The 199,250-nt window shown below is 60.6% G+C and carries 154 protein-coding genes and 7 pseudogenes (1 of these 161 running past the window's edge); 89 read left to right on the top strand and 72 right to left on the bottom strand.

The window, feature by feature from the left end; genetic code table 11:
• On the top strand, positions 1-124 hold a 124-nt coding region (locus ABV518_RS05150), incomplete at its 5' end, for an integrase core domain-containing protein (RefSeq protein WP_367765755.1).
• 1,522 nt (positions 125-1,646) lie between these two features.
• Here ABV518_RS05150 and ABV518_RS05145 read toward each other — a convergent pair.
• Positions 1,647-2,015, bottom strand: a complete 369-nt coding sequence (locus tag ABV518_RS05145) for a type II toxin-antitoxin system death-on-curing family toxin (protein ID WP_108599903.1) — start codon at positions 2,013-2,015, stop codon at positions 1,647-1,649.
• Positions 2,012-2,218 (bottom strand): ribbon-helix-helix protein, CopG family, encoded by a 207-nt coding sequence (locus ABV518_RS05140; RefSeq protein WP_229666519.1) that lies wholly within the window; start codon positions 2,216-2,218, stop codon positions 2,012-2,014. Before ABV518_RS05140 ends, ABV518_RS05145 begins: the two co-directional genes overlap by 4 nt.
• A 539-nt stretch (positions 2,219-2,757) precedes the next feature.
• On the opposite strand from ABV518_RS05140, the gene ABV518_RS05135 reads away from it, so the two are divergent.
• The 3 genes from ABV518_RS05135 (at position 2,758) to ABV518_RS05125 (ending at position 5,121) form a co-directional block, all read left to right on the top strand.
• The gene (locus ABV518_RS05135; RefSeq protein WP_367765739.1) at positions 2,758-3,450 is read left to right on the top strand and encodes a hypothetical protein; all 693 of its coding nucleotides are present in this window, start codon (positions 2,758-2,760) and stop codon (positions 3,448-3,450) included.
• A gap of 577 nt (positions 3,451-4,027) precedes the next feature.
• Positions 4,028-4,318, top strand: a complete 291-nt coding sequence (locus tag ABV518_RS05130) for a hypothetical protein (protein WP_307484940.1) — start codon at positions 4,028-4,030, stop codon at positions 4,316-4,318.
• Between the two features lie 356 nt (positions 4,319-4,674).
• The gene (locus ABV518_RS05125) at positions 4,675-5,121 is read left to right on the top strand and encodes a hypothetical protein (RefSeq protein WP_367765738.1); all 447 of its coding nucleotides are present in this window, start codon (positions 4,675-4,677) and stop codon (positions 5,119-5,121) included.
• A gap of 1,242 nt (positions 5,122-6,363) precedes the next feature.
• Here ABV518_RS05125 and ABV518_RS05120 read toward each other — a convergent pair.
• Positions 6,364-6,639 carry a type II toxin-antitoxin system death-on-curing family toxin gene (locus ABV518_RS05120; RefSeq protein WP_367765737.1) on the bottom strand — a complete coding sequence of 92 codons (276 nt, stop codon included), beginning with the start codon at positions 6,637-6,639 and terminating at the stop codon, positions 6,364-6,366.
• On the opposite strand from ABV518_RS05120, the gene ABV518_RS05115 reads away from it, so the two are divergent.
• A complete protein-coding gene (locus ABV518_RS05115; protein WP_367765736.1) occupies positions 6,624-7,223 on the top strand; it encodes a hypothetical protein in 600 nt (199 codons plus the stop codon). The genes ABV518_RS05120 and ABV518_RS05115 overlap by 16 nt on opposite strands.
• A 4-nt stretch (positions 7,224-7,227) precedes the next feature.
• Here ABV518_RS05115 and ABV518_RS05110 read toward each other — a convergent pair whose 3' ends face one another.
• Complete coding sequence (locus tag ABV518_RS05110) at positions 7,228-7,611, bottom strand: winged helix-turn-helix transcriptional regulator (protein ID WP_367765734.1); 384 nt, start codon at positions 7,609-7,611, stop codon at positions 7,228-7,230.
• A gap of 83 nt (positions 7,612-7,694) precedes the next feature.
• Here ABV518_RS05110 and ABV518_RS05105 point away from each other — a divergent pair, with 83 nt between their 5' ends.
• Positions 7,695-8,096 (top strand): nuclear transport factor 2 family protein, encoded by a 402-nt coding sequence (locus ABV518_RS05105; RefSeq protein WP_367765733.1) that lies wholly within the window; start codon positions 7,695-7,697, stop codon positions 8,094-8,096.
• 52 nt (positions 8,097-8,148) lie between these two features.
• Here ABV518_RS05105 and ABV518_RS05100 read toward each other — a convergent pair whose 3' ends face one another.
• The 5 genes from ABV518_RS05100 to ABV518_RS05080 all read right to left on the bottom strand — a co-directional run bounded on the left by ABV518_RS05100 (position 8,149) and on the right by ABV518_RS05080 (position 13,028).
• Positions 8,149-8,484 (bottom strand): hypothetical protein, encoded by a 336-nt coding sequence (locus ABV518_RS05100; protein ID WP_367765732.1) that lies wholly within the window; start codon positions 8,482-8,484, stop codon positions 8,149-8,151.
• A gap of 504 nt (positions 8,485-8,988) precedes the next feature.
• Entirely contained in the window at positions 8,989-9,402 is a 414-nt protein-coding gene (locus ABV518_RS05095) for an MFS transporter (RefSeq protein WP_367765731.1), read from the bottom strand.
• A gap of 548 nt (positions 9,403-9,950) precedes the next feature.
• Positions 9,951-10,973 (bottom strand): LacI family DNA-binding transcriptional regulator, encoded by a 1,023-nt coding sequence (locus ABV518_RS05090; RefSeq protein WP_367765730.1) that lies wholly within the window; start codon positions 10,971-10,973, stop codon positions 9,951-9,953.
• 278 nt (positions 10,974-11,251) lie between these two features.
• The gene (locus ABV518_RS05085) at positions 11,252-12,106 is read right to left on the bottom strand and encodes a carbohydrate ABC transporter permease (protein WP_367765754.1); all 855 of its coding nucleotides are present in this window, start codon (positions 12,104-12,106) and stop codon (positions 11,252-11,254) included.
• A 40-nt stretch (positions 12,107-12,146) separates the two neighbouring features.
• Complete coding sequence (locus tag ABV518_RS05080; protein WP_367765729.1) at positions 12,147-13,028, bottom strand: carbohydrate ABC transporter permease; 882 nt, start codon at positions 13,026-13,028, stop codon at positions 12,147-12,149.
• 447 nt (positions 13,029-13,475) lie between these two features.
• On the opposite strand from ABV518_RS05080, the gene ABV518_RS05075 reads away from it, so the two are divergent.
• From ABV518_RS05075 to ABV518_RS05065, 3 genes and pseudogenes are all read left to right on the top strand, one after another.
• A complete protein-coding gene (locus ABV518_RS05075) occupies positions 13,476-14,780 on the top strand; it encodes an ABC transporter substrate-binding protein (RefSeq protein WP_367765728.1) in 1,305 nt (434 codons plus the stop codon).
• Between the two features lie 75 nt (positions 14,781-14,855).
• Positions 14,856-16,898 (top strand): beta-galactosidase, encoded by a 2,043-nt coding sequence (locus ABV518_RS05070; RefSeq protein ID WP_367765727.1) that lies wholly within the window; start codon positions 14,856-14,858, stop codon positions 16,896-16,898.
• 132 nt (positions 16,899-17,030) lie between these two features.
• Positions 17,031-17,201, top strand: a pseudogene (locus tag ABV518_RS05065) (helix-turn-helix domain-containing protein); the annotation flags it as partial.
• Positions 17,202-17,397: 196 nt separating this feature from the next.
• Here the strand turns inward: ABV518_RS05065 and ABV518_RS05060 are convergent.
• The 3 genes from ABV518_RS05060 to ABV518_RS05050 all read right to left on the bottom strand — a co-directional run bounded on the left by ABV518_RS05060 (position 17,398) and on the right by ABV518_RS05050 (position 22,945).
• Positions 17,398-18,294, bottom strand: coding sequence for an SDR family NAD(P)-dependent oxidoreductase (locus ABV518_RS05060; protein WP_367765726.1), 897 nt, complete (start codon positions 18,292-18,294; stop codon positions 17,398-17,400).
• Between the two features lie 118 nt (positions 18,295-18,412).
• Positions 18,413-19,933 carry a carboxylesterase/lipase family protein gene (locus ABV518_RS05055; RefSeq protein WP_367765724.1) on the bottom strand — a complete coding sequence of 507 codons (1,521 nt, stop codon included), beginning with the start codon at positions 19,931-19,933 and terminating at the stop codon, positions 18,413-18,415.
• 558 nt (positions 19,934-20,491) lie between these two features.
• Complete coding sequence (locus ABV518_RS05050; protein WP_367765723.1) at positions 20,492-22,945, bottom strand: beta-glucosidase; 2,454 nt, start codon at positions 22,943-22,945, stop codon at positions 20,492-20,494.
• A gap of 259 nt (positions 22,946-23,204) precedes the next feature.
• Between ABV518_RS05050 and ABV518_RS05045 the strand changes: the two genes are divergently transcribed.
• The 8 genes from ABV518_RS05045 to ABV518_RS05010 all read left to right on the top strand — a co-directional run bounded on the left by ABV518_RS05045 (position 23,205) and on the right by ABV518_RS05010 (position 32,319).
• Positions 23,205-24,749, top strand: a complete 1,545-nt coding sequence (locus ABV518_RS05045; RefSeq protein WP_367765721.1) for an ABC transporter substrate-binding protein — start codon at positions 23,205-23,207, stop codon at positions 24,747-24,749.
• 58 nt (positions 24,750-24,807) lie between these two features.
• Positions 24,808-25,749: an ABC transporter permease gene (locus ABV518_RS05040; protein ID WP_367765720.1), complete on the top strand. Its 942-nt coding sequence runs from the start codon at positions 24,808-24,810 to the stop codon at positions 25,747-25,749.
• Complete coding sequence (locus ABV518_RS05035; protein ID WP_367765719.1) at positions 25,746-27,554, top strand: dipeptide/oligopeptide/nickel ABC transporter permease/ATP-binding protein; 1,809 nt, start codon at positions 25,746-25,748, stop codon at positions 27,552-27,554. Before ABV518_RS05040 ends, ABV518_RS05035 begins: the two co-directional genes overlap by 4 nt.
• Entirely contained in the window at positions 27,547-28,410 is an 864-nt protein-coding gene (locus ABV518_RS05030; protein WP_367765718.1) for an ATP-binding cassette domain-containing protein, read from the top strand. Before ABV518_RS05035 ends, ABV518_RS05030 begins: the two co-directional genes overlap by 8 nt.
• A complete protein-coding gene (locus ABV518_RS05025; protein WP_367765717.1) occupies positions 28,410-30,182 on the top strand; it encodes a sulfatase in 1,773 nt (590 codons plus the stop codon). Before ABV518_RS05030 ends, ABV518_RS05025 begins: the two co-directional genes overlap by 1 nt.
• Before the next feature lie 125 nt (positions 30,183-30,307).
• Positions 30,308-30,907 (top strand): PadR family transcriptional regulator, encoded by a 600-nt coding sequence (locus ABV518_RS05020; protein ID WP_367765715.1) that lies wholly within the window; start codon positions 30,308-30,310, stop codon positions 30,905-30,907.
• A gap of 152 nt (positions 30,908-31,059) precedes the next feature.
• Positions 31,060-31,911, top strand: coding sequence for a formylglycine-generating enzyme family protein (locus tag ABV518_RS05015; RefSeq protein WP_367765753.1), 852 nt, complete (start codon positions 31,060-31,062; stop codon positions 31,909-31,911).
• A gap of 3 nt (positions 31,912-31,914) precedes the next feature.
• Complete coding sequence (locus ABV518_RS05010) at positions 31,915-32,319, top strand: YidH family protein (RefSeq protein WP_367765714.1); 405 nt, start codon at positions 31,915-31,917, stop codon at positions 32,317-32,319.
• A gap of 669 nt (positions 32,320-32,988) precedes the next feature.
• On the opposite strand, the gene gntH is transcribed toward ABV518_RS05010, so the two are convergent.
• Both gntH and ABV518_RS05000 read right to left on the bottom strand, forming a co-directional pair.
• Positions 32,989-34,062, bottom strand: a complete 1,074-nt coding sequence (gene gntH / locus ABV518_RS05005) for a guanitoxin biosynthesis MBL fold metallo-hydrolase GntH (RefSeq protein WP_367765713.1) — start codon at positions 34,060-34,062, stop codon at positions 32,989-32,991.
• A gap of 61 nt (positions 34,063-34,123) precedes the next feature.
• The gene (locus tag ABV518_RS05000; RefSeq protein WP_367765712.1) at positions 34,124-35,443 is read right to left on the bottom strand and encodes an MFS transporter; all 1,320 of its coding nucleotides are present in this window, start codon (positions 35,441-35,443) and stop codon (positions 34,124-34,126) included.
• 292 nt (positions 35,444-35,735) lie between these two features.
• On the opposite strand from ABV518_RS05000, the gene ABV518_RS04995 reads away from it, so the two are divergent.
• Entirely contained in the window at positions 35,736-36,653 is a 918-nt protein-coding gene (locus ABV518_RS04995) for a LysR family transcriptional regulator (protein ID WP_367765711.1), read from the top strand.
• Between the two features lie 349 nt (positions 36,654-37,002).
• Here ABV518_RS04995 and ABV518_RS04990 read toward each other — a convergent pair whose 3' ends face one another.
• Positions 37,003-37,677, bottom strand: a complete 675-nt coding sequence (locus ABV518_RS04990; RefSeq protein ID WP_367765710.1) for a GntR family transcriptional regulator — start codon at positions 37,675-37,677, stop codon at positions 37,003-37,005.
• Positions 37,678-38,226: 549 nt separating this feature from the next.
• On the opposite strand from ABV518_RS04990, the gene ABV518_RS04985 reads away from it, so the two are divergent.
• From ABV518_RS04985 to ABV518_RS04905, 17 genes and pseudogenes are all read left to right on the top strand, one after another.
• A complete protein-coding gene (locus ABV518_RS04985; RefSeq protein WP_367765709.1) occupies positions 38,227-38,478 on the top strand; it encodes a hypothetical protein in 252 nt (83 codons plus the stop codon).
• Positions 38,478-39,323, top strand: a complete 846-nt coding sequence (locus ABV518_RS04980) for a hypothetical protein (protein WP_367765708.1) — start codon at positions 38,478-38,480, stop codon at positions 39,321-39,323. The genes ABV518_RS04985 and ABV518_RS04980 overlap by 1 nt, the downstream gene beginning before the upstream one ends.
• A gap of 63 nt (positions 39,324-39,386) precedes the next feature.
• A complete protein-coding gene (locus ABV518_RS04975; RefSeq protein ID WP_367765707.1) occupies positions 39,387-40,412 on the top strand; it encodes a dihydrodipicolinate synthase family protein in 1,026 nt (341 codons plus the stop codon).
• Positions 40,413-40,452: 40 nt separating this feature from the next.
• Positions 40,453-41,769 carry an aromatic ring-hydroxylating dioxygenase subunit alpha gene (locus ABV518_RS04970; RefSeq protein ID WP_367765706.1) on the top strand — a complete coding sequence of 439 codons (1,317 nt, stop codon included), beginning with the start codon at positions 40,453-40,455 and terminating at the stop codon, positions 41,767-41,769.
• 2 nt (positions 41,770-41,771) lie between these two features.
• The gene (locus ABV518_RS04965; protein ID WP_367765705.1) at positions 41,772-42,290 is read left to right on the top strand and encodes a 3-phenylpropionate/cinnamic acid dioxygenase subunit beta; all 519 of its coding nucleotides are present in this window, start codon (positions 41,772-41,774) and stop codon (positions 42,288-42,290) included.
• A 12-nt stretch (positions 42,291-42,302) separates the two neighbouring features.
• A complete protein-coding gene (locus ABV518_RS04960; protein ID WP_367765703.1) occupies positions 42,303-42,581 on the top strand; it encodes a hypothetical protein in 279 nt (92 codons plus the stop codon).
• Positions 42,578-43,360 carry an SDR family NAD(P)-dependent oxidoreductase gene (locus ABV518_RS04955; protein ID WP_367765702.1) on the top strand — a complete coding sequence of 261 codons (783 nt, stop codon included), beginning with the start codon at positions 42,578-42,580 and terminating at the stop codon, positions 43,358-43,360. Before ABV518_RS04960 ends, ABV518_RS04955 begins: the two co-directional genes overlap by 4 nt.
• Positions 43,361-43,431: 71 nt before the next feature.
• Complete coding sequence (locus ABV518_RS04950; protein WP_367765701.1) at positions 43,432-44,016, top strand: amino acid synthesis family protein; 585 nt, start codon at positions 43,432-43,434, stop codon at positions 44,014-44,016.
• Complete coding sequence (locus ABV518_RS04945) at positions 44,013-45,215, top strand: amidohydrolase family protein (RefSeq protein ID WP_367765700.1); 1,203 nt, start codon at positions 44,013-44,015, stop codon at positions 45,213-45,215. Before ABV518_RS04950 ends, ABV518_RS04945 begins: the two co-directional genes overlap by 4 nt.
• A gap of 28 nt (positions 45,216-45,243) precedes the next feature.
• Positions 45,244-45,450: a ferredoxin gene (locus ABV518_RS04940; RefSeq protein WP_268002285.1), complete on the top strand. Its 207-nt coding sequence runs from the start codon at positions 45,244-45,246 to the stop codon at positions 45,448-45,450.
• Entirely contained in the window at positions 45,450-46,643 is a 1,194-nt protein-coding gene (locus tag ABV518_RS04935; protein ID WP_367765699.1) for an NAD(P)/FAD-dependent oxidoreductase, read from the top strand. Before ABV518_RS04940 ends, ABV518_RS04935 begins: the two co-directional genes overlap by 1 nt.
• A 39-nt stretch (positions 46,644-46,682) precedes the next feature.
• On the top strand, positions 46,683-47,819 hold the full coding sequence (locus tag ABV518_RS04930; protein ID WP_367765698.1) for an alpha/beta hydrolase family protein: 1,137 nt from the start codon (positions 46,683-46,685) through the stop codon (positions 47,817-47,819).
• Between the two features lie 194 nt (positions 47,820-48,013).
• Positions 48,014-48,328, top strand: a complete 315-nt coding sequence (locus ABV518_RS04925; RefSeq protein ID WP_367765697.1) for a hypothetical protein — start codon at positions 48,014-48,016, stop codon at positions 48,326-48,328.
• 53 nt (positions 48,329-48,381) lie between these two features.
• Positions 48,382-48,669, top strand: coding sequence for a hypothetical protein (locus ABV518_RS04920; protein ID WP_367765696.1), 288 nt, complete (start codon positions 48,382-48,384; stop codon positions 48,667-48,669).
• Between the two features lie 483 nt (positions 48,670-49,152).
• A complete protein-coding gene (locus tag ABV518_RS04915; RefSeq protein ID WP_367765695.1) occupies positions 49,153-50,658 on the top strand; it encodes an NAD-dependent succinate-semialdehyde dehydrogenase in 1,506 nt (501 codons plus the stop codon).
• 57 nt (positions 50,659-50,715) lie between these two features.
• Complete coding sequence (locus ABV518_RS04910; RefSeq protein ID WP_367765694.1) at positions 50,716-52,134, top strand: MFS transporter; 1,419 nt, start codon at positions 50,716-50,718, stop codon at positions 52,132-52,134.
• Between the two features lie 253 nt (positions 52,135-52,387).
• Positions 52,388-54,465, top strand: a pseudogene (locus tag ABV518_RS04905) (FdhF/YdeP family oxidoreductase).
• Positions 54,466-55,173: 708 nt separating this feature from the next.
• Here the strand turns inward: ABV518_RS04905 and ABV518_RS04900 are convergent.
• Both ABV518_RS04900 and ABV518_RS04895 read right to left on the bottom strand, forming a co-directional pair.
• Positions 55,174-55,968, bottom strand: coding sequence for a hypothetical protein (locus ABV518_RS04900; RefSeq protein ID WP_367765693.1), 795 nt, complete (start codon positions 55,966-55,968; stop codon positions 55,174-55,176).
• Positions 55,969-56,163: 195 nt separating this feature from the next.
• Positions 56,164-56,472: an amidohydrolase family protein gene (locus ABV518_RS04895; protein WP_367765692.1), complete on the bottom strand. Its 309-nt coding sequence runs from the start codon at positions 56,470-56,472 to the stop codon at positions 56,164-56,166.
• A gap of 405 nt (positions 56,473-56,877) precedes the next feature.
• On the opposite strand from ABV518_RS04895, the pseudogene ABV518_RS04890 reads away from it, so the two are divergent.
• The 5 genes and pseudogenes from ABV518_RS04890 to catA form a co-directional block, all read left to right on the top strand.
• Positions 56,878-57,737 (top strand): annotated as a pseudogene (locus ABV518_RS04890) (IS3 family transposase); the annotation flags it as partial.
• A 67-nt stretch (positions 57,738-57,804) separates the two neighbouring features.
• Positions 57,805-59,181 carry an IS30 family transposase gene (locus ABV518_RS04885; protein ID WP_367765691.1) on the top strand — a complete coding sequence of 459 codons (1,377 nt, stop codon included), beginning with the start codon at positions 57,805-57,807 and terminating at the stop codon, positions 59,179-59,181.
• A 7-nt stretch (positions 59,182-59,188) separates the two neighbouring features.
• Positions 59,189-59,476: pseudogene (locus ABV518_RS04880) on the top strand (integrase core domain-containing protein); the annotation flags it as partial.
• 29 nt (positions 59,477-59,505) lie between these two features.
• Positions 59,506-59,658: pseudogene (locus tag ABV518_RS04875) on the top strand (muconolactone Delta-isomerase); the annotation flags it as partial.
• 51 nt (positions 59,659-59,709) lie between these two features.
• Positions 59,710-60,558: a catechol 1,2-dioxygenase gene (catA, locus tag ABV518_RS04870; protein WP_367765690.1), complete on the top strand. Its 849-nt coding sequence runs from the start codon at positions 59,710-59,712 to the stop codon at positions 60,556-60,558.
• Positions 60,559-60,641: 83 nt separating this feature from the next.
• Here the strand turns inward: catA and ABV518_RS04865 are convergent, their stop codons facing one another.
• A complete protein-coding gene (locus tag ABV518_RS04865; protein ID WP_367765689.1) occupies positions 60,642-63,182 on the bottom strand; it encodes an excinuclease ABC subunit UvrA in 2,541 nt (846 codons plus the stop codon).
• A 56-nt stretch (positions 63,183-63,238) separates the two neighbouring features.
• Positions 63,239-63,688 (bottom strand): MarR family winged helix-turn-helix transcriptional regulator, encoded by a 450-nt coding sequence (locus ABV518_RS04860; protein WP_367765688.1) that lies wholly within the window; start codon positions 63,686-63,688, stop codon positions 63,239-63,241.
• 106 nt (positions 63,689-63,794) lie between these two features.
• On the opposite strand from ABV518_RS04860, the gene ABV518_RS04855 reads away from it, so the two are divergent.
• Positions 63,795-64,568 (top strand): MBL fold metallo-hydrolase, encoded by a 774-nt coding sequence (locus ABV518_RS04855; RefSeq protein WP_367765687.1) that lies wholly within the window; start codon positions 63,795-63,797, stop codon positions 64,566-64,568.
• Between the two features lie 150 nt (positions 64,569-64,718).
• The gene (locus ABV518_RS04850; protein WP_367765752.1) at positions 64,719-65,105 is read left to right on the top strand and encodes an amidohydrolase family protein; all 387 of its coding nucleotides are present in this window, start codon (positions 64,719-64,721) and stop codon (positions 65,103-65,105) included.
• An 849-nt stretch (positions 65,106-65,954) separates the two neighbouring features.
• Here the strand turns inward: ABV518_RS04850 and ABV518_RS04845 are convergent.
• From ABV518_RS04845 to ABV518_RS04830, 4 genes are all read right to left on the bottom strand, one after another.
• The gene (locus ABV518_RS04845) at positions 65,955-66,416 is read right to left on the bottom strand and encodes a hypothetical protein (protein WP_367765685.1); all 462 of its coding nucleotides are present in this window, start codon (positions 66,414-66,416) and stop codon (positions 65,955-65,957) included.
• A 298-nt stretch (positions 66,417-66,714) separates the two neighbouring features.
• Positions 66,715-67,344: a TetR/AcrR family transcriptional regulator gene (locus tag ABV518_RS04840; RefSeq protein WP_367765684.1), complete on the bottom strand. Its 630-nt coding sequence runs from the start codon at positions 67,342-67,344 to the stop codon at positions 66,715-66,717.
• Between the two features lie 10 nt (positions 67,345-67,354).
• Entirely contained in the window at positions 67,355-69,829 is a 2,475-nt protein-coding gene (locus ABV518_RS04835) for a glycoside hydrolase family 3 C-terminal domain-containing protein (RefSeq protein WP_367765683.1), read from the bottom strand.
• A gap of 20 nt (positions 69,830-69,849) precedes the next feature.
• Positions 69,850-71,130: an MFS transporter gene (locus ABV518_RS04830; RefSeq protein WP_367765682.1), complete on the bottom strand. Its 1,281-nt coding sequence runs from the start codon at positions 71,128-71,130 to the stop codon at positions 69,850-69,852.
• Between the two features lie 303 nt (positions 71,131-71,433).
• Between ABV518_RS04830 and ABV518_RS04825 the strand changes: the two genes are divergently transcribed.
• Positions 71,434-72,192, top strand: a complete 759-nt coding sequence (locus tag ABV518_RS04825) for a sulfite exporter TauE/SafE family protein (protein ID WP_367765681.1) — start codon at positions 71,434-71,436, stop codon at positions 72,190-72,192.
• A 1,519-nt stretch (positions 72,193-73,711) separates the two neighbouring features.
• Here ABV518_RS04825 and ABV518_RS04820 read toward each other — a convergent pair.
• The 12 genes from ABV518_RS04820 to ABV518_RS04765 form a co-directional block, all read right to left on the bottom strand.
• Positions 73,712-73,930 (bottom strand): hypothetical protein, encoded by a 219-nt coding sequence (locus tag ABV518_RS04820; protein WP_367765680.1) that lies wholly within the window; start codon positions 73,928-73,930, stop codon positions 73,712-73,714.
• A 123-nt stretch (positions 73,931-74,053) separates the two neighbouring features.
• Positions 74,054-75,091, bottom strand: a complete 1,038-nt coding sequence (locus ABV518_RS04815) for an NADPH:quinone reductase (protein ID WP_367765679.1) — start codon at positions 75,089-75,091, stop codon at positions 74,054-74,056.
• Between the two features lie 470 nt (positions 75,092-75,561).
• Positions 75,562-77,571 carry a glycoside hydrolase family 3 protein gene (locus tag ABV518_RS04810; protein WP_367765678.1) on the bottom strand — a complete coding sequence of 670 codons (2,010 nt, stop codon included), beginning with the start codon at positions 77,569-77,571 and terminating at the stop codon, positions 75,562-75,564.
• Between the two features lie 312 nt (positions 77,572-77,883).
• Positions 77,884-78,108, bottom strand: coding sequence for a hypothetical protein (locus tag ABV518_RS04805; protein WP_367765677.1), 225 nt, complete (start codon positions 78,106-78,108; stop codon positions 77,884-77,886).
• 283 nt (positions 78,109-78,391) lie between these two features.
• The gene (locus ABV518_RS04800) at positions 78,392-79,630 is read right to left on the bottom strand and encodes an MFS transporter (RefSeq protein WP_367765676.1); all 1,239 of its coding nucleotides are present in this window, start codon (positions 79,628-79,630) and stop codon (positions 78,392-78,394) included.
• A gap of 333 nt (positions 79,631-79,963) precedes the next feature.
• Positions 79,964-81,382: a mannitol dehydrogenase family protein gene (locus tag ABV518_RS04795; protein WP_367765675.1), complete on the bottom strand. Its 1,419-nt coding sequence runs from the start codon at positions 81,380-81,382 to the stop codon at positions 79,964-79,966.
• A gap of 332 nt (positions 81,383-81,714) precedes the next feature.
• Positions 81,715-83,484 (bottom strand): glycoside hydrolase family 3 protein, encoded by a 1,770-nt coding sequence (locus ABV518_RS04790; protein WP_367765674.1) that lies wholly within the window; start codon positions 83,482-83,484, stop codon positions 81,715-81,717.
• A gap of 530 nt (positions 83,485-84,014) precedes the next feature.
• Positions 84,015-84,734 carry a TetR/AcrR family transcriptional regulator gene (locus ABV518_RS04785; RefSeq protein ID WP_367765673.1) on the bottom strand — a complete coding sequence of 240 codons (720 nt, stop codon included), beginning with the start codon at positions 84,732-84,734 and terminating at the stop codon, positions 84,015-84,017.
• 99 nt (positions 84,735-84,833) lie between these two features.
• Complete coding sequence (locus ABV518_RS04780) at positions 84,834-86,471, bottom strand: ABC transporter ATP-binding protein (RefSeq protein WP_367765672.1); 1,638 nt, start codon at positions 86,469-86,471, stop codon at positions 84,834-84,836.
• A complete protein-coding gene (locus ABV518_RS04775) occupies positions 86,468-87,286 on the bottom strand; it encodes an ABC transporter permease (RefSeq protein ID WP_367765671.1) in 819 nt (272 codons plus the stop codon). The genes ABV518_RS04780 and ABV518_RS04775 overlap by 4 nt, the downstream gene beginning before the upstream one ends.
• 52 nt (positions 87,287-87,338) lie before the next feature.
• Positions 87,339-88,286: an ABC transporter permease gene (locus tag ABV518_RS04770; RefSeq protein ID WP_367765670.1), complete on the bottom strand. Its 948-nt coding sequence runs from the start codon at positions 88,284-88,286 to the stop codon at positions 87,339-87,341.
• Between the two features lie 2 nt (positions 88,287-88,288).
• A complete protein-coding gene (locus ABV518_RS04765; protein WP_367765669.1) occupies positions 88,289-89,848 on the bottom strand; it encodes an ABC transporter substrate-binding protein in 1,560 nt (519 codons plus the stop codon).
• A 212-nt stretch (positions 89,849-90,060) separates the two neighbouring features.
• Between ABV518_RS04765 and ABV518_RS04760 the strand changes: the two genes are divergently transcribed.
• The 5 genes from ABV518_RS04760 (at position 90,061) to ABV518_RS04740 (ending at position 94,746) form a co-directional block, all read left to right on the top strand.
• Entirely contained in the window at positions 90,061-91,911 is a 1,851-nt protein-coding gene (locus ABV518_RS04760) for a sulfatase-like hydrolase/transferase (protein WP_367765667.1), read from the top strand.
• Between the two features lie 212 nt (positions 91,912-92,123).
• Complete coding sequence (locus ABV518_RS04755; RefSeq protein ID WP_367765665.1) at positions 92,124-92,723, top strand: pyridoxamine 5'-phosphate oxidase family protein; 600 nt, start codon at positions 92,124-92,126, stop codon at positions 92,721-92,723.
• Positions 92,716-93,081: a YidH family protein gene (locus ABV518_RS04750; RefSeq protein WP_367765664.1), complete on the top strand. Its 366-nt coding sequence runs from the start codon at positions 92,716-92,718 to the stop codon at positions 93,079-93,081. The genes ABV518_RS04755 and ABV518_RS04750 overlap by 8 nt, the downstream gene beginning before the upstream one ends.
• Positions 93,078-93,416, top strand: coding sequence for a DUF202 domain-containing protein (locus ABV518_RS04745; protein ID WP_367765663.1), 339 nt, complete (start codon positions 93,078-93,080; stop codon positions 93,414-93,416). The genes ABV518_RS04750 and ABV518_RS04745 overlap by 4 nt, the downstream gene beginning before the upstream one ends.
• Before the next feature lie 454 nt (positions 93,417-93,870).
• On the top strand, positions 93,871-94,746 hold the full coding sequence (locus ABV518_RS04740) for a formylglycine-generating enzyme family protein (RefSeq protein WP_367765750.1): 876 nt from the start codon (positions 93,871-93,873) through the stop codon (positions 94,744-94,746).
• Between the two features lie 427 nt (positions 94,747-95,173).
• On the opposite strand, the pseudogene ABV518_RS04735 reads toward ABV518_RS04740, so the two are convergent.
• Positions 95,174-95,948 (bottom strand): annotated as a pseudogene (locus ABV518_RS04735) (IS256 family transposase); the annotation flags it as partial.
• A gap of 33 nt (positions 95,949-95,981) precedes the next feature.
• On the opposite strand from ABV518_RS04735, the gene ABV518_RS04730 reads away from it, so the two are divergent.
• On the top strand, positions 95,982-96,773 hold the full coding sequence (locus ABV518_RS04730) for a formylglycine-generating enzyme family protein (protein WP_367765662.1): 792 nt from the start codon (positions 95,982-95,984) through the stop codon (positions 96,771-96,773).
• A gap of 1,266 nt (positions 96,774-98,039) precedes the next feature.
• Here the strand turns inward: ABV518_RS04730 and ABV518_RS04725 are convergent.
• The 3 genes from ABV518_RS04725 to ABV518_RS04715 are packed head-to-tail and all read right to left on the bottom strand — an operon-like array spanning position 98,040 to position 100,451.
• The gene (locus tag ABV518_RS04725) at positions 98,040-98,681 is read right to left on the bottom strand and encodes an HAD family hydrolase (RefSeq protein ID WP_367765661.1); all 642 of its coding nucleotides are present in this window, start codon (positions 98,679-98,681) and stop codon (positions 98,040-98,042) included.
• A 14-nt stretch (positions 98,682-98,695) separates the two neighbouring features.
• On the bottom strand, positions 98,696-99,454 hold the full coding sequence (locus tag ABV518_RS04720) for a phytanoyl-CoA dioxygenase family protein (protein ID WP_367765659.1): 759 nt from the start codon (positions 99,452-99,454) through the stop codon (positions 98,696-98,698).
• A complete protein-coding gene (locus ABV518_RS04715; protein WP_367765658.1) occupies positions 99,441-100,451 on the bottom strand; it encodes a hypothetical protein in 1,011 nt (336 codons plus the stop codon). The genes ABV518_RS04720 and ABV518_RS04715 overlap by 14 nt, the downstream gene beginning before the upstream one ends.
• A gap of 1,751 nt (positions 100,452-102,202) precedes the next feature.
• Between ABV518_RS04715 and ABV518_RS04710 the strand changes: the two genes are divergently transcribed.
• Both ABV518_RS04710 and ABV518_RS04705 read left to right on the top strand, forming a co-directional pair.
• Positions 102,203-102,955, top strand: coding sequence for a hypothetical protein (locus ABV518_RS04710; RefSeq protein WP_367765657.1), 753 nt, complete (start codon positions 102,203-102,205; stop codon positions 102,953-102,955).
• Positions 102,952-104,499, top strand: a complete 1,548-nt coding sequence (locus ABV518_RS04705) for a hypothetical protein (protein WP_367765656.1) — start codon at positions 102,952-102,954, stop codon at positions 104,497-104,499. The genes ABV518_RS04710 and ABV518_RS04705 overlap by 4 nt, the downstream gene beginning before the upstream one ends.
• Before the next feature lie 282 nt (positions 104,500-104,781).
• Here the strand turns inward: ABV518_RS04705 and ABV518_RS04700 are convergent, their stop codons facing one another.
• On the bottom strand, positions 104,782-105,330 hold the full coding sequence (locus tag ABV518_RS04700) for a DUF5655 domain-containing protein (RefSeq protein WP_367765655.1): 549 nt from the start codon (positions 105,328-105,330) through the stop codon (positions 104,782-104,784).
• Positions 105,331-106,145: 815 nt separating this feature from the next.
• Here ABV518_RS04700 and ABV518_RS04695 point away from each other — a divergent pair.
• The gene (locus ABV518_RS04695) at positions 106,146-106,829 is read left to right on the top strand and encodes a nuclease-related domain-containing protein (protein WP_367765654.1); all 684 of its coding nucleotides are present in this window, start codon (positions 106,146-106,148) and stop codon (positions 106,827-106,829) included.
• 315 nt (positions 106,830-107,144) lie between these two features.
• Here ABV518_RS04695 and ABV518_RS04690 read toward each other — a convergent pair whose 3' ends face one another.
• Positions 107,145-108,167 carry a hypothetical protein gene (locus ABV518_RS04690; RefSeq protein WP_367765653.1) on the bottom strand — a complete coding sequence of 341 codons (1,023 nt, stop codon included), beginning with the start codon at positions 108,165-108,167 and terminating at the stop codon, positions 107,145-107,147.
• A gap of 404 nt (positions 108,168-108,571) precedes the next feature.
• Between ABV518_RS04690 and ABV518_RS04685 the strand changes: the two genes are divergently transcribed.
• The 3 genes from ABV518_RS04685 (at position 108,572) to ABV518_RS04675 (ending at position 111,634) form a co-directional block, all read left to right on the top strand.
• Positions 108,572-110,380: a zinc-ribbon domain-containing protein gene (locus ABV518_RS04685; protein ID WP_367765652.1), complete on the top strand. Its 1,809-nt coding sequence runs from the start codon at positions 108,572-108,574 to the stop codon at positions 110,378-110,380.
• Positions 110,381-110,501: 121 nt separating this feature from the next.
• Positions 110,502-110,624: a hypothetical protein gene (locus ABV518_RS04680; protein ID WP_367765651.1), complete on the top strand. Its 123-nt coding sequence runs from the start codon at positions 110,502-110,504 to the stop codon at positions 110,622-110,624.
• A gap of 53 nt (positions 110,625-110,677) precedes the next feature.
• The gene (locus tag ABV518_RS04675) at positions 110,678-111,634 is read left to right on the top strand and encodes a hypothetical protein (RefSeq protein WP_367765650.1); all 957 of its coding nucleotides are present in this window, start codon (positions 110,678-110,680) and stop codon (positions 111,632-111,634) included.
• Between the two features lie 3 nt (positions 111,635-111,637).
• On the opposite strand, the gene ABV518_RS04670 is transcribed toward ABV518_RS04675, so the two are convergent.
• Positions 111,638-112,402 (bottom strand): hypothetical protein, encoded by a 765-nt coding sequence (locus tag ABV518_RS04670; protein WP_367765649.1) that lies wholly within the window; start codon positions 112,400-112,402, stop codon positions 111,638-111,640.
• A gap of 1,124 nt (positions 112,403-113,526) precedes the next feature.
• Positions 113,527-114,156, bottom strand: coding sequence for an SHOCT domain-containing protein (locus ABV518_RS04665; protein ID WP_367765648.1), 630 nt, complete (start codon positions 114,154-114,156; stop codon positions 113,527-113,529).
• A 349-nt stretch (positions 114,157-114,505) separates the two neighbouring features.
• On the opposite strand from ABV518_RS04665, the gene ABV518_RS04660 reads away from it, so the two are divergent.
• Positions 114,506-115,546, top strand: a complete 1,041-nt coding sequence (locus tag ABV518_RS04660; RefSeq protein WP_367765647.1) for a DUF3800 domain-containing protein — start codon at positions 114,506-114,508, stop codon at positions 115,544-115,546.
• 12 nt (positions 115,547-115,558) lie between these two features.
• On the opposite strand, the gene ABV518_RS04655 is transcribed toward ABV518_RS04660, so the two are convergent.
• On the bottom strand, positions 115,559-116,506 hold the full coding sequence (locus tag ABV518_RS04655; protein WP_367765646.1) for a hypothetical protein: 948 nt from the start codon (positions 116,504-116,506) through the stop codon (positions 115,559-115,561).
• 266 nt (positions 116,507-116,772) lie between these two features.
• Here ABV518_RS04655 and ABV518_RS04650 point away from each other — a divergent pair, with 266 nt between their 5' ends.
• The 5 genes from ABV518_RS04650 (at position 116,773) to ABV518_RS04630 (ending at position 122,155) form a co-directional block, all read left to right on the top strand.
• A complete protein-coding gene (locus ABV518_RS04650; RefSeq protein ID WP_367765644.1) occupies positions 116,773-117,090 on the top strand; it encodes a type II toxin-antitoxin system RelE/ParE family toxin in 318 nt (105 codons plus the stop codon).
• 13 nt (positions 117,091-117,103) lie between these two features.
• Positions 117,104-118,201, top strand: coding sequence for a HigA family addiction module antitoxin (locus ABV518_RS04645; protein ID WP_367765643.1), 1,098 nt, complete (start codon positions 117,104-117,106; stop codon positions 118,199-118,201).
• A gap of 1,052 nt (positions 118,202-119,253) precedes the next feature.
• Entirely contained in the window at positions 119,254-119,997 is a 744-nt protein-coding gene (locus tag ABV518_RS04640) for a GAF and ANTAR domain-containing protein (protein ID WP_367765642.1), read from the top strand.
• 645 nt (positions 119,998-120,642) lie between these two features.
• On the top strand, positions 120,643-121,266 hold the full coding sequence (locus tag ABV518_RS04635; RefSeq protein ID WP_367765641.1) for a GDSL-type esterase/lipase family protein: 624 nt from the start codon (positions 120,643-120,645) through the stop codon (positions 121,264-121,266).
• 55 nt (positions 121,267-121,321) lie between these two features.
• On the top strand, positions 121,322-122,155 hold the full coding sequence (locus ABV518_RS04630) for an alpha/beta hydrolase (protein WP_367765640.1): 834 nt from the start codon (positions 121,322-121,324) through the stop codon (positions 122,153-122,155).
• Positions 122,156-122,852: 697 nt separating this feature from the next.
• Here the strand turns inward: ABV518_RS04630 and ABV518_RS04625 are convergent.
• The 5 genes from ABV518_RS04625 to ABV518_RS04605 form a co-directional block, all read right to left on the bottom strand.
• Positions 122,853-123,170, bottom strand: a complete 318-nt coding sequence (locus ABV518_RS04625; RefSeq protein WP_367765639.1) for a hypothetical protein — start codon at positions 123,168-123,170, stop codon at positions 122,853-122,855.
• Between the two features lie 597 nt (positions 123,171-123,767).
• Positions 123,768-124,559, bottom strand: coding sequence for an SDR family NAD(P)-dependent oxidoreductase (locus tag ABV518_RS04620; protein WP_367765637.1), 792 nt, complete (start codon positions 124,557-124,559; stop codon positions 123,768-123,770).
• Between the two features lie 211 nt (positions 124,560-124,770).
• Positions 124,771-125,787 (bottom strand): zinc-binding dehydrogenase, encoded by a 1,017-nt coding sequence (locus ABV518_RS04615; protein ID WP_367765636.1) that lies wholly within the window; start codon positions 125,785-125,787, stop codon positions 124,771-124,773.
• A 31-nt stretch (positions 125,788-125,818) separates the two neighbouring features.
• Positions 125,819-128,080, bottom strand: coding sequence for a glycoside hydrolase family 3 C-terminal domain-containing protein (locus ABV518_RS04610; RefSeq protein ID WP_367765635.1), 2,262 nt, complete (start codon positions 128,078-128,080; stop codon positions 125,819-125,821).
• A 33-nt stretch (positions 128,081-128,113) separates the two neighbouring features.
• Positions 128,114-130,777 (bottom strand): glycoside hydrolase family 2 TIM barrel-domain containing protein, encoded by a 2,664-nt coding sequence (locus tag ABV518_RS04605; protein ID WP_367765634.1) that lies wholly within the window; start codon positions 130,775-130,777, stop codon positions 128,114-128,116.
• Here ABV518_RS04605 and ABV518_RS04600 point away from each other — a divergent pair.
• The 3 genes from ABV518_RS04600 to ABV518_RS04590 all read left to right on the top strand — a co-directional run bounded on the left by ABV518_RS04600 (position 130,776) and on the right by ABV518_RS04590 (position 136,054).
• Positions 130,776-132,140 carry an MFS transporter gene (locus ABV518_RS04600; RefSeq protein WP_367765633.1) on the top strand — a complete coding sequence of 455 codons (1,365 nt, stop codon included), beginning with the start codon at positions 130,776-130,778 and terminating at the stop codon, positions 132,138-132,140. The two genes, ABV518_RS04605 and ABV518_RS04600, sit on opposite strands and share 2 nt — an antisense overlap.
• 63 nt (positions 132,141-132,203) lie before the next feature.
• The gene (locus ABV518_RS04595) at positions 132,204-133,376 is read left to right on the top strand and encodes a glycoside hydrolase family 1 protein (RefSeq protein WP_367765632.1); all 1,173 of its coding nucleotides are present in this window, start codon (positions 132,204-132,206) and stop codon (positions 133,374-133,376) included.
• Positions 133,377-133,414: 38 nt separating this feature from the next.
• A complete protein-coding gene (locus ABV518_RS04590) occupies positions 133,415-136,054 on the top strand; it encodes a glycoside hydrolase family 3 N-terminal domain-containing protein (protein ID WP_367765631.1) in 2,640 nt (879 codons plus the stop codon).
• 275 nt (positions 136,055-136,329) lie between these two features.
• Here ABV518_RS04590 and ABV518_RS04585 read toward each other — a convergent pair whose 3' ends face one another.
• The 5 genes and pseudogenes from ABV518_RS04585 to ABV518_RS04565 form a co-directional block, all read right to left on the bottom strand.
• The gene (locus ABV518_RS04585; protein ID WP_367765630.1) at positions 136,330-137,292 is read right to left on the bottom strand and encodes a LacI family DNA-binding transcriptional regulator; all 963 of its coding nucleotides are present in this window, start codon (positions 137,290-137,292) and stop codon (positions 136,330-136,332) included.
• A gap of 721 nt (positions 137,293-138,013) precedes the next feature.
• A pseudogene (locus tag ABV518_RS04580) lies at positions 138,014-138,152 on the bottom strand (IS5/IS1182 family transposase); the annotation flags it as partial.
• Positions 138,153-138,612: 460 nt separating this feature from the next.
• Positions 138,613-139,731 carry a Gfo/Idh/MocA family protein gene (locus ABV518_RS04575; RefSeq protein WP_367765629.1) on the bottom strand — a complete coding sequence of 373 codons (1,119 nt, stop codon included), beginning with the start codon at positions 139,729-139,731 and terminating at the stop codon, positions 138,613-138,615.
• Positions 139,728-140,471: a sugar phosphate isomerase/epimerase family protein gene (locus ABV518_RS04570; RefSeq protein WP_367765628.1), complete on the bottom strand. Its 744-nt coding sequence runs from the start codon at positions 140,469-140,471 to the stop codon at positions 139,728-139,730. The genes ABV518_RS04575 and ABV518_RS04570 overlap by 4 nt, the downstream gene beginning before the upstream one ends.
• 97 nt (positions 140,472-140,568) lie before the next feature.
• Complete coding sequence (locus ABV518_RS04565; RefSeq protein WP_367765627.1) at positions 140,569-142,146, bottom strand: cellulase family glycosylhydrolase; 1,578 nt, start codon at positions 142,144-142,146, stop codon at positions 140,569-140,571.
• A gap of 112 nt (positions 142,147-142,258) precedes the next feature.
• Between ABV518_RS04565 and ABV518_RS04560 the strand changes: the two genes are divergently transcribed.
• A complete protein-coding gene (locus tag ABV518_RS04560) occupies positions 142,259-142,543 on the top strand; it encodes a hypothetical protein (protein ID WP_367765626.1) in 285 nt (94 codons plus the stop codon).
• Positions 142,544-142,620: 77 nt separating this feature from the next.
• On the opposite strand, the gene ABV518_RS04555 is transcribed toward ABV518_RS04560, so the two are convergent.
• From ABV518_RS04555 to ABV518_RS04545, 3 genes are all read right to left on the bottom strand, one after another.
• Positions 142,621-143,514 carry a carbohydrate ABC transporter permease gene (locus ABV518_RS04555; RefSeq protein WP_367765625.1) on the bottom strand — a complete coding sequence of 298 codons (894 nt, stop codon included), beginning with the start codon at positions 143,512-143,514 and terminating at the stop codon, positions 142,621-142,623.
• On the bottom strand, positions 143,511-144,335 hold the full coding sequence (locus ABV518_RS04550; protein WP_367765624.1) for a carbohydrate ABC transporter permease: 825 nt from the start codon (positions 144,333-144,335) through the stop codon (positions 143,511-143,513). Before ABV518_RS04550 ends, ABV518_RS04555 begins: the two co-directional genes overlap by 4 nt.
• A 120-nt stretch (positions 144,336-144,455) precedes the next feature.
• Complete coding sequence (locus ABV518_RS04545; protein ID WP_367765623.1) at positions 144,456-145,799, bottom strand: sugar ABC transporter substrate-binding protein; 1,344 nt, start codon at positions 145,797-145,799, stop codon at positions 144,456-144,458.
• Positions 145,800-145,961: 162 nt separating this feature from the next.
• Here ABV518_RS04545 and ABV518_RS04540 point away from each other — a divergent pair, with 162 nt between their 5' ends.
• Positions 145,962-146,591, top strand: coding sequence for a TetR/AcrR family transcriptional regulator (locus tag ABV518_RS04540; RefSeq protein WP_367765622.1), 630 nt, complete (start codon positions 145,962-145,964; stop codon positions 146,589-146,591).
• Positions 146,592-146,992: 401 nt separating this feature from the next.
• Here ABV518_RS04540 and ABV518_RS04535 read toward each other — a convergent pair whose 3' ends face one another.
• Positions 146,993-148,003 (bottom strand): Gfo/Idh/MocA family protein, encoded by a 1,011-nt coding sequence (locus tag ABV518_RS04535; RefSeq protein ID WP_367765621.1) that lies wholly within the window; start codon positions 148,001-148,003, stop codon positions 146,993-146,995.
• A gap of 996 nt (positions 148,004-148,999) precedes the next feature.
• Here ABV518_RS04535 and ABV518_RS04530 point away from each other — a divergent pair.
• Positions 149,000-149,158: a hypothetical protein gene (locus ABV518_RS04530; RefSeq protein ID WP_367765620.1), complete on the top strand. Its 159-nt coding sequence runs from the start codon at positions 149,000-149,002 to the stop codon at positions 149,156-149,158.
• A 93-nt stretch (positions 149,159-149,251) separates the two neighbouring features.
• Here the strand turns inward: ABV518_RS04530 and ABV518_RS04525 are convergent, their stop codons facing one another.
• The gene (locus tag ABV518_RS04525) at positions 149,252-150,016 is read right to left on the bottom strand and encodes an IclR family transcriptional regulator (protein WP_367765619.1); all 765 of its coding nucleotides are present in this window, start codon (positions 150,014-150,016) and stop codon (positions 149,252-149,254) included.
• 150 nt (positions 150,017-150,166) lie between these two features.
• On the opposite strand from ABV518_RS04525, the gene ABV518_RS04520 reads away from it, so the two are divergent.
• The 5 genes from ABV518_RS04520 (at position 150,167) to ABV518_RS04500 (ending at position 156,998) form a co-directional block, all read left to right on the top strand.
• Complete coding sequence (locus ABV518_RS04520) at positions 150,167-150,874, top strand: CoA transferase subunit A (RefSeq protein WP_367765618.1); 708 nt, start codon at positions 150,167-150,169, stop codon at positions 150,872-150,874.
• 3 nt (positions 150,875-150,877) lie between these two features.
• Positions 150,878-151,594, top strand: coding sequence for a CoA transferase subunit B (locus tag ABV518_RS04515; RefSeq protein WP_367765617.1), 717 nt, complete (start codon positions 150,878-150,880; stop codon positions 151,592-151,594).
• On the top strand, positions 151,591-152,760 hold the full coding sequence (locus ABV518_RS04510) for an acetyl-CoA C-acyltransferase (RefSeq protein ID WP_367765616.1): 1,170 nt from the start codon (positions 151,591-151,593) through the stop codon (positions 152,758-152,760). The genes ABV518_RS04515 and ABV518_RS04510 overlap by 4 nt, the downstream gene beginning before the upstream one ends.
• 498 nt (positions 152,761-153,258) lie before the next feature.
• Positions 153,259-155,415 carry a glycogen debranching N-terminal domain-containing protein gene (locus ABV518_RS04505; protein WP_367765615.1) on the top strand — a complete coding sequence of 719 codons (2,157 nt, stop codon included), beginning with the start codon at positions 153,259-153,261 and terminating at the stop codon, positions 155,413-155,415.
• Between the two features lie 176 nt (positions 155,416-155,591).
• Entirely contained in the window at positions 155,592-156,998 is a 1,407-nt protein-coding gene (locus ABV518_RS04500) for an aldehyde dehydrogenase family protein (protein WP_367765614.1), read from the top strand.
• A gap of 283 nt (positions 156,999-157,281) precedes the next feature.
• Here the strand turns inward: ABV518_RS04500 and ABV518_RS04495 are convergent, their stop codons facing one another.
• Both ABV518_RS04495 and ABV518_RS04490 read right to left on the bottom strand, forming a co-directional pair.
• Positions 157,282-158,871, bottom strand: a complete 1,590-nt coding sequence (locus ABV518_RS04495) for a GMC family oxidoreductase (RefSeq protein ID WP_367765613.1) — start codon at positions 158,869-158,871, stop codon at positions 157,282-157,284.
• A gap of 183 nt (positions 158,872-159,054) precedes the next feature.
• Positions 159,055-160,008: a helix-turn-helix domain-containing protein gene (locus ABV518_RS04490; RefSeq protein WP_367765612.1), complete on the bottom strand. Its 954-nt coding sequence runs from the start codon at positions 160,006-160,008 to the stop codon at positions 159,055-159,057.
• Between the two features lie 383 nt (positions 160,009-160,391).
• On the opposite strand from ABV518_RS04490, the gene ABV518_RS04485 reads away from it, so the two are divergent.
• The 4 genes from ABV518_RS04485 to ABV518_RS04470 all read left to right on the top strand — a co-directional run bounded on the left by ABV518_RS04485 (position 160,392) and on the right by ABV518_RS04470 (position 164,947).
• Positions 160,392-161,576, top strand: a complete 1,185-nt coding sequence (locus tag ABV518_RS04485; protein ID WP_367765611.1) for an ABC transporter substrate-binding protein — start codon at positions 160,392-160,394, stop codon at positions 161,574-161,576.
• Positions 161,577-161,671: 95 nt separating this feature from the next.
• Entirely contained in the window at positions 161,672-162,529 is an 858-nt protein-coding gene (locus tag ABV518_RS04480) for a branched-chain amino acid ABC transporter permease (RefSeq protein ID WP_367765610.1), read from the top strand.
• Positions 162,516-164,261, top strand: a complete 1,746-nt coding sequence (locus tag ABV518_RS04475) for an ATP-binding cassette domain-containing protein (RefSeq protein ID WP_367765609.1) — start codon at positions 162,516-162,518, stop codon at positions 164,259-164,261. The genes ABV518_RS04480 and ABV518_RS04475 overlap by 14 nt, the downstream gene beginning before the upstream one ends.
• Positions 164,258-164,947, top strand: a complete 690-nt coding sequence (locus tag ABV518_RS04470) for an ABC transporter ATP-binding protein (RefSeq protein WP_367765607.1) — start codon at positions 164,258-164,260, stop codon at positions 164,945-164,947. Before ABV518_RS04475 ends, ABV518_RS04470 begins: the two co-directional genes overlap by 4 nt.
• On the opposite strand, the gene ABV518_RS04465 is transcribed toward ABV518_RS04470, so the two are convergent.
• A complete protein-coding gene (locus ABV518_RS04465; RefSeq protein ID WP_367765605.1) occupies positions 164,907-166,223 on the bottom strand; it encodes a PucR family transcriptional regulator in 1,317 nt (438 codons plus the stop codon). The two genes, ABV518_RS04470 and ABV518_RS04465, sit on opposite strands and share 41 nt — an antisense overlap.
• 290 nt (positions 166,224-166,513) lie before the next feature.
• On the opposite strand from ABV518_RS04465, the gene ABV518_RS04460 reads away from it, so the two are divergent.
• The 5 genes from ABV518_RS04460 to ABV518_RS04440 all read left to right on the top strand — a co-directional run bounded on the left by ABV518_RS04460 (position 166,514) and on the right by ABV518_RS04440 (position 170,808).
• A complete protein-coding gene (locus tag ABV518_RS04460) occupies positions 166,514-167,077 on the top strand; it encodes a cupin domain-containing protein (RefSeq protein WP_367765604.1) in 564 nt (187 codons plus the stop codon).
• Positions 167,074-167,505 (top strand): nuclear transport factor 2 family protein, encoded by a 432-nt coding sequence (locus tag ABV518_RS04455; protein ID WP_367765602.1) that lies wholly within the window; start codon positions 167,074-167,076, stop codon positions 167,503-167,505. Before ABV518_RS04460 ends, ABV518_RS04455 begins: the two co-directional genes overlap by 4 nt.
• A gap of 144 nt (positions 167,506-167,649) precedes the next feature.
• Positions 167,650-169,224 (top strand): long-chain fatty acid--CoA ligase, encoded by a 1,575-nt coding sequence (locus tag ABV518_RS04450; protein ID WP_367765601.1) that lies wholly within the window; start codon positions 167,650-167,652, stop codon positions 169,222-169,224.
• Complete coding sequence (locus tag ABV518_RS04445) at positions 169,221-169,682, top strand: carboxymuconolactone decarboxylase family protein (RefSeq protein ID WP_367765600.1); 462 nt, start codon at positions 169,221-169,223, stop codon at positions 169,680-169,682. The genes ABV518_RS04450 and ABV518_RS04445 overlap by 4 nt, the downstream gene beginning before the upstream one ends.
• Before the next feature lie 97 nt (positions 169,683-169,779).
• Positions 169,780-170,808: a LacI family DNA-binding transcriptional regulator gene (locus ABV518_RS04440; RefSeq protein WP_367765599.1), complete on the top strand. Its 1,029-nt coding sequence runs from the start codon at positions 169,780-169,782 to the stop codon at positions 170,806-170,808.
• A 71-nt stretch (positions 170,809-170,879) separates the two neighbouring features.
• On the opposite strand, the gene ABV518_RS04435 is transcribed toward ABV518_RS04440, so the two are convergent.
• The 7 genes from ABV518_RS04435 to ABV518_RS04405 form a co-directional block, all read right to left on the bottom strand.
• Complete coding sequence (locus tag ABV518_RS04435) at positions 170,880-172,853, bottom strand: alpha-galactosidase (protein ID WP_367765748.1); 1,974 nt, start codon at positions 172,851-172,853, stop codon at positions 170,880-170,882.
• 699 nt (positions 172,854-173,552) lie between these two features.
• The gene (locus ABV518_RS04430; RefSeq protein WP_367765598.1) at positions 173,553-174,557 is read right to left on the bottom strand and encodes a substrate-binding domain-containing protein; all 1,005 of its coding nucleotides are present in this window, start codon (positions 174,555-174,557) and stop codon (positions 173,553-173,555) included.
• A gap of 38 nt (positions 174,558-174,595) precedes the next feature.
• Positions 174,596-176,284, bottom strand: coding sequence for a family 43 glycosylhydrolase (locus ABV518_RS04425; protein ID WP_367765597.1), 1,689 nt, complete (start codon positions 176,282-176,284; stop codon positions 174,596-174,598).
• Positions 176,285-176,297: 13 nt separating this feature from the next.
• Positions 176,298-178,127 carry an alpha/beta fold hydrolase gene (locus ABV518_RS04420; protein ID WP_367765596.1) on the bottom strand — a complete coding sequence of 610 codons (1,830 nt, stop codon included), beginning with the start codon at positions 178,125-178,127 and terminating at the stop codon, positions 176,298-176,300.
• Positions 178,128-178,168: 41 nt separating this feature from the next.
• The gene (locus ABV518_RS04415) at positions 178,169-179,725 is read right to left on the bottom strand and encodes a DUF3502 domain-containing protein (protein ID WP_367765595.1); all 1,557 of its coding nucleotides are present in this window, start codon (positions 179,723-179,725) and stop codon (positions 178,169-178,171) included.
• Positions 179,726-179,819: 94 nt separating this feature from the next.
• The gene (locus ABV518_RS04410) at positions 179,820-180,821 is read right to left on the bottom strand and encodes a carbohydrate ABC transporter permease (protein WP_367765593.1); all 1,002 of its coding nucleotides are present in this window, start codon (positions 180,819-180,821) and stop codon (positions 179,820-179,822) included.
• Positions 180,818-181,813 carry an ABC transporter permease gene (locus tag ABV518_RS04405; protein ID WP_367765591.1) on the bottom strand — a complete coding sequence of 332 codons (996 nt, stop codon included), beginning with the start codon at positions 181,811-181,813 and terminating at the stop codon, positions 180,818-180,820. The genes ABV518_RS04410 and ABV518_RS04405 overlap by 4 nt, the downstream gene beginning before the upstream one ends.
• 552 nt (positions 181,814-182,365) lie before the next feature.
• On the opposite strand from ABV518_RS04405, the gene ABV518_RS04400 reads away from it, so the two are divergent.
• A complete protein-coding gene (locus ABV518_RS04400) occupies positions 182,366-185,824 on the top strand; it encodes a putative Ig domain-containing protein (RefSeq protein ID WP_367765590.1) in 3,459 nt (1,152 codons plus the stop codon).
• Here ABV518_RS04400 and ABV518_RS04395 read toward each other — a convergent pair.
• Entirely contained in the window at positions 185,743-186,318 is a 576-nt protein-coding gene (locus ABV518_RS04395; RefSeq protein WP_367765589.1) for a GH32 C-terminal domain-containing protein, read from the bottom strand. The genes ABV518_RS04400 and ABV518_RS04395 overlap by 82 nt on opposite strands.
• Positions 186,319-186,515: 197 nt before the next feature.
• Complete coding sequence (locus ABV518_RS04390) at positions 186,516-186,803, bottom strand: hypothetical protein (RefSeq protein ID WP_367765588.1); 288 nt, start codon at positions 186,801-186,803, stop codon at positions 186,516-186,518.
• 719 nt (positions 186,804-187,522) lie between these two features.
• On the opposite strand from ABV518_RS04390, the gene ABV518_RS04385 reads away from it, so the two are divergent.
• A complete protein-coding gene (locus ABV518_RS04385) occupies positions 187,523-187,960 on the top strand; it encodes an ACT domain-containing protein (RefSeq protein WP_367765587.1) in 438 nt (145 codons plus the stop codon).
• Positions 187,961-188,079: 119 nt separating this feature from the next.
• On the opposite strand, the gene ABV518_RS04380 is transcribed toward ABV518_RS04385, so the two are convergent.
• Entirely contained in the window at positions 188,080-189,093 is a 1,014-nt protein-coding gene (locus tag ABV518_RS04380) for a LacI family DNA-binding transcriptional regulator (protein WP_367765586.1), read from the bottom strand.
• Between the two features lie 174 nt (positions 189,094-189,267).
• Here ABV518_RS04380 and ABV518_RS04375 point away from each other — a divergent pair, with 174 nt between their 5' ends.
• The 6 genes from ABV518_RS04375 to ABV518_RS04350 all read left to right on the top strand — a co-directional run.
• Positions 189,268-191,271 carry an alpha-L-arabinofuranosidase C-terminal domain-containing protein gene (locus ABV518_RS04375; RefSeq protein WP_367765585.1) on the top strand — a complete coding sequence of 668 codons (2,004 nt, stop codon included), beginning with the start codon at positions 189,268-189,270 and terminating at the stop codon, positions 191,269-191,271.
• A gap of 134 nt (positions 191,272-191,405) precedes the next feature.
• Positions 191,406-192,752 (top strand): MFS transporter, encoded by a 1,347-nt coding sequence (locus ABV518_RS04370; RefSeq protein ID WP_367765584.1) that lies wholly within the window; start codon positions 191,406-191,408, stop codon positions 192,750-192,752.
• 23 nt (positions 192,753-192,775) lie between these two features.
• Positions 192,776-195,292: a glycoside hydrolase family 78 protein gene (locus ABV518_RS04365; RefSeq protein WP_367765583.1), complete on the top strand. Its 2,517-nt coding sequence runs from the start codon at positions 192,776-192,778 to the stop codon at positions 195,290-195,292.
• Entirely contained in the window at positions 195,289-197,574 is a 2,286-nt protein-coding gene (locus ABV518_RS04360) for a glycoside hydrolase family 3 C-terminal domain-containing protein (RefSeq protein ID WP_367765582.1), read from the top strand. Before ABV518_RS04365 ends, ABV518_RS04360 begins: the two co-directional genes overlap by 4 nt.
• Positions 197,575-197,585: 11 nt before the next feature.
• Positions 197,586-199,043 (top strand): NAD-dependent epimerase/dehydratase family protein, encoded by a 1,458-nt coding sequence (locus tag ABV518_RS04355; protein ID WP_367765580.1) that lies wholly within the window; start codon positions 197,586-197,588, stop codon positions 199,041-199,043.
• A 23-nt stretch (positions 199,044-199,066) separates the two neighbouring features.
• A protein-coding gene (locus tag ABV518_RS04350) for an alpha/beta hydrolase (RefSeq protein WP_367765578.1) crosses the window boundary here: on the top strand, positions 199,067-199,250 show its 5' portion. Its footprint extends 713 nt past the window's final position; 184 of the gene's 897 nt are visible here — the first part of the coding sequence; the start codon lies at positions 199,067-199,069; its stop codon lies off the right edge, out of view.

Genomic DNA, 199,250 nt, shown 5'->3' with positions numbered 1-199,250 from the left:
ATCAGTCCGCAGAAACGCCCTCCCGGCATGGCTGCACCACTACAATCACCACAGGCCCCACACCGCAATCGGAGGCCACCCGCCCATCAGTCGGTTAACCAACCTGCCTGGGCAGTACAGCTAACCGGCTGCCCCCAATAAGGTCCGCTTGCGCCTGACGCGTTCCACTCTTGCTTGATGCGTGAGCTATGGAGCCGGCAAGTCATACTGTCCGTTGAAACAGTCAAGCATCAGGCCTTTCGCGACCCTGAACCCGATGCCCAAGTGAGCTACACCCCAACCGGACGTCAGGCTTCCAGTCAAATACCACCCATGAGGGCGTTTCTACACTCCCTTGGCCAAGACTCTTAGATTCCACCTGACAGATGGTTCCGCGGCAACGCCCTCGCTGGCAGCCACTCACATACCGGATGCTATCGGGCCGCCTTGGACCGGTCGAGGGCCCGTTCTTTCCTGCTCCGCCCACCGGACACACGGCTGCACTGTCCGCTCCCGGCTTGCAAGTTTCCCCGCCCCAAAGCCTCATGGACGCTTGGCCTTCCCAAGTGGTCACGGTCCATTCCGGCCGACTGCCGGGCTGGTCTTAACGATGGAACTCCCCCGGCTCGTGGAATCCGGTACCGCACCGGACTGGGACCGGATCAAGCCGTCGAAGGCCTGCCCCCGGCAGGGCATGCCAGACGCGCCGTCACCTTGATCGTGCGCGTGCGTGTCCACACTTCATCGGAAGTTTGTCCACACGCTGGGCCTGATATGCCCTTGATCTGCGGAAACTCTGCACGGGTAGGCGGGCTCCAATCCCACACACCTCGCTCTGAGCCACCGGTCGCAGGCCGTTCATCTGGTGCTATTGCCAACTCCGGCGCCACGATAGGCGGCCGCACTCTGCAAAGTCATGTCGGAAACCACGCACCAGAGTATGAATAGACGTCATTCGAAACAGACGGCAACCCTATGGACTCAAGAGATGGCAACTGGGAAGTCGGCAACTCAGCAACGCAACAGACACTCGGATTTTCCCGGCAGGTCATGTCACACAGAACGCCAAGACGTATGAACTGGTAGCAGCCGAAAGGGTGCAGGAGGTGAGTCAAATGCAGATCGCCACGTGCCGTGGACAGGATGTTGACAATGTCAACACCTCTTTGGCCGGACAACCGCGCGTTGAGCCCACTGCCTGGTCCGCACGAGGCAGCTACGCAGGGACGATCCTGGAAACCAGCTTCGCCTTGGTCATGTCGTCAACACAACTTTTAGCCATGAATGAGTGATGGCCAACCACGGCCATCAGAACAAACCGTAAAGGAGGACGGATAGCCCCATCACAGCAGGCGGAGGGCCCACCAGCCAGAACCCTGATCCCGCCACCCACACACCTGAAAAGGCTCCGCGGCAGCCAGGCCACAGCCCGCGAACCTAGTGTCAGAGGGATGCCACCACAAGCTTTGTCAACACGTTAAAGCAGAAACCCCTCTGACGAGGGAAAACGTCGTGCCCGAGGTGGGACTCGAACTGGATTCCCAGCCTTGCAAAGACTGGGAACCCGCGAAAACATGCGGAATCCGAGGCAGTCCGAAGGCTGTTTGGCCCAGTACGAGACGAAAAGTGTGGACATTGTCCACACCCCCTTTCGGGGCGCTGGAGGACTACCGGGGCACCAGATGCCTGGAAATCTCGGCGGCAGCGTTCGGCAGGTCGGTAGTGCCCGCGGCGACTCCGACGACGAGGTCGAAGCCTTCATCCGTGGTGAAGTCATGCCCGTAACCGTTGATCCACAGCAGCAGCACCATGAGCGTCCACGCCGTCCGTTTGTTGCCATCAATGAGTGGATGGAACCGGGCGACCGACTCCAACAAGGCTGCCGCCTTCACTGCGAGTTCCGGATAGGCTTCCGCGCCCATGACAGTCGTAGCCGGCCTGGCCAATGCCGAGGCCAACAACCCAACATCACGGATATGGAAGCCGTACCGATCAACTACCTGAAGTGCATCCTCAATGTCCAGGTAAGCTGTCACGCGTCTTCAAGGCGCTTCAGCAGATCAGCGTCATGACTCATAACAAAATCAAGACCTGCGCTGATTTCACGTCGGCGCGCGTGGCGCTGCAGAACCAACTCTGCGCCCTGCAACAGAAGCGCGGACTTGGACGTATGTTCCTCGGCAGCCAGCTTCTCCAGCCGCCGATCGAGGTCTTCAGGGACACGGAGATTCATAGCCATGCCTTCATGGTACCAAACCGGTACCCGCCCTTGACTGGGCTGCACGCCTCGCTAATTGGACCAGACTCACCCCAGGGTCTCGGTGTTAGAGGGCTCAACTCCGCCGTTGTCAGAAGCTGATGTCGTTTTCAGAAGTCGCCTGCACAGGCACCCGCGGAATTCCGGGGTAGTGCAGACGGGTATGGACACAGACTCCAAGGGTGTCGGCGACCTCCCGGGGAGTTGTTCCCTGGTTGAGGAGCTTTCGGGCTGAACGAATCTTGGCATCCGTCATGATGTGTTTGCGTCCGCCGACCCGTCCTTGTTCGCGTGCGGCCTGCAGTCCGTGCCTAGCCCTTGTGGCCGTTGACGGCTGGGCGTAACGTGCCCAGCACAAAGGTTCGCCCTTGGAGGCCTTCATGTCCGTGCTGCTACGTCGCGCTATAGCCTCGGCATCGATCGTGTCAGTCGGACTACTCGGGCCCGTCGGCCTAGCGGCGTGCACCTACGAGGAGCCCTCCCCCGCACCATCTACGCAGGCGCCCTCCCCCGCACTAACTATGGAGGCGCCCTCCCCCGCACCAACTACGGAGGCTGGCACGGTCGCACCGCTGCCGTGCAGCGGCGACATCGTCCCCGGCGGTTGCGACATCGACGCCGGCACGTACCTCGTCACCAGCTTCACGGAGCCTTTCGAGATCACCGCCCCGGACGGCTGGTCTGGCGGTGACCTCGGCCTGGGCAAGTACGACCCGGATCACCTGGATGAAGGGGCGGTCTTCGTGGGTTGGTGGCCCGCCGACTACGTGCCGACGGACGCATGCGCGTGGCAGGACGCGCTCGTTAAGCTCGATCCGTCGGCTGAGGCCTTCGTCGAGGCGATGACGGCGCAGACGTCAACGGTCAGCACCCCTCCCGTCGAGGTCGTGGTGGGCGATTACTCCGGCTTCGAGTTCGACCACTCCGTCGAGGGCGACGTGGACATCACGGCCTGCGACGGCGGCAAGTTCTGCATCCACTCAGAATCCTTACACGAATGCTCACGCTGGTACTCGACTCAGAATGAACGCGAAACCTACCGGGTGGTCGACCTGAACGGCCAGCGCGCAGTGATCTGGGTGGTCCAATACCACCCACTCATCAATCCGGAGCTGGCGAGAGAGGCTTGGGCGGCCTTCCACCCACCCATCAATCCGGAGCTGACGAGAGAGGCACGCGCCGTCTTCGACTCGATCGTGTTCAAGTCCGACTAGTGACCGGCTGATGCGAAAGGCGATCCCGCACGCGGGCGTCGACCCCTTCTCTGAACCCACATGGGGTGTCTCATAGCCTCAGTGTCACGAAACGCATGCGATACAAGACGACTCAAGGCCAGGCTGAGCCATGTTTGAGCGTATAGACCCGCTCCGCGAGACGGGTGTACTTTGAGCTGTGGAAGGCTTCAGGCACTCTTCGGACGCCGACCGTGAGTTTTATGAGCTCCGCAGGCGGGCATACGGTCCGGATCCAGACATAAGTGTCGACCCTCCGGGCCTAGCGGGGTTGCGCGAACTTGAGGCGGCGGACCGCGCTGACGTCAATTCTCTGCCGGTTGCCCCCGAGAGCGAGAATGCGGTAGATTCGGAGGCCCCCGCGGACGCTGCCTCGATGGAACATCCGGTGCCAAGGTGGAGTCGCTTGTACTGGGCCGGTGCCGCACTGGTCCTCGCGGGAGGGATCGTTACGACGACCCTGCTGTTATCCCCGCCGCGTCCTGATGCCACTCTTCATCCGAGCGGGGCCGCGGTCGATAACCGGCTCCCCGGACTGCTGCTTAGGGGAGCACCCCGGTTGAAGATCGAGGATTCAACCCTCCGCGGATACGGGTCGTATCTCGGTCTCGAGATCTATTCCGGGGTGAACGCGTTCGACTCGCCGTGTCTCGTGGCACTGCACCGGGCGAGCGGTAATCTCTCGGATGTTCGCTGTGCTCCGGCTCCAGCAGATCTCATGATGGACGTCGCCTCATCCCGGGATGGGTTTGAAGGATTCGAAGGACGCGCTGGCGACGGCATCATCCGATTCGTACTTCGTGACGACACGGTGGATGCTTACGTCTACCTCATCCCGGAGGCGGGCTGATGGACCCATCCTCACCCCGGTCCGACGCTCAGCGGGAGCTGGACGAGCTCCGCAGGAGGGCATACGGTCCGCATCCGGATATCCAGTCCGACCCTGCAGCACAGGTAAGACTGGCGGAACTGGAAGCGGCACGCAGCGCGGGTCCCCGCGCCCTCACCGACACCGACGTCAGAACACCCGCTGCAGCCCCGGATTCCGGTTCAGTTGCTCACCCCACCAGGACCAGGTTCATTGACGAAGTGCCGGACCCGGCAGCCAGTATTGCGCCCGTGGCGGAGTCCAGGATTGGATCGATGTGGTCGACTTGGCGTCGTTTCACGGCGACACGAGTACGCCGTTACTCATTTATAGCCGGCGTGCTGGCAGTCTTGCTTGCCGCTGTGTTCACCGTGGCATCGATCCTCAGGCCGCATCCCGATGCCACATTGCATCCGATCGCAGACGAGGCAGACAGCGACGTTCTCACAATGCTGGAATTCCTCTCAACGCTGGAATTCCCTTGGGGGGAAGCTGCCGGCCAATCGAGCTTCCGCGGCTATCAACAGTATCGGGGATTCGAACCCTGGTTCTTCGTGGACGGACGGGGCTACCGGTGCTTCATGATCATCGATCGTTCCGGTCCTTTTGTAGACGGCGCCAATTGTGTGCCGCCCGGGGTCGATCTTTTTGCAGACGTCGGCGGGCAAACCCATTCGGGTGATGATGCCGTGATGGGCCTCCCGAAGGGGAGCGTCGTCCGGTTCCACTACCGCGGCGACTCCGTAGACGTCTTCCTCTACCCCGCATCGTCGGAGGCAGAATGAGGCCCTGGCCCGGAGAGACGGGCCGCCAGCTCAAATGCCCTGAACAGAAGAGCGCCCAAAATCTCCGAAGATCAGACCGGTTATCGCACCGTTTCCCGCGACTGGTGTGACCGACCCCGCGGTTCCGAAGGTTCCGGATTCCCACTAGATCGCCCGAAATATTGCCCGGTGATGGTGCCATAATGTCAGTTTCAGACGTCGTCTCTCACGAATGTCAGATGTCGTCTGCACAACCCGTTCCTCGTCCTAAGGGCATCCCCAGCTGACATGATGAGAAGCATGGCTGCTTCCCGTCCCGATCCTCAGGCGCGCCTTGAGGGTGCCGTCGTCGTTCTTCGCGAGCTGATCGAGAATGACCTCCCGGCTCTATTCACAGCTATCGGAAGACAACCGGGCAGCAGGCGAGAGCTGGCCTGGCCGCCTCTTACACGCGAGGAGGGGCATCCGAAGGCGACATATAAGCTGCTGAAGCAAGGCCATTCATCGGAGCAAACAACCCCGAATCGCAGTCACATTGCTATCCATGAATCACTTTCCAGGCACCATGATCGAAAGTTTTATGGCCCGACCTGACATCGGACGCAAGTCCTCAGGCCGTCCAATAAAGCAGACGTAAGTGTGGACACTGTCCACACCCTATTTGGCAGGACAAACGTCGGCAGGACTCTCGCGGGCAAGCCTAAGACCGCCTTTCAGGGGGCGTCCTATAGCGACATCGCCGAAGTCATGTAGTCCCCGCTCCCCCGGCCCATGAATAGGTGTACGCCACCACCGGCCTACTCAACATAACCGGAACGAGGAAACGCAAGAACCCACTCACAGCAGGCGGAGCGCCCACCAGCCAGGACACTGAGCCCGACACCCCACACACCTGCATAGGCTCCGCGGCAGCCAGGCCAAAGCCCGCACCAATAGCGTCAGAGGCGCCACAGCGCAAACTTTGTCAACACGTCAAAGCAAAAAAGCCCCTGACGAGGGGAAACACTGTGCCCGAGGTGGGACTCGAACTGTATTCCAGCCCTTGAAAACACTCGGAACCCGCAAAACATGCGGAATCCTAGCCAGTCCGAGTCATGTACGGCCCAGTCTGAGACCGAATGTGTGGACATTGTCCACACCCCAAATTCGCCCTTCTAAGCACTCCAAACGCCAGCCGCATCCCACATGAGGAACGCGGTTCGCCGAATACCGGGAAATGGTCGGTCCAAGATAACCCAGCAAGTGTCGACTGCAGTCTTATGGCTATCGCTTTACGAGGTGCGAGGCAATTACCCCTGCGCTGCCCTCCAACGAGATGCTGCCGGCGGCCACTCCCACGACGAGATCGAACGCCTCATCAGTGCTGAAGTCATGCCTGCAGCCGTTGATCCAGAGCATCAAAACCGACAGCATCCGCGCAGTGCGCTTGTTTTCGTCGATCAGCGGGTGGAATCTTGCTACAGACTCCATGAGGGCAGCCACCTTCATCGCTACGGCCGCTTCGACCAAGGTCTTTAGCCTGGTTGGCTGGTCTGGCATGGTTGTCCCCGTGCCCGTGGAGTGACCGCCCTCATGGAAGACGACGCGCCGCAATCGATGACTTTCCCGAGCAGATCGATGAATTGCTCGGGTTCCTTGGGAACGATTTTCCGGAGGATCATCCCTACCGGGGCGTGCCGGCCGTACCGGGCCCCTGGCAGCAAGAGCGGAACCGGGTCCCGCAGGCCAATTCACGCGCCGACATTTGGATTCCGGGATCCTCCATCTACTCGGCGCACCTGGCCGCCCGTCTCGGTCGGCCATACGCCTTTGCACTGCAGTTCGGCAGCGCAGACATTCTGAATGCCATGCGAATCTACCGCGAGAACTTCCGCTCTTCTCCATTCCTGGACAAGCCCTACAGTCTGGTCAGCGTGGGTGTGGTTCAGGCTACCTTCCGGGAGAGGCAGATCATTGAGGAGTACACCGACCGGGTGAATCATGGAACGACGGCCGGCGTGGCGCAGGGGCTGGAGGAGCTTGCCGGCCAGACTCGTGTCGACGAGGTATTGCTGGTTGTCCAGGGCACTCGCGGCGTGTGCAATCACGCACAGTGGAATTGCTGGCAGACCAGTACAACATGAGCGTCTAGGTCAGGGCACTTGGGACGGTGCGGTTGTCATAGGACTCCCGCGCTGACAGTACGTCTTCGATGTGTTGCTCGGCCCAATGGCCCAATGCCGTCAGCGGTACCCGCAGCGTTTGCCCGAGAGCGGTGAGGGCATACTCAACGCGAGGAGGCATCTCGTCGTAGGCGGTCCGGTCCACGATTCCGTCGCGTTCCAAATCCCGTAGCGTGTCAGCCAGGACCTTGCCGCTGATGCCGTCCACGGCCTCACGCAGTTCACCGAACCGCAGCGGACCGCCACTCAGGGCGATGATGATCATGGCAGTCCACTTGTTGGCGATCTTCGCCAGGGAAGTGCGCGACGGGCAGCTTGCCAGCATGACATTCCAAGCGGGCGCGTTCATGTGTCCAGTCTCCTCAGTTACGTTGATGTAACAGGTTACCGAATGTAACCATGGGACCGTAACCAACAAGCAAGGAGATCAACATGACTGACCAGATGCCTGCCGCCGTAGCCGGCTCGTACTTCGACGCCCTCGGCCGGGGCGATGTCCCCTCGGCGATGGCATTGCTCAGCCCCGACGTCGTCTGGCTCCAGCCGGGCGCGAACCGCTTCTCCGGTGATCACAGGGGCATCGACGGCGTGGGCGCGCTGCTCGGTGGGATGATGGAAGCGAGCCAGGGCACTTTCCAGCTCGCGGTTACCGGGCCCGCGATGGTTAATGGCGAACTCGTCGCCGTGCCGGTGCGTTTCTCCGGCAACCGCGCGGATGCGTCGATGGACATGTCCGGCGTCGATCTCCTTACAGTCCGCGATGGGAAAATCGTTGAGGTCCGGCTCTTCTCGTCCGACAGCCAGGCAGAGGACACCTTCTGGGGCCAGCCCTAGTTCCTTTGCTTCAACACGAGGCAGGCAGGGCCAGGAGCCATGCTGCCGGTTGTCAGCGCGCCGCCATCGCCGAATCGAACAACGGCCGCTCCAGTCGCACGGCCTCCTTGGAAGTGGCCACCCCTTTTGCGCGGATCACAGCCTCGGCGGGCTCGACGGCGTCGAACTCCTCCCGCAGCAAGTTCACCCAGTTGTTGTACTGCGGGTTGTTGTGCAGCCGGATCCGTTCGCTGTGCTTCGCCGTCGGCGGCCAGGACTCCGGTTCGCCGGCTCTGGCCGCCCAATCGACGTACAGCCACTCGGCCACCGGCAGCACCGCGACGACGTCCGCGTAGGAACGGGTGTCCAGGGCGCGGCGCATCAGTGCATCGAAGTCAGTGCCGAGCACGGAGTTGGGGAGACTGGCAGGCAGTGGATTCGGCTTTACCAGGGCGGGCAGCGGATCACATGTTCTGACCATCTCCAGACCTGGGGCCGCCGACAAGGAGTCCATGGAAGGTCCGAAGGCAACGCACTGCGGGAGCGACTCCGACGTCCAGCACTGGAGTGTTCCGGTGTACCGGATATTGGGACCGTCATGGCTGAGGCTGAGGTTATTTGGTGGTGCCGAAGGCAGTGCGCCCTGGCCGGCGCGTGCCAGCCTACCGTCCCTTGCGGAGTCAGTTCTTGCTGACTTCCGTCGGATTCTTCCGCGATAAGGCGCGCACCGCGAAGCAGGGCCGCCATCCTTTCGGGATCTGCGGCGGCGACCGTGTCAGGGAAACCGGCAAGCAGGTTTTCGAGGTAGTGCCGCGCCACGGCCAGTCGTGAATGGAACTCCATGTCCTGTTGGGCTGCCGCGAATATCATGGCGGCGGCTTCAGCCCGTGGCGCACAGCTGACGGTGGTCATGTCAGCTGGCCGGAGCCCGGCGACCCGTGAGCAAGCCCAAAAGGGTCCACACGGTGACTGTCCCGACCAAGGCCATGGCTCCTGTGCCGAGTCCGGAATAACCGACGGCGGTGAGGACGGGTCCTGCCAGGGCTCCGCAAGTTGCTCCGGTGGTGAGGTTCATGAGGAGGTCTGAAACGCCCTGCAGGGGGCCCCGTTCGGCTGCTGACACTGAGTCGCCCACCAGGGCGGAGCCGGAAACGATTGATGCCGACCATCCCAGGCCCAGGAGGATCAGACTTGGAGTCACCATGGTGTGCGGGGCGAGCCAGGCGAGCACCAAGGAAGCAAGCAGCATTGCCTGCCCCATCAGCAGCACGGGAATCCGGCCGACGCGGTCTGAGAGCCATCCGAACAGCGGCGAAAGGCCGAACATCAGTGCATAACTCCGATGAAATCGGGCCAACCGAGAGGCGGTTCTTGTGAAAGCGGTGAAGATCGCTGGCTATGCCTTCAACGGTGTCACGATGTTCCACCTCGGTTGCCCAGATAGTGTTCGGGGAGGGGGCGCGGCAGGGCCTGGCCGACTAGGAGACGGTCCTGTTTTCGGACAACGGAGAATCGGTCCGCACGGCCGCGGGCTACGGGATCGATGGACTGGCCGGCAATGAAGGAGAAGTGGTGCGCAGCTTCATCCGGTATTCCGGGCGGCCTGCGACGTCTATTCGGCGAGGCAGTTCAGTCTTGGCAGGCCGCATGCCGGGTCGCGCCACGTCGGCCATCGAACCATCCCTTGCCGCGCCTGCTCGCCGAGGAGCACCAACAGTCGCGCTCCAGGTCGGCGATGTGCTGAGTCTGGAGGTGGACGGTGACCCGCGGGATCAGGTTGTCGGCTTCGAGGACTTCGCGCGTAATCGTGATGAAGGTAGTTGCTGCCGATGGCTCCCCAACCGGAACCTGCAACGCGCGAAGAGAGCCCACTTCTTAGGCGGACTGGCGGACGGTCAGATGATGTTTCAGTATCATCTTCGACGTCGTGTCGCCCGGGGTCGTGTCACCCGAGAGGAGTCTTTCGATGAGTCCTACGGCCACAGCTCCGACTTCTCTGAAGTCGAGGGCGAGGGTGGTGAGTTCGGGGTTTAGGAGTTCTCCCAGTGCTATGCCGTCCATTCCGATGACTGCGCAGTCTTCGGGAACGGACTTTCCGGCTTCAGACAGGGCTTTTAGCGCCCCGGCTGCCATCACGTCGTTGAACGTCACCAGAGCGTCGGGCGTGACGCCTTGATCCAGTAGCGATGTGATCGCTTGCCGCGCACTCGGCGCAGAACCTTCGGAGTTGATGAACGTTATGGCTATGCCGAGTTCCCCGGCCCGCCGGGCAAAGGCCTGGCCGCGGACTGACAATCCGCCGTCCCGGACGTAGTCAAGGTAGGTGATGCGCGTGCGGCCTTTTCCGATCAAGTGCTCCAGGGCCAGTGTCGCGGCGTGGCCGTAGTCGAAGGAGACTTCCCCGGCTGATCGGCTGTTGGTCAGGTCCAACAGGACCAGCGGGCGTCTGCCTAGAATTTCCTGCGAAGCGCCGGTTTCGTTGCCGAGGTATCCGATGACGGCATCAACTTGGGGAGCGAGTTGTGTGACAGCGGAAACGGGGTCCACAGACCCGTCGGCGTAATCGTGGATGACAACATGCCAGTCGCGCTGGGTGGATTGCTCAACAACGCTGGATACAAAGGCCGGGAAGTAGGGGTTTGTCAGTCCGGGGATTGCGAGGCCGATCGAGGTGCGGGCACCTTGGGCGAGACCCTTCGCGAAACGGCTGGGGACGTACCCGAGCTCCCTGGCAAGGTTTTTGATGCGGTCCCGGGTTTCCGCTTTGATCCCCGGCATGTCGTTCATGGCGCGGGTGACAGTCTGTTTCGATACGCCGGCAGCAGAGGCCACGTCAACTATGGTCGCGCGGCGGCTGAGGGTTCCGACGGCTGTCGAGTCCTCTGGTGTCGGTTCCATAATTAAAGTCTATGGGTTTCTTGTCAGCGCGCTAACGGCCGTGGTTGCTGGAGGCCGGGATCGTTTGTACATGTCTTCCTTTTCGCGCCGTTGACGGTGTTGAGGCACCCCCACAGGTCTAACCTGCGTGTGCTGACGGTGATGTGGTGTGCGCGGGGGTAAGGCCAGCCGGCCAATGCTCGAGCGATTCCGGGCCGGCCTGTCGGCCGGTCCGGACCTGGGAGCTGATTGCGAAGGTTGATCCGTGGCGGAACTATCCAGGCGATATTCCTTGGCCGTTACTTTATGCCGGTGGTTGCAATGCCTTTGACGAGGTACTTCTGGCCTACCAGGAAGACGATGAATACCGGGATGAGCGTCACGATTGACATCGCGAAGAGGGAGCCCCAAGAGGCGCCGCTGGTTGCGTCAACGAAGTTCCGGAGGGCGACGGGGGCGGTCTGCAGCGCCGGTTTTGTCAGGTAGATGAGCTGTCCGAAAAAGTCATTCCAGGTCCAGATGAAGGTGAAGATCGCAGTGGTTGCCAGTGCCGGTACTGACAGAGGCAGGATGACCTGGAAGTACGTGCGCCAATAGCCGGCTCCGTCGAGCCGTGCCGCCTCATCGAGTTCCTTGGGTAGTCCGCGGAAGAACTGGACCATGAGGAAGACGAAAAACGCGTCAGTTGCCAGGAATTTGGGCACGATCAGCGGCAGGAAGGTGTTGACCCAGTCGAGGTTGGAAAAGAGCACGTATTGCGGAATGAGGATAACGTGCATCGGAAGCATGAGGGTGAGCAGAAGCGCACCGAAGAGGAAGCTTCGGCCACGAAAGTCGAGCTTGGCGAAGGCGTAGGCCGCCATCGAGCATGTCAGCAGGTTACCGATCAGGGAACCGGCGACGATGATGGCTGAATTGATGAGGAATACGTGGAACGGGTGGGCGAGTGCGTTCCACCCGTCCTCATAGTGGCCAAGATCCACTTCAGTCGGTATCAGGGACGGGTCCCTGAAGATCAGTGCTTCGGGCCGGAAAGAACTTGCCACCATCCACAGCAGCGGATACAGCATCAGTGCTGCTGCCAGGAGCAGCACTGCGTGTTTGCCCAGCGCACGAAGCTTTCGGTTGCGTCCGCGCCCCTTGCTGTAATCGATGTCGGAGTCGTAGGAAGTTTGAGTTTCTGCTTGTGCAGTATCAGTCGCGGTCACTGTAGAACACCCATCGTTTGCTGAAGTAAAAGTTGACGGCGGTGGCAACGCCGATGATGACCACCAGCAACCACGCCATTGCTGACGCGTAGCCCATGTTCAACTGGCCGAAACCCTGTTCGTAGAGGTAGAGCGAGTAGAACAGCGTCGAATCGGCAGGGCCGCCCGTTCCGCCGCTGACCACGAAAGCCTGAGTGAACGTCTGGAAAGAGTTGATGATCTGGAGAATGAGGTTGAAGAACAGGATGGGGGTAAGCAGGGGCATCGTGACGTTGCGGAACTGCATCCATCTCCCGGCGCCGTCGAGCGAGGCAGCCTCATAAAGATCCTCCGGAATCTGACGAAGGCCGGCCAGGAAAATGACCATGGACGAGCCGAAACTCCAGATGTGGAGCATGATCAGCGACGTCAGGGCCGTGCTTGGATTCGAGATCCAGCCCGGCCCGTCGATGCCGAAAAATGCCAGGAACTGATTGACAAGACCGTCCATTCCAAAGAGCTGCCGCCACAGAATGCCGATCGCGACTGAACCTCCCAGAAGAGAGGGGAGGTAGAAGACAGACCGGTAGATCGGCAGTCCGCGGATTCCCCTGTTTAACACCATCGCCAGGGACAGCGCCACAACAAGCAGCGCCGGAACACCGATCAGAACGTAGACGAAGGTAACACCGAGCGACTTCAGCAGCCGGGGGTCCTTCATCATCTGTTCGTAGTTTTCCAGCCCGATCCAGGACGGCGCACGCAGCAGGTTGTAGTCCGTGAAGGAGAAATACAACGAAGCGATCATCGGACCAATGGTGATGACGAGCATCCCGATGAACCACGGAAGAAGGAACGACCAAGCGGCACGCTCCTCCAGCCGCATCATCAGGGTCCGCCGCCTGGGTGGAACCTCAGGCTTCGACTCACCAACAGAGCCGCTGCTCCGAGGTAATGGCGTCAATGTTGACATAAGTACTCCAGGGTCAAAGGGAAGAAAATGAGAGGCTGGGACAATGCCGGCCGGCTAACAGGAGTCGAGTATGGCAGCGCGAAATCACTGCCGTCAATGCTATTGACGAAAATAGTGACCGGTCACTATTGTGTTTCTATGCCGTCCACCGATCGGCTTCCTGTAAGCCACAGTGGAAGTAGTGACCGGTCACAGAAGATCGCGTTGGTGGGTTCTCTTGACTCCCCTTGAGACACGCACGATGCAGCGCTTCTGCGTGATCCTTTCCCCGGATTCCCAGCGGCATCCAAACGCAGTAGAGCACTGACCTTGGTGGGTCAGGCGTTCAGGTCTGTGCCATTTTGTGAAGCAAAGGAGCTCTAAGTGCAAGCCACATCACCACGTCCGAAAAGGTTCAAGGCAGCGGCCGCGGTCGTCTCCGTCCTCGCATGCCTGGGAATGGTTTCCGGGTGCAGCAGCACTCCGGCGGCAGAGGACGAAAAGGTGTCCCTGCGTTTTAACTGGTGGGGCTCGGATGCGCGTCACGCCCAGACGCAGAAGGCCATCGACCTCTTTGAGGCAGCCCACCCCAATATCAGCGTTCAGCCGGAGTTCTCAAACTTCACTGACTACTTCAACAAGCTTTCCACCGGCGCCGCATCCAGGGATCTGCCCGACGTCATGCAGATGACCGACCCGTACATGTACTCGTACATCGACAACGGCCAGCTCGTGGATCTCAAGGAACACTCGGACGTCCTGCCGACCGGGGATTTCGCGGAGACATCCCTGGCAGGAACGCAGATTGACGGTGGACTCTATGGCATCCCCAGCGGGGAGTCGGGCTTTGGCATGGCAGTCAATCCGGCATTGTTCGAGAAGGCCGGAGTTCCGCTTCCGGATGACAGCACGTGGTCCTGGGATGACTTCAAGGAAACATCGGTAGCAATCTCCAATGCCCTTCCCGGGGTTGCCGGGACGTCCATCACGATGGATGAGCAGACGATGAACCTGTGGCTCCGCCAGCATGGGGAGGACTACTGGAATAACAACGGAAGCGAAATCGGCTTCACGGCAGAGACTGCTGCCAGCTGGTGGGAATTCGTCCGGGATTTGCGCGACAGCGGCGGAACACGGTCCGTCGAGGCAGAGCTTGAATCAGCCAGTGTGGCACTGGAGCAGTCCGACCTGGCCCTGGGAAAGAAGGCCATGACCATGATCTCCGTAAATCAGCTTGGCAACCTGGAGAAGGCCTCCGGGCAGGAATTCAAACTTTTCATGCTCCCTGGCGAAAAGCAGTTCAAGGCTGAGGGCGGATGGACCAAGCCGGGCATCTACTACTCCATCGCCTCCAACAGCGAACACCCCAAAGAAGCCGCAATGCTCATCGACTTCTTGACCAACTCGCCCGAGGCCGGAGAAGTGCTGAAGTTCGACCGGGGAATTCCCTCCAACACCAAGGTCCTCGAAGCACTCAAACCCTCCCTCACCTCCGTGGAGAGCCGGGTCGCCGAGTATGGAACGCGCGTCAACGAGCTGGACGCACCTCCCTACGCGATCCCTCACCCGAAAGCCGGCGCAGTCTTGATCAATGCCGTGAAGCGGCTTTCCCAAGAGGTCGTGTTCGACAGGCTCACACCGAAGCAGGCAGCCGACCAGCTCATCGCTGAAGTTAAAGCAGCGATGTAAACCGTGCGGGTCCCGGCTGCCGTCGGGGCCCGCACCTCCCCTTCCACCCTTCTTCGTTGCTGAGAGTGCCAAACCATGAGCGTTGCATCATTCGAGTCCTTCCGAAAGCGACTGCCGGGAATAATCTACGGCGGTGATTACAACCCGGAACAGTGGCCCCGCAGCACCTGGCACGAAGATGTGCGCCTCATGCGCGCAGCCAACGTTACGCTCGTCAGCCTGGGAGTCTTCTCCTGGTCCGCCCTGGAACCGGCAGACGGAGAATTCGACTTCGGCTGGCTCGATGAAGTCATGGACCTACTGGCCGTCAACGGGATCTTCGCCAACCTCGCAACCCCCAACGCTTCACCGCCGCCATGGCTGGCTACCGACTTCCCCGAAACGTTGATGGTCGAACGCTCCGGCACCCGGGTGGCCGTCGGAAGCCGAGGGCACTTTTGCCCCTCATCCGAGGTCTACCGTGACCGCAGCCACCGCATTGCCCGCAAACTGGCTGAACGCTACGCAGACCACCCCGCCCTGGCCATGTGGCACATCGGCAACGAATACCACTCGAACTGCTTCTGCGACCTCTGCGATGAACGATTCCGGCAGTGGCTGCAGAACAAATACGGCACTTTGGACGAACTGAACTCACGGTGGGGCACCACCCTGTGGGGCCAAATCTATAGCCAGTGGAACCAGGTACATTTGCCCAAACCGGTCAGAGGCTGGGTCAACACCGCCCGGGAACTGGACTTCGCACGTTTTAACACTGACATACAGGTCGAGCTGTACCGGCTCGAAAAAGACCTGCTCCAAAGCATCACCCCCGATATACCGGCGACCACCAACTTCATACAGTTCTTCCGGATCCAGGACTACCGGCGGTGGGCCCCGGAAACAGACGTCATCGCACTGGACATCTACCCGGATCCGGCCAAACCCAGTTCACTGACAGAAGCCGCCATGCAGTACGACCTCATGCGCCACCTCGGAGACGGCGCCCCCTGGATGATGATGGAACAAGCCGCCGGCGCCGTAAGCCAGTGGAAAGTCAACCTCACCAAGCAACCGGGCCGCATGCGTTTGGGGTCCCACCAAGCCATCGCTCACGGAGCCGACGCCGTAATGTTCTTCCAATGGCGGGCATCCCGGTTCGGGCAGGAGAAGTTCCACTCAGCCATGCTTCCCCACGGCGGCCAAGATACCCGGACATGGCAGGAAGTCCGTGATCTCGGCAACGAACTCCGTACCCTCGAAGCGGTCGTCGGCGCCCGCACCGAGGCCAAAGTCGCGCTCGTATGGGATTGGGAAAACTGGTGGGCCGTAGAAGGGGCAGCCCATCCGCTCAACAACTACGACTACCGTGAAGTCGTCGCCAGTCACTACCAGGCGCTATGGAAGACCAACGTCGCCGTGGACGTCGTCACCCTGTCCTCCGACCTTTCAAAATACCGTGCCCTGGTCATCCCCAACCAATACCTGATCAGCGAGCCGCAGCAGGAAGCCGTCCGAGAATTTATCCGCGCCGGCGGGCACGTCCTTATCTCCTACTTCTCCGGCATCGTGAACGATGACGAACAGATAATCGAGAACGGATACCCGGGGGGCCTGCGTGACGTCATTGGGGCACATATCCGGGACCTCTCCCCGCTGGCTAAAGACGCCACGGTAGAGATAGCCGCGGTCCCGGGGCAAGATCTTTTCCCCAGCCCGTTCACAGCAAAGGCCTCCCGCTGGCAGGACGACATCGCCCCCGAGGCTGCGAACATCGTGGCCGTCTTCACCGAAGGGCACCTGAAGGGCAAACCAGCTATCCTCGACCACCACACAGGTCAAGGCAGCGCGATCTACATAGGAACGCAGCTGCCCCAGGAATCACTGGAGCGGCTCGTCACCGCCTTCATCGAACGCTCTGCCGTAGAATCACCCCACGCCGCACCCCAAGACGTCGAAGTCACCGAACGCCACACCAGCGAAAACAGATTCCTCTTTTTCCTCAACCACTCCACAACACCCAAAACACTGGAACTGGAAATCAACGGAAAAGAACTACTGGGCAACCGTAAAGTCGCCAAGGGAGAGAAAATCACGCTCGAAGCCTCCGACGTCGCTGTCATCCAAGTAAAGCGGTGACCCATGACCATGAAGTACCAACAATGGCGGCATGCCCTCCCCATGAGCACCCGGTGTCAGGATGGGGAGCATTCCTCGAACCACACGTTCCCGGGGTAGTACTAAACCATGCGCTCGGCGGTCCTCGACTCGGCAAAACAGCGCGGCGCGTATAAGGGACGGAGAAAGACCCTCACACCGGAACGGGCCACCGAAGTGGTCCAGCGCGCCTGCAATGGCGTCCCAAAAGCCGTCCTCGCCCGTGACTACGGCATCAGCAGGGAGAGCGTCTACCAGTACCTACGCCACGCCAAGCTGGAGTGAGACCCTCCCCCGCCGGCGAGCCGCCACGAGTAGCCGAACGGCGACAGGTTTACGGAATCTTCATTATCGGCTCTTAAGGGAGGCGTCTGAAGTGGTAGGCGATCTGGTTTTCTCGGCTACCTAGCCGGAGTTCGACGAGCCACTCAGTAGGGAGGCCGCGGAGGAGTCCAGCTTTGCGTGAGTTCAGTTCACGCTTTCAGCTGTTGTCTTTCGCGTTCTGAAGGTACCCGGTTTCAGAAACTTGTTCTGAGCGTTCCAGGTCACTCATCAGAGCTTTGATTCTTTGCCTTGCCCGGGAAAGAACGTCATGACCGGGCGCGACGTGGACCAGGCCTTCCTCGATACCGACTATCGCCGCCTCTGCCACCTCTAAAGCTGTAAGGAGACCTCCCGAGGCAGCTGCCATGCTCCGCATCGATACTCTCCCCGCAGCACCGGGCAGGCGTATAAAGGCCCCCGGCGGCAGGACATCCTGTCCAGAGCCGGGATCGACCAGTCCCGGGCAAAGGACCGTTGCGCCCAGCGCCGGCCCCTCTTCGCCCAGCTCAATCGCGAGCGACTCGGTCAAACCCACGACGGCGTGCATGGCCGCGGCATAAGGAGTGCGGTGTGCCAGGGGGGCGAGCCCGCCCGAGGACGCAGTGTTAAGGATATGACCGCTGCCCTGTGTGATCATGATCGGAGCAAAGGACCGGACGCCGTGAATGACCCCCATCAGCTTCACTGCGAGCATCCGGTCCCAGGCTTGCGGGTTCTGTTTCCACAGCGGCGCATCAGGGCATAGGAGACTTGCGCTGTTGCAGAGCAGGTCGACCCGCCCGAACTGTTCCAGGGTCCGGACGGCCAGCCGCTCCACCGCGTCACCGTCGCTGACGTCGGTGCGGACGAAGATGACCTCAGCCCCCGATGACCAGAGAGCATCGGCAGCCGATTCGAGCGCCTCCTCGCGGATGTCCGCGAGAACCAGGCGGACACCCCTGGCCGCAAGGGCCTCCGCGAGACCAAAACCAATGCCGCCCGCACCCCCAGTAATTACGGCGACCTGCCCGGCAGCTATCTTCACAATCTTCTTCTTCCTCAAGAACGGGGTCATATCACCGCGGCCACAGGTCACAACATGCCTAAGCTACCCAGGCTTCGTGTTCACTGACGACCGCCGCGGGTCGGACCGGAGCGCGTTGCGATGGCCTGCGATACGCAACTGGTGGCATCTACGCCCAGAACTCGCGTAGTTCCCGGATAGGGTCTTCCTCGACTCGGGGCAGCTTGTCCAAAATCATCGTTGTGCGCAGTGGCCAATATACGGGCCAGCCTGGCAGTCCAGTGGCTGCCGGCTCGCCTGTGCGCGCAAAGGCGGCCCACGCACTGCTCATCTTGTCGGGCAGGCTCTGCGGCGCGCTTTCCTGCGTGAGGAACTCAGCCTCCGGAGAGGCTAGTTGCCTGAACACGAAAGGGATCTCCAACGTATGACAGGCGCCCAGCTTCCCGCCCATGGCAGGGCTGGGCCAGGTGAAGAGATAGGAAAAATTCTTCCCGGGAGAACCCTTCCGGGCTTCTAATAGTCGGTTGCTGGGCTGCCGGTACAGGCTGTCAGAAATGGTCGATTCCAGCAATTGCTCGCCGGTGGGATTTCCTGCCAAGGTCACGGCAAGAGCCTGGACATACTCCCCCTCACGTCCTGGGGCAACACCAGCTTCCGCCAGCACCATCGCGGCGCGATGCGCATAAGAGGGCTCAGGCGAAACAGCAGGGCGCATCTGCACAGCAAGTGACCCCTCGTTCAGATTGGTTCCTAGTAGCAGGTCAACGTCAGAGTTAGGGCCTTGTCGAACCGACTCCAGCGGGGGTGCCGGAAGGGACGGCGTACCGACTGTGGGCCGGAAGGGCAGCGGGACAGCAAACGTTTCTGCCCCCACTTGTTGAACGAGCTTCTCCTGTGCCTCGAGTAGTTGCCCTACCGGAACTGTGAGTAGTTCTTGAGCGTCAGCGTGGTCCAGCCCGCAAAGCGAAAGGTACTCAAGGCTGATTCGGGAGGAGTCCTCCGCGCTTCGATACCGTCCCGCAGTGCCGCTCTGCATGATTGCTCGATGGAAAAGTCCGCGGGAGACAGGCATCCCCAGCAGCGTGCCTACCGCCGCAGCACCGGCCGACTCGCCAAAAAGGGTCACATTGTCTGCGTCTCCGCCGAAGGCTGAGATGTTCCTCTGAACCCAGCGCAACGCCTCAACCTGGTCCAGCAGTGCAAGGTTGGATGAGTCCGAAAACTCTGGTCCCAGGAGCTCGGCCAAATGAAGGAAACCCAGCGCACCGAGGCAGTAATTGATGGTCACTACAACTGTGCCGGTCGTGGCCGCGAGGTTGGCGCCGTCGAACCTTCTGTCGCTGCCAGAGCCTGAAAGATATGCACCGCCATGGATCCACACCATCACCGGCAGCTTCGAGCCGCCCCTGTGCGGCGTCCAGACGTTTAGGTTGAGACAATCTTTTTCGCTCCATGTCCTCGGCTCGCGCCCAGGGGGAGCAAGGGCTTGGGGATTCTGCGGTGCTGCAGGGCCCGGCAACGTGCAATCCTTCACGCCGGTCCAGCCGCCAGCGGGGATTGGCGGGAGAAACCTCCGCTTTCCATCGACCGGACCCGCGTAGGGGATACCAGTGAAGCACCTTACATCACGGCCTTCAACTGTTGCTGCAAGGCCGCGGACGCTTCCTGCCGGGGTGATGGCGACGCTCATTTCGAGTGGTCTCCTTAAGGTGCAGTAACAAGAATGGCTCAGTTGTCAGAGACAGTGATGATGACGTCCATGTTGGCGCGGATGGGGTTGCTGGAGGGGCAGATCCGGTGGGCCTTTGGTGAGTCCTGTGCTTGATCAGTCGCAGGGTTGGGACGACGACTTCGAGGGTGACCCCTGTGATGTTCACATCCCGTGCGGCTCGGTCTGACCGGATGGGAACAGCCGCGATTCATTTGGCTTTGCCCACGGCCCGTCGCTCACCCATGCTGTTGCCGGATGAGGCCGTAGGGAACGGCCGGGTGTGCCCGGACAATATAACTGCCGTTACCAGTTCGCGTCACGAGTACGCCAACACGGTGGTGTGTCGCAGTTTTAGTAATAACGGCTATGGCTTCTTCCAAGGCCTTGTCCACCTCCTCAGCGGCTGTCACGTTCACTTCCAGCACGCCTGGGAGTAGCTCGTTTTCTCCCTGGGTTGGGCTGGCCGGACACTGGGTTGGCGCTTTTCTGTCTACGACGTCCATCGTTGCCATTCCTGTTTGCGGGTTTCTTGTACTTTCAGGCGAGGCGGACTTTCACGGCCTGAGGCAGTTCAATGACGGACGTGCCGATGCGGAGGGTGTAGTCGCCGGGTTCGTAGGTCCAGACGTTGTCCCAGTAGGCGAGCAGCCGGGTGGGGACGTTCAGGACGGTGGTGATAGTTTCGCCAGGTTCTGCCCACACGGGGGTGGAGGCGACGAGCCAGCGGACGGGGCGGTCGACGGCGGAGCCGGGTTTTTCGGCATAGACCTGCACCACGTTCTTCCCATGCCGGCTGCCGGTGTTCGTCAGCGTCACTGTGACCGGGATGGTGCTTCCGGGTGAGATTGTTCCAGGGGCGTCCGCGGTGTTCAGGGTCCAGTTGGTGTAGCCGAGGCCGTGGCCGAATCCGTAGGCCGGTGCGGTGCCGGCTTTGAGCCAGGCGCGGTAGCCGATGTGAATGCCTTCGTCATAGGTGAGCTTCCCGTCGGCGTCGGGGGTGACGTTGATGACGGGCACGTCTTCCTGGGTTGCGGGCCAGGTGGTGGGTAGCCTGCCGCCGGGCTCGGTGGCGCCGGTGAGGATGTCGGTGAGGGCGTGGCCAAATTCCTGTCCGCCGAAGTAGCCGATCAGCGTCGCGGCGACCTCGTTACGCCAGGGCAGCAGGACGGGGGATCCGGAGTTGACGATGACCACGGTGCGGGGCTTGGCGGCGGCGACGGCGTGGACCAGGCGGTCCTGCAGGCCGGGCAGTTCGAGGGTGGTCCGGTCGTAGCCTTCGGATTCGACGCGGGAGTTGGTGCCCACCACGACGACGGCGATATCGGCAGCCTGCGCGGCTTCGACGGCTTCCGCTATCAGGGAGTCCGGGTCAGAGTCATCCGGTTCAGTGCCGATGGTGATGCTGAGGGCGTTGGACAGTGGTCCGGTGCGGTCGCCGGTGTCCAGTTCCACTCGTACGTCCAAGGGGACCCCGGCAGTTGTCTGGATTTCTACAGACGCTGATGGCGGTGCAAGGAATGCGGCGCCCAGGTCCGTGCCGACGGGCACGATGTGTTCTTCATGGCGCAGCACATCGTCCACGAAAATCCTGCCGTTGCCGACGGTGGAGAAGCCCAGCCTGATGGTGCCGGTCTGTTCGGGGGTGAATATTGTGTGGAACTGAACCATGGAGGACGCTTCGATCGGGGCGTCGCCGCCGAACCAGACGAGGGCGGTGGCCCGGCGGTCCTCTGCGGAAAGCTCCGTTCCCTGGGCGTCAAGGAAGCGTACCCGCAGCCCGGGGTCTTTCGTCTCCGGGTTCTGCAGCTGCTCCAGGGGCAGTTCGGCGAGGCCTTCCTGTACTACCGCCCCCACGCTGTAGGTCACGTTGCCGGCGCCGAACGCCTCTTTGATGCCATCCAGAGGAGACACGATCTTCTCAGGGATAACGGTCGCTGACCCTCCTCCTTGGGTACGGGCGTAGCGGGCGTTATGTCCGATCACCGCGACTTTTTTTACCGTGGCCGGATCCACCGGCAGCACGCCGTCGTTCTTCACCATGACCGTGCCGGCGGCGGAGGCTTCACGGGCGAAAGCGATGGGGTCTTCCCGGTCGGCCCACTGAAGGCCAACGGCTTCGAAGCCTTCCAGCGCCCCGACACGGGCGGCAAGCTGAAGGATCCGCAGGACCTTCCGATCGATGATCGACTCCGCCACTTCACCGGACTTCACCGCAGCGACCAGGGCTTCGCCCCAAGGTCCGTCGGGGCCGGGCATGGCCAGGTCCTGGGAGGCGTTGGCGCTGTTGATGCTGCGCACGGCGGTCCAGTCACTGATGACGACACCGTCGAAGCCCCATTCGCTGTTCAGCGGGGTTTCGAGCAGGTCGTTTTCGGTTGCGGTGGTGCCGTTGATGGAGTTGTAGGCGCTCATCACCAGCCAAGCCTTCGATTCGACGATGGCTTTCTCGAACGCAAGCAGGTACAGCTCGCGAAGCGGCCGTTCTTCGACCTTTACGTCCACGGTGAAGCGGTCGGTTTCGGAGTCGTTGGCGATGTAGTGCTTGGGGGTGGCGCCAACACCGTTGCGCTGCACGCCGGAAACGTAGGCAGCGGCAAGCTCCGCCGTCAGGACGGGATCCTCGCTGAAGGCTTCGAAGTGCCGGCCGCCCAGCGGCGAACGGTGCAGGTTGATGGTGGGGCCGAGGACCACGTCCACGCCCTTGCGGCGGGCTTCAACCGCAGAGGCGACGCCGAGCCGGTCAGCGATGGCCGGGTCCCAGGACGAGCTGATGGCGGTCGCCGAGGGGAAATTCATGGACGGCTGGCGTTCATCCCAGACTTCACCTCGAACCCCCGACGGACCGTCTGAGACGACCATGTGGCGCAAACCGATGCTTTTAATTGGCCACGTAGTCCAGAAGTCCCGCCCCGTCAGGAGCTGCACCTTCTCCTCGAGGGTGAGTTCGGACAGGAGACTTTCGAGTCGAGCATCTACGGTGGGGTTTTCCATGACGTCCTTGTCTTAAGGGAATGACCTCGGGAGAGGTTTTGTGGGAGTTCAGGCGCACTGCTACCTATGGGACTATTCCTATAGTAACTCCGGTCGGTTGCCTGTCAAGGGTCCCCGTGGCCTGCCAAGAGGCGCAGCCCGCCGGAAGTCCGTCGCCGAGAAATATTGCCCCTTGACACCGACCGTGGCGGGTATCACTATAGGAATATTCCCATAGGGGCCCCGCAACAGGTGCCCGGAACATTCAAAGGAGAATGCAGTGCAACTACGTAAACGTGCGGCAACCGCTCTCGCAGCAGTAACGGTGGGCGGTCTGCTGCTCACGGGTTGCGGCGGCGGTGGCACATCCGGAGGCCAGACCGGCGGGGCAGCCGCGACCAGCGGTACGCTGACGCTGGCCAGCCCCTTCGACAACAATTCATTCGATCCGGCGGCCCTGGAGATCGGAAACCGAGTCCACTACTGGATGCCCGTCTATGACACGCTCCTGGTGCTCGATAAGGATGCAAAGCTCCAGCCGAACCTCGCCACCGAGTGGTCCTACAACGCTGACAACACCGTTCTGAACCTGAAACTGCGCGAAGGCGTGAAGTTCACAGACGGCACTCCCTTTGACGGCGCAGCAGTGAAGGCCAACCTTGAGCACCTGAAGGCCGGCAAGGGCCAGAACGCCTACATGGCAGCATCCATCGCCAATGTTGAAGTGGTAAGCCCGGCCGAAGTGAACCTGCAGCTTACCGCCCCGGACCCCGGCTTGATCTACTACCTGGGCGTTGTCGGCGGAGCTATGGCAAGCCCCACGGCGGAGGCGTCACCGGACATCGCCTCGACTCCCGTCGGCAGCGGCCCGTACACGCTGGACAAGTCCGCTACGACCCCGGGCAGCCAGTACACCTACACCCGGAACGCGGACTACTGGAACAAAGACGCCTTCCCCTACGACAAGATCGTCGTCAAGCCCATCGCGGACAACACCGCCCGGCTTAACGCCTTGAAGTCCGGACAGGTCGACGCCGGCATCATCGAAGCCAAGAGCGTGAAGGAAGCGGAGAGCAGCCGGTTGAAGGTCAGCACCGAGCCGGTGGACTGGCACGGTCTCTTCATCGCGGACCGGGAAGGCAAGACTGTTCCGGCCCTGGGCGATGTCCGCGTCCGTCGAGCCATTAACATGGCGATCGACGCCGATGCCATCCTGAAGAACCTCCAGCTGGGCCAGGGCGAGGTCACGGACCAGATCTTCAATACCAAGAGCCAGGCCTACGTGAAGGATCTGGACAACAAGTACACCTTCGACGTCGACGCAGCCAAGAAGCTGATGAGCGACGCCGGATACGCCAACGGATTCGAGGTCCTCATGCCAGAACTGGCCACGTTCCCGCAGATCACCCCGATTATCGAGCAGCAGCTGGGGGCCTTGAACATCAAGATCAAATGGCAGAAAGTGTCCGCTGACGCCACCATCTCCGAAGTCCTCTCCGGGAAGTTCCCGATGTTCTTCTTCTCCCTCGGCAGCCAGTCAGCCTGGCAGGACTTCCAGAAGGTCGCTCTCCCGACCTCCCCGTGGAACACAGCCAAGGTCAACAACCCGGAGCTGAACGCCCTCGTTCAGGCGGCCCGCGTCGCTAAGTCGGGCGAGGAACAGGACAGGGCGATGCAGGCAGTCAACACCTTTATGGTTGACAACGCCTGGTTCGCCCCCTGGTACCGCGTCGACAACATCATCGCAACCAGTGCCAAAACCCAGGTCACCCCGCAGCCGTGGAACGTTGCACCCTGGATCCGCAACTACCGGCCCGCCTCCTAACCAACCAAGGACGGTGGCCCGCCGCGGCGGGCCACCACCACTTCCAGACGGTGAAACCATGATCAACTTCCTGGCACGTCGCCTGCTCTCCGGCGTCGTTCTCATTCTCGTCATCACCACGATCGCGTATGCGCTCATCTACTCCAATGCCGGAAACGCGGCACGCAACATCCTCGGTGAAAGCGCAACGGCAGAAGATGTGGCCGCCAAAGCGCAGGAACTCGGCCTCGACCGGCCACTCCACCAGCAATACTTTGATTGGTTCTCCCGGGCAATCGGAGGCGACCTGGGAGTCTCCTGGTTCACCAACGAACCCGTCAGCGCCCTCCTCGCCAACCGCCTTCCGGTCACCCTGTCCATGGTGATCCTCGCCGTCCTGGTCACCGCAGTCATCAGTGCCATCCTCGGCGTCACGGCCGCTGTCCGCGGCGGCTGGCTCGACCGGCTCCTGCAGGTCGTCAGCGTCATCGGATTCTCCCTCCCTAACTTCTGGGTGGCACTGGTCCTCGTGGTTCTGTTCGCCGTAGCCGTCCCCATCTTCCCCGCCACCGGGTATGTGCCAGCATCGGAATCCCTGTCCGGCTGGTTCCTCGCCCTGATACTGCCGGTCACCGCTCTTGTCCTGGGCGGCATCGCCTCCGCCGCCCAGCAGATCCGCGGCGCCGTGATCGATGTCCTGGACATGGACTACGTCCGCACGCTCCGGGCCCGCGGCCTGAGCTCAAGCAGCGTGCTCCTGAAGCACGTCCTGCGAAACGCCGCTCCCCCGGCTCTGACCGTCTTGTCCCTGCAGTTCATTGCTCTCCTGGGCGGAGCCGTCGTCATTGAGCGGGTCTTCGCCATCCCCGGCATGGGCACCCTGACCATCAACTCCTCCTTCCAGGGCGACGTACCGGCCCTGATGGGCGTTGTGGTGGCCCTGGTGATCCTTGTCGTGATCGTCAACCTCGTCATCGACCTTGCCAATGGCTGGATCAACCCGAAAGCGCGACTGCAATGACCGAAGCAACCACAGCCCTGACCAACGCCCCCCTGCCCGCAGCGCCCGGACGCGTCTCCATCTCACGCACGGTCCTGCGCAACCCGCTGGGACTGACTGCCCTGATTATCCTGACACTCATCATCCTGATCAGTGTCGTCGCCCCGTTCTTTGCACCGCACAGCCCTACCGAGGTGAAGATCGACAAGATCCTCGCACCCCCCTCGTCCGACTACCTGCTCGGTGGTGACGGCGCCGGGCGGGACGTCTTCAGCCGCCTCATCTGGGCTGGCCAGAACACCCTGCTCGGCTCCCTGATCGCCGTATCAATCGCGCTCGTTCTCGGCTCCGTTGCAGGTCTCGTTGCCGGGTACTTCGGGAAGGCTTTTGACGCAACGTTCAGTTGGGCATCGAACATCCTGATGGCCCTGCCCGCGATGATCGTCCTGCTCGCCCTGTATCAGACACTGGGCGGTTCGGTGTATTCGACCATGGCCGTCTTCGGCGTCATGCTCTCGCCCGGGTTCTTCCGCCTCGTCCGCAACCAGGTCATCGCTGTAAAGAACGAACTGTACGTCGATGCGGCACGTGTTTCCGGGCTCAGTGACGCCCGCATCATCAGCCGGCACATCCTGCGCGTCGTGCGTTCCCCCATCATCATCCAGACAGCCGTCATCGCGGGCATCGCCATCATTATCCAGTCCGGCCTGGAGTTCCTCGGCCTCGGCGATCCCGGAACCCCAACCTGGGGCGGAATGCTACAGGATGCCTTCAGCAACATCTACATCAACCCTGCCGGCATCCTCTGGCCGGGCCTGATCATCGCAGCCACAGTGGCCTCGCTGGTCCTGTTGGGCAACGCCATCCGCGACGGACTGCAAGGCCCCCGCGCCGCCGCCGTCCGCCCGCGCGCTGTCAAGCAACACGGGCACGGTCCGGCCGGCAGTGCCGGCGTCGAGATCCTTGAAGCGGACACCCGGAAGGCTCCGCTCCTGCGGGTCCAGGACATCCAGGTCGGTTACGGCAGTGCGGAAAATCCTCTCACGGTCGTCAGGGGCGTCAGCTTTGACGTGGCAGCCGGTGAGATTGTGGGTATCGTCGGTGAATCCGGTTCCGGGAAGACGCAGACCGCGTTCTCGATCCTCGGGCTCCTGCCCAGGGGAGGCCGGGTCCTGTCCGGGTCCATCCAGTTCCGTGGACGGGACATCACCTTCGCCCCCGAGAGCGAGATGCAAAAGCTTCGCGGGCGGGAAATCTCCTACATTCCACAGGAGCCCATGAGCAACCTGGACCCGTCCTTCACCATCGGACACCAGCTGGTCGAGCCGATGCAGGCCGTCCTGAAGATCTCGAAAGAGGAAGCCCGGAAACGCGCCCTTGCTCTCCTGGCGAGGGTGGGCATTGCGGATCCGGAGCGGACTTTCCGGTCCTACCCGCACGAAATCTCCGGCGGCATGGCCCAGCGTGTCCTCATCGCCGGCGCTGTCTCCTGTGAGCCCAAGCTCCTGATCGCCGACGAACCAACCACCGCACTGGACGTCACAGTGCAGGCCGAGGTCCTTGACCTGCTGCGCGATCTGCAAAGCGAAATGGAGATGGGCATCGTCATGGTCACGCACAACTTCGGCGTCGTCGCCGACCTGTGTGACAGGGTCGTGGTGATGCAGAACGGGCGCGTCGTGGAAGCCAACGATGCAGAAACCCTCTTCTACACACCGGAGAACGCTTACACCAAGGCCCTGCTGGCCGCGACCCTCGATGACGCCCCGCCGCGGCCCCCGCTCGGACAGAAGTTCCTCACCAGCAAAGGACAGAACCATGCATGACACAGCTTCCTCAACCCCATTGCTGGTGGCCAAGGACGTGGTGGTCGAATACCCCCGAAAAGGGTTCCGCAAAACACCATTCCAAGTCCTGCACGGCGTCTCACTTGACATCCTTCCAGGTGAAACCGTAGGGCTAGTGGGCGAGTCCGGATCGGGTAAGACCACCCTGGGCCGGGCCATCCTGGGCCTCGTCCAACCGGTTTCCGGCACCATCACCTTTGATGGCCAGGACATCACGGCCTTGGACCGGCGGGAACGCCGGAAGTTAAGCGACTCAATCCAGGTAGTGTTCCAGGACCCTTACACGTCCTTGAACCCCACCATGACCGTCGGGGACATCCTCAGCGAGCCGTTGCTGGCGAAACCGGAGCTGAAAGGCTCCGCCCGCGCCCGCATCAGCGAGCTGCTCGAACAGGTGGGCCTGCCCTCCGGTGCCGTGGACAAGTTCCCCCGCGAATTCTCCGGGGGCCAGCGGCAGCGCGTCGCAATCGCCCGGGCGCTGGCACTGTCGCCGCGCCTGATTGTCTGCGATGAGCCGGTATCGGCACTCGACCTTTCCACCCAGGCGCGCGTCCTGGATCTCTTTATCGAAATCCAGGAACGCACGGGGGTCGCCTACCTCTTCGTCTCCCACGACCTGTCCGTGGTCCGGCACATCAGCCACCGCGTCGCGGTGATGTTCAAGGGCTACATCGTCGAATACGGCGATGGCGGCCAAGTCACCTCGAACCCAACCCACCCTTACACCCAAAAACTGCTCATGTCAGCCCCGGTGGCCGACCCACGGCGACAGCGTGAACGCCGGGCAGAACGCAGGTTGTTGCTGGCCGGGACCGGATCGGAAGGCCAGTCCTGATGAGAGCCATCGTCGTGATGTTCGACAGCCTGAACCGTCAGATGCTTCCCCCTTACGGCGCCGAAGGGATCCATGCGCCGAACTTTGAGCGCCTCGCCCGGCAAACGGCCATGTTCACCAACTGCTATGCCGGCAGCATGCCCTGCATGCCCGCCCGGCGGGAAATGCACACCGGCCGCTACAACTTCCTGCACAGGTCCTGGAGCCCCCTGGAACCCTTTGACGACTCGGTTCCCGAGATCCTCAAAGGACAAGGCGTCTACACCCACCTCGTGACCGACCACCAGCACTACTGGGAAGACGGCGGCGCGACCTACCACAACCGATTTAACACGTATGAGTTCTTCCGCGGCCAGGAAGGAGATGCCTGGAAGGGGCACGTTGCCAAGGCAACCCCGCCGACCACCCTGAACGCAGACAACCAGCTGACACGGCAGGACTGGATCAACCGCCAATACCTCACCAACGAAGCCGACCACCCGCAGACCCGAACCTTCGATGCCGGACTGGAATTTATGCAGACCAACGTCGACCAGGACCAGTGGATGCTGCAGATCGAATGCTTCGATCCGCACGAGCCTTTCTTCAGCTACGACGAGTACCGAAAGCGCTACGGACTGGAAGACGCCGAAGGCCCCGTCTTCGACTGGCCCTCCTACCGTCGCGTCATTGAAGAGGACGACGTGGTTGACCGGGCCCGCAACGAGTACCTGTCGCTGCTCACAATGTGCGACCAGTCCCTGGGACGGGTGATGGACTTCATGGACCGCAATGACATGTGGCAGGACACCATGCTGCTGGTCTGCACCGACCATGGATTCCTCCTGGGCGAACACGGCTGGTGGGGCAAAAGCGTACAGCCCTGGTACGACGAAACCATCCATACTCCCCTGTTCATCTGGGACCCCCGGGCCAAAGTAGCCGGCGAGACCCGGGACAGCCTGGTGCAGACCATCGACTTCGGTCCGACCCTGCTGGAATTCTTCGGAATTGAAAGGACCCCGGACATGCACGGCAAGCCGCTGGCGTCCGTCGTGGAAAATGATGAACCCGTCCGGGAAGCTGCCCTCTTTGGAATTTTCGGAGCACATGTGAACGTCACCGACGGGCGGTACGTCTACATGCGCTCCTGTGCAACCGCCGAGAACCAGCCCCTGTTCGACTACACGCTCATGCCTACCCACATGCGCAGCCGTTTCACGGTTGAGGAACTCCGCCAGGCCAAACTCGTGGACGGGTTTTCCTTTACCAAGGGTGTCCCGCTACTGCAGGTTCCGGGCTGGACCATGGGCAGCCCCTACGGATTCGGCACCCTCCTGTTCGACCTCGAAACGGACCCGCACCAACAAAATCCGCTAAATGATCCAGTGCTTGAGACGCGGATGGCAACACTGCTGGTGGAACTGATACGGACAAACGACGCCCCGCCTGAGCAGTACATCCGCCTGGGCCTGCCGGAAACGGGACCGGTGGAAGAACAACACCTGCTCGTCGATCAACAGTGGGCCCAGGTCCAGTCCTCCAGGGAACCGGCAGCACGCGTCCCGGACTTCCCCGCCGACTCCATCGTCACAACCGTCCCCATATCCGAATTGATCAAGGATCAGCGACGGCGCCAAACACTGGTGGAAGCCATCCCTACGCTGGGAAACGATGCAGCGATGGCAATGTTCGCCAGCCACACAATCGTGGAAGCGGCGGCTATGACTCCCAATCTCCGCTCCCCCCAGATCAGGAAACTGGAAGCGGAACTGGCCGAAACAATCAAATAGCGTGCCCTGCGCCCAGCCTTGTGGGGTGGGGCGCCGGGCCTGCTGCGGATGCCAGCGGTAAACTGGCCGTCAGCACACGCGCCCACGGTCTAGACCTTTGCGGCGCTCAAGATGGGAAGCAAGACATGAAGTTCGAAGAAATCCTGCTGGCACTGATCGCCCGGGCCCCCTGCAGCGGTTACGACCTGGGCCGGTGGCTCGCCACAGAAGGGCAATTCCTTCGAGCCAACGCTGATCAGTCCCAAATCTACAAAACTCTGAACCGGCTCCTGAAGAACGGCCACATCGAATTCACCGTTGAGGAACGCGAGGGCGCGCCCGACGCCAAAGTCTACCGGCTGACATCATCCGGCGCCGAGCACCTGACGCGGGTGACCGAGTCGCAGTACGTCCCCCCGGCACGATGGCAGGAACCCGACTTCACTGCCAGGCTGACCTGCCTCGTTCCGCTCAACCCGCCGACCGTCCTTTCCCTTATCGAAACAGAGGTCGCCTTCCGAAAGGACCAAATCAGGCGCTTCAGAAACCGCGACCGCGCTGTCCGCCCAGAGCCGGGCCGCTTCACCATCGACGTGGAATTTATGACGGAGCTCCTCAATAGCACGCACACCTTCAATGCGGCCGAGGCCGATACTTGGGTTGCCTGGTTGGAAGCCCAGCACCGGAAATGGACCGAGTACCTGGACGAAAAGGCCGGGCATTCCGCAGCACCAGCTACTGAATAGCCCGCAAAAAGATGGATTACCAACTCCCCGTGGATACACCCAATCATCATGCAGCAAGCTGCTGCTCGCCCGCCCGCACAACGACAACGGCCAAGGCGACGGCGACCACGCAGCTTGGCCAGGTTCCGCGATCCGCTGCAGATCATCCCCTACTGCACGAGGACGTCCTCATACCGGCCGGGACCTTCCAGATGGGCGACAGCTTCGGGGAGGGGTATCCCGCTGACGGCGAAGTCCCCGTCCACGCCGTGGAACTGAATGCCTTCAAAATTGATACCACCGCGGTGAAAAACGAACAGTTCGCAGCCTTTGTGGATGCCACGGGATACCGCACTGAAGCAGAAAAGTACGGCACGTCGGCAGTGTTCCACCTCGTCGTCCAAGCTGACAGGAAAAATATTCTCGGGGCAGCATCCGGTTCCCCCTGGTGGCTCACCATCAAGGGGGCTGACTGGGCGCACCCGGCCGGCCCGGGACAGCACTGGTCCGAAATCCCCGACCACCCGGTCGTGCAGGTCTCCCATGACGACGCCCTTGCTTACTGCCGGTGGGCCGGCCGGCGACTGCCAACCGAGGCCGAATGGGAGTACGCCGCCCGAGGAGGGCTCGACCAGCAGCGTTACCCCTGGGGCAACGAGCTTATCGCCCCTGACGGGACCCATAACTGCAATATCTGGCAAGGGACGTTCCCGGAAGTCAACACTCAGAAGGACGGACACCTGGCCACCGCGCCGGTCCGCAGCTTCCCGCCGAATGGCTACGGGCTGTTCGAGGTCAGCGGCAATGTCTGGGAATGGTGCGCAGACTGGTTCCTGCCCAAGTACTACCGCAACTCACCCACGGAAAACCCCCAAGGGCCCACCATCGGCAGAGGCCGGGTGATGCGCGGCGGTTCTTACCTGTGCCACGACTCCTATTGCAACCGCTACCGCGTCGCAGCCAGAAGCTCAAACACCCCTGACTCGTCCAGTAGCAACTGCGGATTCCGAACGGCTGCGGACTGAACCATGTTGGATGACACCCCGCCCGGCGCCGCCCCGGGCCCGCCGTCGCGCGGGAAGATCGCCGAACGGTTGCTGCCCGGTGGAACCGAACCGGACCCGCGCTTCACGCTCGCCAACGAGCGCACTTTCCTGGCGTGGATCCGCACCTCCCTAGCCCTCCTTGCCGGCGGCATCGCCATCGAGGCGTTTACGTCCGATCTGTTTCCTGAGCCGGTACGGAAGGGCCTCGCCGCTGTCCTGCTCGTCCTCGGCATGCTTCTCAGCGCCGGTTCTGCTGTGCGCTGGCTCCGTGTGGAGCGCAGCATGCGCAACAAGGTGCCGCTTCCGTTGCCGATGATAGTTCCGCTCCTGGCCGGAGCCGGCGCGCTGGCCGCCGGCGTCGTGGTGGTCGTCATCCTCTGGCAGTGAACTCATGGGACCCAACCGACCGCCCACCCACGTGCACGGGGATGCTGGTCTGCAGCCGGAACGAACCACCCTCGCGTCGGCTGCCAGCAGTTGTCGGGCGGTCGCGGCTCTTACGCCTGACGAGCTGCCCGCAACGACGACAGTGCGTCCGTTCATTTCCAACTCCATACGCTGACTCCTGAACTCATGCAGTAAGCTAGCGCCGCCCGGCGGCGCTAGCTTGCTCTAATTTCGTGGTGGTCCAGGCTTTACACAGAGGGTTTGCTTCGGCCCAAAAGGAACGCCGGGAGTGGCCAACCGTCCCGACCTCTCCAGAGCGACCTCGATGAGATATGCCCCATCCAGCTAGGTTCTAAGTGAATGAATTGGCCTAGAATCGACGCTCGTCGCGTGATCCCTGTTACTCACGAAGGCTCACTTATGGCTGCAGATAATTTCTGGATGGGTCTGCTAAGCATCCTGATTACGCAAGATCCATAGATGGCGAATGCCGCATTGACCCTCAGGTTCCCCTGATGCCGACCACTAGTCGTCGGTTCTTCCTTGGTTCGGTTCTCTGCAATGGCCTGGACTCCTGAGCCTAAATTGTCAGGCGCTTCCCGGTCATTACTGCTTGCTTCGTGCTACGTGGACCGGGGGCGTCCGGCTCTGCCGCCCCTATCCCGCGACTCAAACCAGCGGGGCCTGTGCCTGCTCAAAATCCAACCGCGCGTCCCGTAGCCACTCTGACATGACGGCACGCTCACCCCGCTCCGCGGTAGCGAAACCCTCATGCTGGGTCTTTTTCGGCCAGGTGTGGTGGGAAGCCACGGTGGCGCGGACCGTCAGCTTCGTCGGGCTGAGGTTAATGGCCATCAGATCGTGAGCAAGCGCCAGCCGGCCAGTGTAGGACTCACGAATTTCCGCGGCTACCTCGAGGCTGGTATCGAAATCGTTGTTGAAGTGGAAGGGAACGGCGAGTCGCGGTTCGACCAGTTGGAAGACTTGCCCGGCATCCACGGGCTGGGTGTGCGCCCATGTGCCGACGCCCTTGGCGGTGCGCTTGTCGTAACCGGACTTCTCCAACAACGTCTTGGTGGAGTCAAAGCATTCATGCACCAGGACATCCGCGCCCGCAGCCGCATCAATGAGGAACCGGTTCGGCGCCGTGTCGCCGGAGTACACAAATGAGTTTCCGTTCCAATCCAGTCGCAGACCGACTGCCCCATCCAGGATATGGACTGCTGGGAAACTCGAAATCTGGACCCCGTTGTGGTCGTAGATAACCTTGCTCTCGGCCCAGTCGAACTCGTGGATGTTCACGTATTCGGTGGACACCGGGAGCAGACCGCGCCGGCTGTCCGCGTCCCATCGGAACGAACTCAGTTGTTGCTCAGCAAAGTGGCGGAATCCGTGCTCGGGGACTCGTCCTGACGGCCCATAGAACTCGAGCGGATCAAGCCTGCCACCGGTCCGGGACCCTACCCAATATGCGCCAAAGTCCCCGACATGATCTGTATGGAGGTGGGTCGCAAATAGTGCTGTGATTTCTGCGGTCGGTACTTCCAGCGCGGTGAACCGCGAGAACGAGCCGAACCCAAAGTCAAAGATGAACTTCTCGCCGTTGCCGAGTTCGATAAGCCAGCCTGAGTTGGCTTGGGCCATTCGAAGGAATGGGCGGCCGGTTCCGAGTGCAACAATGCGCATCTCATCCGGTTCAAGTTCTTCGGTGCCGGGAAAATATGTGTCTCGTTGAGTATTCAATGCGTTTCCTTTAGGAGGAGTTGGTACCAGGAGGATTCTCTTTGCCAGAAGCGACTGCGGGCTAGGTTAGTTCGGCGAGGTTCCGTGATTTGCCTTCCTTCGTCAGAATGATTGCCCCGAGACTGACGAAGAGGACGAGGGTCCAGGTCACGGCTAGTATCGTGATGCTTCCGTCACCCGCCAGCACGAGAGCGGAGGCAACGGCTGGGGCAAAACCGATACCGATAGTGGACGCGGTCTGGAAGCACAATGACGCCCCCGTATACCTCACTCGGGTAGGGAACAATTCCGCAGCGAAGGCGGCAAAAGGGCCAACGACGACGCCTTGGAGGGCTTGTCCGACCATAACTGCTACAAGGAAGCCAACCACTGTACCTCCTTGGACAAGCAGCAGCAGCGGGTACGCGAAAAGGACCATGCCGATGACCCCCGACATCATCACGGGCTTCCGGCCATAGACGTCGCAGAGGCGCGCACTGATGATCGTGGTGATCAACATGACCGCCGCTGCCCCGGCCTTGGCGTTCAGGACTCCGGTTACGTCGGCACCGTTGGCCACGGAGAAGCTCACTGCCCAAACTGTGACAATTCCCGCCATCCCAAAAAGGCTCACCCCTGCCAACGTTCCCAAAAGAAGAGACTTGGAGTGCCGGGCAAATAGCTCAACGACCGGAAGTTTCCTTGACTCCGCTTGGGCTTCGAACTTCTTGAAGACAGGACTCTCGGAGACTTTGAGCCGTATGACCAGACCGATGGCGACGAGCACAATGCTGAAAAGGAATGGGAGGCGCCACCCCCAGGCCTGAAATTGGTCACCGGGCAGCACAGAGACTGCTGAAACGGCAAGGGTGGCAAGAATAGCGCCGGCAGGTGCGCCCATGTTCGCAAAGCTGGCCGCAAATCCCCGCTTACCGCCGGGAGCGTGCTCCAAGGCAATGAGCATCGCGCCTCCCCACTCACCGCCTTGGGAAATGCCCTGAACAATCCGGAGGAGGATGAGCAAGATGGGGGCCAGAACACCTATTTGTGCAGTGGTAGGCAGGAGACCAATCGAAACCGTAGCAGCGCCCATCATCATCATCGAGACAACGAGGACGGTCTTGCGGCCCACCCGGTCACCGAAGTGACCAAAAATGACGCCTCCTAGCGGTCTGGACACGTAGCCCACAGCCAGTGTGGCGAACGAGGCAAACGTTGCCATCTCTGGGCCAAGGTTTGTGAAAAAGACCTTATTGAAAACGACAGCGGCAGCAGTTGCATATAGGAGGAAGTCATAGTATTCGATGGTGCTACCTAGAAAGCTGGAGGCAAGGATTCGCCGCATATGCCGGCTGTTCAATGACACCTCGGTTGATACGTATTCAGTCGCGGATGAACTCATGAATGATCATCCTTCCGTCCAGTCCAATCGGCGGGGCGCCGGTTAGTTAGGCATTGCCCACTCGTGGCTGAGGCTGCGTACGAAGAATTACCTGTGAATCGCATAATTGGGGCTCCTTGGGCGGCTGGTTCACCGCAGTGATGAGAGGGAAGCACTGGGCGCCTGAGAGGTAAAGACCTTGGCGTCGTCTGGAAGGAAGGCGAACGCTGCACGAGCGTTGTCTTAAATATGGGGCGTCACACTCCTGCTGTAAATGACGAATACGTGCACATCTTATTTAGAATCACTGAACATGAGCACGTTTACACTTCGCCATCTGGAGTACTTCGTCGCTGTGGCGGAGGAGGGTTCTGTCACTGCGGCCGCCAGAAAATTGAACGTTTCGCCGGGTGGTGTGTCCGTGGCTATCAGCGAGCTTGAGACGAGTTTAGCCACGCAACTAACGCTCCGCCGGCGAGCTAAAGGGGTTACGCTTACCCCGGCTGGAAGGCATGCGCTGAGTCACGCACGCGCTGTGCTCCGGGAGTCAGGCGAGTTGCAGAACATCGCCCGGGTCATAGAAGGAGAGCTGGTGGGCACTATCCGCATCGGCTGCTTCAACACTCTTTCCCCCTGGCTGATGCCACGGATTGTCGAGTACTTCATGACGGAACATCCTGGCGTCTCGGTGGAGATGGTGGAAGATTCCTCCAACGCGTTACAGCAGCGACTGCTTGAGGGCGACCTGGATGCCTGCCTGATTTACCGGATACACGCTCGGCCTGGAGTGGATTGGGAAGACATCGTCCCTGTAAGATTGCAAATCTTGCTTCCGCCAACCCACAAGCTTGCGGATCGCAGTGAAATTTCGCTGGGCGAACTCAGTGGCGATAGGGCAATCTTGCTCTCTCTGCAACCAGCGTCAGATATAGCCAACGAGATGCTTAGCGCCACGGGCTTCACCGCAAGCACCCGCATGTTCAGCAATAACGTAGAAACTATCAGGTCTATGGTGGCCAGGGGCATCGGCTACTCAGTGTTGATGGGCAGACCCGCAGGCGATACCACCTACGATGGTCTTCCAGTTCTTTACAAGAGGATTGCTGATGACATGCCGGCGAACTCTGTGGTGTTGGCACGCCCCGGTGGCAGCGTCCCCAATGCCAAAGTACAGGCTCTTTCGACATTCTGTCGCATCAAATTCGGAAGTGAGCGTCACCCCGTACAGTAGTCCCAGCCCTTTAGCGTTGCCCGCTTCTGACGGAGACTCCGGCCGGCTCTCCTTGAGAGCGTGCAATGTGCCAAGGACAGGGCAGTATCCAACGGCAGCGGGGTTACACACCGCGTCGCATGGACCGAGTCTGAAGTCAACAACGTCAGTACAGGGTCCGTGATCCGTCGTTGCGTAAAGGTGCGCAGCGTCGGACGGGCCATCCTCATCCAGCTGGCAGGTGGATGAGAGCTCTAACGAGTGGCTCCTCGCCATCTCCCGCGCGGGAAGGCTTCAGGCCCTTCGTCTACTTGTGACGCACCCCGAGTGAAGGGCCGTCCAGCGCGCCCCAAGGGAGAACCGAGTTCATTCACCCCTTTAGCTCCTGCGCTGCCAGGACAGGCAAGGTTGCCGCGGCCGAAGTACGGACATGTTCGATGCATGCCAAACGCGCCTGGACTGGATCTCCTGAAAGGATTGCATCAACGACCCGTTGGAGGCCTTCAATGGTGGGCTGGGCGCGGTCCTTCATTGACAACGAGACCCGCCGAATCTGATGGATCCGAACGTGAAGTCGGTTGACAGCCTCTTGCAGTTCGACGTTACGGGCTCCGTCCAGAAGGTGCGCGTAGTAAACATCACTTGCGAGCAGGGCTGCGGTCGTGTCGAAGTCTTCGATGGCTTTCCGGAGTGGTCGAAGCGATTCGGCGAACAACTTTTTCTCCGACGCTGTTCCGCGCACTGCAAATAGCTCGCCAGCCAGGCCTTCCAGAACAGCACGTACAGCGTAAATATCAGCGGCCTCGGCATAATCAAGCTCCCGCACGCGAGCACCTCTGTTTTCGGTGAGAACTATGATTCGCTCGGCGGCAAGATGACGTAGAGCATCGCGCACCGCGGTGCGGCCGACGCCGTATTTTATGGCCAGCTCCCGTTCGACGAGTTTAAGGCCGGGTTCATACTCGCCGTCAGCAATGGCCCGCCTCAATATCTCTGGAAGACCCCGAGGATCTTCCAACGCCTCATTCGTCTTCACAAGCGACATGGCCCGGCACTCCCTCGTTCAGTGAATTGTGGTTCATGTTCGAGCATACAGATCAACTGATACCGCGAGCGATTTCAGCATATTTTTGTCGACAAAACTGAGTCTGACGGTCGATGAAATCTGAAAGTTCCCCGCCAGATGCACAAAGCCATCGGCCCGCCCGAGCACACTTGAAGATCCTGTGGCTCGCCGGGGAGGTCAACCCACGGGGCAGATCTCCCATCCAATTTTCCGCCATAATCCTTGCATTAGCTGGGATTAGAGCAGGCGTATCTCCTAACGCAGCCGGTTGAGTCTGAGGTCAGGGATGGTCGCGCCGCGGTTCCGAGGCGGAGGGACTCCCATTTGGATGGTCTCAAAAAAAGTTCTCAACACTCTAGTTTTTTGTCGACATATCTGTCTAAGCTGTCTTCACCGCTCGACGCCAATAAGGGATCCAATTCTGAATCTGCGCGTCATGAACGAAGGCGCTGATGGTCGACCAAGCCATTCAGAGAAAGAGATGACCGGCGCATTACACCGCTCGAATGAGGAATGAAGGAGCACCGGATGTACAACCTGCATAAGTTGCTGTGGGACATTCGCAGGGACCCTGCTCTTGCAGAGAGTTTTCGTAGCGACCCGGGTCCGATTCTCGATCAGTACGGGGTGGAAGGTGAGTCCCGGACGGCGATGTTGGAGCTGGATTTCAAGAAGCTCCACAAGATCGGGGCGAACCCGTATCTGATCTATTTCTGCGCCATCCAGCTGGCTGTTGATCGTGCCGCGTATTACACACAGATCCGTGAGGAGGAGAACTGATGGGAAAGATCGTAGGAGCATTCGCAGCATCGCATTCCCCTGGAGTGACGGGCTGGCCTGAACGGGCCGAGCCGCGTAAGAGGGAAGCTATCGAAGGAGCCTTCGCTGAGGCCCGCCGGCGGATCGAGGCTTTGGAGCCCGATGCAATCATCGCCATTTCCGTGGAACACTTCACCAACTTCAACTTCGGGAACCTGCCGGCTTTTGCTGTTGCCACGGCGGACTCGTATCTGGGGCCCGTAACCGCGGAGATGAGCAACTTCCTGCAGGTGGAGCAGCACCAGTATCCCGGGAACGGAAAACTCGGCCGCCACCTCTACGAGTTCGCGATTTCGAATGAGTTCGACCCCTCCCTGGTGGAGGGTGGGCTGGATTTCGATGAGAACTTCTGCGTTCCGTTCAAGCATCTCGATCCCACTTCCAAGTACCCGCTGGTTCCCATCATCGTGAACGGGGTGAACCCGCCGTGGCCCACTGCCAAGCGGTGCTACGAATTCGGAGAAATGCTTCGCCGCGCCGTTGAAGCCCAAGACGTGGTCGAACGCGTCGTTGTCGTCGCAACCGGCGGCCTTTCCCACTGGGTAGGGCTGCCCGAAGCGGGCCAAGTGAACGAGGAATTCGACCGCGACTTCATCACCCGAATCGAGAGCGGCGATCCCGAGCAGCTCAAAAGCTACTCACCGAAGGAAATCGACGCGGCAGGCAATGGGGCTCACGAAGTCCGCACATGGATTGCCGCTGCCGGCGCCATCGGCGCCCCGTTCGAAGTGCTCGCCTACGAACCGGTTCCTGAATGGCTGACCGGGACCGCCGTGGCAGCGGCAACGCCCGATTTGAAGCTCTAAGACCCCAACCCCAGACGGCTCCGCGCCCGCGGAAGCCGAGCACCACCAAGGAGAAACAAGAACATGAGCAAACTTCCCAAAGTCACAGGTCGCGATATGCGTGGCGTCATGTCCTACCCGCCCACGCCTGCTCTGCCCGGCGCGGACCAGGTGGAGGCACAGAACACCGTCGATCTCGCCGAGACCGAACGCATGATCCGCCAGCTGATCACCGACGGCGTGGACGCCATCGCACTGAACGGCACCCTCGGCGAAATGGCCACGCTGACCCTTGACGAATGGAAGGCCTACGCCGAATGCGCAGTACAGACAGCGCATTCAGTAAACCCTGACTTCCCGATCTTCGTCGGCTCAACCACCCTGAGCACCCGCGAGACCATCTCACGGATGCGGTTCCTTTCGGACCTCGGCGCTACCGGTACCCTCCTGGGCCGCCCGATGTGGGGCGAGATGGTGGCCCCTGTGATGGAGAAGTTCTACCGTGACGTCGCCGAAGCCGTTCCCGACCAGGCCATCGTGGTCTACGACAACACCGCAGCCTTTGGCGGCATCATCCCCCGCTCGGTGTACCGCACCCTGGTGGAACTGCCGCAGGTCGTTGCCGTGAAGTACGCCGGCGGCGCCTCGGTCGGCTTCCGCTACCACAACGACATGGCCCACACCGGGGACAAGTTCCCGCTCATGCCCATCGAGACCGACTGGTTCCCGGCCTGGGAGATGTACGGCGAGGAACTCGTTGGCATGGCCTGGTCCTCCACCACCGCCATGGGCCCGGACCCCGTCCTCCACCTGCGCGACGCGCTCCAGCAGGGCCGCACCGAGGACGCCCGCTGGCTCACCGAGCGGCTGCGCTGGGCACACGAGCCCTTCATCGTCGGCCAGGACTTCTTCGAGTTCGCCAAGTACAACATCCCGCTCGAGAAGATCCGCGTCAACCAGGCCGGCTACATCCACGTAGGCCAGAGCCGCGTTCCTTACACCGAGGACCTCGTACCCCAGAAACACTGGGACTCCACCGCAGAACACGTCGAGCGCTACAAGAAGATCAGCGCCGAGATCGAAACACGACTGGGCTCCCGCAAGAAGTAGCAGACCAGGAATATACAGAGGAATCAGCGAGGTCACCATAATGACAACGGAGTCGGTAAACCCGGACACGGATGCTCAACTGCGCCAGATCCGGGAAGGGATCAAGCAGGGGCGGTTTCCGGCCCATGTCTTCAACGATCAGCAGATCTTCGACCTGGAACAGGAACGGCTGTTCGGCCAGGCATGGACATTTTTGGCCCACGAATCGGAGATCCCGAAGCCGGGCGACTACGTCACCCGCTACATCGGGAACAACAATATGATCGTTGCCCGGGACGAGCACGGCGAGATCCACGCGAATCTCAACATGTGCCGGCATCGCGGCAACATGATGTGCAAGTCGGAAATGGGGAACGCCTCCCACTTCCGTTGCTCATACCACGGCTGGGTGTACAAGAACTCTGGTGAGCTCATCGGAGTTCCATACATGGCCGAGGGTTATGAAGGCCGGCTGAAGAGGAAGGACTGGAGCCTGGTGGGGGCCCGCGTGGACAGTTACGCGGGTCTGGTGTTCGGAACATTCAATCAGGATGCGCCCACACTGGACGAGTACCTCGGCGGGTTCCAGTTCTACCTCGACCTCTACCTCAAACAGGGCTTGGCCGGCAGTGAAGTGCACGGTCCACCCGATCACTGGATCACCGAAACTGACTGGAAAATTGCGGCCGAGAACTTCGCAGGCGATGGTTACCACACCCCGGTAGCCCACCAGTTCGGCTTCAACCTGGGGTACTTCCCCTCATCAGGCGCGACACACAGCCAGGGCTGGGCTGCCAGCATCCCCGGCAAGGGACACGGCATCGGACTCGGGCACACTCCCGGTTTCACCCCCTTCGCGGGATTCCCCGAGGACCTCACCGAGGAGATGCGGCGCAGCTTCACGCCCGAACAGGTGGAAGTGTTCAGCAACACCCGCACAGCGGTTGGCACAGTGTTTCCAAACTTGTCCTTCCTGATGCAGCCCTTCAGCCTGACACCCGGTGAAACGGGTGTGCGGTTCGTGACGATGCGGTTGTACCATCCGATCGGCCCGGGAAAGACGGAAATGTATTCCTGGTGTCTGGTCCCCAAGGACGCGTCCGAAGAGTACAAGGAAGCTGCCTACCAGGCATACACTCTCGCGTTCGCCCAGGCAGGTACGTTCGAGCAGGACGACTTGGAGAACTGGGCGCGCGTCACTCGCATGGCCAAGTCCTCGGCCGTGCGCGGCATTGAATTCCCGTACATGATGGGCATCGAGAGCAAACAGGACCCCGACTTCCCGGGTCCCGGCCATGTGGTCAAGCCCTACGTCAACGACTCCAACTTCCGGAACCTGTGGACCCGGTGGGCGGACTACCTGCTGGGTGAGGCCTGATCATGACCATACTCAGTGCCGTTGACCGGACCGTGCAACAAGACATTCAGGAATTTATGTTCCGCGAAGCACTCGCTCTGGATGAGCGCCGCTTCCGCGACTGGCTCGAATTTCTCTCCGAAGACATTACCTACGATGTGCCCCTCAGGGTGGTCCGGGAAGGACTGGCCGAATGGGAACTCTCCCCCAACGGCCGGATCTTCCAGGACAACAAACAGACCCTCGAAATCCGGGTACGTCGCCTCGAAACAGATTTCGCCTGGGCCGAACAACCGCCCTCACGCACACGCCACTACGTGACAAACGTGCTCGTGGACGCCGGTGAGCAGGACGGCGAATACGAAGTCAGCTCTTACTGCCTCATCTACCGCAGCCGCGGAGACAGCATCGAGCCGAACTTCGTCTCGGTCTTCCGAAAGGACCTCGTCCGCAAAACTTCGGACGGTTACGAGATCGCACGCCGCTGGGCAGCCATTGACCAAGCGGTCATCAATGCCCACAACCTGTCCATCTTCATCTAAAAGGAATGAATCATGTCCGAATCGACAGCAAGGCCTCAGGCGGAAAACCCGGACACCGGTGAAGTGCTTGAAGTCCCCAAGGACGGCGGCAACAGCGGCCCGATCGTGATTGCCAACGAGTTCGCGGATGTCGTTGTCCGCAAGGTCGACACACGCAACGGCATGCGGCTCGAAATATGGTCCCCCCGTCGTGGCACCTGCGTGCGCTACGACGCCGTGGCCCTTGATGTCTTGAGCTACCAGGAACCGGAGTTCATCACCAAGCTCCTGAGCAGGACCCCAGGAGCATGAGCGAAACACTATCCGGGCAGCACATCCTCGTCACCGGCGGAGGGTCAGGAATCGCCCGGGCGGCCGCCGAACGCTACCACCGTGAAGGGGCAAAAGTCACTGTCCTGAACCGGTCCGCAGGTGGAGCCCATGCCGTCGCAGAGTCCTCCGGCGGTGCCATTCGGGCCCTGGTCGGAGACGCGACCGACGCTGGTGTCCTCCGGGACGCCATCGCGGCCGCGGCCGACGCTGAGGGACGACTGCACAACATCACCTGCGGTGTCGGAGTGTTCGACAACTACGCCAAGGTCAGTGAACTCTCGTCCGAGGAGCTCTTGACCGCGGCCGAGGAGGTGTGGCGGGTCAACGTGCGCTCAACGTTGCTCGCGGTCAATCTCGCCGTGCCGGCACTGCGCGCAGCGGGGGGATCAGTCACCCTCACCCTCTCCGAATCCGCCTTCAACGCCATCGGAGGCGGCGTGCTTTACGGCAGCTCCAAGTGGGCACTGCGCGGAATTGTTGACCACCTCGCTGCCGAGCTGGCACCCGAAATCAGGGTCAACGGCGTGGCACCAGGCGGTACTGGGGGAACCCGGTTCGGCGGACTGTCGACGCTCGGGCAAACCATGACAGCTGACCGTGTGGAAGGCCGCGACGAGAGAATCGCCGCCCACACCCTGCTCGGCTTCACCGCCACACCTGAAGACCACAGCGGGGCCTACCGCTTCCTGGCCGACCCGGTCGACGCCCGCGTTGTCACCGGAGTGGTCATCCGCACTGACGGCGGACGACGCCTCTAGCAGAACCCATCCACCCAAAAACCAGGAAAACGGTACGTCGTTGTACCGATACCAGAACAAGGAACACACAAATGGTTGAGAAGTCCATCGAAATCCGTAAGACCTTTGCACAGGTCGAAGAAATCCGCACATCGGCCGGAAAGGGCGATGACGGCGGGCCGTTGCGTAAGGTTGCGGTCTGCGCCGTGATCACAAACCCTTACGCCGGGGAGGGCTTTGTCGAGGACCTCTCAGCACTGGTCGAGGCATCGCAGGAAATCGGTACCCTGCTGGGCAAAGAGGCACTGGGGCTGCTCGGCGCCCCGGTCGAAAGCTACGGCAAGGCAGGCCTCGTGGGGAGCGCAGGCGAGCAGGAACACATCAACGCCGCCCTCACCTCCGTCTTCGGAGACGCCTTCCGCGAGGCCATTGGCGGGGGCGCGGCCTGGATCACGTCGGTGACCAAGCCCGCCGCCGCCGGTTCCGTCATCGACGTGCCGACGGCTTTCAAGGACGAAGTCTGGGTCCGCTCGCACTACGACGCCATGGAAGTAAGGGTCCCCGACGCTCCCCACCCTGACGAACTGGTCGTCATCGCCGCCGTAACAAATCGTGGACGGCTGAACGCACGCGTCGGCGGCATGTCCATCGCAGAAGCGAAGGAGAAGGGGCTGTGACCGGATCGATCGCAGTCGTCGGAGCCGGCACGATCCTCTCCGGAGACTGGCAGTCACCCATCATCAAGGACGCCGATACCGTCATCACCAGGGACGGGATCATCACAGCCGTTGGCCGCAGGCAGGATCTGCTTGCCGAAATTGACGCCTCCTCCCATGTTGTCGACGCCAAGGGCACCACACTCGCACCCGGGCTCATCGACTCACACTGCCACGTGGTCATCGGCGACTACACACCCCGGCAGAAGACCGTGGACTTCCTCGCCAGCTACGTACACGGCGGCATCACCAGCGTGGTATCCCCCGGCGAAATCCACGCACCCGGCCGGCCAAGCACCGCCATAGGAGTCAAAGCTCTCGCCATTGCAGCGAAAGAGTGCTTCGATAATTTCCACCCCAACGGGATGACCGTCCACGCCGGTGCTGTTGTCCTTGAACCTACACTGCAGGAAAAGGACTTCGCCGACCTGCAGGAGGCCGGGGTTCACCTGGCAAAGTTCGGGTTCGGCCGCTACATGGACCCCGCCGACGGCGTAGACCAGGTCAGGTGGGCGAAAGAACACGGGATCACCGTGATGTGCCACTCGGGAGGGGCGAGCATCCCGGGCAGTAAGCCGATCACCCCGAAGCACCTCCTCCTGCTGGCCCCGCACGTCTGCGGCCACCTCAACGGTGGACCGACCTCACTAGATGAGGCCGGCGTGGACCTCATCATGGACGAGACCGACATGGCTTTGCAGCTCGTGCAGGCCGGCAACCTGCGCTCTGCAGTACGGATTATTAACCGTGCCGCTGACAAGGGCATGTTTGAACGTGTGGTGATAGGTTCGGACACCCCAACCGGCACCGGAGTCATGCCCCTGGGCGTGATGAAGACCGTAGCGGAGCTGTCATCGCTCTCCGACGTCGACCCGGCCCTCGTGTGGGCGGCTGCGACCGGTAACAACGCCCGCGTATGGGACCTGCCGGCAGGTTTCATCGCCCCCGGACGTGCCGCCGACCTCGTGGTTCTCGACGCCCCCTGGGGATCAACCCGCGACGACGCCCTCGGGGCGCTGTCAGTAGGAGACATCCCAGGTATTTCAGCAGTCATCACCGGCGGCGTTGTCCGTACTCTCCGCAGCCGGAACACCCCACAAGCCGCACGAGCGGCCGAGGTCACGCCACGCATCGAGCACCTCGAAGCCTCAGGCCACTGAGTAATCGAGCATCAAAGGAGACAAAGACATGGCATTCAAGATCACGGTGGATCTTCCGGCTTGCCAGGGTTACGCAAACTGCCTCATCGAAGGTCCTGCACTTTTCGACATCGATGATGACACCAATAAGGCGGTAGTGATCGGCTCTGACGAACACGACGAAGCTTTGCGGGCCCAGGCAGAAGCCGCCCGGCGCGGGTGCCCGGCACACGCCATCTTCATCGAGGACATCTGATGCAGCGGATCGTCGTGGTCGGAGGCTCGCTCGCGGGAGTGCACGCAGCTGAAGCGCTCCGCGAGCGTGGGTTTGACGGGGAACTGACGCTCGTGTCAGCCGAAGCAAGACTTCCGTATGACCGCCCACCCCTGTCCAAGGAACTCCTGCTTGACGGCATGACGCCCGAGCAACTTTTGCTCCGCCCGGCACCCTGGTACGAGGCACAAGGCATCGAGCTGCGGCTCAACACCGCCGCCCGCGGCATTGATGCCGACAAAGGGCTGCTCGCGCTCACCGACGGATCCGACCTTCCCTACGACGGGATGGTCATAGCCACAGGGTCCGCCGCCCGCCGCTTACCCGGTGTCACCACCCAGGCCCGTGTGCACGTGCTCCGGACCCTCGACGATGCCCTCGAACTCCGTCCCGAACTCATACCGGGCAGGCACCTCGTCATGATCGGTGGTGGATTCGTTGGCCTCGAAGTCGCGGCCGTAGCCCGCGGGCTCGGACTGGACGTCACCTTGATCGAAGGATCCCCGATGCCCTTGGCACGGGCCTTCGGCACCGAGATTGGCTCATGGTACCGGGAGCTTCACGAAGGCAACGGCGTCCGCCTGATCTGCGGCTCCTCCGTTCAAAGCTTGCAGGACTCTCCCGGCGGGGTCACTATCACCCTCAGCAGCGGTCAAAACCTCAGTGCTGACGTTGTAGCGGCAGGCATCGGTGCCACACCCGCTGTCGAGTGGATCGCCGGAAGCGCCGTCGAGGTTGCCAACGGTGTCACCTGCACACCGGAACTGCTGACCTCGGTACCGAACATCGTCGCTGCGGGAGACGTCGCCAGCTGGCGCAACCCGGTCTTTGACGAGGATATGCGCATCGAGCACTGGTCGAACGCAGTGGACCAAGGCCGCCACGCAGCAGCAACACTGCTTGGCGAGAGGGACCCGTTTGCCTCAGTGCCTTACTTCTGGACAGACCAGCACGACAAAAAGATGCGGTTCGTGGGGCGCACCTCAGGCGCCACCGACATCCGAATCGAAGAAATGTCGGACGACAAACTGGTCGCCACCCTCGGCCGCGACGGCCTGCTGATCGGTGCCCTCTGCGTCTGCGCTCCCCGGCAACTCGCCAAATACAAAGTTGCGATCCAAAACCGCACCCCATGGGAAGCAACCGACGCAACACGGCTGGCACCAGCCACCTGAATCTCCCATTCCCACCCGAATCCAACAAAGGAGACACCTATGAATACCGTCAAAACGGGCGACGCACTATCGCTCATCGAGCTCTTCCCCCAGGATGAAGACTGGTCTCTGCAGACCATGAGGTTGCTTTCCCAGGTCGCAGTCGGCGGGTCCGACCTGTTTGAATGCGCACGTACCGCAGCCCGCATCGGCCGGGAGACCACCGACGGCGAAACCTGGCACCGCGAGTGGAGCCAGACAGCAAAAGACATCGCAGCCGCTGGCTACGAAGCCCTTGAACGCGGTGAAATCACAACTGCCCGGCGGGCACTGTTCCGCTCCATGAGCTACTGGCGCCACTCCGAATTCTTCCTCGACTCCTTCGACGCCCGACGCACCGAAGCCTACGTCGAGGGCACCAAAAACTTCCAGAAGGCTGCCGAGCTGTCTGACGGACTGATCGAGCGGATCGCCGTACCGTTCGAGGGCAAGGAGATGGAGGGCTACATCGTCCGTCCCGACAACTCCGGTCAGGCCCGCCCGACGGTTCTGTTCCTTGGCGGCGCCGACTCCTGGGCCGAAGAACTCTACTTCCTGGGCGGAACCGAATTCCCGGCTCGCGGCATGAACGTCGTCATGGTCGACACCCCCGGCCGCGGCAGCTCGCTGCGTTTCAAGGAAATGTACAGCAGGCCCGACTATGAAGTACCCGTCGCAGCCATCTTCGACTTCCTTGAGAAGCGCAGCGATGTCGACGCGGACCGGTTCGGTCTCGCCGGCGTGAGCTTCGGTGGCTACTACGCCCCGCGTGCGGCCGCCTTCGAACCCCGCGTGAAGGCAGTAGCGGCCTGGTGTGGAACGTGGAGCATTCTCACGGACTTCTACGAGTTCTACCCGCCCCTGCAGAAGCAGCTCCAGTGGCTCAGCGGCTCAAAGGACGACGCTGAAGCCCGCGAGAAGCTGGCCAAATTCACTCTGGACGGTGTCGCTGACAAGCTCAAGATCCCCGTCTACGTTATGCACGGCACCGCCGACATCATCATGGACATCAAGGGCGCTGACCGCTTCGTTGAGGCGCTTACCTCCGAGGACGTCACTGTCGACATCTACGACGGCGCGGGATCGCTGCACTGCAGCTACGACTACATGTCAGTAGCGGGTGCACGGCTGAGCGACTGGTTCCTCCACCGTATCTAACTGCATCCCGGCTGGCTCCCCGCAGTCATTTTTTTCGAGGATGCATCTCGCCTCCCCTGCCACTCCAACGTTCCGCGTCGGGGTGGCAGGGGAAAACGCGAACCACAGCTGCGTACGTGATAAGGAACCGCGCAGCACTCACGCCCGGACCGGAGCGCTGAGGTAAATGACTGATTTCAAGGAAGAAGGACCCCGTGGCCGATCTCCTGGTCCAGCGCGAAATCGCCGAGATATTGCCCTCCCTCACCAAATACCCGCCCTTGAACACGAAGGACTGGGCTGGTCTTACTCCTGGGGACAGGATGTACGTTCAGAGGGAAACTCAAGTGCTCGTGCGTGGCACAGTCGACGACATGGTTCCGGATGGATCGATCTTCTGGATCTGGATCGACGGCGCTGGTGGCCGGATCGCCGTCCATAAGGACGATGACGTCCGTGTGTGGCTCGCGGAAGAACCTGCCGGTTCTCGCATCACAAAACGTTTCAACGGGGCTCAACTCACGCCCTAGGGAACGGCGCCTACATCACCCGGTTCCGTCGCTCGAGCCAAACAAGGAAACCCATGCACCCCGAACCGGTAATCCTCTTCCTGATGCGTCTGCTGACGCATCCCGGAGGGGCCTGGAGCAGTATCTTCGGCGAAGCTAGTGATCCCGTTGCCGGTATCACTCTTGCTGCTGTCACAGTGGTCGCTTTGGCGGTCCAGCTATGGCTGATCTATAGGACGGCCCGCCAAGGAGAACAGACCATGGAGGACTCTGAGGCAGCCGTACACGTCTACCTTCCCGTCTGCCTGCACGGCGACCCGCTTTTCTATCATCGGTCCCCTTCCGATGATGAACCCGGTTAAACGGTTCCAGAACTTCGCTACCGAAACCACCGCCCCAACCGCACTTCAAGAACCTGATTACTCGAAATGGTGAGCCAACGATGCCGACACATACCTCGATTACTGTCATCACCCAGGACCGGGCCTCACGAGACCAGCAACTCGATGAAACAACTCGTCTGCTCCATGAGAAGCAGCTCCATTGCGGCATCCTAAACCATCCCCGTTGCTTCACACCCAGAAATCGGGCACGGAACGATCCAAGAAAAGGACTTAGTCCGGTTGTAGGCAGTTTGCGTTGCCCCATCCAACGCCCCTACCGCTTTGCTGCCCTCGAAGCGCCCAACTTGGCCCCTAAACGCCTAAGCATTGGAAGCGGCAGAACCTTCGATTATTTCGACGCCGGATCCTCTCGCTGCCCTACGGACTATGTCCCACAACATCATCCTCGCGGCGCCGAAGTCTAAAACCCGGCACCGCACACTTATTGAGGAGACCTCCCGCATGACCACGTCACCCGTAATATCCCCTGCCATAAAATCCGAACGCGAACAGAAGCTCCTTGCTTCCGTGCCGACCGGCCTGTTGATCGGCGGTGAGTGGCGGGACGCGTCCGACGGCGGCACGTTCGACGTGCACGATCCCGCCACCGGGGAGAAGATTGCCACCGTCGCCTCGGCCACAAGCGAGGATGCGATCGCCGCGCTGGACGCCGCTGACGCAGCCCAAGCGTTCTGGACGCAGACCGCACCACGGGTGCGGGCAGAAATCCTCCGCCGCGCCTTTGACCTGGTCACCGGGAGGGCCGAGGACTTCGCGCTGCTGATGACCCTGGAAATGGGCAAACCGCTGGCCGAGGCCCGCGGCGAGGTCACCTACGGCGCGGAGTTCCTGCGCTGGTTCTCCGAGGAAACCGTCCGGGACTACGGCCGCTACCTCACCACCCCCGAGGGGAAAAACAAGATCCTCGTCCAGCACAAACCCGTCGGTCCTTGCCTGCTGATCACGCCGTGGAACTTCCCGCTGGCAATGGCCACCCGCAAGGTCGCCCCCGCCGTCGCGGCCGGCTGCACCATGGTCCTCAAACCCGCCAAACTCACCCCGCTCACAGCCCAGTACTTTGCGCAGACCATGCTCGACGCCGGCCTGCCCGCCGGCGTCCTGAACGTCGTCTCCTCCTCGTCCGCCTCCGGGATCTCCGGGCCCCTGCTGCAGGATTCCCGTTTGCGGAAGGTCTCCTTCACCGGTTCCACCCCGGTCGGCAAACGCCTGATGGCCGATGCCGCGCAGAACGTCCTGCGCACCTCGATGGAGCTTGGCGGAAACGCACCCTTCATCGTCTTCGAAGACGCCGACCTCGACAAAGCCGTCGAAGGTGCCATGGCGGCGAAGATGCGGAACATGGGCGAAGCCTGCACAGCAGCCAACCGCTTCCTCGTCCACGCCTCCCTCGCCCAGGAATTCACCCGGAAATTCGCCGCCACGATGCGCGCCCTGACCACCGGCCGCGGCACCGACCCCGCCAGTCAGGTAGGCCCACTCATCGACGCAAGCGCCCGCGCCGATGTCCACAACCTCGTCACCGCCGCAGTCGACTCTGGAGCAGTGATCGTCACCGGCGGGGCGCCCGTGGCCGGGCCGGGGTACTTTTACCATCCCACCGTCCTCGCGGACGTGCCAAACAATGCAGTGATCCTGAGACAGGAGATCTTCGGCCCAGTCGCACCTGTCACTACCTTCACCACCGAGCAGGAAGCCATCAAACTCGCCAATGCCTCCGAGTACGGCCTCGCGTCCTACCTCTACAGCCGGGACTTCAACAAGCTCCTGCGCGTAGCAGAACAGATCGAATGCGGCATGGTCGGATTCAACGCCGGCGTCATCTCCAACGCCGCAGCACCCTTCGGCGGCGTAAAGCACTCCGGCCTGGGACGTGAAGGCGGAACCGAAGGCATCGCCGAATACACCACCACCCAATACATCGGCATCACCGACCCCTACACCCGTTAACGAACTACGTGGAAAGCTGCCCTTAGCGGCCTTCCACGGTTGCAGAAAGGCCTGGCCATGGCACAAACTACGACTGGACAAGAAGACCCCAGCTCCCTGGCTTATGCACTCCGGAATGGAAAAATGAACCGGAGAGCGTGGACTATCACCGGCATGCTGGTAGTTCTCCAAATTATTGCATTTGCCGACCGGGCGGTACTCGGACTCGTAGCCCCCTCAGCAATAGCTGAACTTGGCATGACGACTACTCAGTTTGGCTTTATCGGAAGCTCCTTCTACTTCCTCTACGCGGTCATAGCCGTCGTAACAGGCGTCCTGGCCAGCAAATTCTCCGTCAAGTGGATCCTGTTCGTCCTTGGACTTACATGGGCTTTGATGCAATTTCCATTGCTGTTTGGCGGAGGCGCCGCCGCGCTTCTCGTCACCCGCATCATCTTGGGAGGTGCGGAGGGGCCTGCCACTCCGACGTCCCTGGCAGCAGTTCACTCCTGGTTCCCGGCATCGCGACGCGCCCTACCCTCAAACCTTGTGGCCATCGGGTCAACTCTCGGTCCGGTAATCGCCGCCCCCTTGCTGGGGTTTGTTATCGCCGCCTGGGGATGGCGCTGGGCTTTTGGCGTTCTGGGGATCCTCGGTCTGCTGTGGCTGGTCGCCTGGCTGGTCCTGGGTAAAGACGGCCCATACGCACCCAATGCACGCAAAGCTTCCCCGACAGAAAATGCAAACGTAAAAAGCACTGATACACCCGAAAGCAACGCGTACTCCTGGTTCGACGCACAAACCCAGGTGCCAATATTCAAGGTGCTCCTCAGCGGAACCTTCCTCATCACCGCTTTCGGTGTATTCACCAACTTCTGGACCATGGGCTTCTTGACAACCTGGCTGCCGCAGTATTTGAAAGTCTCTGCAAGCCTCACGATCGAGCAGGTCGGCATCATTACAGTGTTCCCTTGGCTTTTCGGCGCAACAGTCCTGCTGGTCCTGGGAATCATCAGCCGGCAACTCATGAAGAAGGAAAAAAGCGTACGTCAAGCGATGGGCGCACCATACAGTCTGACGCTCGTCATCGGCGGACTAGGTTTCGTACTGGCTACCCAAACGTCGGGAGTGCTAGCCATCGTGCTCCTTACCATTGCCGCCGGTTGCAGCATCATTTACCCAATGGGAGCAGCGATGGTTGCCTACATTGTCGGCATGAAACAGCGGCCCATAGTCATGAGCGTCCTGGGTGCGACCGGATCCATCGGTGCCATCGTCTCACCCGTTTTGGTCGGTTGGCTCATGGAAAATGCCGGATACCGAACTGCCCCCGCAGGAACGGTACAGACCGCAGACATGATCAGCCGCATGGTCACCGGAGTGAACCAATCCTTCCTAATTGCCGGGCTACTCCTACTGGTCTCCGGTCTGCTCGGGCTAGCATTTATTCGCCCCGACCGAACTGCCAAGAAGCTGCAGGGGTCCGTCACCCTTTAGCGTGCAACTCCTGCTGCGCCTATGCACACAATGCGAATGAGCGCCCCGACACTTCGCGGACACCGTGAGCTCGCGCAATTGATAGGAGCGCGCCACCCCACCATCGCGGCGGAGCGGGAAACGCTGGCCAAGGTAGCCCAGTAGGCGGCTTTTCGGAGTCACCAAACACCAGGTAAGGCGCGCCGGGAACCCCGGCGCGCCTTTACTGCCGCTCGAACGAAGCACGACATTTGCCCGTAAGGAAGTTGGAACGATGAAGTTCGGTAAGCAGCCCGCAGCCATTGGGGACATTAATGAGGACAACCTCGAAGTCCACAAGCCCAAGACCGAGGCCGCCGGCATCAAGGCCGTGATGGTGGCGCTGGAGCGCGCTGTGGCGCAGGCGGGCGTGACGCGGACAGCGCAGTCGTTGATGCGGTTGAACCAGCGGGGCGGGTTTGACTGCCCGGGGTGTGCGTGGCCGGAATCGGATAAGAAGCGCAAGGTGGCCGAGTTCTGCGAGAACGGCGCGAAGGCTGTGGCGGAGGAGGCCACCCTGCGGACGGTGGGGGCCGAGTTCTGGGCGAAGCACTCGATCAAGGAGCTGTCGGGGAAGACCGAGTACTGGCTGGGCAACCAGGGCAGGCTGAGTGAACCGGTGGTCATCCGCGAGGGTGAGACCCACTATTCGCCGATCTCCTGGGCGGACGCGTTTGAGCTGGTCGGCGAGCACGTCCGGGCTTCCACGCCGGACCGCTGCGTCTTCTACACCTCCGGGCGCACCGCGAACGAGACGGCGTTTATGTACCAGCTGTTCGCACGGGCCCTGGGGACGAACAACCTTCCGGACTGCTCGAACATGTGCCACGAGTCCTCAGGCTCGGCGCTGAATCCGACCATCGGCATCGGCAAGGGCACGGTGTCCCTGGAGGACATCCACGACTCGGAACTGATCTTCGTGGTCGGGCAGAACCCGGGCACCAACCATCCCCGGATGCTCTCGGCACTGAAGGAATGCAAGGACAAGGGCGGCAAAGTCGTCGCGGTGAACCCGCTGCCCGAGGCCGGGCTGTTCAACTTCAAGGACCCGCAGACCGTCTCCGGGGTCGTGGGCGGCGGCACGCCGCTGGCCGATGAGCACCTGCAGATCAAGGTCGGCGGTGACCTGGCACTGTTCCAGTCCCTCGGCCACCTCCTCCTGGCCGAGGAACAGCGGAACCCGGGCACCGTCGTCGACCATTCCTTTATTGCCGCCCAGACGGACGGTTTCGACGCCTACCGCGAAGCCCGGCGCACCTTGGGCTGGGATGAAACCGAGAAGGCCACCGGGCTAACCCGGGCGCGGATCGAAAAGGTCGCGGCGATGCTGGTGGCGTCCAAGGCCACGATCTTCTGCTGGGCACTGGGCGTCACGCAGCAGCCCCACTCGGTGGACACCATCAAGGAAATGGTCAACGTCCTGCTCCTGCAGGGCAACTTCGGCAAGCCCGGCGCCGGCGCGTGCCCCGTCCGCGGGCACTCCAACGTCCAGGGCGACCGGACTATGGGCATCTGGGAAAAACCCAAGGAATGGCTCCTCACAGCCCTCGACACCGAATTCGGCATCACCTCACCGCGGCACCACGTGCTACGACGCCGTCGAAGCCATGAAAGCGTTCGAACGCGACGAAGTGGATGTCTTTGTCTCTATGGGCGGGAACTTCTCCCTCGCCTGCTCCGACACCGAGACCCTGGAAGCGGGGATGCAGCGGATCGGGCTGACCGTGCACATCTCCACCAAACCCAACCGCTCCCACATCGTCCACGGACGCACCTCGCTGATCCTGCCCACCCTCGGCAGGACGGACAAAGATGACAAACACGCCAAAGGCGCCCGACATCGGCCGGGGCCGGTTCACGGTCAGCCCGCTGGAATACCTCACCCCGCCGGCCGGGCACCTGGTGCTGCAGACCATCCGCAGCCACGACCAGTACAACACCACCTTCTACGGCGTGGATGACCGGTACCGCGGCATCTCGGGCGGCCGCCGCGTGATTCTGGTGCACCCCGATGACCTCACAGAGCTTGGCTTCAAGGACCTAGACCTCGTGGACGTGGTCAGTACCTTCCGCGGCCACGACCGGACAGCGGACAAATTCCGGCTGGTGGCCTACCCCACAGCGAAGGGCTGCGCCGCGGCTTACTTCCCAGAAGCCAACGCCCTGGTCCACAAGGAAAACGTCGCCCGCGAGTCCAACACCCCCGGCTTCAAAGCCATGTTCGTCCGATTCGAACCACACAAGGGGGAGGCAGCGGCGGCAGAAGAAGCGCTGGAGCCGGCCACCGCGCAAGGGCGCTGGGTTGGAGTTTAGGACGTCGTGGTTGGCATTCCTCACCGTTAAGGCATGACTATAAGAAGTTCTCTCGGCCCGGGATTTCCTCCGGTGTCGCAACGGCCCTCAGTCAAAGAGCCCAGATAGAGCACACCCCAACCTGACGTCGGGGCGGCCTGGCCAGGGAGGATTCGGCCTATCGACGGAGCTCCGGACTTGTTTCTGGACACCGGAGAGTCGGAAGAGGCGTCATCGCCATCCTTTGCCCGAGGGTTTCCATCAAGTCCCGATTTTTTGGACGATTTCGATGATTCTCGGGCTACCGAACCCGGGTTTCCTGCCCCTCCGACAGTCGGGGTGGAATCTGAGAACATCATGATCCACTGTCAATAAACGGAATTTGGGCGCAATTCTGACACCGTCCACGGTCATCGCGTCGAGTTCCGCACGCAAGATGATGACGCAAGAGTGGCGCCCGCAAGTTGCCCCGCGCTGCCCGCCACGCCGTCCAACCCGGCTCTACGGCGAGGCGACCTCCGAGGAACCTTGACGGGTGCGGCGCGTAGCGGCCCGCAAGGGTTTCTGCTCCCTCGGGCATAAACCCGGTCACTACCTGACGGAATCACGGTTATCGACGTTGAAATTGACCGCGGGAGAGGCCCGAAAAGAGCCCTCCTTCGCCTAAGCAAAAGGTCATTCCTCCATCACCTATGGCTACACCTGGCCGCCTGCTTTAGAGGTGCGAGTTTAACCCGGGGTGGCTGTGCCGAAATCGAAGAGCTCATGAACCTCGCTCCATTCGCTGCCCAGCGGTTCTGTAAGGCTGTCAGGCATGGCTGTTCCAACGTCAGCAACGTAGGCGCCGGTAATTTGAGGGGCCCATTCGGTTGCCGTCACGCAAACAGGCTCAACAAACAGATCTTCAGCGAGGTCCAACGAGCCGCCGGCTACGAGCCGCTCGACCAAGTGCAGGGCTGCTACGGTCGCCAGCATCTCATCGCAGACTGTCTTTGTGGCATTCAGCAGCATTTCTTCGGCGCTGATGCCGGCGCCGTAGGAACGCCGCAGCTCATGCTCGTGCAACAGTTGACCGTAGAGCCAGGCGCCGGCGACCTCCTTGTTGGTCATGCCCGGTCCGCTTCGGGGCTCGGTCGGGCGTCCTTTCGGATAGTCAGGGTCCGCAGCTCGGAAATGTGCCCGCAATCCCTCGATCTCCTTCTTCAGGCCGGTGGAGGCCGTCGCTGCTTCTACCAGCGCATTGAGCAATTTGTCGTAATGGACGCCGTCGCTGAACAGAAAGACGGGGCGCACTCTGGCCGCCGCTGACTCAACCTGTTCGGTGGGGAGTAAAGGAGCCGGCACCATAGCCACTGCACGCTCCCCGGTGGCCAAGTTTTGGATGACACGAAAGGACATCGTCCAGGCAGCGTGCTTATCGGGCGTGACTGCTGCGTCGCAGACACCAGTGATCCCGTAGGATGCGGAAATTCGCATTCGCTTCTCGAGTAGACCTACGGTGGTTTGCCAATCTGCAGTGGCCATACCCCGCCAGGAGCGGGTCTGGATTGGGTTTAGCGCCGCCTCTTACGAGTGCCCCCGTTGGCCGTCCAGTTTTGTCCGCCCCACGGTTGTGGTGTAAACGCGTCAATACCCACGTCAGCCAGAGCTGCGGAGTTTACCCAGCCGCGGTGGCAGGATACGTCGATGAAGAAGAAGAAGGGGTTGTTGGGGATAGCTTCATCGAGTTCGTCCCGCGTAGGTCCACGTCCGTCGCTGATGGCCATTGGCGTGAACCCCGTAGCCGCGCATCCACTCCCCCGGCGCCAATGATTTTGCTGCCTTGTGAATCGTTGCGAGCACTTCGTCAAGTGATGTGTGTGGAGGGGTCGAACAATTGATGGACGCCGCCTCCAACATTGTGTCACTGAGGTGATTGTGCGGGTCAATGAATCCCGGCACGATCGTCATTCCGCTGGCATCAAAGACCTGGCATGCCGGATTTGCGTGCTTTAGGACGTGCCAATTGGTGCCGATGGCTACGATCATTTCGTCGAGGACAAGAATCGCCTCCGCCACCGTGTCGATAGGGTCGACGGTGTGGATTGTCGCATTAAGGTAGGCGTTTTTCTGGCCCCATGTTCCTCCTTGCAGGTGCGCACTCGTGCGGTCCTTCTTATTGAATGCGCTATGGATTGTGGATCGACTCTAGCGAACGAAGCCGGCCCTGATCGGGCTTTCGATGGGGTATGGCGATGACCCTCTTTTGGTTTCGTGCCAGTCAGGGCGTGGCTGAATGGCTTCCCCAATTACCTTTGCTTGGGTGATGTCGGTTGGCTCGAACCTAGAGCTGAGAAGAGGGTGCTCAGAGCACGCCGACCTGAGCGCGGGACTGCCCCCGGTTTTGTTGACTCCTTGACCTAGCGAGCTTGTGCTCGTGGAAGGATGTTGAGCATGCCCACGGCTTATGGGGCGGAGTTCCGCCAGGATGTTATTGATGTGGCCCGCAAGGGCGAGGCGCCGCTGGCGCAGATCGCGAAGGATTTCGGGCTTTCGGTCACGACGTTGAAGCGCTGGATTGCCATCGCCGAACGTAAGGAATCCGGCGCCGGCCCGGCGGCGACGGAGTCGGCCGAGCTGCGGGAGCTGAAGAAGCGGAACCGGCTGTTGGAGCAGGAGAATGAGATTCTGCGCCGGGCTGCTGCCTATCTGGCCAGGGACATCAACCCAAAATGATTTACCCGCTGGTCACGGATCTTGCCGCCGATGGTGTTCCCGTGGCGGTGACCTGCAGGGTGTTGGGATTCAGCAAGCAAGGCTATTACCGGTGGAGGGCCAGTCCGGTGACGGAACGCGATTGGATCGATGCGCACCTCGTCAACGCCGCCCGGGACATCCACGCCGACGACCCCGCATTCGGGTACCGGTTCATCGCCGACGAACTCCCGGAGAAGGGCATCACGGCGGGCGAGAACAGGGTCCAGCGCTTATGCAGGGACCACGGCATCTGGTCGGTGTTCTCGAAGAAGCGTGGCCTGAACCGCAGACCCGGCCCGCCGGTCCACGACGACCTGGTCGAGCGAGCTTTCACCGCCGCGGCGCCGAACGAGCTGTGGCTGACGGACATCACCGAGCACCCGACGGCCGAGGGCAAGCTCTACCTCTGCGCGGTGAAGGACGTCTATTCCGGAAGGATCGTCGGCTACTCAATGGACTCGCGAATGAAGTCCTCGCTTGCCGTCGCCGCACTGGAGAACGCGGTGCGGGCACGCCGGCCGGAAGGGACAGTGGTGCACTCGGACCGCGGCTCCCAGGATGGATTCAACCGGTCGTCGCAACACCTCGATTTCGGAGGTAGCTATGGGCAGGCCAGCAGGTTGGATGAAAGTGGCGACGGGCAGGCCTGTCATGAAATCGCCGGGGAAGCCGTCATTAAGGCGAGACACCGAGCGGGCGTTCTGGCGTGAGATCGCGACTGGGTGTACTAGCGAGCGGGCGGCGATATTGGCTGGCGTGTCGCAGGCGGCCGGAACGCGCTGGTTCCGGGATCGTGGCGGCATGCCGACGTTCCTGCTTGCCCCGCTCAAAGGCCGGTACCTTTCGTTCGAAGAACGTGAGGAGATCGCGCTATTGAATGCGCAAGGCACTGGCGTGAGGAAAATTGCCCAGGAACTGAAACGGAGCCCGTCAACGATTTCAAGGGAGCTGCGCCGGAACGCAGCTACTCGCGCTGGGAAGCTTGACTACCGTGCGTCGGTCGCGCAATGGAAGGCAGAACGGTTCGCCCAGCGGCCGAAGACCGCCAAGCTTGTCACGAATGAGCGGCTGCATCAGTACGTGCAGGACAAACTTGCCGGTGTTGTCCGGGCGCCTGACGGTCGTATCGTCGCCGGACCTGGTGCGCCGGAGTGGAAGGGCAGGAACAAGCCGCACCGGGGCGACCGCGAGTGGGTGACGGCGTGGAGCCCGGAGCAGATCTCGAACCGGCTCAAGGCCGATTTCCCGGATGATGAGTCCATGCGTATCTCCCATGAGGCGATTTACCAGGCGCTATACATTCAGGGCCGCGGAGCGCTCAAACGCGAACTCGTTCTGCACCTGCGCACGGGTCGTGCCCTGCGAGTACCAAGAGCCCGGTCGACGCGGCAGTCCTGGGCTCATGTCACCGAGGAGACGCTCATCAGTAAGCGCCCTCCCGAAGTCGCCGATCGCGCCGTTCCCGGGCACTGGGAAGGGGACTTGGTGATTGGTTTGCAGCGGTCGGCGATCGGCACGCTGGTCGAGCGGACGACACGGTTCACGATGCTGATTCACCTACCCCGCGGAGAAGGCTACGGCGTCATCCCACGGACAAAGAACGGACCCGCGCTGGCTGGCTACGGTGCCGTGACAATGGCAGACGCCCTCGCCAAGACGATAACGACGCTGCCCCATCAGCTGCGACAATCAGTGACTTGGGATCGCGGCAAGGAACTATCCGACCACGCCAGATTCACCGTCGACACCGGGGTTAGGGTCTACTTCGCCGACCCGAAGAGCCCGTGGCAGCGGGGCACGAACGAGAACACGAACGGTTTGCTGCGCCAATACTTCCCTAAGGGCACCGACCTGTCCCGATGGACTAACAATGATCTCGTAGCAATCGCGCACACCCTCAACACCAGGCCACGCAAAACACTCGGCTGGAAGACTCCCGCCGAAGCACTGGACGAACAGCTACGATCAGTTCAACAACCCGGTGTTGCGACGACCGGTTGAATCCGTCCAGTTCCGGTCACGCCGGTTCGTCGAATCACTCCGGCACCACGGGCTCACCGGTTCGATGGGCAGGGTCGGTGCGTGCGCGGACAACGCCGCGATGGAATCGTTCTTCTCGCTGCTGCAGAAGAACGTCCTGGACCGTCAGCGGTGGCTCACCAAGCAGGAACTCCGGCTCGCCATCACGACTTGGATCGAAAGGACCTACCACCGCCGGCGACGGCAAAGACGGCTGGGCAAACTCACGCCCATCGAATATGAAACAATCAACCGGACCGCGCTCACAGCGGCCTAAGACCCCGAGTCAACAGAAGCCGGGGCAGTCCCGGCCGGTATTCGAACTACTCAGTTTTCAACGTGGACAGCAACGATGAACTCCACGACATTCTGCAAACACTCCCCCTGTACCCCTACATGCACATCGAGGTCACTCCCCTCGCTCAGCACCCATCGGCCCTCACCGCCAGTAGCAAATAGAACGAACTGACAGGTTTCACCGAAGAAGCCTGACATTGAGAAAGGAAGACCATGTCCGTAGAAACCCAAGCAACAGCGGCCGATTCGGGAGCAAAGGCCACCGAACGCTTCCGGGCCAACAAAAGCTTCACCTCCGAAGTCACCACGGAACGCGTCAACAAGCTCGCCTCTCGCGCCATCAAGGCCCTGGTCGACACCGTTGTTGAAGAAAAAGTCACCTACGAGGAGTACAACGCCCTCAAAGCCTGGCTGATTCAGGTTGGAGAGACTGGCGAATGGCCCCTCTTCCTGGACGTATGGATCGAACACGCGGTTGAGGAAGTAGCCAACGAAAACCGAGAAAGTAGCAAGGGCACCATCGAAGGCCCGTACTACGTTCCGAACTCCCCGGTCCAGCAGACCCCCGGAACGCTCCCGATGCGCGAGGACGAACCCGGCACCCCGCTGGTGCTCCACGGCAAAGTCACCAGCGTCGACGGCAACCCCCTGACCGGTGCCAAGGTAGAGATCTGGCACGCTGATGACCTGGGCTTCTACTCCCAGTTCGCCCCCGGTATTCCGGAGTGGAACCTTCGAGGCACTATCCTCACGGATGATGAAGGACGCTACGAAATTCATACTGTCCAGCCCGCACCGTACCAGATTCCCACTGACGGGGCATGCGGCAAACTCATCGACGCAGCAGGCTGGCACGCCTGGCGACCCGCCCACCTGCACCTCAAGGTCAGCGCCGAAAACCATCAGCTAATCACCACCCAGCTGTACTTCCAGGCCGGAGAGCACCTCACCGATGACATCGCATCAGCAGTCAAACCTGAGCTCATTCTGGACCCGCAGGACGTGACCGACGGCTCCGGCCGCGAAGTCGGATACGACTTCGTCCTCGCAACAGTTAACTAGGGGACTGCCCGGGCTTTTGTTGAACTGCACGTGACTCCGATGGGTGTCGGCTGCGTTCCTCACAGGTGATGCCGCCCCGCGACTCAACTGTTTGAGCGGTACGAAAGGTGCTTCCGCAAGTAGCGCCCAGTGATGCTGGCGGGGTTATTGACGACCTCGTCGGGGGAACCCGCGGCGATGATGCGGCCGCCTGCGGTACCTCCGCCGGGCCCCATATCTATGATGTGGTCAGCGTTGGCGATTACGTCCAGGTCGTGTTCAATCACGACGACGGTTGCACCTTTGTCTATGAGTCGCTGCAGAACTCCCAGGAGGGTTCGAACATCGAGGGGGTGGAGGCCGACGCTGGGTTCGTCGAAAACGAAGATGGCTTTGTGTTGGTCTCGATGGAGCTCTGTAGCGAGCTTCAGCCGTTGTGATTCTCCTCCGGAGAGGGCAGGAGTACCCTGTCCAAGGGTGAGGTACCCCAGTCCCAGATCAATTAGTGCCTGGAGTCTTGTTCGGACCTTGCGGATATCGCGGAGATGGGTGACCGCTTCGGTGAGGGACATGCCCAGCAGTTCCGGAAGCGACACTCCGGCCCCTTTAGGTTTCTGCGGCGACGGGCGACGAATGTCGCCAGTCCCGGGTGCGTAGCGCGTTCCGTTGCATTCGGGGCAGTCAATATCCACGTCGGGTAGGAATTGCACGTCGAGGACGATCTGACTGGTCCCTTCGCAGAGGGGGCACCGCAGGGAGCCGGTGTTGTAGGAAAAATCTGCGGCTGTCAACGCACGGTCCTTGGCGGCATCGAGGGTTGCGAATGCCCGGCGCAGGTCGTCCATTATTCCGGTATAGGTGGCGATGGTGGAGCGAACGTTGACCCCGATGGGTGTTGCGTCGACGACGTGAACTTGCTCGGTCCCTGCGGCGTCGACGCTTTTGACGTGTGCGGGGGCCTTCGAGTCCTTCCCGGCCCGGAGGGCGGGGACGAGGCTTTCAAGGATGAGCGTTGTTTTGCCCGAGCCGGACATCCCGGTGACGGCGGTGAGCCGCCCTAGAGGAACGTCGGCAGATAATGCCTGGACGGTATGCAGAGGCATTGTTTCGAGGTGAAGGGTGCCTCGGTTGAAAACCGTAGCGGGCGACGCACGCTCGCGGACGATTATGGGCTCATGTCCGGTGAGGAATCCGCCTAGGAGTGATGCGGGATTCGTTCCGATGTCGCCGACAGTGCCAGCAGCCAGGATGGTTCCCCCCTGCGGACCAGAGCCCGGACCGATTTCAATAATAAAGTCTGCTTGCCGCAGGACTTGGACGTCGTGGTCGACAACCACGACTGAGTTGCCGTCGCGCAGCAGATCTCGCATTACGCCGGTGAGGCCCTCGACATTGGCCGGGTGCAACCCGATCGAGGGTTCGTCAAGGACGTACAGGACCCCGGTGGTCTCGTTGCGTACTGCCCGAGCCAATTGCACCCGCTGTCGCTCGCCGGTGGACAAAGTTGAGCTGGCCCTGTCAAGGCTTAGGTACCCCAGCCCGAGATCGATGAGACGCACGGCCATATTTTGCAGCGTAGCGACGAGGTTCCTGGCCATCTGCCGCATTGCCCCAGGCAAGCTGTCGGGAACGATAGACGCCCAAGCGATCACCTCTTCCAGGGTCATGGCTGTGACCTCAGCGAGATTCAAGCCCATAACCTGGCTGCCGCAGGCCTTCTCGCTGAGGCGGGCGCCGTGACAGCTTGCGCAGGTGGCGGCGGTGATGAATCGTTCGACTCGGTTCAAGCCCTTCTCAGTTGTAGCGTTGTCGAGTGCTTCCTGCACTGCCTGCCGGGCATTGCGGTACGTGAAGTTCAGTTCGAACAGTTTTCCGTTCTTCGATGGCACGGAAATATGCCTTTGTTCCGCCGGGCCGTGCATGACGATCCGGCGTTCATCTTCCGTAAGGTCGCGGTATGGGATGTCGGTACGGACGCCGAAGTCAGCGACAACACGGGGCATCACGGTCAGGCCGAACATGGACCACGGCGCCACCGCGCCTGCGTCGATGCTCTTGTCATGGTGAGGAACGAGTGAGGCCTCGTCGATTTCGCGTGCCACGCCAGTGCCGGAACATGCTTGGCAGGCCCCCTCCGAGTTAAAGGCAAGTACCTCAGCGCCTGGCGGGTAGAACACCGCTGCGCATTCCGGACATACGAGGTCCTTATCTTGTGCCACCTCGATTGTTGGCGACAGCCGGTGGCCGTTCGGGCACAGGTGCGAGCCGAGCCGGGAGAACATGAGGCGCAACACGTTCAGCAGCTCTGTCGATGTTCCGAAGGTGGACCTTACGCCCGGCACACTCGGACGTTGACGCAGTGCGAGTGCCGCGGGAACATGCCGGACGGAATCGACTGCCGGCCGAGGAGCATGTGACATGCGCCGGCGCGTATACGTGGATAAAGCTTCCATGTAACGGCGGGATCCTTCAGCGTAAAGAACTCCCATCGCCAATGAGGATTTTCCTGATCCCGACACTCCCCCGATCGCGACCAGTTGGCGGGCCGGTACTGCGATGTCGATATTCTTCAGGTTGTGAACCCTGGCGCCCCGAACATCTATTGCCAGCGGAGTCTTCGCGCTGACATCGGTAAACTTCTCCATCGGACTCCTGTCATAGCCACTCGGGCCGGTTTCCCTACCAACCCTTTCCAAGGAAACTAACTCAACGACGACGAGCTCCGGTCAGGAGCGCCGACCCTGAGCAACTTCAGGTTCAGCGACATCCGCTCCAGCTCCGCATGCCCAAGCACGGCGCTAAAGCGGCGCTCCAGTTCATCCTCAAATGCCGGCATCGCCGCACGAAGCTTCAACTCACCGGATTTTGTGAGCTCAAGCAGCGATGACCGCCGATCGTCTGGGTTCCTAACCCGATGGCAGTAGCCGGCCTCTTCGATCCGGTCGATGACCTTGCTCACGCCTCCAGCGGAAATCGCGAATTCCTTCGCTATGTCATGGACGCGTCGTCGAGGCTTCAGCGACAGGAACTGCATTACCTCGAACCACGTCAGCTGCAGCTCGCAGTCCCGGCGCAGCCTCGCATCCAGAGCCGCCCACAGTTCAGTTTCAAAACGCACGAGGTCGTGATACAGGTCTTTCAGCTCGGCCACAAGCCCACTCCATTCAGTTGCATCGACAGGTAATCGGACCACCTCTAGTATAGTTTCCTCGGAAGATTCTTCCAAGAAAAGATTCGATGCTTTGAAGGAGTAAGACGTGAATACCACCCCAGATGCTGCCGAGGTGCCGATTCGGGTGCTGAACGGTCCAACTGTGCTGATCGAGTACGCGGGATTGCGGTTCCTCACGGATCCAACCTTTGATGATCCCGGTGAGTACCCAACTCCGATACCTGGCTTTTCGCTGGTCAAGACAGCGCCCTCCCCCGTCATCCCCGCAAAGCTTGGTCATATTGATGCTGTGCTTCTCTCGCACGACGAACACGACGACAACCTCGACCACAGTGGTCGGGAATTTATCGGCCACGTCCCCCTGACGCTGACCACAGTCAGCGGCGCAGGACGCCTCGGTGGGACGTCCAGGGGGCTCGGGTTCTGGGACGAAGTCCACCTGACCGCACCCGACGGAACAGACGTTACGATCACTGGGTTACCCGCCCTCCATGGTCCAGAGGGCAGTGAATCAGTATCTGGTGACGTCATTGGCTTCCTGCTTACTGCTGCCGGCCACCCCAGCGTATACATCAGTGGAGACAACGCCTCGATGGAGTGCATCGAGCAGATAGCAGAACGGCATGGCCCCGTGGACATCGCAGTGCTCTTCATTGGCGGTGTAAGGCACAAGCCATTCTTCAATGGTGCGCTCGTTACCATCGACAATCCAATGGCGGCCAAAGCCGCGAGGGTCCTCGAGGCCCGTCGTGTGGTCCCGGCCCACTTTGAAGGATGGTCACACTTCAGCGGCGGACGCAAAGAGCTCGTTGACGCCTTCTCTACTGCCGGCCTGGCGGATCGCCTCAGCCTCGACTAAGCAGTCCAGCCGGTTGCTGGCTGCTCAAATGACAGCTGACTGAGTGGCAGCCTCTCAAGGAGGCGAAGTACCACCGCGGTGCAAATGGCCCAAAAAGAGGGGCCTGGTCCATCGGGGAAGCCCGCTGGCAAGTTTTGCTAACGGGCTTCCCTGGCACACGTCAGCACGCTTGGCAGCGCTTCGGAGCCGTGGCGACTCTGTGCGACAGGGACCGGGCGGCTGCTGCGTTTGGAGGCCCACCTTGGAACCCTTGAAACCAACAAATTGGCTGACCTGGTTATCACCGATGTTGATCCGCTGACAAACATTGCCTCGCTGGCAGATCCAGCTAACATAAGTGTCGTTGTCAAGGCGGGCACTGTGTTAAGGATCTCAAAGGCTGCCAGTAGAACCAGCAACATCTGCCCTCAGCACAGCACGTTGACGTCAGTGGATCTTCACACTTCACGATCCTCGTTCTTTGCTCTTGGATCCGCCGCGCCACCGACCGCTTTTGACTTTGCAACGAATGGTCTGGAGGCGACTCGATCCGTGTAGCAATTCAACTGGCAGGAAGATCAGCCCCAACGCTGTGCTGGGGCTGATTTCCTGGTTGCACTTGCGGGAGAGCCCACTTCTGCCGCACTCGGCGCCTACTGCAGACACTGCGCCGGACTTTCTGGCCTTAACACTGCCCGTCGTGACTGCCGCCCTGGGGTGTGTACCCTCGCTGCGTGCCGCAGTGAGTCGCCCATGGATCCGGGCTTCATTTGGCGCCAGTGTTTTCCAGGGACTCCGCGAATTTGCATGCTGTTCTGTTGAACCTGTCTGGCAGTTGATGCGGTTTCTGCTTTGAGTGCCTGGTCCTTAGGTTGGCTACTGTCGTTGCCTGTGACGCGGTTTTCGATTTCACGGCCGACGCCTTCAAGGGAGGCGCAGGCTTCTTTCCCGGCCCGTTCATACCGTTATTCCATTGAAGCAAATCGAGAGCCTGTGAATCCGCCTTCGGCCGGGGGCTTGGTTTCGTGCATCTCCTTCCCTAGCGCCGCAGCGATGATGCAAACCAGTTAGGTTCTCTGGTAGACGCACGGACGTTTCGATGGACATGTCCGGCGTAGATCTCCTCACCATCCGTGATGAAAGATCGTCGAAGTGCACTTGTTCTCGGCAGATGGTCCAGCGGAGGATGCCTTCTGGGGACAGCCCGAATACCCCGCCCAGCAGATTGGGCAGTCAACCAGCGCTGCGATTGGCGGCAGACCTCGGACAACACGGTGGTCTCAGTAACAGGACACGTCGGCTTGGGCCGCTCCCATCCGGACGCGCAGGTTCATATCCCTCGGCCTTCTCTGGGATGGTATCGACCTTCTATCCCCGGCGATCGGTACCAAGAGGAGATGCGTGGGCCTAGGGAAGATAATCAAACACGTGCTCGGACCATCTCCACACCTGCGGACCAGTGATCAGCCGTCCGTGAAAGGTGCCGAGGTTCAAACACCTGGGTGCTGGTTCTGTCTTCCAGCATTGGTATGTTCCCGTGTATCGAATGGCGGGGCCGTCGTGCCGAAGGCTGAGGTTGCTTGTTGTGATGAAGATGGTGATGCTGTCCTGGACGAATCGGTCGATTGTTTCTTCGGGAGTCAAGAGAAAGAGTTCGCCGTCAAAGTCTTCCGCTAACGTCCGCGCGCCCTGAAGCGCAGCAATTAGCCCTGCCCGATCTCTTCTGCTCAACGAACCAAAGAACGCGGCGAGCAGGTTCTCGACATAGTGCCGGGCAACGGGAAGGCTGGAATGGAACACCATCTCCTGATGGGCTCCAGCGAGAAGGGCAGTGGGCACTCCCCCTTCATCGAGGCAAGCGATGTTCATGTCAGTCGAGCGCAGCCGGGTGATGAGTCCATTGTTGCTACCGGGTCCATACGGTGAGGGCAGCAAGTAACCAGCCCAGGGAGCGCGCGTCCGGTACTGGCCCCGCCAAAATGCCTTCGATAAGAGCCGTGATAGTGAATCACCGGAAGTCGTGCCCCTTAGTTGTCCGCGGTCTTAACTCGTCCTATGGCGAGTGCTGCTCGTAGCGCTTTCACATCCTGCTCGACTTTCCCCATAGTTGCGCCCCTACAAAGAGGAAGTTCCACGTGTAGCCGGAACTTCCTCTTTGTAGGGCTTTCTAGCTCCAGGTCGTCTTGATGCTCTGGATGAAGTTTCTGAACTGCGCCACCATGGAGAAACTTCCTGGGGCGCACAGCCACTGCAGCTGAATGCCATCCAAGACGGCGATGGTGTTGTTCACAAGGAACGTCACGGGGGCGTCTTGTTTGACCTCGCCCCGGATCTTCCCTTGTTCGAGGGCTTCACTGAGCCACTGGCGCAGGCTGCTGTAATGATCCAGGAGCCATTGGTGTGCTGGGTGTCCAGGCTCTGTAGCCTCCGCCGATAGCCTGACAAAGAGTCCTACCCAGTCAGGACGTGTGGAGTTGCGGGCCACGAGCGAAACGAGTGCGTCGAATGCCTCCCACCCAAGAGGAGCCTGTTCCCCACCGAAAAGAAAATCTGTGTCCTCTTTGGAACGGTGCTCAAGGACGGCCGTCAACAAAGCCGTCTTAGAAGGGAAGTGGTGGAGCAATCCGGATTGAGAAAGTCCCGTTTTTGCGGCGACGTCGGCAATCGAAGTGCCGCCGTAACCGCCGACGGCGAAAAGTTCGATCGCGGCATGGATCGCCTTGAGTCGCGCGGCTTCACCGCTGCTTCGCCGTCGGGGCCGTTCCCGTTCGATCCGATATCCCGCTGGATACGACATGCTTACTCCTTTAAGTCCCAGCCGTCACGGCTGTGTTCTGAACGAGAGACAGCTCAAGTCTGACATCACCAAGGCCACGGGCGACCACGATCCGGCCACCTGTGATCTCCTCCCAATGGCATGGAGGAGTATGCCAAACCCGTTGTGCCCGACTGTCGCAGCTCACCTCAACGGTGGCTTCCTCGCCCGGCTCGAGACGCACCTGGCACCAGCCAATGAGCCGAGGCGAAACGGTCGGATCATCCGCGAAACGATAAACTTGGACGGTCTCCGTTCCTGGGTACCCTCCGGCATTCCCGAGGGTCACCTCAACGGCAGTCACATTTTCCTCTTGGATGGCAGTAATCTCTGCTTTCTTGTATTCCCACTCGGTGTAGCCGAGACCGTGGCCGAACCAGAACAGGGGCTTGTCCGTGGACCGGCTCCAGCCCCGATAACCGACGTTGGTGCCCTCGTTGTAGGGAAGCTTGCCGTCGCGTGGCGTGACGGACCATGCCGGTCCTTGGCCATCGCGTGCCGGGAAGGTCGTCACCAGACGGCCGGCGGGCTCGATGTCCCCGGTCAGCGCAGCAGCGATGGCGTCGCCCGCTTCCTGTCCGGGCAAACCAGCGAACAGTACGGCGTCCACATCCGCGATCCACGGCATAAGCACGGGCGTGGCAGCGTTGACAACGACGACTGTGCGCTTTGCCACCGCGGCTATTGCGGCGACCAGGGCATCCTGGTCACCCGGGAGTGCGAGGGTGTCCTTGTCCTGCCCTTCGGTTTCTTGTTCCTGGGTATTACCGACGACGACGATGGCTGTGTCCGCCCCTGCAGCAGCTGCCACGGCGTCACGGATTGCTGCGGCACTGTTCTTAAGTGCAGGCTCTGCCACCAGCCCGATGAGGCGGTTTTCGTCTTCGGCGTCCGTGACGGCTGTTATGCGGGCACCCGGTTCGACTTCCAACGGTACCGCGTGGCTTTTTGGACGGAAAAAGCCGCCGCCGGGACCATTGTGGAACGGCGTCCGTACCGATTCGCTGTGTCCGGGAGCAGAAATCGTCCAGTTGCCGGCTCCCCGGCTGCCGATCATCATCTTGGCGCGATTAGCAATTGCCAGATCCGCGGAGAGCTCAATGGACGCTGCCCCTGCAGCCCAGCTTTCCGCGCTGATTTCCAGCTCTGGGACGTCCAGGTGACGGGTCTCGAGCAGTTTTCCTTCCTTGTCGAACGTGCGTGCGCGTGCTCCCCGTGTTCCGCTCACCGGATCCCTCACAAGATCGGGATTCGCTGCCAACCATTGCGTTCGGGTCTGGACGCCGTCGACGACGGTTACGCGGTCCTCGCCAAGGGCTGCGATGATGCCCTTTGCGGCGCTGATAACGTGGGGCGGCCTCACGATAGCCGATCCGCCGCCTTGCGCAACCGTGTCAATGGCATGGCGGCCGATGACCACAATGCGATCGTCAGAATCTTTGCGGAGCGGGAGGGTTCTGTCACGATTGACCAGCACCGACATGCCGCCGGCGGCGAGACGGCGGAGCTGCTCCCGGCGTGTTGGACTGTCGGGGCTAGGCACATTCCGCGCCCAAGTGCGGGTGCCAGTGAAGGCGCCCACCCGGTGGGCGAGCCTCAGGAGCCTGCGAAGATGGTCGTTTATTGTCTCCTCAGTGACGTCGCCGGCTACCACAGCCGCCTCGAGGGATCGACTCCACGGGGTATCCGGGCCTGGCATGACCAGGTCAAGGCCGCCGTTAGCGCTCTCGGCGGCCGTCTTGGTGGCGAGCCAATCGGACATCACCAGCCCATCGAATCCCCACTCCTCCTTCAGGATCTTGTTAAGGAGCTGATCGTGTTCAGTGGCGGTGGTTCCGTTAATCCGGTTGTAGGAGGCCATGATCGTCCACGGTTGGGCATCCTCGACAATAATTTGGAAAGGCAGCAGATACAGTTCCCGGAGTGCAGAATCCGAAACCACCGAATCCACGGTTGTTCGTTCGGTTTCGGATTCATTGGCCAGGAAGTGTTTCGGCGTTGCGCCGATGCCACGCTTTTGGAGGGAGCGCACGTAAGCTGCCCCGAGATGGCCCGTGAGAACGGGATCCTCGCTGAAGCACTCAAAGAGGCGCCCACCCAGCGGAGTTCGATGGAGATTCACAGTTGGGCCAAGAACCACATGCGTCTGTTGGTCCTCGGCTTCATCGGCGAGGATCTGTCCCACTTCGTCCATGACGTCCACATTCCAGCTCTGGGCAATGAGGGTCGCGTTCGGCAACAGGCAGCTGACCCGTCCACCGACAACCAGTGGCCCTCGCACCCCTGTTGGCCCATCCGACATAACTATTTCCTCAAGCCCGATCGCAGGCTCGCTCCAGAGGCTGAACATCCGGGCCCCCGAGAGAAGCTTGACCTTTGAAGTCAGGTTCAGGGTTGCGATTGCATGTTCAATTGCCTTGTTGCTCGTGTCACTACTCATTCGTGGACTCCTGTCCCGTTTGTTCACTTGTGGAAAGATGCGGCCGCTTAGCGGATCTTCTTCACAGGGAGAATGGCCAACGCTCCCAGAAGGGCTATTATGGCCGCCACGGTAAGCAGGACGTCATAACCGCCTCCACCCAGTCCGAGCAGCGCTGCGGAGATCGCGGGGGCGATTGTCTGAGGACCTGCCATCGCGATGTTGAAAACACCGAGGTCCTTCGCTGCGTCATCCGGGCTAGGTAGAACGTCGATTACGAGGGCGAGGTCAACTGCGACGTAGATACCGAAACCAACTCCAATAACAAGTTCCGCCCAGTAGAAGCCGGATGCTGAGCCGGCCTGACTGAGCATCCACGTACCAATGCCAAAGATAATGGCTGAGGCCCAGATGAAAACCTTGCGACGTCCAAGCCGGTCCGAAAGCCAACCTGCGAGCTGGCCCGCGACCATGAGTGCGATGGTGTAAATGAGCACGCCGGTTGCCATAACGCTGGCGGCCTCAGCCTTCTCCAGCTGCAGATCCTGCTGCAGGTAGAGGAGCCGGAAGGTGACGAACATGAACATCGCCAGCACCACAAGGAAACGGGATATCCACGCGAAGGCGAAGTCCGGGTGCTTGGCAGGGTTAACCCAGAAGGTCTTCAGAACGGTGCGGAACCCGCCTTCCGATGCAGGACGACGGGACATTGGCTGGTCTGGCAGCACAAAGGCGAAGACAACCACGAGTAGCAGTCCTACGACTCCCGGCACAAGGAAGAGGAGAAGCATGTTTTGGCCCAGGAAGCTGGCAGAATAAGCTGCACCCAGACCGGCAGCTTGCTGAGCGATGCCGATCATCCCGCTGACCTTGCCGCGCTGCCACTGCGGAATCTGGTCCGCCAGAGAAGCAGTATGCGCGGCAACTGCAGCGTTGCCAAGTGCCTGAGCGAAGAACCATCCGAGGCCCAGGACCATGACGTTCGGCGCGAGAGCGATAACGACGAGGCTCGCCATCAACCCCAAAGAACCGAAGACCAGCCAAGGGCGCCGGCGCCCGAATCGACCAACCGTACGGTCGCTGAGCCGACCGAACACCGGATCAAAAAAGAGTGCCGCAAAGGCGCCCATCGAAATGACCGAGCCAAGGGTTACGGCCACGTCGCCAGGAGCGACAAGTGTCTGCACCTTGAGAGTCATCCCGGCCAGCGCCGGCGTGCTAAGAGCAAGCATGATGCCCAGTCGGGCGGCCACCATCGTGGCGATAACCCTGGCCTTGGCCTTTTCTTTCGGAACAGGGACAACAGGGGACGGCAACGTCGCTCCTGCCGCCGGATCAGACACAACCATGGGTCTCATCTTTCTATTTGTGGTGGGGGATCGTAAGACCAGATCCCGACGTGATGGAAACCACAATATCACTAACAGACCGTTCACTCGGTCTGTTAGTGGTAGATTCTTTTCCTGGAGGCTGGGGCCCGCGGTGTTCGGGGTCATGGGCACAGCTCTCATGAGTATTTACAGACCGACTACTCGGTCTGTACCCTTGAATATAGGAAGCCCTGCCGATATGCGGTCCCGGGACATCTTTGGCTATCAAACACGGCCGGAGTGGCGGCTTCGAAAATTCAACGAGTGATAGGAGTCAATGCGATGCTGATCAGCGTTGGACTGCTTGGTTTGGTCATCGGCGGACTGACAGGGTTATTGGGCGCAGGAGGCGGAATCCTGGCGGTCCCCGCACTGGTGTACCTAGTCGGGATTCCTCTTGGGACGGCTATCTCCACTTCATTGGTGATGGGCGCTGTCGGGCCGGTGGCTGCCCTCCTTCCACGCCTGCGCGCGGGCATTCAATGGCAGACTGTGCTTGCGGTCAGTGCCGCCGGAATCCCTGCAGCGTTCGTCGGCACACTAGCAGGGGCTTCCCTTCCGGAGAACGTCGTGTTGCTCGCCTTCGCAGTCCTCATGATTGCCGCCGGCATACAAATGCTCCGAAGTCGCCCCCGCGGCAAAGACACCGTCATTTGCCCGAAGCTTTGGCTGGTGCGTGGACTGGCTGTAGGTGTGCTCGTAGGTTTCCTCACCGGATTACTCGGAATCGGAGGCGGTTTCATCACCGTTCCGGCACTCATGCTGATCCTCGGTCTCCCGATTGGACTGGCTATTGGAAGCTCGCTCGTCATCGCCGTCATCAACTCTCTTGCCGGAATCATTGCGCACGCGGGAACCACAAGTCCTGACTGGGCAGTAGCAGTAGCATTCGTAGTGCCAGCCATGGCGGCGGCGCTGGTCTCGGCGCAACTATCCAAGCAGGTCAGCGGGCAGGTCCTTCAGAGATCATTCGCCATCCTTGTGCTAGTGGTCGCCGCAATCACCATCATTCGGGTAATCCTCACTGCAACGACCTCCTGACCGGAAGAGCACCACGTTCCACACGATCGTGTTCCACAGTCGATAGCCATTTACCGACCGCAATCTTCGCTCAACAGCAGCCCAATTCCACACCCACAAGAGCGATCCTGAGCGGGCCGTGCCCCACGATTCAGGAAATGCGTATGTCAGCAGTTGTTCAAACCCCAACCCGACGTCAGGCAGCCTCGCCCGAGATAGAAGGTTAGGGCCATTTTCACGTCTATGGACGCGTCGCTCCCCCACTCTTGTACTCCAACCTGACAGTCTGGGTCGAATGCCCGGGGACAACGCCCTGACTCCACCGCCAACGTCTAAACGGAAGCTCAGGCCACCGGAACCCAATAGTCGCCTCAGCGTGAGGGCTACGCCAGATGCGACCCTTGCTTCGACCAAACCACCACGGCATGCTTCGAGTCCAGGAGCCCGATTACAGCTCTCCCCCATCGCTCTGGATCCTCGTTCCACTCATGCGAATGCCCCGCAGTGTCGAACGGAACGACACTGAGGACGTCCGGGCGCAGTGTGCAACTAGATGGGTCCTGCAACCCCGTGACCCACCGCAGCGTCGGCGGCGAATGCAGCATTCGTAGACCGAGCGTTGCAAATATGGCACGGTAGTCCACTGCTTCGGCGTTCGCGGTTAGCGTCGTCTGTCAATCCAGACGGGCGCATCCAGGATTCCTCCCGCATTGGAATCTTGGGGAGGCTCTCAAGCGCTGCACGAGCGTTACTTCGGCACGCGAGCCAGAGACGGCAATATGGGCGGAGTGGGAACGCGATCCGTTCCCCTCGACTTCGTGCGGGCATAACCGCACTTCGATTACTGCCGGAAGTTACAGCGCTGACATGCAGGCACGACTCCAATTTTTAGGTCGAGCCTGCTAGTGCTGTTGAGGCCGTAGTTGCCGGTGGCTGGGTCCACCACGACGAAGGAGCGGACGTCACAGCCTGGGACTTCGTGCGCTCATGTCTGGTTCCGCGTAATTGGGAGTGACACGACCGCCCAATTCACGTCGATCGTCCGTGGCCCCCTGAGTGAAGAGGGCCCTGATGACCTCATCGGGTTCCCACCGCTGGGCGCAAGCGGGCTGGTCATGAAGCGCAGGCGCGGCATGAACCGATCTCACCAAAGGATCCCCAGAACCTTGACGTGATCCGCCGCTACATCCGCTGGCACCACCAACGACGAATGAACCTCATGGACGAAGTCACCCCCGGCACCTTCCTGCGCGCCATATAGAGAAGTCACCGTGGCCATCGAAAAAGCATGGCAGGAAGAACGGCCCACAACCCGTCGCATTACCGCGCGCTTCCCTCTCACATCCAATACCACGTGGGTATTCCGCGGCGCCTCTCCCAGGCGACACATCCCCCTACACCTCACAACGCGCCTCAGCAAACTGCTCAGCACACGGGCGGCGGGGCTCCGTACTCTCCACCAACTCACCAAACTCGCACCCGTGGCCATCATCGCCGAGGCATTGGGTTACTCGCCTACCACCATCGAACGCCACGAGGTTCAAGTTGTTATCCAATCCCCGTCGGTCGCCAGAGCCGCGCGACGGACCTGCTCCCAATCAGCTTCTTCCCGGGCATTATCGTCAACAACTTCCACGTAGGTACGGAAACCGTGTTCATTTTGAGTCAGGACAACGGACAGCGCATCGGCCCAAGCTCTAGCATCGGCGAAGCTCGTGCGGACCAAAAGTGAATTCGCTGTGCTTGAAAGAATCGGCATGTCGTTATCCAACCACGCGAATCAGGGTCGCTCCGAGAAACGATTAGATGTTGTTTGGGCCCGGGTGCTACTCCCGTCCGCGAATACCCGCGCACGCCAGCTAGAAACGGGCAGGGAATGGCGTCAAGAGTGGCTGCCTGGTGCGACGTCGATGAGCACCTTCCCGATGGTGCCTTGCTCCACGGCGTCATGTGCCGCACCGGTCGCTTCGAGCGGGAAGCGGGTCAGCGGCAGGCCATATTCTTCGCCTACGCGCAGCGCGCCGTCCTTCAGCGCCTCGGAGACGGCGTCGACGGCGTGCTGTTTCTGCTCATCGGTGACCGTATAGGTGAGGATGAATTGGTACCGGACGTTCTTTGTCATGCTTTCGCGGATGGGAACCGTCATTGATTCACCGGGATTCGCCCCCGAGTAGATGGCGATGGTCCCGTTTGGCTTGAGCACCTGCAAGTCGGAGTCAATGTTGGCCGGAGCGTTAACGTCTACGATGGTGTCGACACCGTCAGAGGCGGCTTGGCGGACGGCAGCCACGACGTTGTCGGTGCGGTAGTTGATGACGGCATGGGCTCCGGCGAGGCGCGCGAGTCCAGCTTTCCTCTCTCCGCTGACTGTGGTGATGACGGTTGCTCCGGCCCACTTTGCGAGCTGAATGGCAGCGTGCCCCACTGCCCCTGCTCCGCCGGTGATTAGTACCGCTTTTCCCTTCAGGGACCCGGGGGAGAGCCTGGCAGGTCCGTCCTCGTGCGAGGTTAGCGCCCGGTGTGCAGTCAGGGCGGGGATGCCGATGGATGCTCCTGTTTCGAAGGATTCAGTACCCGGAAGAGCAACGGCTTTGGCCGCTGGTACAACGGCATACTCTTGCGCGGTGCCCTCATTGCCGCCCCCGGCAACGTCCCACAGCCAGACGCGGTCGCCGATGCTGAATCCTGTCACTCCGGAGCCGATCTCATCGATCACGCCGGCTCCGTCCTGGTTAGGAACCTTCGGTGCCAGCGGTGTACCTCCTCGTCCTCCGCCTGCCCGGGACTTCCAGTCGGTAGGGTTCACCCCGGAGACGACCACTCGGACGCGGACCTCACCCGCGCCGGGAGCAGTCATCGGCTTGGCCTGAAGCTTCAGCACCGAGGACGAACATGTCTCTTCGTACACAATCGCTTTCACAAACTTCTCCAATATGTCGGTTTCGTTGATCCATAGGTGCCCGTACGGCGAAATGATCGGAAGGTCCTGAACCTGCTCGGGTAGCCTCGGGAAATGCGGCGGGTTCCGGAATCAGCGGGCAGGAGCCCGGCTCCGGTGATTAGCCCTGCTGTACCACCGAAGATGCCAGCCAGGATCCATGGGCGGCGCATGCCATCCTTGAGCCGGGGTCCGATCGCTCAGCTTTCCGAAGAAGGGTTTTCAAACATGGCCAGGAGAGCCCTCATACCGGTGACGAGAATGAGAGCACTCCGGGCTTTCCTGCGCGACGACGAAGCGGTTGCTTTTTTCGGTGGCAGGGATACCAGGATCGGGGCGAGCGGGAGGCCTGGATGCGCCAGTGTATAGAGTGTGACGAATCGGCCCCATGGGCTCGGTGTTTATAGCGGCCTGCGAGGTCAGTTGTGACATGGTCGTTGTTTTCTTCGGTTTTAGAGTGCCGCAAGGCGGCGGAAGAGATTATCCCTGGCTTCCGATGCCATGCCGCCAGCGACCATGGTCACGACAGAAGCGATGTCCATGCCGAGTGAAATGTTTACCATTGGGTGGGTGAGGAGCTGGGGCAGGTGTTCTTTGAGAAGAGCTTCGGCCTCTGGATCCTTCAAGAGGAGCCCGACACTGGTTCCTTTCAGCCGGTAGCGCCCACCTTTTGGACGCGCCAGGGAGGTGGATGCCTTCTCCTCTGCCGTGGGGTGAGGCCGCGGGGTCCAGCCCTGGTACCGTAGCCCGGCGCCGAATTCGAATGCCGGGTCGGCAGTGTCCGAGGGGACGTCGGGGCGGCTCGCTTCGATGGCCGCCATCGATGAGGGCAGCTCGAATGGCAGCTTGCCTTTGGGTTCGGCCTCGCCGAAGAGCACCTGCGCGAATGCTTCGTCACTTGCCCCGAAGTTTACAATGAGGGAGCTGGCGAGGGGAACAAGAGGGGTCAGGATTGCCGCCCGGTCCAGATATACGTCAACCACAGTGGGGACGACGTCGCTGACGGCCTTGACGTGGGCAATGTCGTCGTCGGCGAAATCGAGGGAACCTGCATGGAAGAACGATTCCAGGTCCCCAGGATGCCCACGCTGCTCAAAAGGCGCCGCCAGACGCAGTATGGCCACGTCGGCCTCCTCAGGCGTGGCCACGACATCAGCTCGACCGGCCAGCGCAGTGGGATCGAGGCCTTCGACATAGACGGAGATGCCCTTTGCGAGCGGCAGTTTGGCTGCGTTCGTTGCGTTTACCAGCAGGGTATGTGCGGAGGTCTGTGCCGCCATTCCTGCGGCGCGCGCTTCGGCTGTCCCCACGGTGCGTTCGGCTTTATCAACGTCGACCATGGGACAGTCGAATAATCCCAGAGCGAACTTCTCTTTCAGCAGGCGGCGCGCGGATGCATCGATCCGGTCCTCGCTGATCTTCCCTTCTTTGACGAGCCGAATAAGGACTTCCGGGCTGGATTCACCGCCAAACTGGTCAATGCCGGCGTCAAGGGCCCGGATCATCCGCTCTTCGAAGCTCAGGTGTTCCACGCCCCACGGGGTTGCACCTAATATGCCCCAGTCACTGCAGACGATTCCGTCAAATCCCAACTGCTTTCGGAGTAGATCAGTCACAATTTCCTTGTTGAAGCTGAAGCCGACTTCCTCATACTCAGTGCCCATGGGAACCCCGTAGTACGGCATGATTTGGGAGATCCCGGCTTCCAGGACATCCTTGAATGGCTGCAGGTGCATGTCCCACAGCCCTCCCGGGTAGACCTGCTCGCGTCCGTACTCGAAATGCGGATCCTCGCCGTCGAGCTGTGGACCTCCCCCGGGAAAGTGCTTGCCCATGGCAGCGACCCACTCTGCGCCGGCCTTGTCGCCCTGAAGGCCGCGAATGTAGGCGACCGCCAGGCGACTGGTGACCTCCATGCTTTGCCCGTACGTTCCGCCAGCACGCGACCAGCGGGGATCCGTGGCGAGGTCGATCTGCGGGTGCAGAGCCACGGAAATACCGACGGCCCGGTATTCGCGACGAACCGTGGCAGCGAATCGTTCAGTCAGCTCCGGATCATCGAGCGCGCCGAAACCCAGCTGCTCAGGCCACTGGGAGAACGGGCCGGCGGCCAAACCGGTACCGGGGTTGTTCCCGAATCCATGACGCGGGTCACTCGAAATCGTCACCGGGATGGCAAATGGCTGCTTTTTCGCCTCCAGTTGGACTGCGTTCGCCCATTGGGCCATGTCGCGTGCGCTGAGCGCCTGAAGAGTATTGAAGTGATTGATACGGCGCTCAAACAACGTACGCGTTGAGGGATATCCCCCCGGACCGGGGGCGTCGAAATCACCCATTCCGGCGAGGGGCTGGAACATCAGGCCTGCCTTATCCTCCAGAGGCAGGCGGTGGAGCAGATCCTCGGCACGCTGCGCCGGGCTCAGGATCGTATCTTGGTAGGGGTAAAGCTCAGAATTAGGCACGTCTAGACCTGCTTTCGGCTGTTGCTAACTATGGATCGGCACCCTCGTGTCCCTGCGGTGCGTCGGTATTTTGAAGCCATTTGCCGCCTCTTGACGAAACAGCAATCCAGCTCGGACTGTAGACGGCATTTTGGACTTCGACACGCTGGACTCCTGTGTAGGGCTGGCGGCTTCGCGACCATCCCTGTGGCATTCCGTGCCTGGCACTGTGGGGATCCGACAGGGCAAATCCCCGGGTGCAGACAGGTGCCGGCACCTGGCGGTGCGCGCAGTCCCTCTCGGCGATGCTCTTCATCGCCTTCCATCCGTGGGTCACTCCTGCGCCGGCGCGCAGTGCGGCGGCGACAATAACGGCTTCTGCAACATCGGTCTTGGTGGCTCCGGCGGCGATGGCACTTTGGCGTGATCTTCGATGCAGTAGGAGCAATGCGTGGTGACAGCTACGCTCACCGCAATCTGCTCGAACGCGCAGACCATTGGCGACTCGGCTTCCTTGAGATCGGTTATGTAGTGTGCGTCCGCCTGATGGTCGTGCATTTGATCATCCTTTCATCGTGTGCGCGGTTCCCGGCGCTGTTACTGAAGAGTTATTCCCCTCGTTGCTCGCAGGCGGGCAGTAAATGCTGCGACGCAACGGGGTGTGGGTGTCCCGTGAGGTCGTTTGCGGCCCAGATGCGCGGGTGGGAGATGCACAAGTGCTCACAGGCACTTCGCCGTGGAGTTTCATGTCCTGTTCTGTTGCTGCAGGTGCATGCTCCGCGTGTGTCTGTGCTGTGAGGGTGTGCGCGGAGGCGCCTGCAAGGGTGATCGGACCCATTGGCTAGCTCCCGCGCTTACGTAACGTGTTCAGCAGGGCCCAGGCCAGGACCACTGCCACGAGGGACATGGCAACCGTCCCGAGACCTGAATAGCCCACAGCCGCAAGAACGGGACCGGCAAGCGCGCCGCAACTGGCGCCGACGAGATTCATGATCAGGTCCGAGACACCTTGCAGCCCGGAACGCTCCTCCGCCGTCACAGCATCGGCCACCATCGCCGAGCCGGCGACGACGGCGGCGGACCATCCGAGGCCGAGCAGAATCAGGCTGGGGGTCACCATGGTCTGGGGTGCGAGCCAGGCGAACGTGAGGGATGCGAGCAGCATCCCTTGGCCGCCCAGAAGTATGGGAAGCCGTCCGAGCCGGTCGGCCAACCAGCCGAAGACGGGAGACAAGCCGAACATTCCGGCGATGTGGAGGCTAAGGGTGAAGCCGACGACGGAGGGTCCCGCGCCGTGCTCGTGGAGGTGGACAGGGGTCATGGACATGAGTGCGACCATGGTGCCCTGGGTCAGGGCCACTGCCGCTACGGCGAAGCGGAGAGCCGGTCGGCGGCGAAGGACAGTGAATCCGGATACGTTCTTGCGCCGACTGTCCTTCGGGGCGTAAAGCGAGGCTTTCAGGGGGTCCGGGCGCAGCGCCAGGGCGTAGACGGCGGCCGCGGCCAGCTGCGCGGCCACGGTAAAGGCGAAGGCTCCGGTAAGGGGTGGCAGGTGCAGCCAACGGCCAAAGACTTCGCCGGGCTCAAAGAGGTTGGGGCCGGAGACAGCGCCGATCGTCGTGGACCAGACGACGATTGAGAGATCGCGTGCGCGCGTGCTGGGGGCTGCCATGTCGGTGGCGGCGAAGCGCGCCTGGAAGTTTACCGCCGTCCCGGATCCAAGGAGTGCCAGGCCGACGAGCAACAGGGGGAAGGCTGATAAAGAGGCTGCGGTGATGGCAATTCCGGCTCCGAGTCCGGAGAGGATTGTGCCCAAGCTTAGGGAGACGCGGCGCCCTTTCTTGGCGGCGATCCGGGCGAGTGGAATCGCCAGGAGTGCTGCGCCGAGCGTGTTCATTGTTGCGGCCATTCCTGACCATGCCGTGGAACCGGAGACCTGCACTGCTAGGAGGGAGCCTATGGAGAGCGCCGCTCCCATGCCGATGCCGCCGAGCACCTGCCCTGCGACGAGGGCTGCGACGATGCGCCGTTGCGCCTGCTGCGGGTTACCGCTTTCAGTTTCGGCGCCGAGTGGGGCCATGCGTGAAGTGTCCACGGGTATTCTGTCCTTCTTTCGGGATAGGGCGAGACGCAGGCCGTCCCGCTCGGTGTGGCGACCAGCGGAACGGTATTGCTAGGCCCAGGCTGTCTTGGTGGTTTCTATGAAGGCCCTGAACTGAACGACCAAGGAGAAAGTGCCAAGCTCGAACATCCACTGCTGCTGGAGGCCGCCCATGACCGCGATGGTGTTATTCGCGATGAGGCTACAGGGCCGTCCTGCCGGAGCGTCACGAAGTTCCGGGAGGGACTTGTCACGAAGACATCGGCGGCAATGATATTCATGGTGCTGGTCCTTCCAGCGCGGTCCGCTGCATTAGCGGTCCAGGTGATCAGGAGCTGACATATCGGCAGGAGAAGCGGCGGCGAAAGCAGCTTGCAAAGCATCAAGCCTGGTGACAAGGCCGGCGTCGCCGGCGAGGTCAGGGGCCAGCAGCGCCAGTAGCGCCACCGTGCGTTCGCTGCCTTTGAGGGCGTTGGCGTTGTTGATTTCCGCGGCGAGCGGATCCTGGAATCGAGCCGCCGCGGACAGGTAAGCCAACCAGGCCGCGATCATCCGCGCGGCCCCGTCCCCGGAATGGCCTGCCGCGCGTTCGGCGGCCAGAACGGGCAGTGCGCGCATTCTCAGTTTGGTTGTCCCATCCATGGCTATCTGCGCCAAGTGGTGCGGGATCCTGCTGTTCCGGAACCGTTCCAGCAGCGCGGCCCGGTACTCCGGAATGCAAAGGTTGTCGGGCAGGTGCCGGGCGGCCTCATCCCAGAACTCCTCCACAGCGTCCCGGCACACGGAGTCAAACAGTGCCTCGGTCACGGTCTGGTGCCCGCGGAACAGTCCAGAGTAGGCCAAGATGGAGTGCGCGCCGTTCAGCAGCCAGAGCCTGCGGTTCTCGTACGGTTCGATGTCGTCTACAAAAACCGCACCTGCGTCCTCCCACCGCGGCCGACCGGCAGGAAAGTCGCCGCAGAGGATCCAATTATGGAGCGGCTCTGCGACAACGGCCCCGGCGTCCCGGGAACCGAAGGCCTCACCGAACAGTTTACGGTGCGCAGTCGTGGTCCTGGGTGTGATGCTGTCCACGGATGTGCTGACGAAGCTCACGTTCGCATCAATCCAGTCTGCCAACCCGGCGAAGGAACCGGTCTGGCCTGCAGGCCAGGCGGCGAGGGCGAGGAGCGCGTTCCGCGTCACTGCCCCGTTGTGTGCCAAGTTGTCGCAGCAGACGACTGCGAGTGGTCCCGCACCGGCCTCCCGCCGGGCGGCGAGTGCCAGAACCAGGCGGCCCAACGGTGTTGAAGACTCCAATCCTCCGCCGGTGGACTCGTCGACTGCATAAGCGGCCTCGGTGATGCTAAGGATGACAACTGCCGTCTGCGGGGATGCGACCAGTTCCTTCAGTCGCTGCAGGTCGGGACCGTCCACTGCTTCTGCGGTGCTGCCGAAACATTCGAAAACGTCGCCGTCGTCGGAGCGCTGCACAAATGTGAACAGACCATCCTGCGCAGCCACTGGGTCAACGACATCCGGCCGAGTCCCACAGAAAGCAGTTATCCTCCCGTCTCCCCCATCGCTGGTGTGTTTCGCATAAAAGGAGGACTGAGGGGATCTGTGAAAGGCGTCGAGACCCAAATGGACGATTCGCACGGGGGCCGGCCCCGGCGCTCCATGTGTGTGGCGATCAAGCAGCCGTGAGGGCAAACTTGCCTCAGTCTCTGGACGCACTCTGCCGGCGCTCATAATTTGAACACCCGCCCAGACGAGCCCTCTACCGTGTCCAGCATGTGTCGATTGGTTCGCTTGGCGTCAAGGAGCATGATCTTTCTCTTTAGATGGCGTTTTGCCCGCATCAACGATGGTTGAACCACCGTCCAGCTGGCCTCATGAGAAAACCAGAATGAACAGACTGCGCTCTACATTTGGGGACGTCAAGGTAGGCTGAAGCCCTTTCGGGGAGCGCCCTGCGTCCGCTTCCTTCTGAGCGTGAGAATACGCCCAGAAGGAAGCAGCGGCCTTTCCGAAAGAAACCTTGCTGACGGATCCCGTCAGGTCGCGTGGTTAGTAAGACCCGGTTAGTTTCGTGTATCAAGGGAATCGCAGAAAACATTCTCGTTGAATGTTCCCTGGAAGTCAGATTTGCCTTGGATCTTCGCTATGGTGGCTCGGATTGCTTCACGATTGCTGTTATGAGCATGAATTACAGTCTTGACTGCAGGTACATCGATGAGATGGTTCGGCTGGAATAGGGAAACGAAGACAGTAGGAACTTCAGTCGTATACCATGGGATCTCGGCGGCCATCGGCTGGGACCACTTAATTCGAACAGTCGCCTCCTGCCAGAAGCCCTTTACGCTGGCGAAGATGAACGCAGCATCGTACTTTTCGGAGTACTCAGCTGTAGCCTCCTCATAGAAAACCGATGAGAAGTTAAGTCCGGTTTCGCCTGCCGCTTTCCGCTCCTGCGCAGTTTTGAACACGTGGACTTCAAACCCGGCTTCTTCCAATTCCTCACGGACAATGTCCAAATACTCCAACGGATCTGATCGCGTGAAATCCGAGCCTCCGGCAATCCCATAGAGGCGAATACGTGGATGTGTTTTCGGCGTGATCGGAAGATTGTTCGCTGTGTCCTTAATCAGGGTGACAGTTTTGTTCGCTATTTCCGCAGCGACATCCTGGTGCGTCTCACAACCTATTATCGCAAGTGCTTCGGGCGGCGGTACCATCTCGTGCCGCGGTGCCTGGTGCAGGCCGAGTACGGCTTTCATACCCAGGATGCGGCGTAATGCATCATGGAGGCGTTCTTCCGTGATAACGCCAGACTCGTAACCGTCGAGCATAAATTGAAAATCTTCTGCCGGATTGCGGAAAAACAGGAACATATCGCATCCTGCAGCTATGGCGGCTGGTACTAGCTCACTGCGCTTCATAGCCTGTATGAGGCCGCCCATCTGGGAGGCATCCGTCAGGATCAGTCCGTTGAAGCCCAACTCACCCCGGAGAAGGTCCTGCAACAGTTCAGGCGAAAGTGTCGCGGGCAGTACATCCTTGTCAGTGAGGTCAGGACGGAAATGACGTGATAATTCAGGTGCCGCGATGTGACCAACCATTATGGATTGTGCGCCGCGACCGATCATTTCCCGGTACACATGCCCATACGTGCTATTCCACTTCTCATAGCCGAAGGTGTTCCGAGATGTCACGACATGTTGGTCACGCTCATCGACACCGTCGCCTGGAAAATGCTTGACTGCACAGATAATGTTGGATTCAGTTATCCCGTCGTAGTATTCCGAAGCGCGTTCTACAACAATCTCCGGAGTATTTCCGAATGCGCGTGTGGAGACTACTGTGTTTCGCCAATTGTAATGGATGTCGACAATGGGCGCAAATGCCCAATTGCAGCCGAGTGCTGCTATTTCAGCGCCTGCAATTAACCCCATTCTCCGGGCGATATCCTTATCCGGGTGAGATCCTGCTTGCAAGGGGGTGCAAACCAAAGTCCCGTCGCTGCAACTTCCGAAGCCGCCCATTTCAGGGTTTGAGGCGACCAGGAGAGGTACCTTGCTCTTTGATTGAGCATAACGAATGTGTTCCTGCACCGCAGCGGCCGGGCCCATGCGATACCGGATTCCTCCGACATGATATTTGTCCAGGACTTCGTCCAGGTAGTCCGGAGAATAGTCATCGTTGTGGTTGACGAATAGTTGCCCTATCTTCTCTTCGAGTGTCATCGCACTGATTGTCGATTCAACCCATTCAATCGCAGTGTGATTTAGATTGTAGGGCGGAGCCTTGAGGTCCACCAGAAAAGGCGGAGAAACCTTAGCAGCATCGATCATGCGTGCCTCCCTGAAATGAACTCCGATATTGATATTTCCAATATTTCCTACTCCTTCGAAAAGATCTGTGATGGGATTCTAGATTTGGAGGGGCGTTTTCCAAGTTTATTGCCGATTGCCAGCGGATTATCCGTAGGGAACTGAGTACGATGAAATCTCGCGGCTCGCTTGCGTCGAGGACCCTCGGCCTTGATTTAGGCTTTGTCTGCATTCTCGGGTATAGCGTGGAGGATGAACGGCCCCATTTCACCGCTGTCCTCCTACTGCTTCAGTTCTGGTCGTCGGCTGGGTCGTCCAGACGATATAGAAGGCTAACCTCCCGAATTAGGCCTTAACCGTCCCGGGCATTTCAATCACAATCGGCACATCTATCTCTGCGTTTGAGCTATCGAATGATGTAACCGCATCCGATGACTGCCGGTGTCCTCTTCCTATTCTCATGTGGTGGTGAGCACAGTGAGGAGCATTTAGGCCATTGGCATCTCAGATCCTGGACGCTTCTCCGGCCCCTTTTGGGGTTGGCGTGTCGTTCATGGCGTTGACTCCGGTTCCTCCTCGGCCTCAGAGCTTTGCCGGGCTTTGGTCTGCCTATTGGCCGAGCGGTATTCAGGCAACAGGTACGGGTCCAGCATTTCGATGAACTGCCGCAACAATTCGTGACGGCTGAGAGCGTCAGGATTGTAGAGCCACTGGATACGGAGGCCATCCGAGAGCCCGGCCAGCCACCGGGCCACAGTTTCAGCAGTTGCTCCGCTGGGAAGTGCGGACTCGTCGATCATGTGACGGATGTTGTTCGTCACTGCTGCCAGCCTCCGGTCGTAACGTTGGATGAACCAGTCATGCCCGGGGTGGTCGACGTCCAGGCTCTCTGTTGAGAGGACGGCGAAAAGCTTAACGAATTCTGGCGTCTTCTCGTTCTGCCTCATGTTTTCAATGAAGACACTGAAGTAGTCCGATCCGGCGGCCATTTCCATTTCTCCCTGCCGAACGTGCTTGCTCTCCCTGTCCTCCAAGAAGGCCAGCAGTAGTTCGGCTTTTGATGGGAAGTGGTGGAGCAGGCCGGCCTGGGTTATGCCCACGCGATCGGCGATGTCGGCAATGCTGACGGTCTTGTAGCCACGTTGGGCAAACAAGTCGCGTGCCGCGTCGAGGATCTGTCTCCTGCGGAGCAGGCCGCGGGGACTGTTGCGCCGCGTGCGCTCTACAGCGGCGAAGGTTTTTTCCGTCAGGAGCTCCTCGTTGAAGGTCATGGGGTCTCATTCTTTCCTCGGGAACGAAGCATCATCATGTGCGTGGTCGGCTGAGGGGCTGGCGGGCACCGGTGCTGTTCTGCTGTTGCACTGTCGTGATCATTCTCGCAGGGCCTTCGGCTGCAGGCTCGGCGTCGATGAGAGGAGCTTGATCGTGTAGGGGTGCTGCGGAGAGTCGAAGACTTCCGCGGCCGTACCCTCTTCGACGAGTTGTCCCTTGAACATCACAGCTACCCGGTGGCTGATATTTCTTACAACGGAAAGATCGTGGGAAATGAAGAGGTAGCCGAGGCCCAGTTCGTCCTGTAAACGTTCCAGGAGTTCGAGGATCTGGGCCTGGACGGAGACGTCCAGTGCGGAGACCGGCTCATCGAGGATCAGCAGTTCCGGTTCGGCGGCCAGTGCACGCGCGATGCCGACCCTTTGTCGCTGGCCTCCCGAGAAGGCGTGGGGGTACCGGTCAAGGAACTGCCGTCCAAGGCCGACCCGTTCCATGAGTTCTGCGCTGCGTTCGCGAACCTGCTCACGTGGAACACCTGCGATTCGCAGTGCCTCTTCCAGGGATTGTCCTGCCGTTCGCCGGGGATTGAGCGAGGAGAAGGGGTCCTGGAAGACGTACTGGATCGCCCGGGCCGTGTTCTTCCGGTCTTCGGCGTGCATTGCGGTGACGTCTTTCCCGTTTACCTGGATCATGCCCGAGTAGGGCTTGGTGATACCGACGATGGTCCTGGAGAGGGTGGATTTGCCGCAGCCTGATTCGCCGACGAGGCCGACGGTTTCTCCTCGAGAAACCGACAGGGAGACGCCGTTGACCGCGAAGAAGGGGGTGTGCTTCGCGAAGAGGCCCGACCGGCCGATATTGACGTCCGTCCTGAGGTCCTTGACGACGAGTGTTGGAGCCGGGGCTGCCGGGGGTGCCGGCCGCAGAGGCGAGTCAATCCGGGGTACGGCGTTCAGCAGGGAGATCGTATAGGGATCCTGGGGCCGGAGGAGGATCTCCTCGACCGGACCGCGTTCCACTGCTTTTCCGTGGTACATGACCAGAACGTCGTCACAGAGTTCGGCGACCACGCCCATGTCGTGCGTAATGAACAAGATGGCGATGCCGAGTTCATCCCTCAAGCGCCGGATAAGTTCCAGGATTTGGGCCTGGATGGTGACATCCAATGCCGTAGTGGGTTCATCAGCGATGAGAACGGAGGGGTTGTTTGCCAAAGCGATAGCGATGACAACGCGCTGGCGCATGCCTCCGGAGAATTGGTGGGGGTATCGTTCGGCGGAGTCTTCCGGGTCAGGGATTCCGACCTGTCCCAGAAGCTCGAGGGTCCTTGCCCGAGCCTCTTTTTGATTCTTTCCGTGAATCATCAGGGCTTCATCGATCTGGGTTCCGATGCGCATCATGGGGTTGAGCGCCGCTTGGGGGTCCTGGAAGATCATGGCGATCTCACGGCCCCTAACCTTCTGCATCTCATCTTCGGAGATATCCAGAAGGTTGCGTCCCTTCATTTCGATGGTGCCGCCGTCGATGTTTCCGGGGACGTGCACCATGCGCATGATCGAGCGGGACGTCACGGATTTGCCTGATCCGGATTCTCCGACGATGCCGAGGATCTGTCCAGGCTTCAGGTCGAACGAAACGTCATCGACCGCTTTGATGACCCCTGCCGGGGTGGGGAAGTTTACGACGAGATTCTTGACGCTGAGGATGGGCTTTGAATCTGTTGGTGTATAGGTCATTTGCGGTTCACGGTATCGTTCAGGGCGTCAGCGAGAAGGCTGAATGCGAGGGCGAGCAGGATCAGGACAATCGTTGGTCCGACAATGAATGTTGGCGCCTGGTTGATGTAGCGGGTACCCACATTCAGTAGCGCCCCCAGGGAGGGTTCCGGTGGTTGAATGCCAAGGCCCACGATGCTCAGCGCAGTTTCGATAAAAATGGCGTGTACTACGAAAATGGCTCCTTGGACCAGGATCACGTCGGCTGCGTTGGGAAGAATGTGCCTGATGAGAATGGTGCCCTTGCCCACCCCGAGGGTCCGGGCGGCAACGACGTATTCGCGGCCCATCTGCTCCACCAGGGCCGCACGTGCCAGCCGCCCGAAAGCGGGTAGACCAGCGATGCTGATAGCGGTAACGAGTGCGGGAAATCCTGGACCAAGCACCAATGCGATGCAGATACCCAGGACCATGCCGGGGAAGCCGAGAATGACGTCCAAAATGCGCTGAACGATCGTGCCGGCCAGCTTGTTGATCGCGCCGAGCAGGCCAAGGGCGGTTCCGACGACCATGCTGATGGGCACCGCTATGACGATGATGGTGAAGTCAGTCCGCAGGCCGAACAGTGAGCGGACGAAAATGTCACGGCCCAGTTCGTCGGTTCCAAACGGATGCGCGATGTCCGGTCCCTGCAAGGAAAACTCGGTTTGGACGTCGTAGCCTTGCGGGAACATCACCGGGGCGAGCAAAGCAAGTCCACCCAGTGCCACGACAATAGTGGAGGCGAAGATCCCGCGGGAGGTGCGGAACGCTGCTAGGTAACGTCTAAGGGACATGCTTACTTCGAAGCGTTGACGCTTTGCGGGGGCTGTTGACGTAGTGGTCATGTCAGGCTTCCAATCGGATGCGCGGGTCAAGGGCGGCGAGAACCAGTTCGGTAAGAATCTGGAAGAGAACCGCGATCGCGACCGCTCCCAGGATGAGAATCTGGATCACAAAGTAGTCGCGGTTGTTCACAGCTTGAACAGCCAGCTGGCCGAGACCATTGCGGGCAAAGATGGCTTCGATCACAACGGCGCCGCCAAGCAGCTCGCCCAGACGCAGACCGATTGCTACGACTGCGGATCCGAGACTGTTTCGCAGAACGTGCCGGTAGGTGACCCTCGTACTGGTTGCCCCTTTCGCTATCGCAAGATCGACGAAGTCTTCGCCACGGACTGTGAGCATTGACGTCTGCAGCAACCGACCGATGACTGCTGCCTGGGATAGGGCCAACGCCAGGGCCGGAAGGATCAGGTACTGGAGGCCCTGGCCGGGGTTCTTGAACACCGAAACCTCGCCGCTGACCGGCAGCAAATGCCATGCGATACCGAAAGCCAGAATGAGAATCAGGCCTGCAAGGAACGGTGGCGTGGCCAGCATAAGGGTGTTGGTGACGTCAAGGAATCCGCGGCCGGTCTTGGAGCGGAGTGACCCGCCAAGGACTCCCAGCGCTAAACCGAGTACGACCATGATGATCGCGGCAACAATAGCAAGCTCCACCGTGCTGGAGATGCGGCTGCCAATCAGTTCCCCGACCGGCATGTGGAAGAAGTACGACTCACCGAAATCACCCCGGAATACTCCGGTAATCCAGTTCACGTACTGGGTAGCGAGCGGTTCATCAAGTCCCGCGGACTTCCGAATGGCCTCCACTTGCTCGGGGAGGGCGTCCGCGCCGGCAAGGACAGTCGCAGGGTCGCCCGGGGCCATTCGCGGGAGAATGAAAGCAATGAGCGAGCTTGCAGCAAGCACGACTACCAGTGAGGGCAGCTTTCGAAGAAGGAAATGCCACATGGTTATTCCGCCAAATATGCTTGATCGAGACGAAGCCAACCACGTGTAGTGATCGATGCGCCGTGCAGCTTTTTTGAAACAATGAGCTGGTTAGGGGCTTGAACGATGGGGAGGCTGAAGGCTTGGTCGAGCATGTAGTTCGTCAGGTCTTTCAAGGCTGCCGGCGAACCGGCGGCATCAGCAGAAAGCAGGGCCTGTTGGAGCTTCGTGTATTCCGGGGTGTCGAAATGGGACGGGTTATTCTTGCTGCGAAGCGAAGGCAGCGAGCTGAGCAGAGTTGTTTCGCTTAGTCCCACCTGACCGTGCGCCACGAAGAACGCGGGCCCCAGCTTGTTTTGGTTCTGGAGTGAGTTGAACGTGGTTTCATCCACTATTACGGCCTGGGGTTTGAGCCCGATGGCGGTCAAATTGTTGGCGATAATTTCGTATTCGCTCCGGATTACCGGGTAGGTGACAACGGTGATCGGCACGGCGGCGCCGGTCGCTCCTGCCTCCTCGATCAGAGACTTGGCTTTGTCCAGGTTGTAGGCGTAGCGGTTCTTCTGGTCATCAGTGATGCCTTTGGCCTTGTCGCCCCAGAACACGTTCGTGACCGTGCCGGTCTTGGCGAAAATCTGCTGGTTGATGCGGTTGCGGTCGATGGCGTAGGCAACGGCCTGACGAACACGGACGTCATCGAACGGCTTGGCCGTGACGTCGAGACCTAGCGCGTAAATTACCCCGCCCCCGCTCAGGAGACCGAACTGGGGATCATTGGCGAAGCCTTGCGTATCTGTGGGGGTCAGGCCGTAAGCAACCTGGGCACGTGAACTGCGCACGGCCGAGAGCTGCGCGGTGCTGTCGCCTACAATCTCAACGCCAATGGAATCCAGGTACTGGCCATCGCCCTTGTCCCAGTATCCGTCGTAACGGGTCAGCTCCACAGAAACGCCCGGGCGGAAAGCACCCCACTTATAGGGGCCGGTACCAATGACCTTGGAACCGTCAGCAAGGCCGGAGTAGGTGTCTTTATCAACGATGTAGGACTGCTCGAAGAAGTCGTACACCGTCGCGGGATTCATCGCGCTGGCAAACGTGATCTTCAAGCTTGTCGGCGAAAGTACATCCATGGCCGTGAACTGTTTGGCGATGAACCCGACCGGTGAGCCACTTGCGGGATCCGTCGTCTTCTGGAAGGCCCAGACCACATCATCGGCAGTCATTTTCCGGCCCGAGTGGAAGGTGACGTTGTCCTGCAAGTCGATGGTCATCGACTTGCGGTCGTCCGCGAACTTCCAGTCCTTGGCCAGCACCGGCTGGGGCTCGCGTTCGTCATTAAGCCGGGTCAGCGGCTGAAAAACATTCTGGATCCACGGGGCGTTGCCACCGCGAAGGGCCAAGGGGAATCCGGGTTGGGGATCGCCTATCTGGGTGATAACAGCGGTGCCGCCCACTTTTGGGGTGGAACTTTCGCTGGATGCGGATCCCGCCGAGCAGCCGGTGGCTGCCAACGCGATGGTGGTGATGGTCAGAGCAAGTTTTGCTGCTGCCGGGCGACGTCGTCGCGGGCTGCGCACGTTCATGGTGCCTCCTCGTTGAGAGAAATCTCGGGGGTGTGCTGAATCACAACCTAGGGTCTAAGATACACAACTAACCGAGTACTCGCTAGGTTTAAGAAAAAAAGCCTTTCCTCCTTTGTTCGATTTCCGACTTCGAGAGCGGATGAAGGGCCAGGCAAACGACTCGCGTCCGCGCTGTTACGCACGCTGAACTACAGAAAGCAGGTGACGAAGCCATGAAGGCAATCGTTGTACTGTTCGACACACTGAACCGCAGGTACCTTCCGAGCTACGGTGCCGATTGGACCCACATGCCAAACTTCGAGCGGCTCGCGAAAGCCTCTACGACTTTCGATACCTGCTACGGAGGAAGCATGCCCTGCATGCCTGCGCGTCGGGAGTTGCACACGGGCCGGTATAACTTCCTGCACCGCTCGTGGGGACCACTTGAGCCGTTCGATGATTCCGCTCCTGAACTGCTGGGCCGCGCCGGCACCTACACGCACCTGGTGACCGACCACCAGCACTACTGGGAGGACGGCGGAGCAACGTATCACAACCGTTTCAGTACCTATGAGTTCTTCCGCGGACAGGAAGGAGACCGCTGGAAGGGAGTTGTATCCGATCCCGAAATCCCTGAGTCGATCACCTGGCGGACTCACTCGACCTGGCGTCAGGACTGGGTGAACCGGCAGTACATGCAACGGATCGAGGACCATCCCCAGACCAAGACCCTCGACGCGGGAATTGAGTTCATTGAAACCAACTCCCAGGACGACAACTGGCTTCTGCAGATCGAGTGCTTCGACCCCCATGAGCCCTTTATGAGCTACGAGGAGCACAAGCAGCATTACATCCACGACTACAACGGACCACATTTCGACTGGCCGGATTACCGCCGCACCCTCGAGGACGCATCCACAATCGAGCATGCCCGGATGGAGTACGCCGCCCTTCTGACCATGTGTGATGCATCGTTAGGCCGCGTCTTGGATGTCATGGATGAAAGGAATCTCTGGGACGAAACGATGCTCATCGTGATGACGGATCATGGCTTGCTGCTCGGTGAACATGGTTGGTGGGGCAAGATGGTCCAGCCTTGGTACGACGAGAACATCCACACTCCGCTGTTCGTCTGGGATCCCCGTAATCCAGCGCAGGGCCAGCGGCGCAAGGCTCTTGTTCAAACGATTGACATCGCACCGACGCTCCTTTCATTCTTCAATGTCCCAATCCCTGCGGACGTGCAAGGCAAGGACCTTAGTGAGGTTCTCCGTAACGACAGTCCGATCCGTGAAGCAGGGCTCTTTGGCAGCTTCGGTGCGCACGTTAACGTCACGGACGGCCGCTATGTCTATATGCGCAGTTGTGAAACGCCCCAAAACCAACCCCTGTTCGAGCACACGCTGATGCCTACTCACATGGACAGCCGCTTTCACCCGGCAGAGTTCAACGATATGGAACTTGTCGACCCCTTCGCGTTTACAAAGAGAACCCCTGTCCTGAGAATGCCCGGCAGGGCAATGGGCAGCGCCTACGCGTTTGGGTGCCTCCTCTTTGATCTGGAATCCGACCCGCAACAGCTCAACCCCCTGATCGATGATCAGTTGGAGCTTCGGATGATGACACTTCTGGTTGATCTAATGCGCGGCAATGACGCGCCGCCGTCCCAGTATGAGCGGCTCGGCCTGCCTTTCGAGGGACTGCCCAACGAATCACACTTGCAGATCAGGAAATCCTGGTCCCGGATAGCGGAATCAACCCTGCTCCCCGAGCCTGCAGAGGCCTTCGAATCATTGCAGCCGGGGGTCTTGTGGGAGCTGCGACGCCTTATGGCGTATCAAGCCACAGCGGAGGTCGTACTTGCCAGGCTTCCCTTCCTCAGCGATCCAAACGTCATGCATCGGTTTGAAGGGATGTCGCCGTGGCAGCTCTCCACCATCCTGCCGAGCATTACCCAGACCGATCTACGCCTACTTCACGAGGGACTCGGCGCCTGCCCCGCGGTAACAACGGACCCGCAGACCGCGGGCGGTGTCAAAGATGCGCGGGACGCCTGCGAAGAAGTCTCGAGAATCGGTGGGTGAGATCTCAGGGAAGCCCGAGGCAGGGCCAAGGGATCGCTCGTTTTGATCGCATTCGCGAGGAGCCGCCATGAGAGAACATGACGTACCCACCGACTGAGTGACGCCGGGCATTGTGGAAGTTAATCTCGCGATTGAGACCGGCACTCACGAAGCCCTCGACGCCGCCGTCGCAGTCCTTCCAGTGGCTGCAGCTTGCTGCAGCCACTGGAAGCATGACCAGCCCTCACCGGCCCACATCAATTTGTCGTACGAGCCGGTCATCGCGTCCCAGTGGGCTTGGTCCGGCACCCCGTCTTCAGCCCCCAAATTTGAGCACTAAGGAACCAAGAATGAACCATAAGGTTCACCAACCCGAAAGGCGTGTCCCTTTGCCCGCCCCCCCTAAGCACCTACACGACTTCACCTTCCAACCCGACCCTGCAGTCATGGCAACTGTCGACTCCGGTGGACGCCCTCTCAGCCTCCAGATCGTTTACCTGGATGAAGACGCCGAGCACATCCTTCTGAGCATTGCCACAGGCAACTCCCGCTGCGGTCGGCTGCAGCACCTCCGCGAGGACCCTCACGTTTCACTCACAGTCTCGAGGAACGACGGCTGGACAGAGGCTGTCAACGTGCTCGGAACCGCTGTTGAATTCTTCGGCGCCAAGGACCTCGAGACCATCGATGCCGCGACCACCCACTGCCTCAGCACGCCCTACGCGGTCCGCAACCCCCGCACAGCAGTCCGGGTCCGGGTCGACGAATGGACCGAACACTCCAACGCGGTGTTCCAGGCGGAGAAAGCCGGGGAAGGCGAAACAGTTGGCTGAGCCCAAGCGCTTCCCCAAAGCAGTTTTCAGCCAGGGAGAAGAACCCGATGCACGTTTCAGCCTCGCCAACGAACGCACCTTCTTGGCATGGATTCGAACCTCACTGGCTTTACTCGCCGGCGGGGTCGCTCTCGAAGCACTCGGCCTCGGCATTCATCCCGGGTACCGACTTGCCGCGTCAATCCTGCTGATCCTCAGCGGGACCGTGTCAGCCATTCAAGCTTGGAGCGGGTGGAAGAAGACAGAACAGGCCCTGCGGAAAAGTTCCCCTCTTCCCTCCGCACCATTCTCGCTCCCCCTCGCTGTTCTGCTGGTATCGGTTGCAGTCCTGATTCTGACAGGGATCCTTCTGGCATGACCCCACTTTTCGATCCCGGGCTCCAACCGGAGCGCACGGCTCTGGCCTGGCAGCGAACCTGTCTTGCGTTCCTGGCAGGCTCCCTTGTCGCTTTGAGAGTCCTTCCGCCCATCCTCGGGCCCTGGTCTCTGCTGTTGAGTATGGCGGGGGTTCTCGAGGCAGTCCTCTTACTGTCCGTGGTCCGCCGACGATACCTCCGGCATCATCAAATCCTCGCAACCCCAGACGGGCCACCTTCCCGGGTCGGAGACGGTCGCCTTCCGGCCGCTCTTGGCACCTCGGCCGTGTTTGCAGGGATTGTCTCGCTCGTTTCGGTCCTAAGTATTCGGACTTGAGGACGTCGTCAAAAGTAGGGAGTCACCTCTTGATGGTCCCCGTACTTCTAATTCGACTCCATACGAAGTGGGCAGCGGCCCGAAAGAATTCGCACGGGTCTTTCAAAAGGATCTAGGCTGATGACAGAAAGCCAATTGGCTCGTGAGGTCGCAGTCCGAAAGCAAGAAATCGTCTGCCCCTCGAGAACAAATACATCGTCACCAGAGTCCAAGGACCGGAACCTACGTGCCTGAGTGAGACACGATGACACACCAGTTATCTCATTCATATCTTGGGCAGCTGCGTCTCTCGCTAAATCATCGACTGGGTTGCAAATTTAAGAAGGACCAAACAGTGAACCCCTTGCCTATCAACGTGGCCGGTGCAGGCGCATCGACCAATCCCCCCAAAGGCTGTTGCAGCCCATCATGTGAGCCCAGTCTGGCAGCGCAAACAGGGCTCAGTTCCCCCGAGATTACGGGGCCAAGCCCGGCATCAGTCCATGAGGACGTGGAGATCCCGGATGGTCGGTTCAACATGGGTGACCACTTCGATGAAGGCTACCCATCAGATGGTGAGACGCCTGTCCATCAGGTGCGTCTTGACGCTTTTCGCATTGATGCAACTGCCGTTACCAACCAAATGTTCGCTGTTTTCGTGAACTCCACCGGGTACAGGACAGAAGCTGAGCAGTACGGATCGTCAGCGGTGTTCCACCTGCTCTCGACAGCAAAAAGACATGATGTTGTTGGCCCAGTGGCCGGAGCTCCCTGGTGGCTGAACGTTCGTGGTGCTGATTGGGCACATCCCACCGGTCCGTCCTCGAGCTGGCCGGAACTTGCCGATCACCCGGTCGTGCACGTTTCGCATAATGATGCTCTCGCCTACTGCGCCTGGGCTGGTCGTCGGCTACCTACCGAGGCGGAATGGGAATACGCGGCCCGGGGCGGTCTCGAAGGGAAACGCTATCCATGGGGAAATGACCTAGCCCCGGCCGGTCAGTACCGCTGCAACATCTGGCAGGGTACCTTTCCCGAACACAACACCCGCGACGACGGGCACCTCGGCACCGCAGCCGTGAAGACATTCCTTCCCAACGGCTACGGACTCTACGAGATGGCCGGCAACGTCTGGGAATGGTGCGCTGACTGGTTCTTACCCAAGTACTACCGCAACTCACCCACCGACAACCCCCAAGGACCTACGATCGGAAAGGGCCGAGTCATGCGGGGCGGTTCCTACCTCTGCCACGATTCCTACTGCAACCGCTACAGGGTCGCCGCCCGCACATCCAACACACGCGAATCCTCATCAGGTAATTGCGGCTTCCGGACCATCGCCCTGACGTGAGCAGTTGTCTCATGAGAGGCCACGAGCGCAGGAAAGGCACGAGCTTGCCCATAAATTCAGCCTCTAAAAAGAGAAACTCGGACCGACATTTTGGTCAGGGCCCTCAAGTGCGGGACGAACCGACCGCGCTTCACCTTGGTAAACCAACGAAATCCTCCCTCCCCTGGATCGGACCTCACCCGGCGATGTGGATTAGTCCACTTCCCTCGACTCGACGATGATCCGCGCCCACCAGCACGGCACGAACCTTCCCCGCACCTCATCGGGCCAACCGAATTCGATGAATGGACCAGCTGAAGATTTCATCGAGGGCAATCCGGCCCCATCTTCCCGATCGCGGGTCATATAGACGCTCCATGCTTTGGAGATTCGGGCTCAACGATTTCTGCGGGGAGTGTCCGTTTAACGGTTGATCCGAGGTTGGCATTTAGTTGATTCTTCCGTCGAAGGTGATAGCGAAGGCGTTCAGTGTCGGCTTCCACCGTGTGGCCCATCGTGCCCTGCCTTTGCGCTCCACGCGCTCTCCTACAGCCGGGTGATCGCCGGGTACTGCCTGCCCCACTTGCCCGAGAACTCGACGAAGCGTTCCTTGGCCGCGGCCTCGGACGGTATGGTGTAGACCGGGCGCAGATCCAGGGACATTTCGTCCCAGTATTGGCGGGCGGCATACCGGAACGTGTTGCGGATCAGGTGCACGATGCAGGTCTGGACCACGGCGAACTGCCACACCGTGTTGAGGCCTCGGGCAGGCCCTTGAGCCCGTCATAGACCGTGATGCAGACATCCTCGACGCCCCGGTTCTTGATCTCGGTCAGTACAGAAAGCCAGAACTTCGCCCCTTCCCCGCCATCCCCGGCCCACAGCCCGGGGATGTCCCGTTCGCTGTTGACTGTGACGCCAATCGCCACGTAGACGGGCCGGTTCGTGACCTGCCCGTCGCGGACCTTGACGTGGATCGCGTCGATCAATACCCCCGGGAACATACGGTCCAGGGGCCGGTTCTTCTGCCATTCGGTTATCTCCCCGATGACCTTCTCCGTGATCCGCGAAATCGTGTCCTTTGACACCCTGGCGCCGAACATCTCCGCGAAGTGGGCCGCGATATCACCGGTCGTGAGGCCCTTAGCGCTCAGAGACAGCACGATCTCATCCACGCCCGTCAGCCGCCGCTGCCGCTTCTTCACGATCTGCGGATCGAACGTCGAACCGGTGTCCCGGGATGGGGGACGCTTTCGGTGAGGCTACCCAGGCGACGGGAATCACCCACGCACCAGGTTCGCATCGATTCATTCAAGGTCGATGCCACCGCTGTCACCAACCAGATGTTCGCTGCCTTTATTGCCGACTCGGGTTACCGTTCAGAAGCCGAAATCTTTGGTTCCTCCGCGGTCTTCCACCTACTGTCAACAGCGAAGCCGGAGGACATCCTCGGCGTCGCGGCAGGAGCACCTTGGTGGCTGAACATCCGCGGGGCCGATTGGGCGCACCCCACGGGCCGGGATTCACACGGGGAGGACGTACCGGACCATACTGTTGTCCACGTATCCCACAATGACGCCCTTGCCTACTGCGAGTGGGCTGGGCTACGGCTGCCCCCCGAGGCGGAATGGGAGTACGCAGCACCCGGCGGCCTGGAAGGCATGCGCTATGCCTGGGGCAACGAGCTAACACCCGACGGCGAACACCGCTGCAACATCTGGCAAGGCACTTTCCTCCAGGAGAACACAACCGACGACGGTCACATGGGAACGGCGCCAGTGAAGGCTTTTCCACCCAACGGCTATGGCCTCTACGAGGTTGCAGGAAATGTCTGGGAATGGTGCTCCGACTGGTTCCTGCCCAAGTACTACCGCAACTCGCCGGCCGATGATCCTCAGGGACCGACAAACGGGGCGGGACGAGTTATGCGTGGGGGTTCCTACCTCTGTCATGATTCGTACTGCAACAGATACCGGGTGGCCGCCCGGACTTCGAATACGCCGGAATCCTCCAGCGGTAATTGCGGATTCCGCACCGTTTCGCTTTAAGCGCACCCCATATCCGCACTTGCAGGCACCGACAGCAGTGAGCAAAACCGCAAGCGAAGTGCAGGGCAGAGCAGCTCATTTGGCACATCATCTTGGGTACACCCAAACCTGACGTCAAGAAGGCGCCTAGGGGTAGTCAGACAGACATTCGCTTCATCTTCACTAACGAGGCCTCGGGAACAGTGAGACCGAAACCTGACACCTCTACCCGACTCAAGTGGCAGCGCACTTATGCTTCGTCGGCCCGGTCACTTATCGGTTCACACCAGTCCGTGGCCTGAGTCGACCAAGTAGACAATGCAGGTGAATCGACGCGATTTACTCGAGTGGCCGAGCGGCCAACCACTACCGTCGATCAAAGAAGCAAGCTTGTGCACGAGATCGGGTCCACTCGCACTCCTGAACCACCATCCTCCGCAGCCCCGGGGACCCGTCATAAAACAGATTTAAGTGTGGACACTGTCCACACCCCCTTTGGCAGGACAACCCACGCTCATTCGGCTCCCGTGACGTTCAGGAAAAGTGCCACAAGAGCAATTTCGGATCAAGGTCGGCGAGGTCATGTCGTCCCCGCTCCCCGGGACCATGAATAAGTGTTGGCCACCCCTCGACCAACTAGACGGAACCGAAAGGAGACCGGCCAGAACCTACCAGCAGCAAGCGGAAGGCCCACCAGCCAGGGACTTGAACCGCCACCCCACACACCTGAATAGGCCATCGCGGCAGCCAGGCCACAGCCCCCGCACCTCGCGTCAGAGGGACGCCACCACAAGCCATGTCAACACGTTAAAGCAAAAACCCCTCTGACGAGGGGATAAGCCGTGCCCGAGGTGGGACTCGAACTGCATTCCAGCCGCCATAAACACTGGGAACTCCAGAAAACATACGCAATCCGAGCCAGTCCGGCCGATGTACGACCCAGTCTGAGGCTAAATCTGTTGACACTGTCAACACCGCCGTTCTGACAGATTTTGTGAAACTCCAATCGACTGCCGCGTTCCCCAAAACCGGGGGCACGGCAGTTCCGTGTTCTGCGCCGGGAGCCTTCCGGAACGACTTTCCAGCCAGCCGGTTCTGGCGGCATTAGTTCGCAGCACATGTATGAACTCGAGATCCCGCATGCGGTTATGCCTTCCTTCAGGCCTCTCATGGGCTGAGGAGCGGAAACTTCCATGACCGAACGCCGGGCAGCAATACGTCCGCGATGGTCTTCTAGCCAGGTCCATCCAGTCAGCTGGGACGCGGCGCAAGCCACATGAGGGCTCCCTATGTGTGGGACAAAATATAGTTCACTGCATCCTTTAAGTCTGAAGTAGAGTACTCCGGATGGTGACCGTCGAACCGCCATGCTTTTCCTCTATCCAGCCATACGGTTCGAAGACCGGCTCTAATGCCTCCCAGGACATCGCCTTCCGGGTCGTCCCCGACCACCCAGCCATCCATTGAGGACCCGCACTTCCTGGCTGCTTCCCTAAATATCGCGGAGCCGGGCTTAGATACACCTACTTCATCGGCAGTGCACAAAACGTCCACAAATTGTGTTAGTCCGGAAGCTTCCAGCTTCTTTGATTGTCGAGACGCCGGACCATTCGAAACCACCGCTATGCAGTAGCCAGCCGCCCGCAGGCTTGTGAGTCCTTCGTGGGCTCCCGCAGTGGCCCTAAAAAATGAGATGTATTCGCGGCGAAAAAAGTCTGCGAGGTCATGCCTAGGAACCTTTGGATCTAGTGCCTCCGAGAGGATCTCTATGAATTTGACTCTAGATTGTCGCCCGTCAGCATCTGCCTCGACGATCAATTCCAATTGCGATTCACTAGCGCCAAACCTTGACAAAAGCGCCCTCCCCCAATCACGGACGGCGGCACTCCGGTCTACAAGGGTTTCATCCAAATCAAAGATCACCAGCATAAGGGGGACCGCTCCTAATTATCGCCTCGCCGCAGCGAACCGGACACTTCCAGTGCTTTGTTTCCAACAAAACGACGAGAGCCGCACAAGAGAACAGAATCGTCTCCCCCCTCACTGGCGATTTCGTCAATGGAACGGCAGGCAAACACGGCGCTCAACCGAGACCCACCCGACCGACGAGCTGCCCCTACGCTGTGGAAGCATAGGCTATTGAGAAGCAAAACGCCGCCCCTGGGCATCTCCAAGGGCAGTTCCTGGCCGATTAGGTGCCGGTACTCGTCGTGTTCATCGGCCCAATTGCCCCCTCCACCACCCGACTGCGGTCCAGCGTACGGTATACGGTGGCTTGCTGGAACGACAGTTGTACAGCCGTTGTCGACGGTTGCTGCTTCGAAGTAGAAGAAAACCGAAATTAGTGGCCTTGACCACTGTTGGATGTCACGATGAAGCCGAAAAGGAATATCTCCCGGCGCGTTCCTCGTGGCGTGGTTATGCCTGTGTCTCGTCACTTCCACATTCGGACCAAGAATTGCTATCAGAGCGTCTAAAACGAATGGCGTCCGCAAGGCATCGAGGAACACGCCATCACGCTCAAGTAGAGAATCTAGGCGACATGCCTCACCCGCACTATTCATGCGGAAGGGAGTGACCCGGTCTTCCAATCCCGCCGCTACAACTTTTTGCATCTGGGAAAGCAGCTCGTCTGGTAGCAAACCTGGGAGTTTCATATACCCGGCCGAATCAAAAAAGCGGGCTATGTCAGCGCTCGTCATTTAGAGTTACCTTTCCTGTGACAGTTTCATCTGACCAAAGTTCTTCGAACTGATCAAGAAAGCGTCCGTACCATAGCGGATCATCCTCTTGAGTAAGTCGAAACCCTGGACGCCACGCTGATGGCTGACGCCATGACCAGAACCATATGTATGCCTCGGCAGTCGGCTTTCCTGTATCGAAAAAATAGCCCGTGAAAGGGGGCAAAATGTCATAGGACCGCACCTCAAGATTAGTGCCAGTCGATTTCGAAGTGGCCAGAAGGGCACGAAGAGTGGCTAAACCGGCCTTATGCTGATGACGCACCGCTTCCTCGGAGGCTTTAGGCGTCGAGCTGCGTTGATTAGCATAGATCACCGCAACACCCTCAGGGTCTTGAAGCAGGACACGAACCCTTCCGCCACGGGTTAGCATGCTGCTCAGCTCACCAGAATATGAAATGAGCATCCGATTATGCCCAAATCCGCACATATCGACTGATCCTGCACTCCCCCAAATCTGGTTGAATGCATCACTATTTCTCACATAATTCTCATCAAAAAAGCGCTCCGACAACCCACGTTGAATGGAATTGAGGGCGCCCGATATCGGACCGGGATCCGGTACCGCTTCCGCGGCTTCAAGCGTTCGAGTAAGCAACTGGAGAATTGCCACATCTGATCGCTCCCTGACGGTCTTCTCAGATGAGTTGCACTCATGGGCGAAGTCGTCAGCGCGCTGCATCCAACTGCCTTTGCGCCCGTCAAAGTTGAAGCAAAGCACAAGTAGCTTTCGTTCATTCGGCGGGGCTTCACTGACCAACTTCTTGAGCTCGTCAAGACCCATGCATAAGTCTTCATCGGTATTGCCCGTGATCCGGAGGATGCGTTTAAGCGACGGAGGCAACGCAGCCAGGTCCGATGCGCTGGTAATTCCTCGGCCTTTCCTGAGGTTTTGGAGGGCATCAAATTCTTCGCCCAGACTTTGCGCTTTGGCCACGTCGTGGGGACTAATTCTCATACTCAGACTCTATATGGAGACGTAGCCGAAGTCGTGGTGTTCCACTGGGGCCCATTGAAGGATGCCGGGGTTCCAGTGGGGACCTGTTGGGGCCCTTTCGTCATCTGCCAGCCTATTGGCGGGACGATGACCCATTCGATCACATCACCGGAGGCGAGCATGAAAACAGTTGAAATGCATCGAGGAGTTCCTTGGTGGTCGTTCACTCTGCACGATCGAGTGACTGGCGACCACGTTGGAGGCGGGAAGGTCCTGGCTAGAGGACCCAACTCCGCCCGTGCTCACGCCGGTTTGATTGCGGGCAATCGTGAGGTTCGCCTAGTTGACCCTAAAGGTCCGAGCGACTCTGTGAGTGGCTAGAAAGCAATAGCCGGAAAAGGCCTTTGTGTAAACCAAAAAAGTTTGAAGGGGTGAAGGTGATGTTTGACCCGAAAAGCAGGGCGGTACGTCGGGGCGGTGCTTCCCGAACGGTCAGAAGCGGGCAGCCCAGGTTCCCGAACTCGGCCACTCCCAGAGGAGGAAGTGTCTCCCGCAGTAAGCCCAGGCCGTCACGACGCACGTCGGGCGTGGGGCGGCTCAAATTAGCGCTCCTCGCGACGGCGGGATTGATCGCATTCCTCCTCATTGGCCGCGCCATCACAGCCAATTCCTTGCACGGCGAAAGTGAGGCACGTATTTCCGCCGGTATCCAGGTTGACCAAAATACCGTCGCAGACACATCCGGGTTCGCCGAGACCGTAGGGCGACTTGCCGAACGACGCGCGGCAGAAGGCGGCGGAACCCTCACGCTTTATAAGGGTGCAGGCCAAAAACCCGTAGAGGTGGGGCACACAGATCTGTCCGTTGAGCGGGAAGGGAATCCGGAGCAGAACGCCGGACTGCGCGCTCGTGCAACTGAAAAAAAGGTGACTGACCTTCTCACAAGAAGTAAGGCAACCACCGTCACGGGGGACGGGCGAGACCTCCTTTCGCTCCTACAAGCCCTGGCAGCTGACAAACCGGATGACGGACTGGCCTGGGACGTCGTGGTGATGTCATTCGGATTACCGACTGCCGAGCCGAGTGACACTCGGATCTTGACGGCCGCCGAACCCGCTGCCGCGGTCTCATCCCTCCCCGCCGACGTCATCCCTGACCTGAACGGAGCCACCGTTCATTGGGTCTTCCCCGCGGCTACCGGCAATCAGCCCACATTGAATCCAAGGACCACCCTGTGGCGCAAGGCGTTCGTTCAACATCTGATCGAGAGGGCCGGGGGAAGCCTTGTCACATCCGAAGACCGGAACGTACCCGGGACCGCTGATCCCCAAAGTCCCTCGGCGCCCCCTGTGCCGAACATCCCTGATCCCACCCCGGTTCCCACGCAGCGGCTGCCAGTGCCGCCAGGGGCACCGGTGGTAACCGCCTTGGATGCTGGTGCGCTCTTTGCCCCTGATTCAACCGTGCTGATCGATGAAAGCGCAGCAAGAGCCCAACTCACACCTCTAATTGCCGAGTGGGCTTCCGGACGGTATGCCTCTGTCGAGTGCATAGGACGGGTTGCTGCATTCGGCTCCCCAGAAGCCGGGAAACATCTCAGCCTGGAGCGAGCGATCCGCATCGCGGAGGTACTCCAAAGTTCTGGTGTTCCTGCAACACCCATTGGCGTAGGCGTTGAGCGACCCCTCGCCGGAGACCCGCGGGGAGCACATCAGCGGTCCGTCATCTGCACTGCAACCCCTAAGTAGAACTAGCGAGCGAGGAACTGAGAAATGAAGAAGAATTCGAAACTGGACAACCGCGATCTCCACTCGCTCGCCACCCAGAACTCTCTGGCGTTCAATCATCCCCTCTATCAGGAGTACGAAGCGGTGGCCCGCTCACTCACGCCGTCCGCCGAACCGACCGCGGCGATGATGATAGAGGCAGCGCCGGGGGAAGGACTGAACCAGCTCCTCAACCAGGAGTTCTTTTCCACACTCCCCCTCGACCGGATGCTCAATCGCGCCAACAGCCGCGCCATCGCCGCAGCGAAACCCTCAATCGAAGCGGCACATGCACTCACGATGGAACAACAGGGCGTGCTGGACGACGTTGAGGGAAACGTCACCGCACTGGAAGAACTTGAGGCGGAAATCATCGAAATTTCAGGTCAGGAGATCACCCGGGCCGACGTCATTCCACTTCTGGACGCTGCGCAGGGTGCGGCGAGCAGATCCGAAGCACGTGGCGACTACGAACACACGCGTACCGGTAAGCCCGGAGCGGTGGGATGGTTCGTCGTAGGGCTCGTCTCCCTCCTTGAAACATTTGGCGTGTACGCCTTCATGGTCAATCTCGCGGACTACCTATCCCTCATCACTCTCATCGCCCTCGCCGGCATCCTGGTGCTGGTTAATCACCTCGGTGGCCGGCTGAGCGGCCGCGTGCTCAGAAGCCACGCAGAGAAGTACCGGTTGCGGCGCCAAGCGCATACAGCGGGTCATGCCATCATCCACACCGCAGTTAAGGAGCGAGCACAATGAACATCTCGGTAGAGCCCGCCACCGGCACGCAAACCAGATCACTCAACGATGAGCGCACCCGCGGCCACCGTCTCATCGCTTCATCGCCTGGGCCGGACGCTATTGGGCGCGCAAAGGTCGAGTTGACCGTCGTCGGCGTGCTTTTCGCGTTCTTCGTATTGGTCCTGGCAACCGTCATCGGAGTGCGAATCCATCACATGGCAAGCCAAACCGGGATTGGGGAACCCTTTGCCGTCCTGATGGCCACTCTCGTGTCTCTGGCAATCCTCATCGGGATGACCTGGCTCGTCTATACCTACTCCCGAGGGAACCACCTCGGAGACTGCCTCAAAACCCTTGGCGAAGCTGCGTCCGAGACCCAGGACATAGCCAAGGAACTGCAAGCAGGCGCCAGGTCAGGAATACAAACCATCGACGACATCAGGCAACAGGCACAGAAGTGTCTGCTGGAAGCAGATGCACACTACGGTCACGAGTTCGCTAATCACCTTGCAGGGCTTCAAGGAGCAGCACAGGTACTGGGCCTCAAACGAATGCCCGCTCCGAGCCATCACGACCTGTACAAGATACCTGAACCCCTCCGCGACGCAGTACAACCAAATCTCCAGGCGGCAGCGCTGCGAGCCGACGAACTAAAGGCCCGGCTGGAGGCAGTGACCCTCTCACTTCCCACCGGCCCTGACAGCCCCTTCGCCAATACATACCCCGAGCACCAAGCAAACGCGGACCCCGCATGGATTGATGAACCCGCACTACAGACCCTTGGATACGCTGGAACGGCCCCCTCCCCTCGCCGGCGACAAGGCCTGTTAGTTTTGGCTGCAGTTCTCGCCTTTTCACTACTAGCCGGACTAGCTCTATTGGCACTAACTGCAAGCGACGATGCCAACGCTGAGCCGCCCGCTCCTGCAGCCACGGTCGAAGGAAATACGCCGGCCCCAATACCTTCATCGATTCCGTCCCAAGGGGCGGTTGAGAAGGGGAACCTCGTCGAAGGTACGGATTACTCCTTCATGGCACAGTTCGAGGGAAACCCGGTGAGATGGACCTGCGGAGACAACATAACCGTCAGGCTAACCGGCCCCTCACCATCCGGAACTGATGCAGCCTTAAGCACGGCAGTCTCTGCACTTCGGGAGGCAAGTGGACTACCACTCGTAACCGCGGACGCCGCCCCCCACCCATTTGATAGACCGGAAACCGCTCCCCCAGGTGAGATAAGCGTGAAATACGCCCCTCAGAGCGAGGTCCTTGCCATATCAGGCTCACCAGATGCGGTTGGAGTCGGAGGCCCCCGCTGGACAAAGGGAACGGTCACCTCCGGTTTCGTGATTATCGATGCCGAACATTCATCAACAGATCCAAACACCCCCTTCGGCCAGCATGTTCTCGTCCACGAACTGGCGCATGCACTGGGAGTCGGACACTCCGCAGACGGCAGACCAGAACTCATGCGCCCAAAAGATGCTCCGCTGGAAGGCCAAAACAGCTTCGGCCACGGAGACCTGTACGCACTGCAAGAAGTCGGCTGCCCAAGGTCGTGACCGCGTGGCATGCTCTGGCCGAGTCGAGGACTCAGTTTTACAGATCGAAGACAGGAGGCGCCTGCGCGCGTGTGAGCACGCTGGACCAGAACGAGAAGCGCAACTCGAGGGGCAGGCCCGGTTCGCCTGCGAAGATTTCCTAGTCGCTTAGACTGTGCTCTAATAATTCAGCTTGCCTTGCATGTGCTAGGCATGAGCCTGGGCGCGCCAGCCCTGACCCCTCAAACTGACGCTGAACATCACATGGCGGTAATGCCATAAAGTCGAGGGGCGTCGAGCGGCCTACTCTCCACCCATCTGGAACTCGAAAGCCTGGCGGACCAAGCCGATGATGTAGCCGGAGTCGGTATCCTCGTCCAGGCTGACCTCGGTCGGGCCATTGCCCCAGTGCCCCTTGCCGCTGACGTCCCAGGCATCGCCCCGCTCGTCGCGGAGCGTCTCGATTGGGATGTTGAGGCTCAATCTCAGCCGAGCCTTCTGCGGAACGACGCCGACGAAGTTGGTCTCGGCTTTGAAAGCGACGTAGTGCTTGAGGAATTGCTGAGTGATCCCTGGGTCCAGGGCCAGAACCTCCGCGCTGAACCTCTCGAACAGGGCTCGGCGCGGCTGCCGGAGCAGATGGGGGTGGTGTTCGATGGAGAAGTCCGACTCTGCCCGCTTTCCCTCGAACTCCGTGATCGTTTGGGCTGACGGCTCCGGCAGGGACCAGATCTTGAGGGCATCGTCTGCCAGCCGCGCGGCCCGCTTTTGGATCTCGCTGGCGTTCCACGATTCGAGTTGCCCTAGTCCCTTGTTAAGCCCGATCGGGCTGTCATTGAACCCTCCCTCCATGTCGCGCTTCTTTGCGAACGCGTGGTCGGAGTACCCCAGGCTCTCAACAGACAGTCTATTAGGAGGTGACCGGAAGGTCTGGGCAGAGAAGCTCCAACCGAACTTTTGGAGCTATCGTCCAGCGGAAAAGGTCATCGGCCAAGCGTGTATGGAGTGTGGGGAAACCTGGCCGTGCCGAGCCTTTGCCTTCATTACGGCACCGGACTAGTAGCTGGCCTCGCGCCACTCCGTGGAAGACTTCGCGGCCGAGTGATGCGACAACGTTCCAGCCGCCATTCCGAGCGGGCACTCACAGCTGCAGGCCACCAGCGCCACGGTTCTCAATTCAAAGACGTCTTGGAGTCCTTCGTTAATGAGAAATATCGAGGTGAAGGATCCCTCCGGCCCGGCATCGCGCCTAAATGTCGCACGCTCGGACTATGCTCCGCTCATGACTATAGATTCAGTGACGGCACTAGTTCTCGCATGGTCTGCTTCTCCATTGGGCGTTGGCGTTCTCACGGGCGTCATCGTTGCCGGAGTACTTTCTCTGCCACGCCTCATCCGCTGGTTCATTCGGGGAATCATCAGCGCCCCCGAGAGGATACTCATCGGTGCCCTAAACTTCATCGATCGAAGAACCTCAGCCAAGCACCAGGGCTTACTCTAAGAAGGCTCGATCCCAAATGGCCCCGGTCCGTTCACTCTCCACAGGGCTGCAGACCCTGCAACTCCAAGGTGATCCAGTCGAGGGACCAAAGCGCAGTAGGCGGCCTAACTGCCGCCGTGACCTACAAGCAGATTCGGCCCGTGCCAATGATCCAAAGCGCATCCTCATGAAACAAATGAATATCCGATACGCCGGAGCCTGTCGGCTGTGCGGGGCCTCTCTTCCGGCCGGGACAAAAGCGATCTATGAGAGCGAGACGAAGACCATCCGCTGCCTGGACTGTGCCACCGAGGCCGCGGCGGAAGCCATGAGCCCCGACCTGGAACCAACTCACGATGCGTCGTTGTCCACTGAGTCCGGAGGAGCCGGGTCATCCGCCCGACGCGAATATGAGCGCCGCAAGGCGAAGGACAAGGAAAAGCTCCGAGAAAAGTGGGGTCACTTCGGCGGCCTCGCAGTCGCCCTTTCTGACGAGCGCCAGCCCACGAAGTCTTGGGATAGAGGCGCGATTGGGGAGGAGCGCCTCGGCGCTCGGCAAAACGCCATGGCCGCCGATGGCCTGGCCGTCCTCCACGACCGACGCATCCCCGGCTCGAAAGCCAACATCGACCACATCGCCATCACCCCCAGTGGAATCTGGGTGATCGATGCCAAAAGATACAAGGGCCGGCCCGAACTGAAGATTGAGGGTGGCATCCTTCGCCCACGCGTCGAGAAGCTCCTTGTTGGCCGGCGTGATTGCACGAAATTAGTCGATGGGGTGCTCAAACAGGTCGACGTCATGCGCGATCTCGTCGGGGATGTTCCAGTCACGGGGCACTGTGCTTCATCGAAGCAGACTGGCCGCTGATCGGGGGCGCGTTCTCGACTCAAGGCGTTCACGTGCTCTGGCCGAAACGCCTAGCAAAAGTGCTTACAGAGCAGACAGGCGGCGACGTTGATGTGGCCAGGACGCGTGAGTCCATAGCCTCGCGGTTCAAACCTGCATGACATCAGGAGCCGACGTTCGAAGCTGCTCGGGAAGCACCTTAGGGGATCCCCTTGGGGTCTGCACCAGGCACCCAATAGCGCCGCGAGACGCACCTGTGAGGAGCTGGACAGGCGATTTGGGATGTCCATGGAGTGTCCCGAGTACCGACCGGATTTCAGGACGCCAAATTGCCTCTCAGCGCATACGCGCGGCGAGCTGGTCGAAGAACTCGGCGACCATTTTCTCTGCACCGTCCTTCATCAATTCGGCCCCGCCAAACCGGTAGACCTCGTAGCCGGCGAGCCTGAGCCGTCGGTCCTCGGAGACCATCTCGCTATAGAGGGCTGGGCTTGCGGTATCGCCGTTCGAGTAGTGTTGCTTCCCGTCGACCTCGAGGACCACGCGATGTCTGCTGGAGAACAGGATGAGGAAGTCCATCCGCTGCCGTGCCAACGGGCTGCCGCTCTGGCCAGCAGATCGACGAGCCGACTGTGTCGCGGGGTCGAAGTGCAGGTAGACCTGTGGGATCAGAGCCGGTATGTCGAACTGGCCATCCTTGTAGCGTGCCGCGTAGGCGTCGAAGATGCGGAGCTCAACCATGTTGTTTCCCAGGGAAGCCCGCAGGCGATTGTGCAGATGCATTCCGACGTCCCGTGCTGGGATGGTGTATTCGAAGCCCTCATGCTCTCTCCACCACTCGATCAGATTGCTGAATGTCAGACCATCAGCAGGGATCGGCTGACCGTAGATGAGGCAGTACTCGCCGTTGCGGACGATCTCTATGTCGTTGTTGACGGCGTCGCGCAGCACAAGCTCAGGCTTAGGTCCGTTCGCAGCGAAGATCAAGTTCTTTGCCGGCGTGCCAACGCCTCCGCCACGGTCGTACTCTGCGAGTAGAGCATTCAAATCGGCGAGGAGCCCGCCGGTTACCTCAAGCTCAGCGACGATGCGTCGCGCAAGGGCCACGAGCTGGGGAAGACCCCAGCCCGCCGTGTACGTCTTGATGACATCACGTTTCGAGTAGTCGGCGTGGGTTGGCTGCTGCTCGGTCTCCGGCCATGGCAGCCTAAGCTCCTCGGCGAATACCATCTCGAGGTCGCTCCGCGTGTAGGTATGGATGAGCGCCTCCTCGATGGCGCTCCGAAAGGTGCGCGACGACACCTTGGTTGGTGCCTTGGGGAAGTCGGCGCGAATTGCCTCGAAGTTGAAATCGCTCACAGCACCATTGTCTCTGTCGCCGACGACAGCCGACTCTCCCCGTTACATTTATTGGCTCCCCGAGCGCCGGGGGCATGGTCTTTGGACCCCGTACGACTTTCTCGCCCCTGTTGCTGATGATCCGGGGTCTTGTCGCGGAGGCACTTATTGATCGCTGACAGGGACGAGGCCAGCCCAACAGGGTCCAGGCTGAACCGGCTCGATCGGGGATACCGGGAAGGCCGCGGACGCCGTGGCCGCCCGTAGTGCCTGGATCTGCCCCATAGGGTCCAAGCCCCGCCAATTGATGGGGTTGGAATCCATAACTGACTAGGCCGACGGTCTCCGGTCGTCGCATGCCAACACACTGTCAACCCTTATGGGAACGACACGACAAGCGCTTGAACTGATACCTGGCCAGAAGGATGGAGAATGTCTGGGCAGGAAAGGTTCAGGGAAAAGTGGCTCAAAAGGTTCAGGTGTGTTCCACCGAGGGGTGCGAACGACAATCGGCGTATAAGACGCGGAAAAAAGAGGCGTGGTGTGATGAATGCCTTGTCGACGTTCTTGGCGATGTCGACCTGGAACCGCTTGAAGCCTTCCCCGGCAGACCCGAGGACTGGTGGCTGACGCGCTGCCTCACCTGCAAGGCCGAATGCCACTACCGGCTCGAAACCCTGCTGGATAAACGCGCATTCAACGTGACCGGCTGCGGGCGCTGCGACTGGGCCGATTGGGCGAAGGACCATGGGGGTATCTCGGAACCCGTCAGTGTGGAGGCTCAACGACAGCTTCTGGATCAGCATGGCTTTGACCCGGTCGGTGAACTGCTTCCGTTGCAACCCGGACATGCGGTGGTGGCAAAGTGCCGGTCCTGCGGCATCCAGAAAGCAAAGCAGCTTAGCGACATCACAGGGTGGGGCTGCCATTGCATTCGAGTCACCCGGACCGGCGGTGTCGGCGCCCGGAAAGCAGACGGCGAGAAGCGGGGCGCGATAAACCTGTTCGTGGATTCGGACAACGCCGCACTCAGCTGGTGGGACCACGAATCCAACTCGGAATCTGAACTGAAGACGGCCACGGTGAAGGCCACGCGCAAGGCGCACTGGGTCTGTCCCGACTGCGACCACCGGTTCAAGGAACAGGTCTACATTATGGCCATCACCCCGATATGCCCGGCGTGCCATGCGCGCGACATGGTCGAGGCCGAGCGGCTGCGAAGTGTGGCGGTAGCCGACATTCCAGCGCTGCTGGCTGCCTGGGATGACGAAGAGGATCCCCGTGATGTGATGGTTGTTGGAAGCGGTCCGCTGCGCCGCTTCCAGTGCCCCGCCGGACACCATCCTCGGTTGGATCCCTATAGGTATTTGAGGGCCGGATGCTCAATCTGCCGTGCACAGGCGACTAGAAAACAGAGCGGACGGCAGACGCTGTCCAGCGTCCTTCCGGAGATTGCCGCCCAATGGCACCCCAGACGCAATGGCACTAAGTTCACTCCGGAAACCGTCAGCCCTGGTTCCACACGATCATTTTGGTGGAAGGCAGGCTGCTGCGGCTACGAATGGGAAGACTCGGTAAGGAACCGGGACAAATACCAGCGATGGCTTTGTCCGAAGTGCAAGACCATCCTGCACTCCTTTGGCTGGCAGGACCCGGGCCTTGCCGCTGAGTGGAGCCCGGAAAACCCCACCACGCCGTGGCACCTGCGCCCGTTTGCCAAGACGTCTTTCCTTCCCAAATGGAACTGTTCGGTGAACAACGAGCACCAGTGGGAGGCGTCCCTTGCCTCTCGATCATCCGGTGCGGAATGCCGGGAGTGCCAGGTCACCGGCAAATCAAAAATCGAGCTTGAGCACTTCGCCGCTGCCAAGAAGGTGTTCGATAAGGTCCGCTCCGGTGTCGCTGTGCGGGACAAGGCGTTTGAAACGCGGACAGTGTGGAGCGTGGACATTCTGATAGAGCGTGACGGGACGAAGATCGCCATCGAATACGACGGGGCGCACTGGCACATGCCTGAGGCAAAGATCCTGGCTGACAAGTCGAAGTCCCTGGACCTGCTCGCGGCCGGCTACCTAGTCATCAGGCTGCGTGAAGACAATCTGCCGTCCTTGGACATCAAGGATCCGCGGTACGTGGAGTTGCAGGTCTACTCCACGGCACCACAGCCGGAAAAAATGATGACCAGGGTGGACCAGTGGCGGCGGGACGTCGTGGCGGGAAGCGCGGTGGCCTGATGATCCCTACGTACGTTCTGGGTAACGAACCAGCAGCGACCCGTCGACTCCGCGCACTCGCCGATGCCATCGAACGTCGCGGCCATGATGCCTTGCCTGAGCTTTGAGCAAGGAGGCTGAGGTGTCTTCGGTCAAGGGAGGTGGGGGTATCTCCGGTTCGGGAGACATGAACAAGGTCATCATTCGGAAGGTGGAAGACTTCAAGCCAGTCCAGCAGCCGGTGGATGAACCAGAAGATGAGTGACTCAGCCTCACTGCATTTGTCCAACCACATCAACACTTAGATTAGGTGCTCAATTGCTCGCGCAGATTTTGCCTGGCTTCAGGGACTTCAAGACTCCGCTCATAACCGGCTACTTGTGGCTCGTCATTGCCTGGATCGGCTTCGGCATGACCATCCCTAGTAAGGACGAAACTACTGGGGCCATGGGCATGATCAACTGGCTCACCGGCTACACGTCTACCGCGACCATCCTGGCGGTTCTCAGCTTCGTTGCCTATGTCGTCGGCATCTTGGTGAGCATTGACGTGAAGCTGGCCACGCGCCTCGTGGCTCGGTACGGCTTCACCCTGGAACGTCAGCTGAATAAAAAACAAAAGTCCGTGTGGAAACGCCTTCCGCACCGGGACAACCTGTCGTATCGCCGCTCTCTAGCGAACGAGTCTGGATCAACTCTTCTAAAGCTGTTATGGGAGGCGTTCAGCCGAATCGAAGCCAGGAATGTCCCCTGGTATCCCCTGCACAAGGAATACAACCTCCCGGTGCTGGAAGAGGAAGAGTACGACGAACGAAAGCAAACGGAAGAGGGCGGTCAGGCTGAGGTAGACAGGCAGATCCGTAAGGAAGCCCTTCGGACTCTGTCCCCAAGGCTCAGCCAGGAGATGGACGAAGAGATCCCTGTGCTCGCGACAAAGCTGCAGGAGAAGAACAAGGACTTATTCGACTCCTACGACCGTGACAGGTCAGAGGCCGAGTTCCGTCTCAGCATCGCTCCCCCAATCGCGATTCTTTCTGTGCAGCTCTTTGTTCTGGGCCTTAGTGGAGATGTCTTGCTTGGGTCGATAGCTGCCATAGCTGGTTTGGTTGCCTCAGTCGTTTTGCTCCGCAAGGGGTGGCTCAAGGTACTTGACTCAACGAGCGTTGTGGTCACGGCCCTAGAGATCGGAACTATCAGTTCACATGTCATCGAGCGCCTGGACGCGCTAGAGGGTAAGAAGCCCTCAATGAAGATTCCGGACCCCATCATTGGTTAGAAGCTACGGAACAATGCCTAGCTCATTGTCCGAAGCGTACGTAAGCAACGACAGCTTGTTGAGAGTTTCCTTGGGGTCGTTCAAAACCGACGGGTTGTCTTCGATAGTCTTCATCGCTTTCCAACTCAGCTTGCGGACAACGGCGTTCACTTTGCCATCTGTCGTCGTCGTCTTGATGACAAGAAAATCGTCGACGTACATTGCGATGTTGTCGTAAGCATCGACCGCCGCGAGGAGCGCTGCCGTCGTTGACGCGTTCATAGCTGACACTTCCGCTTGAGCCTTGTTCGCAGTGGTGTCCATGGCCCACTGCTCCCCGGCCTCAGCGAGGTCCATCATCTTGTTACGGACGGCTTTGCTGTCTCCGCCGTTCCACCAAGCTTTGACGCTAGCGATAACCGAGCCACGTTCAACAGACTCTATGGCAACACGCTCGGCCCCTGCCCGATAAAAGAAGCGCTGGATGGCTTGCACTAACAGAAGCGCACTTACCGCATCGTTACCGTCTGCGTAAAAGCGGCTGCTTACTGGACCCGTCATCCGAACACCAGGCCAGTTGCGAAAACCTGCTGGGTACGGCTTGGCTTCAATGCCGCCTTGATTCCTCGCTTGAGCGTTGCCAGTACGCCATGGCTGAGCAGAACTGGAGTTGGTCTTGGCGGACTTGCTCGTAGTCGCTGCCCTAAGGCCCTTGCCAGATGTAGCGGCCTTACTGATGTAGAACTTCGCTACTTTGCCACTCTTGCTACTCTTCGGAGCCTTCGCCATTAAACGATCCTACAAGTTTGCAGTAACGTTGCTGGTCAGCGCGGCACTCCGTGGGTAAGGGGCTGCCGGCCGTCGCAATCGAACCGTTGTTCTGAAGTTTGGTTCGCGATAACGGACATTATGTCCTGCCCAGCATCGCCCGATCGATACAACAAGACCGCCCTCGAGCAGCAGACGCTCGGCTGGCTCTCTTTGCCCGATTCAGCGGCTATCGGCTCTCACCAAAGGGCACCATCTTTCAGCCCGACCAGAGCTACGATCCCGCCCACAATTCGACCCGCTCAGATCCGTCGTATCTACGAATGAGCAATCGCACGAACACGGAAAAGTCAAGGTTTGTCAACAGTAAAAAGACAAAAAGCCTCTGACCTGCGGAAACACTGTGCCCGAGGTGGGACTCGAACTGCATCCCGGCCCTTGGAAACACTGAGCTCCCGCGGAAACATGCGGAATCCAGAGCAGTCCGAAGGATATTCGGCCAGGTACGCCGCGAAAAGTGTTGACAATGTCAACAAGCGCAATCCGTCCATAACAGTCCCGACCAATCGCGACGCTTCGAAGCGAGGGCGACGTCCGCTTGTGGTCTTAGCAAGCCGGCGCCCGGATGACTTGGTTCAATGAGAGGCCCCGCCAATACACCTCAGGGTCGCCACCAGAGTCTTGCAGCTGGATGCCTTGCCTTGGGCCAATGATCCCGATGCGTTGCCGCATGTTGCCTTCCTCGTTCGGCAGCCATGCTGCTTGTTGCCTTGCGCGACGGCAAACGTATCGATGCCACGACGTTGTCCAGAGCGTCCTGGCTGCAGCTCCAGACTTCCGAGGAACGCAAGAGGCTGATATTGCCAGGCTGCGGCATCCGTGCCGTGGCTAACCCCGCGGAGAGTTGACCCAGTAACTCCCTACCTATGTATAGGGGTTGTTGAGGGGTGCGGGACTTCGGCCTGTTCTCAGAGATACTAGTGTTGGCTGTGATGGTCCGAATATGCCTTGTTGCGGACTTTTTGCGGACTGGCTAATACGCAGTCAAGAAGGACGAGATTAATACCCTCAAGCAAGGCAGGAAGTGTGCTCTGCCTTCCGCGCAACCGCTTCCAAGGGCAACTTTCGGGCCCTGGAGGGGCGGCCTAATCCCCCCCGAGAAGCCTGGCCTTCGCTTTGGTGAACTCTCCGTCGGTGAGTACGCCGTCTCGACGCAGCGCAGCCAACTTCGCGATCTCGTCGGCGGCGCTCGGTGCGTTCGTTGCAAGGGCCTGCGTAGGCTTCTTCTTCGCCTCAAAAGATTTCCGGGAGATGAGGTCGACCGCTTCGCGCACCTTGTCGGTGGTCTCCAAGTTGAACTCAAACGTGTGGGCGGCTCCGCCGACATTCAGCGTGATCGACTTCAGTTTCGGTGCCAAAAGGTTCATCCCACCGGACAAGAAAGTTGCGGTTACGCCGCCCGGTGGGGCGATCGAGCCGTGCATGCTTACAGAGTTAACTTCGCTGTACAGAATCCTTTGCACGTCGTCAGCAACTCCTATGCCTAGCTTCCATTCTATGAAGTGGGGGTACAGCCTCAAGAAGCCCTTGACGCTGGTCAACTCCAAGATGAGTGTCGCTCGTTTGGCTTTCTCCTCGGCTGCCTTCGCCTCTCGCTTGGCTTTATCCTCGGCTGCCTTCGCCTCTCGCATGGCTTTATCCTCAGCAGCCGCCTCCTTGTAGGTATTGACAATCGAATCTTTGGCAGCCGCCATGCGTTCCTTGAAAGAAGCCATGTCCTCCCTTTCGGAGTCACACCCTAGAGATCCGGCCTAACACCACCACCGCGCCCGCTGTATGGAAAGCCAGCATAGTATGGCGCGCCATACGACCGGAAGGGAGGCCCTTGATACCGGAAACCCGGGCTGTACCGTGGCGTGAAGACTACGACGAAGATTAAGGATGCAGAGCGAGTGCACACGTCTACGCAAGAAATCAGTGCGCAGCTTCCTCGCCTGATTATCGCCTGTTTGATTGCCTGCCATACGTGAGCCTATATGTGGCCCAAACCGTCGTATCTGAAAGGCCCCCGGCAGCCTCTGGCATGCTTACCAATGAACCACCCCGAGAAGGACGAACAAGTAGATGACCACACCCACAGACGTTGCCGAAATCTTTTGTGACGAGTCAGGCCACGACGGAGAGAACCTGATGGCGGGAACCACGCCTGTCCTGGCTCATAGTAGCCTCCACATGGATCTCGAGGAAGCGACCGATCTGGTGGCCTACCTCCGCACGAAGACTAAAGCACAAAGTCCCGAGCTAAAAGCCGGTGAAGTTGTACGCAAAAGCTACGCCATCGAAGAACTGTTTGGAGCGCAAGGCAAGCTGGTCGGCAAGGTCCAGGTCTACCTTGTCGAAAAAGCAGAAATGGCCGCGGGGAAGATGGTTGACCTGCTCATAGAGGAGCGTGCCTATGCCGCTGGCGACAACCTCTACGACGGCACCACGAGGCGAATGACTCGCGCACTCTACGAGCTCGGTCCGCAAGATCTCGGACAAGAGCAGTGGTTTAGCCTGGTGTCTGCGTTTACGTCTCTCATGAGGGAGAAACAGCGGAAGGGTGAGAAAGAGTCTGTCGAGGGCTTCTTCGAAAAAATAGAACAAGCGCGCCAGACCGCGACAAACCAGAAGCTGAAACTCGTACTGAACATACTAGCCGATACACGGAAGCAGGCGGAGGAGTTTCAGGCGGACGTAGCCAACGGCGACATCATGAAGAGCCTAGATCCGCTGCAGGCTTCCCTGATGGAGCTCGCGCATATATGGAACCAGAAACTAAAGCGCCCAATCAGGATTATGCACGACGCCCAAAATGCCCTCACTGACAAAGTAATGAAGGCAGTCTTGATGACGGCTACTGAGAAGATGCCCGAGGAATACAACTTGCCGGATAGTCGCTTCGACCTTCGCGAAATCAAACACATCGATTCAAAGTCAGACCCCCGCATTCAACTGGCAGACATCGCGGCAGGTTTCACCCGACAAGTAGCCGAAAGTGCTCTAAAGGGCACGGCTAACGAAGAGCGACTCGCCCAAGCACGACGCGTGGTTCACTTCAATTCGATCTGGGGTCACGCAGAGTCCCTGGATCAGATCCGCCCACAGGAAATGTTTGGGACCTAGGGTCGCGTAGCTTTAGCCGATCCCGTCGATAGCTGATTGAGCCATCGACGTAACAACCTGAACCGCACTTTGAGCTGTGCCTGTGGCCGCCACTTCGATGACCTTGAAGAGCAGGGTCTTCAGCCGCCCAACCTTCGGTTCGACAGAGGCTGTTTCTTCTTCCAGTTCCGCTATGACCTGATCAGCTTCTTCAAGTCGGTCGTCGGACAGGCCAAGAACCGGCTTCACGTCCCGCAGCAAGTTTCCAACCTTGCGGGCTTCGTCAATCTGCTCGGCTGTCAGCGCGTTGCTCTGCACGGCTCCAGGACTGTTCAAAGCGAAGTTCATCGAGTGCGAGTCTCGGATGTTGAAGTTGTTTACAGTCATTCCTTCAGGCTTCCTAGCTTCATCGGCCGACTCTGTCAGTTCGACTATGTCGATGCCATTTGCAGTGATCCTTGGCGAAGAAAGATTGCCGCTAACCGGAGACCAAACTTGGATGTAGCCTTTGTCCAGCAAGGACTTGGCAGCACGGCTGATCTCTTCATCGCGGTAACCCAAGCCTAGATATTTGCCTTCAGCGCTGGCTTTGAACGGCGCAAAGTCTTTGGGTTCTTCCCCGGACAAGTACTGGTCATAGAGCCAATTCAGAAGAGCGACTCGCAGTGCCGAGGCCCGCTGGCGTGGGTTGCTTCGCCCCTTTTGAAATTCTTCTGCTGCATCGATCCCCTCCTGAGTGATCAGGACTTCATCAATGCCACCAGCACTTGCTTCGAAGTAGATCCAGCCAGCAGACATCAGGGCGTTGAAGTCACTCCTCAAAGCTGACACGTCAAGACCCCAAGGGTGACCCTCGTTGTAGAGTCCAGCCGTGGGAACTTGGCGCCGGTCCCAGTCTTGGGACTCGCGGTAGATCTCGCCGAGCAGGCGAAGTTGCCGCAGCTTAGATGGCGATTTCGCCGCAGATTCCAGATCGAGCATTTACTTGTGACACCTATCGTCGGGACGGACCAGTGCTTAGAGAAAAGCCTACCTGTGAGGACTGACACTGGATGGGTACTGCGCAGCTGCGCACTACCGCATGAAAGCAGCGCCAGAAGGTTCTACGCCTACGTAGATTGAGGACTGGTGAACATTTGTCCGCAACCTGCACATCGCACGGCGAATCGCGGCACGGCACTTCACGTGCATCTAAGCCCGAAGGGGTATCATGCTCAAAGTAGATGCGATAAGCTGTAACGAGATCGGTGACACTTTTGGATGTTCTCTTCGACGATGCAAAGTTTGAAAAGCTTTGTACTGATGAACGTGAGATGCGGAAGAAGCGCGAAGATGTCGCCAAAAAACTGAAACTGCGAATCAATGCTCTCCGGACGGCTGAGTGCATTGGTGACCTTCCCACCATCGACCCACTGGGAAACTGGCATTCACTCACAGGTGATCTCGATGGCCTCTGGGCGGGCAAACTGAGTGCCAACTTCCGGCTCCTAATACGACCAGAAGACGCTGAAGATCCCAAGACCGCCGTCACCGCAACCGTCATCAAAATCGACGACTATCACTGAGAGAGGAGAAGCCATGACCGCTACCAACTACGCCGTTGCTCCGGGCGAGTACCTGGAGGAATGGATCGAAGAACAGGGCTTGTCTCAACAGCGAGTCGCCGAGCTCTTAGGATGCAGCCGCAAACAGGTCAACGAGATCGTCAACGGACGCGCGCCCATCACGAATGAAACCGCGATCCGTTTGGAACGAGTGGCAGGTATTCCTGCTGATGCATGGCTTCGATACGAAGCAATGTACCGCGCCGATCTTGCACGAATTGCGGATCAGGAAAAGCTGGCTGAACATGCCGACAAGATTGATCCGAACGCAGCCACTTATCTGCGGGCTCTGGGAGCAACCGCGGCAACTCGTCGTAAGCCAGGAGAACTGGTATCGGATTTTCTGGCGTTTCACAGATGCGGCACCTGGGAGGCCTACCTGCATTTGCACGAGTCAGCCAACAAAGGTGACTATGCCTTGGCTGCGCTCAAAGAGGCTGGGGCCACGATCGACCAGACAGTTCTGACATCGTGGCTGCGCGCCGCAGAACTGACCGAGGCCTTCGAACGCGGACGTCAGTTTGTCTATGACGCAGACAAACTTCGTGATGCGTTACCAAGCTTGCGTGAACGCGCGGCAACGCCGAACAGCACGATGCTTCGGGACATCGCCGAGATGTTGGCCGATGTAGGCGTGCTTTTCCTCGTTGTCGAATCACCCAAGAGTTTTCCGCTCCTAGGAATGACCCGCTGGATCGACAAGAGAGTCCCGGTTATTCAGCAGACAGGTCGATGGGGCAAAGATGGTTTCGTCATCTGGACTCTATTCCACGAAATCGGTCACGTCCTGAACGATCCAAGAGGAGAAATGCATCTCGAATACAGCAGCGAGAAGAAGCGAAACAGCGCCGCCGAAAAAGCAGCCAACAGCTTCGCGCTCGAAGTGCTTTTCGGGGAATCGGGCGTCGAGGAGTTCCGAGGACTGACTCGCGATAATGAGATAAAGCGAAAAGCAGCCGAAATCGGTATTTCGCCCGGCGTGGCTGTCCATCAGCTTCATCGGCGCCGGTGGTTGGACTATAGCTTCGGTAACCGACTCTGCGTCGACATCACAGGCACCTACACCGCTTAGTTACTCACAGGACAGTTGCCAACAACGAGTTGGCGGCTGTCCTGCGTTATGCGGCTAGTTGCCCAAGCGCTCAAATTACGTCCTCGAAACACTCTTCACTAACCCAGACCATCCAGGATTTGTCGCGTGCCGCATCGGAGTGTCGCATGCTGGACTCCCGCAGCCGATTACCACAAAGCAGGCCAACAGCAACGCCCCAAGAGTATGACCTATCCCCCGTGTTATGGCTTCACGATAGCTGCATGGGCACCGCAGCGGTTGCTTCATTCGAATTGCCGAGGTCGCGGTGGAGAGCTCTAAGTTGTACCACCATGCGGTCAACGAGAGATAGAAACATCAACCCGTCGCCCTGGCCATAACGCGCAGGTTCTGCCGCACGGCCATGTGACCTTCCTAGACGGCCTCACGGTTTCCCCGAAGAAGCCTGCACGAACTAGCGCCTGCTGCCACAGACGCGGTGAATCACAATTAGGACTTCCGAAAAGTCAAGCTTTGTCAACAGTAAAAAACCAAAAAGCCGCTGACCTGCGGAAACACTGTGCCCGAGGTGGGACTCGAACTGCATTCCAGCCCTTGCAAACCCTGGAACTCGAGAAAACATAAGCAATCCGAGCCAATCCGGCCCATACACGGCCCAGTCCGATGCAAAAAGTGTTGACACTGTCAACATCCCCAAATTCGCGGCTTCAGCTTTCCAACCACCGACCGCTCCCCGCAACGAAGGGCTGCGGTCCTTCTTTGCGCCGACATGGATTGGAGGGCGGTTTCCAACTAACGTCGCATCAGCCTCGATTTTGGTAAGAATTCCCCTTTTGCCTAGAGGGGGCAGCCATGCCCAAACTACGGACTTGCTCAGTATGCCCGGGGAGAGAAAGGCCCTTAACCATGCCATTCCTCGGACATATCTCTCGCGGGCAGACAGACCGTGGATTGATGGTCATTCCAGGAGAGGCAGAGGATACTGGAGATACAGCCGCGCGCTGCTCCGCCGTCCTCTCGTGCCACCCGACAAGGGTTGTTGTCAGGGCCCGATGAGGAAATGAGGCCAAGGCATGGCCGACGAACTACGTCCGCCGTCCCAGACGCTCCTGGTCGACCACCTGCAGGATCTTGTCCTGAAAACCGAGGACGTCAAAGACATGCTCGACGAACTTGCTCGGTTCTCCGCGGTCACCTTGGCCGACCCAGCCGTGGCCTTCTGCAGCATCACCCTGATTCAGCGAAAGAAACCGGTGACTGTGGCCCGCAGCGAAGACAGCGCGGTTCGCCTGGACGAAAGCCAATACAGTGCAGGCGATGGGCCCTGTCTGACAGCGATCCGCCAGCAGGTCGTAGTGCACGTACCTGATTTGGCAAACGAGAAACGGTGGCCCGCCTACACCGCGACCGCGCTGGAGGCGGGAATTGGATCCAGCCTATCCGTACCGCTCCTCCTTGAGGGGGAAGCGGAAGCGGGCCTTAACTTGTATTCCACGCGGTCCCATGGCTTCACCGGTGACGACATCAGCATGGTGGAAACGTATTCCTATCATGCGTCCAAGGCTCTTCGCCTGGCCGTGCGGATCAGCCAGCTGGCCGAGGCGAAAGCCCACCTAATAGCCGCCATGGAATCCCGGACCACCATCGACCTGGCCACGGGCATCATCATGGCGCAGAACCGCTGCAGCCAGGACACGGCTACGAAGATCCTGAAAATCGCTTCCAGCACTAGGAACCTAAAGCTCCGGGACATCGCGGCCTCAGTGGTCGCTTCCGTTTCCCACGACCCTAACGTCCGAACCCACTTCGATGCCTAAGGCACGGTCTCCTCTGTTAATGGATCAGCGAATTTGCATGGTTACGGCCGGACCCATGACCAGCTCGCCCAATGACAGGATGAGGTCATACCCGAATCGAAGCCCATCCTGGTGTTCGCCCTCGCCGCCGTCGCTGAAATAGGGAGTGCATCGTTGTTCTGGCGAGCCGTACGGGATTAAGGCCTGGTCTGCCGGAACTTTCCTGACCGCCGTTCCGGCAGTGAATAGCCTGATCGAGCTCAACGAGAAGCTCCGCGTCTCCGGCGAGGCCGGAGACCCGCGCCGGATCTCTCAACGCACGGGACCATTGGTCATGACTTCGCCGTCGAACAACCTTTGTTCTCTCACTTGCCCACATAGGACTTCGATCCCGGCTCGATCCTCATGCCCCGGGTGGACACGTCATCCCTGGTCACGATCCGCTCCACCAAGTATTTCGTCCCGGTACGATCCATCAACCGCAAAAGTCCGGGTCTCCCTGCGCGCCACCGACGTCTGGATACGGAAGCCGTTCAGGGCATGACCTGATCTCCCCGGCCCGCATATGACATCTGAAAAACCCGTCCGGCAAGGGTGTGCGAACTGAATCTACTCTCGACTTGTCATCTATTCTCCGATTGTCACGTGTCAATATATGCTCGAAGGATGAAGCAGCGTATATCGAAGTGGGTCGCAGATAGGCAGACCGGCATCAGTAAGCGGATGAGAGGATCACAGTTCAACGAACTGACGGTTCTTCCTGGTGATGTAGTGTTCCTCGGTGACAGCATCACCGAGGGCGGCGAGTGGCACGAGTGGTTTTCGGGTGTATCTGTCAGAAATCGAGGGATCGGTGGCGACACGACAGGTGAGGTGCTTGCGCGCTTAGGCTCGGCGACGACGTATGGTGCCGCGGCCATCTTCCTCCTAATAGGCACCAATGATGTGACGTTGTCCGTCCCGCGCGACGAAATCGTCGCCAATGTGCGGTCCATCCTGCGCGGCTTGCGTGCGGTCTCGGATGAGACTCCTGTGTTCCTCCAGAGCGTCATGCCCCGCCAGAAGCGACTTTGCGGGCGCGTTAGAGAGTTGAATCGCGACCTGGAACGCGTTGCGGCGGAGGAGGGCGCGGCCTGGATCGACCTGTGGCCGGCTCTCTCCACCAGTGACGGCGCGCTGAACCCCGATTTCTCGTGGGATGGGATCCACCTCAATGGGCTTGGATATGCCACTTGGGCGAGGGTCCTCCATCCGCAGATCGATTCCGTCACGCCTGGGTACGCGGGGTGAGCCGAGGGCTCGGGATGGACCCCCGCATGAAGAATCGCGGGAGTGGTGAGTGCCCATGCGTGATGTGACCGTCGAAGATGATGCGGCCTGGGGCAGGCATGGACCCGTTGTTGTCCGACGATATCGGTGTGCAGCAGAGGCTACCGCGCAGACGCTCGTGTGGGTACACGGTGGCGCGTTTGCATGGGGCAATTTGGACATGCCCGAATCCGACGCTGTCGCGCGGGCGTTGGCCGCCGCCGGCAGGCCGGTCATTGCGGTCGACTACCGCAGGGTGCCGCGGTGGAGCCGGTGGCGGGAACCAGGTTCGGGGTCGCTGCCTGGCGTGCGATACCCACTGCCGGTGGACGACGTCGTCGACGTCCTCGAATGGGTTCAGGCCGAGCGGGGATCCGCTGTGCTGGGTGGCGCGAGTGCCGGCGCGTGTCTGGCCGCGGCGGCGACGTTGCGGCAGGTGCGCGGTCGGCGCGCTACTCCCGCTGCGCTGGTGCTCGCGTACGGCATTTTTCATTCCGCCCTACCGGCGGCATCCTTGGAGCTTCGCGGGCGCATCCGGAGCGGGGAGCGCATTGAGCGGTCCAGGATCACGTCGGTCAACAGGATGAACCGAAACTACGCCGGTTCCCCCGAGGCGATGCATGATGCCTTTGCTTTCCCTGGCGGACACAACCTGGCCGGGATGCCGCCCACTCTTGTACTCGATGCCGACCGGGACTACCTGCGAGCATCCAGTGAGCGCTTTGCTCAGGAGCTTGCCGAGGCAGATGTCGACGTTTCCCGCCATGTCATCGCCAAAGCGCGCCATGGATTCCTCAACAAGCCCGCCTCTAGCCTTTTCACTGAGGGAATCAACTACATGGCTGGCTGGTTGGGCGGGGATCGGCCGTAGTGGTTTCGGCTCAAAGCGTGCTCATTCCAGACGTGCCACCCACGGCTCTTCGTCGAGAGACGGGATTTCCATGGCAACATTTTTACGACGGCGCTCAGCGGAGCATACTGGCTTCTAGGCCGGATGCCCCGATGAGAAATCCCGGGAGACGCTTGGTGAGCACGTCTCGGGATGATCGGCCGCCCGGACCACAGGTGTGTGTCGATCGTGAACGCGGGACGCTTCCCGTAGCCTCCTGGGGCCGCGCAAAGCCAAACGTACGTGCCAGACGTTACATCCTCATGGAGTCTTCGGCGTGCAAAGGCAGCGCTACTGCCGCAGTTGCGTTTTGCGGGATAGTCACCACGAGGGTGAGCTCACCGCCCAATTTGTCAGTCCATTTCAGGGTTGACCCCTGGTCGTATCCTGCACCGTGCGAGCCAGTGAATGTCTACCGCCGGATGGGGCGTAACGCACAGTTGTTCCCTACCTGGTGCGGCGCGCACCACCAACCAACGACACGTGAAGTCAGGTCGCGACGGCCCCGAGGGCGTAGCCCCTCAGTTCTCTGAACTGCGAAGTCCGGAACAGGCCGAAAAGATGAATACGGACCCTGCCGTCATGGAAGCAGGAGTGGACGAGCTGATCCGATACCTCAGCATCGTCCACAACGGCATTCTCCGAAAAGCCACTGTGGACGTAACCATCAACAACAAGCTCATGCGGCCGGCGAGCACGTCGCGCTGGTACTCGAATCAGCTAACCGGGGCTCGCGCTTCTTGATGATGCCGACACGCTGGGCCTCACACGAGGTCCACGGCCCATGTCGGATTCGGCTACGCCCCCACACCAGTGCTTGGGCCAGCACATTGCCCGCCTTGAACTGCGGATCGCACTGACTGAGCGGTTCCGCAGGGTCGAGGGTTTGCCCCAAAAAGCTGCCGGGCACCCAGGACGCGCGGACGCTGCGAACCTCACCGATGGCCCCGCTGTCAACGATCTCGAGAAGGCGGCGATGCAGCGGATTGATCGTCATCCACGTGGCCTCCATCAGGAACGTACCGGTCCGGCGCGATCGTCGCAAGCCGCCGCACCTCGTCAGAGTTGCGGCCAATCGGTTTCTCGCAAAAGCACATGACAGCCCTATTCGAGGACCGGTCGGGCTAACTCAAAATGCGTCACATGGGGCGTGCCTATGTAGATGGCGTCGACGTCCGAGTCGACATCGCTCCATCGTCGTCGAACCGATTGGGCATGCCGAGTGGATCGCCGAAGGCGTTCGCAGAGGACATATGTCGGAGGTGACCGCCACGGACGTGTGCGGCGGTAGTTTGCGCATTGGCTTGTTGCTTCTGTCCCAGTCGCTAATTGGCAAGTCATCAAGGCAACTTCTCGGACCCAGTAAGTTGGAACTACGAGGCAGGGGCAATGCTCTTTATGTGCCTGTCGACGGCCTTCTCAACTGCCCTTCGATGAGCGACTCCCTCCTGCTTTAACCAGAGGACTCCACCGTCACCAGTCACGGTTTCCACGATTCCTCTGTCCAAAAGCCGGTCGCGGTACCAGATTTCGACCTCCCGGCCAGTGAGTGAGGTCCAGTCCTCTACAGGCTGCCAGGGAACATACTGGGCCATTACAAAACGGACTTCATCTGCCGACCGATGAACTCCGTCGTGGTTCGTGAGGAAATACGTGTTGCGGCATCGAGCATCCTGGCGTCCGTCCCCACCAAAACGCGGAAGCTACCTTTCTCCAGTCCCTTGATGATCTTGGCCGCTGTGGCTTCGGGCGAAGTGGAGGGTGCTTTCCTGCCCTTTGGATCAATTGCTTTGACACCGGAGTTGCCGCTGATGTCGGTACTGATGTTCCCCGGAAAAACGGTGGTAACAGCTACGTTCGTGCCGCTTAATTCCTGATAAAGGCCCTCGCTGAATTGTTTGACAGCTGCCTTTGTTGCTCCATAAAACGTTTGCCCGGCGAACGGGAGCAACGCTGACAGGCTGGAGATGTTGACAATGGCTGCGGCGGGGCGATTGGCAAGAACGGGCAAAAACGTTGTGCACATAATGACCGTGCCCCAGAGGTTCACGTTCATGACACGCTCAAACTCTTCAAAGGACATGTCAGCCACCGGGACGAAGCGGTGGATCATACCCGCCACGTTGACGATACCGTCGACCTGACCGTGACACTTGGTCACCTCATCTAGGAGTACCGCGACAGCTTGTCGGTCGGTCACGTTCACGACATGAGTACTTAGTCCTCCACTGTCGCGGGGTGCAAGTGCCTCTGTACCGCTGAGAGCATCGGCGCTCAGGTCGACGGCGGCTACGGCTGCGCCCCTCCGGAGGAGGCCCAACACGACTTGACGGCCGATGCCGTTACCGCCCCCTGTAACTACGAAAGTTTTGCCTTGAATCTGCATGTCATCATTCCTTCAGTCGAAAATAGTCGGTGGTGGTGTCCGATTGGACTGCTAGCCAGCTTGCGACAGGACTCGCCGGCCGCCTCCATTGGTCGGCAAAGGCTCGCCTGCGCTGCCGTTGGAGAGGTTCACGGCTGCATGCCCGTCTTCCATCAGTTGTTATATTGGCGGGTAGCCGGCTGGTTCGGTCGGCTGCTGTGCGGGGGAACTGTTAGTCGAAAACGACAACGACCTTGTCTGTCGCCCCGGGGGTGGAAGCCAGTTTGACCGCGTGCTCGACCTCGGTGAAGGAAACGATGTCGCTAATGATGTGCCTGTATTTCTGCCAGTCACTGATCAAGGAATCTGTGACTTCGAAGATTTCCGTCGGGTATCCCATCGCCAGTCGGATGTCGGGCTCGCTGGGCAAGATGTCTTGCAGGTCGATCTCAACGGGCTTTTTGTGGACACCAACTATGGTCAGCACTCCCCCGTGCTTGATTCCACGCAGCGCAGTGGCAATCACGGGTGCCACCCCTGCGGCGTCGAGATACACATCGGTCGCTGGGCGGGGTGCCTGCCCGTAGATACCCGGGACTTCACCATGCAGTTCCTTCAGACGCGTGGTGACATCCTCTAGTGAGGAGTTGATCACGGCATCGGCTCCAACGAGGAGGGCCTTTTCCAACCGATTGGCGACGACGTCGACAACGACCACATGTTCAGCGCCTTTGGATTTGAATCCAATGGCTGCGCCGAGCCCCACAGGACCAGCACCAAATACAACCACCTTGGAGCCTTTGCCGGCTCCGGACCTGTTCACGCCGTGGTATGCAACAGCCATGGGTTCGTTTAGTGCTGCGACCTCCCACGGGATGTTGTCGGGAATGACACGGAAATGGACACCGGCCTGGGCGTTAGGGATCCGCACATATTCACTGAGTGCTCCTTGTTGTCCGCCGTTGCCGATGATGCCGTCTTCGTTTGCCATTGGGTTGATTACCACGTGGTCACCCACGGCAACTCCTGTTACGTTGGCACCAGCCTCGGTGACCTCGCCAGCGGCTTCATGTCCCAGGGACATGGGTTCCGTCAGGTGGGGCAGCCCTCCAATGCTGGTGTAGAAGGCGTCTGTACCGCAGATACCGCAGGCCTTGATGCGGATGATGAGGTCGTTGGGGCCAGCGGTGGGCGCTTCTGCTTCAAAGATCTCTAGGGTTGCCGGGGCGGTGATTTTGAGGCTCTTCATCAGGTAAGTTTCCGTTTCCTCGGTCTATATTTCAGGCGGGACGACTGTCGCGCATCAAGCGGGCGAGGGTTTCCGCTGGGACTGGTGCCCCTGAGATGTTGATGAACTGGGTCATGGTCATGGAGGACATCATTGCGAGGTGTTCGGGTGAGATCTCTACGCCTGTAAATCCCAGCGCATCGTTAACCTGTGCGCCGACCTGTGGGTGTTCAAACCAATCCCCCAAGGGCGTCTCCATTGTTAGTTCCGTGATGATCTTGTCGCCCACAAGCATTATCTGTTCCTCGTGCAGAACTGTCGCAGCATCTTGGCAAACTTGGATGCGGTATTCACCGGGTGCAACGACCCAGCGCGAGTACTGGATGTCCCAGTAAGCGAAGGCCCGACGTGGAAGATCTATGCTGACGGTGGTTGTTTCCCCAGGTTCGAGGTAGACCTTTTCGAATCCGCGCAGCTCCCGGGCAGGGCGCCGCACTGGACCGGCTTCCGTCGAGACGTACACCTGTACCACATGTTTCCCGGCGCTGTCCCCAGTATTGGTCACCTCAAGACCGACAGTGACGTCTTCGCTTGCCGTGATCTGCACGCGTGGTGCTGAACTGGTGAAGGCTGTGTAGGTAAGGCCGTGCCCAAAGGGGTAACGCACCGGGGAGTCGAAGGTGCTGAAGTACCGGTAGCCGACCATTACGCCTTCGCCGTAGCGCACGTGCCCCCGTTCGCCGGGGAAGTTGAGGCTGCTGGGGTGATCGTTTAGGCGCAGCGGGATGCTCTCGGCAAGGTGGCCTGAGGGGTTGGTGAGGCCGAAAAGGATGTTGGCGATCGCGTGTCCGCCGCCCTGTCCGAGAAGGAACGCTTCGAGTATGGCGTCGACGTCGTCGTGCCAGCCTTCCAGAGAGACCACTCCCCCGTTGGACAGGATCACAACTGTCCGTGGCGCGATGGCCGCTACGGCGTGGATCAGTTCTACCTGGTTCGCCGGGAGATCCAGGTTATTGCGGTCGATTCCCTCGGATTCGGCGCGTTCATCCAGGCCTGCAAAGATCACGGCGACATCGCATTGACGGGCGGCGTCCTGTGCTTCATCGATCAGGGCAGGGTTTCCGGTGCCATCGATTGCGAATCCTGGAGCGTAGGTCACCGATGCCCCCCGCTCGGCGGCGATGGTCTTGATGGCATCGATCGGCTGGTCGATGCGGGTTGCGTTGACGTGGGCGCTGCCCCCGCCTTGGTAGCGGGGCTTTTCGGCGAATTCTCCGATGACGGCCAGCCGCAGGCCCGCCTTCAGGGGAAGGGTCTGAAAGTCATTCTTGAGCAGCACAGCGCAATCGGCGGCAAGTTCACGGGCAATCTGGTGGTGGGCCTCGTAGTTGACGTCCGTCCGAGTTTCCGGGATGTATTTGGCGAGTGCGGCAAGGCGCGCCACGGTGGCATTGAGTTCGGATTCCTTCACCTCGCCGGACAGAAGCGCGGCACGCACATCCTCATCATGGCCTGCGCTGCCTCCTGGCATCTCGAGGTCCAGGCCGGCCCTTAAACTCGCGACGCGGTCTGTGATCGCATTCCAGTCGGAAACGACGGCACCCGAGAAGCCCCATTCGCCGCGCAGCACATCCGTGAGGAGCCACGGGTCTGAGGAGGCGAAGACTCCATTGACTTTGTTATAGGCCGCCATGACCGTGGCCGGTTGCGCTTCGGTGACAACTCGTTCAAAAGCCGGCAGATAGATTTCGCGAAGGGTGCGCTCGTCAACGTCCGCACTGATTGTCTGCCTATTCGTCTCCTGGTTGTTAGCAGCGAAGTGTTTGACGGAGACGCCGGGACCTTCCGCTTGCAGTCCGCGGGTGAAGGCAGTTCCCAGTGCACCGGTGAGGTAGGGATCTTCTGAATAGTATTCGAAGTTACGGCCGCACAATGGTGAGCGTTTGATGTTGATGCCGGGGCCGAGGACGATGTGCACGCCTTGCGCCAGCGCCTCTTTCCCGATTGCTGAACCCAGCTGCGCCGCTACCTTCGGATCCCAGCTCGAGCCAATCGCCACCCCAGGCGGGAAGCAGGTGGCTGGATCGCTATTGAACATGGCGAGGTGGTCGTGGCGTCCTGACTGGTGCCGCAGGCCATATGTTCCGTCCGCTAAGGTCACGGCAGGTAGGCCAAGCTCTTCAATGGGTTCGGTTTCCCAGAAGTTTTGACCCGACAGCAGGGAAGCCTTCCGTTCGGCAGGAATGCCGGCGATGCTTTCTTTCACACCGCCATCAGTGGTGATGTCCGTCGAAGTTTGCGTTTGATTAGTCATTGTTCGTGCTTTCCGGAGTCGAAGGTTTTGCGCCTAGCGCATGAGTGCGCCTGCGACGAGGTCAGTGGATTCAGCCATGTCGGTCGTTGGCAGTGCTTCGACGACCAGGTCTGCGGAGCCCATGTTTTGGGATTTGGCGGTGATAGTAATTCGCCCGGGTTTTCCCGTGGGACGTACGACTGCCAAAGCCCGGCCTCGGAACGTAGTGCGCGTCCCGGCGGTGAATTCCTCATGGGAGGCAGGTGCTGCGGTTCCGAAGCCTATAAGTTCCCCCGGGCCTGTGACGCTCAAAACCACTTTCTCATCGGCGAGCATCTCGACGACGCCATTGTGGTCGGTGATCGCGATCTCAGCGAATACGAGGTCGTCCCCGTTCGCGGCGATAGCGTGGGCGTCACTGACGATTCGCAGACCGAGCTCCCCTTCGGCGCTTCTTAGCACGGACCGGGACACCTCGGTGCCGTCGCGGTAACCGACGGCAGTCAGGATGCCAGGCTGGTACGGCACCCTGAATTTGGCAAGGTAGCCGCGCCGGCGACCTGCACGACGGCGGCCGATACGCCGGCCGTTCAAGAACAAGGCGACGTGATCGTCCGAGGAATACACCTCGACGTCCGCCTTGCGTCCTTCGCAGCCCTGCCAGGACCAGCTTTCCACCGCGTCCGTGGTGCGCCACGCCGATCTGACCATGGGGACACCGCTTATGTCCAGGGGCCGGACGCCAATGGCAGGGGCGTCAAGCCGGCCCCACGCGGCCTGGGCAAGCCGAAGCGTGATGTCCGGCTGTCCCGTGAGGTCGAACATTCCCGGACCGGCGATAAGGTGCGGAAACGGCTTCGACAGCCCGGCGCGCTTTCCTGGCACCCATACGGCAACACCTGCCTCGCCGAGGTACTCCCATCCGGCCCACACGAAATCACCGATGACGGCAGAGTGCTCCTGCACCAGGTGCCAGGCGCGGGCTACGTCGCCGGGCAGGGTTTCGGACCCGAGAATGACGCGGTCGGGATAAGCACGGACGTCCCGTTTGTAACGGCCCAGGCCGTAGTTATATCCGGCGACGTCAACGACTGCAAAGGCATCCCGGGAGGCCTTGTCCGCGCGGGGCAGCCGTGAGACGACATCCATCATGCGGCCAATCTGGTTGATCATCACGTTTGCCTCGGTGGAACCGGCCATTGACGTTTCACCGTCCGCGGAAGAAGTCTCCTTATATGGGGACTTGTCCATGGCGACCAGCGTGTTAAGAAACAGGTTGGTAGCCAAAGTGACAGGACGGTCGGGATCGATGCGGTGGAGATACTCCGTGATTTCGCGTGTCAACGCAACGCCCTCAGGTGTCGCAGTCTCCGGGATCTCGTTGCCTGCCGCGTACATGATCACGGACGGACGGTTGCGGTCCTTCTCGACCAGTCGGTCTGCGTCCTCCTGCCATGTTGCGCGGAAACGCCACGCGGAATCGTGTTTCGATTTTGAAACGACCCAGTAGTCCGCGAGCTCATCAAGGACATACATACCGATTTCGTCGCAGGCATCCAGCAGGTGCCGTGACATGGGATTATGGGCGCTGCGGATCGCGTTGAATCCTGCCTTTTTCAGCAGCCGGATGCGCCGGTACTCCGCGGCCCTATGGGTGGCAGCGCCGAGCACGCCATTGTCGTGATGAATGCACGCGCCACGGAGCAAGACCGAGGTGCCGTTGATTTGCAGCCCGTGATGGGCGTCGACGGAGATGGTCCGCAGGCCCACCCACTCGCGCCGTTCGTCAACGGCAATGCCCTGAACCTCGAGTCGCGCGGCCAGCTCATATAGATAGGGAGTATCAGCGGTCCAGGCCTGTGGCTTCTCAACACGTATAACCACCGATCCCGCACTGCCGATGCTGCTGCCGGTGGCAATGACGTCCTCGCCTTGCAGAAGGTCGACCACAACACGGATGTCAGGGATATCGACGTGCGCGAGCACGTAACCAATTTCCACAATGGCAGCGTCGGAGGCAATGGCGCGGGTCCGCACCCGCAAACCGTCCGCTGCGAAGTGGACCGCCGGCCGGAGAACAAGGGACACGGGACGGTACAAACCCGAGCCCGGGTACCACCTGCTGGCCGGTTGTTCAGAATGATCGACTTCGACAACTACTTCGTTGCTCGCGCCCCACCTGACATGGTCCTGTACCGGCAGCTCGAACTCGGTGTAACCACTGCGAACCGAGCCTACGGATGTGCCATTCACAGAGACAGTAGCCTCGCCCTGAATGCCTTCAAACCGCAGGGCCACGAAGGGAACAGGGTCCTCTTCCGCCACCCATGTAGCTCTGTAGACGTAATGCCCACCGGGGAAATAGGCGACCTCTGCACCTCCCGGTGCGTCCGGTTGGCGCTGTTCGTGAATCATCGCGTCGTGCGGCAACCTGATGGTGGACCAAATGTTGGAACCCCGGACGGAAAACTCCCAAACATCCAAATTTTTCGTCACGGTGGCGCGGGATACCACGGTCATCTTTGTCCTTCCGGTGCGCGCTTCATCGTCGCTGTGAGTTATGTGAATAGAATCCAGAGAACCACAACGTTTGACGCGCGTCAATCCCATGCAGGACAATCTGTTGACACGCGTCAAAGCCCCGAGTACGCTCAGCATGTTCGCCAGATCACACACGTTTTCTTTCATCTCTAACCCGGATGCCAATGGAGCCACCATGACAAGCCAACCTTCACTACCCGAGCTCTCCCCCGCACAGGCACTGCCTGATGCGTCCGAGGCCATCGCCGAGCATGCACTGCACAGGGACGCCGTTCCTGGTTCGTCCCCACTGACCCCCGGTCCGGATGAGGAGCAGGAGAATATCCCCCGCGTTGGTGCCGGGTTTATCGCGACGTACATGTTCGCGTACTTTGGACTGAACCTCGTGATGTTAATGCCGGCCCTGTTCAGCCTCGCTTACAAAGTCCAGCTCATCGACCCTGCGGGCAAAGACACCAGCCTGGGGCTGGTCATCGGTCTGGGCAGCATCATCGGTCTGGTGTTTGGACCCATTGCCGGCGTTTTGAGCGACGGTACCCGGCTGGCCTGGGGTCGGCGGCGGCCCTGGATTGTGGTGGGTCTTCTTCTAGCGGCGGCAGGAGCGCTGGTCGTCGCCGTTGTTCCCAACATTCCTCTGATGATCGCCGGGTGGTCGATCTGCCAGCTCGCCGTTTCGGTCATCAGCGCCGGATTCAACCCTGTCCTCGCGGAGCGTGTGCCCTCTGCCCAGCGGGGGAAGGTCGGGGCACTCGGCGGCGTGGCGGCCTCTTTCGCAGGTGTGGGGGCCAGCCTCATTGGAAGCTTCCTGACGGGCAATATCTTGCTGCTCTTCATGCTCCCCCCGGCCGTGTTCGCCGTCGGCGTGCTGCTCTTCATCTTTGTCGTCAAAGACAAACCTGCCCCTGCCGGTAGCACCCGGCCGTCGGTCGGCGATGTCTTCAAAAGCTTCTGGTTCAACCCCCGCCAGCACGCCGACTTCGCGCTGGTCTTCCTCGGAAAGTTCCTCCTCCAGTTCGGGTTCACCTTTTTCAGCACCTTTTCCTTCTACTTCTTGCTTGACCGGCTCGGTTTCACCCCGGAGCAGGCCGGGCAAAACCTCGCCGCGGCAGGTGGCATCAGTTTGCTCGCCATGATGGGCTTTGCCGTGCTCGGCGGTTTCCTCTCAGATCGTCTGAAGCGACGCAAGCCATTCATCTACCTGGCTGCGGCACTCATTGCCGGCGGCCTCATCACGGTCTCAGTTGCGCCGAGCATCACGCTCTTCATCCTCGGCGGCACCATGCTTGCTGCAGGCACCGGAGCTTTCACCTCGGTAGACCTCGCCATGGCAACGGACCTGCTGCCGGAACCTGAGAAGGCCGGCAAATACATGGGCATTTACTACCTCTCGTCCGGCATTCCCGGTGTCCTGGCCCCCATTGTCGCGCCGGTCATCATCGGCATTGGTGGTGGCGGCAACTACCCGGCACTCTTCATCGCCGGCGCCTTGCTGGCGGTGGGAACCGCTGTCACGACCTGGAGGATCCGCGGCGTCCGGTAATCCCTACCCGCCCGGCACTGGCACGCTGACAACAGATACAACTACCGGCAAGGAGCCACCTCAATGACACGCAAATTTCCTGACACCTTCCTCTGGGGTGCCGCTACGGCAGCCCACCAGGTGGAGGGCAACAACCTCAACAACGACTGGTGGAAGCTCGAGCATGATGCCGCGGATTACGGCGTGGAATTCAGCGGAGATGCACTCGACAGCTATCACCGCTACGCGGAGGACATGCAGCTCCTGGCGGATGCAGGTTTCAATACCTACCGGTTCAGCATCGAGTGGGCCCGGGTGGAGCCAAGCCCGGGGAAGTTCTCGCGGGCGGAGTTAGCTCACTACCGACGAATGATTGATACTTGCCTAAACCTGGGCCTCAAGCCCGTCGTGACGCTCCACCATTTCACGCATCCCTTATGGTTCGATACGGAACGATGGCTCGCGGAGAACGCGGTGGATCTCTTCGCCCGCTACGTTGAGCAGGTATGCACCATACTGGAGGGGGTCGAGTGGGTTTGCACCATCAATGAGCCGAACATCGTTGCGATTAACCACGGCATGCAGCGAAGTCTCGCCGCGGGCGAAGCGTTTGACCACAACCGCAGCTACCTTCCCGACCTCGAAGTTGGCCAAGCACTGATTGCAGCGCACCGCGTGGCCGCAAAAATCGTTCGCAGCAAGACAACAGCCAAGGTCGGCTGGACTGTGGCAAACCAAGCATTCACAGCTGCTCCGGGAGCCGAGGACAAGCACGCCGAAATCCAATACATCTTTGAGGACATGTACCTCGAAGCCGCCCGGAATGATGACTTTATCGGCGTTCAGTCGTACACAAGCCAGCCCATCGACACAGACGGAATCGTCCGTCATCCGGAGCACCCGGACAACACCATCATGGGATGGGCATACCGGCCGGACGCCCTGGGCATCGCCTTGCGCCACACCCGCGAGATGCTGCCCGACACTCCTATCGTTGTCACCGAGAATGGCATTGCCACTGCCGACGATGAACGGCGGATTGCCTACACGTCCGAGGCCCTGAATCACCTGCACGACGTGATCGAAGAAGGGGCAGACATCCGCGGCTACATCCACTGGAGCCTGCTCGACAACTTCGAATGGGGCCGCTGGGCTCCCACCTTCGGTCTTGTTTCCGTCAACCACGAAACCTTTGAACGCACGCCGAAGCCGAGCTTGGCTTACTTGGGATCTGTGGCAAAAGCGAACGCACTCTAACTTCCCAGCAATCACCAACACTCGTGAAAGAGAACGCAATGACTTCCGACGATCATCCCTACCGAAATCCTGCCCTGCCCGTCGAGGAACGGATCCAGGACCTCCTCGGCAGAATGACCCTCGAAGAGAAAGCTGCCCAGACGGCGTCCCCATTCGGGTCAGCGGTTGACGTGCACAATCCCCCGCCAACGGGGTGGGGAAGCGCAACTGCTGCCCTCTCGACACTGGGCCTTCCGCCCCGTGAAGCAGCAAAAAAAGGCAACGAGCTGCAGCGAAAGCACGTCGAGGACACCCGGTTGGGCATCCCCGTGCTGCTCGCCGAGGAAGCACTCATCGGGCTGAAAGTACAAGACGCAACAACCTACCCGGATGCGATTGCCCAAGCCGCTACCTGGGAGCCCGAGCTGATCGAAAAGATGTCCCGGGCCATCGGTACACAGATGGCCCGAATGGGCGTCCGACAAGCCCTCTCCCCTTTGGCGGATGTGGCGCGGGACCCGCGGTGGGGGCGTGTCGAAGAAACCTACGGGGAAGAACCCTACCTCGTAGGATCCATGGCGACGGCCTTCGTCCGCGGTCTTCAGGACTCGAACCATCACGCACCGGTTATCGCGACACTGAAACACTTCATCGGATACGGCGCCAGCGACGGCGGACGAAACACAGACCCGGCTCAAATCGGCCAGAACGAACTGCGGGAAGTCCACGGTGTCCCGTTCGAAATGGCCATCAGGACCGGCGGGGCAAAAGGGGTCATGCCTGCCTACAACACCCTCGATGGCGTCCCTGTAACAGGATCAAAAAAGTATCTGCAGGATCTGCTGCGCACCGACTACGGATTCGACGGACTCGTGACGTCCGACCTGAACGCCGTCTCCCAGCTATACACCAAACACGGCACGGCGGCCGACAGCGCCGAAGCCTTCGCTCAGGCCCTGCGGGCGGGGGTGGATCAGGACTTGGACAACGCCGTGAACTCTGACCACATTGCCGAGGCCGTGAAGGCCGGAGTACTGGCAGAAGCAGATCTCGACAGAGCGGTTGCCAGCGTACTGCGGGCAAAATTCCGGCTGGGACTGTTCGAGCAGCCGTACGTCAACCTAGAGGAAGTACCCGAAACACTTGATACGCACCAGGAGCGGGCACTTGCCCGCACGCTCGCCGAGAAAGCGGTCGTCCTGCTGCAGAATAAGCCCGTCAACGGAGCACCCCTGCTGCCCCTCGATCAAAAGGTAGGGACGATCGCCGTCATTGGGCCCAACGCTGACCGCCCCATGGGGCAGCTCGGGAATTACAGCTACCAGGTGCTCGACAGCATGACGAAGCGGTTCTCCTTGGCTGCCGACCCCCAAGCCCGCCTTCAGAACTCCGAGGCAGCTGCGGCCGGCGCGGACGACGCCGAACTCCTCGTCGAATCGGTACCGATCGTAACCTTTCTCGAAGGCATTAAGCGCCGCGCTGGCTCCGACACCACCGTCCTTTACGAACGGGGTTGCCCCGTCGCAGCAGAAGACCGGTCAGGGTTCGACGCTGCTCTCGCTGCAGCACAAGCAGCAGACGTAGCAGTGCTCGTTGTCGGCGACCAGGCAGGGATTGGGTCATACGGCACTGTGGGCGAAGGGATCGACAGTACCGATTGTGCCCTTCCCGGTGTTCAACGCGAATTGGTGGAAGCAGTTGCCGCGACCGGCACCCCAACGATTGTCGTACTCAGCCACGGCCGCCCCTACGCCCTGGGATGGATGACGGAATCGGCATCAGCGATTCTCACGTCATTTTTCGGCGGTGAGGAAGCCGGCAACGCTGTTGCATCCGTGATTTTCGGCGACGTGAATCCCGCCGGGCGATTGCCGATGGCGATGCTCCAGTCAGCTGCCGCCGCACCCCTCCCCTACTGGCGAACCCTCCAGCCCAGCTCCTACTTCGATCGTGCCACCGCGGCAGTGTTCCCCTTCGGACACGGGCTCAGCTACACAGAATTCCGTTACCGGGACCTCATGGTCTCGTCGCCGGAGGTAGCAACGGACTCAACGATGCGGCTCACGTTCACCGTGACGAACGTGGGTCAAATTGCCGGAGAAGAAGTCGTACAGGTTTATGGCCGCGACGTCATTGGACGCACTGCACGGCGCGGCCGGATCCTGGTGGGCTTCCGACGGATCGCCCTCCCCCCGGGCGCTGCCGCGAAGATCACTGTCGACGTTCCAGCGAGCATGTTCGCTCTCTGGGACTCCGAAGAAGGCTGGGTGGTCGAGCCAGGGATGATCCGCTTCTATGTCGGTGCGTCCTCAGCCAACACCCCCCTGCAGACCAGGGTCACCTTGACGGGCCACGACTATTTTCCGGGACCGGATCGCTCGCTCTTCAGCAGCGTGTCGGTGGAGACCGGCAAGTACGAGGAATTTGCAGGACAGATCGCCGCGACCCGAAGTTCAGAGCGCGGCCCGGTTCCTCCCGTGACTGCCGAAAGCACTATCCGTGACTGGCTAGACCACCCTGTGGGCGGGGAGTTATTGCGGGCCATGATGGGCGGGGTGGACGAGGACATGCTTGCGTCGGCGATGGGTCTGACCTTGAAGCAGGTGGCGTACTACAGCCAGGGCCAAATCCCGGATTCTGTCGTCGATGATCTCGTCGCTAAGGCCCGATGCGCGTCGGGCGCTGGCTCCACCGCCTGAAAACGGGGCGAACCGGGCGGGAGCCAGTCTGTGCACCTTTTTGCACGACCGGTTCCCGTCTTCGTCTCTCAGCCTGTTGGCGTTACGGAGCTGTGCATAGGTCTGATCGAACGCTTCTCTAGGCTCCTGGTGGCCGTAACGGCGGCGGTTGCCGGAGACCTATGGCCGCCGGCTGCCAAATGGACTGCTCCCGTCGGGCTTAGGCCCGAGGTAGTGCCGTGCGCCACCCTCCGCTGTGCTAGTAAAAGGCGTTGCCCGAGGCACTCCTCGGGCCTTTAGCTTCCGGTGGTCTCTCCAGGTACGACTTCAAGGCCCCTAAGATATTCATCCATAGCCTCCGCCGGAACCTGCAAGTCCTGCCCGGAAATGATGTGGCTTATCAGCTCACGCACGTTCAGCTCCAAGTTGATATTCACCGTCGTGATCGTTGGGGTGGAGGCGCGGGCAATGACGGAATTGTCGACACCCATAACTCCGACAGCGGCGGGAACGCTCAACCCTTCACGCTGGGCAGCCCCCAGCATGGCCAAGGCAACCTCATCGTTGTAGCATGCCAGTCCTACTCTTCCGGCCGGCAAAGCGCGCACCGCCTTCAGGGCTTCTGCGCTGCTCAAACCGACTTCCAGGGTAGGCAGAACTTCCATATTGTGAAGGCGGCAGTGTTCAATTACCCCAGCTTCGCGATGTGGGGCATTAGTCTGCTCCCGCTTGGAACGCGGCCTTACGGCGGCCACCCGAGTATACCCCTGGGACTGGAGATGCTCGGCCTGAAGGCGGCCAATGGCCCTATCAGCAGCGATCTGCACAGCTGTGGACTGCCCAATCACTTGAATTCCCTGATCCTTCAGACGGGATGCTTCTTCGGGGCTCAACTGAGCCATCGCCACGATCGCATGCGGACGAAGGCCCACGATCGCATCCTGGAGGGTGTGCTCTGATGATGAGAGCCGAAGCAGGTTCGTGAGACCGGACTTGGCAAGTCCTTCTGTGAGTAGGTCCACGAACTCCCGAACCGGCGGACCAAAGGTGATGTCAGGGATAAGCGTAATGACGATGTCACTTTTCCCGCGGGCTAGTGTCCTTCCGGCCAGGGACGGCCGGTAGCCCATGGTCTGGGCTGTTTCCCGCACCCGGGCGACAGTTTCCTCCGTGAACAGATGAGCTCGGCCATTCAGAATCTGACTCACGGTCGACCTGGAGACACCTGCACGCGATGCAACGTCGGCGCTGCTTGTCATCAAGGCGTCCTTTCCCGTTCTCCCGCCGCGTCCCACCCTTCGGCCGAAAGGTTGACGCGCAACAATAGCCTGTTCAGAATACATCAAAAGCCGTATGAGTAATGGCATTGACGCGTGACAATCACCCGTGTTTGACTGGTTGGGTCCCCGTCGCCGGGATTCCCCTATGGCGACAAGGTTTTCCATTCGGCTACTCCGGAGGGCACGTTGCCTAACTCTTATCCAACGCAACTAGAGATATGCGTCTATGACGCCAAAACAAGGGACGCCGCTCTCAATGACGCCGTTCAAGAACTTATACCTGAAGCCATCAGGAGACGGACCGGCATTTCCATTACGAGGCGCAGCGGCTCCGACTTCCACGTGGCGGTCGATCTGTCGGTCCCGTGCGGCGAGATCCACGAACGACACAGTTGAAGACATCACACCTCCAACCGCAACCATGCTGTCTCTCCAGGCGGTCGAGGCGAACCCACTCCGCCAAACATCAGCTAAAACTGCAGGCCCGGAAGGAGAGTTACGGGCTGCGCTCCGCGAACCTTCTAGAAGGGCGCGTCGCTGCGTAAATTAGCAGCTCAAAGACAAGCGATAACTTAGTTGAAAGCTTGCAGCTTGTAGGCAGTGTTTATACAGAGTCCAACCTTGCTCTCCACCTTGGCTGTATGCGAACCCATATGCGTTGGGCTACGTCATTCCCGGGTTGGCCTAGGGGCGTGTCTCCTTATTGGCCTAGCCAAATGACAACCGTAGAGGACGACGCCGGCTCGATAGGTCAGTGCGAGTTTGTCGTAACGGGTGGCGATGCAGCGCCATTGTTTGAAGAGACTGAAGGATCTCTCCGCAGGGTTGCGGCCTTTGTAGGTTTCGGCGTCGAAGTTCACGAGCGGATATGCACCCATGATCCATGCAATCAGCGAAGCCATAAACGAGGGAAGGCGCCATTGCACCGAGCATACGCCGGAGGACACGTTTGCCGTCATCGACCTCCTTGCACGACTGCGAACGAATCTACTCTGAGGCGCGCAGCCGCATCTCACAGAGTCGGGCATCGGCACCTACGACGATACGGACGCTGCCCTCCCCGGATAGGAACTGCCGCTCCCTCCGGATATGACTAGAGCCGCCCATGCACTGCCGCACACACGGAACAGGCGCGGGTCGGACTTCGAAGCCGAGGAGGGTGCGAGGCTCCGCTGTCCTCGGCTTCGAATCAGTCACCGTAAGACGGGGCACTGGGCTCGAATCTTTGACTATCGCTAAGTGCAAGACCACTTCTTTTGCCGGGTGTCATAGCAGCTGGATGTCGTGGGCCCTTTTTATCTAGAGGGTTGCGGTTTCGGGTGCCCAGTCCTCGGGGAGGGCCGGGGACGCGGGGGCGGAACTTTCGACGTTCACGAACGTGCCGGTTTCCATGGATTCGGAGATCGAGACCATGCTGTCCAGAACGTGGTAGGCCAGATTTCCCGTGGCGCGGTGCGGGACGCCGGCCCGGATGGACCTAGCCATGTCCAGGACGCCCATGCCGCGGCCGTTCGCAGGCCCGGTGGCCGGAATGGTGGTCCACTCCTCGTCGCCGGCCCGCCAGAGCTTGAGGTCGCCGTCGAAATTGTTGGGGTCCGGCAGGCTGAGGGTGGCCTCGGTTCCGGTGATCTCCACGAAGCCCATCCGGGCGCGCGGCGATTCGAACGAGAAGACGCTGTGGGATGAGGCGCCTGACTCGAACTGGGCCATCGCGGACACGTGCGTAGGTACCTCGACGGTAAATTCCTCACCGGCCTTGGGTCCGGAGCCGATGACGCGGACGTCCTTGGCCTTGGACCCGACGGCGGCCACCTTCCGGATGGAGCCGAAGGTCTGGACCAGGGCGGTGAGGTAGTAAGGGCCCATGTCGAAGAGCGGGCCGGCGCCGTGCTGGAAGAGGAACGCCGGATTGGGGTGCCACGACTCCGGGCCAGGGGTCTGGAACGTGGTCATGGCGGTAAGCGGGACGCCGATGTCGCCCCGTTCGATGATCCGGCGGGCCGTCTGCAGGCCAGCGCCCAGGAACGTGTCCGGCGCGCAGCCCAGACGAATGCCGGCGGCGTCGGCGGTCTTAAGCAGGCCCAGCCCGGATTCGCGGTCCAGGGAGAAGGGCTTCTCGGTCCAGACGTGCTTGCCGGCGTTGACAGCCGCCGTGGCCACCTCCACGTGGGCCGCGGGGATAGTCAGGTTCACGATAATCTCGACGTCGGGATGGTTCAGGGCCGCGTCCACGCCGCCCCAATGGGCGATGCCGTATTCCTTGGCGCGGGCTTCGGCAGCTTCCTCGAAGAGGTCGGCGATGACGTGGACCTTGAGGTCGGGGAAGATGGTGAGGTTGTCCAGGTAGGCCTTGGAGATGTTGCCTGCGCCGATGACGGCGACGCCGACCGGCCCGCGGCCGGTGGTTGCCGCGCTCATGCCTTGGCGCCTTCGGCTGCGTTCAGGTAGGCGAGGCTTTCGGTGATGCCTTCGAAGATGTCACCGGAGTAGTCGTCGAACTCCACGACACCCACTTCGAGGGACCTGGCGGCGGCGACGACGTCCAGGACGGCAACCTTGCCCTTGCCGGCGGGCAGCTGGGCTTTGGTGTCCGTGTTCAGCGGGCCGTCCTTGATGTGGATGAGCTTCACCCGGTCGCCGAGTTTGGTGAGGATGTCCACGGGGTCCTGGCCGCCGACAGCGACCCAGTAGGTGTCCACCTCAAGGACCACTTCGGGGTCCAGCAGGTCAGCGAAGTACTCGAGGGCGGTCCGGCCGCCGATGGAGGACTCCAGCTCCCACTGGTGGTTGTGGTAGCCCACGCGGATGCCGTATTCGGCGCCCTTTTTGGCTGCGGCGTTGAGCGCCACCGCGGTGGCCTGGATGTCCTCCGCGGATTGCCAGCGGTCCGCCCCCACCATCGGATCGATCACCGTGGTGATACCCAGCTCTTTGGCGGCGGCGAAGATCTGCTCCTGGTCCTGGCTCAGCAGGGGTGCGTGCCCGGACGGTGCGGTCAGGCCGTTGTCCGTCAGCGCGGCGCCGAGTTCCCTGGCGGTGGCCACGAAATTGTAGGGCTCCACCTGCGTGAAGCCGATCTCCGCGACCCTTCGCATAGTGCCCGGCAGGTCCTCCTGGATGGCATCACGCAGGGTGTAGAGCTGGATCGAGTAGTTCATTTCATTCCTTGGGGAAGTCGGTAGTTCTAAAAATGAGTCAGGCTGTCCGGCATCCGGCCTGGACGGACCGGACGCCGGACGTGGCGCCTCAGAAGACCTACTTGGGCGTTACAGTGACCGATACCTCAGCACTCGAGGTCGGCTTGATCTTGAGGTACATTGCGTTTGCTGCTGAAACAGCTAGTCCGTTTGTGACGGTGACCGTGTATCCCCGAGGTGCATAGTAGGCCGGGACAACGATGCTCGTTGCTAGGGATGCCTTATCGGACGGCCGGTAACTGTAGCTGAGGGTCCGGGTGTCATCATCGAATGAGTAGGAAACGGGAGTGCCTGCTGTGGCCTGAGCATAGGGCCTGATAAGTACGTCGGCACGAGGACTTGGGGTGTTGAAGCACAGACACTCCTCGTCCGCCTTGGTGGCGAACAAGCCGACCCGCCAACTGTCGTCCCAGCCCTTATACATCCAGTAGGCCCAGCTAATGAATCGCGGGTCTGCCAGATCGAGGGTGTCGTCGGTGACAGTGGCATCGATAGACGACCCGAACTCACTCATCAGTTGTGGCGCGGGATCCCGTCTCGGGTCCCTATCTGCACCAGTGAGATGAGCAGCATTACGGGCCGAGCCGCCCATGCCACCGGTACCTTCGAAAGCAGGCAGCATCAAGTCCTTACACTTGCGTTCGCCTGGGACGGGCTGCGCGAAGTTGCCGCAGTAGACGTGAAAGCTCCAGGCAACCTTCGGATCGGTCACAGGAACGTTCCCGAATCCCGTGGCAGCGCCACTGGTGCCCGAGAGGGTCGGGGGCTCGAAGAGCCCGATGCCGGCCCGTTTCGTGTCCGTGGAGTCAGCGGTCGAGACGGGGTCGACTTCGCGGATTCCTTCGAGGGCGTATTCATGGAAGGCCTGTATTTTCTCCTCTGTGCGAGCGCATCCGACTGACGTCTCACCGCATTCGAGCAGGTGGCTAGTTCCCGGCTCGTTGATGATGTTGTAGCCCATCATGTAGTCGGTGTCACGAAACCGCTCAGCCACTTGACGCCAGGCTTCGCGAAAAACGCTCCACACCTCGGCCACAGGGATGACCGTCGAGCCTCCGGGCAGCAAGGTGTCTGGATCTACGGGATCCTTGAACAGGTTGTCGTAGGCCTTAGAGTTGCCGCTAGGAACCATGTGACAGGCCGGGAACTGGTCGTAGTTTGTTTCCTCCCCCCCTAGCTTGTCAAAGGGGATTGCCCACTCGGGCCACTGATCCCAGCAGCCTTGGTGGAAGTCGAGCATGAAGTAGATTTTGCGCGACGCAAGTAGGTCCGCGACTCGAGCGATCTTCTCCAATGCGGCCTGGTCAACGGTGAAGTTGTTCGGGTCTTGCGGCCTGTCCGGAACGAGCTGGCTCCAGTTGATAGCCATGCGTGCGAAATTGAATCCGCTTGCGACTAAGAAGTCCGCGTCCTTCGCGGTGAACCCCGTAGGGTGCGTATTGTTGTCGGGATACTGAAAGACATTGGCGTTCAGGTTGACGCCGTGAAGCAATACGACACGCCCCTCCGAATCCCTGAAGTATCCGCCGTCCGTTTGGAGCCGAACCGGTGCAGGCGTCGACGCGTTATTCTGCGTTTTGGTTTCAGCTGCCTGCGAACTAACCGCAGGGGAGCTGGAAATGAGCGGGAAGAGCATGCCCAGAGCACACGCCCCAGTCAATATGGATCGAAATTTCACATTACCTCCTATGAATCGTCAATGACTCAAAATTCGGTCCCGGCGGGACCTAGGCGCCTGAGACTATGCGATGCAGGTCACCAGCGGTCTGCCATCTCCCACTCGGAACGAACGGGTCGATAACTGCGCCGATGCCGAGCTGCTGAGCCGCATCGAACACCCGATCGGGGTCGTCCGCGTCGATGACGGAAGCGTGCCCGGACGGGGCGGTGACGCCAACAGCGGCGAAAGCTCGAGCGAGCTCGTGCGCACGGTCGGCGAACGCATACGGTTCCACCGCAGTGAAACCGATCTCGGCGAGACGCGCGATGGCTCCGGACAGGTCCTTCCCGACTGCTTCCCGGACGCTATATAGCTGGACAGATGGTGTTCAGGTCATGATGAGCTCTCTTCTCAATGATTTGGAAGGTTATTTGCGCTTGCATCGCAACGTCAGCCCTTAACCCCGGAACCGACCGCAGATCGGATGAAGTAGCGCTGGGCGAAGAAGAAGATCAGCAGCACGGGGATGATGTACATGACAGCGCCGGCAGCCTGTACGGTCGGTATGACGTTTCCGTGCGGATCCTGGTACCAGGCTGTGATCGCGACGGCAAGCGTGGTGCGGTCGAGGTCGAGGAACAGAGCTGGCGCGATGTAGTCGCCCCACGTCCCTGTGAATGCCAGCAAGAACGAGGTAATCAGCACAGGACGCGATAGCGGCAGGAAGATCGTGATGAACATGCGAAGCCAACCGGCGCCGTCAATGATCGCTGCGTCCTCGAGCTCACGCGGGATCGCCGCGAAGAACTGCCGGAACAGGAAGACCAAATACGGGGAGGCAGCCATTCCCCAGAGCACCCACGGCCAGTAAGTGTTGACCATTCCGATGCGGGAGAAGAGCACATAGGTGGGCAGCAGTGTCAGGATTTGCGGAATCATCATCGTTGACAGCACGACGACGAATAGTGCCTTCTTTCCCGGAGCTGTCAGCCGCGCGAATCCGAATCCAACGGCCGCGCTGGACAGCGTGACCAGAAAGGAATATGTCGTTGCGAGGATCATGGAGTTTCCTGCGTAGCCGAGAAAGTTCATATCGGTCAATGCAGATGTGAAGTTACTCCATTGCGCATGCTCAGGCAGGATGCTGATCGGCAGCGAGGACCATTCCGCCGGCGTTTTGAGGGCGGCCAGCACCAGCCAGAGGAATGGACCGACGAAAAAGACGCAGAGCGCAAGGATAAGAATGTAGACGGTGGCCGGGCGGAGCTTCTTTCTCGCTGTGCTTCTGCTGCGGCGTGTGGGTGCTTCTGAACGCTGCGCAGGCTCTCGGGTTGTGACGGTCATCGGGTGGCTCCTTCGCGTTCGGCGTCCGTGTCAACCTCGTAATGGACCCAGGATCGGCTTGATCGCAGAAGCACCAGTGTGAGGCCAAGGACGATGAGGAAGAAGATCCAGAGCATCGCAGATCCATAGCCGAACCGATTGCTGAGGAAGAACTCTTGGTACACCTGCACCATGTACATTCGATTGCTTTCCGGAACGGCGCCGGCTCCGGCGATACCGCTGGCGTTGGTGAGCAGCAGCGGCTGCACGAAGATCTGCAAGGCTCCAATAACTCCGGTAATTACTTGGAAGAAGAGGATCGGCGAGATCATCGGCACGGTCACATGCCGGAAAACCGTCCACCGGCCGGCGCCATCGACGACAGCGGCCTCCTCGAGTTCAACGGGCACGCCTTGAAGGGCGGCAAGCATGATGACCATGCCGCCCCCAAGACCCCACAGCATCAGGATAATCAGGGCGTAGAAGACCGTCGGGTCCACCAGCCAATTGACGGGTTGGACACCCGCGACTCCAAGGATGGCGTTGAGGATTCCAGCGTCCTTGTTGAACACAAGTTTCCACATTATTGCCATCGCGACGACGGGGACGACTGAGGGCAGGAAGAAAACGGTGCGCCACAAGCCCACTGCCCTCAGCCGACGGTTAATGACGATGGCCAAGCCGAGCGCTCCGGCCACGCTGAGCGGCACCACTATGGCCGTAAACGCCAATGTTCTCCCGAGGGCTCCCCAGGCGTCGCCGTCATTGAACAGTTCGAGATAATTGCGGAGGCCGACCCACTTCCAGCGTGGCGAACTGCCGTCGAAGTTGGTCAGGCTCACGAGGAACCCATACACCATAGGTACAGCTGTAAGAAGAACGAAACCGATTGCCCATGGCCCAATGAACGCATAAAAGGTTCTCTTCGGGTACCGGGTCCACTTGCGCGCCATGATGCTCAACTATCCAATCTGCTCTTTGCCCTGCGCGAGGGCCCGATTGAGCTCATCGGTAAGCGCGGCACAGGCGTCCTTGACACTCGACTCTTTCTTTATCGCCTTCTGTAGGTACTTATCGATCGTTGCGTTGAGCAGATCAATTGTGATGTACGGCGAGTCGGGAAGCGGAACGGCATACTGGAGCTCGTTCTGCGCAACGGCGTACGCATTCTTCTGATAAGGAAGCTCCTGCGGCAACTTATCCATCAGGGACTTCAACGCCGGGAGTCCCCAGCCACTCGAAGCCCGCGCTTGAGCAGGCGCCCCCGCCATGTAGTACTCCATCAGCTTCCAGGCCGCATCCTTGTTTTTGGCTTGCTCCGGAATCCACCATCCCTGACCGGAATAGGTTGGGTTGGCTCGCGTGTCACCCATGACCGGTGCGGGCGCCATTCGGATGGTCTTCAATGCCTCAGGTGCAGCGAAATTACCGCCAAACCAGTAGCCATCCTGGGAAATCGCCATCCGCCCGGCCGCGAAAGTAGAGAAGTCGGACGAGTCTGGCAGCGGATTCAGCGACGTCGGACCGACCCCGGCATGAGCGAAGTCGACGTACCACTGGAAGGCTCGCCGGGCTTCGTCGGTGGTGAAGTCGATCTTAGTGAGGTCGTCGTTGTAAAGCTCTCCGCCCTGCTGGATCACCATGGCTGACATCGGGGCGTAGAGAGTCCACGCCCACTCGAGGCCAAGCCCATATGCCGCGGTGGTGCCCCCATCCGTAACGGTCAACTTCTTGGCGATCTCCAGAAGCTCGTCGTAGCTCGTCGCCTCTGTCTCGCTGAGATATGGCACGCCGGCCTTGTCGAACAGGGCAGTGTTGTACCAGAGTGATGCGTCCTGACTCCAGTCTTTGACGATTCCGTACAACGGGCCCTTGCCGCTGTGGCTGCCGTCCCAGCGGAAACCGTCGTTGACGGGTTGCAGGTCGTCCTCCCTTAGTACTTTGCTCTCTTCCAGGTAGGGCGTTAGATCGGTCGCCAGTCCGCGTGCGTTGAAGTTCGCGCTGCCCAAAGCGCCGCCGGCGACGATATCGGGAGGACTACCGGCGGCGAGCATCGTGTTGAGCCGAGTTGGGTCAAGCACGATCAGATTAACCTTGATGCCCGGGTTTGCGGCCTCGAACTCAGCAATCTGCTTGTCGCTGAGATCCTGGGCACCGGCCATCAGAGTGATCGTTGCCACTCCCGAAGTGCTGGCGGAAGTGCCACCGGGAGTGCCAACGGTGCATCCTGCCAACAGCGGCAGAGCTGCAGCAAATGCCAGGCTGCGGACAACAACCCTCCGGCTAATTCGTGTATCTACATTCATGCGAACCTCCTTGTGAGCATGTGGGACTCGTTCCTGAGCCGCCCTTGGTGATGCACATTACACTGAAATTAGAACAACTGCTACAATTTCTTCAATGGAATCTAAACAAACCGATTGCCCCCGGCCCTCCGCGGCCCCGAGCCGTGGCGTACTATGGCACGAATGACTGAGCTACAGCAGACCGGGGCTCGTGGCCCCTACGCCAAGTCGGCGCAACGCTCCATCGAGATCCTTGACGCTGCAACCACGGTCTTCGCCACTCACGGCTACCGGGGAGGTTCGCTACGCGACATCGCGCGATTACTCGATCTCAGCCTGACGAGCATCGTGCATCACTTCGGCACCAAGTACGAACTGCTCGAGGCGGTGCTCGAACGAGCCGACAAAACAACTACGGGCAATGAAGCATTTGACTTCGAAGCGGCCTGCACCGAGCGGGGCGTAGCGGACGCGACGTTAGGGCGAGTGCGCTCGAGCACTGACCGCCCAGAGCTGCTGAGGCTCTTCGCGATTCTGGCGGCCGAGTCGTCGGCACCGACACATCCTGCTCACGACTGGTTCGTGGAGCGATATCGGCGCAAGACTGAGTCGCTTGCGCTGGCTTTCGCGTACGACCAGAAGATGGGCCGAGTCGACCCCGCTCGGGATCCGTATGTGCTGAGCCGGTTGCTCATCGGCGCCTGGGACGGAATTCAACTTCAGTGGCTGATCGATCCGTCTGCCGACATGAACAGCGCCATGCGAGCATTCTTCGAGTGGAGGGTACCGGAGGCCGTGCAGGGCCTGCCCTGATTTCCTCGTCTGGCTCAGGTAGAACCGCTTGTTATCGCAAATCTCCCGGGACTCGTCACGCACCTGATCTCGTACCCCTAAGCTGCGGACGCGTAGGATCCGCATGAGATCGGGAGGATCCCGACGTCGTCGAGGCCGCCAATGTACTTCTGGGAGCTCGTGACCACCGCTCGTGCGTCGTTGTGATCGTCCGTCGAAGGCTCGGAAGCAGCTGCATGCAAGGCGGCCACTGGTACGCAACCATGATCCGTGCGGCCGGAAAGGCAATCCGTAAAGCACGTCGGGAAATTCCTCCGCACTTACTTCAGGAAACAAGCGAGCCTTCTCCTTCTGGACACGGATCCCCGACGATTTCACCCGGACTGGCGGCAGGAGACGCACCGAGCCGTTGCGTGGAGCACTCAGGGCGCGTCTGCAAAATTGGAAAGCAGCGGCTGCCTCGGGCGCATGCCAGCAGCGAGATAGATGGAGTCGATAAGTCTCATGGTCGTGACCGCTGCTTCACCTCCGGTTCGAATGGGCGTGCCTAGGGTAACTGCCTCATGAAAGGCCTCAAGCTGGTGGCTATAACTGCTTCGTCCGCTGCACCGTTCGCGTATCCGCACATTTGGTCCGTCCAGGCTGATCCGGGCTCCCTCGTGCGGATGAAATGGCATCGTGACCTTCAAGCGTCCGCGATCACAGTGGACAAGCAAAAGGGCCGAGAAGATCCGACCGGACCAGATCGAGCAATCGACTTTTGCTCTAATAGTCCCGTCAAATGAAAGCGTCGCCCGCATCGACCTGTCGATATCGCCACGCGTCCAGGCGATCGCCGAACAAACTTCGGGTTCTGAGCCGAACAGGTCAAGAAGCAGGCGGAGCGGGTAGCAGCCCACGTCCATCAGGCTGCCGCCACCGAGGGCCGCGTTCCACCGGATATCCCCGCCTGGAGGAATTGGAACCCGGAAACTCGCCTCGGCCGCGTTTACAGATCCCAGGGCTCCAGAGTCAAGGATCGCTCTGAGGCGGTCCATGAGCGGATGGTAACTGGTGTGGTGTGCTTCCATCACAACCAGTTTCAGTCGGTTCGCCGTATCAGCCACGCGTTTTGCCTCTAAAGCGTTTGCCGCAAACGGTTTCTCCACAAGGACGTGCTTGCCCGACTCGAGGGCCGCCATCGTCCAGTGTCCATGCAGCGCTGCTGGTAGCGGGATGTAGACCGCGTCTATGCAATCGTCGGCCAGCAGGTCCTCGTAGGAAGCATGAACCCGAGGGATACCGAATTTCCTTGCGTGGGCACTCGCACGTTCAGGGTGCCGAGCTGCGACTGCCACGACTGCAACGCCGGCCACGTCCTTGGACGGCCGTATCAGCGCATCCTTTGTAATCTTTGCGGCACCTAGCACACCTATTCGTACTTGGTCAGCCATGACAGGTCCCTGTTGATGAAGTGACGAGCATTGGGACTTCCTTTCTTAGAAATGGAACCGTCCCGCAGTGCCCCCGCGCTAAGTCTGGTCCTCGTGTTTTGTAACGCCTTTTCTACGGGCACTGTCGTCGGACTAGTCCAAAAGGGACGGCGGGGTGCGCCCTCACGACATATCTTTTGTTAGCTATGCGCGTGATCAGGATTCCGGTCTTGTGTTCCCTGGCTGCTCTGGAGACGACGGCAATGGCGTCTTCCAGGACGCTGTCCAACTCTTCCTCTGTCTCAACGGTGACTTCCAGTACGCCGGGGTTTCTGAAGTCTGCACTTTTTGCAGACTGTCTTGTGTCCGTCATTTCAGGAGCGATCGCGCTGGCTTTGATGCATGGTCGCCCTTCAATGCAGAACTTGAGAGTGTAAGAGGCCTGACCCCAATCGACGGAAATGACACCGACCGGCCCCGCCGCTTCCGGGGTCACCGGGAGCGCTTGTATTCAGCCAGTACGTGTTTTCGAAGTGAGGGCTTCGAGTTTTCGGACGGGAGGTCGAATCCCGAGATTGTCACGAATTCGGGCAGGGAGCTGCGCGGGCGGGAATCTGCGCGGTCGCATCGCACAGGACGTCTTGGGAGACATCAGGGAATGTCACGGGGACTCCATTGTCTTCTTGATGACTTTGCGGAGGTGCTGCAAGGCGGGATCTTCCGACACCAAATCTTGCACCCCAAATTGACGCGTGTCAACCCAAAGTCGATAATCCGCGGGGCGTCGAAACCGCGAACAATTGACACGTGTGAACAAAGACCCAACCGCGTCGCCATGAAACGCGACCCAAATTTGCCCGAGCTGCGCATCAACCGTCCCGCCGAAAGCGGCGAACACTGACGAGAACACTGACGACTGGCTCGCCGATCCCTGAAGGACCCGACCGGACTGGCTTACCACATCTGCCATGGACCCCAACGTATCCCGCGGGCTGGGACCAGCACATCACACTCTCCATGTTCACCCAAGACTTCCTGACCGTGATTCGCCGTAAGAGTTGGCCCTGCCACGGCGCCGGGGAACTGATCAGGCTCACTGCCGGAAATCAGGGGCCGCTGGTCCGGGCGATCTGGCTCCGGACCAGCGACCGGAAACAAGTAGTGGAGATCCGCTGAGCCAACTGCTTTGGGACTCGATTGCTCGTGAACCGAATGAATTCGTCACCGCCCACCCGCCTGAAACGCCCCACCTCCATCGGAGCGTGAACATCACTTAATCTGTTCGGAAAGAGCGTGAGCGTGGCGTAGCAGCAGGCGTCCAAGCAGGGGGCGCCGGTCGGTGGAGAAGCGGGACTCTATGCCTGTGATACTCAGCGCCCAAGCCGGCTGTCCGGCGCCGTCGAAGACTGCAGCTCCCATGCCCCAGCTGCCCTGGACGATAAGCCCTGGGTTAGTTGCATATCCGGCGTCACGCGTTTCTTGGATCCGCTGGCGGAGACGGTCCGGGGCGTGCTCCGGGCCATAGTGTTTCTCCAGGTCCGCACGGATGAGGTACCTTTCGGCAGTGTCGTGAGGCAGGAAGGAAAGGATGGCCAGGCCCGCCGACGCGACTCCAAGTGGAAAGCGCTTGCCCTCGTAGAGCACAAAGGACCGGATTGGAAAGCTGCCGTCTCGTCGCAGCACGCAAACCGTTTCATCGCCTCGTCGGGCGGATAGGAATGCACTCTCCCCGGTTTCCTCAGCAAGGGCGCTTACATGTTCGCGCGCCAACTCAGTGATGTCATAGCGCTCGGCGGCGACGGATCCCATGAGATAGAGCTCCGGCCCGAGGTGCCAGCGCCCAGCTTTGGAGTCGTGGTCCAAAAACCCCTCGGCAGCCAAAGATGCCAGCAGGCGGTGGGCAGTGGGGCGAGCCAGTGCGGTGGCGCGGGCAACCTCCGTCGTACCGATGCCGCGAGGCATTGCGCCGCTAACAGCCCGAAGCACCTGGCCGATACGGCTGACCACTTGGGCGCCGGGAAATGTTTCAGTCATGTCTACATTATGGACGCTTTCACTTTTCCGGACCACATGGCGAGCAATTGCGCCCTAAAGGCCCCCTTCCATTGACCTATCTAACTCTGCCAGCCTAGGGTGATGCCAAACCGAACCAACGACCACATAGTGAACGGATAGGACTACTGTATGACGTCGAAACTTTGGGGCAGCGCTGCGGAAGCGCTGGCCGGAACAATCCGGGACGGGATGGTCCTCGCGGTTGGCGGCTTTGGCCTCAGCGGCATCCCACGTGAACTTATCGAAGCGGTACGCGATAGCGGCGCCCGGAACCTGACCATCGTGTCGAACAACATGGGTGTCGACGGCAAGGGTCTGGGCCTGCTGCTGGAAAATCAACAAGTGACCAAGGTTTTGGCATCTTACGTGGGAGAGAACAAGCTCTTCGCCGAGCAGTACCTTTCTGGCACGCTAGATGTCGAATTCGTCCCGCAGGGAACCCTGGCAGAACGCCTGAGGGCAGGTGGAGCCGGCATCCCGGCCTTCTACACCCCCACCGGAGTTGGCACGCCCATCGCTGAGGGCAAACCGGAGGCCGAATTCGATGGCCGTCGCTGCATCCTAGAACGAGGGATCATAGCCGATCTTGCCTTGGTGCGCGCCCACCAAGCAGACAGCGAAGGGAACCTGCGCTATCGGATGACCTCGCGCAACTTCAACCCATTGGTCGCTTCGGCCGGCCGACTGACCATCGCAGAAGCCGAAGAAGTGATCGAAGGCTATCTAGATCCAAACGACGTCGTCACGCCGGGCGTCTTCGTCCAGCGGGTTGTCCCCGTCATGAACCTGACCAAAGACATAGAGCAGCGGACCGTACGCGTCCGCACGGAGGTATAAGCCATGTGGACTCGTGATGAAATGGCGGCCATCGCAGCGGCCGAACTCGAAGATGGCCAGTATGTGAATCTGGGCATCGGGATCCCGACCATGGTCGCCAACCATCTGCCAGATGGTGTGCGCGTAACCCTGCAGAGCGAGAACGGCCTTCTCGGCATGGGGCCGTTCCCGTATGAAGGTGAAGAGGACGCAGATCTCATCAACGCCGGCAAGCAGACGGTTACCGTGCTGCCGGGTGGCAGCTTCTTCGACTCCGCCGTCTCCTTTGGCATGATCCGCGGCGGACATGTGCAGACCGCGATCCTGGGCGCCCTGCAGGTCTCAGGGTCAGGTGACTTGGCCAACTGGACCATTCCGGGCAAGCTCGTCAAAGGCATGGGCGGTGCCATGGACCTGGTCGCCGGCACCCCCCGTGTCATCGTGGTCACCGACCATGTCTCAAGGGACGGTGCCCCGAAGATCGTTGCGGAGTGCGACCTTCCCCTGACCGGTGTCGGTGTGGTGGACCGCATCATCAGCGATCGGGCAGTCTTTGACGTAGTGGACGGAGGCTTGGTTCTGCGCCAGGTCGCTCCAGGACACACCATCGCTGAACTCCGGGAGGTGACTGGGGCGCCCTTTGACGTCGCCCCCGACCTCGACGTTTCGAAGGATAGTGAGACGTCGCCGCAGTTCTCTGCTCCGGAGTCCTCACCGCGCCCGGTAACTGCGGGCGCATGAGCGCGCTGATCGTCGGCTACGCCCGAACGCCGTTCTCTCGTTTCAACGGGCGCTTTGCCTCCGTCCCTGCTACAGCCCTCGGTGCTCACGCCATTGTCGCAGCCCTAAGCCGCGCCGGTGTGGATCCGGCGGAAGTGCAACGCGTGATCGCCGGGCACGTCCTGCAGGGCGGAGCCGGCCAGAACCCCGCCCGCCAATCTGCCGTGGCCGCCGGCATCCCCCTGAACGTTCCTGCCCTGACGCTGAACGCAGTCTGTCTATCCGGCATGGAGGCTGTGGTCGCAGCCGAACGCCTGATCGACTCTGGTGAAGCCGACATAGTCGTAGCCCTGGGCCAAGAGTCAATGTCATTGGCTCCCCACGTGTTCAACGCCCGAGTTGGGCAGGAATACGGTGCTCTGGAAGTAGTGGACACACTCGAAATCGACGGTCTGACCGACGCCTTCGAACGGCGTTCGATGGGCATGTCCACCGAAGACGGAAATACTGAATACGTCCTGGACCGCGCCAGCCAGGATTCCTGGGCAGCCGCCTCGCACCAGCGTGCTGAATCCCATGCTGCTTTCCATGCAGAAGAGATCGCCCCATACACGTTGGCATCCCGCGCTGGCGATACCGTGGTGACCAGCGATGACGGGATTCGAAGCGGGACCACCACCGAAACGCTTGGGAAACTGCGCCCTGCCTTCAGCAAGGATGGGACGATCACCGCCGGCAACTCCTCCCAGATCACCGACGGCGCCGCTGCGTTGGTCCTGGTGAGCCGCGCAGCTGCTGAGCGCCTTGGCCTGTCTCCATTCGCCCTGGTGGAGACACATGCGCTGGTCGCCGGGCCTCACGTGCGGCTCCACGACCAGCCCGCTCACGCCATCCAGGCCGCCCTCAAAAAAATCAATACCGGCGTCGGGGAGCTGGCTGCGATCGAGATCAACGAAGCCTTCGCCGCCGTATCGGTCCGATCGGTCCACACACTCGGGGTAAGCCCGGACATAGTCAACACACGTGGTGGGGCGATCGCGCTTGGACACCCCATTGGCGCCTCAGGCGCCCGCCTCGTCGGGACACTTGCCCGTCAACTTGCCGAGCTCGGACCGGGACAGCTGGGGGCGGCCGGAATCTGCGGCGGAGGCGGACAGGGATCGGCTGTAATTCTTAGGTCGCTGTAGGAGGCAATGCCCCCAGACCTGACACCTAGGAACATGGGAACTCTTTGCTTCCCGGCGCTGGCACGCGAAACCGCAACACGCACCCGAAAGACGGGGCCAGCGCCGGGTTTTCCGTGAGGTTTACGCAGTCCTGCGTGGTTCCTAGGCGCAGGGGGCGTTGAGCAGCCGGCCTTGTCGGCGTAGGAACCGGCGACAGAATTCCGAATCTGTCGCGGTCGCCCTGAGAACGACGTTGACTGGTCAAAATTCGCGCAAGGCAGGGTCTCTAAAATGGCTACCAAAGACAGGGGACCGTGCAGTTGTGACGCTTGAAGGAGCATGGCGCCGAAACAGGCCTGCATGTTCCGGCAAAGAGAATACCAGAGGCGATTTCGAATTGGCTGTTCTGGCGTCGAAGAACATGAAGGCGTAGCGTGAATTTGCAGTATAGGCGCGACGACCGGCAGCCTGACTCGCGCGGTCAAACATGTTGACGTCGCCTTTCTTGAGGAGCCGGCGATGGCTGGTTGGAATGCAGATACGGCGGCCGGGCCCTTAGGGGCAGGCGCTCTAACTCTGGTGGAAGGATCCTCCTTCTGCATCTCCCTGCCCAACGGCGACATCCATCCCGAGCATCCCCATGGACTTTTCGTCCAGGACACCCGCATCCTGTCCCGCTGGACTTTGACCGTTGACGACCAACCGGTGGAATCGCTGGGTGCGGAAACGAAGGAGCCGTACCGGGCGCTGTTTGTTGGCCGGGTTCCCCGCTTGGACGGGCATGCAGACAGCGCGCTCATTGTCGAGAGGCTACGCGAAATCGGGGCAGGCATTCAGGAACAGGTGACAGTTCGCAACTACTCACAGAGGGAGACCCAATGCGTCATCTCCCTTAGTATTGATGCCGACTTCGCCGATCTTTTCGAGGTGAAAGAGGCACGCATTCAGCGGCGCTGGCACGAGACTCGCCAAGCGGGAGACCAGGCACTCACTATCACGGCAATCTGGCAGGACGTTCGGAAGGGGATCCACATCCAAGCGCCAGGAGCAGACGCCTCGCCAGAGCGGCTCATGTACCGCGTGCTCATCCCACCGCATGGCCACTGGAACACAGTTGTTACCGTCGTGCCCAGGACCGAGGGAACTGCCTCAATCGCGACCTTCGTCCACGCTGACGGGGACGAGTTGTCTCCCCGGGACCGGCGCCGCCAGGAGTGGGTGGCGAAGATCCCGGTGGTTCAGATGGGAAACCGGTCCATCGAACGCACTTTACGGTGCAGCTATGACGACCTGGGCGCCCTCCGCATAGAGGATCCGAACCATCCGGACCGAGTCGTTGTAGCCGCTGGCGCACCGTGGTTCATGACACTGTTCGGCCGTGACTCGCTCTGGGCCTCGGAAATGGCCCTTCCCGTGGACCCGTCCCTTGCCTTGGGCACGTTGCAGACACTTGCGGATCGCCAAGGCAGCGTTGTGGACCCCATGAGTGAGGAGGAACCAGGCAAGATCCTGCACGAAGTCCGGCTGGATGTGTCCAGCGGGCTCTCCTTAGGCGGTAAATCCATCTACTACGGAAGTGTGGACGCCACTCCGCTGTTCGTGATGCTGCTGGGTGCTGTTAGCCGTTGGGGCTTCGCGAAGGACACAATCATGGCACTGCTCCCCCACGCGGACCGTGCCCTCGACTGGATCCGGGACTACGGCGACAAGGACGGCGACGGGTTTGTCGAGTATCAGCGACTCAACGACCAGGGGCTGATCAACCAGGGTTGGAAGGACTCATGGGACGGGATCAACTTCGCCGACGGCACGCTGGCTAAGGCGCCGATTGCGCTCTGCGAGGTGCAGGGTTACGTCTACACCGCGTACATGGCGCGCGCATGGATGGCATACGACGTCGGCGACTTGGCTTTGGCGGATGAACTCACGGAGCGAGCGGCGCATTTGAAGAAGCAGTTCAACGAACAATTCTGGATGCCCAACCGCGGCTACTATGCCGTCGCGCTGGACGGCCAAAAGCGGCAGGTTGACGCGTGCGCGTCTAACATGGGCCATTGCCTCTGGCTCGGGATCGTAGATGACGACAAGGCGCCCCTCGTAGCCCAACGCCTCATGTCTCCGGAAATGTTCAGCGGCTGGGGCGTCCGAACCCTTGCGACCGATATGGGCGCCTACAACCCGGCGAGTTACCACAACGGCTCAGTATGGCCTCATGACAACGCCATCATCGCCGCCGGCCTGCTGCGCTATGGATTCGTTGAGGAGGCGCAGCGGATCTCCACGGCACTGCTCGAGGCGGCCGAGTACTCCGACGGCCGCCTGCCCGAGCTTTTCTGTGGGTTCAGCCGTGAGCAATTCGCCAAACCGATCGCCTACCCGACGGCATGCTCGCCTCAGGCCTGGGCAGCGACCACTCCGATCCAGTTGGTGACGACTCTGATGCGGTATGACACGCATGTTTCCCGCGGTGGGCTGTGGATGGATCCTGTGCTCCCCGAATCCTACGGCGACTTGCACATCACTAATGCGCCTCTGGCCGGTGGGCGGATCAAAATCGATATTGTCGATTCCACCCCTTCCGTCCATGGACTGCCCGAAGGAATAGTGTTCCATCGTGGGCACCGGCCATGGATGACTGAGCTTATGGAACAGGCCAGATTGCACCCGAAAAACTGAGCCCGCTTCTGGACGGACGCAGTGAAGCTCCTTCGTTCGATGAGCGTCTGTCTGTTCGGTTCCGGTCAAGTGGCCTACACGTAGATACAAGACCTCCGCGGTGCCGGACGGAAGACTGGAAGACGATGAACGGCCACAATGGCCGGCATTCCTTCCCCACTCGAACTGGAGTAACCATGGAAAGCTACGACGCCCTGTTGGCCTCGATCACGGGCACCACCGAGACCAAGACGATCCTCGACCCGGCGACCGGGGCCGTCGTCGGTGAGGCACCCATCCATTGTCTTGAGGACTTAGAGCATGCAATCACTGCAGCCAGGAGCGCCCAGCCCGAATGGGCGGCGCTTGGCCACGACAAGAGGCGCGCCGCGCTCCTCAACGCAGCTGACGCCGTCGAACGCTCTGCCGAAGAGCTTGCACAGCTCCTCTCACGCGAGCAAGGCAAGCCCTTGAACGGCCCCAATGCCCGCTTCGAGGTCGGCGCCTGTGCTGCTTGGCTCCGCGCCGCGGCCGCCTCCTCGTTGGAATCGGAGACAGTCGTTGACGACGGTGAAACCCGGGCCATACTGCACTACCGGCCTATCGGCGTCGTGGGTGCCATTGGACCGTGGAATTGGCCCATGATGATCACTGTCTGGCAGATTGCCCCGGCCCTGCGGATGGGCAATGCCGTGGTCGTGAAGCCGTCCGAGTACACCCCGCTCAGCGTCCTGGCTCTTGCAAAGGTCCTCAATGAGGAACTGCCCGAAGGGCTCCTAACCGTCGTCGCGGGGGGCCGCGACGTAGGCGAACGGCTTGCCGAGCACCCGGCCGTTGGCAAAATCATGTTCACCGGCTCCACCGCTACGGGCAAGGCGATCATCAAGTCTTCCTCGGGCACAGTCAAACGACTGACCCTGGAACTAGGGGGAAACGACGCCGGCATCGTCCTGCCAGACGCAGACCCGAAAGCAATTGCCGAAGGCCTGTTCTGGGGGGCCTTCATCAACACCGGCCAGACCTGTGCCGCCCTCAAACGGCTCTACGTCCACGACGACATTTACGACGCCGTGTGTGAAGAACTCACCGCGATTGCTACCGCGACGCCCATGGGTAATGGGCTGGACGAGTCCAGTGTTCTGGGTCCGTTGCAGAACAAGCAGCAGTTTGACATCGTGTCCAGCTTGGTCGAAGCGGCAAGGGACTCCGGCGCCCGTGTGCTTGTGGGCGGCAATCCGGACGTGGATCAGCCCGGCTACTTCTACCCCACCACGCTGGTAGCCGACATTGATGACAACAACCCCCTGGTGGCCGAGGAGCAGTTCGGCCCGGCCCTGCCGATCATCCGCTACGGCACTGTGGATGAGGCAATCGCCATGGCGAACGGCCTCGACGCCGGGCTCGGTGCATCAGTATGGTCATCGGACCTCTCAGCTGCCCGCGAAGTGGCGGCCAGGATTCAGGCCGGCACCGTGTGGATTAACAAGCACGGAGCCGTCGACCCGCGAGTACCCTTCGGCGGCTCCAAGCAGTCCGGCTATGGCCTGGAGTTCGGAACTGAGGGACTCAAGGCACTCGGTATCCCCCAGGTCATTAACGGTTAGGCTCCCGGGTCCTCCCCTGTGAGGGAGGACCCGGGCTAGCAGGTCAAGTTGGCCGGGCGGGAAAGATGGGCGGGACCACATCACTTCAGCGGGGCGCCGATCCTGCTGCCATCAAGGGGTGCTAAGGAGGAATCCGTCCCGCGTGGGCATGCAACACACGCACAAGCTCCAAGAAGTGATGCCCCCGTCCGAGACGGGGGCATCACCTCTTTTTTCAGGGTTTCGTAGTCATTATCACCAATCAATCGCCCTGAAAGTTCCCAGGAAGGCCAACCGCCTCCGCTTATGGCGTTCCCACGAAGTGGCCCTGGTTTTTTCCCTGGCTTACATGGCTGTCGCTTTCGGTAGTGCCGCTTCGTTCGGCCTTAATGAACTTGGCAGCCCGCTCTGCAATCATGATCGTTGGGGCATTCGTGTTGCCTGTCGGCACCAGCGGCATGACAGATGCGTCCGCGACACGGATTCCTGCCAAGCCCCGCACCCTGAGGGTCCGCGGGTCCACGACCGCGTCGACGTCGACACCCATCTTGCAGGTCCCGACCTGGTGGTGGTACGTGATCACCGTCCTGCGCACATATGCTTCGAGCTCATCATCGGCCACCTGCGGTCCCGGGTAGAGCTCGACGGCACCCCATTGGGCCAACGCTTGTGCCCTGCCAAGTTCACGGCACTGCCGTACTGATGCAACAAGGGCTTTGACGTCCTGCTCCTCACGCAAGGCTCCTAGGTCGATCAGTAGAGGGTCCGCAAAGCCAGGGCCGGAGAGTTTGAGGGCTCCCCTGCTCACGGGCCGGACCAGGCCTGCCATGAGCGTGAAGCCGTTTTCCGGACCTTCCATCCATTCGGGATCGTACATCGGGAAGGAGAAGTGGATGGGCTGGGTGTCCGGTACCGCCATGTCCGGTTCACTCTTCCAGAACAGATGTGTCTCGGCCGGTCCGGTTTCAGGGAAGGGAACTCCCCTCTTAGTGGTCACATAAATCACAGGGGAAAGGAAATGATCCTGCAGATTCCTCCCCACCCCGGGAAGGTCGTGGACAGGTTCCACGCCCACGAGCCTCAGTTCCTCCACCGGGCCCACGCCCGAGCGCAATAGCAGCTCCGGAGAGTTCAATGCGCCAGCCGTCAAGACGGTCTCGGTCGCCTCAAGCGTGTGGAGCGTCCCGTCCTTCTCATACTCGACGCCGGTGACGGTCCCTGCCTCGATTACCAGGCGTCGGACGTGCGCCCGAGTAATCAGGTGGAGATTCTCATGACCCACTATGGGTTTGAGGTAGGCGTGCCAGGTGTTGAATCGCTTGCCGCCGCGGATGTTCAGCTGCATCTTGGACACGCCTTCGACGTCGCCGCTGTTGTAGTCATCGTTGAGTTTGATGCCGATTTCCTGGGCGGCTTCGACGATGGACTCCTGCACAGGGTTGATGGGGAATCCCTTCACCACATCCAGCAGCCCTGAGCCGCCCCGAATCTCCGAGGAGCCGCCGTCGTAGTTTTCGATCTCCTTGAACACCGGCAGGACCTCATCCCATGACCAGCCGGGGTTGCCGAGGTACGCCCAGCTGTCATAGTCCTGCTTCGCCCCGCGCACCCAGATCGCGGCGTTAAGGGCATGGGATCCTCCGAGGACCTTGCCGCGCGGCAGATGGAGCCTGCGTCCGGAACAGTGCTCCTGCTCTGTCGTGAAGTAGTCCCAGTCCTCGGGACCATGCCAAAGCCCGGCAAGGGAGGTGAGGTCTGCGATCATCGGGTTGCTGTCATCACCGCCGGCCTCAAGCACGGCGACCTTTTTGCCATCATCGACAAGTCGGCGGGCGAGGACGGATCCGGCAGATCCGGCACCGACCACGATGAAATCAAAGGGAGAGTTCGTCATCATTGACCTTTCGGGTATTGCGTTCTACAGCAGTTGCGGCTCCCTTCAATTGTGGTTCGCATCCGCGGCATTGCCATGGATGCCAGTGCAGTACCCATTGGACAAGAGCGCACATTCTGAAACAGCTGTGCCGGGTGGGCGCGCTAACAAGCGCGCAAGCGATGGCTGAACTGGACTCCGTTCCTAGCGCTCGCGGTAGTTGCTGGGTGTCTCGCCAAATGCCGCGCGGAACAGACGGCTGAAGTGGGCGGCGTCGGTAAAGCCCCACTTTGCGGCGATGGAGCTGATAGAGCGATGGGAGTGTACAGGGTCCTTCAGCTCCCTCCGGCAGCGCTCAAGCCGCCTGTTGCGGATCCAGTTGGCCGCCGATTCGTTCTCCTCATGAAAGAGGTTGTGCAGATAGCGGGTGGAGATGAAATGAGCCGCAGCCACCGATGCCAGATTCAGTTCGGAATCACCAAGGTTGGCCTCGATGAAAGACCGGATTCGCAGCATGAGCTCAGCTCGCGGGTTGCTGGCTGGACTTCTGGACAGATCCAACTCTGACGAGAACATGGTGGTGACGAGGTCCACGGCGTTGTACGCCAGTCTCGTTCCAGTGGCATCAGAGAATTGATCGAGGTTGCGCGCGATTTCCACCAGGAACGGGCTGATAACGCGGCCCAGCCGCTCGTCTCTGCCCATCCTGACGGCTGTGAGCTGACCCACTGAACTGACAGGCAGGTCCATCAGCTGCGGCGGGAACATCAGCACCAGGCATCGGAACTTATCGTCGAAGGTCAGCGTGTAAGGGCGCTGGGTGTCATAAACAGCGATGTCTCCTGGCAACAGCAGGGCTTCCCTGTTGTCCTGGACCAGAAGTCCGGAGCCGGCGAGCATGATGCTCAACTTGAAGAAGTGGCCGTCAGATTCACGAATGAGGGATGGCTTGCGCAGTACGTGATGGCCGTCGGCTGAGACTTCCACTGCGGACACGTCTCCCATGGAGCGCGAACGCATCCTGCCTTGGAAGTTGTCCTTGCTGTCACACGTGACGTCCAACGGGACAAACGACTGAGTGACGAGTTGGCGCCAAGTATCGAAGTCGGGTGCTTCCGAGGTCGCGACGTCTTGCCGGGATGATAGTGTGAGTGCCACTTTGCCCTCTTCTCTTCATCGCCTGACCCTCCCCATTGGGGGTCGATGAGAATTTGCCAAATATCTGATGCATGTGATGCGGCTAACATCTTAGCCTGTTTCGGGGAAAGTCAAGCTGAAGATGCCTCCCAGGAGCGTAACTCCTGCACAATCCTCCCTTGACCTGTCATCCCGCAGCTGGATGTCAACTGGTTCAGGACTCTACATCCCTTCCCAGCGACTCCAAATTAAGTCCTTCGCAATCTGACAAGTGGCGTGCCTATTTCGACAACGCCCGGGAATAAGGCGATGCGTAAGTTAGCACCATCAAAGCTCTCGGGGAAACCCGAGTACGACGAACGGACATCGACGTCCGTCCGTGACGCGAGAGGGAAAAGTTCCACATGAGCAAGACAACACTGGCAGCAACAGCCATCACCGCCGTCTGCCTGATGGCACTGACGGCCTGCGGAGGTAACGCAACAGGCTCAACCGCAACAGGCGAACCGATTGTTGTGGCCTCGGTCAACGCACTCAGCGGCCCGGTCACGTTCGCGGAAGCGTCCCAGGCGGCCAAGGCGGTCTTTGATAAGTTCAACGCCGACGGCGGCCTGAATGGTAGGCCCATCCAGTACGAAGTCCTCGACGACAAGAGCGACCCTGCTGCGGCCACGGGGGCCGCCCGTGACGCCGTCGGCAAGGGCGCCGTGGCGTTGGTTGGTTCGGCCAGCCTCCTGGACTGCGAGGTCAACTCCAAGTACTACCAGCAGGAAGGCTTGGTCTCTGTCCAAGGCACCGGGGTGGACCCCTACTGCTTCACTACTCCGAACATCTCACCAGTTAACGCCGGACCCTACCTGGACACTCAGCTCACACTTACCTACGGCAGTGAGGAACTGGGGCTGAAGAAGATCTGCGGGCTTCTGGAAATCGCCGGATCCACCCGACCGGCCTATCAAAAGGCCTTTGACTCGTGGACCAAGGCGACAGGTAAAGACTTCGCCATGCTGGACGACACCGTCCCCTACGGCGCCCCGGATTACACCCCGTACGTGGTCAAAGCCAAAGAAGCCGGATGCGACGCCATATTTTCCAATGGCGTCGAACCTGATGCGAGTGGCGTGTTGAAGGCTGCTGAGGCCCAGGGTATGAAGGACATGACCTTCCTCTTCCTGACTTCCGCCTACTCAGAGCAGTTCGCCCAAGCCGCAGGTTTTGTCGGTAAAGGTGTCTATGTGCCGGCGGAGTTCGCCCCCTACACGGTGGATGGGATCGCAGCGAACGAAGACTGGAAGGCCCTCATGGAAAAAAACAACATTCCGCTGACTTCCTTCGGCCAGGGCGGTTACCTGGCTGCAACCCATTTTCTGGAAACGCTTAAATCCATCCAGGGGGACATTACACACGAGACTGTGGCCGCCGCGTTCAAGGCCCAAACGAAACCGTCCGAGAACGCGATGACAGGAACCCCTTACCTCTTCGGTGGTGGTGACAGCCACTCCTCCAACACGGCGGGTTGGCCGATCACCATCCGTCCCGGATCTTCAACCTGGGAGAGCGCGGCCGACGACTGGGTGATCGCCAAGTAGTTCGCGCCCGATTCGGCGGGCGGTGCAGCTGCACCGCCCGCCGTCTTTTTACCCAGGCTCAAATTCATCTTCGAACTTCCTGAGGAGGCATAGCAATGCTTCAGGGTGCATTCGCAGGTCTTGCCGCTGGCGGCGTTTACGCCGTCATCGCAGTCTGCCTTACGCTCATGGCCCAGTTAGTGCGGGTCATCAACTTCTCCCAAGCCGCCATCGGCATGTTAGGCGCCTTCCTTGCCGTCTCGTTTGCAGGGATGGGCCTTCCCCAAATTCCCGCGGTTGCCTTGGGGATAGTCTCTGGCGCACTGATTTCAGCGGGGCTGGGCTGGATTATCGCCACCTGGTTGCCAGAGGCGTCTATAAGCGCCCGCTCCGCCGTCACCGTGGCGGCTCTCCTGCTCGTGATTTCCATTTCTTTCATTCTGTTCGGCACAAAGCCCAAGACGTTCCGTGCCCTCTTCGCCGGCCCCGCCTTCACCTTCGAGGGCGTCGTGATCAGCCAGGTCACCGTCGTCATGGTGATACTCGCCGTGGTCGTTGCTGTCGCGGCCAAACTGGTCCTGGGAAAAACGTCTATCGGCGTCAAGCTCAGGGCCATCGCGGACCGGCCTGTTGCCGCCGAGTTGCTGGGGGTGCCGGTCAAACCGCTGGCCATCGGCGTGTGGGCCGTTACGGGCGTCATCGTCGGCATAGCCATTGCAATCGTCGCCCCGACCCAGACCAGCGATGCCGTGTCTCTTTCGATGCTGGTGATTTCTGCCTCTGCGGCGGCCTTACTTGGCGGGTTCAAGAGACTGGACCTCGCCCTGATCGGAGGGCTGTTGCTGGGAATGGCACAAGGTGCCGCGGCCCAGTTCAGCCAACTGATCCTATTGCGGGACTGGATCCCGCTCGTCGTAATTGTCGTCTTCCTTCTATGGAACCAGCGCCGGGAGGTGTGGGATGCAGCTCGCTAGAAATGCCGTTTCGTCACGGACAGTAATTGCTTTCGCTGTTGGGGCTGCAGCGCTGTTCGCCGGATGGCTGGTCAGCCTGCTGCTGCCCGGCTACCTCGTCTATCTTGCGACGACGGCGATCGTCGCCACCATTTCGCTGATCGGCCTGGGTATCGTAACCGGAACAGCCGGCATGATTGTCCTCTGCCAGCTCACCTTCGCTGCGGTGGGGGCCTGGATCGTATCCTGGCTCAATGTGGTGCAGGCACCGGGCGGCCTTCTGCTCTGGGTGGTGGCTGGCGGCGTCGTCTCGGGACTCGCCGGAACCGTCATAGGCTTGCCGGCGTTACGCCTGCGAGGCGTCAACCTTGCGGTAGTCACTCTCGGTTTCGCAGCGGCGGCGGACCTTACCCTGGTTAAGACCCAGTTCCCGGGAGCCGTTAACGGCACCAAGATCCCCCGGCCCGAGCTGTTCAACACGGACAGGGCCTACTTTTTCCTCACCTTCATTGTCTTGGTCGCCCTCTCCCTGGCCGTTTACTTTCTTCAGAAGAGCCGTTGGGGCAGCAGTTGGCGGTCGGTCGCCTTCTCCGAACGCGGCACGGCGTCCGCTGGCAGCAGCGTCCGTATCGCCAAGCTCACCGCCTTCGCGGCCAGTTCATCGATCGCCGGGGTGGCTGGCGGTCTCATGGCGGGCCAGGTATCCACAGCATTTCCCTCAGGATTCACCACCCTTCAGTCTTTGGCCCTCTACGTGCTGTCCATCGTCGCTGGCGCGCACCTGCTAGAAATGGCCTTGTTCGGGGGCGTTCTTTGGGTGCTGATTCCGGAACTGCTCAAGCGCTGGGGCATCCCTCAGGACTGGGGTTTGGTCGTCTTCGGTGCAATGGGAATTCAGGCGCTGACCAGCAATTCGACTCTTGGTCAGGACATCCGCAACGCCCTCCTCCGCCGCAAACAGAGCAAGTCCGGCCCGGCCACGGTCCTCCTGCCGTATCTGTCTGAGGAAACACCGGAAGCCCCTGTCCGTGCCGCCGTCGAGGGAAAGGTTTTGCTCAGGGTCGAGAACCTGACCGTCGAATTCGGGCGAATCAAGGCGCTTCAGAACGTGAACATGACCCTCCCAGAAGGGACCATTGTTGGCCTGATCGGTCCAAACGGCGCCGGAAAATCCACCTTTGTTGATGCAGTATCCGGATTCTTGCCCCAGCATACGGGCGAGGTCTGGCTCGGGGATGACCGGCTCAACGATCTGGCGCCCCACCAACGGGCTCGCGTAGGGCTCAGGCGCACGTTTCAGCAGGACCGTGTGCCGCCCAGCCTGACGGTGTATGAATACATGAATTTCATCGCCCGGGGGAACGCGAGCCGGCAAGAGATCATGGACATCCTGCACTCCTTCGGTTGTCCCGGGCCAGGAGTCAGAATCTCCAACGTCGACGTCGGCACTCGCAGGATTGTCGAGGTCGCTGCCAACATCGCCGCCCGTCCACGGCTGCTGATTCTGGATGAACCGGCAGCAGGCCTCTCCCACGAAGAACATCTCGCCTTCGGCCAAAGGCTGCGCCAGATTCCGCAGCGCTACGGCACCGCGATCCTGATCATCGAACACGATCTGGATCTGGTGCGCAGCGTCTGCCAGTACATTACGGTGCTGGATTTCGGCGAAGTCCTGGCGAGCGGTGAACAGGAAAAGGTTCTTTCCGACCCGAAAGTCCTCAAAGCCTACATGGGCGAAACGGAGCTGATATGACAACGCTGACACTTGACGACGTAGCGATAAGCCGCGGTGCCGGGCCGGTTATTTCCCAGGTTTCGTTGACGGTCCGACCAGGAACCATCACCGCCCTGGTGGGCCCCAACGGGGCGGGTAAGACCAGCCTGCTGGAATCCGTGTCCGGCGTTGTCCAAGCCAGCGCCGGCAAGATCATGGTTGACGGCACGAACATCACCACGATGTCGCGACGGAAACGCGCCAAACTGGGCATCGCGCATGTGGAGCAGGGCAGGGCGGTCTTCCCGTCACTGACGGTGCGCGAAAACCTTGAAATCACGGCGAGAACCAAAGCGGACTTCGACGGCGCGCTGGCGTTGTTCCCTGAACTGGAGAAGCGGCTCGCCTCGGCAACGGGCCTGCTTTCCGGAGGGGAACAACAGATGGTGGTCCTGGCACGCGCCTTCGCCGCACAACCAAAATTGCTGCTGATAGACGAGATGTCCCTGGGGTTGGCGCCCGTGGTCTTCCTGCGGCTGATGCCCATTGTGAAACAGATCGCCGACACCGGCGTGGGCGTTCTGCTGGTGGAACAATTCGCTCATCTTGCCCTGCAGATTGCCACGGATGCTCTGGTGTTCACCGGCGGGCGCGTTACGTATTCCGGCAGCGCCGAGGTCCTGCTCACAAGTCCCGAGACCCTGCAGAAGGCGTACCTTGGCTAAGGGGTCGGACCAAAACGCGGTCTCCGAGAACATGGGCGAGCATGAGTGCAACGTGCACGTCCATGTGTTTCGTCAAGTCCCGCCCAGCTAGCTCGCATGCCCTCGTCACGCGTTGAACGACCGTGTTCTTGTGCAGGTGGGTGGACTGGGCCACCGCTGTATAGCTCTTGTTCGCCTGGAAGAACGCCAGAAGCGTCTCGCGAAGTTCGCGGGAACGTCCATCGGTGCCCGCAAGGCTTCCCATGGTGGAGGCGACGAAGGCCCGGGCGGCCGGGATATCTTTAGCCATCAGGGATACGAGGCGTACTTGGTCGTAATAGGTGATGGGCTCCAGCCGACCCGGAGCAGCCATGTGCAGAACTTCCAGGGCCCTTTGTGCCTCTCCGTGGGATTGGATGAAGCCTGCTAGGCCGGTAAGTGGTGTTCCGACGCCGATCGTTACGTTTTCGAGGGCCGGGCTCTTCGGCCTTTCACTGTCCTCGTTAACGGTGACCCACGCATCCATCGTGGTCAAACCGGTTGCAATGGTCAGAAGCGCCGTTGCTCCGACGCTCTCGGCGAAGGATCTCGCTTCAGTCTCAAGGGCCTCGACCTGTTTCGAGCTGGCCGCCCGGATATGAAGGCTCAGCGCCATATGCTGGCCTCGCAACGGGTAATGCAGCTGGTACGAAGTGTCATCTAGGTCCACCACATCACCGCTGAGTACGGCACCCACGAGGGCTGCCCGACGCGCGGCGCCAGAGGTCGCGCGGCGCTGTAGTTCACGCTCATACTCAACGATCATGATCTCGGACAGACGGTCGCTGTACCTGACGGCGGCCGTCACCGCGAGTTGAAGCTCCGCCGCCTGATCGGCAGAATCGGCATGGCGGGCGATGGCCGGCGCACACCACCGAAGCCAGTGCTCCACGCCCAGGCGATAGCCGCGCAGCACGGCTGCGAGCGGAACCTGCCGCATGACGGCCTCGTCAGCGAAGTCCAGCGCCTCTGGGGGCGGTTGGGCCTCGGTACCCTCCGAGCCCAGGACGAGAAGGATCCCAAGTATGTTGGCTTCGGCACTAAGCTCAAGGCCTCGAGTGAAGTCGACCGACCGCGCGAGCTCGGGAATCGAGACCTCGACGTACTCCCGCGTAAGGTCCGTCGCGAGCGCATGGGCCCAGTCGAGTGCGCCGGCGCCCAGCAACGACCGCACATCATCGTCCAGCGATAGTGCAGACCTCGGTTGAGTTGTGGGGACCAGAATGTCCTGTGCTCGCAGCTGCTGCCACCATCGCATCAAATGATCCTGTCGGAAGTGGTGTTGGAACGCACGCTCTCCTGCGGTCCTCGTGATTGACGGACGATCTGCAACTTCGTCACCGCCGTTCCAGCCTAGCCGGTTCCTCCCCCACTGGCGGCAGGAACAGCGGTCATAGGCACTCACGAGAATGTGGTCCACGAGACCATATCGGCACTCATATTGTGGACTGGCGGGACATCGACGTGGATCTGTTCGGCGGGCAGAGTTTGACTTATCGACGCGGAACCAGCGTCGGCATCGTGGATAGAAGAAAGTCAGGAAAGACAATGACGTCAACGATTGAAGATCGTACACCGGCCCGCCTGGAAGCCCCGGGCGGTGCATATGTGTCAGATCCCTCCAACGCCACAATGGTGATGGGTGGAAGCGAATGGGATGGGGCACCGCAGATCCCCGGCGCAAAGCTTGTGCTTCACGCCATGGGGGACCGGACGGACGGCCAGCTCACGTTCGCCGAAGTCACCTTCCCCGTGGGGCAGCGTCCATGGTTCCACACCCATCACGGCGAGGACGAGGGTTTCTACATCGTCGAAGGCCAACTGACCGTGACCGTCCTGGATGACGAGGGCAAGCGCCACACCATGGTGACGAATCCCGGTGAACTGGTCTGGGGACCCAAGGACTATGCCCACAGTTATCACGTCACCAGCGATGTGCCCTGCCGGACCATTATCGTGCTCACGCCCGGGTCCGTTCTTCCCGCATACTTCGCACACAACCAGAATCTTGAGCTGGACCCCACAGACACGGCGGCGGTTGAGGCGTTTTGCGAAGAATCGGTCCGGCTGTTCGGGCTCGAATTCCTGCCGCACATTCCTCTCGACGCGTGAACCCGGCCGTAGCGAAAGTCGAGAACTCAAGCGAAGAACTCGTTCGGAGCTTCCTCGCCGCCATGGGACGAACAGACATTCACGCATTGAGCGACCTCCTGGCGGAGGACGCAACATGGTGGCTTGCCGGCGACCTCCCCGTCTCGGGGCTGTACGAAGGCAAGACGGCCGTCCTCGGTGAGTTCCTGTCCGCCGCCGCAGGGCTGTTCAAGCAGGGCTCCCTCGCATTCGAACTGCGGAACATGGTCACCAACGGCGGAGCCGTAGTAGCTGAGTACACCGGCACTGGCCAGGGTGCAGCCGGCAGGCCGTACCGCAACCAGTACTGCACCATCTTTGAATGTAGGGATGGAAAAATCAGCTCAGTCCGGGAGTATCTCGATACCGCACATGTGCGTGACGCCCTGTACCCCGCAGGCGGCGAATAGTCCCACAAGAAGCGGGGTTGCCGGGCTGTGGCCTGCGTGCAGGCGTACCGCAGCCCGGCAACCCGCTGCATCTTTTGGCGCTTCGCCGAAAACCAACTGATTCACCCCCGGGCTCCTCCGGTGAAAACATTCCTAGGAAACATGATGACATCAGCGACAGCCGCTGCAGATAACTTCAGCACCATCTCCGTTGCGGCCATCCTGGCCGAGTCAGCTGCCCGCACTCCTGACGCCACGGCCCTGATAGTCGGCGCCGAGCACGTCACTTACCGGGCGCTCTGGGAACAGACATGTGCCTATGCCGGGGCTTTACGGGGCCGTGGCATCGGCCCGGGGGATCCGGTGGCGGTGCTAATCCCCAATGTGGCCGACTTCGCACGAGTCTATTACGCGGTGTTGGCGCTGGGCGGGATCGTTGTCCCCGTCCACGCCCTGCTCAAAGCCCGTGAGATTGACTATGTACTCCAGGACAGTGGGGCCAAGCTGCTCGTGTGCGCCGGGGCGTTAATGGGCGAGGGAGCCCAGGGAGCAGCCGCCGCCCGGGTGGACGTGGTAACCGTTGGCACCCCGGAAGCCAATGGTGGGCCAGCCCGGCTGGAGTCTGAAGCAGCCCTGGCACACCCGGTTGCCACCTATCTGCCACGACGGCCCGAAGACACCGCCACTATCCTTTATACTTCCGGGACCACGGGGCAACCCAAAGGGGCCTTGGGCACACACTTCGCACTCGTCCAGCAGGTCCTGGTCCTGCTCACCAACACCTTCGATATGCGCCCGGGAGACGTGGTCTTCGGCGGCCTGCCCCTATTCCATACCTTCGGACAGACGTGCGTGCTGAATACCGGCCTCGCTGCCGGCGCAACAATCGTGTTGTGTCCCAAGTTCACCGGCACTGCCGCCTTGGACCTCATACGGCACCACAAGGTCAACATATTCTTTGGCGTACCTACCATGTACATTGCACTTCTCGAAGCAGCCAAGGAAATTCCGGAACACCTGGCTTCGCTCCGGTACTGCGTCTCCGGCGGGGCCTCACTGCCCGTATCCGTCATGGACAAATTCCGGCAAAACCTCGGAGTTGAAATCTACGAAGGCTACGGCCTAACCGAGACCTCCCCCGTGGCCAGCTTCAACCAGGTCGGCAAGACCCCGCGTCCCGGAACTATCGGAACCCCCATCTGGGGAGTCGACATCGAGATCGCACGCCCAGAGATCAACGACTCCATCCAAATGGTGCCCCATGGCGAACTTGGAGAACTCGTCATCCGCGGGCACAACCTGTTCAAGGGCTATCTGAATAACCCAGACGCCACCGCCGAAGCCATCGTGGACGGCTGGTTTAGGACCGGAGATCTTGGCACGAAAGACGCCGACGGTTACCTTCGGATCCTGGACCGGAAAAAGGAAATGATCATCCGCAACGGTTACAACGTCTATCCACGCGAAGTGGAAGAAATCCTCAACGGGCACCCTGAGGTGGTGACCGCAGCAGTATTCGGGGTGCCCAACAACAACCATGGCCAGGAAGTAGCGGCTGCGATCGTCCTCACCGCAACCAGTTCAGTCACAGCTGAAGAAATTACCGACTACGCACGCGCCCGCCTGGCTGCGTATAAATACCCCAGAGTCATTCAGCTGGTGAAGGACCTGCCGCAGGGACCCAGCGGCAAGATCCTTAAAAGGGAATTGGCGGCAAATTATGCGGGACTTGAAACATGAGAATCAAAACACCTCAGAGGAAGGAAAGGGAAAGTCAATTGCCCCAGCCTGAGACGCACCGAGATCGCTATCTGCTAGGAATGGACATCCGGCGGAAAGTCATGGGTGAGCTGCACGTTGTACAGGCGCTGGGGCAGGCCAGCGATTTCACTCGTCCAGTTCAGGAACTCATCACCGAATACGCGTGGGGTGAAATCTGGGGCAGGCCAGGACTGGGCCTGAAGACTCGCAGCATGCTCAATATCGGCATGCTGGTGGCGCTAAACCGTTCGCAGGAGTTGGCTGGGCATGTCCGCGGAGCCCTCAATAACGGTGTCTCCGAGCAGGAGATTCAAGAGATTTTGCTCCAGGCACTAATCTACTGCGGCGCCCCCGCCGCCCTGGAATCTTTTCGAGTCGCCGAGAAAACCATCTCGGAATACAGGTCGGAGTTTCCAACGCCCATTCCCGAGCACTGACGGTTGAGGCCCGGAACCGGCGGCAGGGAATGAAATCGATTACCTGCACAGACCAGACCTGGGCCTGACAGAAATGGATTGGGGTTACGCTGTGGGGGTGACCAAGGAACCGGCCAATCCCCTGAGGCAGAAATTGCCCGTACTAAGTGACGTCGCCAAGGCCGCCGGGGTGTCCGTACCCACGGTGTCCCGCGTCCTGACCAGCAGCAAATTCGTCGCGCCCGAACTCCGCGAGCGGGTGATGAAGGCCGTGGCCGAACTTGGCTACCGCCCTAACGGAGCTGCCCGGGTCACTCGCTCCGGGAAACGCTCCATGATCGCGGTCCTGACCGGAGGCACCTCCGGCTACGGCTATGCCAAGACCATTGAAGGCATTGAGAAGGCCGCCCGCGCGTCAGGCATGGCCGTGATCATCGCCGTGGTTGAGTCCGACGACGACGACGCAGTGAACTCGGCCATCGACCTTGTCCTCTCCCAGCCAGTGGCCGGCGCCATCATCCTTGAGTTTGACCGGCCTGGCCTCGCCGCGGTCAAAGCATTTCCTGGTTCCATCCCCCTTGTTGTAGCCGGAGGGGGAACGAGGCGCACCGGAAAGGCGCCTGGAGCCCTCATCGATGAGCGCGGGGCCGGCAAGGACGCCACCAACCATCTTCTGTCGCTGGGCCACAAGACGGTCCACCACGTTTCCGTCCCAACCATGGGCAAGCACTCCGGCCGTACCGACGGTTGGCGCGCAGCGCTGACATCAGCCGGAGCCCCCATTCCGCCAGTGCTGCATGGCACTTGGGAGCCTGCCAGCGGCTACCGCCTGGGGCTGGAACTTGCGGCTCGGAACGACGTTACGGCCGTTTTCTGCGGCAATGACGATATTGCCATTGGTGTAATCCGTGCGGTCTTTGACAGCGGCAAGCGCGTCCCGGAGGACGTGTCCGTTGTTGGCTTCGACGACCAACCCCACGTTGCGCTGTGGCGGCCTGCGCTGACGACCGTCCGGCAGGATTTCCTGGATCTGGGCGCCAGGGCTTTCGCCCTACTTTCTTCGATCGTCGAAACGGGCGTGCCGGCCAGCACGTCCGCAGTCAAACCTGACCTCATTATCCGCGGGTCCACTGCCGCAGCCGGCTGACGAGCGAAGGGAGGGCTTTTTCTGAGGAACCCGCCCTCTACCCTTTTCTCGGAGCCTGCCCGCCGGCGGAGTCAGGCTTGGAGGATGATCAGCCTTGCGCTGTTTTCTTCCGTTAGCGTCACCTTCAGGACCGCCTGACCCGGCGCGTTAGAAAGAACGACGGCGTCGTCCGCACCCCAGGCGGGGTAGGCCACTGTCGCAGTGGGGTGCTCCCCGAGCCACGCGGGCAGTTCAATGGACTGCTCCACTCCGCCGCCACGCCGGTGTACCGCGATGGCAAGGGTCCGATCCCCTAGCCGGGATCCCTGCGCAACCCAGTTGTCCCGCCACGCCGGCAAACCTAGCGGGAAAGTTGGTACGCACGAAGAAATGCTGGCGCGCAGGGATTTGTAGACCTCGACTCCGGCACGGACCACACCCAGCTGCTCAGGACTGAGTGTGTCGATGCGGCCGGCGAGGTGGATGCGTGAGAGTAAGGCGCTCGCGAGGGAGAAGGCCAGCTGCTCACGACCCATGGCCCCCTCCACGGATGCCCAGACGCCAGATTGTTCTGGTGTGATGGCGAGAGGTGCTGCGGCAGAGATGGGCGGTACCTTGGCAAAGTCCTGCTGGTCGGTCAGTGACTGGATCGGAAAAACGGCGCCTGATGCGCCGTCCAGGCGGGATCCTCCCGCGGCGCAACCTTCAACTGTCAGGCCTGGGTGTCGATCCATGGCGGCGGAGACCCAGGAGAGAAAGGCGCGGTTGTGATCCAGCAGACCGGCCCCGGCGGCGCCATTGAGGTCTGTTCCTGCACCGATGTCGATGTTGTAGTCCAGCTTGAGGTAGGCCAGGTCGAAGTCCGCCATCAGCCGATCCACTACCCCGTCGAGGTGCGACCTGGCTGCGGGGTTGCGTAAGTCAAGCTGGTACCTCCCCCACTCCTTGATCCGTCTTCCGCTGCGAACGAAGAATGCCTCTGCGGGAAGCATCTCGGCAATACGGCTCCGTGCCCCCACAACTTCGGGCTCAAGCCACAGCCCAGGCTTCATGCCGGCGTCGCGGATTCTTCCGATCAGGTCGGCCAGACCGCCGTCAGGGAACCGGCTGATGGAGGGTTCCCACTCCCCCACTGAATCCCACCAGCCGCCGTTTTCGTCGTCGTACCAGCCGGCGTCAATGCAGAAGACCTCAGCGCCCAACGCTGACGCCGCTGCGATCAACGGCAACTCCTTAGCCGTTGTGGGATCCGACATGAGGCCGTTCAGGAAGTCGTTGTAAATGACCGGCAGCTCCACATTGTCGCGGTGGGGCCTGCGAATGCGGCGGCGGTAGGCTGTCAGCTCGGCTGCGACAGCGTCGATTCCGCCTGTGGGGACCACTGCCAAACCGGCAGGAACTGTGGAAAATGTCTCTCCGGGCTCCAGTGTCAACGCCCACTGGTGTTCAGCGGCTGTGGGACCGGAGAGCGTGAGATACAGGGCGTCGTACCGGTCTCCGATTTCGTAGTGCCAGGCTCCATTGTGCTCCAGCTGCCAGGCGAGCATGCTTCCGGTGGTCAGGTCCTCCAGGATACCCATGGGCAGGTGCTCTGCTGTAGACCAGGCGCCCGTGGAGGTGGCCGCGATCCGGTTCTTGGACCCGACCTGGTCATATTGCACCATTCCCACGTTGTACAGGCCGCGTTCGGCGAGGGTGGCGCGACGCCATCGGAATTCGCCTGACCACGGGTTCGCGGCCTGCCAGAGGCCCATCTCTTCTTCCCAGTCCCGGCGGTGGCCCAGCCCGGAAAGTGCGAAGGTGGACACGTATTCAAGGCTGAGGGGTGAACTGCGGGCCTGCAGCTCCGTCCAGCTTCGAAGTACGGAGGATCCCTTGGCCAGCTCATAGTGAACAGTGGCTTCAAGACCGGTTACTGGATCCGCGGCACGCAGGGAAAGATGGCTGACGCCGTTGTCTTCAGAGTCGAGCGCTTCCGCCAGCCTCAGTCTCTGTGCAGCGGCCCCGTCGACGTGCCGCTTGCCCGCTGTGCCATGGCGTCCGTCGCCAGCCAGGGCGATCTCCACGATAGGCAAACAGGAACGGCGTAGCTCTTCCACGTCGCCGAGAGGGGCGTGGACGTGCTCAATGGCAAGCAACCTGGGCGCAAGGTGCTCGCCATGAAGAATATGCAGTGTCAAACAATCATTTCCCCAAATGAGCACGTCCCCTCCCCGCGGCACGTCGGGCGTAGGCGGCTTGTCGTCAAGCTCCGGACTAATGTGCGCGAGGGTCATGGTGCCTTCCGGGGAATCTGCGGGCCGCGTCTACGCTGCCCGATGAATAAACAAACAAATAGATTATATAAAGGATAACGTTATCCTGAGGGTTTAGCGAGTGTCCGCTGGTCTTGCGTCGGGACGCCTCCGTGCTGCTGGGCCTTAACGTCCCGGAGGCTATCCGGCTATTCTTGTCACTGTCTCACCGAACCTCACGGATCGGTCGAGGGCAACGGTGTAGTCTCCGGGGCCGTGACGGGTGATACGGATGCCGCAGCTACACTCCTGCATTGCGGTCTGGATGAGTGACTGGACGGCTGCGTCCAGGCCAGGGAGGACTTCGTCTGCCCGTGAGACCCGCACGCGAAATGACGTGGGATCGAGGGCGGGTCCGCCCGTTGGCCCTGGTTCGCGTTCAGAGGTGACGGTATCCATACGAACAGCCCTCCTGTGGTCTGCGGCTTCCTGTTGGCGTCGGCGAATATGCGGGCAAGGGGATCAGAGCTTTCAGTTCCCAGGCGATCCGACGGCGGTGGAGGAGTCACGGATGATGAGTTCGGGTTTGACCGTGGAAGGGGAAGGGGTCCCACCGCTTTCCACAATGATTTCCAGAAGGCCGAAGGCCCGCGCTCCGAGGTCCTGGAAGTCCTGCCGGACAGTTGTCAGGGCAGGTCGCCACATCGCCACGTGCGGCTGGTCGTCAAAGCCCACTACGGACACGTCCTCCGGCACCCGCTTGCCGCCGTCCACGAGTGCCGAAATGACCCCAATGGCCACATCGTCGTTGCCGCAGAAGACGGCGGTGACGTCGCCGAGGGCAGCGAGCTCTTGCCCCATTCGGTAGCCGCTGGCAGGTTCCCACGTGGCATGCAGCACGCGGGGAATCGGTGCTCCCGCCGCTGCCAGGGCCGCCTTCCAGCCTTCCGTCCGGCCTGAATGCTTGCCCATGGTGGGAACGGCAATGTGATGAACAGTTCGATGACCAAGGGAAAGAAGATAGTTCGTGGCGTCCTTCCCGGCTCCCCGCTCGTCCAGCAAGGCGCCCGTTGTCCCGGCAGGGCGACGGGTTCCGCCGCCTGCGATGACCAACGGAATGGATCTGGGGAATGCTTTGACTGCCACCAGGCCGGGGCGGTCGAACTCGAGGATAATAACGCCCGCCACTGGCTGGGATAGAACAAGGTCGATTGCGGCGTTGACCGCGTCATCCGCATCTGATTCCAGCACGGCGATAATGACGGACATGCCCGATTGGCGAGCAGCCCTCTCGATGCCTTCGATGGTCTTGGAATATCCGTAATTGGACGTCGCACCGGTGAGAACCGCCACCATGGAACGCTTGCCGGACCTCGTGGCCCGGGCAGCGCCGTTCGGGCGATAGCCCAGATCGCTGACGGCTTTCAGCACCCGCTCACGTAGTTCGGGGGCAACGAACTTGCTGCCCGTCAGTACACGCGAGACTGTTGGCACGGAAACGTCGGCGGCCCTGGCGACGTCGCCGAGAACTGGCACTTTTAGCGTCGCGGGACGGGCATCTTGAGGGGGCACGCTCATGACCTGCCGTGTCCGTCGGCCGGCTTGAACTCGAAGTCCGTGAAGTCGGCCGTAAATTTCCGGTCCCGCAGGTCCTGCGCTGCGACCCCCACTAGGGCACCAGTGAAACGCAGAATGTCGCCATGGTCATCTGACAACTGGAGGGCATCGAGTTCGGGCCCGATCGGCTGCAACTGCTGCCCGGCGTACGACCAAAGGAATTGCAGGCTGCCGCCGTCGATGATGCCTTCCAGACGGAGGGGAACACCAGGTTCCACTACTACCGTTCCGAAAGAGCACAGACCTTTGAAGGGGTCCCGCTCGAACACTTCGAGAATCTGCTCAGTTGGAGCGTCTCCGGCAACCAGCTCTCCCCCGACTTCGCGAATGGTAGTCCGGAGATAGAAGTAGCTGGAGGTGTTGTAGTAAAAAATGAGTCCGGCGCTGTGGGTGAAATTCGACGGCCGTGCCTCAACAGTGACCCCCACCCGCAGGCTGGTGCTTGTCAGCCGCCGGGCCACTAGCGACTGTTCCAGCACAGAGTCCGTGCTGTAGCGGCCGTGCAGGCGAAGCCATCCGGGCCGCTCGGACAGGCTGGCCCAGTCTGGTGAGGCAGGATGCCGAAGGGTGCTCCAGGGCCAGCCCACGGTCAGCCCGGTTTCGTCGGCGGCGTCCTGGTCAGGGGCGAACCCGCCAAACGTTGCGGCAATATCAGCCCCATCCGACCCGACTGAGGCTGATAGTGAAAGGCCGCCGTCGGATGCGGTTTCCGGACCTTGAACCGACAGCGACGGATGCCACCCTCCCTGTTCAAGCCGTAACCAGCCGTCGTCGGAAAAAACCAACCGCTGGATGCAGGTTTCACGTCCGAGGACGGAGTACTGCTTTCCCTCTTTTACAGCCCAGCGGCTCGCCAGATGCGCCAGGAACAGCGTGCCGTCCTGGGCGACGGCGATCTCGCCATGCCCTGCTTTCTGCAGTTCCTGGGTTGGATCGTCACGCGATGTGAGGACGGGCCCATGCGGATCCGGCTCATAAGGGCCGAAAAGACTGTCGGAACGCATCATTGCAATGCCGTGGTTCTGACCCGTTCCACCCTCAGCCAGCATCAGGTAGAAGCGGTTGTCGAACGCGTAAAGGTTGGGGCCTTCGATGAGCTCCGCACGTCGGTGGATGATTCTCGGTTCGCCCAGCGTGGCGGTACCATCTTCGTTTACCTCTTGAACGTTTATGCCGGCGAAACCGCCACGGCCGGTGGGCCGGTGGTCCCATTCCATGTTGAGCAGCCAGTGGCGGCCGTCGTGGTGGAAGATGGACGGGTCGAAGCCTGTGGTGGTCACGCGGGCGGGCGCAGACCAAGGTCCCGCCACGTCCACCGACCGGGAGATATAGGTATCCATGTCCTTGTGGGGACCGCCGAATCCGCGGACTACGGTAAAGACAAGCCAGAAGTGGCCCTCAGACCAGCTCAGGGATGGCGCCCAGACTCCTGCCGAGTCCTGCAGTCCCCGCAGGTCCGGCATCGCTTCGGGGCCGGTGAATGAACCGGCGAACTCCCAGTTTTCGAGGTCGCGGGACCTATGGATCGGCACGATGGGGTACCACTCGAAGGAGCTGTTCGCCAGGTAGAACCATTCACCCACGCGGATCAGGGACGGATCTGGCGCGAATCCCTGCAGCACAGGATTGGCAATAAGGGGGGTCACTAATTTCTCCATACTAGGAAAGCGCTTCGGGGTAGGCGAACGGTTGGCCAGTGGCGTACCGTTCCAGTTCGGCAACGACATGGTCCCCCATCCGGAGGAGCTCTGTTCCCATGGACCCGGCAATGTGGGGTGTCAGCACGACATTGGGCAGGTCGTAGAAGGGATGTCCCGGGGGCAGAACGTCCGGCACAGCCACGTCCAGGATTGCGTTGATACGGCCAGAGGCGAGTTCGGCTTCGAGGGCCGACTGTTCCAGGATTTCGCCTCTGGCTGTGTTGATAAGGGTGGCACCGTCCCTCAACAGCGCCAGTTCGGCGGCGCCGATAAGTCCGATGGTGTCCGGTGTTACAGGTACGTGCAGGGACACGACGTCGCTCTTGGACATCAGGGCTTCCAAGGGCAGCGGCTTCACGCCCAGGGCATCCGCGTCTGCGGCGCTCAGGTATGGATCGTAAACCAGCACGTCAAGCTGGAACGGCCGAAGCAGCCTGGCGACGTAGCGGCCGATGCGGGAGGCACCCACCAGGCCGACCGTCTTCCGGTAGTTCCCTGCCTCCGGAAACTCCAGTTCCCGGTTTATCGCCGCGCGGCGCTGCTTGTACAGGCGCATGCTGTCAAAAGCCTGCTTGTTGGCCAGCAGAATCATGGCCAGCGTATATTCCGCGACAGGACGGCCGTTTGCCTCCCCTGCATTGGAAGCAACGATGTTCCGGCCTGCGGGGATCGGCGGCAGGTTGCCCGAGATGGCCCCGCCGGCGTGAATGATGGCGCGCAATTTCGGGGCCGCTGCGAGGACGTCGGTACCGATTATGGGGCATCCCCAGCCGGTGATCAGGACTTCGACGTCGGCGAGCACCGCTTGTGCTTCCGGTGCCGAAAAATCCTCGAAGACCGGGCCACGGAGGTCCGCGAACCGTGCCAGTGTGCTCATCGCCGCCGGCGAGATGAGCTTGGAGAAGAGGCTGGCCGGAGCCATGACTGCCATAGCAACGGGCTTTGCCGCCCGTGGGCTCTTCTCCCCTAGGGCGTTCGCAAAAAAGGCTATGGCGGTTCGCATGAACCTGTCCTCCATATCTCGGCGGATGAAGTGCGACGCGCCGTCGAAGACTTCCACCCTGGCGCCGGCAGAGCGGGCGATCCACTGGTGCCCCGGTGTGATTCCGGCTCTTACGGTCCCGGTGATGATCAGGACCGGGACCGCAAAAGCCGTCAGGGATGCGACCACGTGCGGCCACGGCATGCTTGGAATGACATTGCCGTTGAGCACGAGGCGCGGGTCGCAGTCCGCTTGTGCCTTGCAGCTGTGCAGGATCTCCGCCTCGCTCCAGTTGGGCCATTCCAGTCTTCTGATGTCGGCACGTTCCGCCAGTGGACGGGATTGGACGTCATTGAGATGCGCATAGGCGGCTTCGGCTACGCTCCGGTCCTGCAAGGGGGTGACTGGAAGCCGCCAGAATGGATCTTCGAGCAGGACGCCTGCCGGATGAAATCCGGAAGGCTCCTGTTCCAGCACGGCGGCCGCTACGGCTGCGGCCACCGAGCCGCCTGCGGAATGCCCGTAGTAAAGCGCCGGGAGGTGCGCCCAGCCCCCGAGGTCTGGCGCCCGCAGGAGCTCAAGGACGTCCTGGACCATGACATCGCCGGGATGCTTCTGGAGGTCTTCGTCGGCCCAGCGGGGGGAGCTGCCGTGTCCCCGGAGATTGATTGCGAGGACTGCCCATCCGTGCGAAAGCCAGTGTGGAAATGCAGCCTCAAGGCAGTCTGCTGACTCCATCAGGCCATGGACGGCGACGACGACGGCGGTGGCCGTTGCCTCGGGAAGCGTCAGCTGGTACGACAGCACCCCAATCCTCTCTTGTAGATTCTTGTCCTGCGCTGGTTGAATCAGGCCTGCTTCTTGAGGTGGGCGTTGGCCTGTTTGTCCATTTCCTCCTGGAGTTGCGCCACGCCGGCGCCGTCGGCGGCCTTCTTCAGCTTGTCCAGCTGGTCATCGACGTCGACAACGCCGTAGAAGAGGGGGTTGGCGAACTGGGTGATGACATTGGACATGGCCGCAACCTGCTGTTTCACCGGGGTGGTGTCGGGGATGAAGGACGCGAAAGGATCAACAGTGAAGTTGTCGAAGTCCTGTGCCCAGTCGAAGATCTTCTCTTCGGTGGCGCTGATTGAGAGGGATTTCCGCTCGAGGCTGGGCCGCCAGGCCAGTGCGTAGCCGGGGAAGGCGTAGTCGTTGAGGGGCTTGAACTTGTTGCCCTCGGCTGGTTCCCAGTCGGTGCCCTCGATGCCGTAGGAGATGAGATCGTGGTTCTCTTTGATGGAAAGCCAGTCCTGCAGCTGCAGGGTCCGGTCCAGGTTGCCGCCTTTGGAGTTGACCACCACCATGTTGTCTGCCTGGAAGGTCTGGTTCGGTTTGGCTGACAGGCCGCCCTTGAGCGGCATGATGTTGGCCAGGGCTGCGGCGGGCACTGCCTTTTGAAGGGTGCTCAGTGTGTTGCTGGAAGTGCCATCGGTCATGGCCCATCCGGCTGCGTACTTACCGGCAGTCCATTGGCTCTTCAGGGTGGCAGCATCGGTGTTCAGCGCGTCGGCGTTGATGATTCCGTCGTTGTAGTACTTGCGGATCCGGTGCAGCGTATCCACTACGCCCTCGTCGTCCCAGAAGGGCTTGGGCGCCGAGGATCCGGTCTTTGCCGCGTCTTTGGCGAGCAGGAAGAACATGCCTTTGCCGCTGAAGGCCCGGGCGATGGTGTCAGGGTTTTCCCATGAAGAGGCGTTGAACATTCCGGTGGGAACCGGCAGTGCGTGGAGGTAGCCGCTGTTGGAAGCTGCACCGTAGGCCACGGTGCCGTCGTTCTTCTGCTTCACGGCGTAGAAGAAGCGCTCGAGTTGTTCGAAGTCGGTGATGGTGGAGAAGCCGAGGGTGTCAGCCATGTCCTGGCGGATGACAAAGTGCTGGACCCGGGCCGCGCTGTTGACCTGCGGAATGCCCCACAGCTTGCCATCCCAGCTGTTGGCCTCCAGCAGCTTCTTGGGCAGGGTCGCGCTGAGGTTCTTGTACTTGGCGACCTCGTTGGTGAGATCGGCCAGGGAGCCGCTCTGCTGCAGCTGCGCCATGTTCAGCCATAGCGCCTGTAGCGCTGAATCGAATTTCTCGCCCGCGGTGAACTTCAGCAACGACTGCTGCTGGTAGTTGGACCAGTTGATGAACTGCGCGTCCAGCTCGAAGCCCAGTTCGCTCTTAAGTTTGCTGTTTACCTTTGCCAGCACCGCATTCCAGGTTGCAGGTGCGGTGCTGGGCAGCACAGCGACGGACGTACCCGAGACGGCTCCGCCCGTGGTGGTGCCGCCACCAGTTCCGCAGCCGGCAAGTGCTGCTGCGACGCCGAGGCCGCCCGCAAGGCCGAGGAAACCACGGCGGGAGACTGCTGTGTTGGGGATCATGTGTTGCACTCCTTTGTACGCTGGCACGCACGGCCAGACATCTGTTTTTGTGGGGCTAGAGATGGAAAGGGAGATGGGTCAGTGTAGGACGGCCTCAGCCCTTGGTCGCGCCAAGCGTGAGGCCCTTGACGAAGTAGCGCTGCGCGAAGGGGTAGGCGAGCAGGATGGGGCCGATTGTCACCACAGTCAGGGCCAGCCGGAGCTGATATATCGGCGCCACGGAACCTGAGCCCGGAAGCATGGCCGCGTTGGTCACGTTCGCGATGAGGTTCTGCAGCATGAGCTGCAGCGGGTACTTCTCCGGATCAGAGATGAAGAGCATGGCCGTGAACCACTCGTTCCAGTAGGCCACAGCGTAAAACAGCCCGATAACAGCCAGGATCGGTTTGGACAATGGAAGGACGATCTCAAAGAACACCCGAAGCTCGCCGGCGCCGTCGACCTTTGCAGAATCCAGGATTTCCTCTGGAAGCTGACGGAAAAAGCTGACAGCAATGAACACCAGGAACGGGGCCATCATGTGCGGAAGGATGACGGCGAACCAGCTGTTCTGCAACTGGAGTACCTGTGTTACCAGCAGATACATCGGAACAAGACCGCCTGAGAAGAGCATGGGCAGGTACGCGAAGATCGTCAGCGGCCTGCTGATCCGCGGCATCCGCCGCGCGATGACCCAGGACAGGGACGCCGTGGCGCACAGCGACAGTGCGGTTCCCACAAATGTGATGAACAGGGTGGCCGCGTAACCCTGGAACACCGCCGTCCCGCTGAAGATGGCCACGTAGGCGTCCACCGAAAGCGGTTCGGGAAAGAAGCTGTACCCGCTGCGGGCCAAGGTGGACTCCGCCGTCAACGACCCGGCGACGATCATCCACAGCGGTATAAGGGCAAACAACCCGAAAAGGGTCACCCCGATATAGCTCAGAGCGGTGAAGGGCTCAATCCTGCTGGACTTCCTGCGGCCTCCCTGCCCAGTGTCCAGCGCAGGGATCTTCGCTCTGGCCAAGGCCCACCGGTGCCGTTTGGGCGAGTTCTTGTCATTGGCCACAGGCGAGTCCTTGGCCGGGACAACTGCCGGGGTTAAGGAGGTGCTCACAGGATGCTGCTTTCTTTCGAGTAGCGGCGCTGAATAAGCACGGCCGCTGTGACGAGGATGAATCCGACGACGGACTGGAACAGACCAATCGCGGCCGTGGTGCCAAAGTCACCGATGGTCCTCAACGAGCGGAAGACATACGTGTCAATGACGTCTGTGGTGGAGAACAGCGTGCCGTTGTCGCCGATGATTGCGAAGATCGTGCCGAAGTCGCCGTAGAAGATCCTTCCCACACCGAGCACGATGAGGATGGCGGCCGTCGGCTTCAACAGCGGAAGAGTAATGGACAATGCCATCCTGGCCCGCGTGGCGCCGTCGAGCATTGCAGCTTCGTAGACATCCTCGGGAATGGCGGTGATGGCCGCAAGGAAGATGACGGACATGTACCCGCCCAACTGCCACACCTTGACGATGGTCAGGATCCAAGGCCAGGGACCCGGTTCGGTGTACCAGCTGACTTCGGGGAGACTGAAAATGCCGAGTGCGTCATTAACCGCTCCCCCGTGCCCGCCTGCACCGGCGAGAATAACCTGCAGAATGATGCTGATGACGATCGGCGACACGAAGTATGGGAAAAAGATCGCAGACTGCATGAACTTTTTGAAGACCCGGGCGCGAATTTCATTGAGCATAATTGCAAGCGCGAGCCCGGCGCCCAGTGTCGCCCCAAGGAAAAGGATGTTCAGCACGAGGGTATTCAGGACAATGGCCGGAGCATCCCCGCTCTCAACGAAATACTTGAAGTTGTCTAGACCGCTCCACGGGCTGTTGAAAATGCCCTTGCTGACATCAAAATTCTTGAAGGCGACGACCAGTCCCGCCATCGGGGCGTAGGCGAAGACGAGGAACCACACTATTCCCGGGGCGGCCAGCAACAGCAGCACACCGGACCCGCCGCTGCGCTTCTGGCGGGAAGGCGCGATACGGGTTTTACGGGTGGGCGCGTCATTTCGCGCCGCATTCTCTAATTGGGCTGTCATGCGTTCTTGCATGGCACGCTCCCTTGACTATAGAAGTGGAGGACTGCCAGGTACTGGACTAGAGCCGCCGTGGCATCTTTCCGGCGTTGGAAGACCTGGAACGAATGGGTAGGAAAACGTTATCCCTAATAATGCGACCTCGATCACAGCCTGTCAAGGGGACTGCCACACCACCCGCAGAGGAACTTTATAGGCCGGATTCCCTGGAACAGCTCGCCCCTGTTCGAAGGGTGAAGCCCTGCGAATCCAGCAAGTGACTTGAAGAAGGCGAATCTTCAGGATAACGATTGCCTGAACCTAGGATCCCAGCTAAGCTTGCCGAAAATCGGCCAGCCCGCACTCCCCACCCATGGAATCAGCGACCCAAAACTGTCCGATCCGACGGCGACACACTTTTAGGATGCCATGCCGGCTCAACGCCGCCCAGACGCGTTGTCACGCAGGGCAGCTACACCTAAAACGGCCGGGCAAATTGAACGCACGATCTATGCCCCCACAAAAGCGCACCACCGAACACACCAACCACTGATCGATCCTGGAGGACCGATGAAACATGCTTCAACGATGAGGCGATGGGCCCGTATGCTCGGGCTCGCCGCGGCTGTTGCCCTCGTGGCACCGGCCGGGGGCCTCCCCCTGCCGGGCAACACACCTCCCGCGACGGCGGACACCGGCCAGGACGTGACCGTAACCGAGAGCGTCGACTCCAATGGGTTCGTCCACCCGGGAATCGGCGTGAGCGCGGACAGCCTCCGCAACGCCCGCGCCATGGTCAAAGCCGGCACCGAGCCGTGGAAGAGCTACTTCGACGCCATGGCCGAGACGCCGTTCGCCGCGCGGGACTTCCGCTCCTCAAACGCTGGCAGTGTCCCCGACCAGCCTGGCACGAACGCGTTCAACTCCCAGGGTGTCCAGAGCAAACTCATCCGGGACGCTTTCGGCGCGTACACACAAGCCACGCTGTACGTCATCACCGGCGACCCCGTTTATCGCGAAAATGGCATGCGGCTCATCCGGACCTGGAGCAACATGGACCCGGCCAAGTACGCGTACTACCCCGATGCGCACATCCACTCCGGCGTCCCGCTCTACCGCATGGTCGCCGCGGCAGAGATGTTCCGGTCCACGAATGTCCCTTCCGGCTACACGGCCTATGACCTGACCTGGAAGGATCAAGACACCGCCAAACTCAGTGCCAACCTCATTGTGCCCATGACGGAAACGTTCCTTCACACGAACTGGCGCTACCTGAACCAGCACACGTACCCTCTTGTCGGTTCGATTGCGGGATATATCTTCACAGGCAACCGTGACCGCTACTCCGAGGCGGTCGAGTGGTATACAGTCAACAAATCGACGTCCCGTCCTGAGCAGAACGGCTCGATCGCTGCCCAATTCCCGCTCATCGCTGCAAACGATCCCCGCAACCCTTATGGCTACGACTTCGTCCAGCACCAGGAGATGGGCCGCGACCAGGCCCACGCCTGGGACGGCATCAACACCACCGGGGCACTGGCCCGCTTCCTAACAGTCCAGGGGACGAAGGTGGATCCCACGGCGGGTACTGTCTCCACGGCTGCGGATGCTGTCTCACCCTACAAGTTCCTCGGTAACCGCCTCCTCAAGGCCGCAAACGCGTTTACGGGTTACATGTTTGGGTACGAAACACCGTGGATTGACACCACTGGCGGACCCGGCAGGCTCTCTGAGGCCTACCGGGGGCGCATGTACAACCCGATCGACGAGCTGTACCACGTCTACAAATACGAACTTGGCGTGGACGTCGAAAAAGAAGCCCCTTACGTCGCCGAACTGCACGCCAAGGCAGACGGTCCCAAGTTCTATTGGGGCGTCGGAGCGTACAACTCCTGGGAAAGCAACCCGGACTACAGCCCCGAGTTCTGGCTGTCCCTCCCTTCCGACGTTGCCGGCCAGACACGGCCCGTTGCTGCCGACGCCAAAGTCCAGTTCGAGACCCGGAGTTCGGCTACGGACGGAAAGAAGTTGAACGTCAAGACCGAGGACGGCCGCACGTACGTACAGGTCAATGCAACCGGGAAGGGCCGTACCATCGCGGTGCGAACCCTCATGTACGTCAGCCGCGCGGGTTACAGCCCGGTGGGTGTCCAGTTCCGGACGAATGGCCCGGCAAAGCTCGCCATCGGGAAGGACCCTGCAAACCGGCTCTCTGTACCGCTTCCCGATACGCACGGGCAGTGGCGTTACGTCACCTACGACGTGGACGCTGAGAAGCTGACCCGGATGAGCCTGGGCGGGGAAAACCTGGCCTACTTCACGGTGAGCGGGACAGATGACGTACAGGCCGACTTTGACTTCGTCAATCTCGAGGCCAAAACCCAACTGACTGTGCCTCAGTTCCCGCAGGACTCGGCAACTCCCCTCATCGGGCTCTCGGGAGCTGAGCTGTCCCGCTCGCTGGCGGCAACGGATGCCGGAGGAGAGGTGCTGCAATACTCAGGCGTGGGCCTGCCATCGGGTGCCCAGCTTGACGCCGGGACCGGCGGATTCGTCTGGACTCCGGCGGCTTCCGCTACTGGGAAACACACTTTCCAGGTAACGGCAGACGACGGCACGTCTGTCGCGACGCGTCCGGTAACTGTGGTCATCGCCGCCAACCGGCAGGCCGCTTTCGACGCCGCGCTGGCTGGTTTCGATGCCAATACGGCCTACGAGTCGCCCTCCTCTGCATCGTTCGAAAAGGTCAGGACTGAGGTCCGTGCTGCTATGGAAACGGCCGACGACGCCGGATACCTTGAGCAGCTCGTACGCCTCCAGTCGGCGGTGAGAGAGCTTAGGCTCCTGACACCGACGCTGGCAGACGACAACTCGATCGATTACCGCGGACTTGTCACGACCAACCCGTCCGGTGTCCAGCCGAGAAATCTCGTGGACGGGGACTTCGAGACCACGACGGGAGACCTGCGTTCGCCTTTCACGCTCGACTTCGGTCAGGGCTTCGAGGTTTCCGCGGAGGCGTTCGGTCTCCAGGCGCGGTACAACTTCGCCAACCGCTCCCAGGGAGCCAACGTCTACGGCTCCCGTGACGGACGGACCTGGGCGCTGCTCACCGAGAGGCAAACCACCAACACAACGGCGAACGGCTTCGCGATGGAGACCATTCCCGTGCGCGCCGAAGTGGCAGGCCAGACGTTCCGCTACCTGAAGGTCCAGGTGGACAATCCCGGTGTTGCTACAGACCCGGCGTACCCCGGAATCTCTTCCTTCAGCGAGTTCCGGATCCATGGCCAGCGGCACGAGACATCCATGGCGGTCTCCTCGCTCTCGGTCTCCACGTCCAACGCGGACAAGAGCCTCGCTACGAACGGGGACACGGTCACGCTCCGCGCATTGGCCACTGAGCCGCTGTCGAACCTGAACGTCGTCGTCGAGGGAGTGGCAGCGACGGCCACCTCCGCCGACGGGATCAACTGGACGGCAAGCACGGTCCTGCCCAACGACGTCGAATATGGACGGGACGTCCAGTTCACAGTGGACTACCGGACACTTTCAGGTAAGGTCGGGGCCACCCTCACCAACACGACGGATGGCAGCCGCCTTGCCTTGTGGAATACCGCGATCCAGCGCGTTCCTGTCCGTCAGGAGTGGGTGAATGCGTCCACTCCCGCTTGGCCAGGGACGGGCACAACCCAAGCGAATGGCTGGCGCATGTTCGACGGAAACACTGCTACTTACACCGACACGACAACGGCGAAAGGCTGGGTCACGGTAAAGCCCACCGACGCCTCTCGGATCACGACGGACATCGTCCGGGTCTATCCGCGCGCGAGCCATATCAGCCGTGGTAACGGAGCCATGATCCAAGGTTCCAACGATGGCGGTACGACGTGGACCACATTCCTGACAGTTTCAGGCATGTCCGCGGCGAACTGGTACGCGTTCCCGCTTTCGCAGCGGGCTGACTACGCACAGGTCCGCGTGCTTGACGAGCACGGCGGCAACACAAACCTCGCCGAAGTGGAGTTCCTACACCGGCAGCCGTAGATCGCACCCCAGAAAGCGGGGGCACCGGAAACACACCGGTGTCCTCGCTTTTTGCTGCCACAGTGGTGAAGGTCATGCTGCAGGGTTACGCGTATTGGGTGATGACCAGGCTTTCGACGGTGGCTGTGCCGCCGAGGGCGTAGATGGCGGCGTCGGTGCTCGTCGGTGCGGGAAAAGATCAGTTCCGTCATGGTGACCCGGCCTTCCTCGGCGAAGACTTCAAGGGAGCAGCGGTCCACGAAGATGGTGAGCCGGTAGGAACCCTCGATCGCACTGACGGGGGCGGTGTCGATGGAGGGGAAGGATTCGTGGAAGCTGGTGTTTCCGGATGTTCGACGGTCGACGTGGAGCGTGCCTTGTGCCGGCCGGATGCCGATGCGTGTTCCGTGGGCGCCGTTGGCACGGACGATCAGCCCGAATTCCTCGGCGCTTCCGGGCGTGAGGGTCAGATCGATCCGCTGGACCGCGCCGGCCGCCCCGTCAAGGACACGCATGCAGTCGGACAGTTCTGTCCTGTTAAGGGTGAAGGGTTGGCCTACGCCCAGGAGTGCGTCAGAATCGCAAGTGGCCTTTTGAATCAGGCGGGGTCTTCCGTCGTGGTGTGGAGGGATATTTCGCGGGCCAGGGTCATGGGGCTGAGCCAGGGCGGTGGGGATCTGGTTGGCGTATTCCCAGTTGTTCATTCAGGCGATCATGAGGCGGCGGTTATCGGGGGCATCGCTGAAGGAGACGGCGGCGTAGTAGTCCCAGCCCCAGTCCAGCCACTGGTACTCGCCCAGCCGGGTTGGATCCTGGAGCCCTCGGTCACGGTGTTGGCTGAGGTGAAGGTGGTTCCGTCGAAGTCTCCGACGAAATACTGCCCGGCGGAGCCAGCGTTGGGGCCGCCAGGGTTGAGGTTGACGGTGTGGACCCATCGGAGGTTCTCCGGATCCCCGTCGAGGGGAAGGGGAAAGAGGTCAGGGCATTTCCCACACGCCACCGGTGGCGTTGGCCGAGCCGCAAGTTCTCAGCGGCTCCCCAGTTTCTGACGTCATCGGATTTGTAGAGCACAATTTGGAAGTCTGTGGCATCCACGGCAACCGTGACCCAGTAACAACCTCGGGGTCACGGAACTCGGCTGACCCGCGGTTCAGCACCGGTTTGGCGGTGTGTTTGGTCCAGGTGTAGCCGCCGCCACGACACGTCCCGCGAGCTGGAACTGGGAACTGGACCGGATCTTCACGAACTACCTGCTGCCCCAGCAAAAGCTCGTCTCCAAAGCCCGCCACGGAGAGAAACTAACATGAACGCCCAGTTCAAGAAGATCCACGCGATGTCACTCTCTCGCCAGATCTACGCGCTCACCGCAGAACTCGAGATCATCTCCGGCAGAAGCCGGCACCGCAACCACTGCTACCACATCCAAGAAGCCGGTCATGAACCCAGACCACGCGGAGGTTCTTCAATGAGGCAACGAAGCGTGTTCCCGGAGGTATTACAAGGAGGCAACAGGCGTGCAATTCGAAACTTTCCTTTGCAGGGCTTTAGTCTCCGCTGGTCACAAGCTCCCTCCCCTGCCCCATTGGGACGGAACAGCCTACTGATGTCACATCGCCCCGCCACCCCAAAGACGTGCTGCTCGTGGATCCGTGTGACAATGAGCCTGCGACAGTAGCGGCGCCATTCCGCGCCTTCCGCGCTCATGAAGAGAAGCTTTCCATGAACACATCGCCAGACCCTTCCAACAGCGACCCCCTTCCGATCGGACTGCGCCTGCTGGACGGAGAATACTCCGTCTGCAAATTGCCAGCAGGCAACCAGCCTGGCCAGCCATCCACCGGAATTTTTTCCCTCACAGTCACCGAGCGCGAGACATCATTGGTCTGCGCAACGGGAGCGGAACCCGAAGGCGCAAGAATTGAGGCCGGCTGGCGCGCGCTCTATGTCGATGGGCCGATTCCGTTCGGGCTCACAGGCGTCGTCGCTGGAATCACGTCCGCGGTGGCCTCCGCAGGGCATCCGGTATTTGTGATTTCCACCTTCGACAGTGATCTACTGTTCCTGCAACAGGACACGCTGACGGATGCGCTGAGTGTCCTCAGGGCCAGCGGTTACTGCATAGACGCAGGTGCCACGTTCGGGCACTCAAATCATTAGACCGGCGAATCGGAGCTTGAAACCTGTTCCGGCCAGCCCCACGCCTGACGCGGCATTAAATACTGGGCACACGTGGTGCGGGCAGAACACGCAACCCACCGATTGCTTTCCGAGACGAATCAGTGACCATGCCCCCCGTCAATATGGGCCGTAGATTCCCTCGGGACAATCTCTGCAGCGCCGGTGGGTGGGTCGGGCAGCGGTTGTTCTTCCGCGTAGTGCAGGGCAAGACCTGCCGCGTAAAGGCCAAGCTGCTCGTTATCCACTGCAACGCTGGAAATCGAGGGCAAGTAACGGGCAGCCAGAGGCGAGTCGTCGTGGCCAACAACTGAAAGGTCTTCTGGAACCCTCAGGCCGTGCCGTACGGCTGCGGAAATGACATCTGCGGCCGTTTCGTCGTTGTAAGCGGCCACTGCGGTCACACCTTCCGCCCGCCACTGGGCAATAGCGAGCGGACCTGACGGGCCTTGAAAATCGACCTGCTTCGCGACGGCAGGGGCGACCCCAGCTTCGGTGCAGACCTGGTTCAAAAGTTGAAGCCGAGCCTCAACAAGCTCCTCAAGCCTGGGGTCAGCGGGCTTGGCGAAACCTAAGCGGGTATGTCCCAGCGCAAGGAGATATTCGCCCTGAAGCCTAGGTCCCAGCACAAAGTCTGGCGAGGCCTCGACCACCTCCTGATCCGGAGGGGGAATGATGTTGCGTATACCAAGAGACTTCATGTCTGCAACATCCTGCACCGAGAAAGGTTTGTAGCCTATGACCACCGCAGGATCCAGGATTGCCCAAAGGGGCGGCGCCGTACTCTGAGGCAGCGGAGTATATGTGATGAGGGCATATCCATGGGCGGCCAGGGCATGTGTTAGAACCTCAAGATTGGTGCGAAGGCTGTGCTCTACGGGCCAATCGGGGAGAACCAAGAGTACTACTTTGTTCCGCCCGCTTCGTAGTGTCCTCGCTGCCTGATGCGGTTTATAGTTCAGACGCTGTGACGCCGCCAAGACCCGCTGCCGAGTCGCCTCGGAAATCGTTTGTCCTTTCGTACGGTTCAGGACGAAGCCAACGGTCGCCGGAGAAACGCCTGCTTCCCGCGCTACATCGGCCGCCGTCACTCGGCGTCGGGCCAACTTTTCCACGCACTCTCCTTGAACCATTACAGACGGCCCTTGCCGTTCCCATCTTCGCTTGCTAACATCCTACCCAGCCACTAGAACGTACTAGTGACAGTTTATCTTCAAATGAGGCTTCGCGGACGCTGGTCCCCCACGCCCTTCCAAGTGCATCGCCGCACGACTACAGAAGGCTTCACAATGAGCATCACTCAATCCTTTCGCAAGGCGCCACAGCAGCACGCGGCCACTATCTCCGTGCGCACAGGCGAACCGGGTCCCCAGGTCAGCCCAACGCTGTACGGACTTTTCCTCGAGGACATAAATTTCGCTTGCGACGGCGGCCTTAACGCCAACATGGTAAACAACCACAGCTTCGACGGCGTATACCTCGACCGGAGACTCTACTCCGACCGTATTGCCCTGTTCACCAAACGACGCCCGCGGCGCAAAATCGACCGCACCCGACACTGGGTGATTTCAGACGGACGCCTGGCGAGCTCCCGGGATGATGCTCCCGCGCAGGGACAGCACTTCGGGCGCGTCACGTCTTTTGGTACTGCGAAACTGGAGAACCCAGGCTATCCCGGCGAGCGTCCCGGAATGGCCCTGAAACGAGGGCAGGAAATTCTCTTTCGCTCGTCTTTTCGCAACCGGGAGTTCCGGGGCGAGATTGAGGTCCAGCTTCTGGACAGCGCCCGCAGCGTCGCCGCATCGAAGCGGTTCAGCCTGCAAGGGAACGGATGGACGGAGATCCGACTCGGGCTTGTACCTCTCGCGACGGGCCTCGGGTCACTTCGCATTGTCTTCGACGGTGAAGGCGTCGTGGACATCGACGAAGTGAGCCTCGTACCCGCTGACCATTGGGGGGCCGGCGATGTCCGGTGGAGCCAGGGCTTACTTCGACGGGACCTCGTGGAGTCCCTTGCAGCACTCCGCCCCACATTTCTTCGTTTCCCCGGCGGTTGCATCGTTGAAGGCGCCGGCGACGGAAATCAATACAACTGGAAGAAGACGGTGGGACCCTTGCGTGAGCGCCGGACGGACTACAACCTGTGGGGTGCCCACCGCGAAGATGGTGACTACACGCAATCCAACCAGGTCGGCTTCTACGAGTACTTCCTGCTGTGTGAAGACCTCGGGATGGAGCCAATTCCCGTCGTGTGGGCTGGCATGGCATGCCAATTCCGCTCCAATGAATGCGCATCGCTCGATGACGCTGAATTCGAACAGGCAGTCGCGGACGCCGTAGACCTCATTGACTGGGCGACGGCGGACCCCGCAACGAGTAAGTGGGCCGCACTCCGTGCGGAGGCCGGCCACCCCGAGCCGTTCGTTCTTAATTACGTCGGTATCGGAAACGAGAACTTCGGACCGGCATACATTGAACGGTTCACACGGATCAAAGAGGCCATGGAGGCACGGCGCGGCGGCATCACATATGTGCTTTCCGCCGGCTACCGAGCAGAGGGCAAAGACTTTGAGCGCGCTTGGTCCCATGCCAACGATGACCCGGGACACACCCTTGTGGATGAACACTTCTACCGCAAACCAGAATGGTTCCTCAAAGCTGCCACTCGGTACGACGACTATCCACGAACAGGCGCCCGAGTCTTCGCGGGAGAATACGCCGCCCACGTTTCCGCCGGCCTCATTCCGGTAACCAAACCAGTGAACACGTGGCGCAGTGCCCTGGCGGAGGCCGCCTTCCTGACTGGCGTGGAGCGCAACTCGGATATCGTCTCAATGACCTGTCCGGCGCCTCTTCTCAAAATGGTCGAACACGAACAATGGGCGCACAACCTCATCGACTTTAACCCGACCTCCGTCCTGCCCACGGCAAACTACCTTGTCCACCAGTTGTTCAGCACACGCATCGGAGACCGGATCGTAGCCGTGAGAGGCGGACTGCCCGACGGCGTTTTCGCGTCATCAACCGCAACAGAGGAGATGCTGCACCTCAAACTGGTGAACACCAACCCTGCCCCGATCGACATCCGGGTTGAGGTTGGGGAGGGGCCCAAGACCGCCCTTCTTCGCAGCCTGAGTGGATCCCCAGACGAGGCGAACAGCCTGGCGTTCGATGGAGAACCGGTGCTTTCAATCCAGGACGCCGAGTGGCACCTGGCCGTTGAGGACGGGGCGATCTCGCTTCGACTGGAAGGTCACTCTGTGGTTGCAGCATCCATTCCGCAAGGACCCTAGGCCCTTCAAGTACTAGCTTGAATCGTTACAAAAAATGCTTGCCACCAGAGTGCGGGCTTGCTAGCATTTTAGAAGTGGAACTAGAACGTACTAGTGATCTCCCCCACCTACTAGATACCGACAATGGAGTCCCAATGATTTCTCCCGAAACACCACCTGTGTCCCACCCAGCCAGTTCCCCGGTTACCGGAGTGCTCGGCAGCACGGATGAAGAGGTTATTCATGAATACCCCGTAGAGGATGCTTACCTGCCCAAGGTGTCGGCAAAGTACATCTGGCTGGTAGTCCTGGCCCAGTTGGGCGTCTTTATCGCCTTCATCACCCCCATCGCCATCTCCCTGGCGGTCAAGGTCAGTCAGATCACCCCGGGCCAGGAACAGAACCTTGGTTACATCCTGGGTGCCGGCGCACTGGTTGTCATGCTCACCGGCCCCTTACTGGGCACCTTGAGTGACAGGACCCGTACCCGGCTGGGTCGACGCAGTCCCTTTATCATCGGCGGAACCCTGCTCGGGGTACTCTCCCTGACTGTGATGGCCTCAGCGGACAACATCGCTGTGCTGACGGTGGGATGGATCCTTGCCCAGTTAGGCTGGGGACAGGCGTTATCGGGCCTGAATGCCTCGCAGGCGGACCGTCTGCCCGAGTCTCAGCGCGGCAAGGTCTCGGGCCTGGTTGGATTCGCCACCCAAATCGGCCCGGTCATCGGCGTCGTCTCCGCAGGGTCGCTGATGACAAATAACCTGCTGCTTTTCCTCGTCCCGGGCATCGCGGGTGTGCTTTTCTGTGCACTGTTCGTCCTCTTTGCACGCGAACGATCCAGCAAGGACCTCGTCTTCGAGGACAAGCTCAGCATCCGGCTCATCGCCTCGAAGTACCTCTACAATCCCAAGCAGTACCCGGACTTCAGCTGGAACTGGCTCGCCCGCTTCCTGTTCTACTTCGGCCTGACTCTGAACACCACCTTCACCGCGTTCTTCATGGCCTCCCGGCTCGGCGTCTCGCTCCAGGAAATCGCCGGTGTCATCGCGTCCCTCGGCGGCATCGGCATCCTCGCAACCACCTTCGGTGCAATCGGTGGCGGATTCCTCTCGGACAAAATCCGCCGCAGAAAGCCCATCGTTCTTGCAGCTGCGATCATCTTCGCAGCCGGCATCGTGGTCATGGCCTTCGCCCACGATCTGCCCATCATCATGGCCGGCTCCATCCTGACTTCCATCGGAATCGGCGGCTTCTCCGCCGTCGACCAGGCCCTCCTCCTGGACGTATTGCCCGAGAAAAAGACCAACGCCGGACGCTTCCTGGGCATTACCGGGTTCGCCACCTCAATCCCCCAAGCCGCAGGACCCTTGGTAGCCCCACTGTTCCTTACCATCGGCGCCACCGCGGCCGAGAAGAACTACACCCTGCTCTACCTGGTTGCGGCGGCCATCACCCTGCTCGGCGGCCTGGTTGTCCTCCGCATCAAGTCCGTCCGCTAGCTAGACATCACTGAAAGACTCCCATGACCCCCTCCCTTCCCTGGACCGGCAGGTTCATTGCGCCGGCGACCACCGTTGACACAACTGCAAAGCCACAGCCGGCGCCGCTCTACCGACGCGAATTCACCGCCGACCACGTCGTCCGCGCAACGCTCCACGTCACGGCACTCGGAGTCGTCGAGGCCTACCTCAACGGACACCGCGTGGGTGATGAAGTCCTCGCCCCCGGTTGGACCACCTACCGGCACCGCCTGAACTACAGCACGTATGACGTCACCGATCTGCTGAGGGACGGTGCCAACACCCTCGGTGCAATGGTCGGCGAAGGATGGGCGCGGGGCAGGCTCGGCTGGGAAGGGGCCGGGCCAACCAAGAACATCTTCGCCGACCGGCCCGGACTGTTCATGCAGCTCGAGCTGGACTATGGCGACCACATCGAGATCATCTCCACCGATGAGGAGTTCCTCACCGCACCCGGACCGGTCCTTTTTGACAGCATCTATGACGGCGAACATTACGACGCCCGACAGGACAAGGACGGCTGGGCCACACCTGGTTTCGATGCCTCCGAGTGGGCCGCTGTAGAAGTCATCGACTGGAACCTTGACACACTTGAGGCACCGACAAAGGAACCGGTCCGGCGCATCGAGGAGCTCGCCGTCCAACGGCTCATCACCACCCCGTCAGGGAAGACAATTGCCGACTTCGGGCAGAACCTCGTCGGCTGGGTACGCCTTGACGTCCACGGCGAGGCCGGCACAACGGTCACCATCCGGCACGCCGAGGTTCTTGAGGATGGGGAGCTGGGGACCCGCCCGCTGCGCACAGCCGAAGCAACGGACATCTATACCCTCCGCGGCGGCGATCCCGAAACCTGGGAACCACGGTTCACCTTCCATGGGTTCCGCTACGCCGAAATCGAGGGCTACCCCGGGGAACTGACGGCTGAGAAGCTCACCGCCGTGGTCATCCACACAGACATGGCCCGTACCGGCTGGTTCGAATCCTCCAATCCCCTGCTGAACCAGCTCCATAGCAATACCGTCTGGTCCATGAAGGGCAACTTCGTCAGCCTCCCCACCGATTGTCCACAACGGGACGAGCGCCTTGGCTGGACCGGGGACATCAACGTCTTCGGCCCAACAGCGGCATACTTGTACGACGTCCGGGGCGTCTTGGGTTCCTGGCTGCGCGACCTTGCTCTGGAGCAACAGCACAAGGGCTATGTGCCCATGGTCATCCCCGACTTCCAGACACATGCGGCCCCCATGACCACCGCGGTCTGGTCCGACGCCGCGGTCCTGGTCCCCTGGACCCTCTATCAGGCCTACGGTGAACAGCAGATTCTCGCTGGCGCCTACCCCTCGATGGTGAACTTCACCGACCAGGTTGAAGGGCTCCTGAACCCGAACGGACTATGGGACTCCGGCTTTCAGTTTGGCGACTGGCTTGACCCGGACGCTCCGCCGGAAAACCCCTCCGGGGGAAAAACCGAACCCCGCCTGGTTGCAGCCGCGTACTTCTGCCGCGTCACCGAAGTCATGGCAAAAGCGGCCGCCATTCTTGGCAAACACGAGGACCACACCCGGTTCTCGCAGCTGGCCAGGAAAGTCAAACAGGCGTTCCTGGACGAATACGTCGCCCCGTCAGGAAGGCTCGTGAACGGCACCGCCACCGCCTATGCCCTGGCCATCACCTTCGACATCCTCACAGAGACCCAAAAGGAACGGGCCGGAGAAATGCTGGCAGCACTGGTCGCCAAGGCCAAGTACACCATCTCCACCGGATTCGTCGGCACTCCCGTAGTTTGCGATGCGCTGACCCGCACCGGACATCTGGACGATGCCTACAGGCTCCTGCTTAACACCGAGTGCCCCTCTTTTCTATATCCCGTAACAATGGACGCCACGACCATTTGGGAGCGCTGGGACTCCATGCGCCCCGACGGCACCATAAACCCCGGTGGTATGACCTCCTTCAACCACTACGCGTTGGGCGCAGTAGCGGACTGGATGCACCGCACAGTCGCAGGCCTCGCGCCCGCAGAGCCCGGATACAGGAGAATCCGCTTCGCCCCGGAGCCCGGCGGGAACCTTACCAGTGCCTCTGCCCGCCATCTGACTCCCCATGGCTTGGCAGCCATCTCGTGGCAGATAGACGACGGCACGGTCACTGTGAGCGTTACCGTCCCCGAAGGAACCACCGCTGAGGTCATCCTTCCGCTGCATGCGGAAGACCTGACGGTAGAAGTCGGACCCGGGACCCACGACTGGAGCTACCAGCTCCCCCAAGGGCACAATGACCGCCCTGACTACAGCCTGGACACAACCTTCGGCGTTCTGGCCCAGGACCGGGACATGTGGGAACGCTTTGCCGAAACTTTCGCGGCCTACTTCCCCGGCGTCCCCTTGGACGCTGACAACGCTGACGCGAAAAACATCAGCATTAGGGACATGCTCGGCATGATTCCGATGAGCCCCGCAGGTTTCTCCGAAGCTATCGAAGCTATTTTGACATCGAAGGACGAGGTATCCGCTTGAACCCCCTGGCCGCGAACACAGACCCGAACGACGCGGAAGGCATGTTAGAGAATCTCAGCCTTGAGGAAAAGGCCGCACTCCTGTCCGGCAGGGATTTTTGGTCCACTCCTTCCGTTCCCGGTGTCCCCTCGATGGTGCTGACCGACGGGCCGCACGGAGTCCGCCGCCAGGACGGCGACTCTGACAATCTGGGACTCAACGGCAGCTTGCCGGCCACGTGCTTCCCGCCAGGAACCGCATTGGGGTCAAGCTGGGACCCGGAGCTTGCCGAAGAAGTCGGCAAAGCGCTGGGCCAGGAGGCCCGTTCCCTGGGCGTTAATGTCCTCCTCGGTCCTGCGGTCAACATCAAGCGGTCCCCTTTGTGCGGGCGGAACTTCGAGTACCTTTCCGAGGACCCATTGGTCAGCGGCGTCTTGGGTGCGGCGTGGGTACGCGGCGTCCAGAGGCAGGGCGTCGGTACATCGGTCAAGCACTACGCCGCCAACAACCAGGAAACCGACCGCATGCGCGTCAGCTCCGACGTGGACGAGCGAACCCTCCGGGAGATCTACTTCCCGGCGTTCGAACGTGTGGTCCGTGAAAGCGACCCCGCCACCGTGATGTGCTCCTACAACCGGATCAACGGCACATTCGCGTCGGAAAACAAGTGGCTTCTCACCGACGTCCTGCGCAACGAATGGGGCTTTCGCGGTGCTGTCGTCTCGGACTGGGGTGCCGTAACCAACCGGATTGCGGCATTGGAGGCGGGCCTTGACCTGGAAATGCCAGGCACCGGTGGTGCCACAGTCGCGGAAGTCATCGCCGCCGTCGAGGACGGCACACTGGACAGTGCCTTTGTTGACGCCAGCGCCGCGAGGATCGCTGCCCTACAGCAGCGGACCCGTCTGGACGAAGAAGGGCAATCGGGGTTCGACGCCGATGAACATCATGCGATCGCCCGTCGGGCAGCCGCAGCCTCGATCGTCTTGCTGCGCAACGAAAACAACACCCTCCCACTGGATTCGGGAATGACCGTGGCTGTCTTGGGCGAATTCGCGGAGAAACCGAGGTATCAGGGCGGAGGAAGCTCCCACGTCAACGCCACCCGAGTGGACATTCCCCTCGAGGAACTTCGCGCAGCCCTGGGCGCAGACCGCGTGCATTATGCCCCGGGTTATGGTGAAGCCAGCGCCGAATCCACCACGGCCCTCCTGCGGGAAGACGCCGTGGACCTGGCCCGCCAGGCCGACGTCAGCGTCGTCTTCGTCGGACTGGAGGAAAAGGAGGAATCCGAAGGTTTTGACCGCACGCACCTGGACCTGCCGGCGGACCACGTGGCACTCATCCAAGCCGTCGCCGCCGTCAGCCCCCGCACCGTCGTCGTGCTCTCCAACGGCGGAGTGGTCACGCTCGAACCGTGGCATGACGACGTCGAGGCCATCCTTGAGGGCTGGGCCCTGGGCCAGGCGGGAGGCGGGGCACTCGCGGACGTCCTCACCGGCCGCACCAACCCCTCAGGCCGGCTCGCGGAATCCATCCCCTACCGGCTCAACGACACAGCCTCATTCATCAACTTCCCCGGCGAGGCAGGACACGTCCGCTACGGCGAAGGCGTCCTGGTCGGCTACCGCTACCACGAAACTGCGGACGTTCCTGCCCGCTATGCGTTCGGCCACGGCCTCAGCTACACCACCTTCTCCTACTCAGACCTCACCGCGGCCGCCGTCGGTACCGACCAGGCGACCGTGCAGGTCACCGTGACCAATTCAGGGAACACCGCCGGAGCCGACGTCGTCCAAATCTATGTCGCAGCACCCGTTGGCCCGGTGCGAACACCGGTGCGGGAACTCAGGGCATTCCAGAAGGTCGCCCTCGAACCAGGTGAGTCGCGGACGCTGAGCTTCGAAATGGACCGCCGCGCGTTCGCTTACTACGACATCAATGACAACCGCTGGGCCGTCACCCCCGGCGAATACTCCGTCGAACTCGGCCGTTCCTCGCACGATATTGCCGCCCGAAACGGCATCCACCTCGCTGGGGATTCGGGGCGTCCTTCCCCGCTCACCCTGGCCTCCACTGTCGAGGAATGGTTCACCCATCCTGTAGTCGGCCCCCTCATCATCGAGGGCATGTCGGCTTCCATGACGGCGGAACAGCGCGAGGCAGCTGAGGCGATGCAGGACGGGCTCAAGATGGCGTACTCCATGCCGATGAACCAGTTTGCGAAGTTCCCCGGCGTCAACATCCCGCAAGAATCCCTCGAGCAACTCATCGAAGCCAGCAAAGAACCAGCGTTCCAGTAAGGCAGACTCGCATGAAGAAGCAGATTTTTCTCACAGGCGCCACGGGAAACTGGGGACAGTACATCCTTCGCGAGTTCGCGCGTCGTGCCGACCGGTTCGACGTCCTCGCCCTGGTCCTGCCGACGCCCAAAGACACGGCAATCATCCGCCGGTTCGAGGACATGGAGAACCTCAAAGTCGTCTACGGCGACGTCACGGACTACCCCACCGTGCTCTCCTGCGTCACGGGGGCCGACTACGTCCTCCACACAGGGGCCGTCGTCTCACCCTTCGCCGACGACCACCCCGAACTGACGCACAAGGTCAATGTCGGCGGAGCCAGGAACATCATCCGGGCAGTCAAGGAACAGCCAGATCCCGACGGCGTCCGTCTCGTCACCATAGGGACAGTCGCCCAAAGCGGTGACCGCAACCCGCCTCACCACTGGGGACGCGTGGGAGATCCCCTGCAGGTATCGCACTACGACGAATACGGCCAAAGCAAGGTCATTGCCGAACGCGAACTGATCGAGTCCGGCCTCACGAACTTCGTCTCACTGCGCCAGACCGGGATATTCCACCCAGGGATCCTGGAAATCCGGGATCCGATCATGACCCATTCCCCCTTCGCGGGCGTGATGGAATGGGTTTCCGTTGAAGACGCTTCCCGCCTGCTGGCCAATATCTGCGAAGACGGCGTCCCCGAAGGATTCTGGGGCGGCATCTACAACATCGGCGGCGGGGAATCATGGCGCCTGACCAACTGGGAAGTCCAAACCCGGATGGGACAAGCCATGGGGGTCAAAGATGTCCGAAAATGGTACGATCGGAACTGGTTCGCCACCGGCAACTTCCATGGCCTCTGGTACACCGATTCCGACGTGCTGCAAACACTGGTCCCCTTTCGGGAAGACACTTTCGAAGCAGCGTTGGCCAGGGCCATCGCCGCAGCCCCCGCCGGTGTCCGGCTCGCAGGCAAGATCCCCGCGCCCCTGATCAAACACCTCGTCATGAAGCCCCTGACCAGGAAGCCGCGCGGCACGATGTCCTGGATCGAAACCAACGACACCGCCAAGATCAACGCCTACTTCGGTTCGCGTGCCCAGTGGGAGAGCATCGGCGACTGGGCCACCTTCTGGCCGCCCCGGCCGGACAGGGAACCACAGTTCCTGGACCACGGCTACGACGAAACAAAGGACCACTCCGAGTGGACACTGGCCGACATGGAAGACGCAGCAGAGTTCCGCGGCGGCAAACTGGTTTCTGCCTCCATGACGGCAGGAGACACCTCAACTCCGTTGGCTTGGGAATGCGGGGCAGGGCATAACTTCCACGGCAGCCCCAGGCTCATCCTCACGGCCGGCCACTGGTGCCCCGAATGCGTCAGGAACCCCACCGATTACCCCAACCAGGCATCAACCAACCGCTTCCTGGCCCAGCTTGTACCCGCAACTCCCCTGGCCCCGGTAGCGGAACCGATCACCCCGTAACGCAGGAAAGAAGGCAATGACGCATGACACCCCAAGCCGAGTCCGGCGCGGATGCCCCAACGAAGCAGGTCCGCGAGAATGTCAAGGACACTGACTTTCCCGGCCCCAACGGACCAATCCCGGCCCGGCTGTACGGTGCTCCGACTTCTACCGGCCCGGTGCTCATGTGGCTTCACGGTGGCTCCTTTTCCCACGGAGACCTTGACA

The organism is Arthrobacter sp. HS15c (genome assembly GCF_040812005.1).
Taxonomy (GTDB): Bacteria; Actinomycetota; Actinomycetes; order Actinomycetales; family Micrococcaceae; genus Arthrobacter.
Note: the sequence above shows the minus strand (reverse complement) of the source record. Positions and strands in the feature narration are given on the sequence as shown.

What these genes read in the sequence shown, in the direction of transcription:
- ABV518_RS05140 (WP_229666519.1), bottom strand. Translation starts at nt 2,218, where the DNA reads ATGGCTATGAATCTCCGTGTCCCTGAAGACCTCGATCGGCGGCTGGAG.
- ABV518_RS05135 (WP_367765739.1), top strand. Translation starts at nt 2,758, where the DNA reads ATGGAGGCGCCCTCCCCCGCACCAACTACGGAGGCTGGCACGGTCGCA.
- ABV518_RS05120 (WP_367765737.1), bottom strand. Translation starts at nt 6,639, where the DNA reads ATGCCAGACCAGCCAACCAGGCTAAAGACCTTGGTCGAAGCGGCCGTA.
- ABV518_RS05110 (WP_367765734.1), bottom strand. Translation starts at nt 7,611, where the DNA reads ATGAACGCGCCCGCTTGGAATGTCATGCTGGCAAGCTGCCCGTCGCGC.
- ABV518_RS05105 (WP_367765733.1), top strand. Translation starts at nt 7,695, where the DNA reads ATGACTGACCAGATGCCTGCCGCCGTAGCCGGCTCGTACTTCGACGCC.
- ABV518_RS05095 (WP_367765731.1), bottom strand. Translation starts at nt 9,402, where the DNA reads ATGTTCGGCCTTTCGCCGCTGTTCGGATGGCTCTCAGACCGCGTCGGC.
- ABV518_RS05090 (WP_367765730.1), bottom strand. Translation starts at nt 10,973, where the DNA reads ATGGAACCGACACCAGAGGACTCGACAGCCGTCGGAACCCTCAGCCGC.
- ABV518_RS05080 (WP_367765729.1), bottom strand. Translation starts at nt 13,028, where the DNA reads ATGATGCGGCTGGAGGAGCGTGCCGCTTGGTCGTTCCTTCTTCCGTGG.
- ABV518_RS05070 (WP_367765727.1), top strand. Translation starts at nt 14,856, where the DNA reads ATGAGCGTTGCATCATTCGAGTCCTTCCGAAAGCGACTGCCGGGAATA.
- ABV518_RS05060 (WP_367765726.1), bottom strand. Translation starts at nt 18,294, where the DNA reads ATGACCCCGTTCTTGAGGAAGAAGAAGATTGTGAAGATAGCTGCCGGG.
- ABV518_RS05055 (WP_367765724.1), bottom strand. Translation starts at nt 19,933, where the DNA reads ATGAGCGTCGCCATCACCCCGGCAGGAAGCGTCCGCGGCCTTGCAGCA.
- ABV518_RS05050 (WP_367765723.1), bottom strand. Translation starts at nt 22,945, where the DNA reads ATGGAAAACCCCACCGTAGATGCTCGACTCGAAAGTCTCCTGTCCGAA.
- ABV518_RS05040 (WP_367765720.1), top strand. Translation starts at nt 24,808, where the DNA reads ATGATCAACTTCCTGGCACGTCGCCTGCTCTCCGGCGTCGTTCTCATT.
- ABV518_RS05035 (WP_367765719.1), top strand. Translation starts at nt 25,746, where the DNA reads ATGACCGAAGCAACCACAGCCCTGACCAACGCCCCCCTGCCCGCAGCG.
- ABV518_RS05030 (WP_367765718.1), top strand. Translation starts at nt 27,547, where the DNA reads ATGCATGACACAGCTTCCTCAACCCCATTGCTGGTGGCCAAGGACGTG.
- ABV518_RS05025 (WP_367765717.1), top strand. Translation starts at nt 28,410, where the DNA reads ATGAGAGCCATCGTCGTGATGTTCGACAGCCTGAACCGTCAGATGCTT.
- ABV518_RS05020 (WP_367765715.1), top strand. Translation starts at nt 30,308, where the DNA reads ATGAAGTTCGAAGAAATCCTGCTGGCACTGATCGCCCGGGCCCCCTGC.
- ABV518_RS05010 (WP_367765714.1), top strand. Translation starts at nt 31,915, where the DNA reads ATGTTGGATGACACCCCGCCCGGCGCCGCCCCGGGCCCGCCGTCGCGC.
- ABV518_RS05000 (WP_367765712.1), bottom strand. Translation starts at nt 35,443, where the DNA reads ATGAGTTCATCCGCGACTGAATACGTATCAACCGAGGTGTCATTGAAC.
- ABV518_RS04995 (WP_367765711.1), top strand. Translation starts at nt 35,736, where the DNA reads ATGAGCACGTTTACACTTCGCCATCTGGAGTACTTCGTCGCTGTGGCG.
- ABV518_RS04990 (WP_367765710.1), bottom strand. Translation starts at nt 37,677, where the DNA reads ATGTCGCTTGTGAAGACGAATGAGGCGTTGGAAGATCCTCGGGGTCTT.
- ABV518_RS04985 (WP_367765709.1), top strand. Translation starts at nt 38,227, where the DNA reads ATGTACAACCTGCATAAGTTGCTGTGGGACATTCGCAGGGACCCTGCT.
- ABV518_RS04980 (WP_367765708.1), top strand. Translation starts at nt 38,478, where the DNA reads ATGGGAAAGATCGTAGGAGCATTCGCAGCATCGCATTCCCCTGGAGTG.
- ABV518_RS04975 (WP_367765707.1), top strand. Translation starts at nt 39,387, where the DNA reads ATGAGCAAACTTCCCAAAGTCACAGGTCGCGATATGCGTGGCGTCATG.
- ABV518_RS04970 (WP_367765706.1), top strand. Translation starts at nt 40,453, where the DNA reads ATGACAACGGAGTCGGTAAACCCGGACACGGATGCTCAACTGCGCCAG.
- ABV518_RS04965 (WP_367765705.1), top strand. Translation starts at nt 41,772, where the DNA reads ATGACCATACTCAGTGCCGTTGACCGGACCGTGCAACAAGACATTCAG.
- ABV518_RS04960 (WP_367765703.1), top strand. Translation starts at nt 42,303, where the DNA reads ATGTCCGAATCGACAGCAAGGCCTCAGGCGGAAAACCCGGACACCGGT.
- ABV518_RS04955 (WP_367765702.1), top strand. Translation starts at nt 42,578, where the DNA reads ATGAGCGAAACACTATCCGGGCAGCACATCCTCGTCACCGGCGGAGGG.
- ABV518_RS04950 (WP_367765701.1), top strand. Translation starts at nt 43,432, where the DNA reads ATGGTTGAGAAGTCCATCGAAATCCGTAAGACCTTTGCACAGGTCGAA.
- ABV518_RS04940 (WP_268002285.1), top strand. Translation starts at nt 45,244, where the DNA reads ATGGCATTCAAGATCACGGTGGATCTTCCGGCTTGCCAGGGTTACGCA.
- ABV518_RS04935 (WP_367765699.1), top strand. Translation starts at nt 45,450, where the DNA reads ATGCAGCGGATCGTCGTGGTCGGAGGCTCGCTCGCGGGAGTGCACGCA.
- ABV518_RS04930 (WP_367765698.1), top strand. Translation starts at nt 46,683, where the DNA reads ATGAATACCGTCAAAACGGGCGACGCACTATCGCTCATCGAGCTCTTC.
- ABV518_RS04920 (WP_367765696.1), top strand. Translation starts at nt 48,382, where the DNA reads ATGCACCCCGAACCGGTAATCCTCTTCCTGATGCGTCTGCTGACGCAT.
- ABV518_RS04915 (WP_367765695.1), top strand. Translation starts at nt 49,153, where the DNA reads ATGACCACGTCACCCGTAATATCCCCTGCCATAAAATCCGAACGCGAA.
- ABV518_RS04910 (WP_367765694.1), top strand. Translation starts at nt 50,716, where the DNA reads ATGGCACAAACTACGACTGGACAAGAAGACCCCAGCTCCCTGGCTTAT.
- ABV518_RS04900 (WP_367765693.1), bottom strand. Translation starts at nt 55,968, where the DNA reads ATGGCCACTGCAGATTGGCAAACCACCGTAGGTCTACTCGAGAAGCGA.
- ABV518_RS04895 (WP_367765692.1), bottom strand. Translation starts at nt 56,472, where the DNA reads ATGATCGTAGCCATCGGCACCAATTGGCACGTCCTAAAGCACGCAAAT.
- ABV518_RS04885 (WP_367765691.1), top strand. Translation starts at nt 57,805, where the DNA reads ATGAAAGTGGCGACGGGCAGGCCTGTCATGAAATCGCCGGGGAAGCCG.
- catA (WP_367765690.1), top strand. Translation starts at nt 59,710, where the DNA reads ATGTCCGTAGAAACCCAAGCAACAGCGGCCGATTCGGGAGCAAAGGCC.
- ABV518_RS04865 (WP_367765689.1), bottom strand. Translation starts at nt 63,182, where the DNA reads ATGGAGAAGTTTACCGATGTCAGCGCGAAGACTCCGCTGGCAATAGAT.
- ABV518_RS04845 (WP_367765685.1), bottom strand. Translation starts at nt 66,416, where the DNA reads ATGAACATCGCTTGCCTCGATGAAGGGGGAGTGCCCACTGCCCTTCTC.
- ABV518_RS04840 (WP_367765684.1), bottom strand. Translation starts at nt 67,344, where the DNA reads ATGTCGTATCCAGCGGGATATCGGATCGAACGGGAACGGCCCCGACGG.
- ABV518_RS04830 (WP_367765682.1), bottom strand. Translation starts at nt 71,130, where the DNA reads ATGGTTGTGTCTGATCCGGCGGCAGGAGCGACGTTGCCGTCCCCTGTT.
- ABV518_RS04825 (WP_367765681.1), top strand. Translation starts at nt 71,434, where the DNA reads ATGCTGATCAGCGTTGGACTGCTTGGTTTGGTCATCGGCGGACTGACA.
- ABV518_RS04820 (WP_367765680.1), bottom strand. Translation starts at nt 73,930, where the DNA reads ATGCCGATTCTTTCAAGCACAGCGAATTCACTTTTGGTCCGCACGAGC.
- ABV518_RS04805 (WP_367765677.1), bottom strand. Translation starts at nt 78,108, where the DNA reads ATGCACGACCATCAGGCGGACGCACACTACATAACCGATCTCAAGGAA.
- ABV518_RS04800 (WP_367765676.1), bottom strand. Translation starts at nt 79,630, where the DNA reads ATGGCCCCACTCGGCGCCGAAACTGAAAGCGGTAACCCGCAGCAGGCG.
- ABV518_RS04795 (WP_367765675.1), bottom strand. Translation starts at nt 81,382, where the DNA reads ATGAGCGCCGGCAGAGTGCGTCCAGAGACTGAGGCAAGTTTGCCCTCA.
- ABV518_RS04790 (WP_367765674.1), bottom strand. Translation starts at nt 83,484, where the DNA reads ATGATCGATGCTGCTAAGGTTTCTCCGCCTTTTCTGGTGGACCTCAAG.
- ABV518_RS04785 (WP_367765673.1), bottom strand. Translation starts at nt 84,734, where the DNA reads ATGACCTTCAACGAGGAGCTCCTGACGGAAAAAACCTTCGCCGCTGTA.
- ABV518_RS04780 (WP_367765672.1), bottom strand. Translation starts at nt 86,471, where the DNA reads ATGACCTATACACCAACAGATTCAAAGCCCATCCTCAGCGTCAAGAAT.
- ABV518_RS04775 (WP_367765671.1), bottom strand. Translation starts at nt 87,286, where the DNA reads ATGTCCCTTAGACGTTACCTAGCAGCGTTCCGCACCTCCCGCGGGATC.
- ABV518_RS04770 (WP_367765670.1), bottom strand. Translation starts at nt 88,286, where the DNA reads ATGTGGCATTTCCTTCTTCGAAAGCTGCCCTCACTGGTAGTCGTGCTT.
- ABV518_RS04765 (WP_367765669.1), bottom strand. Translation starts at nt 89,848, where the DNA reads ATGAACGTGCGCAGCCCGCGACGACGTCGCCCGGCAGCAGCAAAACTT.
- ABV518_RS04760 (WP_367765667.1), top strand. Translation starts at nt 90,061, where the DNA reads ATGAAGGCAATCGTTGTACTGTTCGACACACTGAACCGCAGGTACCTT.
- ABV518_RS04755 (WP_367765665.1), top strand. Translation starts at nt 92,124, where the DNA reads ATGACCAGCCCTCACCGGCCCACATCAATTTGTCGTACGAGCCGGTCA.
- ABV518_RS04745 (WP_367765663.1), top strand. Translation starts at nt 93,078, where the DNA reads ATGACCCCACTTTTCGATCCCGGGCTCCAACCGGAGCGCACGGCTCTG.
- ABV518_RS04725 (WP_367765661.1), bottom strand. Translation starts at nt 98,681, where the DNA reads ATGCTGGTGATCTTTGATTTGGATGAAACCCTTGTAGACCGGAGTGCC.
- ABV518_RS04720 (WP_367765659.1), bottom strand. Translation starts at nt 99,454, where the DNA reads ATGACGAGCGCTGACATAGCCCGCTTTTTTGATTCGGCCGGGTATATG.
- ABV518_RS04715 (WP_367765658.1), bottom strand. Translation starts at nt 100,451, where the DNA reads ATGAGAATTAGTCCCCACGACGTGGCCAAAGCGCAAAGTCTGGGCGAA.
- ABV518_RS04710 (WP_367765657.1), top strand. Translation starts at nt 102,203, where the DNA reads ATGAAGAAGAATTCGAAACTGGACAACCGCGATCTCCACTCGCTCGCC.
- ABV518_RS04705 (WP_367765656.1), top strand. Translation starts at nt 102,952, where the DNA reads ATGAACATCTCGGTAGAGCCCGCCACCGGCACGCAAACCAGATCACTC.
- ABV518_RS04700 (WP_367765655.1), bottom strand. Translation starts at nt 105,330, where the DNA reads ATGGAGGGAGGGTTCAATGACAGCCCGATCGGGCTTAACAAGGGACTA.
- ABV518_RS04695 (WP_367765654.1), top strand. Translation starts at nt 106,146, where the DNA reads ATGAAACAAATGAATATCCGATACGCCGGAGCCTGTCGGCTGTGCGGG.
- ABV518_RS04685 (WP_367765652.1), top strand. Translation starts at nt 108,572, where the DNA reads ATGGAGAATGTCTGGGCAGGAAAGGTTCAGGGAAAAGTGGCTCAAAAG.
- ABV518_RS04670 (WP_367765649.1), bottom strand. Translation starts at nt 112,402, where the DNA reads ATGGCGAAGGCTCCGAAGAGTAGCAAGAGTGGCAAAGTAGCGAAGTTC.
- ABV518_RS04665 (WP_367765648.1), bottom strand. Translation starts at nt 114,156, where the DNA reads ATGGCTTCTTTCAAGGAACGCATGGCGGCTGCCAAAGATTCGATTGTC.
- ABV518_RS04660 (WP_367765647.1), top strand. Translation starts at nt 114,506, where the DNA reads ATGACCACACCCACAGACGTTGCCGAAATCTTTTGTGACGAGTCAGGC.
- ABV518_RS04655 (WP_367765646.1), bottom strand. Translation starts at nt 116,506, where the DNA reads ATGCTCGATCTGGAATCTGCGGCGAAATCGCCATCTAAGCTGCGGCAA.
- ABV518_RS04645 (WP_367765643.1), top strand. Translation starts at nt 117,104, where the DNA reads ATGACCGCTACCAACTACGCCGTTGCTCCGGGCGAGTACCTGGAGGAA.
- ABV518_RS04640 (WP_367765642.1), top strand. Translation starts at nt 119,254, where the DNA reads ATGGCCGACGAACTACGTCCGCCGTCCCAGACGCTCCTGGTCGACCAC.
- ABV518_RS04635 (WP_367765641.1), top strand. Translation starts at nt 120,643, where the DNA reads ATGAAGCAGCGTATATCGAAGTGGGTCGCAGATAGGCAGACCGGCATC.
- ABV518_RS04630 (WP_367765640.1), top strand. Translation starts at nt 121,322, where the DNA reads ATGCGTGATGTGACCGTCGAAGATGATGCGGCCTGGGGCAGGCATGGA.
- ABV518_RS04625 (WP_367765639.1), bottom strand. Translation starts at nt 123,170, where the DNA reads ATGACGATCAATCCGCTGCATCGCCGCCTTCTCGAGATCGTTGACAGC.
- ABV518_RS04620 (WP_367765637.1), bottom strand. Translation starts at nt 124,559, where the DNA reads ATGCAGATTCAAGGCAAAACTTTCGTAGTTACAGGGGGCGGTAACGGC.
- ABV518_RS04615 (WP_367765636.1), bottom strand. Translation starts at nt 125,787, where the DNA reads ATGAAGAGCCTCAAAATCACCGCCCCGGCAACCCTAGAGATCTTTGAA.
- ABV518_RS04610 (WP_367765635.1), bottom strand. Translation starts at nt 128,080, where the DNA reads ATGACTAATCAAACGCAAACTTCGACGGACATCACCACTGATGGCGGT.
- ABV518_RS04600 (WP_367765633.1), top strand. Translation starts at nt 130,776, where the DNA reads ATGACAAGCCAACCTTCACTACCCGAGCTCTCCCCCGCACAGGCACTG.
- ABV518_RS04605 (WP_367765634.1), bottom strand. Translation starts at nt 130,777, where the DNA reads ATGGTGGCTCCATTGGCATCCGGGTTAGAGATGAAAGAAAACGTGTGT.
- ABV518_RS04595 (WP_367765632.1), top strand. Translation starts at nt 132,204, where the DNA reads ATGACACGCAAATTTCCTGACACCTTCCTCTGGGGTGCCGCTACGGCA.
- ABV518_RS04590 (WP_367765631.1), top strand. Translation starts at nt 133,415, where the DNA reads ATGACTTCCGACGATCATCCCTACCGAAATCCTGCCCTGCCCGTCGAG.
- ABV518_RS04585 (WP_367765630.1), bottom strand. Translation starts at nt 137,292, where the DNA reads ATGACAAGCAGCGCCGACGTTGCATCGCGTGCAGGTGTCTCCAGGTCG.
- ABV518_RS04575 (WP_367765629.1), bottom strand. Translation starts at nt 139,731, where the DNA reads ATGAGCGCGGCAACCACCGGCCGCGGGCCGGTCGGCGTCGCCGTCATC.
- ABV518_RS04570 (WP_367765628.1), bottom strand. Translation starts at nt 140,471, where the DNA reads ATGAACTACTCGATCCAGCTCTACACCCTGCGTGATGCCATCCAGGAG.
- ABV518_RS04565 (WP_367765627.1), bottom strand. Translation starts at nt 142,146, where the DNA reads ATGCTCTTCCCGCTCATTTCCAGCTCCCCTGCGGTTAGTTCGCAGGCA.
- ABV518_RS04560 (WP_367765626.1), top strand. Translation starts at nt 142,259, where the DNA reads ATGCAGGTCACCAGCGGTCTGCCATCTCCCACTCGGAACGAACGGGTC.
- ABV518_RS04555 (WP_367765625.1), bottom strand. Translation starts at nt 143,514, where the DNA reads ATGACCGTCACAACCCGAGAGCCTGCGCAGCGTTCAGAAGCACCCACA.
- ABV518_RS04545 (WP_367765623.1), bottom strand. Translation starts at nt 145,799, where the DNA reads ATGAATGTAGATACACGAATTAGCCGGAGGGTTGTTGTCCGCAGCCTG.
- ABV518_RS04540 (WP_367765622.1), top strand. Translation starts at nt 145,962, where the DNA reads ATGACTGAGCTACAGCAGACCGGGGCTCGTGGCCCCTACGCCAAGTCG.
- ABV518_RS04535 (WP_367765621.1), bottom strand. Translation starts at nt 148,003, where the DNA reads ATGGCTGACCAAGTACGAATAGGTGTGCTAGGTGCCGCAAAGATTACA.
- ABV518_RS04530 (WP_367765620.1), top strand. Translation starts at nt 149,000, where the DNA reads ATGTTCACCCAAGACTTCCTGACCGTGATTCGCCGTAAGAGTTGGCCC.
- ABV518_RS04525 (WP_367765619.1), bottom strand. Translation starts at nt 150,016, where the DNA reads ATGACTGAAACATTTCCCGGCGCCCAAGTGGTCAGCCGTATCGGCCAG.
- ABV518_RS04520 (WP_367765618.1), top strand. Translation starts at nt 150,167, where the DNA reads ATGACGTCGAAACTTTGGGGCAGCGCTGCGGAAGCGCTGGCCGGAACA.
- ABV518_RS04515 (WP_367765617.1), top strand. Translation starts at nt 150,878, where the DNA reads ATGTGGACTCGTGATGAAATGGCGGCCATCGCAGCGGCCGAACTCGAA.
- ABV518_RS04510 (WP_367765616.1), top strand. Translation starts at nt 151,591, where the DNA reads ATGAGCGCGCTGATCGTCGGCTACGCCCGAACGCCGTTCTCTCGTTTC.
- ABV518_RS04505 (WP_367765615.1), top strand. Translation starts at nt 153,259, where the DNA reads ATGGCTGGTTGGAATGCAGATACGGCGGCCGGGCCCTTAGGGGCAGGC.
- ABV518_RS04500 (WP_367765614.1), top strand. Translation starts at nt 155,592, where the DNA reads ATGGAAAGCTACGACGCCCTGTTGGCCTCGATCACGGGCACCACCGAG.
- ABV518_RS04495 (WP_367765613.1), bottom strand. Translation starts at nt 158,871, where the DNA reads ATGACGAACTCTCCCTTTGATTTCATCGTGGTCGGTGCCGGATCTGCC.
- ABV518_RS04485 (WP_367765611.1), top strand. Translation starts at nt 160,392, where the DNA reads ATGAGCAAGACAACACTGGCAGCAACAGCCATCACCGCCGTCTGCCTG.
- ABV518_RS04480 (WP_367765610.1), top strand. Translation starts at nt 161,672, where the DNA reads ATGCTTCAGGGTGCATTCGCAGGTCTTGCCGCTGGCGGCGTTTACGCC.
- ABV518_RS04475 (WP_367765609.1), top strand. Translation starts at nt 162,516, where the DNA reads ATGCAGCTCGCTAGAAATGCCGTTTCGTCACGGACAGTAATTGCTTTC.
- ABV518_RS04470 (WP_367765607.1), top strand. Translation starts at nt 164,258, where the DNA reads ATGACAACGCTGACACTTGACGACGTAGCGATAAGCCGCGGTGCCGGG.
- ABV518_RS04465 (WP_367765605.1), bottom strand. Translation starts at nt 166,223, where the DNA reads ATGCGATGGTGGCAGCAGCTGCGAGCACAGGACATTCTGGTCCCCACA.
- ABV518_RS04460 (WP_367765604.1), top strand. Translation starts at nt 166,514, where the DNA reads ATGACGTCAACGATTGAAGATCGTACACCGGCCCGCCTGGAAGCCCCG.
- ABV518_RS04450 (WP_367765601.1), top strand. Translation starts at nt 167,650, where the DNA reads ATGACATCAGCGACAGCCGCTGCAGATAACTTCAGCACCATCTCCGTT.
- ABV518_RS04445 (WP_367765600.1), top strand. Translation starts at nt 169,221, where the DNA reads ATGAGAATCAAAACACCTCAGAGGAAGGAAAGGGAAAGTCAATTGCCC.
- ABV518_RS04415 (WP_367765595.1), bottom strand. Translation starts at nt 179,725, where the DNA reads ATGATCCCCAACACAGCAGTCTCCCGCCGTGGTTTCCTCGGCCTTGCG.
- ABV518_RS04405 (WP_367765591.1), bottom strand. Translation starts at nt 181,813, where the DNA reads ATGCAAGAACGCATGACAGCCCAATTAGAGAATGCGGCGCGAAATGAC.
- ABV518_RS04400 (WP_367765590.1), top strand. Translation starts at nt 182,366, where the DNA reads ATGAGGCGATGGGCCCGTATGCTCGGGCTCGCCGCGGCTGTTGCCCTC.
- ABV518_RS04395 (WP_367765589.1), bottom strand. Translation starts at nt 186,318, where the DNA reads ATGCGTGTCCTTGACGGGGCGGCCGGCGCGGTCCAGCGGATCGATCTG.
- ABV518_RS04385 (WP_367765587.1), top strand. Translation starts at nt 187,523, where the DNA reads ATGAACACATCGCCAGACCCTTCCAACAGCGACCCCCTTCCGATCGGA.
- ABV518_RS04375 (WP_367765585.1), top strand. Translation starts at nt 189,268, where the DNA reads ATGAGCATCACTCAATCCTTTCGCAAGGCGCCACAGCAGCACGCGGCC.
- ABV518_RS04370 (WP_367765584.1), top strand. Translation starts at nt 191,406, where the DNA reads ATGATTTCTCCCGAAACACCACCTGTGTCCCACCCAGCCAGTTCCCCG.
- ABV518_RS04365 (WP_367765583.1), top strand. Translation starts at nt 192,776, where the DNA reads ATGACCCCCTCCCTTCCCTGGACCGGCAGGTTCATTGCGCCGGCGACC.
- ABV518_RS04355 (WP_367765580.1), top strand. Translation starts at nt 197,586, where the DNA reads ATGAAGAAGCAGATTTTTCTCACAGGCGCCACGGGAAACTGGGGACAG.